The organism is Companilactobacillus formosensis, from assembly GCF_005405305.1.
GTDB classification, from domain to species: Bacteria; Bacillota; Bacilli; order Lactobacillales; family Lactobacillaceae; genus Companilactobacillus; species Companilactobacillus formosensis.
In genome coordinates this window covers 291,477-481,861 of the sequence record NZ_BJDU01000001.1, presented here as the reverse complement: position 1 = coordinate 481,861, position 190,385 = coordinate 291,477, and the positions used below count along the sequence as shown (strand labels likewise).

197 protein-coding genes, 1 other RNA gene, 1 CRISPR repeat array, 1 riboswitch and 2 other annotated features (1 of these 202 only partly in view) are annotated in these 190,385 nt (G+C 36.5%); of the genes, 40 read left to right on the top strand and 158 right to left on the bottom strand.

The annotated features are described in order from the left end of the window. Positions 1-135 (top strand): transposase (locus tag FFM65_RS02365; RefSeq protein ID WP_137610092.1); only part of this gene is annotated, 135 nt, incomplete at its 5' end. 83 nt (positions 136-218) lie between these two features. Here FFM65_RS02365 and trxA read toward each other — a convergent pair. From trxA to FFM65_RS02270, 19 genes are all read right to left on the bottom strand, one after another. Beyond that, a complete protein-coding gene (trxA, locus tag FFM65_RS02360; protein ID WP_119317446.1) occupies positions 219-530 on the bottom strand; it encodes a thioredoxin in 312 nt (103 codons plus the stop codon). 63 nt (positions 531-593) lie between these two features. Further along, a complete protein-coding gene (locus FFM65_RS02355; protein ID WP_119317445.1) occupies positions 594-2,948 on the bottom strand; it encodes an endonuclease MutS2 in 2,355 nt (784 codons plus the stop codon). 51 nt (positions 2,949-2,999) lie between these two features. Beyond that, a complete protein-coding gene (locus FFM65_RS02350; RefSeq protein WP_119317444.1) occupies positions 3,000-3,542 on the bottom strand; it encodes a CvpA family protein in 543 nt (180 codons plus the stop codon). Between the two features lie 100 nt (positions 3,543-3,642). After that, the gene (locus FFM65_RS02345; protein ID WP_119317443.1) at positions 3,643-3,942 is read right to left on the bottom strand and encodes a DUF1292 domain-containing protein; all 300 of its coding nucleotides are present in this window, start codon (positions 3,940-3,942) and stop codon (positions 3,643-3,645) included. 10 nt (positions 3,943-3,952) lie between these two features. Beyond that, complete coding sequence (gene ruvX / locus FFM65_RS02340) at positions 3,953-4,387, bottom strand: Holliday junction resolvase RuvX (protein ID WP_059074218.1); 435 nt, start codon at positions 4,385-4,387, stop codon at positions 3,953-3,955. Further along, the gene (locus tag FFM65_RS02335) at positions 4,388-4,645 is read right to left on the bottom strand and encodes an IreB family regulatory phosphoprotein (RefSeq protein WP_010018752.1); all 258 of its coding nucleotides are present in this window, start codon (positions 4,643-4,645) and stop codon (positions 4,388-4,390) included. Positions 4,646-4,708: 63 nt separating this feature from the next. Beyond that, positions 4,709-7,345, bottom strand: a complete 2,637-nt coding sequence (gene alaS / locus FFM65_RS02330) for an alanine--tRNA ligase (RefSeq protein WP_119317442.1) — start codon at positions 7,343-7,345, stop codon at positions 4,709-4,711. A gap of 258 nt (positions 7,346-7,603) precedes the next feature. Next, on the bottom strand, positions 7,604-8,944 hold the full coding sequence (locus tag FFM65_RS02325; protein WP_119317441.1) for a DEAD/DEAH box helicase: 1,341 nt from the start codon (positions 8,942-8,944) through the stop codon (positions 7,604-7,606). Then, the gene (locus FFM65_RS02320) at positions 8,945-9,901 is read right to left on the bottom strand and encodes a DHH family phosphoesterase (protein ID WP_119317440.1); all 957 of its coding nucleotides are present in this window, start codon (positions 9,899-9,901) and stop codon (positions 8,945-8,947) included. Next, a complete protein-coding gene (gene dinB / locus FFM65_RS02315; RefSeq protein WP_119317439.1) occupies positions 9,894-11,024 on the bottom strand; it encodes a DNA polymerase IV in 1,131 nt (376 codons plus the stop codon). The genes FFM65_RS02320 and dinB overlap by 8 nt, the downstream gene beginning before the upstream one ends. Positions 11,025-11,035: 11 nt before the next feature. After that, positions 11,036-12,475, bottom strand: coding sequence for a glucose-6-phosphate dehydrogenase (zwf, locus tag FFM65_RS02310; protein ID WP_119317438.1), 1,440 nt, complete (start codon positions 12,473-12,475; stop codon positions 11,036-11,038). A gap of 270 nt (positions 12,476-12,745) precedes the next feature. After that, positions 12,746-13,231, bottom strand: coding sequence for a preprotein translocase subunit YajC (gene yajC, locus FFM65_RS02305; RefSeq protein WP_119317469.1), 486 nt, complete (start codon positions 13,229-13,231; stop codon positions 12,746-12,748). 96 nt (positions 13,232-13,327) lie between these two features. Further along, positions 13,328-14,470 carry a tRNA guanosine(34) transglycosylase Tgt gene (tgt, locus tag FFM65_RS02300; RefSeq protein WP_119317437.1) on the bottom strand — a complete coding sequence of 381 codons (1,143 nt, stop codon included), beginning with the start codon at positions 14,468-14,470 and terminating at the stop codon, positions 13,328-13,330. A 9-nt stretch (positions 14,471-14,479) separates the two neighbouring features. Continuing rightward, complete coding sequence (queA, locus tag FFM65_RS02295; protein ID WP_010018740.1) at positions 14,480-15,514, bottom strand: tRNA preQ1(34) S-adenosylmethionine ribosyltransferase-isomerase QueA; 1,035 nt, start codon at positions 15,512-15,514, stop codon at positions 14,480-14,482. Between the two features lie 65 nt (positions 15,515-15,579). Then, positions 15,580-16,599, bottom strand: coding sequence for a Holliday junction branch migration DNA helicase RuvB (gene ruvB / locus FFM65_RS02290; RefSeq protein WP_119317468.1), 1,020 nt, complete (start codon positions 16,597-16,599; stop codon positions 15,580-15,582). A gap of 13 nt (positions 16,600-16,612) precedes the next feature. Further along, complete coding sequence (gene ruvA, locus FFM65_RS02285) at positions 16,613-17,200, bottom strand: Holliday junction branch migration protein RuvA (RefSeq protein ID WP_119317436.1); 588 nt, start codon at positions 17,198-17,200, stop codon at positions 16,613-16,615. A gap of 3 nt (positions 17,201-17,203) precedes the next feature. Continuing rightward, positions 17,204-19,138, bottom strand: coding sequence for a DNA mismatch repair endonuclease MutL (mutL, locus tag FFM65_RS02280; protein WP_119317435.1), 1,935 nt, complete (start codon positions 19,136-19,138; stop codon positions 17,204-17,206). Between the two features lie 21 nt (positions 19,139-19,159). Next, positions 19,160-21,796, bottom strand: a complete 2,637-nt coding sequence (gene mutS, locus FFM65_RS02275) for a DNA mismatch repair protein MutS (RefSeq protein WP_119317434.1) — start codon at positions 21,794-21,796, stop codon at positions 19,160-19,162. Between the two features lie 12 nt (positions 21,797-21,808). Then, the gene (locus FFM65_RS02270) at positions 21,809-22,612 is read right to left on the bottom strand and encodes a TIGR00282 family metallophosphoesterase (protein ID WP_010018732.1); all 804 of its coding nucleotides are present in this window, start codon (positions 22,610-22,612) and stop codon (positions 21,809-21,811) included. A gap of 174 nt (positions 22,613-22,786) precedes the next feature. Here FFM65_RS02270 and FFM65_RS02265 point away from each other — a divergent pair, with 174 nt between their 5' ends. The 4 genes from FFM65_RS02265 to FFM65_RS02250 all read left to right on the top strand — a co-directional run bounded on the left by FFM65_RS02265 (position 22,787) and on the right by FFM65_RS02250 (position 26,318). Next, complete coding sequence (locus FFM65_RS02265; RefSeq protein ID WP_119317433.1) at positions 22,787-23,356, top strand: SLAP domain-containing protein; 570 nt, start codon at positions 22,787-22,789, stop codon at positions 23,354-23,356. 153 nt (positions 23,357-23,509) lie between these two features. Then, a complete protein-coding gene (locus FFM65_RS02260; protein WP_119317432.1) occupies positions 23,510-24,100 on the top strand; it encodes an SLAP domain-containing protein in 591 nt (196 codons plus the stop codon). Positions 24,101-24,213: 113 nt separating this feature from the next. Further along, positions 24,214-25,983 (top strand): DUF2075 domain-containing protein, encoded by a 1,770-nt coding sequence (locus tag FFM65_RS02255; RefSeq protein ID WP_119317431.1) that lies wholly within the window; start codon positions 24,214-24,216, stop codon positions 25,981-25,983. A 2-nt stretch (positions 25,984-25,985) separates the two neighbouring features. Next, positions 25,986-26,318 carry a nucleotide pyrophosphohydrolase gene (locus FFM65_RS02250; protein WP_119317430.1) on the top strand — a complete coding sequence of 111 codons (333 nt, stop codon included), beginning with the start codon at positions 25,986-25,988 and terminating at the stop codon, positions 26,316-26,318. A gap of 44 nt (positions 26,319-26,362) precedes the next feature. Here FFM65_RS02250 and FFM65_RS02245 read toward each other — a convergent pair whose 3' ends face one another. Continuing rightward, positions 26,363-27,058: a DUF554 domain-containing protein gene (locus FFM65_RS02245; RefSeq protein WP_059074237.1), complete on the bottom strand. Its 696-nt coding sequence runs from the start codon at positions 27,056-27,058 to the stop codon at positions 26,363-26,365. A gap of 58 nt (positions 27,059-27,116) precedes the next feature. Continuing rightward, positions 27,117-27,932: a MerR family transcriptional regulator gene (locus tag FFM65_RS02240; RefSeq protein WP_119317429.1), complete on the bottom strand. Its 816-nt coding sequence runs from the start codon at positions 27,930-27,932 to the stop codon at positions 27,117-27,119. A 166-nt stretch (positions 27,933-28,098) separates the two neighbouring features. On the opposite strand from FFM65_RS02240, the gene FFM65_RS02235 reads away from it, so the two are divergent. After that, on the top strand, positions 28,099-30,567 hold the full coding sequence (locus tag FFM65_RS02235; RefSeq protein ID WP_119317428.1) for an isopeptide-forming domain-containing fimbrial protein: 2,469 nt from the start codon (positions 28,099-28,101) through the stop codon (positions 30,565-30,567). Positions 30,568-30,752: 185 nt separating this feature from the next. Next, the gene (locus tag FFM65_RS02230) at positions 30,753-33,275 is read left to right on the top strand and encodes an isopeptide-forming domain-containing fimbrial protein (RefSeq protein WP_119317427.1); all 2,523 of its coding nucleotides are present in this window, start codon (positions 30,753-30,755) and stop codon (positions 33,273-33,275) included. A gap of 68 nt (positions 33,276-33,343) precedes the next feature. On the opposite strand, the gene groL is transcribed toward FFM65_RS02230, so the two are convergent. Both groL and groES read right to left on the bottom strand, forming a co-directional pair. Further along, a complete protein-coding gene (gene groL, locus FFM65_RS02225; protein WP_119317426.1) occupies positions 33,344-34,981 on the bottom strand; it encodes a chaperonin GroEL in 1,638 nt (545 codons plus the stop codon). 49 nt (positions 34,982-35,030) lie between these two features. Further along, positions 35,031-35,315, bottom strand: a complete 285-nt coding sequence (gene groES / locus FFM65_RS02220) for a co-chaperone GroES (protein ID WP_010018718.1) — start codon at positions 35,313-35,315, stop codon at positions 35,031-35,033. A gap of 141 nt (positions 35,316-35,456) precedes the next feature. On the opposite strand from groES, the gene FFM65_RS02215 reads away from it, so the two are divergent. Next, positions 35,457-36,083 carry a CPBP family intramembrane glutamic endopeptidase gene (locus tag FFM65_RS02215; protein WP_245954207.1) on the top strand — a complete coding sequence of 209 codons (627 nt, stop codon included), beginning with the start codon at positions 35,457-35,459 and terminating at the stop codon, positions 36,081-36,083. Positions 36,084-36,167: 84 nt separating this feature from the next. On the opposite strand, the gene FFM65_RS02210 is transcribed toward FFM65_RS02215, so the two are convergent. The 4 genes from FFM65_RS02210 to FFM65_RS02195 form a co-directional block, all read right to left on the bottom strand. Further along, entirely contained in the window at positions 36,168-37,448 is a 1,281-nt protein-coding gene (locus FFM65_RS02210; RefSeq protein ID WP_119317425.1) for a cation:dicarboxylate symporter family transporter, read from the bottom strand. A 356-nt stretch (positions 37,449-37,804) separates the two neighbouring features. Continuing rightward, positions 37,805-38,773, bottom strand: coding sequence for a mannose-6-phosphate isomerase, class I (gene manA / locus FFM65_RS02205; RefSeq protein WP_119317424.1), 969 nt, complete (start codon positions 38,771-38,773; stop codon positions 37,805-37,807). 20 nt (positions 38,774-38,793) lie between these two features. Beyond that, a complete protein-coding gene (locus FFM65_RS02200) occupies positions 38,794-39,444 on the bottom strand; it encodes a redox-sensing transcriptional repressor Rex (protein ID WP_119317423.1) in 651 nt (216 codons plus the stop codon). Positions 39,445-39,653: 209 nt separating this feature from the next. Next, entirely contained in the window at positions 39,654-40,823 is a 1,170-nt protein-coding gene (locus tag FFM65_RS02195) for an RNA-guided endonuclease TnpB family protein (RefSeq protein ID WP_137610091.1), read from the bottom strand. Positions 40,824-40,976: 153 nt separating this feature from the next. On the opposite strand from FFM65_RS02195, the gene FFM65_RS02190 reads away from it, so the two are divergent. Continuing rightward, the gene (locus FFM65_RS02190; protein WP_119317466.1) at positions 40,977-42,890 is read left to right on the top strand and encodes an ABC-F family ATP-binding cassette domain-containing protein; all 1,914 of its coding nucleotides are present in this window, start codon (positions 40,977-40,979) and stop codon (positions 42,888-42,890) included. Positions 42,891-43,118: 228 nt separating this feature from the next. Next, positions 43,119-43,964: a DUF368 domain-containing protein gene (locus FFM65_RS02185; RefSeq protein ID WP_119317422.1), complete on the top strand. Its 846-nt coding sequence runs from the start codon at positions 43,119-43,121 to the stop codon at positions 43,962-43,964. Positions 43,965-43,994: 30 nt separating this feature from the next. Here the strand turns inward: FFM65_RS02185 and FFM65_RS02180 are convergent, their stop codons facing one another. The 40 genes from FFM65_RS02180 to FFM65_RS01985 form a co-directional block, all read right to left on the bottom strand. Further along, a complete protein-coding gene (locus FFM65_RS02180) occupies positions 43,995-44,702 on the bottom strand; it encodes a hypothetical protein (RefSeq protein WP_119317421.1) in 708 nt (235 codons plus the stop codon). Positions 44,703-44,846: 144 nt separating this feature from the next. Next, positions 44,847-46,190: a PFL family protein gene (locus FFM65_RS02175; RefSeq protein WP_119317420.1), complete on the bottom strand. Its 1,344-nt coding sequence runs from the start codon at positions 46,188-46,190 to the stop codon at positions 44,847-44,849. Between the two features lie 10 nt (positions 46,191-46,200). Beyond that, positions 46,201-46,467: an ACT domain-containing protein gene (locus tag FFM65_RS02170; RefSeq protein ID WP_119317419.1), complete on the bottom strand. Its 267-nt coding sequence runs from the start codon at positions 46,465-46,467 to the stop codon at positions 46,201-46,203. Positions 46,468-46,645: 178 nt separating this feature from the next. Next, positions 46,646-47,601: a CRISPR direct-repeat array (repeat unit 36 nt; unit sequence GTTTTACTCTTTTAAAATCTTTTAAGGTACAAAAAC). 27 nt (positions 47,602-47,628) lie between these two features. Beyond that, positions 47,629-48,645, bottom strand: coding sequence for a CRISPR-associated protein Csn2-St (gene csn2-St, locus FFM65_RS02165; protein WP_162897878.1), 1,017 nt, complete (start codon positions 48,643-48,645; stop codon positions 47,629-47,631). A gap of 2 nt (positions 48,646-48,647) precedes the next feature. After that, positions 48,648-48,956 (bottom strand): CRISPR-associated endonuclease Cas2, encoded by a 309-nt coding sequence (gene cas2, locus FFM65_RS02160; protein ID WP_119317465.1) that lies wholly within the window; start codon positions 48,954-48,956, stop codon positions 48,648-48,650. Positions 48,957-48,967: 11 nt separating this feature from the next. Beyond that, the gene (cas1, locus tag FFM65_RS02155; protein WP_119317417.1) at positions 48,968-49,876 is read right to left on the bottom strand and encodes a type II CRISPR-associated endonuclease Cas1; all 909 of its coding nucleotides are present in this window, start codon (positions 49,874-49,876) and stop codon (positions 48,968-48,970) included. A 182-nt stretch (positions 49,877-50,058) separates the two neighbouring features. Next, the gene (gene cas9 / locus FFM65_RS02150) at positions 50,059-53,451 is read right to left on the bottom strand and encodes a type II CRISPR RNA-guided endonuclease Cas9 (RefSeq protein WP_119317416.1); all 3,393 of its coding nucleotides are present in this window, start codon (positions 53,449-53,451) and stop codon (positions 50,059-50,061) included. A gap of 125 nt (positions 53,452-53,576) precedes the next feature. After that, positions 53,577-54,578: a tRNA (adenosine(37)-N6)-threonylcarbamoyltransferase complex transferase subunit TsaD gene (gene tsaD / locus FFM65_RS02145; protein WP_162897894.1), complete on the bottom strand. Its 1,002-nt coding sequence runs from the start codon at positions 54,576-54,578 to the stop codon at positions 53,577-53,579. A gap of 32 nt (positions 54,579-54,610) precedes the next feature. After that, positions 54,611-55,162 (bottom strand): ribosomal protein S18-alanine N-acetyltransferase, encoded by a 552-nt coding sequence (gene rimI, locus FFM65_RS02140; protein ID WP_245954205.1) that lies wholly within the window; start codon positions 55,160-55,162, stop codon positions 54,611-54,613. Continuing rightward, positions 55,128-55,850, bottom strand: a complete 723-nt coding sequence (gene tsaB, locus FFM65_RS02135) for a tRNA (adenosine(37)-N6)-threonylcarbamoyltransferase complex dimerization subunit type 1 TsaB (protein WP_119317413.1) — start codon at positions 55,848-55,850, stop codon at positions 55,128-55,130. The genes rimI and tsaB overlap by 35 nt, the downstream gene beginning before the upstream one ends. Positions 55,851-55,916: 66 nt before the next feature. Next, on the bottom strand, positions 55,917-56,441 hold the full coding sequence (locus tag FFM65_RS02130) for a folate family ECF transporter S component (RefSeq protein WP_119317412.1): 525 nt from the start codon (positions 56,439-56,441) through the stop codon (positions 55,917-55,919). A 55-nt stretch (positions 56,442-56,496) separates the two neighbouring features. Then, positions 56,497-56,591, bottom strand: a riboswitch (THF riboswitch). Between the two features lie 61 nt (positions 56,592-56,652). Next, entirely contained in the window at positions 56,653-57,396 is a 744-nt protein-coding gene (locus tag FFM65_RS02125; protein ID WP_119317411.1) for an acyl-[acyl-carrier-protein] thioesterase, read from the bottom strand. Positions 57,397-57,398: 2 nt separating this feature from the next. After that, complete coding sequence (gene rsmI / locus FFM65_RS02120) at positions 57,399-58,268, bottom strand: 16S rRNA (cytidine(1402)-2'-O)-methyltransferase (RefSeq protein ID WP_119317410.1); 870 nt, start codon at positions 58,266-58,268, stop codon at positions 57,399-57,401. Positions 58,269-58,282: 14 nt separating this feature from the next. Beyond that, the gene (locus tag FFM65_RS02115) at positions 58,283-58,648 is read right to left on the bottom strand and encodes an initiation control protein YabA (RefSeq protein ID WP_059075145.1); all 366 of its coding nucleotides are present in this window, start codon (positions 58,646-58,648) and stop codon (positions 58,283-58,285) included. A gap of 11 nt (positions 58,649-58,659) precedes the next feature. Then, complete coding sequence (locus tag FFM65_RS02110) at positions 58,660-59,613, bottom strand: DNA polymerase III delta subunit-related protein (RefSeq protein ID WP_119317409.1); 954 nt, start codon at positions 59,611-59,613, stop codon at positions 58,660-58,662. Between the two features lie 2 nt (positions 59,614-59,615). Further along, the gene (gene darA, locus FFM65_RS02105) at positions 59,616-59,942 is read right to left on the bottom strand and encodes a cyclic di-AMP receptor DarA (protein WP_119317408.1); all 327 of its coding nucleotides are present in this window, start codon (positions 59,940-59,942) and stop codon (positions 59,616-59,618) included. 3 nt (positions 59,943-59,945) lie between these two features. Continuing rightward, positions 59,946-60,596, bottom strand: a complete 651-nt coding sequence (gene tmk, locus FFM65_RS02100) for a dTMP kinase (RefSeq protein WP_119317407.1) — start codon at positions 60,594-60,596, stop codon at positions 59,946-59,948. Positions 60,597-60,887: 291 nt separating this feature from the next. Beyond that, positions 60,888-61,175 (bottom strand): YaaL family protein, encoded by a 288-nt coding sequence (locus FFM65_RS02095; protein ID WP_010018684.1) that lies wholly within the window; start codon positions 61,173-61,175, stop codon positions 60,888-60,890. A 1-nt stretch (position 61,176) separates the two neighbouring features. Next, positions 61,177-61,776, bottom strand: a complete 600-nt coding sequence (gene recR, locus FFM65_RS02090) for a recombination mediator RecR (protein WP_010018683.1) — start codon at positions 61,774-61,776, stop codon at positions 61,177-61,179. Continuing rightward, entirely contained in the window at positions 61,776-62,105 is a 330-nt protein-coding gene (locus tag FFM65_RS02085; protein WP_119317406.1) for a YbaB/EbfC family nucleoid-associated protein, read from the bottom strand. The genes recR and FFM65_RS02085 overlap by 1 nt, the downstream gene beginning before the upstream one ends. An 11-nt stretch (positions 62,106-62,116) precedes the next feature. Then, positions 62,117-63,823 (bottom strand): DNA polymerase III subunit gamma/tau, encoded by a 1,707-nt coding sequence (gene dnaX, locus FFM65_RS02080; RefSeq protein WP_119317405.1) that lies wholly within the window; start codon positions 63,821-63,823, stop codon positions 62,117-62,119. An 84-nt stretch (positions 63,824-63,907) separates the two neighbouring features. Continuing rightward, an RNA gene (gene ffs, locus FFM65_RS02075) (signal recognition particle sRNA small type) lies at positions 63,908-63,990 on the bottom strand. Between the two features lie 43 nt (positions 63,991-64,033). Further along, complete coding sequence (locus tag FFM65_RS02070) at positions 64,034-64,510, bottom strand: nucleoside deaminase (protein ID WP_162897877.1); 477 nt, start codon at positions 64,508-64,510, stop codon at positions 64,034-64,036. Positions 64,511-64,512: 2 nt separating this feature from the next. Continuing rightward, the gene (locus tag FFM65_RS02065; RefSeq protein ID WP_010018678.1) at positions 64,513-64,827 is read right to left on the bottom strand and encodes a lipase chaperone; all 315 of its coding nucleotides are present in this window, start codon (positions 64,825-64,827) and stop codon (positions 64,513-64,515) included. A 43-nt stretch (positions 64,828-64,870) separates the two neighbouring features. After that, positions 64,871-65,473, bottom strand: coding sequence for a class I SAM-dependent methyltransferase (locus tag FFM65_RS02060; RefSeq protein ID WP_119317403.1), 603 nt, complete (start codon positions 65,471-65,473; stop codon positions 64,871-64,873). Between the two features lie 69 nt (positions 65,474-65,542). Continuing rightward, on the bottom strand, positions 65,543-65,911 hold the full coding sequence (gene rplL, locus FFM65_RS02055; protein WP_119317402.1) for a 50S ribosomal protein L7/L12: 369 nt from the start codon (positions 65,909-65,911) through the stop codon (positions 65,543-65,545). Between the two features lie 43 nt (positions 65,912-65,954). Then, positions 65,955-66,461: a 50S ribosomal protein L10 gene (gene rplJ, locus FFM65_RS02050; RefSeq protein ID WP_119317401.1), complete on the bottom strand. Its 507-nt coding sequence runs from the start codon at positions 66,459-66,461 to the stop codon at positions 65,955-65,957. Between the two features lie 48 nt (positions 66,462-66,509). Continuing rightward, positions 66,510-66,629 (bottom strand) — a sequence feature (ribosomal protein L10 leader region). Positions 66,630-66,663: 34 nt separating this feature from the next. Further along, positions 66,664-67,344: a 50S ribosomal protein L1 gene (gene rplA, locus FFM65_RS02045; RefSeq protein WP_119317400.1), complete on the bottom strand. Its 681-nt coding sequence runs from the start codon at positions 67,342-67,344 to the stop codon at positions 66,664-66,666. A 96-nt stretch (positions 67,345-67,440) separates the two neighbouring features. Then, positions 67,441-67,863 (bottom strand): 50S ribosomal protein L11, encoded by a 423-nt coding sequence (gene rplK / locus FFM65_RS02040; RefSeq protein ID WP_010018673.1) that lies wholly within the window; start codon positions 67,861-67,863, stop codon positions 67,441-67,443. Between the two features lie 119 nt (positions 67,864-67,982). Continuing rightward, positions 67,983-68,528: a transcription termination/antitermination protein NusG gene (gene nusG / locus FFM65_RS02035; RefSeq protein ID WP_057812654.1), complete on the bottom strand. Its 546-nt coding sequence runs from the start codon at positions 68,526-68,528 to the stop codon at positions 67,983-67,985. 95 nt (positions 68,529-68,623) lie between these two features. Next, positions 68,624-68,809 carry a preprotein translocase subunit SecE gene (gene secE / locus FFM65_RS02030; RefSeq protein ID WP_119317399.1) on the bottom strand — a complete coding sequence of 62 codons (186 nt, stop codon included), beginning with the start codon at positions 68,807-68,809 and terminating at the stop codon, positions 68,624-68,626. 13 nt (positions 68,810-68,822) lie between these two features. Beyond that, complete coding sequence (gene rpmG, locus FFM65_RS02025; RefSeq protein ID WP_010018670.1) at positions 68,823-68,972, bottom strand: 50S ribosomal protein L33; 150 nt, start codon at positions 68,970-68,972, stop codon at positions 68,823-68,825. Positions 68,973-69,042: 70 nt separating this feature from the next. Beyond that, the gene (locus FFM65_RS02020; protein WP_119317398.1) at positions 69,043-69,600 is read right to left on the bottom strand and encodes a sigma-70 family RNA polymerase sigma factor; all 558 of its coding nucleotides are present in this window, start codon (positions 69,598-69,600) and stop codon (positions 69,043-69,045) included. A gap of 121 nt (positions 69,601-69,721) precedes the next feature. Then, the gene (rlmB, locus tag FFM65_RS02015) at positions 69,722-70,498 is read right to left on the bottom strand and encodes a 23S rRNA (guanosine(2251)-2'-O)-methyltransferase RlmB (RefSeq protein ID WP_119317397.1); all 777 of its coding nucleotides are present in this window, start codon (positions 70,496-70,498) and stop codon (positions 69,722-69,724) included. Continuing rightward, the gene (locus FFM65_RS02010) at positions 70,479-70,892 is read right to left on the bottom strand and encodes a Mini-ribonuclease 3 (protein WP_010018666.1); all 414 of its coding nucleotides are present in this window, start codon (positions 70,890-70,892) and stop codon (positions 70,479-70,481) included. The genes rlmB and FFM65_RS02010 overlap by 20 nt, the downstream gene beginning before the upstream one ends. Next, positions 70,885-72,291, bottom strand: a complete 1,407-nt coding sequence (gene cysS, locus FFM65_RS02005) for a cysteine--tRNA ligase (protein ID WP_119317396.1) — start codon at positions 72,289-72,291, stop codon at positions 70,885-70,887. Before cysS ends, FFM65_RS02010 begins: the two co-directional genes overlap by 8 nt. A gap of 86 nt (positions 72,292-72,377) precedes the next feature. Continuing rightward, positions 72,378-73,874, bottom strand: coding sequence for a glutamate--tRNA ligase (gene gltX / locus FFM65_RS02000; RefSeq protein ID WP_119317395.1), 1,497 nt, complete (start codon positions 73,872-73,874; stop codon positions 72,378-72,380). Next, entirely contained in the window at positions 73,855-75,144 is a 1,290-nt protein-coding gene (locus FFM65_RS01995) for a PIN/TRAM domain-containing protein (RefSeq protein WP_119317394.1), read from the bottom strand. Before FFM65_RS01995 ends, gltX begins: the two co-directional genes overlap by 20 nt. Before the next feature lie 17 nt (positions 75,145-75,161). After that, positions 75,162-76,532: a DNA repair protein RadA gene (gene radA / locus FFM65_RS01990; protein ID WP_119317393.1), complete on the bottom strand. Its 1,371-nt coding sequence runs from the start codon at positions 76,530-76,532 to the stop codon at positions 75,162-75,164. Between the two features lie 20 nt (positions 76,533-76,552). Continuing rightward, entirely contained in the window at positions 76,553-77,095 is a 543-nt protein-coding gene (locus FFM65_RS01985) for a dCTP deaminase/dUTPase family protein (protein WP_119317392.1), read from the bottom strand. A gap of 131 nt (positions 77,096-77,226) precedes the next feature. On the opposite strand from FFM65_RS01985, the gene FFM65_RS01980 reads away from it, so the two are divergent. From FFM65_RS01980 to FFM65_RS01960, 5 genes are all read left to right on the top strand, one after another. Then, positions 77,227-77,529 (top strand): GNAT family N-acetyltransferase, encoded by a 303-nt coding sequence (locus tag FFM65_RS01980; RefSeq protein WP_010018659.1) that lies wholly within the window; start codon positions 77,227-77,229, stop codon positions 77,527-77,529. Then, positions 77,530-78,219, top strand: coding sequence for a ribose-5-phosphate isomerase RpiA (gene rpiA, locus FFM65_RS01975; protein ID WP_119317391.1), 690 nt, complete (start codon positions 77,530-77,532; stop codon positions 78,217-78,219). It abuts the gene before it with no gap. A 24-nt stretch (positions 78,220-78,243) separates the two neighbouring features. Next, positions 78,244-79,587: a C1 family peptidase gene (locus FFM65_RS01970; RefSeq protein WP_059073749.1), complete on the top strand. Its 1,344-nt coding sequence runs from the start codon at positions 78,244-78,246 to the stop codon at positions 79,585-79,587. Between the two features lie 132 nt (positions 79,588-79,719). Beyond that, positions 79,720-82,140: a Xaa-Pro dipeptidyl-peptidase gene (locus tag FFM65_RS01965; RefSeq protein WP_119317390.1), complete on the top strand. Its 2,421-nt coding sequence runs from the start codon at positions 79,720-79,722 to the stop codon at positions 82,138-82,140. Positions 82,141-82,264: 124 nt separating this feature from the next. After that, complete coding sequence (locus FFM65_RS01960; protein ID WP_119317389.1) at positions 82,265-84,349, top strand: KUP/HAK/KT family potassium transporter; 2,085 nt, start codon at positions 82,265-82,267, stop codon at positions 84,347-84,349. A 32-nt stretch (positions 84,350-84,381) separates the two neighbouring features. Here the strand turns inward: FFM65_RS01960 and FFM65_RS01955 are convergent, their stop codons facing one another. Then, positions 84,382-84,900: a hypothetical protein gene (locus FFM65_RS01955; RefSeq protein ID WP_119317388.1), complete on the bottom strand. Its 519-nt coding sequence runs from the start codon at positions 84,898-84,900 to the stop codon at positions 84,382-84,384. Between the two features lie 225 nt (positions 84,901-85,125). Between FFM65_RS01955 and FFM65_RS01950 the strand changes: the two genes are divergently transcribed. After that, on the top strand, positions 85,126-85,413 hold the full coding sequence (locus FFM65_RS01950; RefSeq protein WP_119317387.1) for a hypothetical protein: 288 nt from the start codon (positions 85,126-85,128) through the stop codon (positions 85,411-85,413). Positions 85,414-85,462: 49 nt separating this feature from the next. On the opposite strand, the gene FFM65_RS01945 is transcribed toward FFM65_RS01950, so the two are convergent. The 5 genes from FFM65_RS01945 to FFM65_RS01925 form a co-directional block, all read right to left on the bottom strand. Continuing rightward, positions 85,463-86,269, bottom strand: a complete 807-nt coding sequence (locus FFM65_RS01945; RefSeq protein ID WP_119317386.1) for an HAD family hydrolase — start codon at positions 86,267-86,269, stop codon at positions 85,463-85,465. Positions 86,270-86,371: 102 nt separating this feature from the next. After that, a complete protein-coding gene (locus FFM65_RS01940; protein ID WP_119317385.1) occupies positions 86,372-87,232 on the bottom strand; it encodes a GRP family sugar transporter in 861 nt (286 codons plus the stop codon). 339 nt (positions 87,233-87,571) lie between these two features. Continuing rightward, complete coding sequence (locus FFM65_RS01935) at positions 87,572-88,246, bottom strand: 2,3-bisphosphoglycerate-dependent phosphoglycerate mutase (RefSeq protein ID WP_119317384.1); 675 nt, start codon at positions 88,244-88,246, stop codon at positions 87,572-87,574. 64 nt (positions 88,247-88,310) lie between these two features. Beyond that, positions 88,311-89,189, bottom strand: coding sequence for a cation diffusion facilitator family transporter (locus tag FFM65_RS01930; protein ID WP_119317383.1), 879 nt, complete (start codon positions 89,187-89,189; stop codon positions 88,311-88,313). A 97-nt stretch (positions 89,190-89,286) separates the two neighbouring features. After that, positions 89,287-89,499, bottom strand: coding sequence for a hypothetical protein (locus FFM65_RS01925; RefSeq protein ID WP_235699452.1), 213 nt, complete (start codon positions 89,497-89,499; stop codon positions 89,287-89,289). 198 nt (positions 89,500-89,697) lie between these two features. Between FFM65_RS01925 and FFM65_RS01920 the strand changes: the two genes are divergently transcribed. Continuing rightward, positions 89,698-90,447: a DUF5067 domain-containing protein gene (locus FFM65_RS01920; protein ID WP_119317382.1), complete on the top strand. Its 750-nt coding sequence runs from the start codon at positions 89,698-89,700 to the stop codon at positions 90,445-90,447. Positions 90,448-90,460: 13 nt separating this feature from the next. On the opposite strand, the gene FFM65_RS01915 is transcribed toward FFM65_RS01920, so the two are convergent. From FFM65_RS01915 to nagE, 10 genes are all read right to left on the bottom strand, one after another. Continuing rightward, complete coding sequence (locus tag FFM65_RS01915; RefSeq protein WP_119317381.1) at positions 90,461-91,201, bottom strand: CPBP family intramembrane glutamic endopeptidase; 741 nt, start codon at positions 91,199-91,201, stop codon at positions 90,461-90,463. 207 nt (positions 91,202-91,408) lie between these two features. Continuing rightward, the gene (locus FFM65_RS01910) at positions 91,409-91,942 is read right to left on the bottom strand and encodes a hypothetical protein (protein ID WP_119317380.1); all 534 of its coding nucleotides are present in this window, start codon (positions 91,940-91,942) and stop codon (positions 91,409-91,411) included. A 188-nt stretch (positions 91,943-92,130) separates the two neighbouring features. Next, the gene (locus FFM65_RS01905) at positions 92,131-92,610 is read right to left on the bottom strand and encodes an RNA-guided endonuclease TnpB family protein (RefSeq protein WP_371851268.1); all 480 of its coding nucleotides are present in this window, start codon (positions 92,608-92,610) and stop codon (positions 92,131-92,133) included. A 58-nt stretch (positions 92,611-92,668) separates the two neighbouring features. Then, positions 92,669-92,860: a helix-turn-helix domain-containing protein gene (locus tag FFM65_RS12435; RefSeq protein WP_371851265.1), complete on the bottom strand. Its 192-nt coding sequence runs from the start codon at positions 92,858-92,860 to the stop codon at positions 92,669-92,671. Between the two features lie 206 nt (positions 92,861-93,066). Then, positions 93,067-93,459, bottom strand: coding sequence for a DUF956 family protein (locus FFM65_RS01900; RefSeq protein ID WP_119317379.1), 393 nt, complete (start codon positions 93,457-93,459; stop codon positions 93,067-93,069). A 112-nt stretch (positions 93,460-93,571) separates the two neighbouring features. Beyond that, positions 93,572-94,483 (bottom strand): PTS system mannose/fructose/sorbose family transporter subunit IID, encoded by a 912-nt coding sequence (locus tag FFM65_RS01895; RefSeq protein WP_119317378.1) that lies wholly within the window; start codon positions 94,481-94,483, stop codon positions 93,572-93,574. Positions 94,484-94,502: 19 nt separating this feature from the next. Then, complete coding sequence (locus FFM65_RS01890) at positions 94,503-95,324, bottom strand: PTS mannose/fructose/sorbose transporter subunit IIC (RefSeq protein WP_119317377.1); 822 nt, start codon at positions 95,322-95,324, stop codon at positions 94,503-94,505. A 39-nt stretch (positions 95,325-95,363) separates the two neighbouring features. Further along, positions 95,364-96,332, bottom strand: coding sequence for a PTS sugar transporter subunit IIB (locus tag FFM65_RS01885; protein ID WP_059073735.1), 969 nt, complete (start codon positions 96,330-96,332; stop codon positions 95,364-95,366). 660 nt (positions 96,333-96,992) lie between these two features. Continuing rightward, the gene (locus tag FFM65_RS01880; protein WP_059073734.1) at positions 96,993-97,673 is read right to left on the bottom strand and encodes a DUF4867 family protein; all 681 of its coding nucleotides are present in this window, start codon (positions 97,671-97,673) and stop codon (positions 96,993-96,995) included. Positions 97,674-97,829: 156 nt separating this feature from the next. Further along, positions 97,830-99,806: an N-acetylglucosamine-specific PTS transporter subunit IIBC gene (gene nagE, locus FFM65_RS01875; protein WP_119317376.1), complete on the bottom strand. Its 1,977-nt coding sequence runs from the start codon at positions 99,804-99,806 to the stop codon at positions 97,830-97,832. Between the two features lie 372 nt (positions 99,807-100,178). Here nagE and FFM65_RS01870 point away from each other — a divergent pair, with 372 nt between their 5' ends. Beyond that, positions 100,179-102,833: an HAD-IC family P-type ATPase gene (locus tag FFM65_RS01870; protein ID WP_119317375.1), complete on the top strand. Its 2,655-nt coding sequence runs from the start codon at positions 100,179-100,181 to the stop codon at positions 102,831-102,833. A gap of 42 nt (positions 102,834-102,875) precedes the next feature. Here the strand turns inward: FFM65_RS01870 and FFM65_RS01865 are convergent, their stop codons facing one another. Further along, on the bottom strand, positions 102,876-103,613 hold the full coding sequence (locus FFM65_RS01865) for a winged helix-turn-helix transcriptional regulator (protein ID WP_119317374.1): 738 nt from the start codon (positions 103,611-103,613) through the stop codon (positions 102,876-102,878). 376 nt (positions 103,614-103,989) lie between these two features. On the opposite strand from FFM65_RS01865, the gene FFM65_RS01860 reads away from it, so the two are divergent. From FFM65_RS01860 to pstB, 4 genes are all read left to right on the top strand, one after another. Then, positions 103,990-104,895: a phosphate ABC transporter substrate-binding protein PstS family protein gene (locus tag FFM65_RS01860; protein WP_059073730.1), complete on the top strand. Its 906-nt coding sequence runs from the start codon at positions 103,990-103,992 to the stop codon at positions 104,893-104,895. Between the two features lie 78 nt (positions 104,896-104,973). Beyond that, complete coding sequence (gene pstC, locus FFM65_RS01855; RefSeq protein ID WP_119317373.1) at positions 104,974-105,891, top strand: phosphate ABC transporter permease subunit PstC; 918 nt, start codon at positions 104,974-104,976, stop codon at positions 105,889-105,891. Beyond that, positions 105,892-106,779 carry a phosphate ABC transporter permease PstA gene (gene pstA, locus FFM65_RS01850; RefSeq protein ID WP_119317372.1) on the top strand — a complete coding sequence of 296 codons (888 nt, stop codon included), beginning with the start codon at positions 105,892-105,894 and terminating at the stop codon, positions 106,777-106,779. 10 nt (positions 106,780-106,789) lie between these two features. Then, on the top strand, positions 106,790-107,584 hold the full coding sequence (gene pstB / locus FFM65_RS01845; RefSeq protein WP_119317371.1) for a phosphate ABC transporter ATP-binding protein PstB: 795 nt from the start codon (positions 106,790-106,792) through the stop codon (positions 107,582-107,584). A 44-nt stretch (positions 107,585-107,628) separates the two neighbouring features. Here pstB and FFM65_RS01840 read toward each other — a convergent pair whose 3' ends face one another. From FFM65_RS01840 to FFM65_RS01825, 4 genes are all read right to left on the bottom strand, one after another. Continuing rightward, the gene (locus FFM65_RS01840; protein WP_119317370.1) at positions 107,629-107,943 is read right to left on the bottom strand and encodes a hypothetical protein; all 315 of its coding nucleotides are present in this window, start codon (positions 107,941-107,943) and stop codon (positions 107,629-107,631) included. Between the two features lie 87 nt (positions 107,944-108,030). Then, entirely contained in the window at positions 108,031-109,791 is a 1,761-nt protein-coding gene (gene spxB / locus FFM65_RS01835) for a pyruvate oxidase (RefSeq protein ID WP_119317369.1), read from the bottom strand. A gap of 116 nt (positions 109,792-109,907) precedes the next feature. After that, on the bottom strand, positions 109,908-110,837 hold the full coding sequence (locus FFM65_RS01830) for a DMT family transporter (protein ID WP_119317368.1): 930 nt from the start codon (positions 110,835-110,837) through the stop codon (positions 109,908-109,910). Between the two features lie 92 nt (positions 110,838-110,929). Then, the gene (locus tag FFM65_RS01825; RefSeq protein WP_010018619.1) at positions 110,930-111,175 is read right to left on the bottom strand and encodes a hypothetical protein; all 246 of its coding nucleotides are present in this window, start codon (positions 111,173-111,175) and stop codon (positions 110,930-110,932) included. Positions 111,176-111,315: 140 nt separating this feature from the next. Between FFM65_RS01825 and FFM65_RS01820 the strand changes: the two genes are divergently transcribed. After that, the gene (locus FFM65_RS01820; RefSeq protein ID WP_119317367.1) at positions 111,316-111,972 is read left to right on the top strand and encodes a phosphatase PAP2 family protein; all 657 of its coding nucleotides are present in this window, start codon (positions 111,316-111,318) and stop codon (positions 111,970-111,972) included. Positions 111,973-112,005: 33 nt separating this feature from the next. On the opposite strand, the gene phnW is transcribed toward FFM65_RS01820, so the two are convergent. From phnW to FFM65_RS01790, 6 genes are read right to left on the bottom strand one after another with little or no spacing between them, the layout of a single operon-like run. Next, positions 112,006-113,097 (bottom strand): 2-aminoethylphosphonate--pyruvate transaminase, encoded by a 1,092-nt coding sequence (gene phnW, locus FFM65_RS01815; protein WP_119317366.1) that lies wholly within the window; start codon positions 113,095-113,097, stop codon positions 112,006-112,008. Further along, complete coding sequence (gene phnX / locus FFM65_RS01810; protein ID WP_119317365.1) at positions 113,091-113,885, bottom strand: phosphonoacetaldehyde hydrolase; 795 nt, start codon at positions 113,883-113,885, stop codon at positions 113,091-113,093. The genes phnW and phnX overlap by 7 nt, the downstream gene beginning before the upstream one ends. Before the next feature lie 16 nt (positions 113,886-113,901). Then, a complete protein-coding gene (locus tag FFM65_RS01805; protein ID WP_119317364.1) occupies positions 113,902-114,753 on the bottom strand; it encodes a PhnE/PtxC family ABC transporter permease in 852 nt (283 codons plus the stop codon). Then, the gene (locus FFM65_RS01800) at positions 114,750-115,541 is read right to left on the bottom strand and encodes a phosphate/phosphonate ABC transporter permease (protein ID WP_119317363.1); all 792 of its coding nucleotides are present in this window, start codon (positions 115,539-115,541) and stop codon (positions 114,750-114,752) included. Before FFM65_RS01800 ends, FFM65_RS01805 begins: the two co-directional genes overlap by 4 nt. Then, positions 115,541-116,296, bottom strand: a complete 756-nt coding sequence (gene phnC / locus FFM65_RS01795; RefSeq protein WP_119317362.1) for a phosphonate ABC transporter ATP-binding protein — start codon at positions 116,294-116,296, stop codon at positions 115,541-115,543. Before phnC ends, FFM65_RS01800 begins: the two co-directional genes overlap by 1 nt. Before the next feature lie 12 nt (positions 116,297-116,308). Next, positions 116,309-117,352 carry a phosphate/phosphite/phosphonate ABC transporter substrate-binding protein gene (locus FFM65_RS01790; RefSeq protein WP_119317361.1) on the bottom strand — a complete coding sequence of 348 codons (1,044 nt, stop codon included), beginning with the start codon at positions 117,350-117,352 and terminating at the stop codon, positions 116,309-116,311. A 175-nt stretch (positions 117,353-117,527) separates the two neighbouring features. Between FFM65_RS01790 and FFM65_RS01785 the strand changes: the two genes are divergently transcribed. Further along, positions 117,528-118,397, top strand: a complete 870-nt coding sequence (locus FFM65_RS01785; protein ID WP_119317360.1) for an aldo/keto reductase — start codon at positions 117,528-117,530, stop codon at positions 118,395-118,397. A gap of 36 nt (positions 118,398-118,433) precedes the next feature. On the opposite strand, the gene FFM65_RS01780 is transcribed toward FFM65_RS01785, so the two are convergent. Both FFM65_RS01780 and FFM65_RS01775 read right to left on the bottom strand, forming a co-directional pair. Further along, the gene (locus tag FFM65_RS01780; protein ID WP_119317359.1) at positions 118,434-119,759 is read right to left on the bottom strand and encodes an aspartate kinase; all 1,326 of its coding nucleotides are present in this window, start codon (positions 119,757-119,759) and stop codon (positions 118,434-118,436) included. Then, positions 119,759-120,931, bottom strand: coding sequence for a homoserine dehydrogenase (locus tag FFM65_RS01775; RefSeq protein ID WP_119317358.1), 1,173 nt, complete (start codon positions 120,929-120,931; stop codon positions 119,759-119,761). Before FFM65_RS01775 ends, FFM65_RS01780 begins: the two co-directional genes overlap by 1 nt. A 109-nt stretch (positions 120,932-121,040) precedes the next feature. Between FFM65_RS01775 and thrC the strand changes: the two genes are divergently transcribed. Both thrC and thrB read left to right on the top strand, forming a co-directional pair. Continuing rightward, positions 121,041-122,531: a threonine synthase gene (gene thrC / locus FFM65_RS01770; protein ID WP_119317357.1), complete on the top strand. Its 1,491-nt coding sequence runs from the start codon at positions 121,041-121,043 to the stop codon at positions 122,529-122,531. After that, complete coding sequence (gene thrB, locus FFM65_RS01765) at positions 122,518-123,399, top strand: homoserine kinase (protein WP_119317356.1); 882 nt, start codon at positions 122,518-122,520, stop codon at positions 123,397-123,399. Before thrC ends, thrB begins: the two co-directional genes overlap by 14 nt. Here thrB and FFM65_RS01760 read toward each other — a convergent pair. Continuing rightward, complete coding sequence (locus FFM65_RS01760; protein ID WP_119317355.1) at positions 123,396-124,244, bottom strand: AraC family transcriptional regulator; 849 nt, start codon at positions 124,242-124,244, stop codon at positions 123,396-123,398. The two genes, thrB and FFM65_RS01760, sit on opposite strands and share 4 nt — an antisense overlap. A gap of 130 nt (positions 124,245-124,374) precedes the next feature. Here FFM65_RS01760 and FFM65_RS01755 point away from each other — a divergent pair, with 130 nt between their 5' ends. From FFM65_RS01755 to FFM65_RS01740, 4 genes are all read left to right on the top strand, one after another. Then, entirely contained in the window at positions 124,375-125,169 is a 795-nt protein-coding gene (locus FFM65_RS01755) for an alpha/beta hydrolase (protein ID WP_119317354.1), read from the top strand. 12 nt (positions 125,170-125,181) lie between these two features. Beyond that, complete coding sequence (locus FFM65_RS01750) at positions 125,182-126,603, top strand: PTS transporter subunit EIIC (protein WP_119317353.1); 1,422 nt, start codon at positions 125,182-125,184, stop codon at positions 126,601-126,603. 76 nt (positions 126,604-126,679) lie between these two features. Continuing rightward, a complete protein-coding gene (locus tag FFM65_RS01745) occupies positions 126,680-127,432 on the top strand; it encodes a DeoR/GlpR family DNA-binding transcription regulator (protein WP_119317352.1) in 753 nt (250 codons plus the stop codon). A gap of 12 nt (positions 127,433-127,444) precedes the next feature. Continuing rightward, a complete protein-coding gene (locus tag FFM65_RS01740) occupies positions 127,445-128,071 on the top strand; it encodes an HAD family hydrolase (RefSeq protein WP_119317351.1) in 627 nt (208 codons plus the stop codon). 27 nt (positions 128,072-128,098) lie between these two features. On the opposite strand, the gene FFM65_RS01735 is transcribed toward FFM65_RS01740, so the two are convergent. The 6 genes from FFM65_RS01735 to rpsN all read right to left on the bottom strand — a co-directional run bounded on the left by FFM65_RS01735 (position 128,099) and on the right by rpsN (position 135,199). Further along, on the bottom strand, positions 128,099-129,484 hold the full coding sequence (locus FFM65_RS01735; RefSeq protein WP_119317350.1) for a flavocytochrome c: 1,386 nt from the start codon (positions 129,482-129,484) through the stop codon (positions 128,099-128,101). Beyond that, entirely contained in the window at positions 129,474-130,871 is a 1,398-nt protein-coding gene (locus FFM65_RS01730; protein ID WP_119317349.1) for a class II fumarate hydratase, read from the bottom strand. The genes FFM65_RS01735 and FFM65_RS01730 overlap by 11 nt, the downstream gene beginning before the upstream one ends. A 64-nt stretch (positions 130,872-130,935) precedes the next feature. Next, positions 130,936-133,068: a glycoside hydrolase family 65 protein gene (locus tag FFM65_RS01725; protein ID WP_119317348.1), complete on the bottom strand. Its 2,133-nt coding sequence runs from the start codon at positions 133,066-133,068 to the stop codon at positions 130,936-130,938. Between the two features lie 123 nt (positions 133,069-133,191). After that, positions 133,192-134,721, bottom strand: coding sequence for a YfcC family protein (locus FFM65_RS01720; protein ID WP_119317347.1), 1,530 nt, complete (start codon positions 134,719-134,721; stop codon positions 133,192-133,194). An 85-nt stretch (positions 134,722-134,806) separates the two neighbouring features. After that, positions 134,807-134,920, bottom strand: coding sequence for a putative metal homeostasis protein (locus FFM65_RS12065; RefSeq protein WP_162897874.1), 114 nt, complete (start codon positions 134,918-134,920; stop codon positions 134,807-134,809). Positions 134,921-134,929: 9 nt separating this feature from the next. After that, positions 134,930-135,199 carry a 30S ribosomal protein S14 gene (rpsN, locus tag FFM65_RS01715; protein ID WP_010018588.1) on the bottom strand — a complete coding sequence of 90 codons (270 nt, stop codon included), beginning with the start codon at positions 135,197-135,199 and terminating at the stop codon, positions 134,930-134,932. 175 nt (positions 135,200-135,374) lie between these two features. Between rpsN and FFM65_RS01710 the strand changes: the two genes are divergently transcribed. The 3 genes from FFM65_RS01710 (at position 135,375) to FFM65_RS01700 (ending at position 140,246) form a co-directional block, all read left to right on the top strand. Further along, positions 135,375-136,040, top strand: coding sequence for a MarR family winged helix-turn-helix transcriptional regulator (locus FFM65_RS01710; RefSeq protein WP_119317346.1), 666 nt, complete (start codon positions 135,375-135,377; stop codon positions 136,038-136,040). A 19-nt stretch (positions 136,041-136,059) separates the two neighbouring features. Continuing rightward, positions 136,060-137,814, top strand: coding sequence for an ABC transporter ATP-binding protein (locus tag FFM65_RS01705; protein ID WP_119317345.1), 1,755 nt, complete (start codon positions 136,060-136,062; stop codon positions 137,812-137,814). Positions 137,815-138,032: 218 nt separating this feature from the next. After that, the gene (locus FFM65_RS01700; protein WP_119317344.1) at positions 138,033-140,246 is read left to right on the top strand and encodes an L-type lectin family protein; all 2,214 of its coding nucleotides are present in this window, start codon (positions 138,033-138,035) and stop codon (positions 140,244-140,246) included. Between the two features lie 52 nt (positions 140,247-140,298). Here the strand turns inward: FFM65_RS01700 and FFM65_RS01695 are convergent, their stop codons facing one another. Next, positions 140,299-141,264, bottom strand: a complete 966-nt coding sequence (locus tag FFM65_RS01695; protein WP_119317343.1) for a LacI family DNA-binding transcriptional regulator — start codon at positions 141,262-141,264, stop codon at positions 140,299-140,301. A 173-nt stretch (positions 141,265-141,437) separates the two neighbouring features. Here FFM65_RS01695 and FFM65_RS01690 point away from each other — a divergent pair, with 173 nt between their 5' ends. The 3 genes from FFM65_RS01690 (at position 141,438) to FFM65_RS01680 (ending at position 145,262) form a co-directional block, all read left to right on the top strand. Next, a complete protein-coding gene (locus FFM65_RS01690; RefSeq protein WP_119317342.1) occupies positions 141,438-142,988 on the top strand; it encodes a DUF5060 domain-containing protein in 1,551 nt (516 codons plus the stop codon). Between the two features lie 5 nt (positions 142,989-142,993). Beyond that, positions 142,994-144,385 carry an MFS transporter gene (locus FFM65_RS01685; protein ID WP_119317341.1) on the top strand — a complete coding sequence of 464 codons (1,392 nt, stop codon included), beginning with the start codon at positions 142,994-142,996 and terminating at the stop codon, positions 144,383-144,385. 118 nt (positions 144,386-144,503) lie between these two features. Continuing rightward, positions 144,504-145,262, top strand: a complete 759-nt coding sequence (locus FFM65_RS01680; RefSeq protein ID WP_162897873.1) for a biotin--[acetyl-CoA-carboxylase] ligase — start codon at positions 144,504-144,506, stop codon at positions 145,260-145,262. A gap of 2 nt (positions 145,263-145,264) precedes the next feature. On the opposite strand, the gene FFM65_RS01675 is transcribed toward FFM65_RS01680, so the two are convergent. The 10 genes from FFM65_RS01675 to FFM65_RS01630 all read right to left on the bottom strand — a co-directional run bounded on the left by FFM65_RS01675 (position 145,265) and on the right by FFM65_RS01630 (position 154,630). Then, positions 145,265-146,494 carry an NRAMP family divalent metal transporter gene (locus FFM65_RS01675; protein ID WP_119317339.1) on the bottom strand — a complete coding sequence of 410 codons (1,230 nt, stop codon included), beginning with the start codon at positions 146,492-146,494 and terminating at the stop codon, positions 145,265-145,267. A gap of 25 nt (positions 146,495-146,519) precedes the next feature. After that, on the bottom strand, positions 146,520-147,269 hold the full coding sequence (locus tag FFM65_RS01670; protein WP_119317338.1) for a LamB/YcsF family protein: 750 nt from the start codon (positions 147,267-147,269) through the stop codon (positions 146,520-146,522). Positions 147,270-147,293: 24 nt separating this feature from the next. Beyond that, a complete protein-coding gene (locus tag FFM65_RS01665) occupies positions 147,294-148,601 on the bottom strand; it encodes an acetyl-CoA carboxylase biotin carboxylase subunit (RefSeq protein ID WP_119317337.1) in 1,308 nt (435 codons plus the stop codon). A 10-nt stretch (positions 148,602-148,611) separates the two neighbouring features. Beyond that, positions 148,612-149,010 (bottom strand): acetyl-CoA carboxylase biotin carboxyl carrier protein, encoded by a 399-nt coding sequence (locus FFM65_RS01660; protein WP_119317336.1) that lies wholly within the window; start codon positions 149,008-149,010, stop codon positions 148,612-148,614. A 14-nt stretch (positions 149,011-149,024) separates the two neighbouring features. Continuing rightward, a complete protein-coding gene (locus FFM65_RS01655) occupies positions 149,025-150,041 on the bottom strand; it encodes a 5-oxoprolinase subunit C family protein (RefSeq protein WP_119317335.1) in 1,017 nt (338 codons plus the stop codon). Beyond that, on the bottom strand, positions 150,034-150,771 hold the full coding sequence (gene pxpB / locus FFM65_RS01650) for a 5-oxoprolinase subunit PxpB (RefSeq protein ID WP_307722441.1): 738 nt from the start codon (positions 150,769-150,771) through the stop codon (positions 150,034-150,036). Before pxpB ends, FFM65_RS01655 begins: the two co-directional genes overlap by 8 nt. A gap of 84 nt (positions 150,772-150,855) precedes the next feature. Then, a complete protein-coding gene (trpA, locus tag FFM65_RS01645; RefSeq protein WP_119317334.1) occupies positions 150,856-151,629 on the bottom strand; it encodes a tryptophan synthase subunit alpha in 774 nt (257 codons plus the stop codon). After that, entirely contained in the window at positions 151,622-152,830 is a 1,209-nt protein-coding gene (trpB, locus tag FFM65_RS01640) for a tryptophan synthase subunit beta (protein ID WP_119317333.1), read from the bottom strand. Before trpB ends, trpA begins: the two co-directional genes overlap by 8 nt. A gap of 116 nt (positions 152,831-152,946) precedes the next feature. Then, positions 152,947-153,214: a binding site (T-box leader), on the bottom strand. 87 nt (positions 153,215-153,301) lie between these two features. Further along, on the bottom strand, positions 153,302-153,799 hold the full coding sequence (locus FFM65_RS01635) for a macro domain-containing protein (RefSeq protein ID WP_371851264.1): 498 nt from the start codon (positions 153,797-153,799) through the stop codon (positions 153,302-153,304). A gap of 9 nt (positions 153,800-153,808) precedes the next feature. Further along, positions 153,809-154,630: a Cof-type HAD-IIB family hydrolase gene (locus tag FFM65_RS01630; RefSeq protein WP_119317331.1), complete on the bottom strand. Its 822-nt coding sequence runs from the start codon at positions 154,628-154,630 to the stop codon at positions 153,809-153,811. Between the two features lie 109 nt (positions 154,631-154,739). Between FFM65_RS01630 and FFM65_RS01625 the strand changes: the two genes are divergently transcribed. Together FFM65_RS01625 and FFM65_RS01620 are read left to right on the top strand one after the other, a co-directional pair. After that, positions 154,740-155,843, top strand: a complete 1,104-nt coding sequence (locus FFM65_RS01625; protein ID WP_119317330.1) for a YdcF family protein — start codon at positions 154,740-154,742, stop codon at positions 155,841-155,843. A 227-nt stretch (positions 155,844-156,070) separates the two neighbouring features. Further along, on the top strand, positions 156,071-158,563 hold the full coding sequence (locus FFM65_RS01620; RefSeq protein WP_119317329.1) for an SLAP domain-containing protein: 2,493 nt from the start codon (positions 156,071-156,073) through the stop codon (positions 158,561-158,563). Positions 158,564-158,617: 54 nt separating this feature from the next. Here FFM65_RS01620 and FFM65_RS01615 read toward each other — a convergent pair whose 3' ends face one another. From FFM65_RS01615 to rpsJ, 38 genes are all read right to left on the bottom strand, one after another. Beyond that, entirely contained in the window at positions 158,618-159,079 is a 462-nt protein-coding gene (locus FFM65_RS01615; RefSeq protein ID WP_119317328.1) for a DUF8821 family protein, read from the bottom strand. Positions 159,080-159,201: 122 nt separating this feature from the next. Further along, complete coding sequence (locus FFM65_RS01610; protein WP_119317327.1) at positions 159,202-159,705, bottom strand: GNAT family N-acetyltransferase; 504 nt, start codon at positions 159,703-159,705, stop codon at positions 159,202-159,204. Next, on the bottom strand, positions 159,702-159,947 hold the full coding sequence (locus tag FFM65_RS01605; protein ID WP_119317326.1) for a hypothetical protein: 246 nt from the start codon (positions 159,945-159,947) through the stop codon (positions 159,702-159,704). The genes FFM65_RS01610 and FFM65_RS01605 overlap by 4 nt, the downstream gene beginning before the upstream one ends. A 90-nt stretch (positions 159,948-160,037) precedes the next feature. Beyond that, the gene (gene rpsI, locus FFM65_RS01600) at positions 160,038-160,430 is read right to left on the bottom strand and encodes a 30S ribosomal protein S9 (RefSeq protein ID WP_010018559.1); all 393 of its coding nucleotides are present in this window, start codon (positions 160,428-160,430) and stop codon (positions 160,038-160,040) included. Positions 160,431-160,443: 13 nt separating this feature from the next. After that, entirely contained in the window at positions 160,444-160,887 is a 444-nt protein-coding gene (gene rplM / locus FFM65_RS01595) for a 50S ribosomal protein L13 (protein WP_119317325.1), read from the bottom strand. A 126-nt stretch (positions 160,888-161,013) separates the two neighbouring features. Further along, a complete protein-coding gene (gene truA, locus FFM65_RS01590; protein WP_119317324.1) occupies positions 161,014-161,760 on the bottom strand; it encodes a tRNA pseudouridine(38-40) synthase TruA in 747 nt (248 codons plus the stop codon). Between the two features lie 3 nt (positions 161,761-161,763). Beyond that, positions 161,764-162,561 carry an energy-coupling factor transporter transmembrane component T family protein gene (locus FFM65_RS01585; protein ID WP_119317323.1) on the bottom strand — a complete coding sequence of 266 codons (798 nt, stop codon included), beginning with the start codon at positions 162,559-162,561 and terminating at the stop codon, positions 161,764-161,766. Continuing rightward, a complete protein-coding gene (locus FFM65_RS01580; protein WP_119317322.1) occupies positions 162,562-163,413 on the bottom strand; it encodes an energy-coupling factor transporter ATPase in 852 nt (283 codons plus the stop codon). Next, on the bottom strand, positions 163,389-164,222 hold the full coding sequence (locus FFM65_RS01575) for an energy-coupling factor ABC transporter ATP-binding protein (RefSeq protein WP_119317321.1): 834 nt from the start codon (positions 164,220-164,222) through the stop codon (positions 163,389-163,391). The genes FFM65_RS01580 and FFM65_RS01575 overlap by 25 nt, the downstream gene beginning before the upstream one ends. Positions 164,223-164,410: 188 nt before the next feature. Further along, positions 164,411-164,791: a 50S ribosomal protein L17 gene (gene rplQ / locus FFM65_RS01570; RefSeq protein WP_010018551.1), complete on the bottom strand. Its 381-nt coding sequence runs from the start codon at positions 164,789-164,791 to the stop codon at positions 164,411-164,413. 30 nt (positions 164,792-164,821) lie between these two features. Then, a complete protein-coding gene (locus FFM65_RS01565; protein WP_010018550.1) occupies positions 164,822-165,760 on the bottom strand; it encodes a DNA-directed RNA polymerase subunit alpha in 939 nt (312 codons plus the stop codon). 63 nt (positions 165,761-165,823) lie between these two features. Next, the gene (gene rpsK / locus FFM65_RS01560) at positions 165,824-166,210 is read right to left on the bottom strand and encodes a 30S ribosomal protein S11 (RefSeq protein ID WP_057814566.1); all 387 of its coding nucleotides are present in this window, start codon (positions 166,208-166,210) and stop codon (positions 165,824-165,826) included. Positions 166,211-166,231: 21 nt separating this feature from the next. Beyond that, positions 166,232-166,597: a 30S ribosomal protein S13 gene (rpsM, locus tag FFM65_RS01555; protein ID WP_119317320.1), complete on the bottom strand. Its 366-nt coding sequence runs from the start codon at positions 166,595-166,597 to the stop codon at positions 166,232-166,234. A gap of 23 nt (positions 166,598-166,620) precedes the next feature. Next, the gene (gene rpmJ, locus FFM65_RS01550; protein ID WP_010018546.1) at positions 166,621-166,737 is read right to left on the bottom strand and encodes a 50S ribosomal protein L36; all 117 of its coding nucleotides are present in this window, start codon (positions 166,735-166,737) and stop codon (positions 166,621-166,623) included. A 32-nt stretch (positions 166,738-166,769) separates the two neighbouring features. Next, entirely contained in the window at positions 166,770-166,988 is a 219-nt protein-coding gene (infA, locus tag FFM65_RS01545) for a translation initiation factor IF-1 (RefSeq protein ID WP_010018544.1), read from the bottom strand. Between the two features lie 95 nt (positions 166,989-167,083). After that, positions 167,084-167,737: an adenylate kinase gene (locus FFM65_RS01540; protein WP_057814562.1), complete on the bottom strand. Its 654-nt coding sequence runs from the start codon at positions 167,735-167,737 to the stop codon at positions 167,084-167,086. A gap of 14 nt (positions 167,738-167,751) precedes the next feature. Further along, positions 167,752-169,047 (bottom strand): preprotein translocase subunit SecY, encoded by a 1,296-nt coding sequence (secY, locus tag FFM65_RS01535; RefSeq protein ID WP_119317319.1) that lies wholly within the window; start codon positions 169,045-169,047, stop codon positions 167,752-167,754. After that, positions 169,047-169,487, bottom strand: a complete 441-nt coding sequence (rplO, locus tag FFM65_RS01530) for a 50S ribosomal protein L15 (protein WP_010018539.1) — start codon at positions 169,485-169,487, stop codon at positions 169,047-169,049. Before rplO ends, secY begins: the two co-directional genes overlap by 1 nt. A gap of 30 nt (positions 169,488-169,517) precedes the next feature. Beyond that, positions 169,518-169,703, bottom strand: coding sequence for a 50S ribosomal protein L30 (gene rpmD, locus FFM65_RS01525; RefSeq protein WP_010018537.1), 186 nt, complete (start codon positions 169,701-169,703; stop codon positions 169,518-169,520). Between the two features lie 17 nt (positions 169,704-169,720). Then, positions 169,721-170,221 (bottom strand): 30S ribosomal protein S5, encoded by a 501-nt coding sequence (gene rpsE, locus FFM65_RS01520; RefSeq protein WP_119317318.1) that lies wholly within the window; start codon positions 170,219-170,221, stop codon positions 169,721-169,723. A gap of 18 nt (positions 170,222-170,239) precedes the next feature. Continuing rightward, entirely contained in the window at positions 170,240-170,605 is a 366-nt protein-coding gene (rplR, locus tag FFM65_RS01515; protein WP_029606445.1) for a 50S ribosomal protein L18, read from the bottom strand. 16 nt (positions 170,606-170,621) lie between these two features. Next, positions 170,622-171,152 carry a 50S ribosomal protein L6 gene (rplF, locus tag FFM65_RS01510; protein WP_119317317.1) on the bottom strand — a complete coding sequence of 177 codons (531 nt, stop codon included), beginning with the start codon at positions 171,150-171,152 and terminating at the stop codon, positions 170,622-170,624. A gap of 30 nt (positions 171,153-171,182) precedes the next feature. Further along, entirely contained in the window at positions 171,183-171,581 is a 399-nt protein-coding gene (gene rpsH / locus FFM65_RS01505; RefSeq protein ID WP_010018531.1) for a 30S ribosomal protein S8, read from the bottom strand. Between the two features lie 30 nt (positions 171,582-171,611). Continuing rightward, positions 171,612-171,797 (bottom strand): type Z 30S ribosomal protein S14, encoded by a 186-nt coding sequence (locus tag FFM65_RS01500; protein ID WP_010018530.1) that lies wholly within the window; start codon positions 171,795-171,797, stop codon positions 171,612-171,614. Positions 171,798-171,812: 15 nt separating this feature from the next. Next, entirely contained in the window at positions 171,813-172,355 is a 543-nt protein-coding gene (gene rplE, locus FFM65_RS01495) for a 50S ribosomal protein L5 (protein ID WP_119317316.1), read from the bottom strand. 16 nt (positions 172,356-172,371) lie between these two features. After that, positions 172,372-172,614: a 50S ribosomal protein L24 gene (gene rplX / locus FFM65_RS01490; protein WP_010018527.1), complete on the bottom strand. Its 243-nt coding sequence runs from the start codon at positions 172,612-172,614 to the stop codon at positions 172,372-172,374. A gap of 32 nt (positions 172,615-172,646) precedes the next feature. Beyond that, complete coding sequence (gene rplN, locus FFM65_RS01485; protein WP_010018526.1) at positions 172,647-173,015, bottom strand: 50S ribosomal protein L14; 369 nt, start codon at positions 173,013-173,015, stop codon at positions 172,647-172,649. A 29-nt stretch (positions 173,016-173,044) separates the two neighbouring features. Next, positions 173,045-173,317: a 30S ribosomal protein S17 gene (gene rpsQ / locus FFM65_RS01480; protein WP_010018525.1), complete on the bottom strand. Its 273-nt coding sequence runs from the start codon at positions 173,315-173,317 to the stop codon at positions 173,045-173,047. Between the two features lie 22 nt (positions 173,318-173,339). Beyond that, complete coding sequence (gene rpmC / locus FFM65_RS01475; RefSeq protein WP_010018524.1) at positions 173,340-173,534, bottom strand: 50S ribosomal protein L29; 195 nt, start codon at positions 173,532-173,534, stop codon at positions 173,340-173,342. Next, positions 173,524-173,955, bottom strand: coding sequence for a 50S ribosomal protein L16 (gene rplP, locus FFM65_RS01470; RefSeq protein ID WP_119317315.1), 432 nt, complete (start codon positions 173,953-173,955; stop codon positions 173,524-173,526). The genes rpmC and rplP overlap by 11 nt, the downstream gene beginning before the upstream one ends. Positions 173,956-173,958: 3 nt before the next feature. Then, complete coding sequence (rpsC, locus tag FFM65_RS01465; protein ID WP_059073682.1) at positions 173,959-174,633, bottom strand: 30S ribosomal protein S3; 675 nt, start codon at positions 174,631-174,633, stop codon at positions 173,959-173,961. A 17-nt stretch (positions 174,634-174,650) separates the two neighbouring features. Further along, positions 174,651-175,004, bottom strand: coding sequence for a 50S ribosomal protein L22 (rplV, locus tag FFM65_RS01460; RefSeq protein WP_010018520.1), 354 nt, complete (start codon positions 175,002-175,004; stop codon positions 174,651-174,653). Positions 175,005-175,021: 17 nt separating this feature from the next. Next, complete coding sequence (gene rpsS / locus FFM65_RS01455) at positions 175,022-175,303, bottom strand: 30S ribosomal protein S19 (protein ID WP_010018519.1); 282 nt, start codon at positions 175,301-175,303, stop codon at positions 175,022-175,024. A gap of 34 nt (positions 175,304-175,337) precedes the next feature. Next, positions 175,338-176,171 (bottom strand): 50S ribosomal protein L2, encoded by an 834-nt coding sequence (gene rplB / locus FFM65_RS01450; RefSeq protein WP_010018517.1) that lies wholly within the window; start codon positions 176,169-176,171, stop codon positions 175,338-175,340. Positions 176,172-176,187: 16 nt separating this feature from the next. Next, positions 176,188-176,475, bottom strand: coding sequence for a 50S ribosomal protein L23 (gene rplW, locus FFM65_RS01445; protein ID WP_119317314.1), 288 nt, complete (start codon positions 176,473-176,475; stop codon positions 176,188-176,190). Then, positions 176,475-177,098: a 50S ribosomal protein L4 gene (rplD, locus tag FFM65_RS01440; RefSeq protein WP_010018515.1), complete on the bottom strand. Its 624-nt coding sequence runs from the start codon at positions 177,096-177,098 to the stop codon at positions 176,475-176,477. Before rplD ends, rplW begins: the two co-directional genes overlap by 1 nt. A gap of 17 nt (positions 177,099-177,115) precedes the next feature. Then, the gene (gene rplC / locus FFM65_RS01435) at positions 177,116-177,751 is read right to left on the bottom strand and encodes a 50S ribosomal protein L3 (RefSeq protein WP_010018514.1); all 636 of its coding nucleotides are present in this window, start codon (positions 177,749-177,751) and stop codon (positions 177,116-177,118) included. Between the two features lie 40 nt (positions 177,752-177,791). Beyond that, entirely contained in the window at positions 177,792-178,100 is a 309-nt protein-coding gene (gene rpsJ, locus FFM65_RS01430; protein WP_010018513.1) for a 30S ribosomal protein S10, read from the bottom strand. Between the two features lie 501 nt (positions 178,101-178,601). Here rpsJ and FFM65_RS01425 point away from each other — a divergent pair. Beyond that, a complete protein-coding gene (locus tag FFM65_RS01425; protein WP_137610090.1) occupies positions 178,602-179,591 on the top strand; it encodes a CPBP family intramembrane glutamic endopeptidase in 990 nt (329 codons plus the stop codon). Between the two features lie 76 nt (positions 179,592-179,667). Here the strand turns inward: FFM65_RS01425 and fusA are convergent, their stop codons facing one another. Genes fusA through rpsL form a run of 3 tightly spaced genes read right to left on the bottom strand, consistent with a single transcriptional unit; the run spans position 179,668 to position 182,738 of the window. Continuing rightward, the gene (fusA, locus tag FFM65_RS01420) at positions 179,668-181,764 is read right to left on the bottom strand and encodes an elongation factor G (protein WP_119317312.1); all 2,097 of its coding nucleotides are present in this window, start codon (positions 181,762-181,764) and stop codon (positions 179,668-179,670) included. A gap of 46 nt (positions 181,765-181,810) precedes the next feature. Then, positions 181,811-182,278 carry a 30S ribosomal protein S7 gene (rpsG, locus tag FFM65_RS01415; RefSeq protein WP_010018510.1) on the bottom strand — a complete coding sequence of 156 codons (468 nt, stop codon included), beginning with the start codon at positions 182,276-182,278 and terminating at the stop codon, positions 181,811-181,813. A 46-nt stretch (positions 182,279-182,324) separates the two neighbouring features. Continuing rightward, positions 182,325-182,738, bottom strand: coding sequence for a 30S ribosomal protein S12 (gene rpsL, locus FFM65_RS01410; protein ID WP_010018509.1), 414 nt, complete (start codon positions 182,736-182,738; stop codon positions 182,325-182,327). Between the two features lie 221 nt (positions 182,739-182,959). Here rpsL and FFM65_RS12430 point away from each other — a divergent pair, with 221 nt between their 5' ends. Next, on the top strand, positions 182,960-183,634 hold the full coding sequence (locus FFM65_RS12430) for a prepilin peptidase (RefSeq protein WP_371851263.1): 675 nt from the start codon (positions 182,960-182,962) through the stop codon (positions 183,632-183,634). On the opposite strand, the gene FFM65_RS01400 is transcribed toward FFM65_RS12430, so the two are convergent. From FFM65_RS01400 to rpoB, 3 genes are all read right to left on the bottom strand, one after another. Then, positions 183,620-184,438, bottom strand: a complete 819-nt coding sequence (locus tag FFM65_RS01400) for an alpha/beta hydrolase (protein WP_119317310.1) — start codon at positions 184,436-184,438, stop codon at positions 183,620-183,622. The two genes, FFM65_RS12430 and FFM65_RS01400, sit on opposite strands and share 15 nt — an antisense overlap. Before the next feature lie 134 nt (positions 184,439-184,572). Beyond that, the gene (gene rpoC, locus FFM65_RS01395) at positions 184,573-188,241 is read right to left on the bottom strand and encodes a DNA-directed RNA polymerase subunit beta' (RefSeq protein WP_119317309.1); all 3,669 of its coding nucleotides are present in this window, start codon (positions 188,239-188,241) and stop codon (positions 184,573-184,575) included. 24 nt (positions 188,242-188,265) lie between these two features. After that, positions 188,266-190,385, bottom strand: partial view of a DNA-directed RNA polymerase subunit beta gene (rpoB, locus tag FFM65_RS01390; protein ID WP_119317308.1) — the 3' portion only. Its footprint extends 1,489 nt past the window's final position; the window shows 2,120 of its 3,609 coding nt (coding positions 1,490-3,609); its start codon lies beyond the right edge, outside the window — the gene reads right to left on this strand; its stop codon occupies positions 188,266-188,268.

The window sequence follows — 190,385 nt, the reverse complement described above, 5'->3', positions numbered from 1 at the left end:
GGATTTTTAGAGGGAACCATTGGAAGAATAAAGAAAATAAAAAATAGCGCATATGGTTATCGAAACTGGACTAACTTTATTAAGAGGATTGATCTTCAAGTCTTTTGGCTTAGAGCAAGCTCTTCAGCCCAATAAAAAAACAGCTAGACCAATTATGGTCTAACTGCTTATGTGAACTGCCATCAACTTGATTTGACGAACAGCCAGTTTTTTAATTATTAATCTGAATATCCATCTAAAATCTTTGCAAGTTGAGCTTTGTTATGGAAACCAGTTAAAGTTTCTACAACCTTGCCATCCTTCTTAACTAACAATGTTGGAATAGCCATGATTCCAAATTTCTTAGGTGTATCAGGGTTAGCATCAACATCCATCTTCAAAAACTTAACTGAATCATCATTTTCTGACAATTCTTCAACGACAGGTGATTGCATACGACATGGACCACACCATGTTGCCCAAAAGTCTACTAAAACGACACCGTCTTTTGTTTCTTCTTCAAAATCCTTATCAGTTACTTCATCAACCATTTTGTTCACTCCTTCAATAAGTTAAATACTATCATTACTAGTTTATTTTAAAAAAAGATTTGCTTAGAGGTCAACAATTGTTGCCCCGGAACCACCAGAACTTGCTGGAGCATATCCAAATGATTTCACACGTGGATTGCGTTGCAAGTACTTAGTAACTCCCTTTCTAATAACACCAGTTCCAAAACCGTGGACGATCGTAACTTGATTGTATCCGGCCAACAACGCTGAATCGATGTATTGATCAAGTTCAGACATTGCTTCTTCATAGCGTTTGCCACGAAGATCCAATTTACTAGAAAGGCCAGTACTCTTAGTTCTTTTGACCATTGTTGGTTTCTTCTCTGGTTCTGGTTCTTGATTTTGAACTTTTTCTAGTTCATCAGCACCAAACTTCATCTTTAAAATACCGAGTTGAACTTCAAATTCATTGTCTTTATTCTTGCGAACAATTGTCCCAATTTGGTCATACTGCAATGATTTGACAGTGTCACCAACCTTTAATTGTTGACGACGCTTGTTACGACGCAATACTCGGTTTTTCTTAACAGCTTCATCTTGATGCAAGTTTTTCAAGCCAGTCTTAGCGGCAATAATTTGGTCTTCCTTAACAGCTACACCATCTTGCTCTAATTTGTGCAATTTTTCAATGATTTTGTCCGATTCTTTACGAGCTTTGGAAACGATTTGATTAGCTCGAACTTTAGCCGCTTGGATTTCGGAGTTCTTTGATTTGTCTAAAGCATCACTTTTCTTTTCATAATCTTTTTGCACGTCTTTGTTCTTAGCCAATTGAATCTTTAATTGATCATTTTTTTGCTCGAATTCTTTTCGACGATTCTCAAGGTCCGCAATCATATTGTTAAGATCTTGACTTTCACCGTCCATCAAAGCCTGTCCACGATCAACAACGCTCTTGTCCATCCCTAAACGGGCAGCAATATTAAAAGCATTACTTGCACCAGGAATTCCTATCAACAGACGATAAGTTGGTTTCAATGACTTTTCATCAAATTCCATGCTGGCGTTGATTGTTTCTGGCGTATTGTAAGCAAAAATTTTCAATTCTGGATAGTGAGTTGTTGCCATGATGAAACAATGTGATTTAGCTAATTTCTCAAGAATAGCAATCGCAATTGCCGCCCCTTCTTGAGGATCAGTTCCGGCACCCAATTCATCGATCAAAACTAAACTGTGCTCTGACACTTTACGGATAATGTTGATGATGTTATCCATATGCGATGAGAACGTACTCAAGTTTTGTTCAATTGACTGTTCATCACCGATATCAACGAAAACTTCGTCAAAAACGGCAATTTCACTCTCTTCATGAGCAGGAATAAACAATCCAGCTTGAGCCATCAATTGAATCAAACCTAAAGTTTTCATTGTGATAGTTTTACCACCGGTATTAGGACCAGTGATTAACATCGTCTTGTATCCTTCACCCATTTTAATATCATTAGCTACAACCTTATCTGGGTCGATTAGAGGGTGTTTTGCATTGTGTAGGTCAACTATATGGTCTTTAGAAATAATTGGCTCAGTAGCCTTAATTTCTTTAGCATACTTAGCTTTAGCATTGATCAAATCAAATTGAGCCAATACTTCATTATTTTCCAAGATTTCATCAATTTGTGGGCGAACTAAATCAGACAATTTATTTAAAATTCTAATTTCTTCGGCCTTTTCAGAAACTTGTGCTTCATGTAGTTGATTGTTCATCCCTACGACAGCTTGTGGTTCGATATAAAGCGTTTGTCCACTGGCACTTTGATCGTGAACAACACCACCGAATTTCGTCTTATATTCAGTTTTAACTGGGATAACAAACCGATCGTCACGCAAAGTTACCAAATTCTCAGTCAAATACTTAGTATTCTTACCACGAGTATATTGTTCCATGGTGTGACGTATCTGGTCATTCAAACGAGTGATTTGATTACGGATGTACTTCAAATCTTCTGAAGCAGTATCCAAAACTCGTCCGGTATCATCGAGTGAACGTGCCAAACGTTTAGTTAATTCTGGATTGTCGATCAAATTGTCATTCAAATCATACAACTGACGCAAATCCAATTGTTCATCTTTTAAATCTTCAAAGAATTCTTTTAACTCACTAGTATTTTGGAGAACTTGACCAATTTGAGAAAGTTCAGTTCCATTTAAATTACCGTCTTTTTTTAGACGATTAGCTTGATCGTGTAAATCAGCTAGTTTTCTAACTGGGATCTCACCCTTAATCCGAATAATATCAGCACCATCTTTAGTCTGATCGATCAATCTTTGAACGATGGATTCGACTGACATCGGCATTAATTTCTTTAAGAGAGTTTTCCCACGTGTCGTGATTAGATATTTGGCAATCTCAGCTTTGATTTTGTCAAATTCCAATACTTTCAAAGCTTTATTATTCATATTCTCTCCTATTACAAAATAAGACTGAAACAAACGTCTCAGTCTTAAAGTTTAGATAGCTCCAATCCATAAATGACTAAGTAAATTCGTCAAAACTGGCGTGCTCTTAATCATTGCTGAAGCTATAAATGAATGTTCCAAAGCATGTTGAATACCGCTCACAGGCACCATTGCCATCATTAACAAGACCATGAAAATGGCCACATAAGTAACGACAAAAGCGATAATACCTCCACTTAGAATATTGATGTCATTGTACATTGGAAAATACGTCAGGCGCTTGAAATAAAGTCCAGCAAATCTAACGATGATCCAACCGATAAAACATACAAAAATAAAAGCAAAAGCGCGGTAAAATGCATTATCCAATTCCATACCAACTTTTGTTGAGAAAAAGGCAAACTCACTGCCTAAATTAGCCGAAGGATATGGTACTAACATTTCAAATTTAGGGCCCAGTGCTTTAAAAGTCACCAATGCCAAAGCAAAGAATAGTACATATCCGATTGCATAAAATGCCTCCATGGCAAGTCCACGGCGAGCGCCAATATAAAAACCATATATCAAAAGTAAAATAAGTAACAGACTCAGCATTATTTCCCCTTACTTCAATCATGCTAAAAAGCGAATTTATAAATCATAGGACTAGATACAATCAAACGATTGGCGAATGCCAATCGTTAAGTGTTTTGCTTTATTGATCTTCGTCACTTGTGAAGGTGTTCAAAACTTCTTGAACCATATCCCATTCCTCAGGATCTTCGATTGGATCTAAATCTCCAGCATCGACGTCACCATTTTCGTCAGGTTTAAATGAGAATGCTTGAATTTCAATTTCCTCATCATCTTCACTGGCCTTAGGATATAGGAATACATATGACTTACCATAGTCGTCTGATTCAAAAGTAAAAAGAATTTTGTAAACTTCTTCATTACCTTGGTCATCACTTAAAATAACTTCGTCTAAATCTTTTGGTGGTTGTTTTTCACTCATGTTTATCACCTTAATTTCGTGTTAGTTTACCTTTAGCATCAAGATAATTTTGTAAAATCATCTCAGCGGCAATCTTATCGATAACTTTCTTTCGTTTTTTACGAGACACGTCGGCCTCATCAATCAACATTCTCTCAGCTTGAACAGTTGTCAGACGCTCATCGATGAAATCAATTGGTAAATGAAATCTGTCTTCGACCATCTTGCCGTACTCGCGAGATTTTTCTACTCTAGGCCCTTCAGTATTATTCATATTTTTGGGCAAGCCTAATACAATTCCTGTGGGTTGCTTTTCTTTGATAATTTCGCCTAATCGATCTAAGCCAAATTCTTCTTTATCCTCATTGATACGGATGATTTCTACTCCTTGAGCAGTCCACCCCAATAAATCGCTGCAAGCAACACCAACAGTCCTTGAACCAACATCTAAACCTAATAATCTCATTTATTTACCTTGATTGAGATAACTCTTAACTAATTCTTCAATTATCTCGTCTCTTTCATGCTTCAAAATCAAATTACGAGCATCGTTATGTCTTGGAATATAAGCTGGATCACCAGAAAGTAGGTATCCAACGATTTGGTTAATTGGGTTATATCCCTTTTCTTCTAGTGATTGGTAAACACTTTGCAGTGTTTCTTTGACATCTTTGCCCTTGTTTTCATTAAAATCGAAACTCATAGTTTTATCAAGTGAACTCATGGCAAACCTCCATCTAACTAAAATTTAAGTGACCGAAAAGCTTCATTTCAATTATAGCCCACTTTATAGAGATTTAATAATATCTTTAGCTAATTGTAACGCATTTGTTAAACCAGCCGGATTCTTTCCACCAGCTTGCGCCATATCTGGACGACCACCGCCGCCACCTTGAATTTCTTTAGATATTTTCTTAATTAAATCTCCAGCTTTAACACCTTTGTCTTGAGCATCCTTATTAACTGCTACGACTAGACTAGCTTTATTATCGCCACTAGCACCAAGTACTAAAATGTCGGAACTGTTATCATTCTTCCACTTATCAGCTAATTGTCTAAGAGCTGACATGTCGGCAGGAACAATATTTGAAATGACTTTGTAGCCATTGATTTCTTCCACGTTGTCAAAGACTTCAGCGGATTTTTGATTTGTAAGTTGTGTCTTTAAGTTTTGGTTATCGCGTTTAAGAGCCTTGATTTCGTCAGCCATTTGAGTTGCTCGACTAGGAGCATCCTTTAATTGGTTGACCTTCATATTCTTAGCTGTCTCTTGCAATGTTTGTAGTTGTTCATTCAAGTATTCGAAGGCTTCTTCACCAGTTACAGCTTCGATTCTTCTAGTACCTGAACCGATAGCAGATTCAGAAGTGATCTTGAACAAACCTAGTTCTGAAGTATTGCGGGCATGTGTACCACCACAGAATTCTGTTGAGTAATCATCAATTTCAACTACTCGAACAGTGTCGCCATATTTTTCACTAAATAAAGCAATGGCACCCTTCTTCTTCTTAGCCTCTTCAATAGGCAAGACTTCTGTCTTAACAGGAATAGCTGCCCAGATTTTTTCATTAACAATCTTTTCAAGGTCTGAGATTTGTTCTGGTGTCAAAGCAGCATTACTGTTGAAGTCAAAACGTAAGTAGTCTGGTTCAACTAATGATCCAGCTTGGTGAGTTCTTGAACTAACAACGTCACGCAAAGCTTGATCCAACAAGTGAGTAGCTGTGTGATTGTGACGAACTTTTTCACGGAAATCAGTATCGATCTTCAATTGATATTCTGTATCAACATCAATTTCTGACATGATATTTACCAAGTGAATATTTTGACCATTTGGTGCATGTTGAACGTCAATTACTTCAGCAACTTGGTTGCCTTTAAGGTCGTAAATATTACCAGCATCGGCAACTTGTCCACCCATTTCAGCGTAGAAAGGAGTTGTATCAAAGACTAATTGAGCTTGGCCTTCAGTAGCAGACTTCACTTCTTTATCACTAACGATGATGTTCTTCAAAGTACTTTGAGTTTCATTGTGATCATAACCAATGAACTCACTAGGTGTCTTGATTTCCATCAAAGTTTCATCTTGCATACCCATTGATTGTAAGTTTCCACGAGCTTCACGAGCACGTTGCTTTTGAGCTTCCATGTTTTCCTTGAAACCAGCTTCATCAACTGACAAGCCTTCGTCATTAGCATATTCACGAGTTAATTCCATTGGGAAACCGTAAGTATCGTAAAGTTTGAAGGCATTAGCACCATCGATAACAGTTTCATTTTTCTTACGTAAATCAGCAATAACACCGTTAAGTAAAGCAAGACCAGCATCAAGAGTTTCTGAAAAGCGCTTCTCTTCTTGTTGAATAGTCTTAGAAATAAATTCTTGTTGTTGGCTAACTTCTGGATAGTAACTTTCCATAATTTTACCAACGATTGGTGTCAATCTGTAAAGGAATGGTCCATTGATACCAAGTTTCTTTCCATTCAAAACAGCACGTCTGATCAAACGTCTAATAACGTATCCACGACCTTCGTTTGAAGGCAAAGCTCCATCTCCAATAGCAAAGGAAACAGTTCTAGCGTGGTCAGCGATAATCTTGAATGAAATATCATTTTCAGCATCTTCGCCGTACTTCTTGCCACTGATTTGACCAACATCTTCGATCAAAGGCATGAACAAGTCAGTTTCGAAGTTAGTCTTAGTACCTTGAATGATGGAAACTAGACGTTCTAGTCCCATCCCCGTATCAATATTCTTATGTGGTTGTTCAACATATTGACCATTTGGCAAATGATTCAATTCTGAGAACACGATGTTCCAAACTTCTAGATAACGTTCATTTTCGCCACCAGGATAGTTTTCTGGATCGTCTTCAGCTAGATTATTAAATGACTGACCACGGTCGTAGAAGATTTCTGAATCGGGACCACAAGGACCTTCACCAATATCCCAGAAATTATCTTCAGCTTTTAAGATATGATCTTGAGGGATTCCTACTTCAGCCCAAAGCTTTTGAGTCTCAGTATCCTTAGGATAAGTTGTCACATACATCTTGTTGACATCCATACCGATCCAGTCAGGACTTGTTAAGAATTCAAAAGCCCAAGGAATAACTTCTTTCTTGAAGTAATCACCAACTGAAAAGTTACCTAGCATTTCAAAGAATGTTTGGTGACGAGCTGTTTTACCAACATTTTCAATATCATTTGTTCTGATACACTTTTGAACATTAGTGATACGTGGGTTCTTTGGCACAACTGTACCATCAAAATATTTCTTCAAAGTAGCAACACCAGAGTTGATCCACAACAAAGTTGGATCGTCATGTGGAACTAATGATGCACTGGGTTCAATCATGTGACCTTTTGATTGGAAAAAGTCTAAAAACATTTTTCTTATTTCAGCACTTGATAAATTCTTCATTTTATCTCCCCAAAAAAACGAAAAATCGCTGCATTCCAAGGACGCCACTGCGCGGTACCACCTTGTTTGCAACGATTTTCGTTAGCCTCTCAACACTTATTATTTACAATTTAAATTGGCAGCATCTTTATATTCAATATTTAGGCTTTTTCACCAACTAGCCCTCTCTGAGAAGTACTCAATATAAGATATATCCAAGGAAAATATTAACCATCAACTTAAAAATTGTCAATATTTATATCTGAGCTAACTATTAATCTAGCTATTACGTCTTGCATCTCTTTGTTTTCTACGTTCCTGTCTAATCTTGATCTTTCTTTGTTGACGATGTTCTTCATTGATTGCCTTTTTGATCTTCTTCTTGTAGCCAGGTTTTTTCTTTGTCTTTTGTTTTTTAACGTAACCAACTAATTTGGTATCAAGTTTCTCTTGATTAGCTTTACGTGTGAAACGACGATCACGTTCAACTGCTTCAACGATTTCACCATTCTTAATATCCTTAGGTTCAAAAGTGATTCCCATATGTTCAATGGCATCAACTTTATTTTCTTCACCGGGATCATACAAAGTAATGGCAATACCCGACATCTTGTTACGACCAGTTCTACCAACACGGTGAATGAAGAAGTCTAGATCATCAGGGATTTCGGCATTGATAACGTGAGAAACACCGTTGATATCAATTCCACGTGCAGCCAAGTCAGTAGCAACTACGAATTGATATTCCATGTTTTCAACTTGTTTCATCGTACGTTTACGTTCTCTAGGTGTTAATCCACCATGGATACGAGCAACTTTTAGACCTTTGCCACGAAGATATTGATAAATTTCATCAACTGTCTTCTTAGTATTAGCGAATACCAAGACCAAGTAATGTTCACCAATCGTCATTAATTGGTAAATAATTTCTTTCTTGTCACGGCCGTGTGAGAACATCAACCAGTTGTCAACGTTCTTAGGAATGATGCTGTTGTTCTTGATCTCAACTCTTTGAGGTCCGTGCATGTATTTCTTCAAGAATGGTTCTAATTTTTGTGGAATCGTGGCAGAAAAGACCATCATTTCGCGGTCTTCTGGCAACTTGTCAGTAATTTTGTCAACAACATCCAAGAATCCCATATCTAAAGTCATATCAGCTTCATCAATCACGTATCTTTGAACGTTCTCAACATGCAAAGAATTGTCGCTGATAAGATCCCAAAGTCTTCCGGGAGTTCCAATAGCAATTTGTGGTTGGTGAGCTTCTAGCTTCTTTCTTTGACGATCTCTGTCGGCTCCCCCAACGAAGATAAAGGCATTGTATTCTTCAGGATAGTTTTTCAAAATTGCTTGTGTATCTTCATAAATTTGGTATGCCAACTCACGACTAGGTGTCGCAATCAAAAGTTGTACTTCTTGATCACTAGTCAAGGCGTTCATTGATGGCAACAAGAAAGCGTGTGTTTTACCAGAACCTGTTTCTGATTGAACGATAATGTCCTTCTTCTTGTTGATCAATGAAATTACTGCTTCTTGGACTGGAGTTGGTTCTTCAAAATGTATCTCTTTTAATGATTTATTGATAGCATCATTAAAGTTGTATTGTGAAAATTTAGTCATCTATTCACCCTTCTGGTTATATTTAGCTACTAAGTCTTTTAGTTCTTCAAACATTTGTTTTACTTCATCAAGATCTTTGGCAGTTGCTCCACTAGCAAGTGGGTGTCCGCCACCATCATGGTTCTTAGCTAATTCATTAATAACTGGTCCTTGAGAACGCAAGTGCATTCTGAAAGTTCCATCGTCTTTTTGAACAGCTTCCATCCATGAACAAACTTCCTTCAAGCGACCTGGTGTAGAAACGACTGAATTAGCTTGTTCTTGATTGATACCAAGTTTCTTCATCATTTCAAGGTCAATTACGGCATAAGCTGCACCAGTAGAATCGATTTGCAAAATATCAAATAAGACACCTTGAAGTTTGGCTTGTTTTAAAGTGATCTCGTTCATCTTGTTGTTAATAGCGGCTGTATCAACGCCTAAAGCGATAAACTTACCACCGACACGCATTGTATGTTCAGTTGTTGCTGGATACAAGAATCTTCCTGTATCGCCAACGATTCCGGCGTATAAGTAATAAGCTACTTCTTTAGTCAAAGTTAATTCAGAACTGCTGTCGATCAAATCGGCAATAATTTCTGAACTAGAACTAGCATCAGTATTAACAAAAAGTTGATCACCGTAAGCATCATCATTAGGATGGTGGTCGATTTTGATCAAGTAAGCTCCATCATCAAAACGTTGATCGTCAATTCTTGGTTGATTGGCAGTATCAGTAACGATTACTAAGGCACCCTTGTAGTCTTCATCAGTTACTTCTTGAACTGTGGAGAGCCACTTCAAACCTTCAGTGTTATTGCCACCAATTAAAACATTTTTTTCTGGAAATGCTTGGCGAATGGCTGTGGCTAAACCAGCTTGAGATCCCAATGCATCAGGATCAGAATTTTGATGACGTAGAATGATAATTCTATCATATTTTTTGATTGTTGCAATTATTTGCGCAAAGCTATTCATACTTGTCCTCCTTATAAGACAAATTCAAAGAGACTTCCTCATACGACAATGGGTCAAGATTAGTGACCGTAATCCCCAAGAGGCGAATCTTTTGATCAGTTACCTTTAATTTATCATAAATATCTTTGGCAACACGATAAATTTCTGATTTTGTTTGGACATAATCTTGAAAACTCATCCGTTTAGTAAACGTTTCAAAGTCAGAATTTCGTAATTTTAAAACGACTGTCTTACCGTGCTGACGTTTTTTTCGTAAATCTTGGCTGACCATTTCAGCTAAAAAATCTAATTCTTGATAAATTTGTTCTTCAGTAACTAGATTACGATTATAAGTTCGTTCTCGACCGATTGATTTGCGCAAGCGATGTCCTTCAACTGGAGAATCATCAATTCCATGGACTCGTTTATACATTACGTAACCCATCTTGCCAAATTTTTGTAAAAACGTATCTTGATCGAGATTTTGTAAATCTTCACCAGTGTAAATATCCATCTCGTGAAGTTTTTCCTGCATAGCTTTCCCGATGCCGTTGAACTTTTCAATTGGAATCGGTTTGAGAAATTCTTTAGCATACTTACCAAGGATAATCGTTCGGCCAAAAGGTTTGCGATAATCCGAAGCCATCTTAGCTAAGAATTTGTTATAAGAAATACCAACGGAACAAGTTAAATTAGTTTCTTTGACGATTCGTTGTTGAATATAATTGGCAATCTTAATCGTATTAGTTTCATTAAGTTTATTTTTAGTGACATCTAAGTAAGCTTCATCCAAAGCAACTGATTGATAATTGTCAGTCACGTCGGCAAAAATATCGTGAATTTGATTGGAAACACTACGATACAGTTCAAAATTAGGTGGCGTGATAACTAATTTCTCTTTGGGAATCAAATCAACTGCTTGTTGAGCGGGCATAGCTGAATGAGCTCCGTATTTTCTAGCATTGTAATTAGCTGTGGTTACTACTCCGTGGTGATGGTGTTTTCGTGGGTCTTGAGCTACGATCAAACATTTCTTTTTGTATTCGGGATGTTCCCTTTCTTCCACAGAAGCGAAAAAAGCATCCATATCAACATGGATGACTTTTCTGTTTTCTTCAATTTTAATGGGTATTTTTAAGAAGATAAATACTACCTCTAATCATCCCAAACCCAAGAGTTACCATCACGTTCAAGTAACATTTCTGCGGAATCTGGTCCCATCGTGCCACTAACGTAATTTGGAAATTCTGGTGTTTGACTAGCCCAACGTTCTTCAATCGTATCAATATACTTCCAAGTACTTCTTAATTCATCCCAAAGTGTAAAATGAACACGGTCTCCAGAAAGAATATCGATAATCAAACTCTCATAAGCTTCACGAGCATTGTCGAATTCCTTTTCTTCTGGGAACTTGATGAAATCTTGAGCTGACTCTTTGTAGTCAATTCCGTTGATTAAAATACTGTGACCATCTTTTCTTTCAATCAAAAGTGTCACGACTGTATTAGGTTTAATGCCTAATTCATCAACTTTTTCATTGAAGACGATATCGATTCTTGAAGTCTTATCAGGCATTCTCTTACCAGAACGAACGTAGAATGGAACGCCACTCCAACGATCTGAATCAAATTCAAGTTTACCAGCAGTGAAAGTTTCAATGTTAGAATCTTCCGCTACCTTGTCTTCTTGACGATAGGCGTTTTCTTCACCGAGTTTATCAGTGTCATATTGTCCACGAACAAAATCTTGATCAACTTGCTCTGGAGTCATTTCTTTCAAAGAAGCGAACAAGTCACACTTGTGTTTGTGGATAATTTTGGCATCAGTAGCTTCTGGTTCATCCATAGCTGTGGCACCGATAATTTGCATAATGTGGTTTTGAACCATATCACGAAGTACCCCAGCAGTTTCATAGTATCCACCACGATCTTCAACACCAATTTTTTCAGCCAAAGTCACTTGAATATTTGAAACATATTTGTTATTCAAAGCTTTTTCAAACTTAGGATTGTGTGCACGAAGATCAGGAATAACTTGAACCATCTTCTTACCTAAATAATGGTCAATACGGTAAATATCGTCTTCTGGAAAAGCTTTAGAAATATTGCCGTTCAATTCACAAGCTGAATCTAAATCACGACCAAATGGTTTTTCGATAACCAAACGATTGTAACCGTCAGTCTTCAAACCTTCTGAATTGATGTGTTCAGCAACAGTTCCAAAGAATCTTGGAGCAATTGCCATGTAGTAAACGCGGTTGTGGCCAGCAGAAAATTGATCATCTAGTTTAGCAGCCAAATTCTTTAGAGCAATGTAATGTTCTGAATCATTGACGTCATGTGATTGATAGAAGAAATGTTGTGCAAATTCTTTCATTACATTTTCACTATCATCAAAGTAGTCCTTCAAAGAAGTGATAACAGTTTCACGGAAATAGTCATCACTCCAAGGACGACGAGCAGTACCGATAACGGCAAAGTGATCTTTTAAAAATCCCGATTTATACAAACGGAACAAAGAAGGATACAGTTTTCGATGAGCTAAATCACCAGATCCCCCAAAAATAATAAAAATTGCTGATTTTTCTGTAACCATTTTTAAACTCCTTTGAAAGCATCATGTAATTATATTTTACAACATGAATTATTAAACTTCTTCATTAAACGCTTATTATTTATATAAATATCCTGTTTACTTAGAAATGATATACCCTCAAGTTAGGTTTAAGGCAAGAAAAAATACTTGCTAAGTTTGCCGTCGTCCACAAAAGCCCCGCTTCTTAATCTTAAAGATAAGGTCAAAACACTAAAATCAAAACCTATAAAAAAAGATTGGAGCGCTTGGCTTCAATCTTTTTTTGATTAATTATTTTGTTTCTTCTTTTGTATCTTCTGCATCTTTTGATTCTTCAGCTTTTGGTTCTTCTGTCTTTGAATCTTCAGCTGGTTTTTCATCAGCAGTTTCTACTTTTTCAGTTTCAGCTTCTTTTGGTTCTTCGGCTGGAGCTTCTTTCTTTTCATTCTTTGCTTCTGCGCTGTCTTCTTTAGCAGCTGTTACGCTGTTACCTGGTTCAGCACGACGAATGAAGTTTAGGTCAAATGTTAGATAAATTCCGTCACAATCTACGACAACTTCTTTGTTGTCACGATCGATTGATGCGATAACACCTTTGATACCACCAAGAGTAACGACTTTGTCACCTTTGTTCATACCTTTAAGCATTTCTTGACGTTTTTGTTGTTGCTTCTTTTGAGGACGAATTGATAAAAAGTACATACCAACGAACATGATAACGACAAAAATCATGAGTCCCATTGATCCACCAGCACCTGCAGCACCTAATGTAAGCATATTCAAATTTTCCACCTCTTAATAATTTGCATAAGTATAGATTAACAAAAATTTTCCTGTCTTTCCACACTAGTAGGTTTTTCTTATCAAAATCTTCTAAAAATTCTTAGCATTTTCTTTGTTGAAACCGTAATCTTCAAAGACGTGTTCTCTAAATTCTAGTAAATTGTCATCTTTGATAGCTTGACGAACGCCTTTCATCAAGTTCAACAAGAAGTACAAATTGTGGTAACTAGTCAAATGTGTACCGAACAATTCGTTGGCGTTGATCAAATGACGAATGTAAGCACGTGAGTAATTACGACATACGTAACAGTCACAGTCGGGATCGATTGGACCGAAGTCTCTTGCATATTTAGCATTCTTAACTACTAGACGGCCATGAGTTGTCATACAAGTACCATTTCTGGCAATTCTTGTTGGCAAGACGCAGTCAAACATGTCAATTCCTCTAATTACACCGTCGATCAAGGAGTCAGCCGTACCTACTCCCATCAAATAGCGAGGTTTGTTCTCTGGCAATAGTGGTGTTGTAAAATCAAGGACACGATTCATTTCGCTCTTTGATTCACCAACTGAAAGTCCTCCAATTGAATAACCGGGGAAATCCATACTTACTAAATCTTTGACACTTTGCTTACGTAGATCTTCAAACCCTGCACCTTGAACGATACCAAACAAAGCTTGCCAATCAGGATTACGATGAGCTTTTAGACCACGTTCAGCCCAACGACTAGTTCTAGCAACAGATTTTTTGATGTAGTCATAGCTTTCGAAGAATGGTGGACATTCATCCAAACTCATCATGATATCTGGGCCTAAGTAATTTTCAATCTTGATGGCTTTTTCTGGTGACAAGAATTCACGACGACCATTCAAATGGTTTCTAAAATGAACTCCGGCTTCAGTGATATCACGAGTTTTAGCTAGTGAAAAGACTTGAAAACCACCAGAATCAGTCAAGATACCTTTGTCCCAATTCATGAATTTGTGCAAACCACCGGCTTCTTTAACAATGTCTTCACCAGGGCGCAACCACAAGTGATAAGTATTAGCCAAAACGATTGTAGCACCAATTTTTTCTAGGTCTTCGGGTGCCATGTTTTTAACTGAAGCTTCCGTTCCAACTGGCATGAAGATTGGTGTTTCAAAAGTTCCATGTGGTGTTTCTAGCATACCTAAACGTGCACCAGTATGCTTTTCTTTTTTAATTAATGTGTATTTAACAGCTGGTTCCATATATTCCCTCTACTTAATGAACATTGCATCGCCGAAACTGAAGAAACGATATTTTTCCTCAACAGCGTGACGATAAGCGTTCAAGATATTTTCACGACCAGTAAATGCAGCAACTAACATAACCAAAGTTGATTTTGGCAAGTGGAAGTTAGTGATAAATTCATCGACAACTTTCCATTCGTAACCAGGTTTGATAAAGATGTCAGTCCAACCACTGTCGGCTTTGATTTCTCCATTAAACTTAGTACCGATAGTTTCCAGCGTTCTGATTGAAGTAGTTCCAGTCGCAACGATCTTGCCACCGTTTTTCTTAACTTCATTCAAAGTCTTAGCTGAATCTTCATCCAAACGATAAAATTCTGAATGCATTACGTGCTTATCAACGTCAGATTCGGTCACGGGTCTAAATGTTCCTAGACCAACGTGCAAAGTTACATAAACTAATTTAACGCCTTTTGCTTCAACTTGTTTTAGCAAATCTTTAGTCCAGTGTAATCCAGCAGTTGGAGCAGCGGCTGAACCATTTTCTTTGGCATAAACAGTTTGATAACGGTCAGGATCATCGAGTTTTTCTTTGATGTATGGAGGAAGTGGCATTTCACCTAATTGTTCCAAAATCTCCATGAAGATTCCTTGGTAATGAAATTCGATGATTTTTCCACCATGTTCAAGGTTTTCCAAAACTTCAGCTTCTAGTTGACCATCGCCAAATTGAACCTTTGTACCAACTTTGGCACGACGAGCTGGCTTCATCAAAACTTCCCACTTGTCACCTTCGATGTTGTTCAACAACAATACTTCTTCGTGGCCGTCAGTGTCTTCTTTAGTTCCATACAAACGAGCTGGTAAAACTCGAGAATTGTTCATAACTAAAGCATCCCCAGGATTCAAATAATCCAAGATGTCATAAAAATGCTTGTCTTGATATTCACCTGTTTCGTGGTCCAAAACTAGTAGTCTTGAGTGATCACGGTCTTTGATAGGTGTTTGGGCAATTAGTTCTTCTGGTAAATCATAATCAAAATCTTCAGTTGATAGTGACATTAATGTAATCTCCTTTTATGTGGTTTAATAAAATTCTTTAGATACGCCAAAACGAGTAAATCGCTTTACTCGTTTTTTTCGGGATAAGGTATTCCCATGTGTTCATAACCTTTTCTCGTCACGACACGACCCTTGGCAGTTCTCTTCAAGAATCCCATTTGCATAAGATATGGTTCATAAACTTCTTCAATTGTTTCTTGGTCTTCACCAATATTAGCAGCGATGACTTTTAGACCGACAGGACCACCATTGTATAGTTCAATGATCATCTCTAAAATTCTGCGATCCAAATGATCTAATCCAGCATCGTCAACTTGTAATTGATTCAAAGCAGATTTTGCCATCTTGTAATCAATCGTATCTTGATTAGCCACTTGAGCAAAATCGCGGACACGTTTTAACAAACGGTTGGCAATTCTAGGTGTCCCACGGGATCTTCTAGCAATCTCATGAGCCCCTTCTTCATCGACATTGATGTTTAAAACTTGTGCAGAACGGAAAACAATTTTAGACAATTCATCTATGGTATAGTACTCCATTCTTTCGACAATTCCAAACCGATCTCTTAGTGGAGCAGAAAGTTTTCCGGCAGCGGTCGTTGCTCCAATCAAAGTGTAAGGCACTAGTTGGTGATGCAGTGAACGTGATTCGCTACCTTGCCCAACGATAATATCAATGTAGAAATCTTCCATGGCTGAATATAAAACTTCTTCAACCGCTCTAGGCATACGGTGAATTTCATCAATAAATAAGACGTCACCTGGTTCTAGTTCATCCAAAACAGCTACTAAGTCTCCAGATTTTTCAATCGAAGGACCAGTTGTCGTATGAATGTTGACGCCCATTTCATTAGCGATAATCATAGCCAAAGTTGTCTTACCTAACCCTGGAGGTCCATATAGTAAAACGTGGTCTAGAGTTTGTTGGCGTTGTTTGGCAGCTTTGATATAAACATCTAATTCTTTTTTAGCTTTTTCTTGACCCAAATATTGGTCAAAACTTTGGGGACGGAGCGTTTGTTCAACGATATTTTCAATATTATCTAATGAATCGGCATCCGTTAAACGTTCATCATCATTTTCGATAATTGACACCTCCCTAACTCAATAATTTTAATCCGGCACGTAAGTATTCGTCGGCAGATTTGAGATTTTCTTTTTCTAATTGTGATTTTACTTTGCTGATTTCTTTAGCTGAATAACCTAATGAATCTAAGGCTGCTAATCCATCTTCTAATTCTTGATTGCCGGTACTTAAGACAGCTGGAGTTTCACCTAGTGTCATTTGACCTTCTGCGGTAAATTTACCAGATAAATCCAAGATGATTTGTTGAGCCGTTTTCTTACCAATCTTAGGAAACTTAGTTAAGAATTTGACATCGTCATTTTCAATCGCATGGATCAACCCTTGCAAGTCTTGCCCAGCTAAAATGGCTAGAGCACTCTTTGGTCCAATTCCTGAAACGCTGATTAAATGTAAGAAAATATTTTTCTCATTCAAATCATAAAAGCCATACAATGATTGCTCATTATCACGGACGATTTGTTCAACGTAAACTCTTGCTTCTTGATTTTCTTCGTAACGATAAGGATTTGCCACTTGTACTTTGTAGCCGACCCCTTGGACATCCACCACAATATATGAAGGAGTCACTGATGTTATTAAACCATTCAAATATTCAAACATAATTTATTCACTCTCTCTAGTATCGTGTGGATCTTGGATTCTCTTGAACATTTTCTCGAGATCCTTGTTGCTGAACTGTACTAAAACAGGACGACCATGCGGACAATTGTAAGGATTTTCAGCTTTAGTCAAATTCTCCAATAACTTTCGTGCTTCATTATCAGTTATGTGATGATTAGCTTTGATAGCTCGCTTACAACTCATCATGATGGCGTTCTTCTCACGGAAACTTGCCACACTAATTTTAGAATCATTTAGAACATAGTCAATCATTTCTTTAATAGTCGATTCCTCTTGTCCGGGCACAAACCAAGTTGGATGAGTATTGACGACAAAACTGTTTTGACCAAAGTCATCTAAATACAAACCGATGCTTTCTAAAACTGGTTTCTTTTCCTTGATCAAGATGCTTTCAGCGTTGGGATAATCCAAGACGATTGGGACTAACAGTTTTTGTTGGTCGTTGGAAACTTTACCAATTTCTTTGCGATAGTATTCGTAATTAACTCGTTCTTGAGCAGCATGTTGGTCTATCAAGTAAAAACCATCTTCACTTTCAGCGACTAAATAAGTTCCATGGATTTGACCGATATAGCGCAAATCCGGGAAACCAATTGCCTCTTCCTGTGATACTGGTTCTTGTTGCGTTGCTTGTTGAGAATCTACTACTCGAACTTTTTGGTCGTTTTCTTGTTTGAGACGTTGATCCCAAGCTTTGAGATGTTTAGGGTCTTTAAAAATTGGCATCCCATCCATTGGTGTTTCTACGGGCGTTTCTGGTGACATTGGACGTTGAAACTCTGGTCCCGGTTCAGCTGTGGCTGTCATTAGTGGTTCGTTGATTTTGTCGATAGTTGAAATGTCATTTAAGCTAATTTGTTCAGGTCTATAGGTATCGACTTTAGGCGTGATCCCTTTTTTACCGAGATTCTTGACCGCATCAGGAATCAAATTTTGATCTGACAAACGTTCACGAATTCCATTGCTGATCAAGTCGGCGATATGACCTTCATTAGTCAAACGAACTTCTTGTTTTGTCGGATGAACGTTGATATCGACTAAAGCTGGGTCCATGGTGATATCGACTACCGCAATCGGAAATCTGGCCACCATCAACTTCGAACCGTAACCTCTGATAATAGCATTTGTCAGTTGGAAATTGCGAATGTAGCGACCGTTCAAGATTATTGAAATATACGAGCGGTTGGAACGAGTCGTATCCGGTTTTGAGAAGTACCCTTTGATTTGATAATCGGGGTCAGAATTTTCAAAATCGAGCATGTGACTAGCAATCGTCCGACCATAAATTCCAGCAATCGTCTGCTGTAAATTATTGTTGCCAGAAGTCCAAACTAAGTCTTTGCCTTCGTGAATCAAACGAAATGAAATCTCGGGATGACCAATAGCTAAACGGTCAACGATATCAACAATTTTGTTCAATTCAGTGTGCAGCGACTTAACGTATTTCAAGCGAGCTGGTGTATTGAAGAACAAATCTTCAACGGTCATCGTCGTACCTTTTGAACGGGCAAAGGTTTCTTTCTTGATCAATTCATTACCCGAAAACTTAACTCGTTGAGCTGACTTACCGTCAACACTTGTCACAACAGTTAGTTTGGAAACAGAAGCGATACTGGCTAAAGCTTCACCACGAAATCCTAATGTTTTGACATTGAACAAGTCACGGTCAGTTGAAATCTTACTAGTCGTGTGAGGCAAAAAAGCCACTTCAACATCATCACTAGCGATTCCTTTACCATTGTCATTAACTTCGATCGACTTCAATCCAGCTTGAGCGACAGTAATTAAAACTTGAGTAGCTTTGGCATCGATGGAATTTTCCACCAGCTCTTTGACGACTGATGCTGGGCGTTCAATAACTTCCCCAGCTGCAATCTGGTTGCTTAATTCAACTGGTAGTTCATGAATAATACCCATTTTTCCACCTTCTTTTAATTATTATTTGAGTTTCTTTTGCCATTTATAAAGTAAGTTAATGGCTTCAATTGGGGTGATACCCATTAAGTCTTGTTCAGAAATTTCTTTAACCACTTGTGATTCTTTGGTGGATATCTTCTTAGTAGTTGGTTTTGGTTCTGGGAAAAGCGACAATTGTTGTTCGTCGTCATCCATTGTATCAACTACTTCTGGTTGTTCTTTGACTTTTTCGACTGGCTTAACAGCAACTGGTTCACGAATACTTTCAGAAGTCGTCGTGTGAACCGAAGTTTCTTCCAAACTGCTTAAAATCTTGCTGGCACTGTTCAAAACCTCTTCTGGCAATCCCGCTAATTTAGCAACATGGATTCCGTAAGACTTATCTGCAGGTCCGGGCAAAACTTTGTGCAAAAAGACTAAGTCGCCATTTTCTTCAGAAGCATCAACGTGGACATTTTTTAGCCCTGGCAATTGAGCTTCTAGTTCAGTCAATTCATGATAGTGAGTTGAAAACATTGTCATCGCATGAACATTTTTGTCGATGTATTCGATGATTGCTTGAGCTAATGCCATTCCGTCATAAGTAGCTGTTCCACGACCAATTTCATCAAAGATGATCAAACTATTTTCAGTCGCATTCTTTAAAGCATCGTTAGCTTCACGCATTTCTACCATGAAAGTACTGTCACCAGAAATCAAATCATCGGCAGCACCGATTCTCGTGAAAATGTGGTCAAATATTGGTAATTTAGCACTCTCTGCCGGAACGAAACATCCGATCTGAGCCATGATAACGATCAAAGCTAGTTGACGCATATAGGTACTTTTACCGGACATATTGGGTCCAGTTATCAATAAAATATCAGTGTCTTTGTCAAAATTGACATCATTTGGAATGTAACTGTTATTACTCAAGACTTTTTCCACAACTGGGTGACGTCCATTAGTAATTTTTAGTTCGTGTTTATCCACAAATTCTGGTGCGATGTAGTGGTAATCTTCACTGACGACTGCGAAACTTTGAAGGACATCGAGTTGTGACAAAATATTAGCTAAAGCTTGAATACGTCTGATTTGGTCTTTGATTTTTTGGCGAATGTGATCAAATAAGTGATATTCCAACCCTTTTGACTTCTCTTCAGCCTCTAGGATCATGCTCTCTTTTTCTTTTAGTTCCGGTGTGATGTAGCGTTCAGCGTTAACTAGGGTTTGCTTTCTGGTATAGCGGTCTTCTGGGACTTTGTCGATATTGGCCCGACTGACCTCGATGTAATAACCAAAGACTTTGTTGTAGCCAATCTTCAAATTATTGATACCAGTTTCGTCTTGTTCCTTGGCCTTTAGAGTAGCCAACCACTTCTTACCATTCTTAGAAGCATCGAGATATTGGTCAAGCTGGTCGTTGTAACCTTCCTTGATCAAGCCCCCGCCAGTAACGGAAATTGGCGCTTCTTCAACGATAGCTTGGTCGATTAAATCACGGATATCAGCTACTTCGTCGATTTTTTCCACAAAGGCTGTCAATTCGTCATCACCGATGTCTAACAAGATTGACTTAATTTCAGGTACTTGTTGTAAGGAAGTCTTCAACTGGATCAAATCACGGCCGTTGACAGTTCCATAAGCTACTCGACCAGCTAACCGTTCAAGGTCGTAAACCTTTGTTAAATAGTCTTGGAATGATGATCTTTGGAAATAATTATCCAAGAATACTTGTACGAAATGTTGGCGTTGTTTTAACTTATCAACTGAAATTAAAGGCCGAGCTAACCATTGTTTAAGTAGGCGGCTTCCCATGGCAGTTTTCGTTTCATCCAAAAGCCACAAGAGTGTTCCTGATTTTTTATTAGTCCGAATATTTTTGAATAATTCCAAATTGCTTTGAGCAGAATGGTCCATTAATAAATAAGCGGAAGTTTCATATGATTGAGCCGGCTTCAAATGGTCGAGTGAACGCATTTGGGTTTTGATCAAATAACTGATTAACAATTTGACCGTATCGACTTCTTGGTCACTTGAGATCTGTGAGAAATCAAAACTATAATTGTCATCCAACTCATCCAATTTAGAAATCAAGATACCGTATTTACGCAATTGGTCGAGGTATTTTTGTGGAAAATTACCTGAGACAACTGTTTCTTTAGTATCGAGATTTTGCAATTCATTAGTTAAATCCAACTGATTTTTGACTGAGGTAACTTTGACTTCACCAGTGGATAAGTCAGCGTAAGCTAAGCCAAAGACATCTTTGTGCGCTGTGATTGCTGTGATGTAGTTGTTTTCCTTAGCTTGGTTAGCTTTGTCCATGATAGTTCCGGGAGTAACTACTCGAGTCACGCCACGTTTGACCATCTTACCTTGAGCGTCGGCAGGATTTTCTAATTGGTCACAGACAGCAACTTTGTAACCTTTATCCACAAGGGTGTCGATATAGCCCTCGATTGCATGATGTGGCACTCCACACATGGGGATGCCCTCGTCAGCTTTTTTATTACGGGATGTCAAAGTCAGTTCGAGAATCTGTGAACCTTTGACAGCATCGTCGTAAAACATTTCATAAAAGTCACCAACTCGATATAACAAAAAAGCATCTGGATATTGTTTCTTATACTCCAGATATTGCTCCATCATTGGTGTTTCTTTAGTTTTTTGAGGCATGAATTCCCTCCATTAATTCAAGAAAGTTTGATTATTTGGTGTAATTACATAATTTTTGATACTACGTGCATTGTTCGTTTTGTCATTTATCTCAACGACACAGAAATTAATTTGCATGCGACCATCTTCATCAACATCGAAGCGATTAGGTCTTTGCGTTAAAAAGTTATTGATGATTGGTTCTTTTTTGTCACCCAAGATACCGTCATATGAACCAGTCATCCCAACATCAGTCAAGAGTGCCGTTTGCTTGTTGATAACTTGTGCATCGTTAGTTTGAACGTGCGTGTGAGTTCCGACAACTGCCGAGACACGACCAACCATATAATTGGCAAAAGCAATCTTCTCACTAGTTGTTTCAGCGTGGAAGTCAACGAACTTGATAGCATCGTCGTCCAAAGTCTTCAACAAATCGTCAGCGGCTAAAAACGGATTATCAAGTGCGCGCATCATTGCTGTTCCCATCATGTTGATGACGTAGACTTTTTTAGAATTGACGTTGATTTCAATGAATCCACGACCAGGAACATTTTTGCCAGGGAAATTGTATGGACGTAAAATATTTTTCTTAGGATCATCGATGAAGTCTAAAATTTCACGTTTATCCCAAGTATGATTTCCTCCCGTGACCACATCAGCTCCAGCACGAGTGATCTTTTGATAGTCAGGTTCCTTGGTTCCCTTACCACCAGCAGCATTTTCGCCATTGACGATGGTCAGTTGTGGCTTAACCTTCTTTTTGATTTCAGGTAGATACGTTTCAATTGCCTTAATGCCGACAGAACCTACGACATCTCCTACGAAGAGTATTTTCATATTATTTTATCCCCAATCTTTACCTATGATATTGTATCAATTTTAGCGGAAATAAAAAAGGCCAAGCGAACACTTGGTCGTATATTTTAACTCTAAAAAACTTGCTTTTAAACCCAGTTAGAAATTTTATTCTTTGTTATACTGGCGGTGCAAATACAATTAGAAGGAGTTTTTATGAAAAAATACCACATTTTGAGTTTATTTTCGGTTCCTTTTCTTTTAGTACCTTGCACTAATTTGGTTAACGTATCAGCGAAAACTACCACATATAATTTTTTCCCAACTGATAACGGACCAATCGATACTAGTTATTCAGGGACTGTCATTACTATTGGCAATAGACCATTTTTAACACTGTACGCTTTCAACAACAATCGATTCAGCTTGATTCGCAATCGAGCTTTAGCTCCTAAAACAGCTTGGTTTTATGATCAAACTGTTTCTAGAAACGGTGAAATCTATTATCGAGTTGCGACTAACGAATGGATTAAATATGATGAAATTGAAGATTTCAGCGGTCATCACAACCGCAAACATTTTGAGAAAAAGACGATTACTTTGAGAGTTGGTCCGGTCTTGCCCGCCCCTATTTTTGATGGGAATTTCAATAATACTGGGAAGACTTTAGCCGTTGGTAGTGAGTGGATTGCTTTCGAGAAACCTGTTTATTTTGAGGATGACGCTTATTATCAGATTGGGAAAGATGAGTTTGTCGCTGGGGAGAGAGTTATTAATTTACATTGAAGTTAATTCAAGAACTGAGTATATACTGCTCGGTCCTTTTTATTTTGGAAGAAGTTGTCATATTTATTTAATTTCAAATTTTATCTCAAATTAAGTAATCGGTTACACATTTTGATATACTGGCAGTGAAAAAATATCTAGAAGGAGTTTCTTATGAAGAAAAATCATGTTTTGAATTTATTTTCATCATTATTTCTTTTAGCATCATGTACTAGTTTAACAACTGTATCAGCACAAACCATCGATTATAATTCTCCAACTATCGATAATGGTCCTATTGACACAAGATACACAGGCACAATAACTACTTTAGATAATAAACCATTTTTGACACTATACTCATTAAACAATAATCAATTAACTTTAATTAGAAATAGAGCTTTAGCACCTAATACATCCTGGTATTACGATCAAGTTATTTCAAGAAATGGAAATATCTATTATCGTGTCGCTACTAACGAATGGATAAGAATCGATGAAATTCAAAATTTCAATGCGCAACGGAATGAAGAGCAAACATCTAGAAAGACAATAACTATAAAAATCGATGATATTTACCCTGCTCCAATTTATGATATTAATATGAATGACACAGGGAAAACTTTGGCAGCTGGTTCTTCATGGACTGCTTTTGAAGATCCTGTCTATATAAAGGACGCTATTTTTTACCAAGTCGGAGATAATGAATATGTTTCTTGGATAAATGTTATTAATCCGGATACTGGGAAAGATTATCACTGGTAATCGTAAAATGAGATTACACAATTCAAAGCCCTTATTTAAAACTGCTTTTACTCAGATCTCCAAAACAAGTATTATTAAAATATAATAAAAAATAAAGGGTATTTGTATACAGCATGAAAAATAATATTCCTAAACCATTGGTTGAAAAAATAAAATACGATTCTGTATCTTTAAAGAAATTCGAGAATAAGCTTGTCTCATCTCATGACAATAAAGAGGATGAGATACTTTTTAGATACCCCACAATTTACATTGTCAACGATAAGTATAAGCAGGGAAAAGGTTCAAAGAAAATCAAAAATAATGAATACTCTGTTTACGTCGGCGAAACAAATGATATTAAACGTCGTACCAACGAGCATTTATTAGTAGATTCAAAGAATGAAGAATTTTGGCAAAAAATCAAGGATTCTTCCAATTCTGAAATGTTTTTAATTGGTCATGAGCATTTTAATAAATCTTTGACTTTAGATCTTGAAAATAGATTAATGCACTATATGTCAGGTATCGAAGCTGTAAAGAGCATTTCCAATAAACGTACCAATCAGCAAAATAAGTATTATACTTCTGACGAATTAGATACTATTTTTGAAAAATTATGGGCAGAATTACGCAATAAAAAGCAAGATCTCTTTCCTAGTATTAATGTCATAAAAGACTCTGCTATTTTTAAATCTTCTCCTTTTCAAAAGTTAACCTTGGAACAATTTGAAGCTAAAGACCAAATTATTGCAAAAATTGAAGAAAATTTAAATAGAGAAAAAAGTGGTCAGCTCATCTGGGTAACTGGAGAAGCAGGAACTGGAAAAACAGTTTTACTTAGTAATTTGTTTTATGAACTGTATAAGTCGGCTGCTGAAAACAGCGACAATGTAATTTTGCGAAATAAAACAGTATCACTTTTAGTTAATCATGATGAACAAGTAAAAGTATATCAACAAATAGCATCAAAATTAGGTATGGTTGACGATAATAATCCCGAGATGGTAACTAAACCAACACATTTCATTTTGAATCACACTCCGGAAGAAAAAATCGATGTTGTCTTGGTAGATGAAGCACATTTACTTTGGACACAAGGAAAACAATCTTATAGAGGTAAAGATCAATTAACTGATTTACTAAATCGTGCGAGAGTTGTAGTTGCCGTATTTGACCCAAGCCAAATTCTTACCACTGAAGAATACCGCTCGTTAGATTGGATCCAAAAATCTAAACTAAATGCTATCTCTCACAACAATTACATTAAATTAGAAAATCAAATGCGTATTCATGGTAATAAAGAAACCGTTAATTGGATTAGAACACTTGTCGACGAATCAACGATAAAAAATATCCCAAGAGATGATTCATTTGATCTTAAAATCCTTAAAACTCCTCATGATTTATTAAAAGCTATAAAAACTAAAGCTAAAGATGAAAAAAATGGTATATCTAGATTGCTAGCAACTTTTGATTGGAAATATGTTAATGGCAAAAAGGATGAAAATGGTAATCTATGGCAAGTAACTGTTGGAGACTTCTCTATGCCTTGGAATCTTCAAATTTCTGCACCTGCAAAAATTAAAGAATTACCTTGGGCTGAACAGCCTCAAACAATTGATGAAATCGGCTCGACTTTTACAATTCAAGGCTTTGATTTAAATTATGCTGGAGTAATAATTGGTCCATCTGTAAAATATCGTAATGGAAAAATTATTTTTGACAAAAAAGCTAGTAAGAATAGAAAAGCTACTCAAAAAAGAAATGGCAAAATCGACAACTCTCAAGAATTTTTAAAGAATGAATTAAATGTTCTCTTAACTCGTGGTGTTAATGGATTATACATATATGCTGTAGATAAAGAATTACAAAATCAATTATTAAAGGCTCAGGGGGAATAAAAATGACTGATAATTCTATGGACTTAGTTAACAAATTTCGTGATGATCGTAATTGGCGCCAATTTCACAATGAAAAAGATTTAGCAATTTCTATATCGCTAGAAGCTTCAGAATTATTGGAATTATTTCAATGGAAAAAATCCGAAGATGTCGTTAGCAAAAAGCAAAAAGAACTCAAAGAAGAATTAGCAGATGTTTTAATTTATTCTTACATGATGGCTGACAATTTGAATCTTGATGTTGATGAAATAATTGCTGAAAAAATAAAAAAAGATAGCATCAAATATCCTGTTGATAAAAGTTTTGGAAATAGTAAAAAGTATACGGAGCTATAAAAATAAGGACTTCCCTTAATTCGGGAGTCCTTATTTATTTGATCTTAAAACATCTGCAAAACCCCAACCACCACAATCGGCACAATCAAAGATGGTAAGAGGTTTAACACTTTAATTTTCTTAATATTCAACAAACCTAATCCAGAAGCCAAAATCAAGATTCCACCAACCACGGTCAACTCAGTGATCATGTCGGCATTGATTGAATTTTGCAACAACATGGCGATCAAGTAAATACTACCTTGCCAACAAAATACTGCCACTGCTGCGAAAGCCATTCCGAAGCCAAACGTTGACGCTAAAACTATCGAAGTGATTCCGTCCAACATCCCATTGGTGAACAAGAATGTGTAGTCTTTGTTCAAAGCAGCTTGAATTGGTCCTAGAATCGACAATGAACCGATACAGTACAACAAGATCCCGGTTGCTAAACCTTCTGCTAAATTACTTTTTCCATCGGCACTAGGTTTGGAAAACTTCCCTACTAAATTATCAAAATGCTTCTCTAAATCAAGCCACTGTCCAATAACACCGCCAACTGCCAAACTGACGATGAACAATACGGGATAGTGGCTTTTTGGCATGTGTTGCACAACTGCATTGATACCAACTGCCATCGCAACGAGTCCTAGTGCTTGCGTCAGAATCTCATTATACGCAGGCTTGATTCCTTTTTTGAAATAACTACCGGCAAAGCTGCCCACTAAAATCATGGCAACATTAAAAAACGTCCCTATCATGAGATCCCCCCTCGTAAATTCATTAACAAAAATTATAAACTCTCTAGTCACTAGAGGGTCAATTGTCTTTAATAGGAATTTTAATCTCTGTCACATATTTGTCAAAATCATCCGTAATACCATAATCAATCAAAGCTGTCTCAACCGCTGGACCAATAATTTCAAAATTATGCTTTTGACAATATTGCAATAATTTTTGATACTGAATCGCTGCCGTATCGTGAGTTCCATGAAACCTCAAGCGAACGTATTTACCAGCTCTCAAAATCCCAGTTGCATCCCCTGAGTCCCCTGGTTCTAAAATCAACAACAAACCGTTATAACTGTCAAAATGTTCTCGCAATAGATTTTCTTCTGACACAGTTAGAGCAATTTTTCCTAAAAAGATATTTTTGTCCAATCCAAAACGTTTCCGCAAAGTTACAATTGGAAATTCAATATCATCACTAGGTTGATAATCTTCATCCAAATAAACGACTGATATCGCTGGTAAATCAACTATTTCAATCTTGTCCAAAGTACTATTGACTGCATCCTCAACTTGATTGATTCGAGCATCGATTCGCCGATCAATATTTTCTAACGCTGTAATTTGTTTTCTAACTTGTAGCTTCTGCTCTTTTAACATAGCTTCTAATTTACTAGTATCTCGTGCATCAAAAAATTGTTTAATGGCATCAATCGGCAAGTCTAAAGCTCGCAAATAAGTGATGACATTTAAACGCTCAAATTGTTGAGTAGAATAATAACGATAATGAGTTTTATTGTTGATTTTTGCTGGTTTCAATAAACCGACTTCATCATAATATCGAAGCGTTGGAACCTTGATATTAAAGAGTTTTGAGAGTTGCCCAATAGTAAAAAGTTGATCCACGTTTGGTCTCCTTTGAGTTAATTAGGTTGATTCAATTTATGAAAGAAAAATCATTAATAACTGAATCAAAAGGATATTTGTTTCATTTTATAATACTTAATGTATAGATATATTCTAAATTAAGAAACTTTATATAAAAGTATTTCTACCACGGGGGAAAAACAATATGAGAGATTATAAGACGATTCCCAAACTATTCTTGCTCTTTTTTACAGCTTTGTTGATGGTTTTAACTTTTAATACCACAACTGTCAAAGCCCTTAATCAAACTGACGTTGAAAACGCCGAAAAAGTCATGCGTAAGTATGATGGTATTAATAATTGGCAACTCAAATCCAATAATCCTTCCAATGACTATGACACGATACCTATAGGTGGCAATATTTCAATCGGATACGCATTTGGTTCCGTACGTGATGCCAGTGGTAACGTCAAAGCTGGCGATACTACCATTACAAAAGCCAGCACGACCGGTACCGTCAATGGTGCACCAACAATTAATAATTCTAAAATTAATATTTTTCTAGATTATAATGGCAAATATTATGGAATTCTGCATCAAAATAAAGACGCCTACATTGGCGGTAATCCAGGCGCCGCATCAGATACTTCAATTGATTTTGCGTTTCCTACAGGTAATAGTGATTCATATTTTTATAAAGATATGAATGTTCTTAATAAATTATCAGTATTTGATACATCAAATAATACTAGTAAATTATTTTATGTTGGAACTGATTCTAATAAGAAAAAAGTTTTCAAACTGGTGGGATACTATGGTCCAAAAAGTGTTTATGTAGAAATGGTTTTAAGACCTTCCCCATCTGGTTCACCTGTCGTACAACGTGAATTGTATGTTTATAATGGTGGCTCTAGTACTGCTCAAATCCAGACCTTTTATGGTGAAGATACAGGATTAAATCCTAATAATGATGATCAAACAGTTGATAATGTCCCAATGTTCGCTATTGGTGGCGGTCAAGGACTTTATCTATTAAGTGGCTCTAACTACAATCCCGCTTCTAAATTATTCGTTACAAATAACGTTGATGGTGGTTTCCAAGACTTTATGGGTAGAGTTTTGACAAATCCAACTAATTGGGGTGTCAAAGGTAAAGTCAATAATACTGGTTCTAATATTAGTGATCCTAGTTTACCTTGGGTTGCAACCCCTTCTGATAGTCAAATTGGTGATACAAAAGCGGCTGCCGATGCAGATCTACTAAAGGGTTCAAATTACGGTCGTGAATACGATATCGTCGATGGTAATGGTAAACAAGATACCGCTTATACATTAAGATGGCCACAAGAGAACCTAGCAGTTGGACAAGTCAGTAAATACGTTTCTAACATTGGTGCAACAATATCAGGTTATGCTATTCCTACTGTCAAAAAAACCTACACCAACGAAACCTCAACTGATGGTAAGAATCACGTCGGGGATAAATTAAACTTCACGTTAACTGTCAGAAACGATGGTTACAACTCAAATTGGCAACTAACTAGAATATTAGATGAATTGCCTAAAGGATTGACTCTTGATCCTAATTCTGTAAATACTTCTATGGCTAATGGTGACACGATCGACTTTAATCCTGGGACTTCAATTCCCGATAAAACTTCAACTAAATACACGTTCAGTGCCACAATCAATAATCAAGCTCCTTATAATTTAACCGATGGCAAATTAACTAATAAGGCTGAATTCACTGGTAACAATAAAGGACAGAGTGATTCGAAGACTTATGAAGCTAGTGTCGACATCCCCGTTGAAACACCAACCTTCAAATATCGTTTCACTAAACAAGTCAGAAATAATACCAATGATCCAAACGGTGCCTTTTCTAGTGAAACGACTGCCAAACAAGGCGACATCATCGACTACGAAGTCCAATTTATCAGTAATGGTACTTCCAATGTAACTGGTGGTAATTTCAAAGATGACTTACCTGCTGGACTAGAATTGGTTCCTGGTAGTGTGGCTTTAAACGGCGTTAAACAAAATGACTTGAATTTCTCACTTGGAACTTTATCCAATACCATAACTAACAAAATAACTTTTCAAGCCAAAGTCACGGCTATCGATCAAACTACGGCTTCTAATACAGCCTATATGACCAATATAACGACTAATACCGGCCAGCAATACGACAGTATTCAAACTGAAGAACCGGCGGTCGTCAACATTGAAGCGGCACCGCAAACAACTTCATTCGTGGAAGTTCCTACTAGTATCGACTTCGGTAGTGTCAATATGACCGATTCAGAGCGAATTTTACCAAATGTCAAAACTACTGGTAATTTAATTATCAATCACACTGCTGAAACACCTTTCCAAGTCAGTGTCAGTTATGACAACAACAACGCTCCTTTAACTAATGGTAGCGACAAGTTGATCAATGACAATGACGATGCCATGTTCTTCCATCAAGCTAGCAATGAATCCAATAACTGGAGAACCGTTTCAACATCCCCCGTTCCAATCAAATCAGAAGGATTTTCCGGTCAAATGTTGAATCAATCATTGAATGACTATATTGGTGCCAAGAAATGGAAATTAAGGGTTCCTGCCAACAGTAAATCTGGTAAGTACACTGGCCAAGTAACCTGGACGATTGCCGACACAATCAATTAATTCAAAAAAATAAAGCTATTATTTCAAAGAAAAATTTTGGAATAATGGCTTTTTTCATTTCGTGAAAGAAAAAGACTGAATAACTGAGTCGTTTTGTTAATAAATTCACTATATAATATGTGTTATAAAGATATATTCAAAAATGAGAGATTTCATATAAATATATTTCTATGGGGGAAAATAAAATGAAAGGTTATCAATCGATTCCCAAAATATTTTTATCAGTTTTCACAGTCCTGTTGATGGTTTTAACTTTTAATACTACTAATGCAAAAGCTGCTGCAGCAACCATCTCTAAGTCCGCTGTTACGGATGCAGAAAAAGTTATGAGAAAATATGATGGCATTGACTCTTGGACTTTTAAAGGAGACTTAGCAACTAACGAAGTCGGAAAAATTCCAATTGGTGGAAATGTCTCTTTAGGTTACGCCTTCGGGGCAGCTCGTGACGTTAGCGGAAATGTTAAAGCCGGTGATAAAACCATTTCACATCAAAGTACTGTTTTGTTTCCCAAAATATCAAATTCGAAAATAAACATTTTTCTAGACGATAATGGTAAATACTACGGTATTTTACATCAAGGTGAAGATTCTTATATCGGCGGATCTCCCGAAAATGCATCTAACACTTCAATTGATTTCGCGTTATTGGAAAGTAGTCAAAGTGCTAGTAATTTTTATGCAGATATGAATTTGTTAGCAAATGCCTCTCAAATTGATTCTGCTAATGGTGGTATTTATAAATTATTTTATACTGCCACAGACAAAAATGGTCAAAAAATACTTAAAATGGTCGGACATTTTTATAAAAAAGGTGTCTTTTTTGAAATAGTACTCAGACCATCTCCTAGTGGCTCTCCAGTTCTTCAACGTGAATTATATGTATATAACCCAGGGACAAAAAATGTTACTTTTCAACCTTTCTATGGTGAAGATACAGGATTGAATCCAGATAATAACGATAACAGTTCAGTTGATAACGTTCCTATGTTTGCCATTGGTGGAGGATTAGGATTATACATCGAAAGTGGCTTAAAAAATTCTGAATCAAAACTATTTATTACTAACAATATAGATGGTGGGTTTAAGGATTTTATGGGTAGAGTTCTTGCCTATCCTGATAACTGGAGTATCAAAGGAAAAGACCCCAATAAAGTTGAAATTTCTTCTCCAAAACTTCCATTCACAACAGAAGAAAATCCTTCCGCCAATATAAGTGGTGATACCAACGCTGCAGCTGATCAAAATCTAATGGTGGGAAAAAATAATTCTGGTCAAGAATACAAGATTGTTAATGGTGATGGAAAGCAAGATACTTCATACATTTTAAGATGGCCTTATACTACCCTAGCACCAGGAAATGTAGCGAAATTTGTTTCAAATATCGGTGCGACTGTTAAACCTTATGCCATTCCAACTGTTAAAAAAACCTACAAGAATCTCACTTCTAAAGATGGAACTAATAATGTAGGCGATAAATTACACTTTACTCTATCAGTAAGAAATGACGGTTACGGTTCTAATTGGATAATTTCTAAAATCAAAGATGACTTGCCAAACGGCCTAACCATCGATCCTAATAGTGCTCTGATAAATGAAAGTGGAACTGGAATTGATTACAACCCTAATACCGGCGTTACCGATGGCGCAACTGCAACCTATGAATTTGACGCCACTATTAATAATAAAGCTCCTGTTTATGCAACTAATGGAAAAATCACTAATACGGTTCAATTCACTGGTTACAATAAAGGCTTCAGTGATACCAGAACTTATGAAGATAGTGTCGATATTCCTATTGAAACACCAGACTATGCCTACGATTTTACTCATCAAGTACGTAACATCACTGCTGATCCTAACAGTGACTTCTCCGATACTGTAGACGCTACTACTGGAGATCAGCTTGAAATCAAGTCCGTTTTCACGGCTAGTGTAGGTACAGTACAAGATGCTAAATATAAAAATAAAGCTCTCGATGACAATGGCGATCTTTTAAACAATGAAAAAGATAAACTATCACTAGTCTCTGGTAGCGTCCAAATGAATGGCGTACCTGTCCAAGATGCTATTCAAAGCGGTCTGTACACAGAATATACACCTGCTGGCCAGCCGAATACATTTGTTTATAGAGTTCAAGTAAACAGCTCAACTGACGAAATAATTCATAACAGCAGTACAATGGAAGATGTAAAAGATGTCAATAATAAAGTTCTAAGCATTGGTCCTTCAGATAGCATCTCCATTCATGTTCATCCCCCAATCCCAACAACCTCCTTCATCGAGGTCCCAGAACTAATCGACTTCGGCAGCATCAACTCCACTGGTACCGAAAAGATGCTGACGAACAAACAAACCAAGGGAAATCTCATCGTTAGTCACAGCGCTGAAACTCCATATCAAGTTTTAGTCAGCTACGATAATAACAGTGATCAAGCTCTGGCTAATGGTGATGAAAAATTGATTCAAGATGACGGCTTATCCTTATTGCTCGACAACAGTTCCAATGAAGCAGTTGATGATTGGGAACCATTATCTACTACAGGAATTCCCATCAACAATCAAGAATTCATCGGCTCTGATGAACCACTGGATCTTACCAAGTATGTCGGTTTAGATAAATGGAAATTAAGAGTTCCTAGCACAGCAAAATCTGGTAAGTATACTGGTCAAGTAACTTGGACGATTGCTGATACTCCAGTTGAATGAGGCACAAAAAAAGCGTTAGTAGACAATCTACTAGCGCTTTTATAATTATTATTTATTAAGGGGATAAATTACATCATACCGCCCATACCACCGGCAGCAGGGTTACCAGCAGCAGGTGCAGCGTTGTTATCCTTTGGTTCTGGCTTGTCAGCAACAACTGCTTCTGTTGTCAACAATAGTGATGCAACACTGGCAGCATTTTGTAGTGCTGAACGTGTTACCTTAGTTGGGTCGATAATTCCGGCATCAACCATGTTTTCCCACTTGTCAGTAGCAGCATTGAAACCAATTTCGTTTTCTTGATCCTTGATGTGTTCAACGATAACTGAACCTTCAAAACCAGCATTTTCAGCGATTTGACGTAGTGGTTCTTCCAAAGCACGAGCAACGATGTTAATACCTGTTTGAACGTCGCCTTCAGCCTTCAAAGCAGTTACTTTATCTAGTACATTCATCAAAGCTGTACCACCACCAGCAACGTAGCCTTCTTCAACAGCGGCACGTGTAGCGTTTAGAGCATCTTCAATTCTGTATTTACGTTCTTTAAGTTCTGTTTCAGTAGCAGCACCAACTTTAACAACAGCAACACCACCAGCTAATTTAGCTAGACGTTCTTGTAATTTTTCTTTGTCAAAGTCTGATGTTGATTCAGCGATTTGCTTCTTGATCAAGTCAACACGTTCGCTGATAGCATCCTTGTTACCTGAACCTTCAACAATAGTTGTGTTGTCCTTTGTAACAGTAACTTTACCAGCTTGACCCAATTGATCCATTGTTGTGTCTTTTAGTTCAAGACCAAGATCAGAAGTAATAACTGTACCACCAGTTAATGTAGCGATATCTTCTAGTTGAGCCTTACGACGGTCACCAAAGCCAGGAGCTTTAACAGCAACGACGTTGAATGTACCACGAATCTTGTTCAAAACAAGTGTTGGTAATGCTTCACCATCAATATCATCAGCAATGATAAGCAATGACTTACCTTGTTGAACAATCTTTTGTAGTAATGGCAAGATATCTTGGATGTTTGAAATCTTCTTGTCTGTGATCAAGATGTAAGGATTGTCGAGGTCGGCTTCCATCTTGTCGTTATCTGTAACCATGTATTGTGAAATGTATCCACGATCAAATTGCATACCTTCAACAACGTCTAGAGTTGTATCGATACCCTTTGATTCTTCAATTGTGATAACACCATCGTTACCAACTTTTTCCATGGCGTCGGCAATTAACTTACCTGTTTCTTCACTAGCTGATGAAACTGAAGCTACTTGAGCAATATCGCTCTTGCCTGAAACCTTGTGTGAAATCTTGTGAAGTTCATCAACAGCAGCGTTTGTAGCTTTTTCGATACCAGTTCTGATACCAACAGGGTTAGCACCGGCTGTAACGTTCTTCATACCTTCTTTAACGATTGCTTGTGTCAAAACAGTAGCTGTAGTAGTACCGTCACCGGCAATGTCATTTGTCTTTGAAGCTACTTCAGAAACTAATTTTGCACCCATGTTTTCAAAGTGGTCTTCTAGTTCGATGCTCTTAGCGATTGTAACACCATCATTTGTGATTTCTGGTGAACCGTAACTCTTTTCAAGAACAACGTTTCTACCCTTAGGTCCGATTGTTGTTTTAACTGTGTCAGCTAATTTGTTAACACCGTCCATCATCTTTGAACGTGCATCTTCTGAAAACTTAATTTGTTTTGCCATTAAATTCCACACTCCATTTTCTGTAAAAATTTATCTAAAAGTACTTTTATTAGTCAACGATTGCCATGATATCTTTTTCATGAAGGATTAAATATTCATTGTCTTCGTACTTAACTGTTGAGCCTGCATACTTGTCAAAAAGAACTTTGTCACCCTTCTTAACGTTCATAGGTACTGTCTTGCCATCATCAGTAACTAATCCAGCACCGACAGCAACAACTTCAGCTGTTTGTGGCTTCTCTTTAGCATTGTTAGCTAAAACAATACCACCAACTGTCTTTTCTTCTTCTTTATCGACTGTTACAATGACTCTATCTCCAAGTGGTTTTAACAATTTAAATACCTCCAATATAGTAATTCTACGTTTGTTTAACTTTTTTAGCACTCAAACATCTCTTGTGCTAATCACAAGTTTTATATTAACATTATATTGTGAAGTTGCAAGTATTTACCTTTAAAAAATTCGGAGGGAATCATGTCTTACCAAAAAAATCAGTTCTTCACGCTGTTGACCTACATCCTTTTGTTATCGTTAGGGACAGTCCTATCAATGCTCTCTATCACAGGCTCAGCGTATTTTCTCACTATTACCTTAGGATCACTTATCGCAACCGGTGTGATGATTTATTTAGTTAAATTAGGTGGTCCATTAGATTTTGAAAAAAAATCCGATCTCAATCATGATTTACAGTGGATTATCTTAGGTACGATCGGTGCCATCGTAGTTCAATTTGGAATCGGCTTTTTAGATCAATTAGTTTTCCATGCCAGCACTAATTCGCAAAACACGATTGGTTTGTTATTGATGGTCAAAGAATATCCTTACTATTTCCTTTACGTAATGATTGCCGCTCCAATTATGGAAGAAATCATCTTTAGACGAGTGTTCTTCGCTAACTTGATCAAACCTACTAACGTCTATATTGCTGCAATCATTTCTGCGATTATCTTTGCTTTCATGCACCAAGATACGAGATTCTTAGTTTATGTTGCAATGGGATTATGGTTTGCTTTTATTTATTACAAGTCAAAAAATATTTACGTCAGCGCTGGTAGTCATATCATCATGAATGCCATCGTCTTGACCATGAGTATTGCCTAAAAAATAGCCTATCGGTAATTATAAAAATTATCGGTAGGCTATTTACGTGTGTTTAAATCGTTTGTTTCTTACTACATGGAAAATCTAGTCTCCACGCTTGTAGGATGCGACATACTTCTCTCTCTTGTCCTCATCGAACTCATGCTCACTCTTAGCAATGATAACAGTTGCTAGTGAATTACCAACAACGTTAACAGCAGTACGTCCCATATCTACGAGACGGTCAATACCAGCAATGAAGGTCAAACCTTGCATTGGGACACCAATTGTCGAAACTGTGGCTAGTAGCACGACAAATGATGCACCTGGCACTCCGGCCATCCCCTTAGATGTTAACATCAATACTACTACAAGGGTAATTTGTTGCCCAAGCGTTAAATTGATGTTGTAAGCCTGAGCCAAGAACAATGCAGCTAATGATTGATAAATGGCTGAACCATCAAGGTTAAAAGTATAACCTGTTGGAATAACGAACGAAACGATTCCCTTAGAAGAACCATAATCTTGCATTTTTTCCATCATCTTAGGTAAAGCTGCTTCCGAACTAGCAGTCGTTAAAGCTAAAGTAACTTCATTTTCAATAATTCTGAACATTTCATAAAATTTAACGTGGAACAAATGTCCTACAGCTGCCATAACGACAAAGACGAAAAACGCCATTGTTGCATAAGCAATCACAATGAATAATAGCAGTGGTTTAAGAGAATTAAAGCCCATTTCACCAACTGTAACACCGATCAAAGCACAGACACCAATTGGAGCTAAACGCATAACCCAGTTAGTTACTTTGAACATAACATTAGCCACAGCGTTTAAAACATCAACAATAATTTTACCTTGTTTACCAATTGAAGCTGTTCCCAATCCGAACAATACGGAGAAGAAGATAATTGGCAACATATCGCCTTTTCCAAGTGAGGCAAAGATATTAGTTGGAATGATACTCATCAAGATTGACCAAATACCCGAATGTTTGGCTGTTTTAGCGGTCGCAGTATATTGACTAATATCCGAACCTTTTAGACTATGAATATCGATAAAGGTACCGGGATGAGTAACATTAGCGACGATAATACCAATAATAATCGCTATTGTTGTCATAATTTCGAAATAGATTAAAGTTTTTAATCCGATTCGACCAAGTTTTTTAATATCACCCATATTGGCAATACCAACGGTCAAACAAGATATAACGATTGGTAAAACAATCATTTGAATCATGGAAATAAACATCGTACCAATGTTTTGCATGACTTGAATGGCAGCCTTATTCTGATAGAATAACTGCCCCAAGATAATACCTAGGATCAAACCAATGATGATTTGCCAACCTAAGCTTATCCGGAAAAACTTTTGCTTTTGCAATTTTAAGTCCCCTTTAAGTAAGCTTATTTTTAATTATAGAAGACTTTTTATCAAAATGGAAAATGTTAGCGATTCCAAATTAAAGGTTTTTTCATTTTAATTTTAAGGACGAACTATTTTATTTTAATAGTAGTTTAATGTTCTAGTTTTAGTTTAATTTTGGATTTTTTGAGAAAAAATATACGGGTTTATTTCTTTATTCTTTACATAAATAAAGCAAAAAAGGACATCATTAGAATGCAGCAATACACTACAATTCCAATAATATCCTCTGTTAATTTTCTGAAGTAATTTATATCAAAGATAGAAATCACTATGTTCCAGCAATTTTCCAAGACCGAACGGACGACAGCAGTTTAGTCCTCGCCAGATTCTGAAGCGATGATATCCAAATCACCAGACAAAGTCCACTCGTTAATTGTTGCAGGGACAATCAAGTGTGTACCCTTCTTTAAATCATAGTCTTTACCATCAGCAGTAATCTTACCTTCACCGTTTAGAACTGAGATCAATGTGTACTTACCAATTTGGTGGTGCAATTGAACTGGTTCTTTGATTTCCCAGTGATAAACTGAGAAGAATGGTGAAATTGGTGGTTGAACGAAGGTTGTAAACTTGTTCTTGCCAACTTCTTTAGATTGAATATCTAGTTTTGGATCTTTGTGAGGTACTGTGATTGTGTCTTCTGATTGTTTGATGTGAAGATCACGTTTCTTACCAGTAGTCTTGTCAACACGGTCATAATCGTACAAACGATAAGTTGTATCACTACTTTGTTGTGTTTCTAAGACCATGATACCTTTATTCAAGGCGTGAACTGTACCACTTGGTACGTAGTAGAATTCACCTTTCTTAACAGGAACTTTTCTTAATAAGTGATTCCAATCGCCTGATTCGATCATTTGGTCAAGCTCTGCCTTATTCTTAGCATTGTGACCGTAAATCAAGTATGAACCTGGTTCAGCATCGATAATGTACCAGCATTCTGTTTTACCTAGTTCGTGTTCGTGCTTTTCAGCATATTCATTGTCAGGGTGAACTTGAACTGATAGGCTAGCATTTGCATCCAAAATTTTAGTTAAAAGTGGAAATACTTTACCCTTAGGATTGCCAAACAATTCTTTGTGGTCATTCCATAGATCTGCAAGGATTTGACCAGCAAATTCACCATTTACGACTTGTTCTTTACCATGTGGATGTCCAGAAATTGCCCAGCATTCACCAATTGTTCCATCAGGAATGTTGTAACCAAATTCTGTTTCTAGTTTTCTTCCACCCCAGAGTTTCTCATGAAAGACGGGTTTTAAAAATAATGGTTCACTCATAAAAAAATTCCCCCAAAAATTTATTCTATTTCTTCAGTCGTTGACTTATCACGGTCTAAGAAGAAAATCAACGTTTGCAATTCGTTTGCCAAATCGACATAATGCACACGAATACTGCTTGGCACGTTGATGATGACCGGTGTAAAGTTCAAGATTCCACGAACTCCAGCATCAGCTAACAAGTCGGCTGTTGTTTGCGCAGCGTTTGAAGAAACTGTCAAAATGCAGACATCAATCTGTTGTAAGTTAAGTTGTTCCTTTAGTTCACTAATATCGTAAACTGGAACACCACTCTTAACTGTACCGACAATTTCTTTATTAATATCAAAAGCTGCCGCAATTCGAACATTATTTGTCCGAGAAAAGTTATAATTTAGTAAGGCGTTACCTAAATTACCGACCCCAACTAAAGCGACGTTGGTACGTTTGTCTTGATTCAATAATTTCTTAAAGAATGTTACTAAATCGTTTACATCGTAGCCATAACCACGCTTGCCAAGTGCACCTAGATATGAGAAGTCACGTCTAATTGTAGCACTATCAATCTTAACCCCTTCTGATAATTCACCAGAGGAGATTTTTTTTGTACCCTCATCTTTGAGAAATTGGAAGTAACGATAATAAATTGGTAAACGCTTTATTGTTGCGTTTGGAACTGTTGTTTTTGTCATAATTTACCACCATATGTGTGTCATTTCACTAACATTTATACTAAATAAAAATCACAAAAAACGCAACACGTTAAACCTATAAAGACATAAATTATTAATTAATGATAAAATTGTGAATAAGGTGAACTACATCGGCACTAAAGTACCGAGCTTCTAGGAACATTCCATGCTTGCCAACTAGTATTTCAACTAGTCGGTAGAGGCTAGAACTATTTTACTAAGGCTTGTTCCAAGCCATTATTTAATATATTTTTACTTGCATTGATGTCGCGATCATGATGAATACCACAACTAGGACAATCCCATTTTCTTATATCTAACCCATGTTTACCATCATCGTAACCACAATTAGAACAGATTTGACTAGTTTTGAATGGATTAACAACCAGAAATTTCTTACCGTACCATTCACATTTGTATTCAAGCATCAGTCTTAATGCTCTCCATGATTGATTAGCGATGGCACGTGATAGTTTATGATTACCAAGAAGATTTTTGGTTTTCAAATCTTCAATAACAATCAAATCATTATTCTCAACTAATTCACGAGTTATTTTATGGAGATAGTCTTTTCTTTGATTAGCTATCTTCTCACTATACTTAGCTACCATGAGTTTTGCCCTCATATAGTTCGAATATTGTTCTAAAGGTTTTGGATCAATCAATCCAAATTTCTTTTTATACTGGATATCCTTTAGAGCTTGCGTACGTCTTCTAGCTAATCGTTTCTCCCAATAATGTTTCTTTTTAGAAATTTTCTTATCAAATCGGATAGTCTTATACTTACTTCCGTCTGAACAGATTACTAAATCAGAAACACCCATATCAAGACCGACAGACTTGTTTGTCTTTGGCAATTGAGTAATACCTTCATCAACCGTAAGAATGGCGTAATATTTATTAGTTGATGATTTACGTATAGTCACGTACTTGATGATACTAGGGATAGCTTTTTTGTTCTTATATTTCATTACTCCAAGTTTAGGTAATTTGATATAAGAATCATCAATGATTTCAACATTGTTATTAACAAATTTAGATTGATAGCTTTGCTTTGGAAACTTCTTACTTTTGAATCGTGGGAACTTACGTTTCTTACTAAAGAATCCTTTATAATCTTCAAATAAATCTTTATTAGAAACTTGTAGACTGGTGCTTTCAGCTTTTTTTAACCAAGTGTGTTCTTTTTTGAAAGTTGTTAAAATGTAATTCAAGTCAAATGCTTTCAAAGCTTTCAAATCAGGATTATTTTCATGGCGTTTGATCATCATGTCTAGCATATTGTTCCAAACGAAACGATTAGCACCAAAGTTATATTCAATCAGTTCCTTCTGGTAACTATCTGGATAGATGCGTAATTTAATACCCTTTAAGACCATATGAACCCCCTCCCATGATTTGGTATCGTAATTATATCACACAAGGGGAACGTACGTTTGCAAAAACATCTAAAATCGCATAAATCATTGTTTCATCACGCAATAAATTACCGTGTTTTTTTAATTAGCGATTTTTATAAAGGAGCAATCAACTTGATTTTATTACAAGCACAAAACATTACCAAAAATTTCGGAACTAAGAAACTTTTTTCAAATGTCAGTTTCGAAATTCAAGACAATAGTCGCATCGGCCTCGTTGGTCGCAATGGTGTAGGTAAATCTACCCTATTAAAAATCATTTCTGAACAAGAGAGTTATAACAGTGGCAATATTGCACTCAAAAAAGATACCAATATCGGTTACTTAGCTCAGGATTCGGGATTAAATAATGATAATAAAATTTTCGATGAATTGGAGCACGTCTTTGATTACCTTAAAGCTCAGGAAAAAAAGATGCGCGCTTTGGAAGAAAAATTGGCCAATCCAAATGTCGACAACTATGACGATATTCTGAAACAATACGACCAACTCCAAAATACTTTCCGTCAAGAAAATGGCTATAGCTATCAATCCGAAATTAGAAGTGTCCTCAAAGGATTCGGCTTCGACGAAGATGTATGGCAAGATGAGATTTCGACCCTATCTGGTGGTGAGAGATCACGTTTGGCGATGGCTAAAATGCTTTTGGAACATCACGATATTTTACTATTGGATGAACCGACTAACCATTTGGATATCAACACTGTCGAATGGCTAGAAAACTATCTTAAAGGCTACAAAGGCGCATTAGTAATCGTTTCTCACGATCAGTACTTCTTGGACAAAGTCGTTAATGAAATCGTCGAGATCAATCAACACTCTTCAACTCATTACTCTGGCAACTATACTTTCTACTTGCAAGAAAAGAAAAAGAATCAAGAAGTTGCTTGGAAACATTACGAAGAACAACAAGCTGAGATCAAACGAACCGAAGAATACATCCAAAAAAATATTGTCCGTGCTTCAACTACTAAGATGGCTCAAAGTCGTCGTAAGAAACTCGAACATATGGATGTTTTGGACCGTCCTGGCAGTGATCAAGGTTCAGTGCACTTTTCATTTGAAATCGACAAGGAAAGTGGTAATGACGTTCTCTTAGTTAAAGATGCTGCCATTGGCTACGATGACCACATCATGTCTGAACCCATCAATTTGGATGTCAAAAAAGGAGAACGTGTTGGTATTATCGGACCTAATGGTATCGGTAAATCAACTTTTCTAAAATCGATTCTTGGAAAAATTCCAATGATCAAGGGAACATCCCAATTTGGGGCTAACGTTCAAGTCGGTTACTACGATCAGAATTTAAAAGGACTCGATCCTAAAAAAGATGTCTTACACGAAATTTGGGATCTCTATCCTAGACTTGATGAACAAATTATCCGTAAGAAGTTAGGAGCTTTCTTGTTCAGTGGCGATGACGTTCTAAAACCCGTTGCTGGATTATCCGGTGGTGAAAAAGCTCGTTTGACTTTGACCAAATTATCCATGGAACACGATAACTTCTTGATCATGGATGAGCCTACTAACCACTTGGATATTGACAGTAAGGAAGTTCTTGAAGACGCCCTAAAAGAATTCCCAGGAACAGTTCTTTTCGTATCCCACGACCGTTACCTTTTGAATACTTTAGCTAATCGTATCGTCGATATCGGTGAACACGGCAGTAAAATTTATCTTGGTGACTACGATTACTATGTTGAAAAAACTTCTGACACGCCTGTTGTTGAAGAAACTAAAGCAACTCCTTCGGTTAGTGAAAAGAAGATGGAGTATCAACAATCTAAAGAACAACAAAAACAAGAACGTAAATTACGTCGTCAAGTTGAGGATTTAGAAAATCAAATTGCTGAACTAGAAGAAAAGAATGCGGCCATTCAAAAAGAAATGACTAAAGATGAAAACTTAACTTCTTACAGTAAGTTAGCTGATTTACAAAAAGAACTCGATGAGAACAAAGCTAAGCAAGATGAAATCGAGGAAGAATGGACTAACAAATCAATTGAATTGGAAGATTTTAATAGTTAGTTTGTGGCTTATTTTCCGTCCTCCATACCAAAGAAAATTAATAGAAGGTATTATTAGAATTGTGGTATATTGCTGCAATTATAGTAATATCTTCTTTTTTATGTATTCAATTCATCTAAATAGAACGTGAAATTTAGTCGGTAGCATTCAGCCAACGATTTCTATTGCCTATTACCCAGAAATTTGATAACTTTGATTAAACGAAATTAAAAAACGAGGTACTTAACAATAAAACGAGATAATTTTTTAATTAGATTTTTCAAAGGTGTCATCATCGCTTTGGGATTTATTTTGCCGGGGGTTTCTGGTGGTGTACTAGCTGCCATCATGGGAATTTATGAAAGATTGCTTAGTTTCATGGCTCACGTCAGACAAAACTTCAAGCGTGACTTCGTATACTTCTTGCCAATTGGTATCGGTGGTATCGTCGGAATTGGGGTCCTTTCGAAACCTTTAGAATACTTATTAGCTCATTATCAGATGATTGTTCTTTGGGGCTTTGCTGGGACTATTATCGGGACGTTACCTACTTTGATTAAAGAATCCACCTCGCGAACTAATCGTGACAAAATCGATATTATTTGGTTCTTCTCAATGTTTATCGGTGGCGGGTTGTTCTTGTTCTTCATGAGCGAAATCTTTGGAACCATTCCAGCTAACTTCTTTGGTTTCATCATTGCTGGAGCTTTGATTGCTTTAGGTGTTTTGGTGCCAGGATTGAGTCCGTCAAACTTATTGATAATCCTAGGTTTATACACGCCAATGCTACAAGGTTTCAAGAGTTTTGACCCCTTAGTTTTCATTCCGATTGCTATTGGAGGAATCATTTCTATTTTGACCTTCTCAAAAGCCATGGAAAGTTTGATCAAACATCATCATTCCCGGGTTTATCACTTCATTCTCGGAATCGTTTTAGCAAGTACTGTTTTGATTTTAATTCCAAGTCCTTATTCGACGGAGAGTATTTCTTACGTTGGCGTTACTGGTCTGGACTGGATCTTAAGTATCGGATTCTTCATCTTAGGCTGTCTACTAGCACTGTGGATGAGCAATTTAGAGGAAAAATACAAGTAAAAAAATAACGTTGAGATTAATTTCTCAGCGTTATTTTTGTAAGTACTCTTTTTTGATGCGATAAGACGTAGTCATGCGGTCGTCTTGAATCGTCTGGATTGATTGTGAATATTGATGTTCAAAAGTCATGTTATTGCCAGCTTTTAAAGTTTCAATTCCCAATAAATCTTGATAATGCAAAACTTGTCTCATTGTAAACTTGTCGCCTGACAATAAGCCTAAAATTGGGAAATCTAACGTTTCTTGTTCAACGTAACGCATCACATTTGAAAAAGTAATCTCAGGGTTCAATTCAGGATTAGCCGCATAGTCAGTCTTTGCATAATTTTTAAATTGGTAGTCATTTGAATCGATTAGACCATTTCCAAAAGGCAAGGACCACTTTTGAGTCTTTTGGTCCAACTTCACTCGATGCCATGATTCGTCACGACGGGATGAAAATTCATCGCGTGTAGATTCAAATACCACAGCAACGTAATGGTAAATTTTAGTTTTCTTTTCATTGTAAACGGTCAAAAATGGCACAAAAACGTGACTTACATCTATTTTGTAGTAAGGAAAATTCAGTTGTTGAGCCAAATCATCCGCAATATCTGCCAAAGAGTTGTTGGGGCTATGATACTCATACTCTGGTAGCCCAAAGCCTGGTGTTATTTTACTGCTGGAATTCATATAAATACCATCAGTTTGATCGTCATACTTTAAAACTACGTATGAAACTTTAGTTTTAGTTTTCATTAATACACCTCCCCTATTTTGTACCATACTTAGTGATTTTTTTTAAGTGATTTGATTAAATAATTCTCTACAATTGCATTATAGTTCCAAAAAAATATCTATGGCAATAAAAAAATACCGGTAACTAGACCGATATTTTCTAAATTAGTTTTTGAATGAATGAATTGGTGCTGGAATTCGACCACCACGATGAATGAAATCAGCTGGTGAATTGGTATTAACTGCCATGACAGGAGCTTTTCCAAACAAACCACCAAACTCAACCTCATCACCGACTTTTTTGCCAGTAGCCGGGATAATTCTTACCGCCGTCGTTTTGTTGTTGATAACACCGATAGCAGCTTCGTCAGCGATCATACCACTGATAGTTTCAGCAGTCGTGTCACCAGGAATTGCAATCATATCCAAACCAACTGAACAAACAGCTGTCATTGCTTCGAGTTTTTCGATGTTCAAACGACCACCTGTTACGGCACGAATCATTTCGGCATCTTCAGAAACAGGGATGAAGGCACCAGACAAACCACCAACGTGTTCGCAAGCCATGACGCCACCTTTTTTGACCGCATCATTTAACAAAGCTAAAGCGGCAGTTGTTCCAGGAGCTCCGACACTTTCCAAACCGATTTCTTCAAGAATTTCAGCTACAGAATCACCTTCATTAGGCGTTGGTGCGAGAGACAAGTCTACGATACCGAATGGTACGCCTAAAGCCTTAGAAGCTACGTTACCGACGAATTGACCCATTCTAGTTACTTTGAAAGTCGTCTTCTTAATAGTTTCAGAAACAACATCGATTGGTTGACCTTTAACTTTTTCCAAAGCGTTCTTAACAACACCAGGACCACTGATACCAACATTGATCACACAGTCAGCTTCACCTACACCGTGGAAAGCTCCAGCCATAAATGGATTATCTTCCACCGCATTAGCAAAGACAACTAAGCTCATACAGTTCACTGGATCAACTTTAGCAAGGTCTTTGATAACTGTACCCATTTTTTGAACTGCATCCAAATTGATTCCAGAACGAGTTGAACCGACATTGACGGAACCACAGACACGACTAGTTTCAGTCAAAGCTTGTGGTAATGAGTTGATCAATTTGATATCGCCAGATTGATAACCTTTTTGAACGAGTGCTGAGAAACCACCAATCAAATCAACACCTAAATCCGTTGCTGCCTTGTCCATAGTTTTGGCAAATTCAACGTAATCTTTATCATCAGAAGCAGCCGCAATCAAAGAAATTGGTGTTACCGAAATACGCTTGTTAACGATAGGAATGCCATATTCAGCTTGAATCTGATTAGCTACTTTAACCAAGTCTTTGGCTTTCGTAGTCAATTTGTTGTAGATTTTTTGACGTGCTTTTTTACCATCGCTGTCGATACAATCAAATAGAGAAATTCCCATGGTGATTGTTCTAATATCCAGCTTTTCTTCCGAGACCATCTGGATTGTTTCTAAAATCGAATTAGTTTCCATCATTGACCTCCTAAAGTTTTTGAATCGCATCGAAAATTTCTTGACGTTGAATGCGAATATCCAAACCGGTTTCTTGACCAAGACTAGCCAACTCTTGTTGAACTGTGTCGAATTGAGTCGAATTATCAAGCGTTACCATCATCATCATTGTAAAATTCTCGTGCATCAAAGTTTGCGAAATATCAATAATATTAACGTTCAATTCAGCCAACTTAGTTGAAACTTTAGCCACGATACCAACGTGATCATGACCAATTACTGTCAAAATTGCCTTCATAGTGATCCCTCTTCCTTGGAAAGTTTTGAGACTATCATAAACGAGAATATTAATTTGGGCAATAGGTATTTATGGTTAAAGTTAATTTTAATTAGAGAAAATGTAATAATATTAAATTTAATGACACTTTTTCTCCAAAATAAAAAGACTAGATTCCACCTGATCTAGTCTTTTTGGAGTTTTACTGTTTTGGATTCTTTTAAGGTACAGAAATCTATATGTATCAAGAAAAGAATCCTTAGTTTACTCTTTTAAAATCTTTTAAGGTACAAAAACACGAGAGTGTTTACATCGATATTAAAGATGGTTTTACTCTTTTAAAATCTTTTAAGGTACAAAAACAGGCTGCCAAGTCCACCGATACATTTAAAAGTTTTACTCTTTTAAAATCTTTTAAGGTACAAAAACAAATTGACCAAAAAAATATTGAAGTAATGGGTTTTACTCTTTTAAAATCTTTTAAGGTACAAAAACAAAATATTATTCCAGACGGTGTTACGTTGGGTTTTACTCTTTTAAAATCTTTTAAGGTACAAAAACGACCGCCACCGCTCAATTTTGTGTGAGTATGTTTTACTCTTTTAAAATCTTTTAAGGTACAAAAACAGCAATCTCTTAACTTCCTTGTTGACGATAGTTTTACTCTTTTAAAATCTTTTAAGGTACAAAAACCGGCCACGGTTGACAGGTCGTATACACTTTGTTTTACTCTTTTAAAATCTTTTAAGGTACAAAAACTTGAATAGATGATTCCCAAAACGACCCCCAGTTTTACTCTTTTAAAATCTTTTAAGGTACAAAAACCGAGGTACCAAAGAACGACGTTAAAAAGGGGTTTTACTCTTTTAAAATCTTTTAAGGTACAAAAACATTCAGTTTTTTTAACGGTGGTTCAAATAAGTTTTACTCTTTTAAAATCTTTTAAGGTACAAAAACATGATCAAAGCACTAGGAAACGGGGCGGCGGTTTTACTCTTTTAAAATCTTTTAAGGTACAAAAACACATTGCTGTGGTCAATAAATTGCTTTATGGTTTTACTCTTTTAAAATCTTTTAAGGTACAAAAACTCAAAGTACCTTAAATTAGCCTTAGCATAAGTTTTACTCTTTTAAAATCTTTTAAGGTACAAAAACCTCAAACTCAAAATTTTAATCCGTTAATTAATCTTCCAAAAATTTGGTTTCTGCATCTGTTAATGATTGAGTTCTTAAATCATATGACGTCTCATAGCCTAAAATCTCATTCATTACTTTTAATAATACCAAATCTTGGTTAGATATAAAAACTTTTTCAGTACTTCCAATTAAGGGAACAATCCTCTTTAAAGAATGTGCAATTTCATCTTTTGACAACTGCAATTCATTTGGATAATACAATTGAATTGATCTCATTAATTCATCGATTGGTAGCAATTGATGAAATTCATTGGTAGATACTACAACATTATCTATTTCACTAGCATCAAGTGGCACATTATTCAAATCATTTCCTAAATAAATTAGCTTCAAATCATATTCTCTTACTAACTTTTTAACTTCAATCAAAAAAGGCTCAATATCTTTAGAACTAATAAAACTATCTAGATTATAAAATATCAACCAAACCGGCAGACCAGTATTTTCCAATCGAAACTTCAAAAAGTTCAAGAATTCATCTAATAGCAGTTCTGTATCCATAAACTCCAATGGATAATCCATTCCTTTTTCCTTATAACCCATAAATAACTTGGCTTTAAGTAAATCCGCATAAGAAAAATTCAGAAACTCGCTTTGAAGATTATTAGAGTAATTATCTAATTGTCGCTGCAATAAGATTTCTATCTTCAAAAGTTCATCATTCAATTGTTCAATTGAGCGATCAATCTCTAAATCATTCTCAAAGCTATTCAAGAAATCAAATAGCAATGTATCCTTTTTATAAAGCATTTGCTGGTAGATGCTTTCTCGATTATGAATAAAGAATGGCAAAGTATTTTTCACTGAGACAGCTTCATCATCGCAAGTAACTTCAATTCTATTTTCCCCATATACATTGGTCGTCAACTTCGGATCTTTATTGAAATAATAATATAAACTACGAAAAACTTGCCAAATTTTTTGACGATTTTCTCCGGTGATATAAATTTCATCTTCAAAATCCAATTCCAGAAACTTTTGGTTTTCTAATTCAATATTCAAAATCATATAATCACCAATTCCTTACTGCCGACTAAGGTTTCCTGCTTACTTCTGGAACCGACTAAAATTTGCATATCATTGAATTGCTTCTCACTTACTGAAATCAATCTCACCTCACCGTGTACGGGTAAAAATCTCTTAATGGCAGTTTCATATTTTTTCCCAGCAGCGCGGTTTTGAACTGCACGATAATAAACTGAATACTGCAACATTGTAAAGCCATTTCTTAACAGTTCTTTGCGGAAAACACGGTACTGACGACGTTCTTGCGGAGTATCAACGGGTAAATCAAACATACACAACATTCTCATATTTTGATATTTCAACTTTCCTCTCCTACAAAATTATTTAGTCCAATCTTTATAACTAAACTAGGATCAGTTTCATCAATAGCACTGATGAAACTCTGAACGTACTCTTGCATTGAATTATCAATTGTCATCTTCTTATTATTGATTTTTATCTTTTGATTCATAAACTCAATAATTTTCAATCTCGATTCATAACTCAAGTATTCTTTATCATCAAGCACATTCTTATTGACCCAATAATCCATTAACGGTCGATAAGGTTCCATCAAATCATCAACTAAATTAAAACTGTTAAACTCATTCCGATGAAAGATACCAAGCATCGTGACCAAACCATTGCCAACTACAATTCGAGCCATACAAGAACGAAGTATTGCATAACCAAAATTCATTGCCGCATTGATCAAACAATCGTCATCCCTAGTGAAACTTTTACCATATAAAGAATCAAAGTAAACCTTAGCTACATGACCTTCACGATTAGTCGTATCACCAATTTGTAAGTCATTGATCAGATCTTCCATCAACTCTAATCTCTCAGTCTCAACACCACTATACTGAGCAAAAGCTAATTGATTGTGCATTTTCTGTCCAATAACTTCTTGCCAAATGATTCCCTTTTGTTCATCACTCCAAGAAGACTGCTTAATCACTCGTTTAGAATAATGATGATACTGTCCGTAAGGCAAATAAATCCCTACTGGCAAGTACTTATCATCACAAATTACTAGTCCAACATTATTTTGACTCATTCGTGACATAAGTTTAGTCGATAACATCGTTCGATTGCCTTCTAAAACCACCATCGTAATATCAGACAGTGGAATAAAGACCTTATTATCTTGCTTCAAAACTTCTAAATTATCTAAACGAAGTCTTAGAACATCCCCTTCCTTGATATGAACAATTCTCCAAGCCATAGACATTCCTCCAAATTAAAAAAAACCACCTATTACTTAAAATAGGTGGTAAATTCGGAATAAATCCTTATTTTTGTAGATCTTAAAAGATTTTAAAAGAGTAAAATCAAAATCTAAACCGTACGTGCGCACATACGCATAAGGCGTCCCTTACAAGTAAAAATAATACCATATCATCGTGATTAATCAAGAATTTTTTGTGGATAATTTGACTCTTTTTCAAGATAATATGTATCACCTAAAATATTTGTATTTGCCTTCCAAATCCTACAATCTTTGGGTATTAATTTTTTTAATATTTGTTTTTTAGCATTTCCATATATTGGCCAGTTGTTATTTTCTGTTGAAAATTTAAAAATTGGCTTTAACTCCGCATATCCTTTATTCTTTTCCATAGTTCTAGACCAAAACAATAATTCAACGAATTCATCAGTCTTAAAATTCTGAATCTTAACTCTATCCTTACGATACAAACTAAATACAAATTCGGAACCGTCAGAAACTTTTTCTCGTTTCTTAATTTCTAAATATTTATTTCTCTTAATTCCATATCCTTCATTCTTATTGAACTTCAAATCAGAATACTTAATCCCCATGATTTCATATTCACCAGTTTCGTGATTCAAATAAACATCCGTCCTCCAGGGTTTCAATGACTGTAAAACAACATGCTTATTATTAGCATTGTGCGGTGTGATATCAATATGTGAGCCTAATTTCTTATCAAGATACTTAAGCTGTTTGATAGTTGGACCATTAGCTTTTTTGGAATACTTTCTAACCATTCCGTGATCTCTTCGATATAGTTCAAATGGGCTAATATCTACAGCTTTAACTTTGCCATTTGTTTGAACCTTTTCAATTTTATCTGGATAATCGGCAATAATTTTTTCCAGTTCGGAGAACGTTCTAGGATCATACTTGTACAACAAGAACTTAGTTTTATCTTTTTCATAAACTTTTTTGAAATTATCGTATCCATCAACACTATAAATGTCTTTCACTTTTGCCACAACATATTCGGCATCTTTTTTATCTTTGGCTAATTTACCGATTCGTGTCGAATAAATTGTTGCATCACTAACTTTACGATTCATCTTCTTATCAACTTGATGTGAAAATTTAATTCTATCATCAGCATTCATAATTTCTGAAATGAATCCACTGTAAGGTTCCTCATACATCACTTTATCGAAATTCTTATCGTCTAAAATTTCACCAGTTTCAATATCGATTGAAGTTTCGTTGACCTTAGTTGGGAAAATCGTACTTCCTTTTTTCCACATTCTCAAAAACGGTGTAGCAGCAATAATTGAAGCATCAATGGCATGATGATGGAAAGTATCACGAGTTTTATCAATGTGCCAATGTTTACGCATGTTAGAAGTGAATTTACCACGAATGACCGTCACTTTGGTGTCAGCCGACTTTTCACGGAAGAATTCTTGCAAACTATTAAGTACCACTCGAGAAGAATATCTTGTATCGACTAGGTTACGTGATAAGAACCTCTTTCTAGTTTCAATGTTACTAACATTTTCTTCAAAAAGATAATTGTCACGTTTAGCTTTACTAAAGTTCTTATTCTTACTGACCATTGCTTTAAACTTAGCATAGCCTTGCCCATGGCCTTCATTTAAAAATTCATATGGTGTTTTTTGACCTTTAACTTGATTCATTGAAGCAAAGCACAGTGTCTTATTATTGATACCGTCATCAAACGAAATAGATTGTGGAATAATGTGATCAATTTCAAATTTATCAGGATTGCTGATTAAATCACTGGCATCGATTTCTTCACCGTTATAGGGATCAATACCTTGTTGTTGATGCCACAGACGAATTCCCATCTGGAGTTTACGATTTTTACTAAGAGCAATCTTCACATTTCTTTCATTGCCAACCGCTTTAACGAAGTCCTTGAACGCAGCGTCTTTGATTTTTTTATTTTTCTTTTGAAAATCTGCAATTTGCTTTCGCTCTTCATCCAAATTTTTATCACGTGGCATTTCAACAACGATGTAATCAATATGTCCATACTTCTTTAATACCGCGTTAACAATCTTCAAGGCTTCACGAACAGCTTTAGACGCAACCGGACTAAAAATATCACTGGCAATTTCTTTGTATGGTAAATACTTGTTATTTTCAAAACGTTTAGTGTCTTTCTTAATTAATCCCATTTCTGTCAACAAGGTCATCTGTTCAACTGGACGTTCGAACATTTCCGGTATCAACTTGTTCATAGTCTTCAATGAGAAACGATGCCATTTATTATTTGTTTTGATGTCAAAGCTATCTTTATTATCAATGATCAACTGAATCAAATCGTCATTCAAGAAGTCAAAATCAGGAACTAAACGTCTATTAATTTGTTTTCTGATTTCTCCATTCTCAGTATTCAATGTCAGAATAAAGCTCAAACGATCAACAAATTCTAGCGGCCAATCACTAATATCAACTCCAACTTTAAGCATGTCTTTGTGAATTTTGCGATAAATAGACATTGAACTTATTTCAGGTTTATCTTTTTCATCAAGTCGAAAACCTTTAATATCATCTTTTTGACAACCAACAGCTTTTTTGATGACATTCAACATGTTCACTACTGTTGTATTGCTTTTAATTTCCGCAATTATATTTTCTTTATCAGTTTGGGTTAATTTACCATCTTCATAACCCAAAATCCTCAAATTATTTAAGTCATTCAAAACATTAAATAATTGTGCCGTATAAGACGCAGCTGAAGCTCTCAATTCGTCTGGATAAATTTTATCGTGACCAATTAATTCCTCGAATAAGTTATCCAAAGTCCGACCATCGGTCTTATAAATCCCATAGTCAGTTCGAGACTTCTCATTACCAGGTCCAACAAAATAATCTCTTTTTCTTGTCAAAATCTGACAATATTCTTCTACAAATTCATCGGTCAAAATTTCTGGATAAAATTGTTGTTGGGTTTTGATAATTTGTCTAGCTTCTTTTTCATAAGCACTCGTTGGGAAGACATTTAATAATACTTTTTGATTATCAGGATCATCTCCAACAACCACTTGTCCTCTAACTTTGCCGTAATCATTCAAACGTTGTAATTGAATTTGGGCTGGAGTCTTTTCTGCCAATTCTTGACTATTGATTTTTAAACTAGCTGAATAGTCAGTCCCACCTTCATCAGCATCCGCATCTTTTAAGGCGTAGCTAATCCCCCGGCGTTTAACAATTTGATACAAACTCTCGGCTAATTCTTCTTTAGTTAATTGTTCAGTCAATCCTTTAACTCGCAACTCATAAGGATTCAAATTTTGATTAAAATTGTCATAAAAGCTATCTTCATCAAAATCTTCTATTAAACCAAATTTTTTAAATAATTTACTAGTATCTTGACGACGTTGTTTATTACGATTCAATAACCGTCGAGCACCACGCATATCACGGCGGTCTTGGTTTCCAGCAGCAACAGTTGCATTAAACAACCTAGCTCCTAATTCAATCACCTTTCCTTTATCAATATCTAATACACTAAATCCAACTGAGGCAACACCAATATCTAGTCCTAAACTGATCCTGTCTGTCATTTTTACACCCTTCTGTGTCTTAATTAAAAAAATTGCTGATTAGAATATATCATAATATTTTCTTCAAAATTGACGTAAACAAAAAAAGATGCCATCGATAAAAACTTCGATAGCATCCCTATAAATTATTCCATATCAAAATCTAAACTAGGATCAGCGTTTAAATCCAATTCCGCAAAGTCACCTTTATCAAATTGAATCTGAGCCATAGCACCAATCATTGCGGCGTTGTCACCACAAAGCCTCAATGGTGGAAAGACTAATTCCATATCCAAATTTTTTTCCTTGATATCTTTTGCCAAACGTTTTCTCAAACCTTGGTTAGCAGAAACTCCTCCACCAACAACTAATTGCTTAACGGGGTGTTGCTTTAGAGCACGGAAAGTCTTGTTACTCAAAATATCCAAAACGGCCCCTTGGAAACTGGCAGCAAGGTCATCTTTGTTCAATTCTTCATGAACTTGATCAGCGTGGTGAACGGTATTGATAAAAGCACTCTTCAAACCACTGAAACTGAAGTCCAAATTATCTTCTTGCACCATAGCACGTGGGAAATCAAAGGTATCCTTACCGACAGCAGCCATTTGGTCAACTTTTTTACCTGCTGGATAGTTGATTCCTAAAACTCGACCAATCTTGTCGTAAGCTTCCCCAACAGCATCGTCACGAGTATCGCCAAGAGTCTTGAAAACTCCGGGAGCTGTAACTAATACTAATTCAGTGTGTCCACCGGAAACCAACAAGGACATGAATGGATATTGTAATTCAGTTACGAAATTAGCTGAATAAATATGTCCTGCCAAATGGTTAACTTTGATCAATGGTAAGTTGTGGGCAAAAGCAACCGTCTTAGCAGCCATGATACCAATCAACAAAGCACCAACTAAACCTGGTCCATAAGTAACGGCCACAGCGTCCAAATCTTCATAACCAACCTTAGCTTCATCTAAAGCCAAATTGATACACTTAGTGATTTCTTCAACGTGGTGACGACTGGCAACTTCTGGTACGACTCCTCCGAAACGTTGGTGACTCTTAATTTGGGTCGCAATTATATTTGATAATATTTCCTTACCATTTTTGATAACAGCGACACTAGTTTCATCACAGCTACTTTCAAATGACATTATTAATGTATCTTTTTTCACAGTAATCTCCCTTATAAATCAACCATCATTTCCAAAGCGTCGTGATGATTTCTAAAATAATACTTTTTATGAACGGTCTTAGTCTTGAAACCAAAAGCTTCATATAATGCCAAAGCCGGTTTATTAGTGACATCAACTTCTAATGACATTTTTTCAAACTTACGTTCTCGACAGTAACTAAAAGCTTGATTCAACAACAAATGTCCAATGCCCATATTTTGATAGTCAACATGAACCGCCAAATTAGTAATGTGGGATTCAATCTTGTCACTCAAAGAAATACCAATAAATGCCACGACTTTCTCTCGATAGACAAGTGACAAATATAAGGCATTCTTGTTGTCGATCTCCATTTTTACAATATCGATGGGCCATGGAACCGGAATGGGATAAATGGTCTCTTGAATCTGCATATATTGAATATCGTCAGTTTGAACCGCTTTTCTCAAAACAAACTTTTGATCTTCGATCGTTACTACTTTTTCTTCAAAATCAAATTTCGGAGTTTTGTTACTAGTAAAAAAACTCTTAAACTTCTTCAACATAGGAAACATTGCCGTCATCCTTATGTCCCTTAGCATACCAATCGTGTTCAGCTTGTGTTAAACGTAAGTAAGTTGGTACAAAATCGTCGATATTTTCGACAGGTTTAGTATTTTCGGCTAACTGAGCTAACTTGGATGCATCTGGCAATGAATTTTCACTCATAATAATTTTTGCTTTGGGAAATTGATTTTGAATTAATTCCTGTAATCTTGGCGTTGCATTGATAAATTCAAGTTGATCTTGATTGTAATCTTGTAATGACTCAAACAACTTAGCCATCGAAGTGTGGTGATCTTCAATAATATTTCTCAAATCATCCCGATTAACTTGGTAAACTCCAGCAAAAACATTGTCATTTCTAGCATCCATCAATGGCACTAGGATGTGTGCTTTATCCCCATTAGCTGCCAATAATTTCAAACTGGAAACCCCAACTAATTTCTTATTCAAAGTATCAGCCAAAACTTTGGCAACAGTCACAGCAATTCTTACTCCTGTGTATGAGCCTGGACCTTTAGCTACTGCAATCAAGTCTAATTCTTGGGCAGTCAAACCAGCCTTTTTTAGACAAGCTTGAATATCTGGCAAAAGTGTTACACTATGTGTCTTTTTTTCTGTAGATTCCATCTGTGCCAAAACCTTGCCATCACTAACTACTGCGACAGAAAGTGGTTTATTAGATGTATCAAATGCTAATATTTTCATATTTATCCCTCATTCTTAATAGAATTTATTTTAACACAGAATTTAGGATAAAAAAAAACCGACCACTTATTGGCCGATTTTATTAAATTTCGAATTATCAATCCACTTAAGGACGATATACAAAAGCCCTGTCTGGTAAACCAAACTGAATGCTTCCTTTGGTAGTCTGGTAATCAACAATGCTGAATATGGAACGTTTGTCATCATGTGAATCCATATCGTGTTCAATCCAGTATTGACAACTACTGTGATCAAAAGCACTGTTACCAAACTTCTCCAAACTGTTACTTTATGGTTGTAAAGCATGTAACCATAAATTGCGCCAGCGACTAAAGCTGAGAAAGTGAATCCTAAGAAGAATCCACCACTTGATGGCATTACAACATTACTGATAATATCAGCTAATACGTTTGCCATGGCAGCTTTCACTGGTCCAAAATAATAACCTAATAATCCTATTGCAATGAAACTAAAGCCGACTTTCAAGGTGTTGCTCCCGACGGAAAGCTTTGATAACACCATCTGCATTGCGATCAACAATGCCATCCAAGTGACTTCTTGCACGCTTATTACTGTACTTCTACTGTTCATAATCGACATCTCCTAGACGGAGCTGCCACCAGATATAGGCTTAAGACGTATATAAAGTGGCGAATGCGGAAACAAGATCGCGAGATAACTCTTTGTCCGGTGTTCACATTCCGTTCCACCAGCACTTAACGCCTTGAATCCTACTCCAAATTTTTTAGTACTCGTCTATCATAGCACTATTTTTTCTGTAAACAAGTGTTTTGTTTGCAATTTACTTATTTTTCCAATTGAATTGAGCAACAACGTTCAGCACGTCACCGTTCTTTATCCAATGAATAGATTTATTGTTCGTATTATCTAATTTAGCATATGCGACTGGTTGGCTTTTTATATTGAGCTCTTTGTCGTACTTAATATCCATGCTAGTTAATTGATGACTGCCAATAAAATCGATATCTAAAGTGTCGACCATCCAATCGAAATAATATGAATTATTAACATGTTTATTAACATCGATATTGTAGTAGCCGATATGTTGAGCTTGTTGAAAATCAAACTCATCCGGTACTTTGACCCGGTTGAAACGTTTGAGCTTAGTAGTTTCAACTGCCCCAAACAAATCATCCAATCGATCAGCCGCACTGACAATCTTACGTTGTTTGATATCAATCAAGACAAAAGCACTAGTAGCACTGACCATACGGTTGCCTTCTTCATCGTCGATCCAAAAATCACGATAGAAGAAATACTTATTAAAACTCGTTGCTTGGGTCGTGATTTTGATTTTTTGACCAAGTCTTGGCATCTTATCGATATCCATATGATATTGCACAACGACCCAACCTAAGCCGTTATTCTTTACCATTTCGCTACTATCGATATCTGCCTGATGCAACTGTTTTTCTGACGTCAATAGCATTGCATCGACTAAGGCTGACAAACGCATGTCGCCGGTAAAGTTTACGAAATAATAAGGTACTTCCATCTCGATTGAAAAGGTTCTTTTTTCAGTCACGATTACTCTTCTCCAATTCCATGATACAAATTATAAACTTCTTGTTTCTTTAAACCATTTTGTGAAGCCACTTCTTTAATAGCCTTGTTAGGTTTTAATCCTTGTGCTATCAACTTATCGACTGAGCCCACCAAATCGTCGTCAGACTCAGCTTGAGTGACTTCTTCGGGCTTTCCAGCAATAATCAAAACGTATTCGCCTTTAGGGTCATTTTCTTCATAATAACTTGCCACTTGATCCAAACTGCCACGTAGAAAGGCTTCATGAATTTTCGTCAACTCGCGAGCTAAAGTGATTTGTCTGTCACCGCCAAAATTGTCGATCAAATCTTGAATCGTCTTTTTAACTCGATAAGGTGATTCATAAACGATGGTTGTCTCTTCACGATTAGCTAGATTGTTTAAAGCTTGAGTTCTTTCTTTTCCCTTACGAGGTAAGAATCCGTAGAAATAAAATGGTTGTGGACTGATTCCTGAAGCAATTAAAGCTGTGATTGAAGCAGTTGCTCCTGGCAATGGCACAACGGGAATCTCTTCTTTGATAGCAGCCTTAACTAATTCTTTTCCCGGATCACTGATTGAGGGTGCTCCAGCATCACTTACTTGAGCTATTTTTAGTCCTTGATTCATTTTTTCTATTAATTCTGGAATACGTTGAGCAGTATTATGTTCATGAAAACTTATTAATTCTGTTGGTATTTCAAAATGATTTAATAAATTCTTAGTATTACGAGTATCCTCTGCAGCGACCAAATCGACATCTTTTAACGTGTTAACAGCTCGAAAAGTCATGTCTTCTAAATTACCAATTGGTGTTGGCACTAAAAAAAGGCAGCCCTTCGAATTATCAACAAAACTTCTTTGTTCCTTCATTCAAATAGCTCCCCTTATCTGTTCTTAATTGCTTTTTTCTTGCTCTTCTTGTTGCTTCCATAAAGGACATTAGTACAGAAAATACATTCTTCTTTGTCCTTACGATGGGTTCCATAAAATTGTTGGCAAACATGAAATCCTTTACGATACAAACTTTCTAGATTCAATCGTGAATAGGATAATTTATTACCATTAAAATCCTTATCTTCATAACCCATCTTTTCTAAATGCTTGCGAAGATTTTTGTTTTCAATCTTTAACTCTTCTTTTTCTTCTAGAGTCTTTGACAATTCTTCTTTAAGCAAAGAAACTTTTTTACTTATATCATTTAGTTGATCTGTGATTGTCTCAAATTCATCATATAAATCTTTCTCTGCCATGATTTCACCTACTAATCCACAAATTTTAATGACAAATCTTCTAAAATAGCTTGAAACGAAACATTACTTTTCCACATTTGTTGCGCTGTGAATAAATCATCTGACATTTGGATAACTCGTTTAATACTTTTATTTGACAAGATATCCACAGATGTTAATGTCGACTTTTCTAAATTGTACCTTATTGATAATATATCACTAAAAATTTGATTCAACATGTCGAAAAATAAATGTTGTTGATCCTTATTCTCTACTAACGGCATAACGTCAGTCTGTATGTCCACAAATGAATTTATTTTTTGTTTGTTAATTTCTTTCAACCAACTAGTTATAACAGTGGTATATGCTTGAAATTTTTCACCGTCGATAGATTCTAAATATTTAATATCAGTGACTTTTAAAGCACGTTTAGCCTGTTCTTCTTTAAATCCTAAGTTAACTAATGCCGTTATCTCATCTTCATTACTCTGATTAGATAAATGAAAAATTTGGACTCGTGATTGAATCGTCGGCAACAACTGTTTAGCAGATTCTGCCAACAAAATAATCATCAAATTACCTTCTGGTTCCTCGATTGTTTTCAATAGGTTGTTAGCAGCCTGGACAGTCATTTTCTCTGCTTCATCAATAATCAGAATTCGACGTTTACCTTGAGTAGCGGCCATATTAGCTTCTTTTTTGAAAAACTTAATGTCATCGACACCGATACTTCTCTTATCAGTCTTAACTTCCAGAACATCTGGATTATCACCTAAAGCAATCGTCTGACATTTTTGACACGTCTGGTCCGGTGCTCCATCTACTAAGTTATCACAAAATTGACTTTGCGCTAACCAAATTGCCATTTGTTGTCTGACCTTCGATGAAGCACTATCGATCAAATAGGCATGCGACAACATATTGGATGAAATGATTTTTTGGAACTCATGAACTACGCGCGGTTGTTCTTTTACTAAACTTTCCATTGTTAAAATCTCACGAATTTATCCACCGGCAAAATAAAGCAAGTAGCACCACCGACTTGGACTTCAACTGGGTCAGCCATGCTTGAAGCAGCTTCTGGCATCAAGAATGTTGGTGTAACGTATTGTGAACGAGTGTGACTAGTTTTCTTGATAACAGCTAGGACATCGTCAACTTTTTCTTCTTCAACACCAATCAAGAAGGTACAGTTTCCGGCTTTCAAAAATCCACCAGTTGATGGCAATTTAGTAGCACGGAAATTAGCTTTTACCAAGTTAGTTTCTAAGTGCTGGCTATCTTTATCTTGGACAATTGCAACAATTAATTTCATAATTTATTTTCCTCCATTAAAAACATCGGGAAATCTTTTAATTATAACATCTAAAGCATCAGCAACGACTTTTTCCACAGGTTGGGCGGCGTCGATAGTTTTGATTCGATCAGGATTTTTTTTAACTATTTCCATGTATGAATCATAAACTCGTTGATGGAATGATAAAGCTTCCTTTTCTAAACGATCCATTGCGCCTTCGTGGTCTTTTCTAATTCGACTAAGACCAACATCTGGTGTCACGTCAAAGTAAATCGTCAAGTCAGGCAAGTGACCATCGATAGCAAAATCATTGATTTCAGTAACTTCTTTCGTACCAATTTGACGACCACCACCTTGATAGGCAATCGAACTATCAACGAAGCGATCACTCAACATAACTTTGCCTTCATCCAAAGCTGGCAAAACAGCATCAACTAAATGTTGACGTCTTGCTGCTGCGTACAATAGAGCTTCTGTTCTAGGGTCCATTTCTTCATCATGAATATCCAAAATAATTTTTCGGATTTTTTCAGCAATGATACTGCCACCGGGTTCTCGAGAAAGAACGACTTCTTTATCAGTTCTCTCCTTCAAAAGTGGCAATAGCTTCTCAAGTGCAGTCGTTTTGCCCGCTCCGTCTGGTCCTTCAAATGATATAAATATTCCTGACATTATATAACCCCTTTTAAATGATTACTACCATTTTACTTGAAAAATGAAATAAATGAAACTCATGGCAAGTTGTTATTTAGTTTTGATTAAAAATAAATCGAAGTCAAAAATAGCATTCATACATAGAATATAGTTCTATTCAGAAGAACTACATTCCAATAATATGAATGCTATTTGTTTTTTTATCAAATTATAAAGCTAGAATCTAGTCCGGAATAGCAAAGGCTCCAAGTCATGCCCACTACGTTCCAGCCAAATTTTCTTTGCTATGGAGGACGGCAGTTAAAAACACTACCAGTGCTTTTCAGCTCGACTAGGTTGCTTCAAGAAAGTATCTTCTTCACCAAAAATAATATTGGTCGTAGCCTTAGCTTGGGCCTTTCTTCTTCTAGCTTCTAAATACAAAAATTGATACTTCAATTGATCTAATTTCAAATGAATTCTTGTCGTATCGTCTACATCCACTGAATTATTAATCATTCTTTGGGTATTCCCGATTCGTCTTTGAATCTGGTGAATATTATCTAAGAGGCGATCGTCTTCCATCTTTTGGACGGACACTTTTTTTCTACCAAACATGTTAAATCTCCCTGCGACCTAGAACGGCACTCTTTAACGTCATTTCATCGGCATATTCAATGTCTGATCCGACTGCTAAACCATGTGCCAATCTAGTTACTTTTATTCCTGCTGGCTTAACTAATTTGGCTAAATATTGAGCGGTTGCTTCCCCTTCTGGCGTTGCATTTGTAGCAATAATCAATTCTTTAACACTTTGGTTTTGCTTCAAACGATTAAGCAACATCTTAATATTCAAATCTTCTGGGCCAACTCCATCAACTGGCGATAAGACCCCTCCTAGGACGTGATACAAGCCATTATAGCCGTTCATATCATCTAAGGACATGATGTCTTTAGCTTGTTCAACGACTAAAATAGTTGATTGATCACGACTCTTATCACTACAAATTGGACAAATATCCTCAGTGGTAATATTTCCACAAATTTTACATTTCTTCAAATCTGTCTTAGCGGAAATTAAATTATCAGCGAATTCCTTAACTTGGTCTTTGTCCATGCCAAGCGTGAAAAATGCCATTCGAGTAGCAGTCTTGCGACCAATACCCGGCAACATCATATAACTATCGATTAATTTCGAAATTGGTTCTGGATATTTCATTATATCAACCCGTTTGTGTATTTACCTAATTTTGCTTGTTTGTCATCATCAACAGCCTTGAAAGCATTGTTCAAAGCATCGATCAACATATCTTGCAATGTATCTGGATCATCTGGATCGATAATCTTGTCGCTGATTGTCATATCAGCAATTTTCTTGTCACCTGTAACTTTAACAACGACAAAGTCATCGACTGATTTACCAGTATATTCTGTCTTATTAAGTTCTTCAGTTGTAGCTTGAACTTCTTTTTGCATCTTTTGGGCTTGGCGCATGATATTGGCCATGTTGCCACCCATTCCACCCATATTTGGCATTCCTTTACTCATAATAATTCCTCCTAGTCATTTTTTACATCAACTATATCGTCACCAAATAATTTTAATGCTTCATCAACGGTGGGATCAGTTTTTTTAGTTTCTTTATTAGATTTTACCGTGTTTTTCTTGGTTGAATCAATATTATTATCAATATATTCTTTTCTTATTTTAGGCCAGTCGACCTTAGGCACGAGAACTATTTGACAATCTTTTTTCAACAACCTACTAGCATTGTCGGTCAAAGATTGCAAAAAGTCACTATCATCTTGAACTTGTTCGAACCACATGGCGTAATCAAAAGCGACTACGATGCCTTCTGAAGATGCAGCAACCGGTTGTGCGACTCTCATCATAGCACGTTGTGAAATTGAAAGCATACTCATTAGTTCTGGCCACATATCTCTAGCTGCCGCCAAATCATTCTTAGTAGCACTGCCGAGAACTTTGTAAATTGCAGTCTTGTTCAAGCGGGTATTGTTGTTAGCACGATGATGAGGTCTAGGCTTTGAACTACTCTTTTGCACGATCGCACCGCTAGACAAGTCCTTGACTTCATTTTGTAGATGAGAAACTTCGTCACGTAATTTATCGATGACTTCATTTTCAACTGGTGCCTCCGCCTCTGGAGCTGCAGTTTTTGCGACCTGAGGTTCAGAAATCTTAACAGTTAAAATTTCCATGTAGATATCAGTCTGATTGGAATTCTTGAGATTCTTTTGGGTTGCACTGACTTGATCAACGATGTAGAACAAGCGGTCATTATCAAATTTATCCGCAATTGCCAATAATTCTTTTGTCATAATTGAACTATCCATCTGCTTAGATAAATCGGAATTGGAATTATACAAAATCAAATTACGACAAACTCGAATGATCATCTCTGTAAATCGTAACGCCGAACGACCACTCTCCAAAATTTGATACAAACTAGTCAAAGCTTGAGCAGGCTTGTTCTCAGCAATCGCCGTCATATAAGAAACAATTTGTTCATTGCTCAAAGCGCCGGTTACTTCTTGAGCATTTTTGAGGGTTAATTCATCATCGCCATACGATAAAGCTTGATCCAAAATACTCAAGGCATCACGCATTCCACCTTCAGCAGAAGCAGCGATAATGTCTAAGCCTTCTTCGTCATACTTAATGTTCTTGTCATTTAAAATAAAAGTCATTCGTTTCAGAATATCTTGTTTAGAAATTCTTCTGAAATTAAAACTTTGTGTTCTAGAAATAATTGTTGCAGGAATCTTTTGGGGCTCAGTTGTTGCCAAAATAAACATAACATTTGCTGGTGGTTCTTCCAATGTTTTCAGTAAGGCATTGAATGCACCTTGAGAAAGCATATGAACTTCATCAATGATATAAACTTTATATTTAGCTTCAGTTGGAGCGTATTTAACTTTGTCACGAATGTCACGGATCTCTTCGACACCGTTGTTTGAGGCCGCATCAATTTCAATCACGTCATTTAAGCGATTTTCGTTTGCTGCCAAACAAATTTCACATTCATTACAAGGCTCGCCATCTTGGGGGTTAAGACAATTGACTGCCTTAGCTAAAATCTTTGCACAGGATGTCTTCCCAGTACCACGTGGCCCACTGAACAAATACGCATGACTAGTCATATTGCTAGCCACCGCATTTCTCAGAGTCTGAGTAATGACATCTTGGCCAATTACGTCAGAAAAAGTTTGGGGACGCCAAACTCGATAAAGTGCTTGATATGCCATTTTTTCTCCTTCAAAAAAATCTGATATGTAAATTTTAACACAAAAAAACTCCTAATCCGGAATAGATTAGGAGGCTAATATACATAACAAAAGGCACATGGCACACCTTACTTAGTGCTGCTTTCTTCCGAACCTGACACGATTCGCAAGAGCACCATTGCCCTAAGGCCTTACGGCAATAACTATGATACTATAAATCACAAATTTTTTCTACTTTTTGCGACGAATTTCTCGAAAGAAATTGCGAAGAAGATCAGCTGCCTCTTGGTCTTTGACTCCACTTAACACCTCTGGTTGATGATTATAGCGGGTCTCAGCCAACAAATTATTAATGGAACCAACTGACCCTGCTTTAGGATCCTTGGCACCATAAATAACTTCCTCAATACGACTATTAATAATCGCTCCAGCACACATTGGACAAGGTTCCAGCGTGACAAACAAACTCGTGTGTTCCAGACGCCAGCTCCCAACTTTTGCACAAGCTGCTTCAATTGCAATAATCTCAGCATGCTTAATAGCATTTTGGGTTTCCTCACGTTCGTTTGAGCCACGAGCAATAACTTCACCAGTCTGATTGTCCACAATGATACAACCAATAGGAACTTCTCTTCTAGACTCAGCTTTTTTTGCTTCTTCTAATGCTAAATCCATGTACTCATTTATTTTATCTTCTGAAAATATCATTTTTAACCGATTAAATTAGTTACTTTCTTTTCTAAATATTTGGGAAATACTGGTGCTTTGATTTTTAATTGTTCTTGTTCTTTTTTCAAAGTTTCCAAGATATCAATCAATTCACGTACTTGATCATCGGATAGTGTACCGACAAAAGCCATTAATTTTTCGTTACCGTGAAGATATTTATCAACATATTCTTCCAATTGCTTGCGATCATTTTGAATCGTCTTATTTTTCAAAAGATGAATTACAGATGATACCGTTAAAATTGTACCTGCAGAAATTGCAGAAATAATGATTCCAATTACGATTTTTTTCTTCATAAGTAAACGCCTCCAACATGAATATACCATATTCAGGAGTAATTTAAATCAATTTACTTTTCAAAATATAATATCCTTTATCACGTGTGACTACTTCAACGTTGCCAAAAGTTTCATCCATTAGTTTTTTAGCTGAAGGAGCACCTTGTTTCTTTTGCAAGACGATCCACAATTCACCATTTGGTTCGAGATAGTCTTTTGAGTCAGCCAAAATTGAATTGACAACTTTTTTACCAGCACGAACTGGTGGATTAGAAACAATCAATGCATATTTGCCTGATACCTTATCATAAGTATCTGATTCAAAAATCTCAACGTTTTTAATTTGGTTGTTATCGGCATTTTTCTTAGCCAAATCTAATGCTCTTAGATTAACGTCAACCATAGTTATCTCTCGTTTAGTTTGCTCTTTAGCCAAAGCCAAACCGATTGGACCATAGCCACAGCCAACGTCTAAGATATTGCCATTAGGAATGTTCTGGAAATCAATTGCTTCAATTAGTACTCGTGAACCGTAATCGATCGTTTGTCTGGAGAAAACCCCACTGTCAGACATAAAATCTAAATTATGCTTACGTAAAGTAAAATTGAAATTCTTAACTTCATGCTCCACACTAGGAGTATTTTCAAAATATTGATTAGCCATAGGTTTCATCCTTCCTTTTTTGGATAAAAAAAAATCCTCTTACGAGGATTAATTTTAACATAAAGTGTATTACTTCAATGTAACTGTTGCACCAACAGCTTCTAGTTTTGACTTCATGTCATCAGCGTCAGCCTTAGCAACGCCTTCCTTGATAACCTTAGGAGCACCATCAACAAGGTCCTTTGAGTCCTTCAAGCCAAGTCCTGTGATACCACGAACTTCCTTGATAACCTTAACCTTTTCTTGACCTGCTTCTGTAAGTTCAACGTCAAATGAGTCCTTTTCTGCAGCAGCGTCGCCACCAGCAGCACCGGCAGCAGCAACTGGAGCAGCAGCCTTAACGTCAAATTCGTCTTCAATAGCCTTAACAAGGTCGTTAAGTTCTAGAATTGATGCATCTTTTAAATCATCGATAATCTTTTGTGTATCTAAAGCCATTATTGTATCCTCCAAATATTATGAGTTTTTTTAGTTAATGTAATTAAGCTTCTTGTCCGTCGTCTTCTTTGTCAGCGAGTGCTTTAACAACCATAGCAAAGTCGCGTACAGGAGCTTGTAATACAGATACCAACATTGATAGCAAGCCATCTCTGTCTGGTAATGTAGCTAATTCTTGAATTTCGTCAAGAGATGCAGCTTTACCTTCGATGATTCCACCCTTGATTTCAACGGCGTCAACATCTTTGGCAAACTTAGCAGCAATCTTAGCAGGTCCAACAGGATCTTCTTCAGAATAAGCGATAGCTGTAGGTCCAACGAAGAACTTCTCTAGACCTTCAACACCAGCTTTTTCAGCTGCACGTCTCAAGATTGTATTCTTAACAACTTGCATAGTAGCATTTTGTTCACGTAATTCAGCACGCATTTCAGTTGCTTGTTCAACTGTTAGACCTAAGTAATCAACAACGATTACTGATTTTGCGCCTGTAAGTTGCTTAGCAATTTCATCTACTTCTGCTTGTTTTTGTGCTAATACTTCTTGCTTCATTATTACGTTTCACCTCCACAATTTTTTAGTTAATCTTCTACAAATTCGGCTAAAAATATAAAATCCCTGTGCCCTAAGGACACAGAGATTAAGTGAAATAATCTTCTGGCCTCGGCAGGATATTAAGACTTTCATCACCTGAGTCTTCGGTAGAAATCAACTATGATAATTTATCATTATTTTGGTAATTAGTCAACACTTATTAAGCGTTGATCTTTAGACCAGGTCCAAATGTAGATGTCATGTTTACACTGACAATATAGTTACCCTTCAATGATGCAGGACGTGCTTTAGCAATTGTACCGTAGAATGAATTGAAGTTTTCTACGATCTTGTTTGTATCAAATGACATCTTACCGATTGGTGCGTGGATAAGACCATTTGAATCTACACGGTATGTAACTTGTCCGGCTTTAATATCATTAACAGCCTTTGTAACATCCATTGTAACTGTACCTGTCTTAGGGTTAGGCATCAAACCTTTAGGTCCAAGAACACGACCTAAACGACCAACTTTGGCCATCATAGGTGGTGTAGCAACGGCAACGTCAAAGTCCAACCAGCCGTCTTGAATCTTTTCTACAAGGTCGTCTGAACCAACGATATCAGCGCCGGCTGCTTCTGCATCCTTAGCTTGTTGTCCTTCAGCGAAGACGATAACCTTTTGAGTTTTACCTGTACCGTTAGGTAGTACGATAGCACCACGAATTTGTTGATCAGCTTGTTTAGGATCAACATCCAAATTGATAGCAACTTCAACAGTTGCATCGAATTTAGCGTAGTCAACTTTCTTCAATAGTTCTACAGCTTCTTCAGCAGTATAACTTTTGTTTTTATCTACTTGTTTTAATGCTTCTGTATATTTTTTTCCATGCTTAGCCATGCTAAGTTCCTCCTTGCTTTGTGGTCTTACGGGGTTTTCCCCTCCCACTTGTTAAGAATGCTTTCACATTCTTTGTAAACTGCTCAATCTAGTCTTTTACTTTACTTCAAAGCCCATACTTCTTGCAGTACCAGCAACCATACGCATTGCAGATTCAACACTAGCAGCGTTTAGGTCTTTCATCTTGGTTTCAGCAATTTCGCGAACTTGGTCTTCAGTAACTGTGGCAACCTTGTTTGTGTTAGGTTCGCCAGAGCCCTTTTCAACGCCAGCAGCTTTCTTCAATAGAACTGCAGCTGGTGGTGTCTTAGTAACGAAATCGAATGAACGGTCTTCGTATACTGAGATAACAACAGGGATAATCATACCCTTTTGATCTTGTGTACGTGCATTGAAGTCCTTTGTAAAGGCAACAATGTTAATACCAGCTTGTCCTAGTGCAGGACCAACTGGAGGAGCTGGAGTAGCCTGTCCAGCAGGGATTTGTAATTTTACTACGTTAGCAACTTTTTTAGCCACGGTGCATACCTCCTTGTTCCGTGATGTGGTCATGATGAGAATAAAAATTTTCTCTCCCACATGTATGTGTCAAAAACATACCGTTATATAGTAGCACGGCCTACTAGTCTTTTCAATAACTATTTTTGTTTTTCAACTGATGTGAAATCAAGTTCAGCTGAAGTCATACGTCCAAACATATCAACGTCAACTTTAAGTTTTCTGTGTTCATCATCGATTTCAGTGATCTTACCAGTTGTATCTGAAAAGGCACCATCAGTAATATTAACTGTTTCGCCAACTTCAAAGTCAGATGGCTTATTAGCATTCATGCCGTATTGTTTCATGATGCTATCAATTTCCTCGGGTAATAGTGGTGCAGGCTTACTACCTGAACCGTGACTGCCGACAAATCCAGTAACGCCTGGTGTATTACGAACGATAAACCATGATTCATCACTCATAACCATTTGTACTAAAACGTAACCAGGGAAAGTTTTTTCCATTTCTTTCTTTTCTTTACCGTTTTTCATTTTTGTTTCTTCTTCTTCAGGAACAACTGCTTGGAAAATGTAATCTTCCATACCCATTGATTGAGCACGTGATTCTAGATTTTCCTTAACTTTGTTTTCATATCCTGAATAGGTATGCAAAACATACCATTGTTTTTCGCCAGCTTCAGCCATAATTTCCTCCAAAATTCAAAATAAAAAAACTCCGAACCACAGTCGAAGTTTTTCTGATTGCTAATATCATAGCAAATTTTTAGCATTCTTACAATCTATTTACCCATGATAAAGGTTTGTAATAGTTTAATTAGACCCCAATCAACTATGGCAAAGAAGATTGCATACATTAATGATGTAGCGATAACAGTCCATGTATCACGCTTATTTTCTTTAAATGTAGGCCAAACAACTAATTTCATTTCTTTATTGACACTACCAAAAAATTTAAATAGTTTCATTTGTTCCTCCAGCTTATCTTGTTTCTTTATGTAACGTGTGTTTTCCACAGTGCTTACAGAACTTTTTAACTTCTAGACGTTCTGTGCGGTTTGGGTTCTCGCTGATTGTGTAGTTACGTGAACCACAAACAGTGCAAGCTAATGCGACTTTTCTTAATCCCATGTTTATCTCCAAAATCTATTCTTAATCTTATTAATTGTAAACTCTGGAAGGTTGTTTGTCCATTGCAAACTCATGACAAATCTGTATCGTCTCGTTTCAAAATCAGATATTTCAAGCGATAAATCGCATTTTGAATTTTTTTAGGAGTACACGACTCTTTCTTACAAGCTTGTTCCATAGTTATCTTGCCTAAGATGAATTGCATCGCTGTTAATTCCAGTTTACTCATACTTTTAGTCAAGATTTCAACTTGATCTTTTACTTCTATTAAGTAACGATGACCGTCAATTGGTTGTTGATTAGGATGAACTTCTAAAGGCTCTGTCATTCCATTGATTTTTCTCTTACTCGCATTTTCGCGTCTGATCAAATCAATAACTCGCCGTTCAAATTTCATCTTAAAGAAGCTACCAAATCTCGAGCCACTGGTGCCATCAAAAATTTGGCAAGTCTCATAACAAGTAATAAAAGCCTCTTGATACCAGTCTTCACGATCAAAGCCAACAATGTAATAATGCTTAGCTAAATTATCGATCATCGGATGATATTTCTTCACTAGTTTATCTAGGGCTGGTGAATCTCTATTAGTTCTGACTTGTTCAATCCATAGTGATTCTAGGCTATACATTTAGTGTGTTATTGTGGGAATAATTTTATATTTTTAGAATAACATTGCTATTTCCCGCATTAAAAGAGAACATTTGTTTACAAAAAAAACGAATGAAATTTAATCATTCGTTTAATATAAATTACGCATTTCTGGAAGCAAAAGCTTGATACAACAAAATACCAGTCGCAACGGAAGCATTCAAACTTTGCACGTGTCCGACCATCGGAATATTCAAAGTTTGATCAGCTTGTTTGAGAACTAGTGGTGAGATTCCTTTACCTTCGTTACCAATGATTAGAGCAACTGCTCCTTTGGCATTCCAGTTACGGTAATTGTCACCTTCCATAGCTGTACCAAAGACCCAGACATTTTTCTTCTTCAAGTCTTTGATCGTATTAACTAGGTTAGTTACACGGACCACTGGCACGTATTCAATAGCACCCGTTGAAGTCTTAGCAACGGTTGAAGTAAGTCCAGTTGAACGATGCTTTGGCACGATGATTCCATGAACTCCTACAGCATCGGCTGTACGCATGATTGAACCGAGATTATGAGGATCTTCAATTTTATCCAAAATCAAAATAAAAGGATCTTCATTTTTCTTCTTGGCATTGTCAAAGATGTCTTGCATTTCAGCGTATTGATAAGGGGCAATATAGGCTGCCATTCCTTGGTGATTGCCACCCTCACTAATATCATCCAACTTGTTCTTAGGTACTTCTTGAACGATCAAACGGTCACGTTTAGCTAATTTAATAGCTTCTGCGATGTGTTCACTTGAAAGTCCCTTTTGAACTAAAACTTTATTGACACGTTGATCAGCTGTTGAAGATTTCAATAATTCAATTACTGAATGAACTCCATAAACTAATTCTTTTTCTTCACTGTTATTATTTCTATTCGAATTTCCGGTCATCTGCTGCACCACTTTCTACTTCATTTATACACCACAATGCAAGTTCTTTAACACGTTCTTTGTCTCCAGTAATATCCAAGTAACCAAAGACGGCTTCAAAACCAGTGGACATATGATAAGTGACAACACTTGTATTCTTTGCTTTAGTTTGCTTCTTGGCATTACGCCCGTTCTTGTAAATCCTTACTTCTTGTTCAGTCAAAACATCGTTATCGAGCATCAAAGTTATCAATGAAGCTTGAGCTTTCGCTGATACGTAATGTTTGGCTTGGTGTTGTAATTCATTTACTTTGACGATATTTTTGGACAACAAATGTTCACGAATAAATACTTCATAAACAGCGTCGCCTAAATAAGCCAAAGTTACACCATTAAATTTCTTAACATCAGTCATTAATATGCCACCGTGTTCCTTGAGGGGTATCTTCTAAGATTACGCCCATATCTTTTAGTTGGTCACGTAATTTATCACTCGTAGCAAAATCTTTATCGGCACGAGCTTGGTCACGTTGATCGACCATTTGTTGAATTTCTTCAGAAAGGTCTTGTTGACTATCCAAGTTGATTCCGAGAATACTTGTCAAATCAGCCATAGCTTTTAGGATAACATTTACAGCATTTTTAGCAACCGTATCTCTTGACGAATAGTTGTTAGCCAAACTGACCAAATTAAAGATTTCTGTCAAACCATTTTGAACGTTAAAGTCATCATTCATGGCAGTCTTAAAGTCTTCAATAATGTCTTGTGTTTGAGTAGCAATTTCTGCATCATCCGTATCTTTAGCATCATCCAATCTGAATTTCAAATTGTTATAAGCTGTCTTGATCTTGTCCAAATTATCGGCAGCTTTTTGCAAATTAGCTTGGGAATATTCGAGTGGACGACGGTAATGAGTTGATGAAAGGAAGAATCTCAAAACTTGTGGGTTCGTCTTCTTAACTAAATCATGAACTGTGACAAAGTTGCCGAGTGACTTACTCATTTTTTCATTGTTTTCAACTGTTACGAAGCCATTGTGCATCCAATAATTAACAAATTTCTTGCCCGTCTTAGCTTCACTTTGAGCAATTTCATTTTCATGGTGTGGGAACTCTAAATCTTGACCACCACCGTGAATGTCAAAGGTCTCGCCTAAATATTTAGTCGACATTACTGAACATTCAATGTGCCAACCTGGACGACCCTCACCCCAAGGAGAGTCCCATTTGATTTCACCTGGTTTAGCTTTTTTCCAAAGCACGAAGTCGATTGGATCTTGTTTCTTATCAAATTCAGCTTCACCAATGTGTTCACTGGCACCTTCAACTAATTGATCGATATTTTGGTCAGAAAGCTCTCCGTAATGTTTAAACTTTCTAGCTCGATAAAAGACATCCCCATCAGATTCATAAGCATAGCCTTTATCAATTAAAACTTTGACAAAGTCGATAATATCTTGAATATTGTCAGTAGCTCTAGGATTGATAGTCGCTTTTTGAACATTGATAGCGGCAATATCTTCATAAAAGGCTTTGATAAAACGATTAGCAACTTCTGGAACAGTGATTCCTTCACGATTAGCTTCTTTAATCATTTTGTCATCAACATCAGTGAAGTTAGATACAAATTTTACCTTGTAGCCTAAAAATTCCAAATAACGACGAACTGTATCAAATGCTACGATCGAACGAGCATTACCAATGTGAATGTAGTTGTACACGGTAGGACCACAGACGTACATGTTGACTTGATTAGGTGTTATTGGTTTAAATTCTTCTTTTTCACGGGTCAATGTATTGAAAATTTTCAACATAATCTTCACCTATATAAAAAAGAGCTTGGAGGCAAACTAAGTTTTCCTTCAACCTCTTTTTCTTTTCTTTTAGTTTTTTTCGCGCTTTATTTCATTTCGTTCAAAGTCTTGTCGATATTTGCAAGAGCTTGTTCTTTACCAAACAATTCGATAGTTTCAGCAATTGCTGGACCATGCATTGTTCTAGTAGCAGCAATTCTAGCTGGCATGTATAGTTTTCTACCCTTAACACCAGTATCAGCACGAACTGATTGAATAGCATCCATGATTTGAGCAGCTGTGAAACGTGGCAATTTTTCTAACTTACCTTTCAAGTCTTCAATAGCAGTCTTAGCATCATCGTCAGCTAATTCTTTTTGTTCATCATCTGTTAAGTGTTCTGGTTGGTTGAAGAAAACATCAGCCAAGTCAACGATTTGTTGAGTATATGACATTTGTGGCATGTATAGTTCTGTCAAATGTCTTACCCATTGAATTTCATCAGTGCTTGGATTTTCTTGGACACGTTTTGCTTCAATCAAGTTAGCAAGTACTAAGTCAGTGATTTCACTAACATCAGCGTGTTTAACGTATTGGTTGTTGACCCATTCTAGTTTCTTTTGGTCGAATTTGGCAGGTGATTTACTCAAACGGTGTTCGTCAAAAATCTTGATAAATTGTTTGCGAGTAAATAATTCGTCTTCACCAACTGGTGACCAGCCTAGAAGTGTAATGAAGTTGAACATAGCTTCTGGTAGGTAACCTAATTCACGATATTGTTCGATAAATTGTAGGATTGATTCATCACGTTTACTTAGTTTCTTACCAGTTTCAGTATTGATGATCAATGTCATATGACCGAATTTTGGAGCTTCCCAGCCTAAGGCATCGTAAATCATCAATTGTTTTGGTGTGTTGGCAACGTGATCATCACCACGAAGAACATGACTGATTTCCATCAAATGGTCATCAATAACAACCGCAAAGTTGTAAGTTGGCATACCATCACGTTTTTGGATAACCCAATCTCCACCGATAGTATCTGAACCAATTGAAACTTTACCCTTTACGATATCGTCCCATTCGTAGTTCTTACCAACTGGTACGTGGAATCTAACAACTGGTTGAACACCAGCATCTTCTGCTTCTTTGATCTTAGCAGCTTTCTCTTCGTCAGACATACCTTCGAATTCGTATTCGTAGTGAGGCATTTGTCCGTGAGCTTCTTGATCCTCACGCATTGCTTGTAGTTGTTCTTCAGTCAGATATGATTTGTAAGCTAAACCTTTTTCTAGTAATTCATCAATGTATTTTTGATAAATTTCTTTTCTTTCTGATTGACGATATGGACCATAGTCACCACCGACATCTGGACCTTCATCCCAATCAACGCCAAGCCATTTAAGGTTTTCTAGTTGACTCTTTGTTCCACCTTTAACGTTTCTCTTTGTATCTGTATCTTCAATACGGATAACGAAAGTTCCCTTGTGACTACGTGCGAACAAGTAGTTAAAGATAGCTGTTCTAGCATTCCCAATGTGCAAGTGACCTGTTGGACTTGGTGCATATCTTACACGAATTTTATTATCTGACTTTTTTGCCATTTCTGTGTTCTCCCCTTTTATTTCTCGAGTTGTTTTTATTCGAATTCCGGTTGCCATTGTTACGGTTACGATTTCCATTATTGCGGTTACCGCCGTTATGGTTATTGTTACCGTTATGGTTGTTTGAATTCTCCTTGGCACTACTCTTTTCCTGGATACCATGTATTGAATGTTTAGGCTTTGCAAATATCATTTTACCAGCATCAGTTTGCAATGCACTAGTTACGATGACTTCGACGTCTTTATTGATAAAGTATTTACCTTCTTCAACAACGACCATCGTACCATCTTCTAGGTATGCGACACCTTGCTCTCTTTCAGTACCCTCTTTTATAACTTTAACAGTCATTGCCTCTCCTGGCAAAATCATTGGTTTCAAGACTTTGGCTAGTTCGTTAATGTTAAGTACCTGAACATTTTGAAATTCACTTACCTTACTTAAATTATAATCATTTGTCATGACGGCACCACCAATTTCTTTGGCTAATTTAAGTAATTTCATGTCAACTTCTGGTATATTATCATAATCTCGCGTTGTTGTTTCATAATTAATAGTTTGATCCATTTTCATTTCGTTCAAAATGTCCAAACCACGACGTCCACGTTCACGCTTTTGGCTATCGCTGGAATCGGAAATTAATTGCAATTCATGAACAACAAAATCCGGAATCATCAACTTACCTTCCAAAAAGCCAGTTTCAGCTAATTGGTGAATCCGACCATCAATAATTACTGAAGTATCCAAAATCTTATATGGATAAAAATCTTTTTTGGCAGAACGACGAGTTACTTCACCTTCAGCAGCAATCTGGTCGCTCTTATCATTAGCTTTGTTATTTCGTTTAGTAATGGAGAAATTAGTCCAGTCATTTCGACGACTAGTTCCCATTCGAAAACCAATCCAACCAAAGACAATCATTAAAATTACCGGAATCACATTAGAAAACATATTGTGCATCATGTAAAAAGGAATTGAAATGATATTTGCCAAAACTAGACCTACGATTAGAAAAGTTGCACCATAAATGATCCAACCAGGTGATCTAGAATTTAGATATTTTTCAATTTTTTGGTTCAAATCCATAATTGGTCTAACAAACAAGAACGACAAAAAATAAAATATAATACATCCAATAAGTCCTTCAAAATAGCCGTTATTGATAAAAGCAATTCCTGCTAAACCGAAAATTTCCCACAAACTAGGTAAAATCGTAATTCCGACTGCAATACCTAGCAAAGCAAAAACTATATTTATTACAATTTTTCGCATAAAAACCTCCTTAATTTTTAGAATATTTTGTTCATAGCGTCTGACACGGTACTGACACCGATGATTTGAATCTTATTATCTTTTGACCAATCGCCAAGATTATTCTTAGGAATAAAGATTCGTTTGAAACCGAGTTTTTCCGCTTCATTGACACGTTGATCGATTCGATTGACTCGTCTAACTTCACCCGTCAAGCCAACTTCACCAACAAAGCAATCAGTTCCAGGTATGCCCATATTTTTGTAACTAGAAGCAATTGACATTGCCAAAGCCAAATCGATTGCCGGTTCATCTAATTTTACGCCACCGGTTGATTTCAAATAAGCATCTTGGTTTTGGAGCATCAAATTACCACGTTTTTCTAGTACCGCCATGATAACAGAAACTCGATTGTGATCTAATCCAGTCGCAGTTCTCTTAGCATTGCCAAAAACAGTTGGGGTAATCAAAGATTGAATCTCAACCAAAATTGGTCTTGTTCCTTCCATTGAAACTACCACCGCAGAACCATTGGCATTGGCTAAACGTTCTTCTAAGAAAATCTCTGAGGGGTTAGCCACTTCAACTAATCCTTTCGTCCGCATCTCAAAAATACCAATTTCGTTAGTTGAACCAAAACGGTTCTTGACGGAACGTAAAATTCGATAACTATGATGAGTATCTCCTTCAAAATACAACACTGTATCTACCATGTGTTCCAAAATCTTTGGACCAGCGATAGCGCCACCTTTAGTCACGTGCCCTACAACAAAGACAGTGATATTTTGTTGTTTAGCAATATTCATCAATTCAGCCGTTACCTCACGAATTTGGGAAATACTACCAACAGCAGAAGATATCTCTGGTTCATCCATTGTCTGCACAGAATCGATAATCAAGAAATCTGGTTTCATATCATCGATAGTTTGACGAATGTAACTCATATCAGTCTGTGGGTAAATGTATAAATTATCACCCTTAATACCTAGACGATCAGCTCGCATTTTAATTTGTGAGGCACTCTCTTCACCGGAAACGTACAAAACTTTGCCACCGGTCTTCTGAAGTTGTCCCGAAACTTGAGTCAAAAGCGTTGATTTACCAATTCCTGGATCTCCACCAATCAAAATCAAAGAACCCGGCACGATTCCGCCACCGAGTACTCGATTCAATTCGTCCATATCAGTTTTGATTCGAGGCTCTTTTTCAAAAGAAACGTCCCCAATTTTAACTGGTTTAGATTCCAAATCACTCACACGACGACTAGGTGTAGCGCTGGCTTTGACAGTTGCTTGATCGACTTCTTCAACCATTTGATTCCAAACACCACAATTAGGACAACGACCTAAATATTTCGGTGAGACGTAGCCACAATTTTGACATACGAATTTTGTTTTAGCTTTAGCCAATAAAATAGTTCCTTTCTTAATTATATTCCTGAAGAACCAAATCCACCAAGGCGTTTCTTTAATCCACCTTCATCATCATCGGTTGTAAGATATTTAATAAAAATTCCTTGAGCCAATCGTTCACCTTTTTTAACCTTATAATCCATAGGGAAAAAGTTGATCAATTGAACGAACAATTCACCTTCATTACTATCATTATTATAGTAGTCTGCGTCAACTACACCAATACCATTAGGAATCGAAAGTCCACGTTTCAAAGGATTGCTGGAACGACTGGCAATGATCAAAACCTCGTCATCTTGCATGTAAGCTTTGATACCCGTTGGAACTAGAACTGGCTTGATTGATTTTTGAACTTCAGCAAGTTTTGAATCGTCCATCTTACCCTTGTTCAAAATAAACTTCAAAACATTCAAAACTCCAAATTTCCAGATTGAAGGTACTACGAAATCCTCTGCACTTTCAATATCATAACCAGCAGCGTTTTTAGTCTGACGAACTGGCAAATTAATACCTTGTCCCTCGTATTTTTTCACAATTTCAAATCCACGTTTTTTTGTCAAATCGAAAACTCCTTCAGCATTAGATAACTAAAATAATAGCATTTTAGACGCTATAAAACTATTCATTACACTGACTTTCTACTTATAATAGAGTAATATAAAATTAAATTAATCTAGCAGGAGGTAATTATATGGAAATGAAACATGAGGACGGTCGTTTCTACTTCGAAGACAACGACAAAATGATTGGAGAAATCACTTACTCAACTGTTAAAGATGGTGTTGTCTCAATCGATCACACCTACGTTGACGACAATTATCGAGGTCAAGGTCTAGCTGGTAAACTTTTGAATGCTATGTTGGATTTTTCTGACTTAAAGGGTCTCAAAGTAGTTCCAGTCTGTGAATATGCCAAAGCTGCTTTTGAAAAAAAGCCAGAAATCAGATTTCTTTTAGCTGACAATTACCAAGAGCTATTGAAGGGGGAAAATTAGTTGAATCAAGATGAATTAAAAAAAGCCGTTGGTGTTAAATCTGTTGATTACATCAAGAGTAATACCGTAGTTGGTCTAGGTACAGGTTCTACTGTTTACTATATGATTGAAGAATTGGGTAAAAGATATCAAAGTGGCGAAATCAAGAATATCGTTGCTGTAACTACTTCATCCCGTTCTGAAAAACAAGCTCAATCTTTAGGCATTCCAACCAAAGATTTGAACGACGTTGACCACATCGACTTAACAATTGATGGTGCTGATCAAATCGACAAAAACTATCAAGGAATCAAGGGTGGCGGTGCTGCCCACTTGCTAGAAAAGATGGTTGCTACTAACTCAATTAAAAATATTTGGATCGTTGATCAATCGAAAATGGCCGATACATTGGGTAGTTTTCCACTACCTTTGGAAGTAATTCCATTTGGTTGCGAAAAGACTTTTGAAGACTTGCAAAAAGAAGATTTAAAGCCAGAATTTCGTCTCGATGAAAATGGCAAACGTGTCTTAACTCACAACAAAAATTACGTTATCGACTTAAAAGTTGGTACGATCAATCATCCTCATCTTTTAGCTGACTGGTTAGATCACCAAGTTGGAATAGTTGCACATGGCCTATTTCTTGATATAGTTAATACTATTATCGTCGGTTATGAGGATGGTCCAAAAGTAATCGATAATATCAGATAAATTTCAAACAGAGGAGAATATTGCATGACTAAAGAAATTACATCATCAGATTTAACTAATTTTCAAACAGCATTTGAAAAAACACCCGCTTCAGCAGCTATCAAAAACGCTGTAATCAACAACGGACTTTTCAAATCAAGTGAAACTATCGAATCTAAAATTGCTATGGATCCAACTTTTTCAGTCGAACTAGACACTGGTAAAGTTGCTGACCAAATGCGTTCTGGACTCTGCTGGGTCTTCGCTGCTTTGAATACTATGAGACACCCTGTTCAAAATGAATTCAAAATCAAGGGCTTTGAATTGTCACAAGGTTACATGCTTTTCTGGGATAAGTTAGAAAAATCTAACTACTTCTTCGAAAATGTTATTAACACTGCCGCCCTTCCAACAGGTGACCGCAAAGTTGACTTCTTAATGACAACACCTCAACAAGATGGTGGTCAATGGGATATGGTCATGGCACTTGTTCAAAAATATGGATTAGTTCCTAAGAGCGTTATGCCTGATACTTTCAGTCGTAAAAATTCATCTGAACTAAACAACGTTCTTAACAAGAAATTACGTAAAGGTGCCATCATCTTACGTAACTTAGTTAACGACAACAAATCAGAAGAAGACATTGAACGTAAAAAGAACGAACTATTAAGCGAAATCTACAAGATTTTAGTTTACACAGTCGGCGTTCCTCCAACTAAGTTTGACTGGGCTTACCGTGATGACGATAAGAACTATCACAAGGAAGTTGGTATTACACCTCAAGAATTCTTCAAGAAATACGTTGGTTGGGACTTAGACAGCTACATCTCAACTATCAATGCTCCAACAGCTGACAAACCATACAATCACGTCTATACGGTTGAAATGCTTGGTAACGTCGTTGGTGGTCGTCAAGTTCGTCACTTGAATCTTGAAATCAATGACTTCAAGAAATTAGCCATCAAACAACTTCAAGCTGGTGAAACAGTTTGGTTCGGTAGTGATGTTGGTCAAAGTTCTGATCGTAAGATTGGTATCATGGATACAAATATCTATGATCTTGAAGGCTTGCTAAACACTGATCTTTCAATGACTAAGGCAGAACGTCTTGACTACATCGAAAGTATGATGACTCACGCTATGGTTATCACCGGTGTTGATTTGGACGAAAACGGCAACCCATTGAAGTGGAAAGTTGAAAACTCATGGGGTGAAAAAGTCGGAAACAAGGGTTACTTTGTTATGAGTGACTCATGGTTTGACGAATACGTTTATCAACTAGTTATCAACAAGAAGTATCTACCAGAAGATTTGAAGGATACTTTCGAAAAAGAATCCAAAGAACCTAAAGTTCTTGCACCATGGGATCCAATGGGTGCTCTTGCCTAACTATTAAGTCAATTAACCTCGTTAGATATTCTAGCGAGGTTTTTGTGTACCCAAATTCTATCGTAATATCTATGTAAAACCCTTTCACTGTCTTATAATGAAATTAATATCAAAGAAGGAGTTGTCTGTTTAATGAAAAATAATCAATTTGCAATTCGTCCAACTGAATACAAAGATCAATTGGTTGAACTTCAAACAATCGGCTTTCTAGATAAAGATAACGAATCAGAGACCGATCCAATCAAATTATGGAAAAGTTTTTTAAGCAAAAGTTTTTTAGAAGCTAAAACATCATCAGCTTTTGAGGAAAAATTAAAAACCTATATGGCAACTGACTCTTTGAATTTAAATGAATACTTAGATTCTGCAACAAATGTTTCTGTCAGCGCTTTTTATAATGTCGCTTTACAATTACTAAAATTTAATCCAGATGTAGATTTCAGTTTTAGTGATCCCTTAGGTGCAATGAAAAAGATTCAATTAATGATTGCTGATCACAACACCGATTCATTTTCGATAGATGAATTAAAATCAGCTTGGTATTGGTTATTAGCCACTCATAATAAAAATGGTCAAACCTTCATCGACTTTTTAGCTACCAAAGGTTTTTTCGTAAAATTCTATGGCAAAGTTAACCATCCCTTATTATTCAACGGCAAAACCTTACCTGTTTTTGATCCCCATAAATTAATTCGTGAGGTCGTTTACGTTGAATCTCCTCAAGATACTGACCACGACGGCAAACGTGATTTATTAAAAGCTGAAGTTTTGCGTCCTCAAGCCACTGAGAACGGCTTAAAAGTTCCCGTTCTTTACACAGCCAGTCCTTACAATCAAGGAACCAACGATGAAACCGGCGAAAAACTAACTCATAACGTTAACGTAGCGCTTCAACACAAAGAGCCTAACAACCTACAATACAGCGATATTGAGTATCACGAATCATCAACAAAGCTCCCTCATCCACGTGTCATTAATGGTCAAACTAAGCGAGCTGAAGAAGATTTTTCTCGTGAAAGTTCTTATACAATGAATGACTATTTCTTAGCTCGAGGCTTTGCGGTCGTCTACATGGCAGGAATTGGAACCAAAGATTCCGAAGGCCTAAGAACTACTGGTGATCCTGACGAAACTACTTCAACTATTTCTATCATTAAATGGTTGACTGGCGAATTGCCTGCTTTTACTAATCGTATCGACAATATCGAAATTAAAGCTTGGTGGTCTAACAAACGTATCGCTATGACGGGTAGATCATATTTAGGAACCTTGGCCACCGCCGCAGCAACAACCGGTGTTTACGGCTTGAAGACAATCATCAGTGAGGCTGCTATTTCTAGTTGGTATGACTACTACCGTGACGGTGGACTTGTTATCGCTCCTGGTGGATTTCCTGGTGAAGATGCTGATGTCTTAGCTGAGGAAACATTCAGTCGTCGTCTTCAACCTGGTGACTTCCATAATGTTAAAGATACTTGGAAAGAACAAATCGAAAAAATCAACCACGGACAAGATCGAACAACTGGCAATTACAACACCTTTTGGGATGCTAGAAATTACCACAAAAACTTCAAAAACATCACTGCCGATGTCTTCATGGTCCATGGTCTTAATGATTGGAATGTCAAGCCAAGAAATGTTGAACGCTTGTGGAACGGCATCAAACATAACGGCGTTACGCAAAAACTGATTTTACATCAAGGACAACATATCTACATCAATGCTTTCAGATCAATCGACTATAACGATATCATTAACCTATGGCTCACTCATGAACTACTTGGAGTAGATAATCAGGCTAAGGAAATAATTCCTAATGTTATCATTCAGGACAACACAAAAGCAGAAACTTGGAATAGCTATCAAGACTGGGCTAACAGTGAAAATGAGCAAATCAAATACAATTTATCAAATGATAAATTAACTACTGATGCTTCCAAAAAGCAAGAATTATCTTTCAATGACCAATTAGACAAAAAGTCCTTTGATTTTTATGCTAAGCATAACGATACTTGGGAAAATGAACTACTATCTTCTAATGAGAAGTTACTTGAGAATCGTCTACTCTTTAAGACTGCACCATTAGATAACAATTTAACGATTGATGGTAAAACACTAGTTAATTTGAAAGTTTCTTCTAGCCAAAATATTGGTCTTTTAAGTTTTCAACTAGTCGACTACGGATTAGCTAAACGATTAAACGTTTCACCAACACTAATTTCTAAGAATAGCTTAGCTGGAACCTATGATTGGCGTGAAGATGACTTACGTGAATTTACTTACGGTAAGGAAACTCCTTTCAAAATGATATCTAAAGGTCATCTTAATTTACAAAATCGCGAAAACAATTATAAAGTAGATGAACTAAAACCAAATGTTTTTTATAATGTGAGTGTTGAATTACAACCGACATTTTATAAGCTACTAAAGGGACATCAACTTGGCTTAATCGTCTATGCAACTGATTTTGGAATGACGGTTCGTGGTAATCAAGATATTAAATATACAGTTCAAACCAAAGATTCATCATTGATCGTTCCAATTCACAAATAGTACCAAAAGTTCATAAATGCCTTGATATATATGGAATCTCACTAGACCAAAATTATGTGGTTTCATACTATCAATTTCAATGTTATAATTCCGGTTGAACTGTTTAATTTTGGAGATTATTTATATGGAAAAGACACAACTGAATTCTTTGAAAAATAACCCCCATTCAAAGATGAGCATAGCTGGATTCTTAATTGCTTTAGGAATCGTCTATGGGGACATTGGTACATCTCCTCTATATGTTATGCATTCTTTGATGGTTGGGAATGGTGGACTAGAAAAAATGTCCACTAATTTTATTTTAGGTAGTGTTTCATTAATTTTCTGGACACTGACTTTGGTAACGACAATCAAGTATGTTTTGATTGCTCTACGTGCCGATAACCGTGGTGAAGGTGGTATCTTTGCCCTCTACACCTTGGTTAGAAAACGTGCTAAATGGTTAATCATTCCAGCAATGATTGGTGGAGCAACTTTCTTAGCCGATGGTATGATGACTCCAGCTGTTACCGTTACTGCTGCGATTGAAGGGCTAAAGGGTATTAAAATCAGTAACATGGTCTTAATCAGCACCCAAAACCAAGTTATTATTGTAACAATCATCATCTTGTCGACCCTCTTCTTCATTCAAAGATTTGGGACACAACTTATCGGACGTGCTTTTGGTCCTATCATGCTGATTTGGTTTGGCTTCTTAGGCGTAATTGGTATTTTCAACCTATCGTCAGATTGGACTATCATCAGAGCCTTGAACCCTTATTATGCTTTTGAATTGCTCAGAAGTCCTGTTAACATCAGAGGAGTTTTCATTTTAGGTAGTATCTTCTTGGCTACTACTGGTGCTGAAGCTTTGTACTCCGATATGGGACACGTTGGTCGTCCTAATATTTATACTAGTTGGCCTTTTGTAAAGATTTGTTTATTGCTTAGTTACTTAGGTCAAGCTGCTTGGATAATTGGTGTTCGTGATAATCACAGTTTGCAACAAATGGGTTCTTCCATGAATCCTTTCTACCAATCTATCCCAGCTGATTTTAGACTCTTTGGAATCTTTTTATCAGCTTTGGCAGCCATCATTGCTTCTCAAGCTTTGATTTCTGGTTCGTATACCCTAGTATCAGAAGCTACGAAGTTAAGAATGTTCCCTCGTCTGAAGACTTATTATCCTACAAATTTCAAGGGTCAACTTTATATTCCAACTGTTAACTCAATTATCTGGGTTGTTTGTTTATTCATTGTTTTCTATTTCAAAACTTCAGAAAACATGTCTAATGCTTACGGTCTAGAAATTACTATTACTATGTTAATGACTACGATCCTCTTGCATCAATGGTTGTTGATGAAACGTGCTAACCGCTTCTTTACCACCGTTATCATTAGTTTCTTCTTCATCATTGAAAGTATCTTCTTTGTAACTAACAGTAGTAAGTTCATTCACGGTGCTTACATTACCATGTTCATCGCTGCTTTGCTTATTATCGTTATGTTCGTTTGGAGATACGGTGAAAGACTCAAGGACGACAATACATTTAGAAGTCATTTCGTTTCCTTGTTAGCTTTTAAGCATCAATTAAATGACTTGAGAAAAGATCCTAGTTATCCACTATATACAACTAACTTAGTTTATTTGACTAAGATTCATGACGGTTATCGTATCAAGAAGAATATTCTTTATTCAATCCTTGATAAGCGTCCTAAACGTGCTCAAGTTTATTGGTTCGTAACTGTTAATGTTACTGATGAACCTTATACAGCCGCTTATAGTGTTGAAACTTTCGATACTGACTATATGGTCAGCGTACAACTATACTTAGGATTTAGAGTTGATCAAAAGGTTAACGTCTACCTTCGTCAAGTTGTTAATGACATGATGTCAAATGGTGAAATCAAGCCACAGCCACAGAAATATACAACTATCCCAGATCGTGAAGTTGGTGACTTCTCCTTTGTTATTATCAAAGAAGTTATTTCACCAGATACTAAGATCAGTAGTTTGAATAAGAGCATTATTAATATGCGTTTGATTCTGCAGAAATTTATCTCGCCTGCTACTTGGTTTGGACTTTCCTATAGTGATGTTGTTGAAGAACGTGTTCCACTAGTTCTTGGCAAAGTCTCACTTAATCGTTTACGTCTTGTTAGAAAAGATCGTTCCGCTTTGAAAGATATTCAAATTGATGACGAAATTGATGACGATGACGACGAATAACAAAAAAGCCTTCACAATGTGAGGGCTTTTTTCTATGCTTGCAAAACTTTAACTGTCTTTTGATTTAATTTATTAGTAATAAAATCGACTACCCATTCAACATCTTTTTGTGGGGCACCTGACTTCAATAAATTCCAAGATAAGTCCAGAGCCACATCATGTCCATCATCGACTTTTAAGACGATATAGTGTGGCGTCCACTTGTTAGACTTCTTAGTTACAACTAATGAATAGGACAAAATATCGTCGAAGGAAATCACTTTTTGCTTCTTGGCCAATGGTAAGAAAATTGCTTTGATTCTTTTAGTCCAAGTACTGTAATCGTAATAAGAAACATTTCCTTCGGTAATTTTCCATTGTCCATAGAGACTAGGCAAATAGCGTGGATAAATCACTATGCTTTGAATCAAAAATCCTATCAGACCAAAGGTTATTCCCATAGTCAAATCATGTTTAGAAACAATATAAACAAAGGAACCGATAGCGGCTCCAAAAATCAAACTATTCAACAATGGCTTCCAATTCAATTTTCTTGCAAAACTTTTTTCCATCTTAACCGCCTACTTCTAAATTCTTAGTCATTTATTATTTCGTTAATAAATTTAAATTAAAATAAACGTTATATCAAAGAAATTGCTCTGAAATAGACAAGTTGTAATAGAAAGGGTTAACAATCTTTTATTTCTTTATTGACTAAATATAATCAAAGTTAATCAACGATATTAATTTATTTGTCATTGATCAATTCAAGTCATAGAAAGAAGCAAGTGATTATTATGTTCACTTATATTCAAATTACTCAACGCGATTCAGAAACATTTAAGGGCTATGTTGATTATGAGTTTGGAAAAGATAAACTATCAATGACCTTAGTCAGAGGCATGAAGACCTTGCGCCATATCGTTATTCCTTTTTCAGAGATCACTGATTTAACCATCGATAAGTTTTATGGTGAAGATCGAGTCAACTTCATTTACAATGCTCAAAAATTCTCCTTTATCAACACTGGCTATGGTGAATCTAAATATTTACAACATCACATTTTAAAAGCTACTAAAGCTTAACTAAAAAAGGTCTTACCAGAATTAATTTTTCTAGTAAGACCTTTTTTAGTTATTTTTGAAGAAACTTCTTTATACCATAGGCTACGCCATCTTCATCATTATTCTTCGTGATGTACTTGCCATATTCTTTCACGCCTTCTAAGGCATTATCCATGACAACTGGCGTTCCGACCATTTCTAACATCGATAAATCGTTGAAGCCATCGCCAAAAGCCGCCATATCCTTTTTAAGCAATTTTTCCAAGTCTTGAATGTATTTGATGCCACGTGACTTCTGAGCCAAATGACTGGTAATCTCGAGGTAATATTCTCCAGATTGTTTAATACTCATGTCACCAGAGTTAATAGATTCCAGTTTTTCAATCAATTGTTTCATCTCAATCGCATCGAATGCTAATAGCATGATTTTAAAAACTTTTACATCAGGTTGTTTTAACAAAGAAACATAATCAACTAGTTTAGGTGTCTGTCCGCCCATTTTTTGCTCATATTTAACACCTTTATCGAATTTATCGACATACCAATTATCAATATCGTAAAAACTACGACTAACTTTAGGAAATTGTTCATCAACTAAAGTAATTACTTTCTTTACACTATCAATATTTAATGTGTGTTCGCTGAGAATTTTCAAGCCTTGATCTTGTTTTTGAAAAATCAAACCACCGTTGAAGCCAATCTGTGGCTCATCTAAATCAAGTTTATCAATGACTTCGGTCATTTCCATTGGTGAACGAGCTGAAACTAATGTAAATGGAATTTGACTTTCCTTAATAGTTTGGACGTTGTTTTCACTGATTTTACAATCACTTTGTAAAAGAGTTCCATCCATATCGGAAAAAATATGTTTGATCAAAATCATTCCTCCTACTTTGAGTTAATTCTCATTATAATGGAAGCGAATTCATTTTTCTACAATGGTTAAAAAAAACAGCCAATCAACAGATCAGCTGTTATATTAAGATGCAAATGAAGTAGCGACACTACCGATAACAATTAAAACGATACCTAAGATCGTAAAGGTTAATTCACGATGACTCTTGTGCTCGTGCAAGACGATAATTCCACCGAATGTACCGATTACAACGTTTAATTGAGTCCAAATGAAGGCTGATGTATTACCGTTAGCTTTGGCTGAGAAAATATAAGCAAAAGCTGCGATTCCCCAAGCAATACCAGCAATAATATTTTGATACTGTTGCTTTTGTTTGAAAGAATTACGATCTGTAAACAAGGCGTAAATAATAGCACCTAATAAAATACCTAGCATTTCAGGTAGGAAAATTCCTGTACTACTTTCATTCTTGACGATTGACATGTTTGGAAATGATGAATAAATCCAAAAACCTACTGTAGTACATAGAAGGAACAAGGCATCCTTAAATTCCATCTTTTGAGATGTTGAGCTGTCTGTAACTGATGTCAATAAAGCACCAACAACAACGATCAATAAAGCTGTGATTCCGATAATTTTGGCATGGGCACTGTTCCAATCACCAAAGATCAACATCCCAATGATTGAATTACCAACTAATTGAAAAACAGTTGATAGTGGAACTGTACCGGATACACCGATACGCTTGAAAGAAATGAACTGACCAATTTGACCGATAGTCCATAAGGCCCCACATAAAACAGAGAACCAGAAAGCCTGTGTACTAACACTTGGTTGGGTAACTAAGTAGGAAATCAAGCCGACAACTGTAGCACCAGCACCGATACCAAACATTTGGTTAACTGGAGAACCACCCACTTTTCCAGTGATGATTGGCATGAAACCCCAACCTAAGGCTGGTATTAAAGCAATTAAAATATTCATAGCAAACTCCTTTTCAGCAAACGAATATTAGTAATAATTATTTTTTTAACGTGGCATATATTTCATATATAAGGAACTGTGTTTCTCATCATATAATATTTATTACTCAGACAAAAAATGAATATTATTACGAACAAATTTAGTCAAATAAGTCTTTTTGGCACAAAAAAATGTGTAAAACTCATCTAGACCATTTAAATAGTTTACAACATTATTTGAAAAAAGAAAGCATTTTCTCTCAAAAAAGCAAAAAAAATGAAAGTGCATTCATTGCCATCCTTAGACTAGCAAGCACTTTCAAATATTTTCTAAAACAATTTTATTTATACCATTTCATTATTAATAGCGTTGACGATTATCATTAATTATCTTCAATTTATCATCAAAATCATAAATTAGCGGAGTTCCATTAGCCACTTCTACTCCATCGATATCTTTATCGCTAATACCTTCAATATATTTGATCAAAGCCCTAATCGTACTTCCATGAGCCACGATCAATTGATTTTTCCCATCTAAAAGTCCTGGGGCCACATGATCAACATAGTAAGGAACTATCCGTTGGTAAGCTTCATAGAGACTCTCTGCAACTGGCATCATATTTTTATCAAAATACTTATAAGGACCAGTTGTTGGATCCGGTTTACTTAAAGCGGGGGGAACTGAATAAAAACTTCGACGCCACAAGTGAACTTGTTCCAAACCGTATTCTCTTCTCGTGTCATCTTTATTAAGCCCTCTCAAAGCTCCATAGTGACGTTCATTTAAGCGCCAAGTCTTAGTTATTGGCACATAATTAAGGTTTAAATCATCTTGAATAATGTAGGCTGTCTTAATAGCACGCCGTAAAACTGATGTATGTACGTGATCAAAATAAAAACCTTTGAGTTTTTTTGCAGCTTCATGTGCTTGCATTACACCTTCATGCGTCAAATCAACATCATTCCATCCTGTATATTGATTCAAAGCATTAGCAATACTCTCTCCATGTCTTACCATGACAAGTTTTACCATATTATGACATTCCCAACTTTCATATAAAATTACCTTTTAATCTTAGCACAGTTTGGTTTCTAAATTAATCAATCAACGAATTATCAAGGCCTCTAGAACACTCTGCCTGTAAAGTTACATGGGTAATATTGAATTTATCGAGCAACAACTGGTCTACTTGATCGTACAAGGTATCCAATTCTTTCATATTGCAATTTTTCAAAACATTAATATGAGCATCAAGCATAATATGATTTTCATCAATCATCCAAACATGCATGTGATGTACTCGAACAATTTCGGGAATTGTCATAATTTCGGCTTCAACTGCCGTTAAATCGATTTTTGGACTAGCCTCCATAAGAATGTTAATAGTTTCTGAAACTACTGTATAGGCTTCTTTTAAGAGCCAAATGGCAATAACTATTGTAATTAACGGATCGACCCAATTCCAATTGAACAAAATAACAAAAATAGATGCAATAAAAACTCCGACTGAGGATAAGGTATCAGTCAACATATGTAGAAACGTCGCTTTGATATTTAAATTATGTTTCGACCCTGACATCAACATCAGCATTGAAACTAAATTGGCAATCAAACCAATAATCGATACGATCATCATCAATTTACCATCAATATGCTGTGGTTGATTCAAACGTTTAAATGATTCGAAGACCATCATCACAGTAATAATGACTAGAACAATTGAATTGACAAAAGCTGCCAAAATTTCTGCTCTCTTATAGCCAAAAGTCTTCTTGGCGTTATTTTTTCTTTGCCCAATCACATTGGCAACATACGAGATGACAATTGATAAGGAATCTTCCAAATTATGAAAAGCATCAGAAATCAAGCCAAGACTTCCTGAAACAAAACCACCAACGAATTCAGTGATTGTAATAATGATATTCAAAGCTGTGACATAAAAGAAACGTTTACCTGTTATTTTTTCATGATCCATATTTTTGCCTCCTTCTCTATCATAATCAATCACCGCAAAAAAGTGTAAAAAAAGACGGGGTTCCTCAAAACCTCGCCTTCTTAATTATATTATCCTTCTATTTAGTTGTTAGCTTAGCAACAACTTTAATGGGATGAGCTACATCAATGATATCAGAGAATCTATTTGTAATATAGTCTCTCATACCGTCACGGGCTTCTTTCTTGGAAGTATTGTGACAAATGCGCTTCTCAGCAATTGTTTGGCCTTCTTTGCTCAAAAAATTACAAGTAACTTCATAATCGCCATGATTACCAAAAAACAACATCATTGTGACCCCTTTCTATGCAAAATAACTATCTCATTAACTTCGACCAGATATTTATACCACTTTTCAAATAGCAGTTCAACACCCTATGTAAAAATCGTATTGTTTAAAAAAAACTAAGCATATTTTTGATAATCAAATTCTAAGAGTTAATTATGATATTATAAACGTAACGATTTATTCACAGGGGAGCCAGCATTTATGAAAAGGGAAAATAATAATAATAGATCTCGTATGACTCGTGAAGCATTTCGACGTAGAAAACAACCATTTTATAAAAAGAAACCATTCTTGATTTCAATTATTTTAATCTTAGTTATCATAATTGGCTTATTTATTATTTGGAGAGTCAATTCTTCTAATAATAGCAATACCGAAAGTACCGAGCAGACAACTCATAAGATTGAAAAAGTTAAACCAAAGAAAAATACTAAAAAGAAAAAATCTACTAAAAAGTCCGCTAAAACTAACCAAGCTGAAAAAGTAACTAAAGAACAACCGGAACAAAAAGTTCAAAAACAAGAGGAACCAAAGCAACAAACCAAAATCCAAAATCCTGGGACTTATAATGATTTAGTTTATGACACTGATTGGTATACCTTCAAAATCTCTAATGAAGTTAAGTTGATCAAAGATGCTAACGGGGATGCTGCCTTAATGGTCAAGTACAACTATACTAACAAAACCAACAGTAATGAAATTCCACAGCAAGTTCAAAATAACGCCATCATGCTTAAACAAAATGATAAACAATTAAGTCCTACTACTGCAACTGGCGACAATGCCAGCTTGATCAATTCTACAAACAGCGGTCAAGTCCTACCAGGAAAGAGTTTTGACGGTGCTTTACTAGTAAAAGTTAACGACACCACTTCTGAAGTCACGATGTACTTCAAAAATATCCAAACTAATGCTTGGTTAGACAGCACTCAACCACTTAAATTAGACTAAAAAAGCTGAATTCTTATTCAGCTTTTTTTATATCAAAATTTTGTAATTGAATGTACGAAATGAACAAAGTAATACCTAAAAATACGACCATAACGTATAAACTAGCCATGTTAAAACTCGTCTGAGAGGCTTGCTTCATCAATTTACTAGAGAACATTGGGAACATGTCTCGAAAAGCGTGCAAAGCAATGACAATTGATAAATTATGGGTTTTGACGTAAATTGTTCCAAACAAAATTCCAATTGCAGCCGCAAAAATCATCTGAGCGGAAACATAGCCGAGTGGCAAAGCTTTTAAATTCGTAATGTGGATCAAGCCAAATAAAATACTCGAACCAATTACCGCACCAAAAGCATTATTGTGATTAGCTTTTAAAAATAAACTAATCAACAATCCTCTAAAAATATATTCTTCAGCTAAACCAACTAACAAGCAAATCAAAATTACTTGGAACTTAACTTGAAAATCATTCACTAACAAGACTGGAGAATTTAAAAAAGCCACAATAATCAAAGCTGGAAAAGCCGTCGATAATTGTGCCAAACCATTTTTTTGATTAAACCAAAAGACTTTCTCCTGAAAATATTGGCGATTCAGCAAGTAAGCCACCAAAAAGACTACTAAATCTGCTAACGCTTGAGCAAAGCTGTTAACCGACTGTTTACTCAAAATTAAACCGATTATCGTCAAGGTAATGGGAAAAATCAAACTTGCAATGATAATTTTTGTAACATTATTTTTAAATAATTTCATACGACTCCCCTTAATTTCTTTTAAATAAATTATATAGAAAATTCTCTTGACATGAAACGCGTTCGATAAAGTATTCTTTGATTGTTGAAATACTTGTTCTGCATGAAAACACTGTTATCTTCCTTGTAGAGCTTACCCTTCAAATTGTATTTCAAAAATTTATTTGTTTAAAAAAGACGAGCACCCTTCAACGGATCACTCGCCTTTTTACATTTTTGAATTCAAAAAACTAATTAATTTTTTTAACTCATTTTCAGATACTGGAAGATTGGTACTTGTCCAAGCACAACGCAAACAAATATTTTTATTATCGGTGCTAACAATTAAATTATGCGTCTTGCGAACCCAGGAATCATTCAATTTGCCACCATTGGAAGTTTGCGTATTCATAATATTTTTACCATCAACAATCACAAAACTTCTAATTTGCTCAAAAGGAATCTTTTTTAATTGTCTACTCATCGGTAAAAAAATTGCCAGCAGTTGCTTCGACCAAGTGTCATAATCCGAATAATAAATTCCAGTTTCATCAACGCTCCAATAATCATAAAATCTCTCCAATGACCTAGGGAAAATTACTAAACTATCAATCCCAAAAGCTAGGATCCCACCAGCTAAAGCAAAAATTGGCATCGTTGAGAACAAAGCATATACAATAATTGTCACAACGATACCAAAAAAGATACTGATCAATAATGGTTCAAAACTGATTTTTCTTTCAAAATTCAATTCTCTGTCCATTTCAATCACCTAGATTGTCTTTTACTATCTATAAGGTAAGACAATCTAGTCACTTTTTCCAAAATAAAGTTCTGATTTATTAAATAATATACTTTTTGGCATGAACTACATCGGCACTAAAGTACCGAGCTTCTAGGAACATTCCATACTTGCCAACTAGTATTTCAACTAGTCGGTAGAGGCTAGAACTATCTTACTAAGGCTTGTTCCAAGCCATTGTTCAAAATGTTTTTACTTGCATTAATATCACGATCATGATGAATACCGCAACTAGGACAATCCCATTTTCTTATATCTAACCCATGTTTACCATCATCGTAACCACAATTAGAACAGATTTGACTAGTTTTGAATGGATTAGCAACCAGAAATTTCTTACCATACCATTCACATTTGTATTCAAGCATTAATCTTAATGCTCTCCATGATTGATTAGCGATAGCACGTGATAATTTATGGTTACCAAGAAGATTTTTGGTTTTCAAATCTTCAATAACAATCAAATCATTATTCTCAACTAATTCACGAGTTATTTTATGGAGATAGTCTTTTCTTTGATTAGCAATTTTCTCACTATACTTAGCTACCATTAGTTTAGCTTTCATATAGTTGGAATATTGTTCTAAGGGTTTTGGATCAATCAATCCAAACTTCTTTTTATACTGGATATCCTTTAGAGCTTGCGTACGTCTTCTAGCTAATCTTTTTTCCCAATAGCGTTTCTTTTTAGAAAGTTGTTAAAATGTAATTCAAATCAAATGCTTTCAAAGATTTCAAATCAGGATTATTTTCATGACGTTTGATCATCATGTCTAACATATTATTCCAAACGAAACGATTAGCGCCAAAGTTATATTCAATCAGTTCCTTCTGGTAACTATCGGGATAGATACGTAATTTAATGCCCTTTAAGACCATATGAACCTCCTCCCATGATTTTGTAGTGTAATTATATCACATTAGAGGGAACGTATGTTTGTAAAAACATCTAAAATCGCATAAATCATTGATTCATCACGGCAATAAATTACCGTGTTTTCTCAATTAGCGATTTTTATAAAAAAAGAACATTACTAGAGTGCAGCAATTATCTCGCCACAATTCCAATAATATTCCCATTATTTCTACTTCTTTTTATTTTTTTTCTTCTTATTAGGATTACGCTTAAAAGCCCGCGCCACAACTTGGAAGAAACTCAACGAACGTACAATACGGTCCGGCTCGATGTAGACCCTAATTGCACGTAAAACTTTTTTCGGATCACGTGAAGAAAAAGAAAAAGTTCCATTCTTCTTAGTTTGAAGTGCAAAACGTGGTATCCACTTGCCACCAAACATAATTGAAGCAATAACTAAATCCACTTCAGTCCAAGGAATTTGAATGTAATTATTAACGTCACGATCGTCATAAAATTCAAAACCCTTATCCCCAATCATGATTTTGCCATAATCGGTCATTCCCAAATGCGAGGTAGCTTTTTCAACTAAATCTGCTTTCGTATTGATTGATTCAACCATCTAAAATCTACTCCTTTAACTTCCTGAATCGTATTATACGTCTGAACTTATTTATTATCAAAAAAGGGGCTGAACTCCAAAGAGTTCACCCCAAAATGAAAGTTTCGAATTATTACATAACGTGAAGTACGTGTAGGACAACACCGACAACGAACAAACCAAGAATAATAACGATTGGTGAAACTTTCTTCTTTAGTAACCACATGCAGAATAATGTTAGAAGCAAAGCAGCTAAACCAGGGATCAATTGATCCAAGTTATCTTGCAATGTTGTTACCTTGTGAGCTGTCAATGAAAGACCAGCTTTTTGTTGAATCAAAGCTTCCTTGATTCCTTGAGCACCTGATGGTAGATGTGACCAGTCAATATAAGCACCTTTATCTAGCTTAACAGTTGAAACTGTTGGTGTGAATTTAACAGTAACCCAACGGTTGATCAATGAACCTAGAATGAACATACCTAGAATTGAAGCACCCTTTGTGATGTCTTGTAGAACACCACCAGAAACGTCTTCTGTAATCTTTGAACCGGCTTTGTAACCAAGTTCTTGTGTATACCACATGAAGGCCATACGAATAGCATTCCATGCAACGAAGTAAATGATTGGTCCAAGAATATTACCAGTCATAGCAAGTGAAGCAGCTAAGGCACCAATAATTGGCTTAACAGTGAACCAGAACACAGGATCACCGATACCAGCTAGAGGACCCATCATACCAACTTTAACACCTTGAATAGTAACGTCATCGATTGGAGCACCGCCTGCACGTTCCTCTTCCAAGGCCATAGTAACACCCAAAATAGGTGAAGCTAAGTATGGGTGACAGTTGAAGAATTCCATGTGACGCTTCAATGCAGCAGCACGATCTTCTTTTGTCTTATATAATTTTTTCAATACTGGAATTAATGAATAAGTCCAGCCACCATTTTGCATACGTTCGTAGTTCCATGAACCTTGAAGGAATGTTGAACGCCACCAAACAGCGATTCTATCTCTTTTAGAAATTTTAACTTGATCTGCCATTTTTATGAGTTCCTCCCTCTTAGTAGTTATCTATGATGTCGCCGACTGGATCACCTGTGTTGGAGTTTCCTCCACCACCGTTTGATGAACCGCCATTACCACCTGATTTAGATAATTTCAAGTAGATAAGCGCCATAGAAATACCGATAGTACCAAGACCGATAAGTGTTAGATCTGTAACTGTAGCAAGTACGAAACCAATAGCGAAGAATGGCCATACTTCACGACTAGCCATCATATTGATAACCATTGCGTAACCAACAGCAACAACCATACCACCACCGATTGACAAACCATCTGTCAACCAAGTAGGCATAGCATCTAGCAATGCTTTCACAGGACCAGCACCGATAGCAAGAATCAATGCGGCAGGGATAGCGATACGTAGACCTTGTAAACAAATAGCAATATATTGCCACATATCAATCTTTCTAAAGTTACCTTCTTCGGCAGCTTTATCCATGATGTGAACAATACCAGTTGCGATAGTACGAACAAGGATTGTTAGTAGTAATCCGGCAACAGCCAAAGGAACAGCGATAGCAATAGCTGAACCAACACCAGCTTGACCTTTACCACCAAGAACTAAAATAATAGCTGAAGCAACAGCTGCCAAAGCAGCATCAGGTGCTACGGCAGCACCGATATTAGCCCAACCTAAGGCGATCATTTGTAATGTACCACCAAGGATAAGGCAAGGGATCAATTGACCCGTAACTAAGCCGATTAAAGTACATGCGATAACTGGTTGGTGGAAATGGAATTCATCCAAAATACCTTCCATACCAGCTAGGAATGATACTAAAACGACAAGAATAATCTGAATAGCATTTAATTGCATGATTATTAATCCTCCGTTTTATCTCTATAAGAATATATATTAATTTTTGTTCAACTCGTCTTGAGCTTTCTTCATGATATTATCAAGGTTATCTTCTGAGTCTGTAGGAACTTTACGAACATCAAACTTGATGCCTTCTTTTTCCATATCCTTGAATGTATCAATATCATTTTGGTCGAAAGCCAAAACTTTGTTAGGTTGAACTTTACCAACTGAGTGAGCCATTGAACCAACATTAACTGTTTCCAATGGAACTCCTCCGTCAATAGCTCTCTTAACATCTTGTGGTGTTTCGAAAAGCAATAGTGCACGTTCGCCACCAAAGTGTTTGTCATCTTTGGCAATCTTGATCATTTGATCAATTGGAATAACGTGTGCGTGAATACCAACTGGGGCGGCTTGCATAATCAATTGTTTACGCAAATCATCCTTAGCAACATTATCTGAAACGACAATGATACGTGTTGGTGAAACTGACTTAGACCATGCAGTAGCAACTTGACCATGCAATAGACGTGAGTCGATACGTGCCAAAACATACTTCATCTTACCAGGTTTACCACCTGAGACAGCTTGTTGTTTTGGAGCAGCCTTAGCTTCTTTAGGTTGTAGAGATTCTGGACGAACCTTCACACCTTCCTTGGCTGTTTCAATGATATGTGCAGCAATTTCATGTGCAGAATTCATTGACATACGTGAAGCATAAGCTTCAATCAACATAGGTAAGTTTAGACCAGCGACGATGGCCCACTTATCTTTGTGTGCTTCGAACAAACCATTTACTTGGTTAAAAGGTGTTCCTCCCCAGAGATCAACTAAGAACAAAACTTGTTCTTGATCTTCAAGAGCTGAGACAGCTTTTTCCAATTTTGCTTTAAGGTCATCAGGCCCCATGCTTGGTTGCAATGTAACGGATTGAACATCTTTTTGTTCACCGAAAATCATTGAACCAGACATCTTGATACCGTCGGCAAAGTCACCATGGCTTGCAATAACAATTCCAACCATGTTTAATCCTCCTTTATTTTTATGTCATTAAAGCGCTTACTTTGACCACCCATTTATGATCGATTTGACAATAAAAATAGAATAATTTCTAAATAAACCGCTTTAATAGAGCTCACCCTTCATGTGAACCCTTACATAATATCATTTTTTCAGAAAAAAAACAGCCTTTTTAACAAAAATAAGCAAATAAAAACAAATTTAAACTTTTGTTATAAAATTAACAATATAGTTTTTGGCTTTTTGGTCCTTAATTTAAAGCTATTAAATCAAGTTATTTGAAAAATAGGTATTAAATGGTCAAAACCAATTCTATTTTTTTAAGAATGATTTTAAACAGTTTGTGATATTTGAAAATCTTTCTATCTTTTCAGCATTTTCATGATTTTACGGGTCTAGACCCTTTTATATCAGCATTTTCAATTTAGTTTATAAAGTATATTTTTTTCAATTCAAGATTTTTCACATGTTTTTTGTGTGTAACATGATGTAGACTATACCTTTTATTTTTTTAGTAAATACATTTCTTCATTTTTTTGTGAACAATGCTTCGGTATTTTTTCTAGACTAAAAAAAGAACCCTATTAGATGCAGTAACAATAACTGCTATTCCAATAAGGTTCTTTTGTGTTTTTTGAGTAATTAGGCTAAATCTTAGAAAAACTATTTATCTAAAGGTGTCATTTCAATCATCTTACCTGTCAAACCAACTTCAACCCCAATAGCAATCTTATCTTTACGACTAGGATCAACTAATTGGAATTTGTTTTGTTTAACGATACGTTTGTTGTCACTCTTAAAGTCAGCTGGCAATTCTTCATTTGAACCCTTGATCAAGATAACGATGATTGAGAATCCTGAATCATGAACTTTGATTGGTGCATAGTGCAACGTTGTACTATAAAATTCAACAACTGTCCCTGCAGGAACGAAGAAAATTTGTCCATCTTCTGAAGGACTGTATTCACCTTTTGTATCTAGCGTTGAACGTTGACCTAAGACCATGATGACATCAGTCAACATAATATTAGTTTCGCTACCTTGGTGATATTCAATAGCTGAGAAGTTTGTTGATTGACCTGTGCATTCACCAGCTTCAATTGGCATAAAGGCGTAAATGTCCTTACCCATTTCTTGAATTGCCGGAATTTTTTCGAGGTCTTTATTCGATGGTGTGTAGAAATTACTTGGACTTGAAATCTTAACATTCTTATCCATATAATCTTTTACTTCACTAATATCATACTTAGTATAAACTTTTCCGTATTTCTTAAAATCAGGATCATCAATGGAGAGGATCTTGTAGTCTGGATTCTTTTTTTGGAAATCTTCTAATGTACTCATACTTTTCCCCCATGTTTGTTAATGTTCATTTCAAACACAATCTAACAGTTGAAAACGTTTTAGTCAATAGTAAAAATGGCTTTTGGCAAATAAAAAAAGCCCATGGAAACTAGATTCCGTAGGCTTTTAAGCGAATTATGAAGGGTGAAAAAACTATTATTTAGTTGTTGATTTTAAAACAATTTGATTCAATTTTGTCTTTTGGTCCAAAACTTGATACTTCAAGTAAGCAACGTTTGGCATGTTAGTAATAATTACCATCATATCAGTCTTTTTGTCAGCTTGAATTATCTTATCCAAATCTACTTGAGCCAATTGATCGCCATGTTTAACTTTTTGACCAGCTTCAACTTTAATGTCGAAAGGCTCGCCTTTTAGTTGAACTGTATCGATTCCCATATGAACTAAGACTTCTAAGCCACTATCAGTTTTAATACCTAAAGCGTGCTTAGTTGGGAAGATACTTTCAATCGTACCATCAACAGGCGCAACAATCTTGCCATCACTTGGAATGACTGCATAGCCATCTCCAAGCATCTTTTGAGCAAAGGTTGGATCAGAAACTTCTTCGATATCCTCAACTTGCCCGTTAGCAACACTATAGAAGGTATCGACTTGTCCAGATTTAACATCGCTAGTAGTAGTTGCTTTTGCTGATTCAGTTGATTTTGAATCAATAGCTTCAACTTTGGCATTTTGATCAAACAATTTCTTCAAATCGTCAGCTACGAATTGAACTTCAGTTCCGACAATAATTTGAATATTTGTTTTATCTAAAACATTAACTCCTGAAACGCCAGCATCCATAATTTGAGATTTATTAGCATTTCCAGTGTCATTTAATTGTAGACGTAAACGTGTTGTACAATTGTCGATCACTTTAATATTATCGTGACCACCAATTCCAGCATAAACTTTTTTGGCCATGACCATATATTTATCATCAGAATCTGAAGTAGCAACTTCTTCAACTGGTGCATCATCAATAGTTTTCTCACGACCAGGAGTCATTAAATTAAACTTCTTGATTGCAAAGTCAAAACCAAAGTAATAAATTACTGCCATAACTAAACCTTGAACCAGTAACATGTAAGGTTTATTAGCAATTGGCATATGGAAACTCAAAATATAATCGACTAACCCAGCACTGAAAGTAAATCCAGCTGTCCAATGCATAAAGGCGGCAAATGCCATCGATAATCCAGTAAAGATTGCGTGAATTACATAAAGTGGCCAAGCAACGAACATGAATGAGAATTCTAAGGGTTCAGTTACACCAGTGAAGAATGAAGCAAACGCACCAGCTAACATTAAACCAGCTGTGGTCTTCTTTTTCTCTGGTAAAGCATTCTTATAAATTGCTAAAGCTCCGGCGGGTAATCCAAACATCATAACTGGGAAATATCCAGCTAAGTACATACCAGTAATTCCCTTGGTTCCTTTATTAGCCCAGAAATTACCAATATCGTTAATACCGGCAATATTAAATTCAAAGACTTGATTCAATGCTTGATGCAATCCAGTTGGAATTAACAAACGATTGAAGAAGCCAAACAATCCTGCACCGATCCAGCCTAAGTTAACGATGAATTTACCAAATGAAATCAAGGCATCATATAATACCGGCCAAACAAATAATAAGACGACGGAAACTAACAGCATTACAAGTGTAGCTAAAATTGGCACTAAACGTTTTCCACTGAAAAATGACAAAGCCATTGGCAATTTTGTCTCATGGAAACGGTCAAACAAAGCTGCGGCAATCAACCCAGCAATGATACCAATAAAGACATTCCCGGCAATAGCATTAAAAGCCGGATTGACAGCACTAACTTTTATTCCCAATAATAGTGCAACTTGATTTGGTGCTAATACATAGGTAGGAACTATATAAGCAACTACCCCAGCCATAGCGGCGGCACCATCTTTAGCTTTGGACATCCCAAGTGATAATCCAACGGCAAATAATAAGGCTAACTGACCTAAAATAGCCGATCCACCAACTTGGAGAAATTGTGCTAGACCCCAATTTTGTGGAAGCCAGTGACCAATTCCTTCAAGTAAAGCTGCTGCAGGCAAAACTGCAACTGGCAATTGAAGAGATCGACCCATTCTTTGAAGATAGGTTTTCATTTTCCTATTTTCCTCCCCAAATAAAAAAGAATTTTATAACGAATTCAACAATACTGGTCTACATCGACAATTGCAATAGTTTTACATTTATTTTCGTGTATGTAAGCTAGTTAAACGTTTTCAATGCATAATTGGACTAGATTAATTTTATATTGGTATATCCCGAATTCCCAAAATTAATACTCTTAAAGAAACTCTAATATTGACATGATATAGGTGAACCTGCTATCTTTATTGATACAGATAATTGAGGGAGTGAACTTTAACTGAAAACGAATCTTATATATTTCTTCTATCGCATCCGTTGCTGAGTTTGGCACATTACTTTTATAGCAATGCGCTTTTTTTAACTCAAAAAACTAGGAGATGTCAATGAAAACTAAACCCTATCAGATAGGATTTAATGAAATAAAAGAAACATATAACACAAATGATTTTAAACAAGGACTTACAAGTGACGAGGCTAAGAAACGCCTAGCTCAAAACGGTCCTAACAAACTAGAGTCGCAGAAAACTCCAAAGTGGAAAATTTTCTTGCGTCAATTCAACAATATGGTCATCTACGTCTTGATTGCCTCTACCATTATCACATTATTGATGGGTCACTACTCTGATTCGATCATTATCGGCTTGGTAGTTGTTATCAACGCTATCATTGGTTACTATCAGGAATCCAATGCTTCAGATGCCCTAGAAAAAATTAAACAGATGTTGTCGATCGAAGCGACTGTCTACCGTGATGGTCAAAGAAAAGATGTTCCAGCCGAAGATCTAGTTGTCGGTGATACAGTCTTTTTAGAAGCTGGTGATAATGTTCCAGCTGACCTTAGAATCATCGACTCTGATAATTTACGTATCCAAGAATCAGCTTTGACCGGTGAATCTAATTCGGTCGAAAAAATTGATTCAAAACTCGATGGAGAAAACATTGCTTTAGCTGATCAACTCAATATGGCTTTTGCTTCGACTGCTGTTACTAACGGTAGTGGTAGTGGTGTAGTCGTAGCCACAGCTAAAGATACTGAAATTGGTAAAATCTCGACCGAAGTAAGTTCTGTTAAACAACGCAAAACTCCATTGATGCAAATTATCGATGGCCTAGGAACTAAAGTTTCTTACTTTATCGTGGCTGCATCAATTTTAATTTTCATCATTGGTTTAGTCTTTGATACCTATGCTCTACCCGTTTTAGCTCTGGCTGTTGTGGCCATGATGGTTGGTGCAATCCCAGAAGGTATGCCAGCCACGACTTCTGTTATTTTGGCTAAAGGTGTTAGTGACATGGCTAAGAAACAAAATACCATCGTCAAAACTTTACCTGCAGTTGAAACTTTGGGTTCTGTTGACGTCGTTGCAACTGACAAAACTGGTACTTTGACTAAAAATGAAATGACTGTAACCGATATTTTAATTGGCGACCGAGAACTACAAGTCAGTGGAACTGGTTATGAGCCAACTGGTCAAATTACTCAAAACAATCAACCCGTTGAAATCACTCCAGAACTAAAACTCTTTTTAGAAGCTGGATACTACGCTAACGACACTAATTTGTCACACGAAAATGGTCAATGGATCATCAATGGTGAACCAACTGATGGAGCTTTCTTGACGCTTTATCATAAGGTCTTTGATTTTGAACAAAAGCCCGAATACGAAGAAGTCGATATTTTACCTTTCGACTCTGACTATCGTTATATCGGTAAATTAGTCAAAGATAAAGATAATCAACGCACGCTTTTTGTTAAAGGTGCTCCAGATAAGCTTTTGGATATGGCTAAAAAACAAGATCCTAATTTCAACTATGATTACTGGCTTAAAAAAATCCAACAGTTCTCAGCTGAGGGAAAACGTGTCATTGCCGTAGGTTACGAAAAACAAACTCCCACAACTGACAAAGTTACCCATGAAATGATTGTCGATGGTCTGAACTTCTTAGGCGTTGTGGCAATCATCGATCCACCTCGTGAGGAAGTTATCGAATCATTGAAAGTCATGCGTACTGCCGGCGTTCAAGTTAAAATGATCACTGGTGACAATGCTATTACCGCTAAAGCCATTGGTGAAAAACTTGGTTTAGCTGACGAAATAAACGCTATTACTGGTGTTCAATGGGATGCTTTATCAGACGATGAAAAAATCATTGCCGCTGATAAGAATCAAGTCTTTGCCAGAACTACTCCAAGTAACAAATTAGAAATCATCGAAGCACTGCAAAAAAACAACAAGGTCACTGCCATGACTGGTGATGGTGTCAACGATGCCCCTGCCTTAAAACGTGCCGATATCGGTGTCGCTATGGGTATCAAGGGAACCGACGTTGCTAAAGATTCCGCCGATATGATTTTAACTGACGACAACTTTGCTACAATGTCTTCTGCAATTAAAGAAGGTCGTCGAATTTTTGACAATATCAAGAAAAGTATTTTGTACCTGTTACCTATTTCTTTTTCTGAAGGTTTGATCGTAGCTTATGCTATTTTGACCAAACAGGAAATTCCATTGCAGCCTTCACAATTGCTTTGGATCAATATGGTATCAGCTATCACTATTCAATTTGCTCTGATTTTTGAACCGGCTGAAGAAGGCATCATGACTCGTAAACCGCGTAAAACCGGTAGCAAGTTGATGAATCACCACGATATTTTCCAAATGACCTACGTAGCGATTCTGATTGCGGCAGTCAGTTTGATCATCGACACTTATCTCAATAACATCGGTGTTAGTGACGCTATTTCAAGTACCACTATGGTCAACACCTTGATTTTAGGTAAAATTTTCTACCTATTTAACATCAGAACTCCTAAACTGGCACTATCAAAAGAACTCTTCTCTAACTCTAAAGTCTTCGTATTCGTTGGCTTGATGTTATTACTCCAATTGTTCTTAACTTACGTACCATTCATGCAAAAAATCTTCTATACCGGAAATATCGGTTTAGTTGAATGGAGCATGGCAATCGTTGCCGGTGCAGTAGTCCTCTTGATTACTGAAATCGACAAAATGATCCGTTTAAAAATAAATAACTAATAAAAGAGCGTCCGCTAAGAAATTTTTCTAGCGAACGCTTTTTTAGCTTTCAGATACTAATGGATATTTATTATCCAATACATACCCAAAACCTCGAACTGTTTTAATACAATTTTGCGATTTAGATTTCTCTGCTAACTTATCACGCAGATGACTAATATGAATATCGACTGTTCGGCTAGAACCAATCGAATCATACCCCCATACTCCCTCTAAGAGTTGGTCTCGACTCATTACTTTGCCACGATGTTGGATTAAATACCAAAACAAACTGAATTCCTTAGGTGTCAGACCAATATCATAACCATTATGTGTGACACGATAATGCTTAAAATCAATCACAATATCATTATATTTAATAGTATTTTTCTTGGAACCTTTTTTAATTGGATGCTTTTCTCTTCTAATAGAGAACTTATTATAGACCCAAAATAATTGCTTAACTTTAGCAACTAATTCTGGATATTCAAATGGTTTAGTGATGAAGCTATCAATATTAATGTTGTAAAACAAAGAACGTCTTTTTTTCTCTTTTGCAGGTGCCAAAACAATAATGGGACCAGAAATCTTATTGCGCAAAGACTTCAGGATCTTAATTGAACTATTCAAATCTGTAATTGTGAAATCCCACAATAGACCTGCAATTTCTTCTTTTTCAGCTAATTCTTCTACTTCTTCGGGATCAGTAATATTTTGAAGAAACCAACCTTGTTTATTAAAGCTTCGATTGATTTCTATAAATAGTGGTAGTTTATTACTCAACAATACTAGCGGTTGCATGTACTCGACTTCCTTCCAAATCCTTAATACTCAAAAATTTCATCTTTACAATACTAAGGAATCTTTACATGAGGTTTCCTGAAACAAACACTAACTGTAGCTACATCACACCTTGATTATAGCAATGTAAATAATGGTGGTCATTTACATTAGCCAAATTCAATATTGTATTTCAATATATACATTTACAAATGTTGTTATATTGCAGTATTTGCCGTTTCAGTTCACTTTTTAGTCTACAAAGCAAATGTATATTTTTTTCACAACTTTACAAAACTTTTACATTAAATAAACATTATATATACACGTCACCTTTATCTTTATAAGTGTTAGGTAAATGATTTTATCAATACGAATTTGAATAGGGGTTTTAGAAATGAAAAAGAAAACTATTATTTCATTGGTATTAGGTTTCGCCGCTTTAATGCTCGTTCTAACTGGTTGCGGTAATGGGAATAGCAAAACCAGTGCTACTTCAAAGAGCGATAGCAACACAACTTCAGGCAAGATTACCGCCGTTGGATCAACAGCTTTACAACCACTAGTTGAAAAAGCTGCTGCTAACTTCCAAAAGAGTAACAGCAAAGTTGATATCACTGTTCAAGGTGGTGGCTCTGGTACTGGTTTAAGTCAAGTTCAAGACAAATCAGTTACTATTGGTAATTCAGATATTTTCGCTGAAGAAAAAGATGGTATCGATGCTAAGAAGCTTGTTGACCACAAGGTTGCCGTTGTTGGTATGGCTCCAGTAGTTAACAAAGATGCAAACGTTAAATCATTGACAATGGATCAAGTAAAACAAATCTTTACTGGTAAGATCACTAACTGGAAAGAAGTTGGCGGTAAAGATGAAAAAATTACTGTTGTTAACCGTGCCAAAGGTAGTGGTACTCGTGCAACATTCGAAGCAGCTGTTCTAAAAGGTGCCGAAGCTGTTAAATCACAAGAACAAGATTCAAATGGTACCGTTCAAAAGATTGTTGAAAGTACACCAGGTGCTATTAGTTATCTAGCATTCTCATACATTACTGATAAAGTACAATCAATCTCAATCGATAAAGTACAACCTACTGACGAAAATGTTGAATCAGGCAAGTGGAAGATCTGGTCATATGAACATATGTACACTAACGGCAAAGCTGAAGGTGCTACTGCTAAGTTCCTAGACTACATGAATTCTAAAGATGTTCAAAGCTCACTTGTTAAAGACATGGGTTACATCAGTATTCACAATATGAAGGTTCAAAAAGATTCTAAAGGAACAGTTAGCGACGTTAAATAACTGAAAAAAGAGAACTTCAACCTTGCCCAATCTTGGTCGAGGTTCTTTTTTTATATTTTTATATAGGAGGTTCTCCCTATGGATGATATTCAAAAAAAATTACAGACAAAATCTAAGGCCACCTTCCAAGACTACTTTGGTAAAGGAATTTGTTACATCTGCATTGGTTTAATCATTTTATTAGTTACTTGTATTCTTTACTTTATCGCTTCTAAAGGTTTAGCTACCTTTACCCAAAACCATGTAAACGTCTTTGATTTCTTAACTAAAACAAATTGGAATCCTGGTGCTACTGATGCTAAAGGACATCCTGATATTGGTGCTTTGCCAATGATTGTTACTTCCTTTAGTGTTACTTTACTAGCCGCATTACTAGCAACACCTTTTGCTTTAGGAGTTGCAATTTTCATGGCCGAATTTTCCAGCAAACGAGGCAGCAAGATTCTTCAACCAGTTATCGAATTACTAGTTGGTATCCCTTCTGTTGTTTATGGATTCATCGGTTTATCAGTTATCGTTCCTTTCATTAGAGGTATTTTCGGTGGAACTGGATTTGGTATTCTTTCAGGTACTTTAGTCCTCTTCGTCATGATCTTACCTACGATAACGTCTCTATCAGTCGATAGTTTAAATGCCGTTCCACTCTTTTATCGTCAAGCTTCATTAGCTCTTGGAGCTACTAGATGGCAAACTATTTACAAAGTTGTTTTAAGAGCTGCCGTTCCTGGTATCTTGACAGCTATTATCTTCGGAATGGCACGAGCTTTTGGTGAAGCTTTAGCCGTGCAAATGGTTATCGGTAATGCAGCTTTATTGCCTAAGAACTTAGTTTCACCTGCATCAACTTTGACTAGTAAATTAACTACTGACATTGGTAATACAGTCATGGGAACTTTACCCAACAACGCACTTTGGTCATTAGCCTTGATTTTGTTATTGATGTCTTTGATTTTAAACATGCTAGTTAAATTCATTGGAAAGAGAGGTCGTTTCTAAATGAATGCTAAAAAATACGATCATCTAGCCACAGGCATTATCTACGCTTTAGTGGTGGCAGTCATTTTAATTCTAGTTGCTATTTTGGGTTACATTCTTTTTAATGGTGTTCCCGATATTTCATGGCATTTCTTAACTTCTGCTGCTCAATCATTCAGTGCCGGTGGTGGAATTAGAGATCAACTCTTCAATTCACTTTACTTATTAGTACTTACAATCATCGTTTCCTTACCAATCGGTTTAGGAGCTGGAATTTACTTATCCGAATATGCCAAAGACAACTGGTTCACTGATTTAATCAGAACCAGTGTTGAAGTTTTGAGTTCTCTACCTTCAGTTGTAGTCGGATTATTCGGCTACTTGCTATTTGTTATCAAATTAAATCTTGGTTTCTCAATTCTTTCTGGGGCAATTGCTTTAACCTTCTTCAATTTGCCCCTTTTAACTAGAAATATTGAAGAATCTCTTCATAGTGTACCCAACTTACAAAGAGAAGCTGGAATGTCACTGGGACTTTCTAATTGGAAAACTACTACCAAAATTGTTTTGCCAGCCGCTTTACCTGGTATCTTGACTGGCTTGATTCTTAGTGCCGGAAGAATCTTTGGTGAAGCCGCTGCCTTAATTTACACTGCTGGTCAAAGTGCTCCTACTGTTGATTACACAAATTGGAATATCTTTTCCAGTACAAGCTTCTTAAATCCTATGCGTCCAGCAGAAACTTTGGCAGTCCACATTTGGAAAGTTAATACTGAAAGTGTCACTCCGGATTCTCATCTGATTTCTAGTGCTTCTTCTGCCGTATTAATTATCGTTATTTTGATTTTTAACCTAGGTGCTCGTTTCTTAGGAAACCAACTCTACAAAAAAATTACCGCTACGAAATGAGGTCTCATTTTTGAAAGAATACAATTTAAACGAATCCTTTATCACTAATATTGCAGAAGAAAAGGCACTCACGACTAAAGATTTACAAGTATACTATGGTAACAATCATGCTATTTTCGATGCCAATCTTGAATTTCCACGCTTTGAAATCACTGCTCTTATTGGTGCTTCCGGTTGTGGTAAATCAACTTTTTTACGTTGTTTGAATCGTATGAATGACAAACGTGCTCGGGTTGACGGTGAAATAATGTATCGCAACCTCGATATCAATTCACCAAAAATCAACGTTTATGAAGTTAGAAAGCACATTGGAATGGTCTTTCAAAGACCTAATCCCTTTGCCAAATCTATTCGTGAAAATATCACTTTTGCATTGAAGAATGCTGGTATCACAAAAAAAGAAATCTTAGAACAACGCTTGGAACAAAGTCTAAAAGACGCTGCCCTTTGGGATGAAGTAAAAGATGATCTCGATAAAAGTGCTTTAGCCTTATCAGGTGGTCAGCAACAACGTCTCTGTATCGCTCGTTCGATTGCCATGCATCCAGATATTTTGCTATTGGATGAACCAGCCAGTGCTTTGGACCCAATTTCCACTTCTAAGATTGAAGAAACATTGGAAACTTTGAAGAAAAATTACACAATTATTATCGTTACACATAACTTGCAACAAGCCTCTCGTATTAGTGATTACACAGCTTTTCTACATCTAGGTCATATTATCGAATACAATACGACAGCAAATGTTTTCACTAAACCTAAAATGCAAGCAACTGAAGATTACGTTTCCGGTAACTTTGGTTAAAAAAATGGTAGTCATTCAATTGAATTTGAATGAACTACCATTTTTTATTTCCTCAAAACTAATTCATAATTGTCGGTTTGATCAGTTTTTTTAATAATGTATTCTTTGATAATAATGTGTTTCATGTCTTCACGTTGCTTTTTGGTTTCACTCATAAACTTACGGTGAACCCAATGATTAAATCCAGTTACTAATCCCATCCAACCAGCAGTTGTAGCAATTGACCATTCAGCACCACTACCCATTACTTGTTCACGATGAATCTCATCACAAAATTCAAAAGCGGATTGCTCCACTTCAAAGCCATTTTCTTTATTATCAATGGCTTTTTTTAAATCCTCTAAATTATTGATTTTCATATAATTACCTCATAAAAAAATAAAAGACGAAATAAATTTATCTCGTCTTTTATTTTACTTGTTTATTAGCAATTCTGATAGTTCAATCTAATCATTATCTCCTTGGGCTCGTAAAATTTCTCCCAAAGATGGTTGTTCTTTAACATCAATGTGGTACTTTTTAGCATATGCATCTACAGCTTCTTGACCATACAATTTTGGATCTAAAGGCATAAAGGCTGTCGCTACCGGATCATCTTGTTTGATAACAGCATTGACTACAATTGGTTTCTTATTGCCATTAGCTTGCAATTCTTTAATCTTGGCAAAAACCTCATCGGCATCTTTGATGGATTTGACAGTGAATCCAATTCCACCTAAACCTTCAGCAACTTTGGCCCAATCGGCACCGGTCAGATCAACTCCATACAGATGTTGTTTGGAAGCTACTTGTTCATAGTAAATAAAGCCTAATCTTTCATTAGACAGGACTACGTTAATTACTGGCAAGCCATACCTAGCTTCCGTAATGATGTCTGGTGCAACCATTGAAAAACCACCGTCACCTGACAATGTCCAAGCTTGTCCTTCTGGCACACTCAAAGCCCCAGCTAATCCTGCTGGTAGACCGAAGCCCATTGTGGCAAACAAACCTGATAAAGCAAAACGTTGATTGTGATTCATTGGCAAACCACGGACACCAAATTCAGAAACATTACCAGTATCGACACCGTAAGTATCATTTGGACCAGCCATTTCGGCAATTTTCTTGGTAATGGTCTCTGGATTCAAACCTTGACTGTCATCTTCAGCTAATTTATCCAACCACTTATCCCAGTTAGCTTTATTTTCTTGATTAGCTTTCAACCAAGTACCTGCTGGTAAAGTCTCTTTAGTATCAATCAAAGCTTGTAAATAACTCTTAGCATCGGCAATGACAGCATAGTCAACATCGACTGTCTTTCCAATATCATAAGGATTATTATTAACATCGATAATTTTGACGCCTTCTGGCCAAAATCTGGCAAATGGAAATTCTGAACCGATAAAGAGAATCAAGTCCGTATGTTGCAAGGCTTCAAACCCTGATTTACTTCCTAAACGTCCAAAAGTCCCAATGAAATTAGGATGGTCAGTACTGATCACTCCAGTTGCTGGAACGGTATTCATCACTGGAATATTGAACTGTTCCGAAAACTTAGTCAAAACTTCTTTTGCTCCTAACAAACCACGACCAGCATAAACTAGTGGATGCTTAGCTTCCTTGAGAAGTTTCAAAGTATTGTCGATATCTTTTTGATCAATTTTTTGTGAGTAATTATTTTTAACAATTTTTGGAGTTTTAGCAGGTACATAGTCAATTTCTTCAGTCGTCAAATTCTCAGGCAAAATAACTACCGCTACACCATTTTGACGATAAGCTTCACGAATTGCTTGATTGATTACGTAAGGAATTTGTTCAGAGGTCGTGACGGTACGATTGTAGACTGCCACATCCTCAAACATAGGTCCTTCATCCATTTCTTGGAAATAATTAGTATTCATGTTTTCTTGAGGAACTTGTCCTACCAAAGCTAATACGGGAACATGATCCATCTTGGCATCATACAAACCATTAAATAGATGAGTGGCACCAGGACCTGCTGAACCAAAAGCAACACCAATTTTTCCAGTAAATTTAGCATCGGATGAAGCAGCAATAGCACCGACTTCTTCATGACGAACCTGAATATATTTAATTTTATCTTTTTCTAAATATAGACCTTCAACAGTATGATTGATAGAACCGCCAGGTACACCATAAATATGGTCGACGCCCCAATCTTCAAGAACTTTTACTAAAGCTTGTCCAGCTATCATTTTTGTCATAATTACACTTTCCCTCTTTTTTAAATAGGTTTATCGTCTACCCTTGTAAACGCTATCATCGAATACTTTTGATAAAAAATCAAATAATCTTTCTTGTTAACTTTTTAACTTGTTACTTATAAAAGTCGGATGATAATTACACCAAAAATCATAATTAATAAACTAACTATTTGAGCAAAAGCAATGGGATTCTTATTTGAATTAAGCCAACCAAATTGATCTATCAATAAACTACCAATAATCAATCCAACCAATACAATCACTACTGCTAATCCTGTCCCAATCTTGGGGACCAAATAAACATTTCCTAAGACAAATAGTGCGCCAATAAATCCACCTAACCAGATCCACCAAGGAGTCTCTTTACTTCTTTGAAAATTTAAATGTGGATGAATTATTGTAACGATAACAATCAGAGAAATTGTGCCGACAAAAAACGAAACAAAAGCTGCTTTAACTGAAGAATTTAAAACTATTCCTAAATGACCATTAATAGCAGTTTGCGTAGCACTAAACATCCCCACCACTATTCCAATTAAACGATAGAACCAAAGATTATCTGATTTATCAGGTAAAAATTGCTTATGACGATACGCAATGATTTGGTTGATGGATACTGCTCCAATTACACCAACAATTACCAATATTGCTCCAACAACTCTATTCCATTTCAATGGCTTAACTAGTGAACCAAACAGTCCAAAGTTATCAATTATTAACCCCATAATTATCTGCCCTAAAATTGGCATTATTACGGTCTGCACACTACCGAGTTTAGGAAATAAAAGAATATTGGATGTTAAATAAATCACTCCTAACAAGCCGCCTAACCATAGCCAAACTGGTTCTCTTTCAAATAGAGTTAAAGGGAAGAATAACGACTTATCAATAAATATCGTAATAAGTGCCAAAAACAATGTTCCTAATGAGAATGATATCAACGAAGCTACAAAGGGCGATCCCACTGAAATTTTTAGTCGAGAATTAATACTTGTTTGGATTGGCAAACCAATTCCAATTATCAAACCAATTAATATCGTTAACATTTTTTCACCTTCATATCTTTAATATAGATTTAAGTATTTATAAACGATATTTTTTTGATTAAAAAAAGCAGGACAAATTGTCCTGCTTCAGATTAATTATTAAAGAATTGTGATATGACTAAGAAAACTATCCCACCTACAATTACCCCAATACCAATAATCAAGTAGTTCCATAATCCTAATACCCCTAAAAGAATCAAGATAATTCCAATTATTGGATGATGAAGTAAAGCAATTCCAGTTTTGATAAATAACCAAATAATAACTAAAATTGCCACTCCAATAGCAATTAATAAAGGTGCCGAGCTACTTGAGCTGGCCGCCATTAATGTGAGCATTTTACGCCTCCTTTTTAGTAAGACTGATTATATCATGTAATTATAATTTGAGGAAATTATTTCAAATTTTATAATAAAAAACTTTTATTATAATAAAAAACATATTACAATCAAGGCTTAAAGAAAAAGGAGCGCTTATTTTGATATTCAAAAAAAATTCCTCTCGAAAATGGTTTGCTCTCAGTTACATTGTCGTGTTCTTCTTATTAGAATTGATGATTGTAACTAATAGTCAGATCACTTCGAATTTTGATTATTCAATCCAAAATTTATTAGCTGACATCACTAATAGCACTAACAACAAAATTTTCGAATTTATCACGCTTTTGGCTAAACCTGTAATGGATGTCTTTTATTTAATTATTATTATGGTTTTCCTGTGGTTTGTTAAACGTAAGAAAAGTGCTTTGTGGCTAGGATTCGTTTTGATATCAGGTAATATCATTGCTTTTCTAGTAAAGATTACTGTTAGAAGAACTCGTCCTACGGGAAAAATCATTCCTGCAACTGGATATAGTTTTCCTAGTGGTCATGTCTTTGGTACTACTTTAGTCGTCCTAGCAATTATTTTATTTATCTTACCTTATCTAAAGAATCAATCATTTAATTGGCTCTATAAAACCATTTTAATTCTTTGGTTGATACTAGTTGCTATTTCTAGAGTTTATCTACATGGACATTTTCCTACTGATGTAATCGGCAGTATGCTACTTGCCGGAGCTTGGTGGGAAAGTAGTGAATTACTCTACTTACGATATTGCGAAAACAGATCAAAGATTGATATTCCAGTTGAATAAAAAGGACTTGGCAGATTGCCAAGCCCTTTTTATTTATTCAGTAATTTCTTTAATTGCAAGAAGCAACTTGGTAATGTCCTCATCATAAACTTCACCGATGTTACCAATTCTAAATGTAGGAACTTGTGATATTTTCCCTGGATAAATTACAAAACCATCTGATTTTAATTGTTGATAAAATGCATAGAAATCAAAATCTTCAGTTGGATAAATGAAAGATGTAATGATTGGTGACTGGAATTTTTCATCAATCAAAACTTTAAACCCAAGTTCTTCCATACCCGTAGCAAGATGCTTTTGATTATTTTCATAACGTTGATGACGAGCCTCTACTCCACCTTCTTCTTTTAGCTCTTTAAGAGCTTCATAGAAAGCATGAACAACATGAGTTGGTGAAGTAAATCTCCATTTACCATTATTACGTTCCATTTCAATGTATTGTCCGTAAAGATCCAAAGATAAAGTTCTTGCCATTCCCTTAGCTTTTTCCAAAGCTTCTTTTCTAGCAATGACAAATGAGAATCCTGGAACACCTTGAATACATTTATTGGAGCTACTAATCAAATAATCAATCTTGTTAGCTTTAACATCAATTGGAATACCGCCAAAACTACTCATAGCATCCACGATTGTTGTTACTCCTCTACCACTAACATAAGGAACTATATCCTCAATCGGATTCAAAATTCCAGTCGTAGTTTCACAGTGGATCATCGCAAAATGAGTTACATCAGGATTAGCATCCAAACACTTTGTAACAGCTTCTAAAGTAATTGGCTGTCTTTCATCGACAACTAAATCAACATGGTTAATCCCATATATGTCTGCCATCTCTCCAATACGCTTACCATAAGCACCATTCATGGCAATCAACAAAGTATCATCATCAGAAATAGTAGAGCTAATTACTGATTCGACACCATAAGTACCGCTACCTTGAATAGGGACTGCCGTATACTCTTCGTCACTTACCTGTGCAACTTCTAAAAGCGAATGGCGAAATGATTGAGTGATTTTTTTATAATCATCATCCCAAGTACAGTAATCAAAGTCCATTGCTTGCTTTACTTCTTCACTGGTTGTTAAGGGACCAGGAGTTAAGAGTAAATAATTTTTTTCTACCATTTTTTATCCATCGATTCATTTAAATATTCTACAATTTGGACTAAATCCAAAATACTATCAATTACAAAATCAGCATTTACTGATTCAAATTTACGCTTGACTTCATTACGTTTAGCAATTTGTTCTTCATTACTCAATTCATCGAATTCAACCTGTGTCAATCCCATCAAACTGCTTCCTTCAACTATCCCAACTGTTTTGACACCAGCATTTTGACCTTCTTTAATATCTACCAAAGTATCCCCAACTTTGATGATTTTTTTAGGATCGCTGATATTGAATTTCTTCATAATGAATTGAATCATTGCTGGTGATGGTCTACCAACTCCGTCAACATCTTCTGAAGTCACCACTAATTCAGGAGTATAGCCACGGTCAGCAGCTTTTTCTTGAACGATTTTCATCATTTCAGCAGTATATCCTGTTGTCGTAGCAACCTTGATTCCATATTCCTTCAAATAATTGAAAGTTTTCAAAACACCAGCTTTTAAGTCAGTATCTTCTCTCAAATAATGCAACAACGATTGTTGAAAATCTTCGTAAATTTTCTTACGATCATCATCTGTTGGCAATTTAGAATACATTTTTTCCCATTGTTGTTTGACATCTTCTAGTTCCAATATCTTCCCGATATGGTCCCATTTGGCCATCCCCATATCACGACGGATCTCATTATCAGTTAATGAAATACCGGCATTTTTAAAGGCCTTTTTAAATGCAATGACAGGTGCCAAACTACCATAATCAACGGTTGTTCCTGCCCAATCAAATATAACTGCTTCAATCATAAAATCTTCTCCCTAATTAACGGTTTAAATACATTTGACGAATTTTAACCGCTATAAACTCAAGTGCAAACGTTACAAAAATAACTAGATAAACAATCAATCCTGTTTCGTGGAAGTCAAAACTCATCCCACTAGCAACAAACAGTTGATAACCAATTCCACCAGCACCGGCAGCGGCACCAACAGCAATCGCGTTAGCAAAATTGATTTCTAGACGAATGAACGTCCATGAAACGAATGAGGCAATAATTGTAGGCCAAATTGCTTGAAAAACAACGACCCAAAACTTTGCTCCGGTTACTTTTAATGATTCAATTGTCGATTTATCAATTCCTTCAATGCTTTCTGAATATGCCTTAGTTAAATAGGCCACACTATGAAAGCTCAGACCCAAAACTGCAGCTGTAGTACCCAGTCCACAAATAATCGAAAAGATCAAAGCCCAGATAATCGTTGGAATTGCTCGCACAATTGCCATAACTACTCTTATTCCGGCTCCTAAGTATGCATTAGTCAAATTCTTAGATGCCAAAACTGCAAAGAAGAATCCAAAAACTGCACCAATAATCGTTGTTAGAATCGAAAGTAAAACACTACCAGCTAAGGCTTGTAACAAAGGCATGAAGCCATCAGTTCCAGCACTAGGCTGTAAAAACATTTGTTGTAAATTTGTGGCTAACTCTTTAAAGGCAGTGTTCAATTGAATTCCCGCTGCATCTAAATGCATCAATGTATAACCAGTTATAATTACTAAACTAGCAAAAACAACTACAATCATTGTTCTCGATAAACTATTTTCGTGCAATTTGATTTCAGGGGATTTCGGTGGATTAGGTTTTGAAATAACTTGTTCGTCCGCATTGATCATAAAATCACCCTCCTAATTTGATTGGAAATAGTTTCTAATGCGATAACAACAATGATAATTGCTAAAACGGTCATTCCTGCGGCATCGTATCGAAAACTCTTAAAGTAAACATCAAAGATAAAACCAATTCCTGTACCTGTCAAAATACCAACTAAAGTCGCATCACGAACATTATTCTCAATCATGTAAAGTATCCAACTTAAAATACTTGGTAAAATTTGTGGCAAAACTGCTTGAAAAATAACCTGGAAATAGCTAGCCCCAGTGGCCTTTAAAGCTAACATCGTTTCACTGGCTTCATCTTCAATAATTTCCATAAAAGCACGGATCAAGTAACCGATTGATAGCAATAGAAGTGCTAGAAAACCGGTAAAATCACTTTGCTTAAATGAGAACAAAAGAATCATAGACCAAGCTACTAACGGAATATTTCTAAAGAAAGAAGCAATTCCTCGCACAATTGTCTGAACCGTCCCGTTAATTCCTGTAACTTTGGAACCCAATAGAGCTACAAAGATAGAAATAGCTGATGCTACTACTGTAGAAGAAATTGCTAAAAGAACAGTTTGTAGTAATTTTTGCCAAATTTTAGGTAAGAATTCTGTCGAACTTGCTGTTGGTTTGAAATTAACTCCTAACCAAGCAAAAGCTCTGGGAATTGCAGTGAAACCGGCTAGATTATCGAAGCTCAGGATCCAACTAGCGAATATATAGATAACGCCAATAATTGCGATAATCGCTGTCTGATGCCATCCTTTGCGTTTTAAAAAATTTGTAGGAGATTGCATTATTCAAGCTCCTTTGTAATATCTTGATCATAAAGAGTCCTCAAAATATCTTCTGACAATAAATCGGCATCTTCATCAAAGACTAAATGTCCTTTTCTAATGCCAATAATTTGATCAGCATATTTTTTTGCCATATTGATTTGATGCAAGTTAGCTATACAAATTAAGTTGTACTCATCAGTCAATCTCTTCAGTAATTCCATGACATTTTGTGCAGAGGCCGGATCCAGAGAAGCAATCGGTTCATCACAGAGAATAACCTTTGGATGTTGAATCAATGATCTGGCAATCCCAACACGTTGTTTTTGACCACCACTCAATTCGGAACATCTCTTTAAAGCAAAATTCTCTAAACCAACTTTTTTCAAAAGAGACATTGCTTCTTCTTTTTCCTCTTGAGTATATCTACCAAAAACACCCGCCAAAGTTGACTTATAACCTAATCGACCGTGTAAAACATTTTCAATAACTGTCAATCTTTCAACCAAATTGTAATTTTGGAAAACCATCCCGATTTGACGACGGAATTTGCGCAATTGTTCTTTATTAGCACCGCGAATATCCTTACCATCGAGAAGAATTTGACCATCATCATCTTTGATCAATTGATTTAAACTTCTTAAAATTGTTGTCTTACCAGCACCAGAAGGTCCAATGATTGCAACAAAAGTCCCTGGTTTAATGTCGAAAGAAATGTCTGTCAAAGCTGGCTTGTCTTTCTCGTAACTCTTTTGTAAATTCTTAACCTCTAACATAAGATACCTCTCTTATTTACCAACTAGTTCATGTGTAGGTTTGTACCAGTCATCATCAACTTTTAGAAGAATTGTCTTGTCACTCTTCTTTTGCCATAGTGTTGGTGTCTTACCCTTACCATCTGAGAATAGACCCTTTGTTTCTGTAAATTCTTTAGTTGTGAAACGTTTTGTAATTGCATCAATATCTTTCTTGCTCAATGCGCCTGAGTTAACTACGAAAGGTCCATTTTGAACTGGCAATACTGATAAGTTAACTAATTGCTTACCCTTGAATTCAGCAAATGGTGCATCAGCATCATCACGAACTGTAAATGTTGAACCAACTTTATCGTAGCTACCTTCTGTAACTTTCAAAAATGGTGTTAGGTCACCGTCATCAAATGCAGCAACGTCAGCGTCACCCTTTAACAAGTTAATAGCTGAGCCTGGGTGAGTTGTTCCATATAGTACTTTACTGAAGAACTTGCCACCTTCTGATAATTCGTCTTTGTTCTTTAGTTTGAAATGCTTTGCAATTTCATCTGTTGGTACGGCAAAACCTGATGTTGAACTAGCTGAAACGAATGAAATCTTTTCACCCTTAATCTTGTCGATATTGTACTTGCCATCTTTTTTGTATTGATCGGCTTTATCTTTTTGAACCATTAGATATGAACGGTAACTAGCACCCTTAGTAGTTCCATCTGGACCTGATTGTAGAAGCAAAGGAACAACTTTCTTGTTTTGAGCGTGTGCTTGAATATAACCATCGGCACCCATGAATGCTAATTGTGCTTTACCTGAAGCAATAGCAGCAATTGCTACGTTGTAATCAGTTGTCGTTTGAATATTGATCTTCTTACCTGTAGCCTTGTGTAATTCTTCTTGTAAAGCTTTACGTGAAGCAGTGAAGTTCTTAGCTGATTCATTTGGATAGAAAACCATTGTGATTTCCTTATTATCCTTACTACCAGCTTTTTGTGATGCTGAACTGTTAGATGAACATCCAGTTAATACCCCTGCGAGTAGTAAAAATACCCCTAAAACAGCGGTTAATAATCGCCCTTTTTTCATAGATAAATCCCAACTTTCTGTTTGTTTTTTTCGAGCAACATAAGAGTAACAAACGAATGTAAAATAAAAATATATTTTCTGTAAAATAATCAGATATAACATTTACATTCTTTATACATTTTTTATACAAATAAATGGGCTATAATAGTTTTGAAAAAACATAGGAGGTAAATTTATGGCGACAAATATTCCTTATATTGAATTAAGCAATGGTGTAATGATTCCCCAAGTAGGTCTAGGCGTATTTAGAATGTCAGACGATGAAGTATTAAACAGTGTCAAATGGGCTCTTCAAAGTGGCTACCGTCACATCGATACAGCTAGTTTTTACGATAATGAAACGGCCGTCGGTAAAGCTATCAAAGAAAGTGGCATCGACAGAAAGTATTTATTCATTACTACTAAGATTTGGAATGATGTTCGAGGATACGATGCAACGATTGCTCAATTCAACAACTCTCTACAAAAATTAGGCTTAGATTATTTAGATCTTTATTTAATTCATTGGCCAGCTGAAGGCTTTGAAGAGAATTGGCGCGCTATGGAAGATCTTTATAAGCAAGGCAAAGTTAGAGCCATCGGAGTTTCTAACTTCAAAGCTCATCACATCAAACAATTAATGGAAAAAGCAACGATTGCTCCTATGGTCGACCAAATTGAAACACATCCTTATTTGCAAGAAACTGATCTTCATGAATATTTACAAGAAAAGCACATTGCTCACGAATCATGGAGTCCATTAGGCGGCGGTTTAAATAAAGTCATCGAAGATCCAGTAATTAAAGAAATTGCTGAAAATCACCACAAAACACCTGCACAAATTGTCCTACGCTGGCACATCCAACGTGGTGAAATAATCATTCCTAAATCAACGCATGAAAGTCGTATCAAAGAAAACATCGATCTTTTCGACTATCACTTTGACTTAACGCCTGAAGAAATGGAACAAATTAAGAAATTAGATAGTGATAAACGTGTTGGAGCCGATCCTGACGACAAAGAATTTTTAGCCAACTCAATCACTTATTCAACTCAAAACCATTAAAAAAAAGCTCGCAAGGTATGACCTTGAGAGCTTTTTCTATGCGGAAATTTTTTGTGTGATTGAATTAATTGATTCATGATAAATTTTTTCAATTGTTTTCTCGTAATCTTCATTGTTAACACCAAAAACCACTTTAATATCGCTACCATCTTGGAAGACAAACTTCACTTTAATTAGACTTTCATCTAAGTAATTAAGAATTCTTCCCGCAATGGCTGGACGACTACTTAATTTCAATGAAACAGCCGCCACTAAAGCAATGTTTTCCCGGACGTTAACTGCATCAACACCACAATTAGCCTTCAATTCTTGAATGATCAATTTTAACTTATTGCCAATATCTCCACGTTGGCACAAGAAACTAAAACCATCGTTTCCTGAAGGAGTCGAATCAATTGAAATATGTTGTTTCTGAAAAACAGCTAATACTTTTTGCAAAACTTCCAAATGTTTACTCAAACGATATTTTTTAATAGTAATAACTATATAATCTTTTTTACCAGCAATCCCAGTAACAATATTGTTATTCAAATGCTTCTCTTTAGCGACGACTAAAGTTCCACCAGCGCTGGGACAATTAGTATTGAGAATCTCTGTTGGAATATTTTTTTGACGTACTGGACGCACAGCTTCCTCTTGGAAAACACCGACACCCATATATGATAATTCTTGTAGTTCTTCATAAGTTAAAACATCGATTTTCTTTGAGTGATCAACGATTCGAGGATCGGCCATTAGGATTCCTGACACATCAGTCCAGTTCTCATACAATTGAGCATCGGCTAAATTAGCCAAAATAGCCCCAGTAATATCACTACCACCTCTAGGCATTAGATGAATTGAACCATCTTTGTTGCTGCCATAAAAACCAGGAACTAAAATATTTTGATGTTTTTGTAAAATCATTAATAGTTTTTGACGAGATAATTCGTAATTTAAATTGTCACCATCAAAAATCAAAATATCTTTAGCATCGACGAAATAATAACCTAAAAATTCAGCCATCATCTTACCTGTCAAAAATTCACCACGAGAAATCAAATAATCATGGGAACAACTATTTAAATGTTTAGCAATTTCCTTTAAGTTTGCTTCAATATCAAGTTTTAAATCCAAATCATCTCTAATTTTTAAAATCCGTGAACTAATCTTTGAGAATAATTCAGAAAAATCGTCACCATTTTTAATAGCTCGTTCCATGTCTATCAAAAGATCAGTAACCTTGATTTTTTCACTAGCACTCTTACCTGCAGCACTGACAACGACTATTTGTCTTTCAGGATCTGCTTGAATAATTTGTTTAACTTTTTTAAATTGCCCAGCATCGGCTACTGAACTTCCACCAAATTTTGCGACTTTCATTAGGCAACCTCCTGATCTGGAAGGCTGACCATAAAGGCTGTTTTATCCTTTTGTAAAACTAATTTCATTAACTTGTGCATCATCCCAACAGGAATTTGATGAACGGCTAAATATGAGCCTTCTTTTGAAACTTGATAGTTTTTAAATAGATCACTGACATCAACCTTTGTTCGCAAGAGATAATCACCTTTAGTTAAATCTGGACAATATTCCATGCGTTTATCAAAATCGCGTTTCAAATGATTTTTTCTTTCTTTAACGTCCAAAATATCTTGCACGATTGCATTAGCGGTTGGCAACATTCCAGCTCCTTGACCAAAGAAGTCTAGTTTACCAATTGTTTCTCCATTTAAAGAAATCAAATTGTAATTGTCTGGAGTATTAGCTTCCAATGTTTGATCTAGAAAGAGTGCTGGTTCAACTACATAATCGAATTTGTTGTCTTTTTGATGTGAACGACCAATCAACTTAATTGCTAGGCCACGTTTTTGAAAATACTTCACATCTTCACAAGTGATGTTTCTAATTCCAAAAATAGGTAGTTTTTGGTGATTTTTAATATCAATGTCGTAGGCAATGTCAGCACTGATGCACAACTTATTAGCAATGTCGTATCCATCAATATCAGCGCTCGGATCAGCTTCAGCATAGCCAAGTTTTTGGGCTTCTTTTAGTACTTCAATAAATGATTGACCTTTTTTGCTCATCTGATCCAATATAAAGTTACTTGTACCATTGAAGATACCAGAAATTGAATTAACGTTATCGATACGTAAAGCTTTTTCCAAACCTTGAATCCAAGGAATACCGCCACCTACAGAAGCTTCAAAGTAAAATTTTACTTGATTTCTTTCAGCTGCTTCTGTGAATTCTTTCAAGTAAATAGCTACAACAGCCTTATTAGCTGTAATAACATTCTTACCATGATTTAAGGCTGCCAAGATATATTCATGAGCTGGTTCGATGCCACCCATTACTTCTACGACAACATCAACGTCCTTATCATTCAAAATTTCTGACATATTATCTGTCATCTCAGACATTGTCCGAATTTTATTTTTCCTAATCAAAATGTGACTTACAGAGAGGTTTTGGGTTTGCATATTGGCCTTCTTAACTATTTCATATACGCCTTTTCCTACTGTACCAAATCCTAAGATTGCAATTTTCATAGGTTTAACCTCCTGTTTTCTTTTATTTGTGTCTATCGACAATAAACACTTGTTTTTAATTTATGAACAGTCTACTATATAGATATTCGAAAAGCAAGGAGTTATGATTATGAATAAAAATTATACAAGTACACGAGACAACCAGGTGCAATTACCTGCCAAAGCAGCAATCAAGAAGGGATTCTCTGATGATGGTGGACTCTTCGTTTATCCAGAATTGGCAAAATTAAAAATAAATTTAGGACAATTGGTACATAAAAATTATCAAGCAATCGCTAAAATTGTTTTGATGAAATTATTGCCAGATTTTTCAGAAATACAAATTGAAGAATGTATCCAAAATGCCTATAATCATAGCTTTGACACCTCACTTATAACTCCTATCAAAAAAGTTAACGATTTTAATGTTTTAGAATTATTTCACGGACCAACAAGTGCTTTCAAAGATATTGGTCTACAAATGTTGCCACAATTAATGAAACAAGTTTTAACACCAGATCAAAGAGTTATGATTTTAACAGCCACAAGTGGCGATACTGGTAAGGCCGCTCTTGAAGGCTTTAAGAATCTTGAAAAAATGGGTATCACGGTCTTCTATCCATACAATGGTGTCAGCAAGATCCAACAACTACAAATGCAGACAACTACTGGTAGTAACACAGAAATCACTGCCATTAAAGGAAATTTCGACGATGCTCAAAGTAATGTCAAAAAAATTTTCAACGACCAAAGCTTCAAACAAAAACTAGGCGAAAATATCAGTCTTTCAAGTGCTAATTCCATCAACATTGGCCGTCTGATTCCGCAAGTTGTTTACTACTTTGCTTCATATATACAACTAATAGAAAAAGGTCAAATTAAATTAGGTGATCAAGTTAATTTCACCGTTCCAACTGGTAACTTCGGTGACGTCTTAGCTGGCTATTATGCTAAACAAATGGGATTGCCTGTTAAAAAATTTATCGTCGCCAGTAATGAAAATAACGTTTTAACAAAATTTTTCCAAACTGGTATTTATGACCGCAATCGTCCATTCCTAAAGACTTTTGCTCCTAGTATGGATATCCAAATTTCTAGTAATTTTGAAAGATTGCTTTACTACAAGAGTGGCGAAGATACAAAATACGTTAAACAATTAATGGATCAATTGGAAAGCTCTGGTAAGTATCAAGTTAAACCCGAAGTTCTCGCCGAGATTCAAAAGGATTTCTATTGCGGATACAGTACTGATGAAGAAATCAAACAAGCAATTGAAAAAGTTTATGAAAAAGACAACTATTTAATGGATCCTCACACTGCAGTCGGCTACAAAGTTATGCGTGACTACCAAAAGCAAGATTCTGAGACACCAATGATTTTACTCAGTACTGCTAGTCCTTATAAGTTCACTCATGTGGTGGCAGAAGCAATTCTCAAGCAAAAAATTGACAATGACTTCGACGCTATGCAAGCTATCCATGAAAAAACTAATTTACCAATCCCTAAAAATCTCGCTGAAGTTTGGAATTTGCCAGTTTTGCATGATGATGTTATTGATAAAGATAAAATGGAAGACTATATTCAGCAGAAAGTCGAGGCCGATTTTTATGATAAGAATTAAAGTCCCCGCTACGAGTGCCAATCTGGGTGTTGGTTTCGACTGCATGGGTTTAGCCGTTTCACTCTATTCGATTATTGACTTTGAACAAAGCTCTCAGAAATTGATCATAAATGGCTGCGATGAACAGTTTCAAAATGAACAGAATTTGATCTATCAGGCTTTTGTTCACGGTTGCCAATTTCTCAATCATCCAGTTCCTAACGTAAAAATTACTATCGATAATCACGTTCCCGTTTCTCGTGGGTTAGGCAGTTCAGCTGTTTGCATCGTTGGTGGTTTGATGGGAGCTAACTTGTGGTTCGACTCTCCATTAGATAAAGAAGAAATTTTGACTCTAGCAACTGAAATGGAAGGACATCCCGACAATGTTGCTCCTGCCATCTTAGGCAACTTGAATGTCTCTTTTACCGATAGCCAAGAAAATATTCAAAATGTTGCTTTTAAAGTTTCCTCGGATTTATTCTTTGTAGCCTTAGTTCCTGATTACCAACTTAGTACCAAAAAAGCTCGTCAGGTCCTCCCCAAATCGATGGATTATCAAACTGTCAGTTACCAAGTTGGACATGCCGTAGCTCTTTCCAAAGCTTTAGAAAATGGTGACTTGCAATTGATCCGTCAAGCTATTATCGATAAAATGCATGAACCTTTCCGTAGTAAATTGATTCCCGACTATTCAATGGTTAAAGCTATTTGTCAAAAAGATGGTGGTGTTCTTTACATCAGTGGTAGTGGTTCAACTTTGATGGCAATTACCTCTAATCTCAATGATGCTCAAAAAATTATTGAGGAAACAAAAAAAAGCTTCCCAAATTGGGAAACTCATTTATTATCTGTCGACACTAAAGGTGCTAGCAGTGACTTGATTTAGGTGATACTTTGTAATTTCTTACGATATTCCAAAGGCGTTTGACGATACCTAGCTTTGAAAGCAGCATAAAAACTTTTTTCATCAGGAAAACCAGTTTTTAAAGCTACCTGACTCAACTTGTCATCACTCGTCTCAATCATTTCTGCCGCCTTTTGAACCCGCAATAAGGTCAAATACTTCTTAGGTGAGATACCTAAATAGCGCTTAAATAATTTCGAAAAATAAGCATAGCTATAATTATAATTTTTAGCCATATCTGATAATTGAATCTCATTTTGATATTGCTGATGAAAATCTTCAATCACTTGAGCAATTATCTGTGGTATTTGATGTTGCAATTCCTGATCAACTGTAAAATTCTTTACTAAAACACTGATTAGTTCTACCGACATTGACAATTGGTGCAGATGATTATCCTCGCTAGTATCTAAACATTGATAATCCTTGATATTATTTATTAAACCTACTAACTCCCTGAAGGCAGCCAATTGGCTGTCTTTTTTTGGTTGTTTAATTAAAGAAAAACTTTTATTGCGAACAGTTTTTGGTAAACAATGTCGTAGCCAACCATAATTGATCAACAAAGTAACTATTCGCTGACTATTAGTTATCTTCGTATCAAAACCATGAATCAAGCGAGAGTTAATAACATAAACATCCCCTTGCTCTAATTGATATGTCTGATCCTCAATAAACATAGTTCCCGGGTTTCCTTTAGCAACATACGTAATTTCAATTGCTTCATGCCAATGTGGAACGACATATTTTTTTCCAATCGGCCGATGATAAATACATTTGACGGGATTAACATAATCAAATTCCAGTATTTCCATTGGTGTAGTCATACTCTTCACTCCTAGACAAAAAATGGTAGTTATTTGAGCAAATATAAACTGATTAATTAAATTGTAATCGTATACAATAAGCCTTGTCAATGAGATTCGTTTAAATAACTAAAATATGAAGGAGCAAAAAATGGCACATTTAAAAATCAATTACTTTTCTAATGCTTTGCTTAAAGATTGTCAAATGGACGTCCTCTTACCACAAGTTACTAACGATACAACTTGGGACCAAAATATTTTAAATGATCTTCCGGTAATTTATTTACTCCATGGCATGAGCGATGACAACACTTCTTGGCTACGTAAAACTCGTCTTGAACGTTTACTCAAAAACACTGCTGTTGCGATCGTTATGCCCAACGCCGATTTAAGTTGGTATGCCAATACTAATTACGGTTTGAACTACTACAACGACATTGCTGAAGAACTACCCAAAGTCGTCCATGAATTTTTCCCACAGATTTCTACTGATCGAGAAAAGAATTTCATTATGGGAGCTTCGATGGGTGGCTATGGAGCTTATAAAATAGCCCTTTCCACTAATCAATTTAGTTATGCCGCTGCTTTATCCGGAGCTTTCTATCCTTGTAGCAATGAAATTCTCGAAAGCTTTCGTCCTCAAAATTATTGGAATGGTATTTTCAATCAAAAAGAGTTTGACGATTCCCAAAATGATCTCGTACATTTAGCCAAACAAAAACTTGCTTGTAATGAAACTATCCCTAAATTATTTGATTGGTGTGGTAAACAAGATTTTCTCTATCAAGACAATCAAAAATTCATTGACGAATTATCACAAATCGGTATTCAAGTTGAAGCTGATTTTACCAATGGTAAACATGATTGGTATTACTGGGACAAATTCTTAGAAGATATTTTAAGCTGGTTGCCAATCAATTACTTACCTGAAGAAAGACTATGTTAAAGGAGAAAAATTATGGATTACACAGCTGATGCAAAACAAATTATCAAGCACGTCGGCGGCGATGAAAACATCAACACTTTAATTCACTGCATGACAAGACTACGTTTTACTTTAAAAGATGAATCAAAAGCTGATACTGAGGCTCTAGAAAACATGGACGTTACCATCAAAGTTATGAAGGCTCAAGGTCAATATCAAGTTGTTATTGGCAATAAGGTGACTGATGTCTTCAACTCAATCTTGGATGTTTTGCCTCGTCTTAATACTGAAAAAACAATTCCTAAAGAGGCCGTTGTAGAACAAGTAGAAAATCAAAGTCTTGGTACAAAAATCAAACACGGCTATGATGAATTTATCGGTGTATTAACTGCTTCTATGATGCCAATTATCGGTGTTTTAGCTGGTTCTGGTATCACTAAAGGTATCCTAGCTGGTTTAGTCAGTGCCGGAGTTTTAAGTGATAAAGCCGGTATTTACTTATTGATCAATACGATGGCTGACACAATTTTCTATTTCTTACCAGTTATTTTAGGATTCACTGCTGCTAAAAAACTTGGTTCTGATCCTATCGCTATGGCTGTTATCGGTGCCTTTTTGATTCATCCCAATATTATTGGCATTGCTGGCAACAAGGTTCCAGAAATCGGATTGTTCGGTGACTTCGCCGTTAAAATCATGAATTACTCTGGATCCGTCTTCCCTATTATCGTAGCTGCCTGGTTAGGTAAATATGTTGAAAAATACCTCAAAAAAGCTATTCCTGAAATGATTCAAGGTATCTTCGTTCCTATTATTGAAATTATTATTTTATCTTTTGTTCTATTATTAGCCGTTGCTCCAATCATCACTGTCTTAAGTAAAGGCCTAGCTGACGGTATCTCTGGTCTATTAGCTTTCAATGGTATCATCGGTGGTGCTATCTACGGCGCTTTCTATCCAATCCTAGTAGTCTTTGGTCTACATTGGCCTTTGATTCCTATCGTTATCAATGATTTAGCTGTTAACGGTCAAAGTGTTATCTGTGCTTTAACTTCCATTACTGCTATGGGTATTGCTGGTGCAGTTTTTGCAGTCGCCATCAAAACTAAGAAAAAGAAATTCGAAGCTCTTGGATATTCAGCCGGAGTTTCTGCACTTTGTGGAATTTCTGAACCATCACTTTACGGAATCCTTTTGAAGTATAAAAAAGTTTTCTATATGACAATGATTGGTAATGCTATCGGTGGTGCTGTCGCCGGAGGAATGAACTTAGTAATTTATGGTTTTACTGGCAGTTTGATTGGTTTTCCTTCATTCATCAACCCTAAAGGTGGAATCGATTCTAATTTCACAGCCTACATTGTTTCTCATTTGATTGCCTTCGGTGCCGCTTTTGTCCTTACTTACCTCTTTGGTTACAATGACAAAATGCAATCAAGTGATCAAGAAGCTTAATATTGTGTTTTAAGTCAAAATAAGTTACTATAAGATAAATACTTATAGTAACTTATTTTTTTTAGGCGGTAAACATATGCAAAAAGAACGACTAGAACTAATCATGAAAACTCTCCAAGAAAAACAATCCCTATCTCTCAAAGAAATCATCGATTTAACTAATACTTCCAGAGACACTGCTCGTCGTGATATCGTCAAATTAACTGATAATGACTTAGTAGAGCGAAATTATGGTGGTATTAGCTTACCCAACACTTTTAAAAAGCTCGATAACTATTTAAAGCGTAATGATCAACACGTTACTGACAAACAAAAATTAGCTAAAAAGGCTGCTGTCTTTGCCAATCAAGCTAATCAAATTTATTTAGACGTTTCTACAACGATCAGCTTTTTATCGAGATACATCACTAAAAAAGATTTATTTGCTGTAACTAATTCCCTAGATATTGCTGATCAATTAATCCGTTTTGCCCCCTGCAAGTCACGAATCTTAGGTGGTAATTTGGACCCCGAGAAGCGCTGCGTCGTTGGAACCAAACCTTGTCTTGATATGGAAAACTATTCATTCGACTATGCTTTTCTCAGTTGTGTGGGAATCGATGGACAAGGAGTTTATTATGCCTATGAAGATGACCTTGATTACAAAGCAAAAATCCGTAAACAATCTAAAAAAGTTGTCCTCTTATTGGATCGTAGCAAGGTAAACGTTCAACACAACTTCAAGGCTCTTAAGCTAAACCAAATTGATTATATTATTACGAATGGCGAATTACCTCAAAAACTCGAGAACAAATTAATCAAATCTAAAACGCAAATGATTTATATTTAGGAGGCTTTTATTATGAAGAGTACAATTTTATTCGATGTTGATGGCACTTTGATTGATACTGAAAAAACGATTATCAAATCTTTTCAAAAGACACTGTCTGACACTTATGGTATTTCGCCTACGGCTGAAGAACTCTTCTACATTCTAGGAATACCTGGCACTAAAGCTGTCGAAAGATACGTACATTCAGAAGCTGAGAGCCAAAAATTATTAGATGACTGGAATGAAAATGACCACGCTATGTTCCACTATGCCACAGTTTTTGATGGTATCGAACAAGCCCTAGAACAATTACGCCAACAAAATATTAAACTAGGTATCGTTACTTCAAGAACTGATGCTGAAATGCAAGTCGTTAAAGATAATTTCGATATCGATAAATATTTTGACGTCTTCATCACCGCTTCCAAAACTAAATTACACAAACCTAATCCTGAACCTATCCTAAAAGCTATGGAGACCTTAAACTTAGCACCTCGAGAGACAATGTACGTTGGTGATTCAATCTATGATTTCCAATGTGCTCAAAACGCGGGGATTGAATTTGGCTTAGCCAGTTGGGGTGCTAAAGAAAACCCTGAATTTGCAAAAGTTGATTATCACCTAAAAACACCTTTTGATCTCATTGAATTAGTCTAAAAAAGCTGACCGTTTTGGTCAGCTTTTTTAGTGGAGATATTTATAAACTTGTTGTCCAGCTTGTCTACCAAAGACAACTGTTTCAGCGATTGAATTACCACCGATTCGATTATTACCATGTAAGCCACCAGCAATTTCACCGGCCGCAAACAATCCATTGATAACTTTATTATCCGTATTCAATACTTGAGTCTTATCATTAATCTTCAAGCCACCCATTGTATAGTGAACGGCTGGTGCGATATGAATGGCATAAAATGGTCCATCTGAAATATCACGTTCCATACCCGTACTACGATTGAATTCTGTGTCTTGTTGAGATTTAACCGCTTGATTCCATTTAGATACTGTTCCTTCTAGGTTATCCACATCCACTTTAATTTCTGTAGCTAGTTCTGACAAAGTTTGTCCTGTTTTTACTAAGCCAACGTGGTCATAAAACTCGATAGCTTTGACTCGCTTACGAATATCAGTATCAAAAATCAAGTAAGCACCAGTTCCACCTAAATCATCGATAGCTTGAGTAACATTCTTTCTAGTATCCAATTCATTGACGAAACGAGTTCCATCATTATTGACCAAAATGGCACCTTCACCACGAACAGCTTCACCAATCAAATAAGCGTGCGGTGTATCTTGTTGAACGGTTGGATGAACTTGAACTTGTTCCATGTCGACTAATTGAGCACCTAATTTTTGAGCTAATTTAATACCATCCCCAGTGGCGCCCGGTTGATTAGTCGTTCTGAGATTAAGCAAATCAGAGCGGTATTGTGCTAAGAGATCTTTCCCAGCTCCAAAACCACCAGTTGCTAAAATCACCGCCGAAGTTTTAATTTCAATTTCACGATCTGATTCAGCTTTGATTCCAGTGACTTGTCCATTGTCAGATAAAATATCAGTCACTTTAACATTATCAAATAAAGGAATTTGGTATTTTTCAACGTATTTCAACAATTCAGTAATCAAATAGCCACCGATTGGCATCAAACTACTAGGACGATGCGTTCTCATAGTTTTCATTCCACCCGTGATGGTTAAATCATCGAGTTTTAATCCGTGTTGATCCAACCAGTCAATCGCTAGAGCTCCATGTTCAGTGAAAAACTTCAAAAGTTCAGGATTATTTTGTTTACCACCACCGATAAAAGTTTCATCATAAAACTCTTGAAAGCTATCAACGATATGGTGATTCAATTGGACAAAAGTCTCGGCAGCATTCATTCCTGAAGAAGCACGATTAGTATTCCCACCTATTTTGTCCATTTTTTCTAAAATAACTGGTGAAAGTCCTAATTCATAAGCCTGAATAGCACTCGTCAAACCAGCTCCACCAGAACCGACAATCACGACATCGTAACTATCCTTTAATTCCTCAATCATATTTGGTTTAAAAACAAACTTATTCGCCATCTTTTTTCTCCTCAATATTTGTCATCTCAATTGGCACGACCCATTGATCAAATTGTTCTGCGGTAACTAATTTAGATTTAATAGCAGCCTCTCGTAAAGTCGTTCCTTCCCTTTGAGCCAGTTGGGCAATCTCAGCACTGTGGTGATAACCAATGTGTGGCGACAAAGCCGTAACTGTCATCAGTGATTGGTCGACTAGTTCTTGCATCCGCGTTTCATTGACTGTTAAACCAGCAATCATTTTATCCGCAAAACCAGTCATCGTTCCCGTCAACAATTCAGCTGATTCTAAGAAAGTACTGATTAAAACTGGCTTATAAACGTTCATTTCAAAGTTACCTTGACTGGCAGCCAAATCGATTGTGACATCATTACCCATAACTTTGACTGCCGCCATCGTAATAGCTTCTGCTTGAGTCGGGTTAACTTTTCCTGGCATGATTGAAGAACCAGGCTCATTAGCAGGAATATTCAATTCTCCATAGCCAGAGCGTGGACCACTAGCTAAAAATCTGACGTCGTTAGCAATCTTCAATAAATCACTTGCCAAAGTTTTGATTGCTCCATGAACGACATTTAAACCTGAATGTGCTGCTAAGCCAAAGAACTTGTTCGTATCGGCAGTAAATTCAAAATCATAAACAACACTCATTTGTTCAGCAATTTTTTCAGCAAAACCGGAGGCAGCATTCAAGCCAGTTCCCACAGCTGTTCCACCGATTGCTAATTCGCCGAGAGTTTTTTTGAGCGTTTGTAAATAATCTAAGTCATGTTGCAACATTGAAACCCAACCACTGACTTCTTGTCCAAAGGTTAATGGTGTGGCATCTTGCAAATGTGTCCGACCAATTTTGACTACGTGCCAGTATTTAGTTTGCTTTGTTTGCAACTCTTCTATCAAATGTTTTAGAGAATCTATTAATTTTTCTACTGCCATAGCTGCTGTAATATTCATTGCTGTAGGAAAAATATCATTGGAGCTTTGTCCGTGATTGACATCATCATTCGGTAAAATTTCTAATTGTGGATTGATGTTTTGAGCAACATGACTGACAACCTCATTCACGTTCATATTCGTCTGCGTACCGGAACCTGTTTGATAAACCACCAATGGGAAATCTTTACGTAAACTGACATCATCAAGCTTTAACAATTGATCGATTGACTTTACAATCAGATCAGCTTTATCTTCGGCAATTGCACCAACTTCTTTATTGGCAATAGCTGCCGCTTTTTTTATCTGCAATAAAGCCTTAATGATTTCCAGTGGCATCTTACTTCCTGTGGAAAAGTTATTGCGACTACGTTGCGTTTGTGCTCCCCAGAGTGCATCTTTGGGAATCTTGACAGCTCCTAAAGTATCTTCTTCAATTCGATAATCTGACATATTTTTCCTCCAAGCAAAATTGTTACTCTAATTATAACGAAAAGCTACATTCAAACCAAAGCCCTTAGACAATCATTTGACTAGTTCCATCAATAAATATTTTTATTGGTTGACCAGCTAACAATTCAACTTCTATCTTGTTTGGAGAATATGTCATTTTCAATAAGCGTCCTTTAAATTTCAAGCGAATAGACAATTCATTCCATACTTTCGGTAAATTATTATGAAGAAATAGAGTTCCATTTTTAACCTCTATCCCACAAAAGCCAAAGACAACTGTCAACCAACTTCCACCAAGATTAGCCACATGTAAACCGTCAGCAGAATTCCCTTGTAAATCAGTCAAATCAGTTCTGACCGTATCAATGAAGTAATCATAAGCTTTTTGCTTGATACCAATTCGAGCGGCCATTGCACTAAAAATGGATCTAGAAAGTGAAGAATCATGTGTCGTTATTTTTTCATAGTAGTCATATTCACGTTTTAACTGTGCTTGAGAAATATCATTGAATAAAAAATCAGCCAAAATCGTGTCAGCTTGTTTGTTAACTTGATAACGATAAATAGTTAACGGATGATAGTGCAAAAGCAGTGGATAATTCTCTTTAGGTGTTTTTTCAAATGGCCAAACTGGCTTCTTGAATGAACTGTCATCTTGTTGATTGATTCCTAGTTTCTTATTATATGGTAAATAAATTGCTTGAGCTGTCTGTTTTAAGTCCGTAGTTTCTTTGGAAGTTACTCCCAAGTTTTGAGCTTTTTGAGGGAATTTCTCAATCAATTTCACTGCAAAATTCATATTAAATTTAGCCATTCGATTAGTGTAATAATTATTATCCACAATAGCTGTGTATTCATCTGGACCTGTTACATCATAAAAACAAAACTTCTTTTGACCACCCATCTCTGTATAACTACCAAAATTACGCCAAAACCTAGCTGTTTCTAAAACGATTTTTAAACCATAATCTTCAATGAATTGCCAATCATCCGTTGCCGATAAATATCGATAAACGCCAAAAGCAACATCAGCATCAATGTGATATTGCGCCGTTCCAGCTGGATAATAAGCACTAGCTTCCTGGCCATTGATTGTCCGCCAAGCAAATAACACTCCCCGGTTAACGCCTAAGGTTTCAGCTCTTTTCTTGGCTTCTGGCAAAATGCTATAACGATACTTAATCAAATTACGAGCAATCTGTGGATTAGTAAAATCAAAAAATGGTGCCATATACATTTCCGTATCCCAAAAGTAATGTCCTTCATAGCCAGTCCCAGACAGACCTTTAGCTGCAATATTAGTTTTTCCATCACGGCCACTGGATGACATCAATTGAAAAATATTGTAATGCAAAGCCTGATTCAATTCGTCACTTCCAGAAATAATCACTTCACTGTTGTGCCAAAATTTATCCCAGAAATCTTGACTATCTGCCAAAACATCTTGAAATGTCGGTATTTTATCCGAATTCAATGTTTGATTGATTTCACTAACGATACCAATGAATTCAAATGTAAGTGGCTCTTTTAAGACAACATTTTGCTCCTGTGGAACTTTAGAATACAGACCTAACTCAAGGTGAAGATGGCTGAATTTAGTTGCGATTTTTAATATTTCACAGCTGTTATTAACAGTCTCTCTTTGGTAATCCAACGTTTGAACAGCTCGAGATTTTCTAGGATCATCATTTTCTTTGATATTCTTGATTGGTTGCAAATGTTTTTTAATAAACAATTTACCTTGATAATCCAAACTTTGAATCTCATATTTCAAACCAATGAATGAATCATTATTCTGGCTTAAAATACTTTTGACAATTAATTTAATTTTTTGTTGTTTAGAATTGGTCAAAATATAATTGCTAGTCAACATCCCCGTTTGCATATCCAATGATTTTGTATCCAGCTTTGCAAAAAATTTATCTTCATTCTCATCAAAAATTTCTAATGCATAGAAATCTGGTAAGTTGACAATGGTTTGATTGTTTTTAGCATAACCAAAAGCGGATTCCCCATAATGAATTGGAGAAATTTCATAAAAACCATTAACGACAGTGCCACTGGTCGATGACTCCTGCAAAGGATTACTACCACGAACACCAAAATGTCCATTGGCTAGAGAAAAAATCGTTTCCAAATAACTAGGAACTTGTGACTGTAATTCATGATTAGAAAGAATTTTTGCATTATTATTCATTTTTTTATCTCCTAATACTTTTATTTAAGTATTGATGATTTAAAAATGAATGACATTTTATAATACTTAAAAATGACAAATTGTACAAAAAAATCGTTGATGATAAATTCACCAACGATTTTTTTATAGTAAAACACCGACACTTAAGAATACTAAAATCAAAACAACTATCATAATCAGCAATTTTGTAACGAATTTGATCCACTTATCGAAACCAACTTTAACCATTGACAACGATACTAGAATCAATCCCGTTGGCGCAATCAAACCAATCAAACCTTGTCCCCAGTTATAAGCATTGATGATCAAAGCACGATCGATTCCTACAACATCGGCTAAAGGAGCCATGATTGGCATTGAAAGTACCGCCAAACCTGAAGATGATTGGATGAAGAATCCTAAGACGATATAAACGAAGAACAAGACACAGATGAATAACACACTGTTCATGCCACTGATCTTGTTGCTGAAGTAATTCATAATTGTATCGCTAACATAACTGTTTTCCATAACGATACCAACAGATCTTGCTAAACCAACTGTCAGAGCAACTCCTAATAAGTCTCCAGCTCCAGAAACGAAACTATCGACAAACTTGGACTCTTTGAGACCGGCCGTAAAAATCAACAAGTAAGTCACAGCTAAAAAGACTACCGCAATTTCAGTAAAGTACCAACCTAATTGTTGAACACCGTAAATCATCACGACGAAGCCTAAAGCAAAAATAATCAATGACAATTTCTGACGAGCTGTGAAGTCACTCTTTTCGGATAAATCTAAATCACCTAAGAAACGGTCTTTATCTTCTTGAGCTTGATCAGCAACTAATGACTTCGATGGATCTTTTCTAACTTTTTCAGCGTATCTAATTGTATAAACGATTGAGATTCCAATTGCACAAACCCACATCAAGGCTCTCATTGGAAGACCATCAGTGAAGTTGATTCCGGCAGCGTTAGAAGCAATAACAGTTGAGAACGGATTAATAGTCGAACTCATCGAACCAATTGCCGTACCTAAATAAACTGCCGCTACTGCCGTTAGGGTATCGTACCCCGCCAGTAAGAAAATTGGAATCAAAATAGGATAAAAGGCAATCGTTTCTTCAGCCATACCAAAGGTCGTTCCACCTAGACCAATCAAGGAAGTAACGATTACAATCAACCACTTTTGTTTTCCTTTTAGTTTTTCAGAAAGTCGCATCATCCCTGAATCCATTGCTCCAGTGGCATTGACGACTCCGATAACCCCACCAAGGATCAAAACGAAGACAATGATATCAACACTGTCAACGATACCTTGCACTTGTGAGGTTAAAAATTGATTAATAGTTCCAAAGACTCCACGCTTAGGTTTCTTAATTTGGTGGTAAGTATTTGGAATTGCTGCTGGACGATAGATCGTACCATCCTTGAATTTAGAAACATTGATTTTAATTTTGTACTTATCCAATGTTTTCTGTGTTGCCGGCTTCTTGATTGTCTTCCCTGAAGCCTCAGTAATAACAAACTTGTTCAAACCCGAATTATATTCCAACGTGCTGTATTTTCCCGAAGGAATAAAGAAAGTCAGAGCTTGAACCAAAATTAGAACAATAACGATAACAGTATACGCAGACGGAAAACTATGTTTTTTCTTCTTCGTACCAGCCATGATTTGTCCCCTCTTTCCCCATATTATTAATTACACACAAGTTAATTATATCAGAGAAAGAAAACGTTTTCATTCAGATTGTTAATTACTTCACAGGTTTCTTTTTACTATCTTTAATAGCTCGTAAAGCTCTCTTTCTAGTCCTCAAATTGGGACTTTTTAAATTGCGATAAGCTGTTGCTACATTCATTTTTTCCATAATTTCCCCTTACCAACTAGCCTTTTTCACACCGGGAATTTGACCGGCGTGAGCTAGCTTTCTAAAGTTCAAACGGGACATCCCAAATTTACGCATATAAGCGTGTGGACGACCGTCAATTGCATCACGATTCTTTAAACGAACCGGACTAGAATTACGAGGCAGTTTGGATAAACCAATGTAATCACCCTTGGCCTTTAATTCTTGTCGTACTGCTGCATATCTTTCAATTAGTTCTTGTTGCTTTTGATTTTTAATGATTTTTGATTTTTTAGCCATTTAATTCTCCCTAAATAGTAATTTTTACTATTAAGATAATACTCCTTTATCACTCAGAGTCAATAATTTTAATTTCTGAAAGAAAATAGTTGACATTTGTTTCGGTACCGAACTATACTAGTTTCCGTAATAAAGTTCGGTACCGAAACAAATTAATAGAAATGAGGATTTTAATATGAGTAACTTAACAGATGATTTAATGAAACAACTACGCTTTATCAGTGAGGCTGCCAATTTTTACATGAGTCAAAAGAAGCAAAAACTTACAGGACAACAACGAGTCCTAGCTGTTTTGAAATTAGGCGATGGTCTCACTCAAAATTATTTACGTGAAATTTTGGATTTGAGTCCAAGCTCAATCGCTGAATTGATGAAGAAAATGGAAAACAATGGCGACATCATTCGTAAAGAAGATGAACACGACAAACGCAGTAAACTGATTTACTTAACTGATGCCGGTCGCCAAAAAGCCGAAGATAACGCCTCTCTCAAAAATGAGAATTACAGTGAAGCCTTTTTGGCTGGCTTAAACGATGAAGAAAAAGTCAATTTCAGTGATTATCTCAAAAAGATTTCCGAGGGTTGGGACGATGATTTCAAACAAAATTCTGAAAAATTCATCGATCCAACTGATCGTTACCAGGCCATGCTCAATATGCGTGAACAAATGATGGATATGCGTGACAAAATGACCCCCGAGGATATCGAACACATGCGTCATGAAATGCGTGAACATATGCGTCACTCACCTTTCAATCATTGCATGCCACGAGATCACCATGAACACCACGGTCGCCGTCCAGATTTTCGTCAAGATTTCTGGAACGGTTTTAAATACTAATTAAAACGAGGAAATGTTTATGCGCAATCCTGCAATCAGACAAGATTTACCTAAAAGCTCTAAATTCAATTTCAAAAATTTTCTTCAACTAATTAACAGCGTCAATCCGAAAAAATCATTATTTATAATAGGACTGCTCTTAAGTTTAGTTACTAGTGGTGCAAGCTTGATTGTGCCACAATTGACCAAAGGATTAGTTGATACTTCCGGACTGTCAAAAATTGACGGTAAAATGTTGGCGGTCTTAATTCTAGCCTTCATAATCCAATTAGGCTTTGGCACAATCGGCGGCTACATTCTACGTTTTGTTGGCGAAAGTTCTGTTAAAACATTGCGTGAGAAACTTTGGGCGCATCTACTCAAATTGCCAGTTGATTATTTTGATGATCACAAGTCTGGTGAAAGTAGTTCTCGTTTAGTTAACGATACTAGCGTTATCAAAGATTTGATTACCTCTCAATTTCCTAACTTCATCACCGGTGCTATTCAATTAGTCGGTTCAATGATCATTCTCTTTTTCATGGATTGGAAAATGGCAGCGTTAATGTTCAGTATCGTTCCAATTATTGTCTTGATTCTCTTGCCAATTGGTCGAATCATGTCACGACTAGGGCGAAAATTGCAAGCTGCTACAGCTGACTTCAATGCCGATGCTAGCGAAAAATTATCCGAAGTAAGATTGATCAAATCCAGCAATGGCGAACAATTTGAAAAACAAACTGGTGGCAATCTAATCAATAAAATTTTTAAAGTTGGTATCAAAGACGCCAAAGTTGAAGCTGTCCTCCAACCCATTATGACGACTGTAATGTTAGGAATTTTTGTCGGTATTTTAGGATACGGAGCTGTCAGAATTCAACAAGGAACTTTGACTAGTGGTTCATTAGTAGCCTTCCTATTATATTTATTCAACATCATTACCCCAGTTGCTAGTTTTGCAACATTCTTCTCACAAGTTCAAAAGGCCATGGGTTCCACAGAAAGAATCCAAGAAATACTAAATACTGAACCCGAAAACACTCAAGGTAAAGTTTTAGATGCCGAAGGGCAAACAATTAATGCTCAGCATCTGGACTTCAGTTATGACCCCAAGCATCCCATTTTGCAAGATGTCTCTTTTGAAGCTAAACCTAATACGGTGATTGCCTTTGCCGGACCATCTGGTGGTGGTAAATCGACTATCTTTTCACTACTAGAAAGATTTTACCAACCTGACGGTGGCGAGATATTCATTGGTAAAGATAACATCAAGCAAATTGATTTAAATAATTGGCGATCACAAATTGGTTACGTTTCTCAAGACAGCGCCGTCTTTGCTGGTAGTATTCGTGACAACTTACAATACGGTTTGGATGAAAAACTATCTGATGAACAATTGTGGCATGGATTAGAATTAGCCTACGCCAAAGAATTCGTATCTAATTTTCCTGAACAATTGGATACACAAATTGGTGAACGAGGTGTAAAACTATCCGGCGGTCAAAAACAACGAATTGCTATTGCTCGTGCTTTCTTGCGCAATCCTAAGATTCTAATGTTAGATGAAGCCACAGCCAGTCTTGATTCAGAATCCGAGGAAAAAGTTCAGCGTGCTTTGGATCAATTGATGGTCGGTCGCACTACTTTAGTTATCGCACATCGACTTTCAACAATCGTTGATGCAGATCAAATTTACTTCATTGAACATGGCCAAATAACTGGACACGGAACTCACCAACAGCTCATGCAAGGTCATAAATTGTATGCTCAATATGTTAATGAGCAAATGGTCTAATAGTTCTAAATAAAAAACGATTGGGATAAAATCCAATCGTTTTTTTATTTTTAAAATATAAGCATTTATATGGAATTATTAACTTGTTTATACTAATATGAGATTAGAAATCTGTTTAATCAGATAAGAACAATTGTGGTTATATCCTTATTGGGGGGATTATTATCAAAAAATTAGTTTATTTACTCTCATTAATAATGCTTAATTTTGGGGCTTTTTTGGCGTTTAATATAAATAATGTACAAGCAATTTCTGAATATTCTGGATTATCAGAAAATGCTTCTTTATATAAACTTTTGAGTGACGATGATCACGTTCCTAATGGACTATCGGATGTCAGTCAATGGTTTGATATTGCCAATTTAAACAACGGTACTAATAAAGCTAAATTGTTGCCACCAAATTCCGGTAGCAATTTCACTAGTCGTAACGTTATTGAAGTTACCGAAAAAGGTAACACAGGTAGTTTTGGCGCTGTCTGGTCTAATCTCAATGCCTCTGATAAGGCTAATCAAAATTATATCGACATTAACAAAAAGCAAACTGTCTCAATGTGGTTGCTCTTTGGTGGTGGTCGTAGCAACGGTAATTACGGTGATGGGATGGCTTTTGTTTTACAAGGACAAGGAGCTGATGCTTTCAACCATCAACTAATTACCAATACTCCTGTCGGTGGTGAAACTATGGGGGTTTGGGGTGTACCTCTTAGAACGACAGTTGCAGAATTAGCTAGCTCAGCCATCCAAAAGAGTTGGGCTCTTGAATTTGATACTAAATTTAATGGTGATAATAGTATCGATAGTTACTACGATGTACCCTTAAATTCATTTCCTGATCCAACACAAATCAATCATATTGCTTATAGTTATCCTGGTGATTCAAGTTCTTATACCTTTGATTCAGAAAATGATTATCCCGAACTGATTCACTATGATCCCACTTTCAAAGTCAATGGACAAAGAAACATTTTAACTGATCAACAATGGCACCACTTAACTGTCACTTGGACACCGGAATCAATGACTGATACTGGTAAACCTATGATTACTTACAAATTCAATGATGAAACTCTAGACGGTGCCCCTAGAGAAGCCGACATTGAAAAAAACGTCAATATTGATTTATCGAAGATGCATTTGGATGGATTAACAAAGTTGTACTGGGGCTTTACTGGTTCAACTGGTACAGACACTGAAACCAACCTAGTTGTCTTTGAATCAGTCCCATCAATCGTTGAAGCTGACACTACTAGCAAATTGTTCGATATCACTCAAGCTGACGGTAATGGCAACCCTCGTGAAGTCGGTGATTCTGGCAAAGTCAACAATGGCGATAAATTGTCGCTTGAATACGATCTAAAATATCTCAGTGGCTCGCAAGATTGGAAGTCAATCGCTGCGGATATCGATTTACCTACTAATATTACTTACAGTGGTGGTCAAATCACTTATACTGATGGCACGACACAGAGTCTTTCAGTTAATGGGGATTCAACGAATGTAACGACAACTTTGAGTAAAGATATTTCTTCTACTAATAAGTTAGCCAAAATAACTTTCACTGGAACTGCCAAAGCTGACGACAATACTGTTTCAACTCCAGTAGCTAGTCAACACGCCAGTTTTATTGGAACTAATTTACAGAAAAACGTTATGTCTCCAGCATTTACTATCGTTCAGCCAAAAACATTAACTTTGACTGCTAACAGCGAAGACAATCAAAAAATTCAAATTTCCGGTCAAACTAACTTAGGCGGTATTGTAGCTTACAAGCCAACTGATACACTCGATGATTCCAAGATAACTATTCACCGAATCATCAATGGTTCTGAAACACCGGATGCAAGCGATGCACCACTTTTAGGAACTTTGAATTCTGATAGTTCAGCCGATACGTTCAGTTATAACGTTTTGGCAAAAGACTTAACTGAAGGTAAAAATACCGTCTCTTTCTATGCTGAAGATGAGAATTTTAATAAATCAAATACCATCAGTTATACAGTCAATGTTGTAGGTGATTTGATTGTTAATGCAGCTCAAACAAGTCACTTCCAAACTGTTCAAGAATATCCAACTAATCGAATGATCCATCGTAGTAAAGACTGGTCTTTGACTGTTAACGACCAACGTTCAAAAAACTCTTCTTGGACCTTGCAAGCTCAAGCAACATCCCTTTCTAATGGTTCGCAAACTTGGGATAATGGTGGAATAATCTTTGTTGACAAAGACGGTAATATTTATCCACTTACTAATAAAGTCGCAAACATTGCTAACGGCACTAAATCTCAAGATGCTGAACAGCAATTCGACATCGATGACAGTTGGGGCCACGATAATGGTATCTTATTGCAACAAAGTGGCATCGAACCTACTGGTACTTATACTTCTACCATTACTTGGACTGCTGTAGATGGAATTGAAAATATTGGTTAAAGTACAAAAAATCCTCGTTAGAAATAATGTGAAATTTTCTAACGAGGATTTTTTATACTGTTGTATCTCTTTTAACGTAAGCTACTGGCGTAACTATTTGTTTTTTATTTAATGTATTATCAATCGCTGATAGTAACAATTCAGCCGTAGCTCGCCCAATTTTTTCTGGTTCCTGAGATATAGATGAAATGCCCGGAGTAGTAAGATTGCTAATATAACTATTATCATAACCAACTATCTGAAATTTTTCTGGTACTTTTAAACCTATCTTATTAGCTTTTTCAACAATACTAGCGGCATGGAGATCATTAGCAGCTATAACGCCATCAAAGTTATTAAATTGCTTTAAAAATTTATCAGCATTCTTCTGGGCTGCTTCATATGTAAAATCATCCACTTCAAATAAACGATATTGAATATTTTTTTTATTCAAATATTGAGTTGCTCCATCTAATCTTTCTTTTAAATTCAAGAATGATAGTGAACCATGTTCAATAATAATATTTTTTGCCCCACCATCTACAAGTGCTTTGGCTGCCAAATAGCCACCATATTTATTGTCACTATTTACTCTAATTTTATCATCTGTAATTAGACCACTATCAAATAAAACTAATGGAACCTCAATATCAATTGGATTCTCAAAATTGGTAGAAATTATTCCACTAATATTATTTTGTATAAAATTCGTAATTGCTTGGTTATATTTATCTCTGTCTGCATGGTTATTAACAGACAAAATCATTTGATAATCGTTTTGTGATAAAACATCCTCGATACCGGAAATGATTTGGTTATAAAACGGATTTCCAAGATCAGGAAGTATGACACCTATTAAATTTGAGGTTTTATTGTATAAAGATCTTGCCACTTGGTTAGGCACATAATTCAAATCACTAATAATTTTTTCAACACGTTTTCGCGTGTCATCACCGACGCGTCCTGTATGATTAATAACTCTTGAAACAGTTGCGACTGAAACATTTGCCACTTTAGCTATATCTCTAACGGTTACCATAAAACTTCATCCCTTTAAATTAATAGTTCCATTATACTATATCAAAATTTGAGTAACCGGTTACATTAATTTTAAAAAACCTATTGACACCCAAATGAAAACGTTTTATTATAAATTTCGTTAGCAAATGAGTAACCGGTTACTCAAAGAAAAAATATATTTGGAGTGATTTTATGAAACAAGTTGAACAATGGAGACAATTTGAATTGACTCTCAACGGACCCCAAGATGGTAATCCTTTTATCGATGTAAACTTATCCGCTACCTTTTCTCATCAACAAATAAAATTTACCGTTAATGGATTTTATGATGGCAATGGCATCTACAAAATTCGATACATGCCAGAAATCATTGGCGAATGGACTGTAATTACTAATTCAAACGTACCCGAATTAAATGGACAAACAGATATTTTCAACTGTATACCCGCAAAAGAAAACAATCACGGACCAGTCAGAGTATCAGGTAAAACTCATTTTGCTTATGCCGATGGGACCTCATTTATGCCTGTTGGTACGACAGCCTACGCTTGGATTTTTCAAAGTCCTGAATTACAAAAGCAAACTTTAAAAACCCTCTCGGAAAATCAATTTAACAAAATCAGAATGACTGTTTTTCCAAAATATTACAATTACAACACTAAAGAACCTGCTCTTTACCCATATGTTGGTCAGCCTAAAAAAGTGACAGGAATTTTTGATGATGATTCTTGGCAAGTTAAACCAGAAGATATCGGCTTCGACTTTTCCAAATTCAATCCAAAATACTTCCAACACGTCGAAAATTCAATTGCCAAACTAGACAATATTGGTGTTGAAGCAGATCTTATCCTATTCCATCCTTATGATTCCTGGGGATTTGCACGAATGGGAGAAAAGTTTGACAAACTTTACCTTAAATACGTTATTGCTCGTTTTGCTAGTTATAAAAATGTCTGGTGGGCTCTAGCTAATGAGTATGATTTGATGGATCAACTGGGACAAAAGAAATATGCCGAATGGGACGTCATTGGTCAAACTGTTCAACAATTAGACCCTAGCCAACATCTAATTTCCATTCACAACTTCTATGATCCACCCGTTCATAAAGATACTACAGCTAATTGGTACGACAATTCTAAGCCTTGGATAACTCATTTGAGCATCCAAAGCGATAATGTTTTCTTCATACCCAAATGGCGTAAAGAATTTCAAAAACCAGTTGTCGTAGATGAATGTCGTTATGAAGGCAATATCGAATTCGGTTGGGGAGACAACACGGCTGAAGGCATGATGGATAATTATTGGAGAATTGTTGTTCGTGGTGGATTTGCCACTCACGGTGAAACTTATATCGATCGTCCAAATACAGATCGTCCCATTTGGTGGGCACACGGTGGTATCTTACGCGGTCAAAGTCAACTACGTATCAATTTCTTAACTGAAATTCTCAAAAAAGAAAAAATTAGTTACTTCAATCCTTTAGCAACGACTGGACCTCATTGGGAACTAGTCGCTGGAGAATCGGCCGACAAACAAAAAGTATTAGTTTATTTAGGAGAAAATCAACCTCAATTTGATATCTTTGATTTCCTACCAAAAGACAAAAAATATTCAGCAACCTTGATAGATGCTTGGAATATGACAACTAAGCCAATGGATACTGATATTGATGCAGAACATTATTTTGAATTACCACGTAAAAAATATCTAGCACTATTATTAGTTGCTAAAAAAGGAGTTTGATACTCATGAAAGAATCAATCGTTTCTGATCATCTTGAAGAAGATATTGATGATGCAAATTATCATCCAAATTTAACTGAAAAATTAGCTTTTGGAATGGGTGATTTTTGGACAAGTATCGTCTACACCGCATTCTCATCTTATCTAACTATGTTTTATACTGATGTGGTTGGTATTGCTGCCGCTACCGTTGCTTGGCTATTACTAGTTGTAAGATTAATTATCGCCGTTTGGGATATCATTGTCGGCGTCGCAGTTGATAGAACTCATACTAAATACGGTAAAGCAAGACCTTGGGTTCTCTGGGGTGGAATTCTCTTTGGGCTTTCATTCATTTTCTTATTCATGAATCCTTTCCATTCAGCTCAAGCAGCTTTTACATATGCCTTTATTTCCTATTTTGTCGTTAACTTCTTTTACTCAGCCGTTAACATTCCCTATGGATCATTGAATTCATTAATTACTAACAACGCCGATGAAAGAACTACTTTAAATATCTTTAGAATGACCATTGCCAATGTTGGTGCGATTATCCTCTACATTATTGCTATGCCAATTATCAACATGTTCCCTGCTGATAGTGCAACCGGTTGGACCATTTTATTTGGCATCATTGGTATTTTGATTCCTTTCGGTTACTTGTTCACTTTTCTAAAAACTAAAGAACGTGTTAAACCATCTATTCAAGCTAGTGATACTAAAGAGCATGTTAGTATCAAACGACAATTCAATGCCTTGTTTAAGAATAAATATTGGTGGCTCACAACTGTTATGAGTTTAGTCAATTGGATCTATTCTGGTGTTGCTAATGGTTTGAATGCTTATATGGCCAAATACGTTCTTGGGAATGCTTCACTGCTTGCAATCCTTGGAATTGCAACTGTTTTACCTAATATCATCGGTATTCCTTTATCAGGACCAATTATTAAAAAATTTGGCAAAAGAAATGCTGCCATTATCGGTTTAATTCTCGTCTTCCCTGGTAGTTTATTAACTCTAGTCAATACACATAGTACATGGATTTTAATGACATCAATTATCATCAGAACCTTGGGAGTTGTTCCTTTGACAGCTGTACTTAATCCAATGTTGACTGATGTTATTGATTATGGTGAATGGAAATTTGGAATTCGTGCCGATGGTTTGATTTTCTCAGCCAACAGTTTCGGTATGAAAGTTGGTATGGGACTATCCAGTGCCATGGTTGCTTGGATTTTAGCATTTTCAAATTATAACGGAAAATTGCTACATCAAACAGCCGCCACTGTTTCATCACTAACCAACTCATTCGTTTGGTTACCAATGCTGGTTATTGCTATCATGATCGTTTTACTTTTCTTCTATGATCTTGATAAAAAACAACCACAAATCGTAGCTGAACTAAAAAATCTTAAATAAAAAATATATCCTCGCTAAATTGTATTAATAATGCAATCTAACGAGGATTTTTAATTTATCTAAGGGGTTGAAGTCCTTTTTTGTATAATAGTGTTAATTATTCACTTGGAGGTTCATCTTGTTACCCTTAAATAAAAATAGTATTTTATCCCACTTAAACTCTCCTGTTTCGATTCAAGTCTTCGATGAGATAGACTCGACTAATACTTTTTTGAAACAAAATTTTACAAATCTTTCGTCTGAACACCCTTCTCTAGTAGTGGCTAATTCCCAATCTGCTGGTTATGGAAAATTTAAAAGAAAATTTTTTTCTCCTAATTCTGGAGTTTATTTCAGTATTTTATTGCCACATCAATTAGTAAAAAATCCTAATTTACTAACTCTGGCAGCTGGGGTGGCCGTTTGTTCTGTTTTGAAAAAAATAATTCCTAATGGAGCTTTTTCTCTAAAATGGGTCAATGATATTTTGATAGATGATCTCAAATGCGGTGGCATTTTGGCAGAAAACATCTCTGATGATAATGGCAATTCAAATTATATCGTGGGTATTGGTGTCAATATTGACGTTAAGCAATTTCCAAATGAACTAATCGGCATCGCTAGCAACATCCCACAATCTCAAGAATTTGACCGTAATCTTTTTATAGCTGAGATAATTAATTTGTTTTTAGAACTATTATCAAATAATCAACAAATCATCCCCCAATTTCGTTTACTTTGTTCTACCTTTGGACATCGCGTTGAAGTAATTAACGGTAAACAAATAGTTGTTGGTCAGGCAGTCAACGTTGATGATTCAGGAGCTTTGATTGTCATTGACGACAAAAAAAATCACCACCTATTTAATAGTGGTGAAGTTTCTAAGATTAGTATTTAATTTTACAAAAGATTAAGAACGGCTTCAACACTAGCGTATAGCATGAAGACTACTACGAACCAACCCGTGATTGTCAAGAACCATGAATGATGATACTTACCAATGATGTCTTTTTTCTTAGCGGCAATCAATAAGATAGCTAAGGAAATCGGCAAGATGAAACCATTGATAGCTCCTACTACAACTAAGACTTTGGCAGGTTCACCGATGAAGTAAAAGACTACAGTTGAAAAAATAATGAAGCCCATCACTAAAAGTCGATTGTAACGAGCCATTTTTGCTTCTGATTTTTCTTTTCTAGCGTAATTTAAAAAGGAAATTGAAGTAAAAGTTGAACCTAAAGTAGATGTCATCCCGGCTGCAAATAACAAGAGTCCGAAAAATTTATAACCGAAGTTCCCTGCAGCATACTTAAAAATAGAAGCAGCAGGATTACTTGGATCCAGTTTATAGCCGACACTAACGACCGCCAAGCCAGCCAAGAATAGGAGAATACGAATCAAAGATGCAACACCGATACCTGTAATAGCACCTTCGTTAACGTATTTCAATTCCTTCTCGCCTTTCATTCCGCCTTCAATCAAACGATGACCTCCGGAGAAAGAAATATATCCTCCAACAGTTCCACCAATAATAGTAACGATTGAATAAAAGTTGATATTAGTTGGCATGAATGTATGTGTCACAGCTTGTTGATAAGGAACAGCCATAACGCAGATGATATAAATCAAGATACCGATTTTTACGACTGCCAATAACTGAACTGTTCGATCAACGACCGTCATGGCATTCTTAGCAACGAAGATAGCAATCGCAATACATGCCGCTATCACCGCACCATTTTCAGGAGAGATTCCAAACAAAACATTCAATCCTAAACCTGCTCCACCGATATTACCGATATTGAACAAAAGTCCCCCAACGGCAACCAAAAATGACAAAACATAGCCTAATCCTGGTAAGACTTCGTTAGCAATAACCTGAGCTCTCTTTCCACTGACGACGATGATTCGCCAAACATTCATTTGAACAATGAAGTCTACAACGATACACAGTAAAATTGCAAAACCAAAGTTCGCCCCCATTTCACCTGTAAAAGTCGCTGTTTGAGTTAAAAATCCTGGTCCCACAGCTGCCATCGCCATCAAGAAAGCTGCACCCATAGCTATGCTTCGTGGAGAACGAGTTGGAGTCATTTTTGGATCCACAAATTCTTTTTCTTTCTTATCCATAATCCTCTTTACCTTTTCCTATATTTTAGAAGGGAATAATTTCAATCCCAGCATCAATTAATGTGGCTCTCAATTCAGAAACGATATTTAAAGCCTGCTGGTTATCGCCATGGACACAGATTGAATCTGGCTTTAGAGATATTTTTGTTCCATCAACAGCAATTATTTCTTCATTCTCAATCATGGTTTTGACTCTTTTAGCCACTTCTTGAGGGTCTTTGATAACTGCATTTGGCAATGAGCGACTGACCAAAGTTCCATCAGCATTGTAATTGCGATCGCCAAAAGCTTCTTGAGCGTAAGGAATTCCCACTTCTTGAGCGGCTTTGATCAATTCGGAATTGGCTAAACCATAAATTGGCAAATTAGGATCAACTTGTTTGATTCCTTCACAGATGGCAACTGCTAAATCGTGATCCGTGGCAGCCATGTTGTAAAGAGCCCCGTGTGGTTTCACGTGCTGCAATTTCTTGTTAGACGTGAAGGCCATCAAAGCACCAACTTGATAGGTAATCATATTCTTCACTTCTGCTGGTTTCATTGCCATTTTGCGACGACCGAACCCTTGTAGATCGGGAAATCCGGGATGAGCACCCACGCCAATACCAGCTTCTTCTGCTAAAGCAACAGTTTTTGCCATTACATCTGGGTCTCCAGCGTGAAAACCACAGGCAATATTAACTGAACTAACTAATGGAATAATTTCAGAATCTCTTCCTAAACTGTATCTGCCAAAGCTTTCTCCTAAATCACTATTCAAATCAATTTTTGTCATGATGTCCCCCTATTTTTAAGTTGCTTAATTAGCTAAATTATCTAACCAACTAATATCGGTATGGTTAATTTTATAATCAGGCTCTTCAATTACTTGCATCAAAAAGTCTAGATTAGTCTGAACTCCATCAATAACTGTCTCTTCTAGAGCTTCTGACATTTGACGAATCGCTGTTTCACGGTCAGAAGCAAAACTAATAATTTTGGCAATCATTGAGTCATACTGTGATGGCACCTTATATCCCTGATACAAAGCACTATCCGTTCTGATTCCGTGACCGGCTGGCAAGTGCAGTGCTTCAATCTTACCGGCAGTTTTAGCATTGATTCGACATTCCAAAGCAAAGTTGTGTTCATGAATCTCCGCAAAAGGAATCGGTTCTCCTTGGGCAATTTTAATCTGTAGATCTATCAAATCGACATCACTAGTCAATTCCGTAATGGGATGCTCGACTTGAACTCGAGTATTCATTTCCATAAAGTAAAATTCTCCGGGACCATTGACTAAAAATTCCATTGTCCCTAATCCTTCAAAATCAATATCTTGAGTTGCTTTCACTGACACGTCATACATTTGTTGACGTGTTTTTTCGTCTAACGTACTAGCAGGTGCTTCTTCGATAACTTTTTGATGGCGTTGCTGCAAACTACAGTCTCTTTCTCCAATAGCAATTGCGTTACCAAACTGGTCAGCTGCAACTTGAACTTCAATATGACGTGGATGGGCTAAGAACTTTTCGAGGTACATGTGCGAATCTCCAAAAGATACTTTGGCTTCAGCCTGAGCTAAATCAAATTCTCTTTCTAAATCCTTTACATCTTCAACAACACGCATCCCTTTGCCACCACCACCGGCACTAGCTTTGAGCATGACTGGATAGCCAATTTTTTCGGCAGCATTTTTGGCATCATCAAGGTCTAAAAAATCACTTTCTGAACCAGCTATAACGGGAACTCCAGCTTGAATCATCGTTTCACGAGCGGTCGATTTTTCACCCATCGTTGCAATAACTTCCGAACTTGGACCAATAAACTTAATACCTTGTTCTTCACACAATTTGGCAAAATCAGCATTCTCTGACAAGAAGCCATATCCAGGATGAATCGCATCAGCCTGAGTAATTTCAGCCGCAGCAATGATGCTTTTCTGATTCAAGTAACTATCTTCTGGATTCGGTCCTCCGATACAAACTGCTTCATCAGCCATAGCAACGTGCATCGCATCTTTATCAGCTGTCGAATAAACAGCCACGCTGAGAATATCCAAAATTTTGCAGGCGCGAATAATTCTTACGGCAATTTCACCGCGATTAGCAATCAATATTTTTTTCATTCGAACCACCTCATTTCAACATGAACAGTGGTTGGTCATATTCAACTTGATCACCGTTTGATACGAGAATTTTATCAACGACACCATCTTTATCTGCTTTTACTTCATTCATCATTTTCATAGCTTCAATAATTGCGATTGACTGACCTTTTGTTACTTTGTCACCTAGTTTCACTAAAGGAGCCTTATCAGGCTGTTTGGATGAATAAAATGTCCCCACGAATGGTGCTGTGATAGTTTTTTCCTCTGATGTTGGTTCAGAACTTGTCATCTGTTGTGGAGCAACATTTTCAGAGTTAGTAATGTTTCGTTCTAAAACGATATGACCTTCTTTGTCATCAATTTCTAAATGACTCAAACCTGCTTCATTCATCAATTCAATCATTTTTTGAACTTTATCTAATTCCATTTCATTCATCCTCCCTATTTGTTAGCCTGAATCAAGCGACTAATCTTGATGGCATTTCGTCTAATTGGTCCAATCGGTTCGATGTAGCGTCCGGCATACCATTTTTCAAAAGTATCGTTAATAACTTTTTGCTGCTGAACTAATTTTTCAACTGCTGTATCTATATCCGTCAAAACAAATTTGAATTGCTGACCTTGTTTCATCTGGACAAATCTATTCAAATCAGCACGAATAATCGTTCCAATCACCGGATAACCACCAGTCGTCTGACGGTCGGCCAATAGAGCAATCGGACTACCATCACGAGTAATCTGAATATTGCCCAAAACTGTTCCCTCTGACAGCAAGCTCTTTTTAGGAACTTCTAATTTAGGACCATTGAGGCGATAACCCATTCGATCCATCTGTTCTGATATTTGATAGATTTCACTTTGGAACTGTTCTTGAGCTTTTCGCGAAAACATCTCCCAATGCGGTCCTTTGACGAAATGAATCTCAGTAACTTTTTTTGATTTAATTACGATTTTTCGAGAACTTAAACTAGGCATCACTACGCTATCTCGAATCGGTATCGTATCACCAGTTTCTAACGCTCGTCCATCAAGTCCACCCATTTTTGTTCGTAAAGTTGTTGAGCGACTATCCAAAACTGGTTGAGTAATAACACCACCGTTTGAAAAAGCTAAGTAGCCGTAATTACCTTCAATCACTGGACCGATTTTTAAAATTGAACCATCAGCCACTTCTATTACTTCATTTTGCAATATCGGTTGACCGTTCAAAGTAGCATTGACTTTGCCACCAGTTAAAGCGATAAAGGAATCGCAAGCAAATCGTAAAGTCGGACCGGTTGAGACAAACTCCAAGGAAGCTGAATTGCGATGATTATTGACTAGCAAATTAGCCAATTTATAACTAAACCTGTCCATTGCACCAGATTCAGGAAAACCTTCAATTTGATGATTAGGACGTCCCAAATCTTGAACAGTAGTCGACAACCCTGGTTGAATAACACGAACAAAATTAGCCATTATCAATGTCTCCTTCCTTAATCACCTTTAATGAATACTTACCGGCAGCATCCAACTGCTTGATTCTCTGATATTCTTTTTCATCGATGGGAACGAAACGAATATAATCGCCAGATCGATATTTTAATTGTGGTCGGGCTGGATCATACAGTTTAACTGGAGTCCGCCCTAATATACGCCATCCACCAGGAGATTCGACTGGATACATTCCTGTCTGGGCTCCTGCAATACCGACGCTACCCGGAGCAATACTTTTACGAGGAATCTCAAGTCTTGGCATAGCAATTTCTTCAGGAACTGAACCCATGTATGCGAATCCTGGCAAAAAGCCCATCATATAAATGAAATAATCCGTCCCTGAATGCAGTTTAATCAATTCCTCAACACTGATAGAAGCAAACTTAGCCACATCTTCTAAGTCTGGACCATATTTTGGACTATAAAAAACAGGCAGTTCAATAATTGACCTGCCCGTTTTTGTTAGTTCACTATAATTTACAATGATTTCATCAATTTGATTAACTAATTCTTTAAAAGAAGTTAAGTCAAAATCAAAATTGACGGTTAACGTATGATATGCAGGTATGACACCCGTAACCCCAACCGCCTTTTGTTCGATTAGTTCACGAGCTATATTTTGGATTAGTTTATTTTCTTCAACGTTGATCTGTTCGGGAAACTCGACTTCCAAAGACTGCTCGTTTACTTGAAAATAACTGTAATCCATCATAAATACCCTCCATAAATTAGAAATAAATTAAATTAATTGTAATATTGTTTCTTGAATGAATCAATAAGTATTTTTTTCTTTTTATTAAAATAAGTTTTCTCTGATTGATTGCGTGTATTGTACCAGCTGGTTTTGCACGTCAATTCCACCTTCAGAAATAATTTTGACTACCGCACTGCCAATAATAATTCCATCAGCAATTTCAGATAGTTTGCGTGCCTGTTCTGGCGAGTGGATTCCAAAACCAATTGCGGCCGGCACATCAGTCATTTGGCGAATCCTAGCAATAGTCTCTGATAAATTTTGAATAGCAATTTCATCCCTAATTCCAGTTACACCAAGGGATGACACCACATAGATAAATCCAGTAGCATTGCGAGCTATTTTTTCGATTCTGTCAGCTGAAGTTGGAGCAATCAAAGGAATCAGGGCAATGTCATATTCATCAGCATAGGGTTTGATTTCGGCTTGTTCTTCCAAAGGTAAATCGGGAATAACTAAACCAGAAATATATAGTTCTTGGCATCTTCGACAAAATTTGTCATAGCCATACTTAAACGGAATATTGGCGTAAGTTAGAAAAACTAGCGGTACCGAACTAGATTCCCTAACTTTTTCAACAATTTCAAAAACAGTATCTGTGTTAACGCCAGCACTAAAGGCTCTTAAATCTGCCGCTTGAATCACTGGCCCGTCAGCCACTGGATCAGAAAATGGAATTCCCAATTCCACAATATCAGCCCCATTTTTGGATAACGTTAAAATACTTTCAACAGTCGTGTCAAAATTTGGATCATCAGCCACAACGAATGGAATGAAAGCTTTTTTATTTTGGAATACTTCAGTTAAATTAGTCATCGATATTTACCCCTCTATACTTAGCAATTGATGAAACATCTTTATCTCCACGTCCAGAAACTGTACAAATAATGATTTGGTCTTTAGACATTTTCGGAGCAATTTTTTGAACGTAAGCTAAAGCGTGGCAACTTTCAATTGCTGCAATGATGCCTTCAGTTTTGGCAATGTATTCAAAAGCATTGACTGCTTCATCGTCTGTAATTCCAACGTATTGAGCGCGTTTTAGTTCTGCTAAACGGGCATGTTCTGGCCCAACACCTGGATAATCAAGTCCCGCTGAAATGGAATAAACTTTATCAATTTGGCCGTCGTCATTTTGTAAGAAGAGCGACTTCATCCCGTGAAAAATTCCAACTGATCCACGTTCAATCGTTGCAGCGGTTTGGTCAGTATCGATGCCTTTTCCTGCTGCTTCACAACCAATTAATTGAACATCTTTATCATCAATATAATCGGCAAAACTACCGATAGCATTACTACCGCCACCGACACAAGCAACGACCATGTCTGGTAACTTACCTTCTGCTTCTAAAATTTGTTGCTTTGATTCTTTACTGATGACACTTTGAAAATCGTGTACCATTTCAGGGAACGGATAAGGTCCAACGGCTGACCCTAAAATGTAAAAGGTATCATCAACTCGACTAGCCCACTCTTGCATTGTGGCATTGACGGCATCCTTTAAGACCATCGAACCACTAGTAACCGCGTGAACTTTGGCACCGAGTAATTGCATTCGATAAACGTTCAATTTTTGTCTTTCGGTATCTTTTTTTCCCATGAAAATTTCACATTCCATCCCGAACAATGCTGCAATTGTAGCCGTAGCGACACCATGTTGACCGGCTCCAGTTTCAGCAATCAAACGTGTTTTGCCCATTCTCTTGGCAATTAAAGCTTGTCCGATAACGTTGTTGATTTTGTGAGCTCCAGTATGATTCAAGTCTTCACGTTTCAAATAAATTTTTGCTCCACCGAGGTCTTTAGTCATCTTCTCTGCGTAATATAGTAATGATGGTCGGTTAGCATAATTGTTTAATAAATCATGAAATTCTGCCAAAAATTCTGGATCATCTTTGTAACGATTATAAGCTTTAGAAACAGCATTGATCTCATTGACTAAAGTTTCAGGAATGTACTGGCCACCGAATTGACCGTATTTTCTAATATCAGTTGTATCTTTTTGCATTTCTTTCATTTTCGAAATCCTCCAAATTAATAGTTTGTTAGTTAATTTGAAGTTTGCCATCGTCTATTATTTTTCATAAAAAAGCCTCCTTGAGAATAAAAAAAATCCGTCCATAAACAATTAAGTTTAAGGACGGATTACCCGCGGTGCCACCTTATTTTAATGGAGAAAAATAGAGTATACCAAAAAATATACTCAAATTCTTCATCCATTACTCTTAGCGAAGGACCAACATCCTCCCGACAACTTACGTATGCCTGACGTCTTCCCGTACTATAATTTCGGGGAAACCCTCGATGGTCCATTTAATTATCTGCGTTCGACTGCCATTCTCAGCACCGGCAATTCTCTGGGCGTGCACAATAATCTTGATCTCCATCTCATCGGTTTATGGACGAATTAATTTGTTGTTATGAGATTAATTCTTAATCTTACTTTTGTCAATAGTTAAATTTGAATTTATTTAATTTTATTAAAAAATTACAAACATTTCTTAGCGATTTCTTCAGTCGATTCATCGAAAGCTACAAAGTAAATACGTGCTTCCAAATCGAACTTCTTTACCGTTTCTACAGCAATTTTAACGGCATCTTCTAATGGATAACCGTAAACACCAGTGCTCAAAAAGGGAATTGCTAAAGAATTGACTTCTAGTTTTTGAGCAAGTTTCATAACTGATTGGTAAGCATTGCTTAATAATTCTTCTTCACCATGTTCACCGTCTTGATATCTAGGTCCAACGGCGTGAATGACATAATCAGCGTTCAAATCAAATGCTGACGTATAAACAGCGGTTCCTGTCGGCGTACCACCGAACTTCAACATGGCTCGACCAAGATCTGGACCGGCTTTTTTATTAATAGCTCCATCAACGCCGCCACCTGGCACTAAAGCTGAATTGGCCGCATTAACAATCGCATCCACATGAAATGGTAAATAGGCGATATCACCTTTAATAACTGAAATTTTTTCCATCATACTAACCCCCTAGAGAGCGTATTTTTCAATAGCTTTTGAGACTCCGTTTCGATTATTAGTCTCCGTTACCACATTAGCACATTTTTTAACTTCAACTGGAGCATTTTGCATTGCAACGCCTAACCCAGCCATTTTCAACATTGGTACATCATTGAAATTATCGCCCAAAGTCATCGTATTTTCTAAATCCAAATTGTACGTTTTAGCTAATTCGCGTAGGGCTTTTTCCTTAGAAACATTACTATTAGTAATCTCTAAATAATTAGGTTTTGACAAGTAAAACGAACTATCTGAGAAATTCAACTGCTTAAAATAATTTAAAGCTTTTTGAATCTGTTCAGTTTCACCAATCAACAATAATTTGTGAATTGGTATAGTATGTTCTGCTATCAATGCAGGCAAATCTTTTACGATTGGATTCATTTTGGTAATATCAGCTTCCATTTGAACCCATTTGTCCACATCCTTGACATACCAGTCAGATCCCGAATACAAATTAATAGAGATTTCTGGGAATTTTTGGTCAAGAATTGTAAACATCTTTTCCACTTCGGCAACGTTTAATTCATGGCTCAAGATAGTGGCATAGTTTTTGTCTTGTAAGTCTTTAACCACTAAAGCTCCGTTATAACAAGCAATCGGATTATCCAAAACATCTAGCTCTGAAGCAATTTGTTTCATCCCTTCAGGAGATCTAGCCGAAGCTAAAACAAAAGGTACATCTTTTTGACGCAATTTCTTAATAGCAGCTTTTAAACCAGTATCGATTACATTTTCATCATTCAAAATCGTTCCGTCAATATCACTCAAAATTAGTTTAATTTCACTCATCTAAAACCCTCCTCTATTTCCATTATGACATGAACAATGAGGCGTTGCTAATAACGTTTCAGAAATTATCCAATATGCTAAAATTAGAATGATTATAGGAGGGCGGATTATGAACGGACTCGTTTCATACATGAATGAACTCCAGAGGATATCAGTTTATTGGGGGATTATCACGTTAATTCTTTTTGGTATTTTCTTGGGATTATGGCTTTATGAACCACGCCGATTAATAAATGGAATCACTTTTACAATTTTCTTTTTTAGTTTTTTAGCAGAACTAGCGGTTCTAATTTTTAGCACTGCTAATTTAATTTTTATTACCACGATGGGAATTATTTTTTTAATCATCTTAGGTATAATCGTAGTTACTCTGGGTATGATGTGGCTGCTCCTCTTGTGGAATGCGTTTATCGTTTGGAAAAGAGAAAGTCACACCTTATCCAACATGCTGACATTACTGTTAGCAATATTTTTGATTATTCTATGGTTTGCTAACTTATTCATGGCTGGACATTCCAAGTTTTTACCCGATTGGTTCAATACTTTAATTGCAGGACTACCTGTCATTGGTACTTACTTAATAATTTGTTCTTACAATTTCTTAGTAAATGTTCTGCTTTATCAATTCTTGCCACGACGTTACAAAGCTAATTACTTAATTGTCCTTGGAGCCGGCTTGATCAACGGAGACCAAGTTTCAACATTACTAGGCAATCGTATCAAAGCCGCTATCAAATTTGCTCAAAAGCAAATCAGCAAAGGTCGTCCTGCACCCAAGATCGTCTTTTCTGGTGGTCAAGGTCCCGACGAAAAATTGTCTGAAGCTCAAGCAATGGCCGATTTTGCGATTGCTCAAGGTTGGGACAAAGACTTAGTTCTTCTAGAAGATAAGTCACGTAATATTTTGCAAAATATGCAATATTCTAAGGAACTGATTCAAAAAGATTTTGGCAGCAACAAAGCTTATATCAAATTTTTCAGCAACAATTATCACATCTTTCGAGCTGGAATTTATGCCAAAATGGCACATTTAGCTGCCAATGGAATCGGTGCACCAACTCGATTTTACTTTTTGCCCAATGCTTTAATTCGAGAATTTGCGGCCATTTTCTTGATGAACAAAAAACGTCATTTCATCGTAATTGGACTAATCGTACTCATCACCTTGTTGATGGTCGGAATTACTATTTACACAGATATTGCAACTAAATAATATGAATTATTTTTAAACAAAAAGACATTAATTTTAATGTCTTTTTATATTACCTTCATGTTTACATTTAGTATAAGTATTAATTTAAGAATGCAAGAGACAGTAAGCGTTTTTAACATCCTATTATTTTTTTAATATACATTGCTCCCCTTTTATTGGAAAGATTCCTGAATACTTTCTAACATTATTTATGAGAAATAAGGGAATTAAGAAAAGAGTAATGATATATGTTAACAAATAAAAAAAGTATTTATTTAGGAGCAACAATTTTTTCAGCAATGATATTAACGATTCTATCTGGACAAACCGTTAAAGCAGATGCAACCAATCCAGTGAATCAATCTGCTACGGTAACCAACGTCTCAAAAAATGAAGCAACATCCGGTACAACTAATAGTCAATTAGCAACAGCTACTAATCAAAAGACTTCGACGGAAAATGAACCTGTAACTAATAATCAATCTGCCACAACTATCAATAATGATTCTAATAATACAGCTGCCGCTCCGGTCAAAAATACCGACGATAATACAGACGCGAATACAAATCCAACAATAACTTCTACCGATAACAATGAAACAAATCCATCAATCACTGATAACAGCAACTCATCTGATTCAACGAGTACGGCTCCAACATCTAATACGGATACTTCTACACAAACGGATTCTAGTGAAAATCCAATTAGAGTAACATATCCCACAACTCCTTTATATTCATATACGGTAGAAAATACCCCACCTAGCAATGAATCTTATATTTATAATGGCCTTGCCCAAGATGGTCAACCTAATATTGCCATGCCTTCAACTACGATAGTTAGTCAAACCAATATTACTAATGATACTCAATCATATGCTTTACCAAATAATTTAACTGATGATACCGTAGTAAATTTTAGTGATCCCAATTTAGCCGCCTTAGTCAAAACTAGTTTAGGAATAAAAACAAGCGATAATATTACTGTCGGTGACATTAAAAATTACAAATCAAATTCAATACTTACTATTTCAGGAGATCTACCTAATCAAGTAGAATTACCTCAAGCCATTGAAAGTTTAGATGGCATGCAATATTTAAATTTGTTGCCTAGCAGTGATGCTGTTGATTTATCAGTGACATTAGCTTCAGATAAAAAAGCTAATCCAAGTTTGGTCCCACTAGACGGTCTAAAATTTTCTAGTTTAACTTTAGACGGTAATTATAGTGATCCATCTAGAAAAGAAATCAATGTTAGTCAAATACCTGATCTTACTATTTTGCCAGCATTCATAAATGACTCTACATTAAATCTAGATATAACTAATAAATTCTCATTTGATGGCGACGAAACTTTTAACGGTTTTACTAATGACGATGTAAAGGAAATCGCCCCATGGCTAACTAAATATGCTAACTTAGGTATGACAGGAGACGTATATTTTTTTAATTCTACTGTTAGTGACTTTTCATCATTAAAAAATATGAAGCTTTTCCAAGGTCTCTTTAATAATGGTTATTTAATTGCTTGGACAAATAGTTGGAATTATAATCCTAAAACTATTTATGGCGTTATTGGTCAACCACTCATATTTAAAGCTGATCCTTTTTATGACAACTCTGGTAACTTATTTGATAATCCTAAAAATGTTTATCGAAATTACGGTACTCTATATAATTTTACTGTTAATGACAAGAATGATACTACTGATTTGAAATACTTGGGTAATGAATATTATGAAATCCAACATCCTGATGGCGATTCAAAAATGCTGGTTTATGGTAATAGTAGCTTAGGTTCTATCGAGCCAAAGGAAGGTAATCCATTTTTTGGAAATGTTATGCATGATCAACCGATAATTTGGCAAGATCATCCTAATGTTACTATCGAATATGTTGATCAAAATGGCAATCCAATCATGTCAAATGATGTTCCTTTGACTAAAACAGTCAATGGCAATTTGATTGGTGATAGTTTTGATTTAACTAAAGAAGCTAGTCTAAATGGCTATACTTTATTGAGTCCAACAACTAGTTTGCAAGGCAAATATGAACAAGCACCACAAGTTATCAAATTAAGCTATAAGGAAAATCCGCTACCCGTTAGTGCAAACGATGATGAAAACACGCCAACAGTAAATACACTAGCCACACCAATTACTATTATTCCAAAAGTCGTCGGTACAGTTTCATTGCATGACTTAACTGGTGCTGAAACTGGTAAAGATCTTGTGGTAAATGGCAGTGAAATCACAATCTCAGCAACTGCGATGATCAACGGTCAAGAATATTACCAAATCGGTAACAAATGGGTTTCTGCTGATGATTTTGATATTGTAGAAACTGATGAATTAGGCTACGTCAGAATCTATAATGAAGTAGCTAGTCTAATAAATAGCAATGGTCAATTGTTAACCAGAGAATTGGGGCCAAATACTGGTTGGAAATTCAACAGAATCGTTTCAATCGACGATAACGATTTTTATCAAGTAGCAACTAATGAATTCGTTTCAGTCGATAGCGGTGTTCCGTATATTCCAATTAATACTAAAACGGACGTTAACCTTACAAAAACCGCTGAACTTTACGATTCACAAGGACCCGATCTAGATAAAAGTTTACCAACTAAAACTAGCTGGAGAACTGATAGTTATGCCAAAATTAACGGAGTTAAGATGTATCGTGTCGCTACCGATGAATGGATTCCAGCTGATACTTTAGATGTGGTACAAGCTAAGTAAAAAAGATATCACTAAGATGCAGCAATCTTGTTGCCGTCCTAGTGATATCTTTTTTTAATAATTACGTTGCAAAATAAAATATGCACTTCTAATTTTATCCGCCGCTTGTGATCTTTGATGAACAAATTTAAACTTCTTATTCAATTCAGCTGGTACGTCAATTCCATGTGCTAATTTAAAACTGACCGAATGACGACCATTTTTATCAAGACTATAAATAACGCTAACTTCTAGCCCATTATCGTAATAAACTTGTGACCAGCGAACATTGTTGGCAGCAAAGTCACTGACTTCCAGAGCTTTATAAGGCAAATCTAAATCTCGCTCCTTCAAAATTGCTTCAATCCGATTCAAAATCTCCGGTACTTCATCGGCTGGCATAGTAACTAGTTCATGTTGATATTTATTCCAAAAAAACTGGGCCTCATTAGCTCGTAATTTAGCTAAATCTTTGGCAACTGGGGAATCCTCCAGACCCGTTGTTTCAATATTTTCAAAATTTACTTTATATGACATTTTAGACCTCTTAAATTCTTTGTATACATAATGACAATTAATATTATAACTTCAACTACTACTTGGCGTTTAGATTTTATACTTTCTTAATATTAAGTCTTGTTTACAAAGATTTTAAATGTCTATAACTTTTTTTCCACAACTACAACAGTATAGCCAGGTACATTAAGTTCTTGCCCAGTCTTTTGATAGCCATTCTTCAAAAGGAATTTCTCACTTTTGGCATTTCCTTTAGCAAAAGCTAATTCTACCTTCGACAAACCTTGTTTCGTTAATTCATTCTCAATTCCAACAAATATTTTGGAGCCAATCCCATTGCCCTGCAAAGCAGCATCGACCATGAAAAAGCCAATCCAAGCAGTTTTTTCATCGGGATAACCACTGATCAAATCTAAAACAGCGACTAATTTATCTTCCTCATAAAAACCAACATAATACTTATCATCCATTGTTTTATCGGCAGGAACAACTTTAATATCTTCCAAAATAGTATGACGATTAGGACGTGGTGGACAAAAATTATAATAACTATCATTGCTCAAGACTAACTTCAAAACATGATCAGCATCTTGAGGTTTTAGTCTCCTTACTTGATAACTTGTGGATAACTTTGTCAAATCTATCATTTTTTCTCCTCTTTTATCCTCTTTAAGACTAAAATGGCTTCTTTGGTGTTCAAGAAGTACTTATCGCGCATCAATTTTAACACTATTTTCGAATCGTTGTGATTGCGAACTATCTCCTTGATCTCATTAATAATTTCTGGAGTATCAAGAATTGATTGAACTTTTTGCTTACTGCGTTTGCTGTAATGAAAATACAAATATAGATTGACGATAATAATCAGTACTAGTAATAACCAGAACATCGATATCCTCCAATTTTTTCTTAATTATAACAAAAAAACATCCCTCGCATTGAGAGATGTTTTTGAACCAAAACTGGAAATAAATAAATATTAACGTTTTGAGAATTGTGAAGCCTTACGGGCTTTCTTAAGACCTGGTTTCTTACGTTCCTTCATACGAGGGTCACGTGTTAAGAAGCCGGCTGACTTAAGTGATGGTCTGAAATCAGGATCAACATCAAGTAGGGCTCTTGCGATACCATGTCTAATTGCTCCAGCTTGTCCTGAGAAGCCTCCACCGTTAACGTTAGCAATAACGTCATAGCTGTCTGCTGTTTCAGTAACATCTAGAGGTTGTTTCATATCAGCAATCAAATTGTCAAAAGGAATGTAATCTTTGACATCACGTTTGTTGATAGTAATTTTTCCGTTTCCGGGTACTAGGCGTACACGAGCAACTGAGTCCTTGCGACGACCTGTTCCGGCGTATGATACTTGTGCCAAATTCTTTTCCTCCTTAAATTAGTTTGTTGATATCCAACATTTCTGGATTTTGTGCTTGATGGCCATGTTCTGAACCTGCATAAACATGCAACTTCTTAATTTCTTGACGACCAAGAGTGTTCTTAGGTAACATACCGCGAATTGAGTCTTCAACAAAGCGTTCTGGCTTTGTAGCTCTCTTTTCACCGGCACTAATACTCTTCAACCCACCTGGGTGATCTGAGTGAGAATAATAAATCTTATTCTTAGCTTTCTTACCTGTTAATTTAACTTTATCTGCATTGATGATAATAACATTATCACCAGTATCAACGTTAGGTGTGTAAGTTGGTTTGTTCTTACCTCTAAGAATAGAAGCAACAACAGATGAAAGTCTACCTAAGACAACATCTTCACCGTCGATTACATACCATTTACGTTCAACTTCACTTGCTTTTGCTAATGGTGTTGTACGCACTTTAATTTCCTCCAGTTTCTACGTCTGTTTGACAACTCAATAAGTTTCCGGGGCTTATCGTGGGGCAAACAATACCAGTTACAATAATACTGTGATTTTCATTGTAAGTCAATAATTATCCACAGATTAATCGTAAAAAACTTCTTTTAAATATAGCCCACTAGCAGGTGCTGTTCCTCGTGCTTCTTGACGGTCTTTCACTTCAAATAATCTCAAGAAATCGTGTACATCCCTGCGCCCATTACCAATCTCTAACAGAGTAGCAACTAAGATTCTAACCATATTATATAGGAAGCCATTGCCTGTAAATTCGAAAACTAATTCGTCATTGTTCTTATTATACACGCATGTCGCCGAATAGATAGTCCTAACTTTATTTTCGATCACGCCACCTGATGCAGCGAAACTTGTAAAGTCATGCTCCCCTTCTAAATCCTTGAGGGCTGTCTGAATTTTATCCACAGAGACTTGATAAGGATAGTGGCCTGTGTAAAACCGCTTGAACGGATCAGTATAATATCCACAATCAACACGATATTGATAAGTTTTTCTCTTAACTCCAAAGCGAGCATGAAAATTTTCATCGACTATTTCTGAATCCTTTACCAAAACATCCAGTGGCATCAAAGAATTAATAGCTTTTAGCATGTTCGATGCTGGCATTTGTCCTGGATAATCGAAATGGATCACTTGACCAAAAGCGTGGACTCCAGCATCCGTTCTACCAGACCCCATGACATCAATGTGTTGACCCTTAGTCATTTTAGTCAGAGCTTTTTCTAAAACTCCTTGAACTGTCCGTAAATCATTTTGACGTTGAAAGCCATGAAATTTAGTTCCATCGTAGGCTATCGTCAATTTATATCTCGTCATAAATTAATAACTCCGTAATAATAATAAAATAATCGTCAAACCTAGCATAAATAAAATCGTCAAAGTATCACGCTTTTCCCATTTCAAAACTCGATACTTGCTTCGACCTTCTCCATCCTTGTAACCACGAGATTCCATGGCAATAGCCAAATCGTAAGCAATTGAAAAGCTGCTGACGAACAATGGAATCAAAATCGGTACAAATGACTTGATTCGTTTGATCAATCCACCTTCACCAAAGTCGACCCCACGAGCACGCTGAGCATCCATGATCTTGGTTGTTTCATCAACTAGTAACGGCACGAATCTTAATGCAATCGACAACATTAAAGCTACTTGGGTCACTGGAAAATTAACTTTTTTCAATGGCTTAAGAATGCTCTCGATTGAATCGGAAATTTCAATAGGCGTCGTCGTCAGCGTCAATAAAGTCGAAATAAAAATAATCAACACGAACCGCATAAAAATGTATCCGGCAATCACTAACCCCTCTTTAGAGAACGTAAATATACCCCAATGCCAAATTGGATGACTACTAGGCGTAAACAGCAATTGCAAGGCGACCGTGAATAAAATCAACCAAAAGACTGGCTTTAATCCTTTAATAAAAAAGCCAAAATTGATTTTTGACAAGTAAACAGCAAAAACCACAAATGCCAGTAAAAAAGCATAAGATGCAACGTTGTTAGCCAAAAAGACTATCCCCACAAAATAAAACGTTAATAAGAATTTACCTCGAGGATCTAAATGGTACAACAGCGAATCCCCAGGCAAATACCTTCCCAAAATTATCTTATCCATTTAATCACCTAACTGTTGTTTAATTTCTGTTCCTAAGGCTTCGATCGTAATCGGCAATTTGTCGAAGTGAAAGCCTTGACTGCTCAATTCTTTGGCAAATTCAGCGCTTTTAGGCAGTGACAACAGGTCCTCTTTTAATAAATCTTTTCGATTGAATACATCTTCTGGCAAACCAGTTGCAATTAGTTTTCCACTGTGGATAATTGCCATCTCATCGGCAAAATTAGCCACGTCATCCATATTATGCGTAATCAGGATAATTGTCTTACCTTTTAACTGTAAATCCTTGAATAAGTCCATAATTTCAGCACGACCTACTGGATCCAAGCCAGCTGTTGGTTCATCCAAAATAATTGTTTCAGGATCACTAGCTAGAACTCCAGCAATCGCCACACGACGCATTTGACCACCAGACAAATCAAAAGGTGACTTTTGCAAGTAGGATTCATCGAGTCCGACTAACTTGATCATCTTTTCAGCTGCCTCTTTAGCAGCTTCCGCACTGGCTCCAAAATTCATCGGACCAAACATAATATCCTTTTGAACTGTATCTTCAAATAATTGACTTTCGGGAAACTGAAAAACCATACCAATATTTTTACGTAATGACTTCAAATTTTTATTATTAGTCTCTGAAGTTATTTTACGATCTCCAACCAAAATTGTACCTGACGTTGGTTTGAGTAAAGCATTAATGTGACGAACTAAAGTCGATTTACCACTACCAGTTTGCCCAACGATAGCTGTAAATTTCTTGTCCTTGATCGTCATAGAAACATCATCTAAACCAAGATTTGCTGTAGGACTATTTACGTTATAAGAATGCGTTACATGTTCGAATGTAATTTCCATAGTTGTTCCTTCAACTCCTCTTCGCTTAAATAACCTTCAGGCAACTTTACACTGTCCCTTAGTGTTTGTACTAATTGACTTGAAAATGGCTCCTCAAGTCCAAATTTAGTCAAATTAGGGCCAATATCATAAATAGATGCTGGTGCCCCTTCTTGAACAATTTTTCCATCGTTGATAACCACGATTCTTTGTGACAATTCAGTCTCTTCAATATCATGCGTAATAGAAATAATCGTCAAATCTTGCTCTCGACGTAATTTTTGAACTAAGTTAAGAACTGTTTTTCTACCATCAGGATCCAACATACTAGTAGACTCATCCATAATGACGATCTGTGGTTTAGTCGCTAATACTCCCGCAATGGCAACACGCTGCTTTTGACCACCAGATAATGACTGTGGATCACGTGTTTTGAAATCTGACATCTTAACTAGCTCTAATGCTCGATCGATTTCTTTAACCATTTGTTCTCGAGGCATGCCTTGATTTTCAAGTCCAAAGGCTACATCATCTTCCACCGTTGCTCCAACGAATTGATGATCAGGATTTTGGAATATGATTCCAATTTTAGTTCTGGCATCCCAAATATTCTCTTCATTGATAATTTCCCCATCGACAGCAATCGTTCCGGAATCTGCTTCAATCAAGCCATCAATCAATTTGGTCAAAGTTGACTTACCACTCCCATTTTTCCCCACAATTGAGAGCCATTCATTCTTGTAAATATCTAATGACAAATCATTGATAGCCGGTACTTTTGAATCGGGGTAAGTATACGTTAAATTCTTTATTGATATGATTTTTTCCACAGCGTTATCTCCCTAACCGTGTGACATACATTTATAATACCAAAATTTATGTAAAAAAAAATCATTCGACAAATTAGTGTCCCCTTTTAAAGAGATCTCAGAGATAGACTTAGCCCGAAGGCCATCATCTTAACACTCACTAATTCATCAGAATGACTGATTTTTTAAATATTAATAAACAATTATTATTAAACTAATTCAATAACAACCATTGGTGCAGCATCTCCACGACGTGGAGTTGTCTTCAAGATACGTGTGTATCCACCATTACGTTCTTTGTAACGAGGTGCAATATCACTGAAAAGTTTTTGAAGAGCTGATTGTACAATAACTGCATCATCATCTTCTGTAATGTTAGCAACTTCGTTTCTAACATAAGCAGCAGCTTGACGACGAGCGTGCAAATCACCGCGTTTACCTAAGGTTATCATTTTTTCTGTTGTACGACTGATTTCTTTAGCACGTGTTTCAGTAGTAACAATGTGTTCATTAATGATTAAATCAGTAGTTAAATCGCGTAACATAGCTTTTCTTTGTGAACTGTTACGTCCTAATTTACGGTAGCCCATGTCTATACCTCCTGTTTGAATTTGATAGTATTAGTCTTCTTGCTTCAATGACAATCCAAGATCAGCAAGCTTTTCTTTAACCTCGACAAGTGACTTGCGTCCAAGATTACGGACACGCATCATATCTGCTTCGGATTTTTCAGTAAGCTCTTGCACAGTATTAATACCGGCACGCTTCAAACAATTATATGAACGAACTGACAAGTCAAGTTCTTCAATAGTCATTTCAAGTTTCTTCTCTTTTTGAGTTTCCTCTTTTTCAATCATCATGTCAGCACTCTTAGCTTCTTCAGTAAGATTTACAAAACTGTTTAGATGTTCTGTAAGGATCTTGGCTGACAAACTAATAGCTTCGCGTGGTCCAATTGAACCATTTGTCCAGATATCGATTGTTAATTTGTCGAAGTCGTTTCTCTTACCCACACGAGTGTTTTCAACTTGATAGTTAACTTTTTCTACAGGTGTAAAAATAGAGTCAACTGGAAGAACACCAATAGGTGTTTCGTCCGTCTTATTTTGTTCTGCAGGAGTATATCCACGACCATTTTTAATTGTCATTTGCATGTGGAAGTGTCCACCCTCAGCAACAGTACAAATAAATTGTTCTGGATCGAGGATTTCCAAGTCATCGTCAGCCTTGATATCTTTAGCTGTAACAGTAGCTGGGCCAACAATGTCAACTTCAGCTTTTAAGCTGTCTTCAGCATAAGACTTAAGCTTTAACTTCTTCACGTTAAGCACGATTTGTGTAACGTCTTCAATTACGCCATCAATAGCTGAGAATTCATGCAATACACCATCTATTTGAATATCAGATACCGCTGTACCTGGAAGTGATGCTAACAATACTCTACGTAATGAATTACCTAAAGTTGTACCATAACCTCTTTCAAGCGGTTCTATAATATATTTACCATAACTACTGCTTTCTTCAACAGAAGTAATAGCTGGCTTTTCAAATTCGATCATTCGGTTAGTTCCCCTTTCAAAACGAAATGTGTGTAGCGTAGTTCATATGGGTATACAACCATTCTATACACGACGACGCTTTGGAGGACGAGAACCATTGTGAGGAACTGGTGTAACATCACGAATAGCAGTAATTTCCAAACCAGTAGCTTGTAGTGAACGGATTGCAGCTTCACGACCAGAGCCTGGTCCCTTAACAGCTACTTCAACTGTTTTCATACCATGTTCCATTGATTCCTTAGCAGCAGCTTCTCCAGCCATTTGTGCAGCAAATGGTGTTGATTTACGACTACCCTTGAATCCTAATGCACCAGCTGATGACCATGAAACGGCATTACCGTTAACATCAGTGATCATAACAAGTGTGTTATTGAATGTTGAGTGGATGTGTGCCACGCCAGATTCAATATGCTTTTTAGTACGGCGTTTACGACCTTTATTTTGTGCCATGATTAACCTCCTATCTTATTATTACTTCTTCTTACCTGCAATGGTAGTCTTCTTACCCTTACGAGTTCTTGCGTTATTCTTTGTGTTTTGTCCTCTTACTGGCAAACCACGACGATGTCTCATACCACGATATGAGCCAATTTCTTGTAGTCTCTTGATATTCATGCTTACTTCACGACGTAAGTCACCTTCAACACGTACCTTATCAACTTCTGCACGAATCTTATCTTCTTGATCAGGAGTTAAGTCTCTAGTACGGATGTCTTCTGATACGCCGGCATCTTTAAGCAATTTTTGAGCTGTTGTATTACCGATACCAAAAATGTATGTTAGGGCAATAACGATTCTCTTATCACGAGGTAAATCTACACCTGCTATACGAGCCATTAATCAATGCACCTCCTATTAAATTATCCTTGTCTTTGTTTGTGCTTTGGATCTGCAGAGCAAATTACCATGACGCGACCGCGTCTCTTGATTACTTTACAGTGTTCGCACATAGGTTTAACGGATGGTCTTACTTTCATATTGTGGAACCTCCATTCCATTAAAAAACTTATTATCTATATCTATATGTAATTCTTCCCTTGGTTAAATCATAAGGGGATAATTCCACGGTAACCTTGTCACCGGGTAAAATTCTAATATAGTGCATACGGATTTTACCTGACACATGGGCTAGAACTGTAGCTCCATTTTCAAGCTTTACCTTAAACATTGCATTAGGCAATGTTTCTGAAATTGTACCTTCTACTTCAATGACATCTTCTTTTGCCAAAGATATTAACCTCCATACGGGATGAAATTATTCTGCATATACTGGCGAATTATACAATAATTTTCCGTACATGTAAACATTCAAAGCAAAAAGTCTTACAAGTTTTGTAAAACTTTCTTAACTTCGTTATAAACTTCATCTATTTCTTGTTCACCATTGATCTTGTACAACAAGTTTAGCTTGTCATAAAAATCAATTAATGGTGTATTCATTTCAATATTAACTTTCAATCTATTCTTAACTGTTTCTGGTTTGTCATCCTCACGTTGATAGAAATCATGTCCGCCACAAACGTCACATGTTCCTTCAACCTTAGTAGGATTGTATACTTTATGATAAGTTGCTCCACAATTAGAACAAATATATCTTCCAGATAAGCGATCAACTAATGTTTCAGGCTTTACATCAATATAGATGACAGCATCTATTGGTTTGTTTACATTCTTTGCAATTGTCTGTAAAGCGTTAGCCTGTTCAAGAGTTCTCGGAAATCCATCTAACATATATCCGTCTTTTTGAACATCTTCTTCAGATAAACGTTCTTGAACGATACCTTCGGTAACATCATCTGGAACAAGTTCACCTTTGTCGATGAACCCTTTAGCCTTTAAGCCAATTTCTGTCTTATTAGCCATGGCTGCTCTAAACATGTCACCAGTTGAAATATGAACAACTTTAAAATCTTCAACAATCTTTTCAGCTTGAGTACCTTTACCAGCACCAGGTAATCCCATCAATACAATATTCATTGTCACATCTCCAATTATCTAATAAATCCAACGTATTCACGCTTCATCAAAAGACCACGTAATTGACGATCCATTTCCAAAGCAACACCAACAATAATCAATAAACTCGTACCACCTAATCCGATGGATTGAGGTAAATTAAATAAGTTAGCAGCTAGTAATGGAAGTAATGAAACCAAACCTAGGAACGCAGCTCCGACAGTTGATAGTCTCATTAATACACCTGACATGAATTTAATTGTTTCATTACCAGGCCAAACACCAGGGATATAAGCCCCTTGTTTTTGTAGGTTTTCTGCAAGCTTCTCAGGATTTACTTGAACAAATGCATAGAAGAATGTAAATAATACAATCAACAATGTATAAATTATCGAACCTGTTGTAGTCTGCATACTGAATATTTCTGTTAATACTTGATACCATTGATCTCCACTGTGATTTGCTTGGAACGCCATCAAAATAGTTTGTGGTGTAACAATAAATGAACTAGCAAAGATAACAGGAATAACACCAGCAACGTTAACCTTCAATGGTAGGAAACTTTCACTACCACTACCTGCAGCACGTCTTGTATATTGAATTGGAATTCTTCTACTTGCTTGTTGAACATAAGTAACGAACTGTACAACAATCAAGATGATGATCACAAGACCAACTAAGAATCCAATGTTTTTAGCAAGATCTGCTGAGCTAGAATTAGTAATATAATCACGGTAAATTTGTTGAACTCCATTAGGGAATCTAGCAATAATACCAGCGAAGATAATTACTGAAACTCCATTACCTAAACCTTTATCGGTAATCTGCTCACCAATCCAAGTAAGAAGCATTGTACCACCAGTTAAGATGATCCCAATTGTAATGAAAGCTTTCATGTTAGGTGATTTAACTAACCCTAACCCACTTAATTGGTTAAAACCGGCAGTAATACCGATTGACTGAACAAAACCTAAAACAATCGTCAAATATCTCGTTACTTGATTTAACTTTCTACGACCTACCTCACCTTGTTTGCTCCACTCAACAAATTTTGGAATGATATCCATTTGTAAAAGTTGAACAACGATTTGAGCCGTGATGAATGGTGAAACACCCATTGAGAAAATAGAGTAGTTTGAAAGACCACCACCGGTTACAGTATCCAATAGTGGAACTAACCCTGTAGAACCAACTTTATCCATTGCCGCAGCATTAACGCCAGGCACTGTGATTTGTGATCCCAAACGATATATAACAAGTAACATCAAGGTAAAGAGAATCTTTTTACGGATTTCTTTAACCTTTAGAGCATCTCTGATAGTTCTAAGCATTAGATCACCTCTACAGTGCCACCAGCGGCTTCAATTGCTTTAGTAGCTGCGGCTGAACTCTTAGCAACTTTAACAGTTAATTTAGCACTAACCTCACCGTTAGCAAGCAACTTAACACCATTATATTGTTTTTTAATGATTCCGGCTGCCTTCAATGTTTCAGCATTTACTTCAGCACCATCATTAAACTTACTTAAATCACTTAGGTTTACAATAGCATATTCCTTACGGTTGATGTTATTGAATCCACGTTTTGGCATACGACGGAAGTATGGCATTTGTCCACCTTCAAAACCTACACGTGTCTTACCACCTGATCTAGCTAATTGACCTTTTTGACCACGACCAGCAGTTTTACCTGTACCACTTGAAGTACCACGACCTAGACGCTTTCTAGCATGTCTTGAGCCTGCACTTGGCTTAAGTTCGTTTAGTTCCATTATTGCACCTCCTAATCTTTTGTAAATTTATTAATCTTTAACTTCTTCAACGCTTACTAAGTGAGCGATTTTTCGTACAGCACCACGAATTGCAGGATCATCCGGCTTAACAACTGAACTTGAAACTCTTGCGAGTCCTAGTTCTTTAACAATTGTACGTTGAGCAGGAAGGCGGTGAGCTGCACTTCTAATTAGAGTAATTTTAAGTTTAGCCATCATTACGCACCTTTCTTCTAGTTAAGCAATTCTTGGGCTGAGATACCGCGCATTTCAGATACGCTTTCGGCAGTCTTAAGTTGTTTTAGTCCATCGATTGTTGCACGAATTACGTTGATAGGTGTATTTCTACCTAGTGACTTACTTGTAACATCACCAACACCTGATAATTCGATAACGGCACGAACAGCACCACCAGCAGCAATACCAGAACCTTCTTCAGCAGGTTTCAACAAGATTTTACCAGCACCGAAGTTACCGATAACTTCATGAGGAATTGTTGAACCAACCATAGGAACACTGATTAGGTTCTTCTTAGCATCTTCAACAGCTTTACGAATAGCTTCTGGAACTTCTTGAGCTTTACCAGTACCGAAACCTACGTGACCATTCTTGTCACCAACGATTACGATAGCAGCAAAACGTAGACGGCGTCCACCTTTAACAACCTTAGTAACACGGTTGATTGAGACAACGCGATCTTCTAATTCTAATTGAGATGGATCGATATATGTCATAAATTTGGTTTCCTCCTTCTAGAATTTTAGCCCATTTTCACGAGCTGCTTCAGCAAGACTTTGTACACGACCATGGTATAGGTAACCGCCACGATCAAATACTACGTCACTGATTTTTGCTTCTTGTGCTCTTTGTGCAATTAATGCACCAACAGCTTGAGCTTGTTCAACTTTTGAACCGTCTTTAACTTCTTTATCAAGAGTTGAGGCACTTGCTAGCGTTACACCCTTTACGTCATCAATTAATTGAGCGTAAATGTTTTTATTCGAACGGAATACGTTTAAGCGTGGGCGCTCAGCAGTACCAGAGATTTTGGCACGGATGCGTCTTTGACGTCTTTGACGTGCTTTGTTTTTGTCTGGTTTTGTTATCACAATTTTCACCTCATGGATTTATTTACTATTTACCAGTTTTACCTTCTTTACGACGTACATATTCGCCAACATAACGAATACCTTTACCTTTATAAGGTTCTGGAGAACGTACATCGCGGATTTCAGCAGCAAATTGACCGACCTTTTGCTTACTAATACCTGAAACGTTAATTTCTGTATTTGAAGGTGATTCAACTTTGATACCTTCTGGTGTGTCCATAACAACAGGATGTGAATAACCTACAGTAAGTGTTAGTTGATTGTTCTTAACTTGTGCACGGTAACCAACACCTCTTAGTTCAAGCTTCTTTTCATAACCTTCTGTAACACCAATAATCATGTTGTTTAAGTTAGAACGCATTGTTCCATGAAGAGCTTTATCATTTTCGCTTTCACGTGTGAACTTAGCTTCTTTTTCATCAAGAGTTAACTTGATTTTTGGATCAAAATGTCTTGTTAATTCACCCTTAGGGCCTTTAACAGTAATGTTTTCATCTTTTTGAGTAATTGTAACACCTGCTGGTATTTCAATTACTTTTAAACCGATACGACTCAAATTAGTGCACCTCCTTACTTTTTAAGTATATTACCAAATATAAGCGATTACTTCTCCACCAACGTGTTGAGCGCGGGCTTCTTTGTCAGTAATAACACCTTTTGAAGTTGAAAGAATAGCGATACCTAATCCGTTAAGAACCTTTGGCACGTTATCTGAATCAACATAACTACGTAGACCTGGTCTTGAGATACGTTTCAAGCCTGAGATAACGCGTTGTTGATCTTTACCATATTTCAAGAAAATACGAAGTACGTTTTGTTTGTTGTCTTCAACAACTTCGTAATCCTTGATAAATCCTTCATTCTTAAGAATCTCTGTCATACTCTTCTTGATGTTTGAAGCAGGAATTTCTAGAGATTCATGTTTAACCATGTTTGCATTACGAATACGTGTTAAGTAATCTGCAATAGGATCTGTCATGACCATTTGATTTGCCTCCTTTTTAAATTAAAAATTTTACCAGCTAGCTTTTTTCATACCAGGGATTTGACCTTCATGAGCCAATTGACGAAGGCAAAGTCGGCAAAGCTTGAACTTACGATATACAGAATGTGGACGTCCACAGCGTTCGCAACGTGTATAAGCTTGTGATGAGAACTTTGCGGGTCTATGATTACGTACGATTTGTGATTTCTTAGCCAATGAATTTACCTCCTATTATTTTTTGAATGGCATACCGATTTGAGTTAATAGTTCACGTGATTCTTCATCTGTGTTAGCTGTTGTAACAATAACGATGTCCAATCCACGAATCTTGTTAACCTTATCGTAGTCAATTTCTGGGAAAACCAATTGTTCTTTGATACCTAGTGTATAGTTACCACGACCATCGAATGAACGTGTTGATACACCACGGAAGTCACGAACACGTGGTAAAGCAATATTGATTAATTTGTCAAGGAAGTCATACATGCGGTCGCCACGTAGAGTAACTTTAGCACCGATTGACATACCTTCACGAAGTCTGAAACCAGCGATTGATTTCTTAGCTTTTGTGATCAAAGGTTTTTGACCAGCAATCAAGCTTAGTTCTTCAACAGCTTCGTCAAGATTCTTTGAGTTAGCAATAGCATCACCAACACCCATGTTCAAAACAATCTTTTCGATCTTAGGTGTTTCCATGATTGATGAATAGTTGAACTTCTTCATCATTGATGGTGTGATTTCACTAACATATTGTTCTTTTAATGCGTTAGCCATTTAGTTTTCTCCTTTCTTATTTATCTTCTTTATCAGTTGTCTTATTTACAACTTTAACGTTAGTTGCGCTAATAGGTCTTTCAACGTCAACAATTCCACCTTGTGGTTGTGCGTTAGTTGGCTTAGAGTGTTTCTTTACAACGTTTACGCCTTCGACGATAACTTTGTTTACAGCAGGCATAGCTTTTTTAACTACTCCTGTTTTACCCTTAGCGTCACCAGCGATAACTTTGACATTGTCTCCAGTTTTTACAAACACTATTCAGCACCTCCTGAATTTAATTGTTCTTTTTATAGCACTTCTGGTGCTAGAGATACGATCTTCATAAAATCGTTATCACGTAGTTCACGAGCAACTGGTCCAAAGATACGAGTTCCTCTAGGTGTTTTATCAGCATTAATAATAACTGCAGCATTTTCGTCAAATCTGATGTAAGAACCATCAGCACGGTGAGCACCTGAAACAGTTCTTACGATAACTGCCTTAACTACATCACCTTTTTTAACAACGCCACCTGGTGTTGCTTGTTTGACAGTAGCAACGATAATATCACCGATGTTAGCAATCTTACGGTTTGAACCACCAAGTACTTTAATAGTTAGAATTTCACGAGCTCCAGAATTATCTGCAACTTTTAGACGACTTTCTTGTTGAATCACGTTTTGGCCCTCCTCTCATCCGTTATAGTCTAGATCTTAACTGCTTTTTCAACGATGTCTAATAAACGGAAGCGCTTTGTCTTTGACAAAGGTCGAGTTTCCATGATACGTACAATATCGTTAACTTTAGCTTCGTTGTTATCGTCTTGAACGTAGTATTTTTTAGAATATCTTACACGCTTACCATAAACTGGATGTTGTTTTCTTGTTTCAACAACAACGACGATTGTCTTATCCATTTTATCTGAAACGACACGTCCTTGATATACTTTACGATGGTTACGAGTTTGTGTTTCGCTCAACTTGATATCCCCTTCCTGTTTATTATTTTTCGTTATTCTTTTGGTTTTGAGCTGTTCTTAGTCTTGCAATGTTCTTTCTTACAGCCTTTAGACGAGCTGTGTTTTCCAATTGACCTGTGGCTTGTTGGAAACGCAAGTTGAATAGTTCTTCTTTATATTCTTTAACTTTGTCTTGCAATTGAGCAGCAGTTAGCTCTTTGATTTCACTAGCCTTCATCAGCGCCACCTACTTCCTCACGTTTTACAAACTTAGTTCTAACGGGTAGTTTGTGTGATGCAAGTCTTAAAGCTTCACGAGCAACTTCTTCAGAAACGCCACCGATTTCAAATAAAACCTTTTCGCGTTTAACTGGAGCTACCCATCCGGCTGGAGCACCTTTACCATTACCCATACGAACACCTACACCCTTAGCAGTGTATGATTTATGAGGGAAGATTTTAATCCAAACCTTACCACCACGCTTCATGTAACGAGTCATAGCAACACGGGCTGCTTCAATTTGTCTATTTGAGATCCAGCTTGAGTCAAGTGACTTCAAACCATAATCACCAAATGTAACAGTTTTTCCACCTTTAGCTTCTCCGCGCATCTTACCACGGAATTCACGACGGTGTTTTACACGTTTTGGTACTAGCATAGATTATTCTCCTTTCCCTTCATTTTTTTGATCGTTATGTTGTGGCTTAGCTGGAAGAATTTCACCACGATAGATCCAAGTCTTAACACCTAGATTACCGTATTGAGTCTTAGCTTCAACCCAAGCATAATCGATATCTGCACGCAATGTGTGCAAAGGAACTGTTCCTTCTGTATGCCATTCACGACGAGCCATATCAGCACCGTTTAAACGACCAGAAATTTGTACCTTGATACCTTTAGCACCGGCACGTCTTGAACGTTGAACTGCTTGACGTTGTGCACGTCTGAAAGCAATACGAGCTTCAAGTTGACGAGCGATACTTTCACCAACTAGTTTTGCATCTAAATCAGGTTTCTTGATTTCGATAATGTTGATGTGAATATTTCTCTTAGTTAAATTGTTTAGTTCATTACGTAATTTTTCAACTTCTGAACCACCCTTACCGATAACCATACCTGGTTTAGCAGTATGAATTGAAACTGTAACGTTCTTAGCAGTACGTTCGATTTCGATTCTTGAAACGGAAGCATTTGAAAGTTTGTCTTCAATATACTTACGAATTCTTAGGTCTTCATGTAAAAATGTTGAAAAGTCTTTATTGTTTGCATACCATTTGGCATCCCAGTCACGGATAACACCGACACGGAATCCGACTGGATTAATCTTTTGACCCACTCAAGTTACCTCCAATACTATTCTTTTTCACTTACTACAACTGTAATGTGACTTGTTCTCTTGTTAATTGGTGATGCTGAACCCTTAGCTCTAGGACGGAAACGTTTTAGAGTTGGTCCTTCGTCTACGAATGCTTCGCTAACGAATAGGTTTTGTGCATCTAAATCAAAGTTATGTTCTGCGTTTGCAATTGCTGACTTAAGAGCTTTAGCAATAATTGGAGAGCCTGCTCTAGGTGTGAATTGCAAAATTGCAAGTGCCTCAGCAGCATTCTTGCCTCTGATTAGATCAATAACAAGGCGAGCCTTACGAGGTGCGATACGCACGTTAGTAACTCTAGCTGTTGCAGATGTAATTTCTTGTTCTGCCATCATTTAAGTCTCCCTTCTTATTTCTTAACTGTCTTCTTGTCATCAGTTGCATGACCATGGAAAGTACGTGTAGGTACGAATTCACCTAATTTGTGACCAACCATATCTTCTTGGATATAAACTGGAACGTGCTTACGACCATCATGAACTGCGATTGTGTATCCTACGAAACTAGGAAAAATTGTTGAACGTCTTGACCATGTTTTGATAACTGATTTCTTATCAGAGTCTTGTTGAGCATCGATCTTCTTTAGAAGGTGTGCATCAGCAAATGGTCCTTTTTTTAAACTACGACTCATCTTATGTCCTCCTTATATTATTCTAATGAATAGTTTACTTACCTTTTCTATGACGAACGATAAGCTTTTCAGATTTGGCATGTGATGAACGAGTCTTCTTACCCAAGGTCTTCTTACCCCATGGTGACATTGGTGATGGATGACCGATAGGAGCTTTACCTTCACCACCACCGTGTGGGTGATCGTTAGGGTTCATAACTGAACCACGAACTGTAGGTCTCATACCTAACCAACGCTTACGTCCAGCTTTACCAATCTTAATAAGTTCATGTTGTTCATTACCAATAGCACCAACAGTTGCACGGCAAGTTGAAAGGATCAAACGAACTTCACCAGAAGGCATACGTAGGATTGAATACTTACCATCTCTACCTAGCAATTGGATTGAAGTACCAGCTGAACGGCCTAGTTGACCACCCTTGCCTGGTTTCAATTCAACGTTGTGAACTGTTGTACCAACAGGAATATCAGCAAGTGTTAATGCGTTACCTGGTTTGATATCTGCATCTTTACCAGATTCAATAACTTGTCCTACTTCTAGACCCTTTGGAGCCAAGATGTATGATTTAACACCATCTGAATAATGAATAAGTGCAATATTAGCTGTACGGTTAGGATCGTATTCGATAGCCTTAACTGTAGCTTTAACACCGTCTTTATTACGTTTGAAATCAATAACACGGTATTTTTGTTTGTGTCCACCACCACGGTGACGTACTGTAATATGACCGTATGAGTTACGACCAGCTGTATGGCTTTGTGATTCTAGAAGTGTCTTTTCAGGAGTTGTCTTTGTGATCTCAGAAAAGTCAGAACCATTCATATTACGACGACCGTTTGTGGTTGGTTTATACTTGATAATCGCCATTATTTGACCTCCTTATTTATTCTTCGTCAAAAATCTTAATTTCATCTGAATCTGCTGTAAGAGTAACGATAGCCTTACGACGTTTTGCAGTAAAACCTTCGTAACGACCTTGGCGCTTCTTCTTACCAGAAACATTCATGATATTTACTTGCTTAACCTTAACACCGAAAATTTCTTCAACGGCTTGTCTAACAAGAACTTTGTTAGCATCTAGAGCAACATCGAAAGTATATTTCTTGTCGTTCATAGCATCCATTGAGCTTTCAGTAATAACAGGGCGAATAATTACGTCTCTAGCGTTCATTATCCAAGCACCTCCTCAATTTTAGAAAGTGCTGCTTTTGTAACAACTAACTTGTTTGCGTTAATAACGTCAAGAACGTTAACACCTTCTGGTGCAACAACCTTAACTTTATCAATGTTTCTTGCTGATAAAGCAACATTGTCGTTACCATCTTCAACAACTACAAGAGCCTTGTTGTCAGCACCTACTGTATTTAGTAATTGTGCAAAAGCTTTTGTACTTGGCTTGTCGTATGAAATTGAGTCAATAACGATTAAGTTACTGTCAGCAGCCTTTTGTGAAAGTACAGACTTCAATGCCAAACGGCTAACCTTCTTAGGAAGGTGATAGGCATATGATCTTGGTGTTGGGCCGAATACGACACCACCACCTACCCATTGAGGTGATCTAATTGAACCTTGACGAGCACGTCCTGTACCCTTTTGACGCCATGGCTTTCTTCCACCACCACGTACTTCGGAACGGTTCTTAACATCATGAGTACCTTGTCTCATTGATGCACGTTGCATGATTACTGCATCTGTAACAACACTATCGTTTGGTTCGATACCAAAGATTGCATCTTGTACTTCAACAGCACCGTTCTCAGCACCGTTATCTTTGTAAGCTGTGATTTTTGTCATAACTCATTTCCTCCTTCCTATTTTTGATTAGCTTTAATAGCTGTTTGGATTTTAACTAATGATTTGTTTGCACCGGGAACATTACCCTTAATCATGATTGCGTTACGTTCTGCATCAACTTTGATGATTTCAAGGTTTTGTGTAGTAACACGGTTGTTACCCATAACACCTGGAAGCATCTTTCCTTTGAATACACGGTTAATGATGGCACCCATTGAACCAGCAACACGGTGATATCTAGAACCGTGAGTTTCTGGACCACGAGCTTGACCAAAACGCTTGATGTTACCTTGCATTCCGTGTCCCTTTGTTGTACCTGTAACGTCGACAATATCACCTGAATTAAATGTATCAACTGTTACGTTGCCACCTAATTCATAATCTCCCATTTCAACATCGCGGAATTCGCGAATGTAATGCTTAGGAGTTGTGTTTGCCTTTTCTGCATGACCTTTGGCTGGTTTGTTTGATAGAACTTCACGTCTATCTTCAAAACCTAGTTGAACGGCTTCATAACCATCATTTTCAACTGTCTTAAGTTGCATAACAACGTTTGGTGTTGCTTCAACAACTGTTACGGGAACAAGTTCTCCGTTGTCAGTGAAAATTTGAGTCATTCCGACTTTTTTACCAAGAATACCTTTTCTGGCCATGTTTGCACCTCCAATAATTTATTTTTGATTAATTAATTGATTATAATTTGATTTCAATGTCAACACCAGATGGTAGATCCAACTTCATTAGTGAATCAACCGTCTTCTTTGTTGGGTTAACAACGTCGATAAGTCTCTTATGTGTACGCATTTCGAATTGTTCTCTAGAATCCTTGTGCTTATGTGGTGATGCTAGCACTGTATATAGTGAACGTTCTGTAGGCAATGGAATTGGGCCTGAAATTTGTGCACCAGTTCTCTTTGCTGTTTCCACAATTTTGTCAGCTGATTGATCTAGAATACGATGTTCATAAGCCTTCAAACGAATGCGAATTTTTTGACTTGCCATGGGGTTACCTCCTTTTTGTCTCTTTCAAGATGACCGGCTCCGTGAAAATATCCGCCAGCCCTGCCGTGGCAAAGCGGCCGGGTGTGTCGCAACCTCTCACTTCTAAGCCGTCGATATTATTTCAATATCACTTTTGTACATACTTCTATCTGAAATAAGCACTCTTATAATATTACACGATGAACTCCACATTTTCAAGGTAAAATCAAGTATTTTTTCAAATGAAAGACGCTTTCTAAAAAAATGTTTTTCAACTATACTCTAAAGAAGTAGTGGAGGTGTAAATTGAATAATAATCTCGAATTTAGTTATAATAACAGGTTTTCACGAAATAATAAAGACAAAAGTTATTTTATTTTGTTTAAAGTCCAAGTTATCCTTAATGCACTAATCTTTTTCTGGTATAGTGCTGTGACTAAGAATCTTTATTTATTCGTTCCTATATTTTTGAATCTCTTAGCTTTGTATTTAAAACCAAGCCCACAAAAAATAATTGATCGAATGAATTATATCTTTCAACTCTTCTTTCAGGCAGTGACGATTGCTGAAGCATATCACTATTTAATTAACGTCTCCATGCGACTATATAATTGGAACTTACCTTCTTCACTTGCTTTGTTGCTTGTGTCAATGTTAGTAATTTACATTCCTTACGTCAGAGTATTTTTTGGAGCAATTGAAAATAAACTACTACAACTACTGATCAGTATTTACTGTTTTGCAGTTATTTCTATGAGTACTTTGAGTTTGATTACTTATGGAACAATTCTTTATTTTAATCCTTTCGTTTCTTTAATTACTAATTCAAGTTTTCTTGGTGGAATTACTTTTATGATTTTAATCATAGTTTTAATGACTCGCTGGGGTTATGGTTTCCCCAAAATACGTTTATCAAACGATGTTAATTGGATTGTTCTCAGTTTAGTTTTAATTTTTAGTCTTTGGTTTGTACTTTGGAACGCATTTGGTAGTGGCAATATTTTAACTTCATTTTTTCATTTTAATTTTTCTGGAATCAATTTGAAACCACAATACATTCTCAGTGGACTTGAAGCTGGTATTGCCGAAGAATTACTTTTCCGATATGCATTCTTGACTATTTTATTAGTAGCTTTCAAAAATAATTCTTACCACGTCTTTTGGGCAGCTATTATCAGTAGTTTATGTTTTGGTTTATTGCATTTAGGCAACCTATCCGCCGGACAAAATCTAGCTAGTACCATCGAGCAAGTAGTTTTTGCTTTTGGTATGGGGTTGTTGATGTGTGGTATTTACCTATATACCGATCTATTTTACTTACCAGTAATCATTCATTTCTTATTAGACACACTAGTCTTTAGTGTATCTGGAGAATTGATGTCTGGAAAAGTTACCACAGCTGATAATATATTAACGCTCATCGAAACTTTGGTTTTCATTGTCATTGCCTTGTTGCTATTAAAATCAGTTTATAATAGAAGAAACAAGTCATTTAATAGATACTTCTCTTAATTGAGAAGTATTTTTTTGTACAAAAAAAAACGTAACGACAATTGTCATTACGTTTTTTAATTTACTAAATTAGTAATTATTCTTCAGGGTTTCCACCATTTTTCTTAATGATTTCAGCTTGAATTGACTTAGGAACCTTTTCGTAGTGGTCCATTGTCATTGTAAATGTACCACGACCTTGTGTTGCTGAACGAAGTGTTGTAGCGTAACCAAACATTTCTGCAAGTGGAACGAAAGCATTGATAAGTTGCGCATTACCACGTGCTTCCATACCTTCAACACGTCCACGACGAGCAGTAACTTGTCCCATAACATCACCTAAGTAATCTTCTGGTGTAACAATTTCAACCTTCATAATAGGTTCAAGAATTACAGCACCAGCTGACTTAGCAGCGTTACGTAGAGCCATTGAAGCAGCAATCTTGAAGGCAGCTTCAGATGAATCGACTTCGTGGTATGAACCATCATACAACTTAGCCTTAACATCGATCAATGGGTATCCAGCAAGAACACCGTTTTCCATTGATTCTTTCAATCCTTGTTCTACTGAAGGGATGTATTCACGAGGAACAACACCACCGACGATAGCATCTTCGAATTCAAAGCCTTTACCTTCTTCGTTAGGTGTAAATTCAACCCAAACGTCACCATATTGACCTTTACCACCAGATTGACGAACGAACTTACCTTGAGCACTTGTTTGTTGTGTAAATGTTTCACGGTAAGCAACTTGAGGTTCACCAACCTTACATGCAACGTTAAATTCACGTTTCATACGGTCAACCATGATATCCAAGTGCAATTCACCCATTCCGGCGATCAATGTTTCACCAGTTTCAGGATTTGTTTCAGCTTGGAAAGTTGGATCTTCTTCAGATAGTTTTTGGATAGCAACATCCATCTTATCTCTATCTTCCTTTGAGTTAGGTTCGATAGAAACTTGGATAACTGGATCTGGAATATCCAATGATTCAAGGATCAATGGGTGGTCAGTATCTGTTAGAGAATCACCAGTTGTAGTGTTCTTCAAACCGATAACAGCAGCGATATCACCAGAGAATACTTCAGGGATTTCCTTACGGTGGTTAGAGTGCATTTGTAGCAAACGACCAACACGTTCACGCTTGTTCTTTGTAGAGTTAAGAACGTATGAACCTGATTCTAGTGAACCTCTATATACACGAATGTATGTTAGACGTCCAACGAATGGGTCAGTAGCAATCTTAAATGCCAAACCAGCAAATGGTTTTGCATCGTCAGCCATAAGTTCAACTTCTGAGTCATCCTTAGGATCTGTAGCTTTATAAGGACGTACATCAAGTGGTGATGGTAAGTAGTCAACAACGGCATCCATCAACATTTGAACACCCTTATTCTTGAAGGCAGAACCTGCAAGAACTGGGAAGAACTTCAAGTTGATTGTTGCTTTACGAATAGCAGTACGGATTTCGTCGTTACTGATTTCTTCACCTTCAAGGTACTTGTCCATGATATCATCATCAACATCAGCAACAGATTCGATCAATTCTGAACGTTTCTTTTCAGCTTCAGCACGATATTCTTCTGGAACATCAACTGTATCCCATTTTGTACCTAATTCATCTTCGTCGTATAGATCGGCTTTCATTTCGATCAAGTCGATAACACCTTCGAATTTGTCTTCGGCACCGATAGGCATTTGAATAGCATGTGCGTTAGCATCTAGTCTTTCATGCAATGTTTCTACAGAGTAGTCAAAGTTAGCACCGATTTTATCCATCTTGTTAACAAAGACGATTCTAGGAACACCATATGTTGAGGCTTGACGCCAAACATTTTCTGTTTGTGGTTCAACACCTGATTGAGCATCAAGAACTGTAATAGCACCATCTAGAACACGGAGTGAACGTTCAACTTCGATTGTGAAGTCAACGTGTCCTGGAGTATCAATGATATTGATACGGTTGTTCTTCCATTCAGCAGTTGTAGCAGCTGATGTGATAGTAATACCACGTTCTTGTTCTTGAGCCATCCAGTCCATTTGTGAAGCACCATCATGTGTTTCACCAATTTTGTGGATTTTACCAGTATAGTACAAGATACGTTCTGTAGTTGTAGTTTTACCGGCATCGATGTGGGCCATGATACCAATATTACGGGTATCTTCTAGTGGAAATTCACGTTTATTAGCCATGAAAAATTGTTTCTCCTCTCAAATTAACTAGTTTTAAAACTAGATCCTACCAGCGATAGTGAGCGAATGCACGGTTAGCATCGGCCATCTTATGTGTATCTTCACGTTTCTTAACAGCAGCACCAGTATTGTTAGCTGCATCCATAATTTCGTTAGCTAGACGTTCGTCCATTGTGTGTTCACCACGTAGACGAGCATAGCTTGTAATCCAACGAAGTCCAAGAGTTGTACGACGATCTGGACGAACTTCGATAGGAATTTGATAGTTAGAACCACCGATACGGCGAGCCTTAACTTCAAGAACAGGCATAACATTGTTCATTGCTTCTTCAAACACGTCCAATGGTTCGTTACCTGTCTTATCCTTAATAATATCGAATGCACGATATAAAATTGTTGAAGCAGTACCTCTTTTACCATCATACATCAAATGGTTGATCAAACGAGTTACTAGCTTTGAGTTGTACATTGGGTCTGGCAAAACATCACGTTTTGGAGCTCTACCTTTACGCATATTAAATTCCTCCGTTATTACATTATTTCTTTATAATAATTAATTGTTATTTCTTAGGCTTCTTAGCACCATATTTTGAACGACTTTGCATACGTCCATCAACACCGGCAGTATCTAAGGCACCACGAACAACGTGATAACGAACACCAGGTAGATCCTTTACACGTCCGCCACGTACTAGAACAACACTGTGCTCTTGTAGGTTGTGGCCAATTCCTGGGATATATGCTGTTACTTCAATAAGGTTTGATAATCTAACACGGGCATACTTACGTAGGGCAGAGTTAGGTTTCTTAGGTGTCATTGTTCCGACACGAGTTGCAACACCACGTTTTTGTGGAGCTGGGTTCTTTGTGGCAACTTTCTTCATACTATTGTAGCCGTAGTTCAATGCAGGTGCATCAGACTTTGAAGTTTGTGACTTACGGCCTTTGCGAACTAATTGATTAATTGTAGGCATTCAAAGTTCCTCCTAATTATTTAAGTACACACATCCAGGTGGTTCATATTTGAGTAAAATAATAAACCACGTGAGTGGCGTACGTTATGAGCTTTATATTTAATAAACAAACTAATATTGCTGCCAATAAAAGCACGTCTATTAGAATACCATCTTAAAAATGCCATGTCAATGCAACCTTTCTAAAAAGTTATCCACATTTCAACGTAATCTTTAATGAGGTGGTTAAATTGATATACTTTTTATACTTATTATTTTTCATACTAGGAGCTTGCATTATCTCCTTTCTAAAAGTTATTGCACATGATTACCCACAGATCAGTCTTTCTCGGCGTTCTCACTGTGACTACTGTGGTAGGATTCTACGATGGTTCGAAATTATACCTATAATAGGTTATTTCATAGTTCATGGTAAATGCATTTCTTGCAAAAATCAACTTGATTTTAGTAATCCAATCCTTGAATTTACTGGTGGTTTACTGTTGTGTTTTTTCTTATATATTGGTGACTTTTCTTATCTGCCATTTTTCTTAATGTTGATTATTTTGGGATTCAGTGACTTTTTCTTCGGTTACGTCTACCCTATTTTTTATTTGTTGACTATCCCAAGCTTTTTTCTACGTTTTAACCAAATACATTGGTTAGAAGCTCTAGTCATTTATCTAACTTTAATTTTATTGCATAAAAAATATCCTCTAGGATTAGGGGATATCGAAGTTTTAACTATCATTGGATTACTCTTTGACTTAAATTCGTTTTTATACATACTGTTGCTAGCTTGTTTCTTTTGCTTAGTTCATTATTTTTGGCGCAAAAAAAGAGCTTTTAAATTCATCCCCTACCTAACTTGGTCAACAGGAATAATCTATCCGCTCTTTTATTTAATGCTTAGGTAAAATCTTTTGTAGCTTAAGCCAATTGACACAAAGTTCCCACCATTTAGCATCATAATCATTAAGATTCTTTTCTACCCCAGGATTTTGCGTTACATAAGTGGCCAATGACAATCCATGACTACCTGAACCAAACAAATGCATTTCATATGGAATTTTTAACATATCCATTTTTTGTGCATAAATAATTGAATTCATTACTGGAACTACTTCATCAGTGACAGTTTGCCAAATAAAAGTTGGTTTACCATGCTTCGTTAAGTGTTCTTGAGCTTGCCAATAATAAATGTCTGGAGAAATCTTCATTGCCCAACTATCTTCCTTAGGCCAGCCTAGTGTCATATCTACGACCGGATAACCCATAACGTTAACTGCAGGTTCTACCTCTAATTCTTCACTGAAAATCTTCTCTCTTTGTTCTGGATCCAACATGATGGAATTAAAGTCAGCCACAATTTGACTACCTGCTGAAAATCCTATCAAAATAACTTTCTTCAAATCAATATGGTGTTCAGCTTGTGTCTTCAACCAATTCAACGTTGTCGCCATTTCTTGTAATGACAAAGGATAAACGCTGTGATCATCATCTACTAATTGGTAACGCAACACTACAGCATGAATACCAATTGAATTAAATTTCAAAGCAATTGGTTGAGCTTCACGATCAGAATGGAACTTAAAGCCACCACCAGGACAAATAATGACCACTGGCCGATCAACTTGTTCTTCATAATCTACTAGTGGATCAATCCAATAAGTATCAACAGTAAATTTGGTGTCTTTATAAGATAATTCTTGTTTTTGCAAAATATTAACCCCCAAATTATTTTCAGTAATTTATACCTACTATTATAGTGGATAATAATGAAATAAATACAAGTCATTTAACCAACATTTTACAAAAAAAGCCGATAGAAATTAATCTATCGACTTTTTATTTGTTAATGTTTTTCTTCTTTAGCTGCATCTTCAGCTTTCATTTGAGCTTCGATGTCAGAAATTGTATAGGCACCGTTTAAAGAATTGTCTGCCATAGGACCGACTTTCTTAGGTTCCATATGGTTGTACTTAGCCATACCAGTACCAGCAGGGATAAGTTTACCAATAATAACATTTTCCTTAAGACCAAGAAGTGGATCATTCTTACCTCTGATTGAAGCATCTGTAAGAACTCTTGTTGTTTCCTGGAAGGAAGCAGCTGACAAGAAACTGTTAGTTTCAAGAGATGCCTTCGTAATACCAAGAAGAACAGGACGTCCAGTAGCAGGAACACCACCATTGAACAATGTCTCACGGTTATGATCAGTAAATTGTGAAATATCCATTAATTGACCAGGCAATACATCTGTGTCACCAGGATCAAGAATACGGATCTTTCTAAGCATTTGTCTAACCATAACCTCAAAGTGCTTATCAGAAATATCAACACCTTGCATACGGTAAACTTTTTGAATTTCAGCAAGCAAATAGTTTTCTGTATGTAGGACGTTTGTAACTTTGATCAATTCCTTAGGATCGATTGAACCTTGTGTCAACTTACCACCACGTTTAACGTGATCACCTTCGGCAACCGCAACACTTGATGTGTAAGGTACACTGTAAGATCTCTTATCGATATCACCTTCAACAGTGATTTCCTTAGTATGTTCAGCTGGGTTTTCATCAATTGCGGTAACAGTACCATCAACTTCAGAAATAACAGCAAGACCTTTAGGATTTCTGGCTTCAACAATTTCTTGAACACGAGGAAGTCCTTGAGTAATATCATCGCCACCAGCAACACCACCGGTATGGAAGTTTCTCATAGTCAATTGTGTACCAGGTTCACCGATTGATTGAGCGGCAACAGTACCAACAGCTTCACCAATTTCAACTTCTTCACCAGTAGCAAGGTTTCTACCGTAACACTTCTTACATACACCATGTTTTGTATCACATGTGAATGCTGAACGAATTGTAACGTGTGTAACACCTGCGTCAACAACCTTTTGAGCGATATCTTCATCCATCAAGACACCACGAGGAACGATAACATCACCAGTCTTAGGGTCTTTGACAGTCTTTTGAGTATAACGACCAACAAGTCTGTCATACAATGGTTCGATCATATCAGTACCTTCAGTGATTGCACTTACGACAAGACCACGATCAGTACCACAATCTTCTTCACGAACGATAACATCTTGAGCAACATCAACTAGACGACGTGTTAAGTAACCTGAGTTGGCTGTCTTCAAGGCTGTATCGGTCATACCTTTACGAGCACCGTGGGTTGACATGAACATTTCCATAACTGTTAGTCCTTCACGGAAGTTAGAAATAACAGGAATTTCCATCATACCACCGTTAGGGGCAGCCATAAGTCCACGCATACCAGCTAGCTGAGTAAAGTTTGAAATGTTACCACGGGCACCAGAGTCAGACATCATTGAAATAGGGTTTGTAGGATCAAATGAGTCAATCAACAATTGTTGAATTTCATCCTTTGTATCGTTCCAAACACTGATAACACGATCGTGACGTTCTGAGTCAGTGATAAGACCACGACGGAATTGCTTAGAAATTGAAGCAACTTGTTTGTGGGCTTTTTCGATGATTTCAGGTTTTTGAGTTAAGTTAGGAACATCAGTAACACCAACTGTCAAACCAGAAAGTGTACAGATTGTGTAACCTAATTCCTTCATATCATCAAGTAGTGATGAAGTTCTTTGAACACGGTAAATCTTGAAGACTTGAGCGATAATATCTGATAGATAACCACTCTTCAATGGGTCTACTAGATCCATTTCGTCAAGACGTTGATGAATATCTTCACCTTTACCAAGGAAGTATTTATCAGGAACACCGTGCATCAAATTATCATCAGTTGGTTCATTCAAGTATGGGAAATCTTCAGGAAGAATTTCGTTAAAGATTACCTTACCAACAGAAGTAATCATAACCTTATCTCTTTGGTCATCCTTGAATGGCTTGTTAGGCATTGAGTCTACAGCGATACCAATTCTTGTGTGATAGTGAACATCACCATTTAGAAGTGCTGTTTGTACTTCATTGGCATCCTTGAAGATCTTACCTTCACCAGTCATATGTCTTGTTTCAATTGTTAGATAGTAGTTACCTAAAACAACATCCTGTGAAGGAGTAACGATAGGCTTACCATCTTTAGGAGCAAGAATATGGTGAGCAGCTAGCATCAACATACGAGCTTCAGCTTGGGCTTCGTCTGATAGAGGAACGTGGATAGCCATCTGGTCCCCATCAAAATCGGCATTGTAAGCTTCACAAGCTAGTGGGTGCAAACGCATTGATTTACCATCAACCAATACAGGTTCAAAGGCTTGAATACCAAGTCTGTGAAGTGTAGGGGCACGGTTAAGAAGTACTGGACGTTCTTTGATAACGTCTTCTAGTACATCCCAAATGTCATCATCTTGTCTGTCGATCTTTCTTCTAGCATTTTTAACGTTAGAAGCAATTTCTCTTTTTACAAGTTCATGCATAACGAATGGTTTGAACAATTCCAAAGCCATTTCACGTGGAAGTCCACATTGATAGAACTTAAGTGTAGGACCAACATCGATAACCGAACGTCCTGAGTAGTCAACACGTTTACCAAGTAAGTTTTGACGGAAACGTCCTTGCTTACCTTTAAGCATATGTGAAAGTGACTTCAATGGACGGTTACCAGGACCTGTAACAGGACGGCCACGACGACCATTATCGATCAAAGCATCGACAGCTTCTTGCAACATTCTCTTTTCATTTTGAACAATGATACTTGGAGCGTGCAAGTCTAACAATCTCTTCAAACGATTGTTACGGTTAATAACACGACGGTACAAATCGTTCAAATCAGAAGTGGCAAAACGGCCACCTTCAAGTTGAACCATTGGACGTAAATCAGGTGGGATAACAGGAATTGCTTCCATTACCATCCATTCAGGCTTGTTACCTGATTTTTGGAAAGCACTTAAGATATCCAAACGTCTGATAGCACGTGTACGTTTTTGTCCTTGAGCGGACTTCAATGTATCACGTAATTCTTTAACTTCAGCATCCATATCAACTTGGCTAAGTAAATCACGGATACCTTCAGCACCCATCTTAGCAACGAACTTGTCGCCAAATTCTTCACGTTTCTTACGATATTCTGTTTCAGTTAATAGTTGTTTCTTTTCTAGATCTGTTTCACCTGGATCGATAACTACGTATGATGCAAAGTAGATAACTTCTTCCAAGTTTCTTGGACTCATGTCCAAAACAAGTCCCATACGTGATGGGATACCCTTAAAGTACCAGATGTGTGATACTGGGGCTGCTAGTTCGATATGAGCCATACGTTCACGACGAACTTTTGAACGAGTAACTTCAACACCACAGCGGTCACAAACAATACCCTTATAACGGATACGTTTGTACTTACCACAGGCACATTCCCAGTCTTTAGTTGGTCCGAAAATTCTTTCATCGAATAGACCATCTTTTTCTGGTTTCAAAGTACGGTAGTTGATAGTTTCTGGTTTTTTAACTTCCCCATAAGACCAACTACGAATCTTATCCGGAGATGCTAAACCAATTTGCATACTTTCGAATTTATTAACGTCTATCAAAAGGTAACCTCCCTAAAGTTTTAACTAGTTTTCTGATTTTGTACTAGTTGACTCAGCTGAATCTTTAGATGCTTCGAGTTTCTTAGCTTCTTCTTCAGCACGTTTTTGTTCTTGTTGTTTAGCAAACTTAGATAGAGCGTCGATACTTACTGTATCATCATCTTCGTCCATATCTCTAAGTTCAATTTCTTTCTTATGTGAGTCTAGAACTTTCATATCTAGTCCTAAGGCTTGTAGTTCTTTGACAAGAACACGGAATGATTCAGGAACACCAGGTTTTGGAATACTTTCACCCTTAACGATAGCTTCATAAGTCTTAACACGTCCAACAATATCATCAGACTTGTATGTCAAGATTTCTTGCAATGTATAAGCGGCACCATAAGCTTCAAGAGCCCAAACTTCCATTTCACCAAATCTCTGTCCACCAAATTGTGCTTTACCACCAAGTGGTTGTTGAGTAACTAGTGAGTATGGTCCGATTGAACGAGCGTGAAGTTTATCATCAACCATGTGAGCTAGTTTCAAGTAGTACATGACACCAACAGCGACACGGTTCTTGAATGGTTCACCAGTACGTCCATCATAAAGGATTGACTTACCATCTGAATCCATATCAGCTTCTTTAACAATGTCCCAAAGTTCATCGTTAGTTACACCATCGAAAACAGGTGTTGTAACGTGGATGCCAAGTTTTCTAGCAGCCATACCTAAGTGAAGATCTAGAACTTGTCCGATATTCATACGTGATGGAACACCCATTGGGTTCAATAGGATATCTACTGGAGTACCATCTGGCATGTATGGCATATCTTCTTCAGGTACAACGATTGAAACAGTACCTTTGTTACCGTGACGTCCGGCCATCTTGTCACCAACTTGAATCTTACGCTTTTGAGCAATGTAAACACGAACTAACATGTTAACACCAGGATCAAGTTCGTCTCCGGCTTCACGAGTGAAGACCTTAACGTCTTGGATAATTCCGCCACCACCATGTGGTACACGAAGTGAAGTATCACGAACTTCACGAGCTTTTTCACCAAAGATAGCGTGCAATAGTCTTTCTTCGGCTGATAATTCTGTAACACCCTTAGGTGTAACTTTACCAACTAAGATATCGCCATCGCGAACTTCAGCACCAATACGGATAATTCCGAATTCGTCAAGATCCTTCAATGAATCTTCACCAACGTTAGGAATTTCACGTGTGATTTCTTCAGGTCCAAGTTTAGTATCACGTGCTTCTGATTCATACTCTTCAATATGGATTGAAGTATATGCATCTTCACGAACTAATTTTTCTGAAAGAACGATCGCATCTTCATAGTTATACATATTCCATGTCATGAAGGCGATAAGTGGGTTTTGACCAAGAGCTAATTCACCATTTTCCATGGCAGGACCATCGGCAATGATTTCACCCTTCTTAACTTCTTCACCCTTGTGAACGATAGGTCTTTGGTTATATGACTTACCATTATTTGAACGACGGAACTTAGTGATCTTGTAATCGTCAGTTGTACCGTCTTCGTCACGTTTGATAGTAACTTTCTTAGCATCAACGTATTCAACAACACCACTGTGATCAGCAAGCAAAGCAGCACCAGAATCATGGGCAGCAATGTATTCCATACCAGTACCAACTAATGGTGCATGTGGATTGATCAAAGGAACAGCTTGACGTTGCATGTTAGCACCCATCAAGGCACGGTTTGAGTCATCGTTTTCCAAGAAAGGAATACATGCAGTAGCAACAGAAACTACTTGTTTAGGAGAAACGTCCATGTAATCGACTTTTTCTGGAGTAGTTTCGATGTTGTCATCTTTATGACGAGCCAAAATTGTATTTTCAACAAATGAACCATCATCGTTTAATGGTGTATTAGCTTGAGCAACAACGTAGTTATCTTCTTCATCAGCAGTCAAGTAATCAATTTTGTCAGTTACCTTGTGAGTATCCCATGAAACACGACGATATGGTGTTTCAATGAAACCATACTTGTTGATGATAGCGTATGAAGCCAAGTTATTGATAAGTCCGATATTAGGTCCTTCAGGTGTTTCAATAGGACACATACGACCATAGTGAGTATAGTGAACGTCACGAACTTCATATCCGGCACGATCACGAGTCAAACCAC

Excerpts from the sequence above, each read along its gene's own strand:
- trxA (WP_119317446.1), bottom strand. The coding sequence starts at position 530 with ATGGTTGATGAAGTAACTGATAAGGATTTTGAAGAAGAAACAAAAGAC.
- FFM65_RS02355 (WP_119317445.1), bottom strand. The coding sequence starts at position 2,948 with ATGAATAATAAAGCTTTGAAAGTATTGGAATTTGACAAAATCAAAGCT.
- FFM65_RS02350 (WP_119317444.1), bottom strand. The coding sequence starts at position 3,542 with ATGCTGAGTCTGTTACTTATTTTACTTTTGATATATGGTTTTTATATT.
- FFM65_RS02345 (WP_119317443.1), bottom strand. The coding sequence starts at position 3,942 with ATGAGTGAAAAACAACCACCAAAAGATTTAGACGAAGTTATTTTAAGT.
- ruvX (WP_059074218.1), bottom strand. The coding sequence starts at position 4,387 with ATGAGATTATTAGGTTTAGATGTTGGTTCAAGGACTGTTGGTGTTGCT.
- FFM65_RS02335 (WP_010018752.1), bottom strand. The coding sequence starts at position 4,645 with ATGAGTTCACTTGATAAAACTATGAGTTTCGATTTTAATGAAAACAAG.
- alaS (WP_119317442.1), bottom strand. The coding sequence starts at position 7,345 with ATGAAGAATTTATCAAGTGCTGAAATAAGAAAAATGTTTTTAGACTTT.
- FFM65_RS02325 (WP_119317441.1), bottom strand. The coding sequence starts at position 8,944 with ATGACTAAATTTTCACAATACAACTTTAATGATGCTATCAATAAATCA.
- FFM65_RS02320 (WP_119317440.1), bottom strand. The coding sequence starts at position 9,901 with ATGAATAGCTTTGCGCAAATAATTGCAACAATCAAAAAATATGATAGA.
- zwf (WP_119317438.1), bottom strand. The coding sequence starts at position 12,475 with ATGGTTACAGAAAAATCAGCAATTTTTATTATTTTTGGGGGATCTGGT.
- yajC (WP_119317469.1), bottom strand. The coding sequence starts at position 13,231 with ATGCTTACATTAGGTGCTGCAGGTGCTGGTGGATCAATGGGACTCATG.
- tgt (WP_119317437.1), bottom strand. The coding sequence starts at position 14,470 with ATGGAACCAGCTGTTAAATACACATTAATTAAAAAAGAAAAGCATACT.
- queA (WP_010018740.1), bottom strand. The coding sequence starts at position 15,514 with ATGTCACTATCAACTGAAGATTTTGATTATGATTTACCAGAAGAACTA.
- ruvA (WP_119317436.1), bottom strand. The coding sequence starts at position 17,200 with ATGTTTGAATATTTGAATGGTTTAATAACATCAGTGACTCCTTCATAT.
- mutL (WP_119317435.1), bottom strand. The coding sequence starts at position 19,138 with ATGGGTATTATTCATGAACTACCAGTTGAATTAAGCAACCAGATTGCA.
- mutS (WP_119317434.1), bottom strand. The coding sequence starts at position 21,796 with ATGCCTCAAAAAACTAAAGAAACACCAATGATGGAGCAATATCTGGAG.
- FFM65_RS02270 (WP_010018732.1), bottom strand. The coding sequence starts at position 22,612 with ATGAAAATACTCTTCGTAGGAGATGTCGTAGGTTCTGTCGGCATTAAG.
- FFM65_RS02265 (WP_119317433.1), top strand. The coding sequence starts at position 22,787 with ATGAAAAAATACCACATTTTGAGTTTATTTTCGGTTCCTTTTCTTTTA.
- FFM65_RS02260 (WP_119317432.1), top strand. The coding sequence starts at position 23,510 with ATGAAGAAAAATCATGTTTTGAATTTATTTTCATCATTATTTCTTTTA.
- FFM65_RS02255 (WP_119317431.1), top strand. The coding sequence starts at position 24,214 with ATGAAAAATAATATTCCTAAACCATTGGTTGAAAAAATAAAATACGAT.
- FFM65_RS02250 (WP_119317430.1), top strand. The coding sequence starts at position 25,986 with ATGACTGATAATTCTATGGACTTAGTTAACAAATTTCGTGATGATCGT.
- FFM65_RS02245 (WP_059074237.1), bottom strand. The coding sequence starts at position 27,058 with ATGATAGGGACGTTTTTTAATGTTGCCATGATTTTAGTGGGCAGCTTT.
- FFM65_RS02235 (WP_119317428.1), top strand. The coding sequence starts at position 28,099 with ATGAGAGATTATAAGACGATTCCCAAACTATTCTTGCTCTTTTTTACA.
- FFM65_RS02230 (WP_119317427.1), top strand. The coding sequence starts at position 30,753 with ATGAAAGGTTATCAATCGATTCCCAAAATATTTTTATCAGTTTTCACA.
- groL (WP_119317426.1), bottom strand. The coding sequence starts at position 34,981 with ATGGCAAAACAAATTAAGTTTTCAGAAGATGCACGTTCAAAGATGATG.
- FFM65_RS02215 (WP_245954207.1), top strand. The coding sequence starts at position 35,457 with ATGTCTTACCAAAAAAATCAGTTCTTCACGCTGTTGACCTACATCCTT.
- manA (WP_119317424.1), bottom strand. The coding sequence starts at position 38,773 with ATGAGTGAACCATTATTTTTAAAACCCGTCTTTCATGAGAAACTCTGG.
- FFM65_RS02200 (WP_119317423.1), bottom strand. The coding sequence starts at position 39,444 with ATGACAAAAACAACAGTTCCAAACGCAACAATAAAGCGTTTACCAATT.
- FFM65_RS02195 (WP_137610091.1), bottom strand. The coding sequence starts at position 40,823 with ATGGTCTTAAAGGGTATTAAATTACGCATCTATCCAGATAGTTACCAG.
- FFM65_RS02180 (WP_119317421.1), bottom strand. The coding sequence starts at position 44,702 with ATGAAAACTAAAACTAAAGTTTCATACGTAGTTTTAAAGTATGACGAT.
- FFM65_RS02175 (WP_119317420.1), bottom strand. The coding sequence starts at position 46,190 with ATGGAAACTAATTCGATTTTAGAAACAATCCAGATGGTCTCGGAAGAA.
- FFM65_RS02170 (WP_119317419.1), bottom strand. The coding sequence starts at position 46,467 with ATGAAGGCAATTTTGACAGTAATTGGTCATGATCACGTTGGTATCGTG.
- cas2 (WP_119317465.1), bottom strand. The coding sequence starts at position 48,956 with ATGAGAATGTTGTGTATGTTTGATTTACCCGTTGATACTCCGCAAGAA.
- cas1 (WP_119317417.1), bottom strand. The coding sequence starts at position 49,876 with ATGGCTTGGAGAATTGTTCATATCAAGGAAGGGGATGTTCTAAGACTT.
- cas9 (WP_119317416.1), bottom strand. The coding sequence starts at position 53,451 with ATGACAGACAGGATCAGTTTAGGACTAGATATTGGTGTTGCCTCAGTT.
- tsaD (WP_162897894.1), bottom strand. The coding sequence starts at position 54,578 with ATGTCATTTGAAAGTAGCTGTGATGAAACTAGTGTCGCTGTTATCAAA.
- rimI (WP_245954205.1), bottom strand. The coding sequence starts at position 55,162 with ATGACGGCAATGTTTCCTATGTTGAAGAAGTTTAAGAGTTTTTTTACT.
- tsaB (WP_119317413.1), bottom strand. The coding sequence starts at position 55,850 with ATGAAAATATTAGCATTTGATACATCTAATAAACCACTTTCTGTCGCA.
- FFM65_RS02130 (WP_119317412.1), bottom strand. The coding sequence starts at position 56,441 with ATGAACAGTAGAAGTACAGTAATAAGCGTGCAAGAAGTCACTTGGATG.
- rsmI (WP_119317410.1), bottom strand. The coding sequence starts at position 58,268 with ATGAAGGAACAAAGAAGTTTTGTTGATAATTCGAAGGGCTGCCTTTTT.
- FFM65_RS02115 (WP_059075145.1), bottom strand. The coding sequence starts at position 58,648 with ATGGCAGAGAAAGATTTATATGATGAATTTGAGACAATCACAGATCAA.
- FFM65_RS02110 (WP_119317409.1), bottom strand. The coding sequence starts at position 59,613 with ATGGAAAGTTTAGTAAAAGAACAACCGCGCGTAGTTCATGAGTTCCAA.
- darA (WP_119317408.1), bottom strand. The coding sequence starts at position 59,942 with ATGAAATTAATTGTTGCAATTGTCCAAGATAAAGATAGCCAGCACTTA.
- tmk (WP_119317407.1), bottom strand. The coding sequence starts at position 60,596 with ATGTCAGGAATATTTATATCATTTGAAGGACCAGACGGAGCGGGCAAA.
- FFM65_RS02095 (WP_010018684.1), bottom strand. The coding sequence starts at position 61,175 with ATGTTTGGTAGAAAAAAAGTGTCCGTCCAAAAGATGGAAGACGATCGC.
- recR (WP_010018683.1), bottom strand. The coding sequence starts at position 61,776 with ATGAAATATCCAGAACCAATTTCGAAATTAATCGATAGTTATATGATG.
- FFM65_RS02085 (WP_119317406.1), bottom strand. The coding sequence starts at position 62,105 with ATGAGTAAAGGAATGCCAAATATGGGTGGAATGGGTGGCAACATGGCC.
- dnaX (WP_119317405.1), bottom strand. The coding sequence starts at position 63,823 with ATGGCATATCAAGCACTTTATCGAGTTTGGCGTCCCCAAACTTTTTCT.
- FFM65_RS02070 (WP_162897877.1), bottom strand. The coding sequence starts at position 64,510 with ATGATATTTTCAGAAGATAAAATAAATGAGTACATGGATTTAGCATTA.
- FFM65_RS02065 (WP_010018678.1), bottom strand. The coding sequence starts at position 64,827 with ATGAAGAAAAAAATCGTAATTGGAATCATTATTTCTGCAATTTCTGCA.
- FFM65_RS02060 (WP_119317403.1), bottom strand. The coding sequence starts at position 65,473 with ATGGCTAATCAATATTTTGAAAATACTCCTAGTGTGGAGCATGAAGTT.
- rplL (WP_119317402.1), bottom strand. The coding sequence starts at position 65,911 with ATGGCTTTAGATACACAAAAGATTATCGATGATTTAAAAGATGCATCA.
- rplJ (WP_119317401.1), bottom strand. The coding sequence starts at position 66,461 with ATGAAGCAAGAAGTATTAGCACAAAAACAAGCAGAAGTAGATGAAATT.
- rplA (WP_119317400.1), bottom strand. The coding sequence starts at position 67,344 with ATGGCTAAGCATGGAAAAAAATATACAGAAGCATTAAAACAAGTAGAT.
- nusG (WP_057812654.1), bottom strand. The coding sequence starts at position 68,528 with ATGGCTGAAGCTGGCGAAAAACAATGGTATGTTTTGCATACCTATTCA.
- secE (WP_119317399.1), bottom strand. The coding sequence starts at position 68,809 with ATGAAACTATTTAAATTTTTTGGTAGTGTCAATAAAGAAATGAAATTA.
- rpmG (WP_010018670.1), bottom strand. The coding sequence starts at position 68,972 with ATGGGATTAAGAAAAGTCGCATTAGCTTGCACTGTTTGTGGTTCACGT.
- FFM65_RS02020 (WP_119317398.1), bottom strand. The coding sequence starts at position 69,600 with ATGTATAGCCTAGAATCACTATGGATTGAACAAGTCAGAACTAATAGA.
- rlmB (WP_119317397.1), bottom strand. The coding sequence starts at position 70,498 with ATGACCGGAAATTCGAATAGAAATAATAACAGTGAAGAAAAAGAATTA.
- FFM65_RS02010 (WP_010018666.1), bottom strand. The coding sequence starts at position 70,892 with ATGACTGATGTTAAGAAATTTAATGGTGTAACTTTGGCTTATTTAGGC.
- cysS (WP_119317396.1), bottom strand. The coding sequence starts at position 72,291 with ATGTTGAAAATTTTCAATACATTGACCCGTGAAAAAGAAGAATTTAAA.
- gltX (WP_119317395.1), bottom strand. The coding sequence starts at position 73,874 with ATGGCAAAAAAGTCAGATAATAAAATTCGTGTAAGATATGCACCAAGT.
- FFM65_RS01995 (WP_119317394.1), bottom strand. The coding sequence starts at position 75,144 with ATGCGAAAAATTGTAATAAATATAGTTTTTGCTTTGCTAGGTATTGCA.
- FFM65_RS01980 (WP_010018659.1), top strand. The coding sequence starts at position 77,227 with ATGGAAATGAAACATGAGGACGGTCGTTTCTACTTCGAAGACAACGAC.
- FFM65_RS01970 (WP_059073749.1), top strand. The coding sequence starts at position 78,244 with ATGACTAAAGAAATTACATCATCAGATTTAACTAATTTTCAAACAGCA.
- FFM65_RS01965 (WP_119317390.1), top strand. The coding sequence starts at position 79,720 with ATGAAAAATAATCAATTTGCAATTCGTCCAACTGAATACAAAGATCAA.
- FFM65_RS01960 (WP_119317389.1), top strand. The coding sequence starts at position 82,265 with ATGGAAAAGACACAACTGAATTCTTTGAAAAATAACCCCCATTCAAAG.
- FFM65_RS01955 (WP_119317388.1), bottom strand. The coding sequence starts at position 84,900 with ATGGAAAAAAGTTTTGCAAGAAAATTGAATTGGAAGCCATTGTTGAAT.
- FFM65_RS01950 (WP_119317387.1), top strand. The coding sequence starts at position 85,126 with ATGTTCACTTATATTCAAATTACTCAACGCGATTCAGAAACATTTAAG.
- FFM65_RS01940 (WP_119317385.1), bottom strand. The coding sequence starts at position 87,232 with ATGAATATTTTAATTGCTTTAATACCAGCCTTAGGTTGGGGTTTCATG.
- FFM65_RS01935 (WP_119317384.1), bottom strand. The coding sequence starts at position 88,246 with ATGGTAAAACTTGTCATGGTAAGACATGGAGAGAGTATTGCTAATGCT.
- FFM65_RS01930 (WP_119317383.1), bottom strand. The coding sequence starts at position 89,189 with ATGGATCATGAAAAAATAACAGGTAAACGTTTCTTTTATGTCACAGCT.
- FFM65_RS01925 (WP_235699452.1), bottom strand. The coding sequence starts at position 89,499 with ATGATGTTGTTTTTTGGTAATCATGGCGATTATGAAGTTACTTGTAAT.
- FFM65_RS01920 (WP_119317382.1), top strand. The coding sequence starts at position 89,698 with ATGAAAAGGGAAAATAATAATAATAGATCTCGTATGACTCGTGAAGCA.
- FFM65_RS01915 (WP_119317381.1), bottom strand. The coding sequence starts at position 91,201 with ATGAAATTATTTAAAAATAATGTTACAAAAATTATCATTGCAAGTTTG.
- FFM65_RS01910 (WP_119317380.1), bottom strand. The coding sequence starts at position 91,942 with ATGGACAGAGAATTGAATTTTGAAAGAAAAATCAGTTTTGAACCATTA.
- FFM65_RS12435 (WP_371851265.1), bottom strand. The coding sequence starts at position 92,860 with ATGGTCTTAAAGGGCATTAAATTACGTATCTATCCCGATAGTTACCAG.
- FFM65_RS01900 (WP_119317379.1), bottom strand. The coding sequence starts at position 93,459 with ATGGTTGAATCAATCAATACGAAAGCAGATTTAGTTGAAAAAGCTACC.
- FFM65_RS01895 (WP_119317378.1), bottom strand. The coding sequence starts at position 94,483 with ATGGCAGATCAAGTTAAAATTTCTAAAAGAGATAGAATCGCTGTTTGG.
- FFM65_RS01890 (WP_119317377.1), bottom strand. The coding sequence starts at position 95,324 with ATGCAATTAAATGCTATTCAGATTATTCTTGTCGTTTTAGTATCATTC.
- FFM65_RS01885 (WP_059073735.1), bottom strand. The coding sequence starts at position 96,332 with ATGGTTGGAATTGTTATTGCAAGCCATGGTGACTTTGCCGACGGTATC.
- FFM65_RS01880 (WP_059073734.1), bottom strand. The coding sequence starts at position 97,673 with ATGAGTACATTAGAAGATTTCCAAAAAAAGAATCCAGACTACAAGATC.
- nagE (WP_119317376.1), bottom strand. The coding sequence starts at position 99,806 with ATGAAAACCTATCTTCAAAGAATGGGTCGATCTCTTCAATTGCCAGTT.
- FFM65_RS01870 (WP_119317375.1), top strand. The coding sequence starts at position 100,179 with ATGAAAACTAAACCCTATCAGATAGGATTTAATGAAATAAAAGAAACA.
- FFM65_RS01865 (WP_119317374.1), bottom strand. The coding sequence starts at position 103,613 with ATGCAACCGCTAGTATTGTTGAGTAATAAACTACCACTATTTATAGAA.
- FFM65_RS01860 (WP_059073730.1), top strand. The coding sequence starts at position 103,990 with ATGAAAAAGAAAACTATTATTTCATTGGTATTAGGTTTCGCCGCTTTA.
- pstC (WP_119317373.1), top strand. The coding sequence starts at position 104,974 with ATGGATGATATTCAAAAAAAATTACAGACAAAATCTAAGGCCACCTTC.
- pstA (WP_119317372.1), top strand. The coding sequence starts at position 105,892 with ATGAATGCTAAAAAATACGATCATCTAGCCACAGGCATTATCTACGCT.
- FFM65_RS01840 (WP_119317370.1), bottom strand. The coding sequence starts at position 107,943 with ATGAAAATCAATAATTTAGAGGATTTAAAAAAAGCCATTGATAATAAA.
- spxB (WP_119317369.1), bottom strand. The coding sequence starts at position 109,791 with ATGACAAAAATGATAGCTGGACAAGCTTTAGTAAAAGTTCTTGAAGAT.
- FFM65_RS01830 (WP_119317368.1), bottom strand. The coding sequence starts at position 110,837 with ATGTTAACGATATTAATTGGTTTGATAATTGGAATTGGTTTGCCAATC.
- FFM65_RS01825 (WP_010018619.1), bottom strand. The coding sequence starts at position 111,175 with ATGCTCACATTAATGGCGGCCAGCTCAAGTAGCTCGGCACCTTTATTA.
- phnW (WP_119317366.1), bottom strand. The coding sequence starts at position 113,097 with ATGGTAGAAAAAAATTATTTACTCTTAACTCCTGGTCCCTTAACAACC.
- phnX (WP_119317365.1), bottom strand. The coding sequence starts at position 113,885 with ATGATTGAAGCAGTTATATTTGATTGGGCAGGAACAACCGTTGATTAT.
- FFM65_RS01805 (WP_119317364.1), bottom strand. The coding sequence starts at position 114,753 with ATGATCAATGCGGACGAACAAGTTATTTCAAAACCTAATCCACCGAAA.
- FFM65_RS01800 (WP_119317363.1), bottom strand. The coding sequence starts at position 115,541 with ATGCAATCTCCTACAAATTTTTTAAAACGCAAAGGATGGCATCAGACA.
- phnC (WP_119317362.1), bottom strand. The coding sequence starts at position 116,296 with ATGTTAGAGGTTAAGAATTTACAAAAGAGTTACGAGAAAGACAAGCCA.
- FFM65_RS01790 (WP_119317361.1), bottom strand. The coding sequence starts at position 117,352 with ATGAAAAAAGGGCGATTATTAACCGCTGTTTTAGGGGTATTTTTACTA.
- FFM65_RS01785 (WP_119317360.1), top strand. The coding sequence starts at position 117,528 with ATGGCGACAAATATTCCTTATATTGAATTAAGCAATGGTGTAATGATT.
- FFM65_RS01780 (WP_119317359.1), bottom strand. The coding sequence starts at position 119,759 with ATGAAAGTCGCAAAATTTGGTGGAAGTTCAGTAGCCGATGCTGGGCAA.
- FFM65_RS01775 (WP_119317358.1), bottom strand. The coding sequence starts at position 120,931 with ATGAAAATTGCAATCTTAGGATTTGGTACAGTAGGAAAAGGCGTATAT.
- thrC (WP_119317357.1), top strand. The coding sequence starts at position 121,041 with ATGAATAAAAATTATACAAGTACACGAGACAACCAGGTGCAATTACCT.
- thrB (WP_119317356.1), top strand. The coding sequence starts at position 122,518 with ATGATAAGAATTAAAGTCCCCGCTACGAGTGCCAATCTGGGTGTTGGT.
- FFM65_RS01760 (WP_119317355.1), bottom strand. The coding sequence starts at position 124,244 with ATGACTACACCAATGGAAATACTGGAATTTGATTATGTTAATCCCGTC.
- FFM65_RS01755 (WP_119317354.1), top strand. The coding sequence starts at position 124,375 with ATGGCACATTTAAAAATCAATTACTTTTCTAATGCTTTGCTTAAAGAT.
- FFM65_RS01750 (WP_119317353.1), top strand. The coding sequence starts at position 125,182 with ATGGATTACACAGCTGATGCAAAACAAATTATCAAGCACGTCGGCGGC.
- FFM65_RS01745 (WP_119317352.1), top strand. The coding sequence starts at position 126,680 with ATGCAAAAAGAACGACTAGAACTAATCATGAAAACTCTCCAAGAAAAA.
- FFM65_RS01740 (WP_119317351.1), top strand. The coding sequence starts at position 127,445 with ATGAAGAGTACAATTTTATTCGATGTTGATGGCACTTTGATTGATACT.
- FFM65_RS01735 (WP_119317350.1), bottom strand. The coding sequence starts at position 129,484 with ATGGCGAATAAGTTTGTTTTTAAACCAAATATGATTGAGGAATTAAAG.
- FFM65_RS01730 (WP_119317349.1), bottom strand. The coding sequence starts at position 130,871 with ATGTCAGATTATCGAATTGAAGAAGATACTTTAGGAGCTGTCAAGATT.
- FFM65_RS01725 (WP_119317348.1), bottom strand. The coding sequence starts at position 133,068 with ATGAATAATAATGCAAAAATTCTTTCTAATCATGAATTACAGTCACAA.
- FFM65_RS01720 (WP_119317347.1), bottom strand. The coding sequence starts at position 134,721 with ATGGCTGGTACGAAGAAGAAAAAACATAGTTTTCCGTCTGCGTATACT.
- FFM65_RS12065 (WP_162897874.1), bottom strand. The coding sequence starts at position 134,920 with ATGGAAAAAATGAATGTAGCAACAGCTTATCGCAATTTAAAAAGTCCC.
- rpsN (WP_010018588.1), bottom strand. The coding sequence starts at position 135,199 with ATGGCTAAAAAATCAAAAATCATTAAAAATCAAAAGCAACAAGAACTA.
- FFM65_RS01710 (WP_119317346.1), top strand. The coding sequence starts at position 135,375 with ATGAGTAACTTAACAGATGATTTAATGAAACAACTACGCTTTATCAGT.
- FFM65_RS01705 (WP_119317345.1), top strand. The coding sequence starts at position 136,060 with ATGCGCAATCCTGCAATCAGACAAGATTTACCTAAAAGCTCTAAATTC.
- FFM65_RS01695 (WP_119317343.1), bottom strand. The coding sequence starts at position 141,264 with ATGGTAACCGTTAGAGATATAGCTAAAGTGGCAAATGTTTCAGTCGCA.
- FFM65_RS01690 (WP_119317342.1), top strand. The coding sequence starts at position 141,438 with ATGAAACAAGTTGAACAATGGAGACAATTTGAATTGACTCTCAACGGA.
- FFM65_RS01685 (WP_119317341.1), top strand. The coding sequence starts at position 142,994 with ATGAAAGAATCAATCGTTTCTGATCATCTTGAAGAAGATATTGATGAT.
- FFM65_RS01675 (WP_119317339.1), bottom strand. The coding sequence starts at position 146,494 with ATGGATAAGAAAGAAAAAGAATTTGTGGATCCAAAAATGACTCCAACT.
- FFM65_RS01670 (WP_119317338.1), bottom strand. The coding sequence starts at position 147,269 with ATGACAAAAATTGATTTGAATAGTGATTTAGGAGAAAGCTTTGGCAGA.
- FFM65_RS01665 (WP_119317337.1), bottom strand. The coding sequence starts at position 148,601 with ATGAAAAAAATATTGATTGCTAATCGCGGTGAAATTGCCGTAAGAATT.
- FFM65_RS01660 (WP_119317336.1), bottom strand. The coding sequence starts at position 149,010 with ATGGAATTAGATAAAGTTCAAAAAATGATTGAATTGATGAATGAAGCA.
- FFM65_RS01655 (WP_119317335.1), bottom strand. The coding sequence starts at position 150,041 with ATGGCTAATTTTGTTCGTGTTATTCAACCAGGGTTGTCGACTACTGTT.
- pxpB (WP_307722441.1), bottom strand. The coding sequence starts at position 150,771 with ATGATGGATTACAGTTATTTTCAAGTAAACGAGCAGTCTTTGGAAGTC.
- trpA (WP_119317334.1), bottom strand. The coding sequence starts at position 151,629 with ATGACTAATTTAACTGAAGTATTCCAAAATAAAAAAGCTTTCATTCCA.
- trpB (WP_119317333.1), bottom strand. The coding sequence starts at position 152,830 with ATGAAAGAAATGCAAAAAGATACAACTGATATTAGAAAATACGGTCAA.
- FFM65_RS01635 (WP_371851264.1), bottom strand. The coding sequence starts at position 153,799 with ATGATGGAAAAAATTTCAGTTATTAAAGGTGATATCGCCTATTTACCA.
- FFM65_RS01630 (WP_119317331.1), bottom strand. The coding sequence starts at position 154,630 with ATGAGTGAAATTAAACTAATTTTGAGTGATATTGACGGAACGATTTTG.
- FFM65_RS01625 (WP_119317330.1), top strand. The coding sequence starts at position 154,740 with ATGAACGGACTCGTTTCATACATGAATGAACTCCAGAGGATATCAGTT.
- FFM65_RS01620 (WP_119317329.1), top strand. The coding sequence starts at position 156,071 with ATGTTAACAAATAAAAAAAGTATTTATTTAGGAGCAACAATTTTTTCA.
- FFM65_RS01615 (WP_119317328.1), bottom strand. The coding sequence starts at position 159,079 with ATGTCATATAAAGTAAATTTTGAAAATATTGAAACAACGGGTCTGGAG.
- FFM65_RS01610 (WP_119317327.1), bottom strand. The coding sequence starts at position 159,705 with ATGATAGATTTGACAAAGTTATCCACAAGTTATCAAGTAAGGAGACTA.
- FFM65_RS01605 (WP_119317326.1), bottom strand. The coding sequence starts at position 159,947 with ATGTTCTGGTTATTACTAGTACTGATTATTATCGTCAATCTATATTTG.
- truA (WP_119317324.1), bottom strand. The coding sequence starts at position 161,760 with ATGACGAGATATAAATTGACGATAGCCTACGATGGAACTAAATTTCAT.
- FFM65_RS01585 (WP_119317323.1), bottom strand. The coding sequence starts at position 162,561 with ATGGATAAGATAATTTTGGGAAGGTATTTGCCTGGGGATTCGCTGTTG.
- FFM65_RS01580 (WP_119317322.1), bottom strand. The coding sequence starts at position 163,413 with ATGGAAATTACATTCGAACATGTAACGCATTCTTATAACGTAAATAGT.
- rplQ (WP_010018551.1), bottom strand. The coding sequence starts at position 164,791 with ATGGGCTACCGTAAATTAGGACGTAACAGTTCACAAAGAAAAGCTATG.
- FFM65_RS01565 (WP_010018550.1), bottom strand. The coding sequence starts at position 165,760 with ATGATCGAATTTGAAAAGCCAGCTATTACTTCTGTTGAAGAAAGCAGT.
- rpsK (WP_057814566.1), bottom strand. The coding sequence starts at position 166,210 with ATGGCACAAAATAAAGGTCGTAAACGCCGTACTAAAAAGCATATTGAA.
- rpsM (WP_119317320.1), bottom strand. The coding sequence starts at position 166,597 with ATGGCTCGTATAGCAGGTGTAGATTTACCTCGTGATAAGAGAATCGTT.
- rpmJ (WP_010018546.1), bottom strand. The coding sequence starts at position 166,737 with ATGAAAGTAAGACCATCCGTTAAACCTATGTGCGAACACTGTAAAGTA.
- FFM65_RS01540 (WP_057814562.1), bottom strand. The coding sequence starts at position 167,737 with ATGAATATTGTATTGATGGGATTACCTGGTGCTGGTAAAGGTACTCAA.
- secY (WP_119317319.1), bottom strand. The coding sequence starts at position 169,047 with ATGCTTAGAACTATCAGAGATGCTCTAAAGGTTAAAGAAATCCGTAAA.
- rplO (WP_010018539.1), bottom strand. The coding sequence starts at position 169,487 with ATGGAACTAAACGAACTTAAGCCAAGTGCAGGCTCAAGACATGCTAGA.
- rpmD (WP_010018537.1), bottom strand. The coding sequence starts at position 169,703 with ATGGCTAAACTTAAAATTACTCTAATTAGAAGTGCAGCTCACCGCCTT.
- rpsE (WP_119317318.1), bottom strand. The coding sequence starts at position 170,221 with ATGACATATATCGATCCATCTCAATTAGAATTAGAAGATCGCGTTGTC.
- rpsH (WP_010018531.1), bottom strand. The coding sequence starts at position 171,581 with ATGGTCATGACAGATCCTATTGCAGATTACTTAACACGTATTCGTAAT.
- rplE (WP_119317316.1), bottom strand. The coding sequence starts at position 172,355 with ATGGCTAACGCATTAAAAGAACAATATGTTAGTGAAATCACACCATCA.
- rpmC (WP_010018524.1), bottom strand. The coding sequence starts at position 173,534 with ATGAAGGCTAGTGAAATCAAAGAGCTAACTGCTGCTCAATTGCAAGAC.
- rplP (WP_119317315.1), bottom strand. The coding sequence starts at position 173,955 with ATGCTAGTACCAAAACGTGTAAAACACCGTCGTGAATTCCGTGGTAAG.
- rplV (WP_010018520.1), bottom strand. The coding sequence starts at position 175,004 with ATGGCAGAACAAGAAATTACATCTGCAACAGCTAGAGTTACTAACGTG.
- rpsS (WP_010018519.1), bottom strand. The coding sequence starts at position 175,303 with ATGAGTCGTAGTTTAAAAAAAGGACCATTTGCTGATGCACACCTTCTA.
- rplB (WP_010018517.1), bottom strand. The coding sequence starts at position 176,171 with ATGGCGATTATCAAGTATAAACCAACCACAAACGGTCGTCGTAATATG.
- rplW (WP_119317314.1), bottom strand. The coding sequence starts at position 176,475 with ATGAACGCTAGAGACGTAATTATTCGCCCTGTTATTACTGAAAGCTCA.
- rplD (WP_010018515.1), bottom strand. The coding sequence starts at position 177,098 with ATGACAAAAATCACAGCTTACAAAGATAACGGTGCTGAGAACGGTGCT.
- rplC (WP_010018514.1), bottom strand. The coding sequence starts at position 177,751 with ATGGCCAGAAAAGGTATTCTTGGTAAAAAAGTCGGAATGACTCAAATT.
- rpsJ (WP_010018513.1), bottom strand. The coding sequence starts at position 178,100 with ATGGCAAGTCAAAAAATTCGCATTCGTTTGAAGGCTTATGAACATCGT.
- FFM65_RS01425 (WP_137610090.1), top strand. The coding sequence starts at position 178,602 with ATGAATTATATCTTTCAACTCTTCTTTCAGGCAGTGACGATTGCTGAA.
- fusA (WP_119317312.1), bottom strand. The coding sequence starts at position 181,764 with ATGGCTAATAAACGTGAATTTCCACTAGAAGATACCCGTAATATTGGT.
- rpsG (WP_010018510.1), bottom strand. The coding sequence starts at position 182,278 with ATGCGTAAAGGTAGAGCTCCAAAACGTGATGTTTTGCCAGACCCAATG.
- rpsL (WP_010018509.1), bottom strand. The coding sequence starts at position 182,738 with ATGCCTACAATTAATCAATTAGTTCGCAAAGGCCGTAAGTCACAAACT.